This is a genomic window from Bacillus sp. JNUCC-22, assembly GCF_018861275.1.
Lineage (GTDB): Bacteria > Bacillota > Bacilli > Bacillales > Bacillaceae > Bacillus > Bacillus velezensis.
Genome location: NZ_CP076408.1, coordinates 2,317,612 through 2,548,297, shown reverse-complemented (window position 1 = coordinate 2,548,297; position 230,686 = coordinate 2,317,612). Strand labels below are relative to the sequence as shown.

At 46.6% G+C, this 230,686-nt stretch carries 222 protein-coding genes, 1 tRNA gene, 5 pseudogenes and 1 riboswitch (2 of these 229 running past the window's edge); of the genes and pseudogenes, 176 read left to right on the top strand and 52 right to left on the bottom strand.

Features of this window, described 5'->3' with window-relative positions; genetic code table 11:
• From JNUCC22_RS12280 to JNUCC22_RS12235, 10 genes and pseudogenes are all read left to right on the top strand, one after another.
• A protein-coding gene (locus tag JNUCC22_RS12280) for a Cof-type HAD-IIB family hydrolase (protein WP_007408238.1) crosses the window boundary here: on the top strand, positions 1-290 show its final stretch. The gene continues 523 nt to the left of window position 1, outside the view; only the last 290 of its 813 coding nucleotides appear in the window; its start codon lies beyond the left edge, outside the window; the stop codon is at positions 288-290.
• A 32-nt stretch (positions 291-322) separates the two neighbouring features.
• On the top strand, positions 323-1,126 hold the full coding sequence (locus JNUCC22_RS12275; protein ID WP_108724805.1) for an HAD-IIB family hydrolase: 804 nt from the start codon (positions 323-325) through the stop codon (positions 1,124-1,126).
• Positions 1,127-1,278: 152 nt separating this feature from the next.
• On the top strand, positions 1,279-1,560 hold the full coding sequence (locus JNUCC22_RS12270) for a DUF2651 family protein (protein ID WP_335536255.1): 282 nt from the start codon (positions 1,279-1,281) through the stop codon (positions 1,558-1,560).
• A 288-nt stretch (positions 1,561-1,848) separates the two neighbouring features.
• Positions 1,849-2,349, top strand: a complete 501-nt coding sequence (locus JNUCC22_RS12265; RefSeq protein ID WP_007408241.1) for a DinB family protein — start codon at positions 1,849-1,851, stop codon at positions 2,347-2,349.
• 161 nt (positions 2,350-2,510) lie between these two features.
• Positions 2,511-3,032 (top strand): streptothricin N-acetyltransferase SatA, encoded by a 522-nt coding sequence (gene satA / locus JNUCC22_RS12260; protein ID WP_032870506.1) that lies wholly within the window; start codon positions 2,511-2,513, stop codon positions 3,030-3,032.
• 94 nt (positions 3,033-3,126) lie between these two features.
• Positions 3,127-3,207, top strand: a complete 81-nt coding sequence (locus JNUCC22_RS19700) for a tetracycline resistance efflux system leader peptide (protein ID WP_106080199.1) — start codon at positions 3,127-3,129, stop codon at positions 3,205-3,207.
• Between the two features lie 33 nt (positions 3,208-3,240).
• Complete coding sequence (gene tet, locus JNUCC22_RS12250) at positions 3,241-4,617, top strand: Tet(L)/Tet(K)/Tet(45) family tetracycline efflux MFS transporter (RefSeq protein ID WP_216061758.1); 1,377 nt, start codon at positions 3,241-3,243, stop codon at positions 4,615-4,617.
• A gap of 98 nt (positions 4,618-4,715) precedes the next feature.
• Entirely contained in the window at positions 4,716-4,934 is a 219-nt protein-coding gene (locus JNUCC22_RS12245; RefSeq protein ID WP_216061757.1) for a hypothetical protein, read from the top strand.
• 164 nt (positions 4,935-5,098) lie between these two features.
• Positions 5,099-5,635, top strand: coding sequence for an ATP-binding protein (locus JNUCC22_RS12240; RefSeq protein WP_047935973.1), 537 nt, complete (start codon positions 5,099-5,101; stop codon positions 5,633-5,635).
• Positions 5,636-5,889: 254 nt separating this feature from the next.
• Positions 5,890-6,520, top strand: a pseudogene (locus tag JNUCC22_RS12235) (isocitrate/isopropylmalate family dehydrogenase); the annotation flags it as partial.
• Between the two features lie 211 nt (positions 6,521-6,731).
• Here JNUCC22_RS12235 and JNUCC22_RS12230 read toward each other — a convergent pair.
• The 5 genes and pseudogenes from JNUCC22_RS12230 to JNUCC22_RS12210 all read right to left on the bottom strand — a co-directional run bounded on the left by JNUCC22_RS12230 (position 6,732) and on the right by JNUCC22_RS12210 (position 11,343).
• Positions 6,732-7,604: an AraC family transcriptional regulator gene (locus JNUCC22_RS12230; RefSeq protein WP_007408245.1), complete on the bottom strand. Its 873-nt coding sequence runs from the start codon at positions 7,602-7,604 to the stop codon at positions 6,732-6,734.
• 227 nt (positions 7,605-7,831) lie between these two features.
• A pseudogene (locus tag JNUCC22_RS12225) lies at positions 7,832-7,948 on the bottom strand (sigma factor-like helix-turn-helix DNA-binding protein); the annotation flags it as partial.
• A gap of 100 nt (positions 7,949-8,048) precedes the next feature.
• Positions 8,049-8,891: a hypothetical protein gene (locus JNUCC22_RS12220; protein ID WP_216061756.1), complete on the bottom strand. Its 843-nt coding sequence runs from the start codon at positions 8,889-8,891 to the stop codon at positions 8,049-8,051.
• Between the two features lie 131 nt (positions 8,892-9,022).
• A complete protein-coding gene (locus JNUCC22_RS12215; protein ID WP_003152829.1) occupies positions 9,023-9,478 on the bottom strand; it encodes an SMI1/KNR4 family protein in 456 nt (151 codons plus the stop codon).
• A gap of 11 nt (positions 9,479-9,489) precedes the next feature.
• Positions 9,490-11,343 carry a T7SS effector LXG polymorphic toxin gene (locus JNUCC22_RS12210; protein ID WP_042635368.1) on the bottom strand — a complete coding sequence of 618 codons (1,854 nt, stop codon included), beginning with the start codon at positions 11,341-11,343 and terminating at the stop codon, positions 9,490-9,492.
• Between the two features lie 146 nt (positions 11,344-11,489).
• On the opposite strand from JNUCC22_RS12210, the pseudogene JNUCC22_RS19545 reads away from it, so the two are divergent.
• A pseudogene (locus JNUCC22_RS19545) lies at positions 11,490-11,609 on the top strand (endonuclease); the annotation flags it as partial.
• Between the two features lie 273 nt (positions 11,610-11,882).
• Here JNUCC22_RS19545 and JNUCC22_RS12205 read toward each other — a convergent pair.
• The 3 genes from JNUCC22_RS12205 to sigK all read right to left on the bottom strand — a co-directional run bounded on the left by JNUCC22_RS12205 (position 11,883) and on the right by sigK (position 14,445).
• Complete coding sequence (locus JNUCC22_RS12205) at positions 11,883-12,410, bottom strand: PadR family transcriptional regulator (protein WP_163113662.1); 528 nt, start codon at positions 12,408-12,410, stop codon at positions 11,883-11,885.
• Complete coding sequence (locus JNUCC22_RS12200; protein WP_216061755.1) at positions 12,407-13,249, bottom strand: sialate O-acetylesterase; 843 nt, start codon at positions 13,247-13,249, stop codon at positions 12,407-12,409. The genes JNUCC22_RS12205 and JNUCC22_RS12200 overlap by 4 nt, the downstream gene beginning before the upstream one ends.
• 473 nt (positions 13,250-13,722) lie before the next feature.
• The gene (gene sigK / locus JNUCC22_RS12195; protein ID WP_007408248.1) at positions 13,723-14,445 is read right to left on the bottom strand and encodes an RNA polymerase sporulation sigma factor SigK; all 723 of its coding nucleotides are present in this window, start codon (positions 14,443-14,445) and stop codon (positions 13,723-13,725) included.
• A 458-nt stretch (positions 14,446-14,903) separates the two neighbouring features.
• Between sigK and JNUCC22_RS12190 the strand changes: the two genes are divergently transcribed.
• Positions 14,904-16,160 carry an MFS transporter gene (locus JNUCC22_RS12190; protein WP_042635366.1) on the top strand — a complete coding sequence of 419 codons (1,257 nt, stop codon included), beginning with the start codon at positions 14,904-14,906 and terminating at the stop codon, positions 16,158-16,160.
• Positions 16,126-16,548, top strand: coding sequence for a GNAT family N-acetyltransferase (locus tag JNUCC22_RS12185; RefSeq protein WP_042635365.1), 423 nt, complete (start codon positions 16,126-16,128; stop codon positions 16,546-16,548). The genes JNUCC22_RS12190 and JNUCC22_RS12185 overlap by 35 nt, the downstream gene beginning before the upstream one ends.
• A gap of 14 nt (positions 16,549-16,562) precedes the next feature.
• On the opposite strand, the gene JNUCC22_RS12180 is transcribed toward JNUCC22_RS12185, so the two are convergent.
• Positions 16,563-17,189, bottom strand: a complete 627-nt coding sequence (locus JNUCC22_RS12180; RefSeq protein ID WP_007408251.1) for a TVP38/TMEM64 family protein — start codon at positions 17,187-17,189, stop codon at positions 16,563-16,565.
• A 235-nt stretch (positions 17,190-17,424) separates the two neighbouring features.
• On the opposite strand from JNUCC22_RS12180, the gene JNUCC22_RS12175 reads away from it, so the two are divergent.
• From JNUCC22_RS12175 to JNUCC22_RS19630, 3 genes are all read left to right on the top strand, one after another.
• Entirely contained in the window at positions 17,425-18,159 is a 735-nt protein-coding gene (locus tag JNUCC22_RS12175; RefSeq protein ID WP_007612700.1) for a polysaccharide deacetylase family protein, read from the top strand.
• 69 nt (positions 18,160-18,228) lie between these two features.
• On the top strand, positions 18,229-18,960 hold the full coding sequence (locus JNUCC22_RS12170) for an SGNH/GDSL hydrolase family protein (protein ID WP_007408253.1): 732 nt from the start codon (positions 18,229-18,231) through the stop codon (positions 18,958-18,960).
• A 74-nt stretch (positions 18,961-19,034) separates the two neighbouring features.
• Positions 19,035-19,169 (top strand): hypothetical protein, encoded by a 135-nt coding sequence (locus JNUCC22_RS19630; protein WP_003152848.1) that lies wholly within the window; start codon positions 19,035-19,037, stop codon positions 19,167-19,169.
• Positions 19,170-19,301: 132 nt separating this feature from the next.
• Here JNUCC22_RS19630 and JNUCC22_RS12165 read toward each other — a convergent pair whose 3' ends face one another.
• The gene (locus JNUCC22_RS12165; RefSeq protein WP_003152850.1) at positions 19,302-19,442 is read right to left on the bottom strand and encodes a sporulation histidine kinase inhibitor Sda; all 141 of its coding nucleotides are present in this window, start codon (positions 19,440-19,442) and stop codon (positions 19,302-19,304) included.
• 357 nt (positions 19,443-19,799) lie between these two features.
• Here JNUCC22_RS12165 and JNUCC22_RS12160 point away from each other — a divergent pair, with 357 nt between their 5' ends.
• From JNUCC22_RS12160 to JNUCC22_RS12125, 8 genes are read left to right on the top strand one after another with little or no spacing between them, the layout of a single operon-like run.
• Positions 19,800-20,318 carry a YqeG family HAD IIIA-type phosphatase gene (locus JNUCC22_RS12160; protein ID WP_007408254.1) on the top strand — a complete coding sequence of 173 codons (519 nt, stop codon included), beginning with the start codon at positions 19,800-19,802 and terminating at the stop codon, positions 20,316-20,318.
• Positions 20,319-20,320: 2 nt separating this feature from the next.
• Complete coding sequence (gene yqeH / locus JNUCC22_RS12155) at positions 20,321-21,421, top strand: ribosome biogenesis GTPase YqeH (RefSeq protein WP_032866684.1); 1,101 nt, start codon at positions 20,321-20,323, stop codon at positions 21,419-21,421.
• 19 nt (positions 21,422-21,440) lie between these two features.
• Positions 21,441-22,283, top strand: coding sequence for a shikimate dehydrogenase (gene aroE / locus JNUCC22_RS12150; protein WP_025285019.1), 843 nt, complete (start codon positions 21,441-21,443; stop codon positions 22,281-22,283).
• Entirely contained in the window at positions 22,277-22,567 is a 291-nt protein-coding gene (gene yhbY, locus JNUCC22_RS12145) for a ribosome assembly RNA-binding protein YhbY (protein ID WP_003152858.1), read from the top strand. The genes aroE and yhbY overlap by 7 nt, the downstream gene beginning before the upstream one ends.
• A gap of 10 nt (positions 22,568-22,577) precedes the next feature.
• Positions 22,578-23,147, top strand: a complete 570-nt coding sequence (locus JNUCC22_RS12140) for a nicotinate-nucleotide adenylyltransferase (RefSeq protein WP_042635364.1) — start codon at positions 22,578-22,580, stop codon at positions 23,145-23,147.
• Positions 23,137-23,697: a bis(5'-nucleosyl)-tetraphosphatase (symmetrical) YqeK gene (gene yqeK / locus JNUCC22_RS12135; RefSeq protein WP_014418422.1), complete on the top strand. Its 561-nt coding sequence runs from the start codon at positions 23,137-23,139 to the stop codon at positions 23,695-23,697. The genes JNUCC22_RS12140 and yqeK overlap by 11 nt, the downstream gene beginning before the upstream one ends.
• Positions 23,698-23,713: 16 nt before the next feature.
• Positions 23,714-24,070, top strand: a complete 357-nt coding sequence (gene rsfS / locus JNUCC22_RS12130; RefSeq protein ID WP_007408260.1) for a ribosome silencing factor — start codon at positions 23,714-23,716, stop codon at positions 24,068-24,070.
• Positions 24,067-24,804, top strand: coding sequence for a class I SAM-dependent DNA methyltransferase (locus JNUCC22_RS12125; RefSeq protein ID WP_015240247.1), 738 nt, complete (start codon positions 24,067-24,069; stop codon positions 24,802-24,804). The genes rsfS and JNUCC22_RS12125 overlap by 4 nt, the downstream gene beginning before the upstream one ends.
• A gap of 68 nt (positions 24,805-24,872) precedes the next feature.
• Here JNUCC22_RS12125 and comER read toward each other — a convergent pair whose 3' ends face one another.
• The gene (gene comER, locus JNUCC22_RS12120; protein ID WP_053103971.1) at positions 24,873-25,694 is read right to left on the bottom strand and encodes a late competence protein ComER; all 822 of its coding nucleotides are present in this window, start codon (positions 25,692-25,694) and stop codon (positions 24,873-24,875) included.
• A 58-nt stretch (positions 25,695-25,752) separates the two neighbouring features.
• Between comER and JNUCC22_RS12115 the strand changes: the two genes are divergently transcribed.
• The 3 genes from JNUCC22_RS12115 (at position 25,753) to JNUCC22_RS12105 (ending at position 29,355) form a co-directional block, all read left to right on the top strand.
• Positions 25,753-26,367 (top strand): helix-hairpin-helix domain-containing protein, encoded by a 615-nt coding sequence (locus JNUCC22_RS12115; RefSeq protein ID WP_032866693.1) that lies wholly within the window; start codon positions 25,753-25,755, stop codon positions 26,365-26,367.
• Positions 26,368-26,433: 66 nt separating this feature from the next.
• Entirely contained in the window at positions 26,434-27,003 is a 570-nt protein-coding gene (locus tag JNUCC22_RS12110; RefSeq protein WP_003152868.1) for a ComE operon protein 2, read from the top strand.
• Positions 27,004-29,355 (top strand): DNA internalization-related competence protein ComEC/Rec2, encoded by a 2,352-nt coding sequence (locus JNUCC22_RS12105; RefSeq protein WP_216061754.1) that lies wholly within the window; start codon positions 27,004-27,006, stop codon positions 29,353-29,355.
• A gap of 18 nt (positions 29,356-29,373) precedes the next feature.
• Here JNUCC22_RS12105 and JNUCC22_RS12100 read toward each other — a convergent pair whose 3' ends face one another.
• Positions 29,374-29,508, bottom strand: coding sequence for a YqzM family protein (locus tag JNUCC22_RS12100; protein WP_003152870.1), 135 nt, complete (start codon positions 29,506-29,508; stop codon positions 29,374-29,376).
• Positions 29,509-29,548: 40 nt separating this feature from the next.
• Between JNUCC22_RS12100 and JNUCC22_RS12095 the strand changes: the two are divergent.
• A pseudogene (locus tag JNUCC22_RS12095) lies at positions 29,549-29,700 on the top strand (hypothetical protein).
• 39 nt (positions 29,701-29,739) lie between these two features.
• Positions 29,740-30,781: pseudogene (gene holA, locus JNUCC22_RS12090) on the top strand (DNA polymerase III subunit delta).
• A gap of 16 nt (positions 30,782-30,797) precedes the next feature.
• Here the strand turns inward: holA and rpsT are convergent.
• Complete coding sequence (rpsT, locus tag JNUCC22_RS12085) at positions 30,798-31,064, bottom strand: 30S ribosomal protein S20 (protein ID WP_003152876.1); 267 nt, start codon at positions 31,062-31,064, stop codon at positions 30,798-30,800.
• A gap of 202 nt (positions 31,065-31,266) precedes the next feature.
• Between rpsT and gpr the strand changes: the two genes are divergently transcribed.
• The 12 genes from gpr (at position 31,267) to mtaB (ending at position 45,188) form a co-directional block, all read left to right on the top strand.
• Positions 31,267-32,373 (top strand): GPR endopeptidase, encoded by a 1,107-nt coding sequence (gpr, locus tag JNUCC22_RS12080; RefSeq protein WP_007408268.1) that lies wholly within the window; start codon positions 31,267-31,269, stop codon positions 32,371-32,373.
• Positions 32,374-32,441: 68 nt separating this feature from the next.
• Positions 32,442-33,635: a stage II sporulation protein P gene (locus JNUCC22_RS12075; protein WP_007612673.1), complete on the top strand. Its 1,194-nt coding sequence runs from the start codon at positions 32,442-32,444 to the stop codon at positions 33,633-33,635.
• Between the two features lie 16 nt (positions 33,636-33,651).
• Positions 33,652-33,990 carry a YqxA family protein gene (locus JNUCC22_RS12070; RefSeq protein ID WP_007408270.1) on the top strand — a complete coding sequence of 113 codons (339 nt, stop codon included), beginning with the start codon at positions 33,652-33,654 and terminating at the stop codon, positions 33,988-33,990.
• A 132-nt stretch (positions 33,991-34,122) separates the two neighbouring features.
• Positions 34,123-35,958: a translation elongation factor 4 gene (gene lepA / locus JNUCC22_RS12065; protein ID WP_015240241.1), complete on the top strand. Its 1,836-nt coding sequence runs from the start codon at positions 34,123-34,125 to the stop codon at positions 35,956-35,958.
• A 59-nt stretch (positions 35,959-36,017) separates the two neighbouring features.
• Entirely contained in the window at positions 36,018-37,157 is a 1,140-nt protein-coding gene (gene hemW, locus JNUCC22_RS12060; protein ID WP_007408272.1) for a radical SAM family heme chaperone HemW, read from the top strand.
• A gap of 80 nt (positions 37,158-37,237) precedes the next feature.
• Complete coding sequence (gene hrcA, locus JNUCC22_RS12055; RefSeq protein WP_003152889.1) at positions 37,238-38,269, top strand: heat-inducible transcriptional repressor HrcA; 1,032 nt, start codon at positions 37,238-37,240, stop codon at positions 38,267-38,269.
• A gap of 59 nt (positions 38,270-38,328) precedes the next feature.
• Complete coding sequence (gene grpE / locus JNUCC22_RS12050; protein ID WP_015240240.1) at positions 38,329-38,904, top strand: nucleotide exchange factor GrpE; 576 nt, start codon at positions 38,329-38,331, stop codon at positions 38,902-38,904.
• Positions 38,905-38,928: 24 nt separating this feature from the next.
• A complete protein-coding gene (gene dnaK, locus JNUCC22_RS12045; protein ID WP_007408273.1) occupies positions 38,929-40,767 on the top strand; it encodes a molecular chaperone DnaK in 1,839 nt (612 codons plus the stop codon).
• A gap of 186 nt (positions 40,768-40,953) precedes the next feature.
• Positions 40,954-42,081, top strand: a complete 1,128-nt coding sequence (gene dnaJ, locus JNUCC22_RS12040) for a molecular chaperone DnaJ (RefSeq protein WP_003152895.1) — start codon at positions 40,954-40,956, stop codon at positions 42,079-42,081.
• Positions 42,082-42,104: 23 nt separating this feature from the next.
• On the top strand, positions 42,105-43,040 hold the full coding sequence (prmA, locus tag JNUCC22_RS12035) for a 50S ribosomal protein L11 methyltransferase (RefSeq protein WP_015240238.1): 936 nt from the start codon (positions 42,105-42,107) through the stop codon (positions 43,038-43,040).
• A gap of 22 nt (positions 43,041-43,062) precedes the next feature.
• Positions 43,063-43,833, top strand: coding sequence for a 16S rRNA (uracil(1498)-N(3))-methyltransferase (locus tag JNUCC22_RS12030; protein ID WP_007408275.1), 771 nt, complete (start codon positions 43,063-43,065; stop codon positions 43,831-43,833).
• On the top strand, positions 43,833-45,188 hold the full coding sequence (mtaB, locus tag JNUCC22_RS12025) for a tRNA (N(6)-L-threonylcarbamoyladenosine(37)-C(2))-methylthiotransferase MtaB (RefSeq protein ID WP_007408276.1): 1,356 nt from the start codon (positions 43,833-43,835) through the stop codon (positions 45,186-45,188). Before JNUCC22_RS12030 ends, mtaB begins: the two co-directional genes overlap by 1 nt.
• Positions 45,189-45,225: 37 nt before the next feature.
• Here the strand turns inward: mtaB and JNUCC22_RS12020 are convergent, their stop codons facing one another.
• Entirely contained in the window at positions 45,226-46,152 is a 927-nt protein-coding gene (locus tag JNUCC22_RS12020; protein WP_216061753.1) for a Na/Pi symporter, read from the bottom strand.
• A gap of 171 nt (positions 46,153-46,323) precedes the next feature.
• On the opposite strand from JNUCC22_RS12020, the gene rpsU reads away from it, so the two are divergent.
• The 25 genes from rpsU (at position 46,324) to JNUCC22_RS11895 (ending at position 69,307) form a co-directional block, all read left to right on the top strand.
• The gene (gene rpsU / locus JNUCC22_RS12015; protein WP_003152957.1) at positions 46,324-46,497 is read left to right on the top strand and encodes a 30S ribosomal protein S21; all 174 of its coding nucleotides are present in this window, start codon (positions 46,324-46,326) and stop codon (positions 46,495-46,497) included.
• A gap of 14 nt (positions 46,498-46,511) precedes the next feature.
• Positions 46,512-46,958, top strand: a complete 447-nt coding sequence (locus JNUCC22_RS12010; protein WP_007408278.1) for a GatB/YqeY domain-containing protein — start codon at positions 46,512-46,514, stop codon at positions 46,956-46,958.
• 122 nt (positions 46,959-47,080) lie between these two features.
• Complete coding sequence (locus JNUCC22_RS12005) at positions 47,081-48,397, top strand: NfeD family protein (RefSeq protein WP_012118019.1); 1,317 nt, start codon at positions 47,081-47,083, stop codon at positions 48,395-48,397.
• Positions 48,398-48,421: 24 nt separating this feature from the next.
• Positions 48,422-49,414, top strand: a complete 993-nt coding sequence (floA, locus tag JNUCC22_RS12000; protein WP_007408280.1) for a flotillin-like protein FloA — start codon at positions 48,422-48,424, stop codon at positions 49,412-49,414.
• Between the two features lie 27 nt (positions 49,415-49,441).
• Positions 49,442-49,876: a hypothetical protein gene (locus JNUCC22_RS11995; protein ID WP_216061752.1), complete on the top strand. Its 435-nt coding sequence runs from the start codon at positions 49,442-49,444 to the stop codon at positions 49,874-49,876.
• Between the two features lie 56 nt (positions 49,877-49,932).
• The gene (gene yqfC, locus JNUCC22_RS11990; RefSeq protein WP_003152966.1) at positions 49,933-50,214 is read left to right on the top strand and encodes a sporulation protein YqfC; all 282 of its coding nucleotides are present in this window, start codon (positions 49,933-49,935) and stop codon (positions 50,212-50,214) included.
• Positions 50,215-50,231: 17 nt separating this feature from the next.
• On the top strand, positions 50,232-51,416 hold the full coding sequence (gene yqfD, locus JNUCC22_RS11985) for a sporulation protein YqfD (protein WP_007408282.1): 1,185 nt from the start codon (positions 50,232-50,234) through the stop codon (positions 51,414-51,416).
• A 3-nt stretch (positions 51,417-51,419) separates the two neighbouring features.
• Positions 51,420-52,379: a PhoH family protein gene (locus tag JNUCC22_RS11980; RefSeq protein ID WP_007408283.1), complete on the top strand. Its 960-nt coding sequence runs from the start codon at positions 51,420-51,422 to the stop codon at positions 52,377-52,379.
• An 80-nt stretch (positions 52,380-52,459) separates the two neighbouring features.
• Entirely contained in the window at positions 52,460-54,592 is a 2,133-nt protein-coding gene (locus JNUCC22_RS11975) for an HD family phosphohydrolase (RefSeq protein ID WP_007408284.1), read from the top strand.
• Complete coding sequence (gene ybeY / locus JNUCC22_RS11970) at positions 54,593-55,066, top strand: rRNA maturation RNase YbeY (protein WP_003152973.1); 474 nt, start codon at positions 54,593-54,595, stop codon at positions 55,064-55,066. It begins immediately after the preceding gene.
• Complete coding sequence (locus JNUCC22_RS11965; protein ID WP_015240233.1) at positions 55,047-55,421, top strand: diacylglycerol kinase family protein; 375 nt, start codon at positions 55,047-55,049, stop codon at positions 55,419-55,421. The genes ybeY and JNUCC22_RS11965 overlap by 20 nt, the downstream gene beginning before the upstream one ends.
• A 123-nt stretch (positions 55,422-55,544) precedes the next feature.
• Positions 55,545-55,955, top strand: a complete 411-nt coding sequence (locus JNUCC22_RS11960) for a cytidine deaminase (RefSeq protein ID WP_003152976.1) — start codon at positions 55,545-55,547, stop codon at positions 55,953-55,955.
• The gene (gene era, locus JNUCC22_RS11955) at positions 55,936-56,841 is read left to right on the top strand and encodes a GTPase Era (protein ID WP_007408285.1); all 906 of its coding nucleotides are present in this window, start codon (positions 55,936-55,938) and stop codon (positions 56,839-56,841) included. The genes JNUCC22_RS11960 and era overlap by 20 nt, the downstream gene beginning before the upstream one ends.
• 155 nt (positions 56,842-56,996) lie before the next feature.
• The gene (locus tag JNUCC22_RS11950) at positions 56,997-57,140 is read left to right on the top strand and encodes a YqzL family protein (protein WP_007408286.1); all 144 of its coding nucleotides are present in this window, start codon (positions 56,997-56,999) and stop codon (positions 57,138-57,140) included.
• Positions 57,141-57,176: 36 nt separating this feature from the next.
• The gene (recO, locus tag JNUCC22_RS11945; protein WP_012118014.1) at positions 57,177-57,944 is read left to right on the top strand and encodes a DNA repair protein RecO; all 768 of its coding nucleotides are present in this window, start codon (positions 57,177-57,179) and stop codon (positions 57,942-57,944) included.
• Between the two features lie 301 nt (positions 57,945-58,245).
• Positions 58,246-59,133: a glycine--tRNA ligase subunit alpha gene (glyQ, locus tag JNUCC22_RS11940; protein ID WP_003152984.1), complete on the top strand. Its 888-nt coding sequence runs from the start codon at positions 58,246-58,248 to the stop codon at positions 59,131-59,133.
• Positions 59,126-61,165 carry a glycine--tRNA ligase subunit beta gene (glyS, locus tag JNUCC22_RS11935; protein ID WP_039063324.1) on the top strand — a complete coding sequence of 680 codons (2,040 nt, stop codon included), beginning with the start codon at positions 59,126-59,128 and terminating at the stop codon, positions 61,163-61,165. Before glyQ ends, glyS begins: the two co-directional genes overlap by 8 nt.
• Positions 61,166-61,265: 100 nt before the next feature.
• A complete protein-coding gene (ccpN, locus tag JNUCC22_RS11930) occupies positions 61,266-61,904 on the top strand; it encodes a transcriptional regulator CcpN (RefSeq protein WP_003152989.1) in 639 nt (212 codons plus the stop codon).
• A gap of 25 nt (positions 61,905-61,929) precedes the next feature.
• Positions 61,930-62,742, top strand: a complete 813-nt coding sequence (locus tag JNUCC22_RS11925) for a pyruvate, water dikinase regulatory protein (protein WP_003152991.1) — start codon at positions 61,930-61,932, stop codon at positions 62,740-62,742.
• A 255-nt stretch (positions 62,743-62,997) separates the two neighbouring features.
• On the top strand, positions 62,998-63,504 hold the full coding sequence (locus JNUCC22_RS11920; protein WP_007408289.1) for a YaiI/YqxD family protein: 507 nt from the start codon (positions 62,998-63,000) through the stop codon (positions 63,502-63,504).
• A 21-nt stretch (positions 63,505-63,525) separates the two neighbouring features.
• Positions 63,526-65,337: a DNA primase gene (gene dnaG / locus JNUCC22_RS11915; RefSeq protein WP_007408290.1), complete on the top strand. Its 1,812-nt coding sequence runs from the start codon at positions 63,526-63,528 to the stop codon at positions 65,335-65,337.
• A 192-nt stretch (positions 65,338-65,529) separates the two neighbouring features.
• Positions 65,530-66,651 carry an RNA polymerase sigma factor RpoD gene (gene rpoD, locus JNUCC22_RS11910; RefSeq protein ID WP_003152998.1) on the top strand — a complete coding sequence of 374 codons (1,122 nt, stop codon included), beginning with the start codon at positions 65,530-65,532 and terminating at the stop codon, positions 66,649-66,651.
• A 349-nt stretch (positions 66,652-67,000) separates the two neighbouring features.
• Positions 67,001-67,363 carry a cytochrome c550 gene (gene cccA / locus JNUCC22_RS11905; protein ID WP_003152999.1) on the top strand — a complete coding sequence of 121 codons (363 nt, stop codon included), beginning with the start codon at positions 67,001-67,003 and terminating at the stop codon, positions 67,361-67,363.
• 125 nt (positions 67,364-67,488) lie between these two features.
• Positions 67,489-68,193, top strand: a complete 705-nt coding sequence (locus JNUCC22_RS11900; protein ID WP_032866478.1) for a tRNA (adenine(22)-N(1))-methyltransferase — start codon at positions 67,489-67,491, stop codon at positions 68,191-68,193.
• A complete protein-coding gene (locus JNUCC22_RS11895; protein ID WP_007408292.1) occupies positions 68,186-69,307 on the top strand; it encodes a Nif3-like dinuclear metal center hexameric protein in 1,122 nt (373 codons plus the stop codon). The genes JNUCC22_RS11900 and JNUCC22_RS11895 overlap by 8 nt, the downstream gene beginning before the upstream one ends.
• Before the next feature lie 20 nt (positions 69,308-69,327).
• On the opposite strand, the gene JNUCC22_RS11890 is transcribed toward JNUCC22_RS11895, so the two are convergent.
• Together JNUCC22_RS11890 and vrrA are read right to left on the bottom strand one after the other, a co-directional pair.
• Entirely contained in the window at positions 69,328-70,272 is a 945-nt protein-coding gene (locus JNUCC22_RS11890; protein ID WP_012118007.1) for a 4-hydroxy-3-methylbut-2-enyl diphosphate reductase, read from the bottom strand.
• A 122-nt stretch (positions 70,273-70,394) separates the two neighbouring features.
• Positions 70,395-71,090 (bottom strand): VrrA/YqfQ family protein, encoded by a 696-nt coding sequence (vrrA, locus tag JNUCC22_RS11885; RefSeq protein WP_012118006.1) that lies wholly within the window; start codon positions 71,088-71,090, stop codon positions 70,395-70,397.
• Between the two features lie 165 nt (positions 71,091-71,255).
• Here vrrA and JNUCC22_RS11880 point away from each other — a divergent pair, with 165 nt between their 5' ends.
• On the top strand, positions 71,256-72,572 hold the full coding sequence (locus JNUCC22_RS11880) for a DEAD/DEAH box helicase (protein ID WP_003153010.1): 1,317 nt from the start codon (positions 71,256-71,258) through the stop codon (positions 72,570-72,572).
• A gap of 10 nt (positions 72,573-72,582) precedes the next feature.
• Positions 72,583-73,476: a deoxyribonuclease IV gene (locus JNUCC22_RS11875; protein WP_012118004.1), complete on the top strand. Its 894-nt coding sequence runs from the start codon at positions 72,583-72,585 to the stop codon at positions 73,474-73,476.
• A gap of 32 nt (positions 73,477-73,508) precedes the next feature.
• Here JNUCC22_RS11875 and JNUCC22_RS11870 read toward each other — a convergent pair whose 3' ends face one another.
• Entirely contained in the window at positions 73,509-73,763 is a 255-nt protein-coding gene (locus JNUCC22_RS11870) for a DUF2624 domain-containing protein (protein ID WP_003153013.1), read from the bottom strand.
• A 118-nt stretch (positions 73,764-73,881) separates the two neighbouring features.
• Between JNUCC22_RS11870 and JNUCC22_RS11865 the strand changes: the two genes are divergently transcribed.
• Both JNUCC22_RS11865 and JNUCC22_RS11860 read left to right on the top strand, forming a co-directional pair.
• Positions 73,882-74,763, top strand: a complete 882-nt coding sequence (locus JNUCC22_RS11865) for a YitT family protein (protein ID WP_007408296.1) — start codon at positions 73,882-73,884, stop codon at positions 74,761-74,763.
• A gap of 123 nt (positions 74,764-74,886) precedes the next feature.
• Positions 74,887-75,297: a zinc uptake transcriptional repressor Zur gene (locus tag JNUCC22_RS11860; protein WP_003153018.1), complete on the top strand. Its 411-nt coding sequence runs from the start codon at positions 74,887-74,889 to the stop codon at positions 75,295-75,297.
• Positions 75,298-75,327: 30 nt separating this feature from the next.
• Here JNUCC22_RS11860 and JNUCC22_RS11855 read toward each other — a convergent pair whose 3' ends face one another.
• Positions 75,328-75,909, bottom strand: coding sequence for a nucleotidase (locus JNUCC22_RS11855; protein WP_007408297.1), 582 nt, complete (start codon positions 75,907-75,909; stop codon positions 75,328-75,330).
• A 133-nt stretch (positions 75,910-76,042) separates the two neighbouring features.
• Here JNUCC22_RS11855 and JNUCC22_RS11850 point away from each other — a divergent pair, with 133 nt between their 5' ends.
• Positions 76,043-76,420: a DUF308 domain-containing protein gene (locus JNUCC22_RS11850; protein ID WP_087920773.1), complete on the top strand. Its 378-nt coding sequence runs from the start codon at positions 76,043-76,045 to the stop codon at positions 76,418-76,420.
• 32 nt (positions 76,421-76,452) lie between these two features.
• Here JNUCC22_RS11850 and ispG read toward each other — a convergent pair whose 3' ends face one another.
• The 3 genes from ispG to JNUCC22_RS11835 form a co-directional block, all read right to left on the bottom strand.
• A complete protein-coding gene (gene ispG / locus JNUCC22_RS11845) occupies positions 76,453-77,571 on the bottom strand; it encodes a flavodoxin-dependent (E)-4-hydroxy-3-methylbut-2-enyl-diphosphate synthase (RefSeq protein ID WP_169510269.1) in 1,119 nt (372 codons plus the stop codon).
• Positions 77,572-77,703: 132 nt separating this feature from the next.
• Entirely contained in the window at positions 77,704-78,006 is a 303-nt protein-coding gene (locus tag JNUCC22_RS11840; protein ID WP_007408299.1) for a LysM peptidoglycan-binding domain-containing protein, read from the bottom strand.
• Positions 78,007-78,097: 91 nt separating this feature from the next.
• Positions 78,098-78,859, bottom strand: coding sequence for a DUF1189 domain-containing protein (locus tag JNUCC22_RS11835; RefSeq protein ID WP_012118003.1), 762 nt, complete (start codon positions 78,857-78,859; stop codon positions 78,098-78,100).
• Positions 78,860-79,020: 161 nt separating this feature from the next.
• Between JNUCC22_RS11835 and JNUCC22_RS11830 the strand changes: the two genes are divergently transcribed.
• From JNUCC22_RS11830 to pstB (JNUCC22_RS11790), 9 genes are all read left to right on the top strand, one after another.
• The gene (locus JNUCC22_RS11830) at positions 79,021-79,503 is read left to right on the top strand and encodes a DUF456 domain-containing protein (RefSeq protein WP_007408301.1); all 483 of its coding nucleotides are present in this window, start codon (positions 79,021-79,023) and stop codon (positions 79,501-79,503) included.
• Between the two features lie 165 nt (positions 79,504-79,668).
• Positions 79,669-80,274, top strand: a complete 606-nt coding sequence (sodA, locus tag JNUCC22_RS11825; RefSeq protein ID WP_003153025.1) for a superoxide dismutase SodA — start codon at positions 79,669-79,671, stop codon at positions 80,272-80,274.
• A 119-nt stretch (positions 80,275-80,393) separates the two neighbouring features.
• Entirely contained in the window at positions 80,394-81,683 is a 1,290-nt protein-coding gene (locus JNUCC22_RS11820; RefSeq protein ID WP_216061751.1) for an MFS transporter, read from the top strand.
• 101 nt (positions 81,684-81,784) lie between these two features.
• Positions 81,785-83,932: a penicillin-binding protein 2A gene (gene pbpA, locus JNUCC22_RS11815; RefSeq protein ID WP_216061750.1), complete on the top strand. Its 2,148-nt coding sequence runs from the start codon at positions 81,785-81,787 to the stop codon at positions 83,930-83,932.
• A 155-nt stretch (positions 83,933-84,087) separates the two neighbouring features.
• Positions 84,088-84,990 carry a phosphate ABC transporter substrate-binding protein gene (locus tag JNUCC22_RS11810; RefSeq protein WP_216061749.1) on the top strand — a complete coding sequence of 301 codons (903 nt, stop codon included), beginning with the start codon at positions 84,088-84,090 and terminating at the stop codon, positions 84,988-84,990.
• Between the two features lie 48 nt (positions 84,991-85,038).
• Positions 85,039-85,968, top strand: coding sequence for a phosphate ABC transporter permease subunit PstC (pstC, locus tag JNUCC22_RS11805; RefSeq protein WP_012117997.1), 930 nt, complete (start codon positions 85,039-85,041; stop codon positions 85,966-85,968).
• Positions 85,968-86,852, top strand: coding sequence for a phosphate ABC transporter permease PstA (gene pstA / locus JNUCC22_RS11800; RefSeq protein WP_039063321.1), 885 nt, complete (start codon positions 85,968-85,970; stop codon positions 86,850-86,852). The genes pstC and pstA overlap by 1 nt, the downstream gene beginning before the upstream one ends.
• Positions 86,853-86,870: 18 nt before the next feature.
• Positions 86,871-87,677, top strand: a complete 807-nt coding sequence (pstB, locus tag JNUCC22_RS11795) for a phosphate ABC transporter ATP-binding protein PstB (protein ID WP_038464096.1) — start codon at positions 86,871-86,873, stop codon at positions 87,675-87,677.
• An 11-nt stretch (positions 87,678-87,688) separates the two neighbouring features.
• Positions 87,689-88,471, top strand: coding sequence for a phosphate ABC transporter ATP-binding protein PstB (gene pstB / locus JNUCC22_RS11790; protein ID WP_039063320.1), 783 nt, complete (start codon positions 87,689-87,691; stop codon positions 88,469-88,471).
• A 99-nt stretch (positions 88,472-88,570) separates the two neighbouring features.
• On the opposite strand, the gene JNUCC22_RS11785 is transcribed toward pstB (JNUCC22_RS11790), so the two are convergent.
• Both JNUCC22_RS11785 and JNUCC22_RS11780 read right to left on the bottom strand, forming a co-directional pair.
• Positions 88,571-89,035, bottom strand: a complete 465-nt coding sequence (locus JNUCC22_RS11785) for an endolytic transglycosylase MltG (RefSeq protein ID WP_007408308.1) — start codon at positions 89,033-89,035, stop codon at positions 88,571-88,573.
• Positions 89,032-89,385: a hypothetical protein gene (locus JNUCC22_RS11780; protein WP_003153047.1), complete on the bottom strand. Its 354-nt coding sequence runs from the start codon at positions 89,383-89,385 to the stop codon at positions 89,032-89,034. The genes JNUCC22_RS11785 and JNUCC22_RS11780 overlap by 4 nt, the downstream gene beginning before the upstream one ends.
• Before the next feature lie 346 nt (positions 89,386-89,731).
• Between JNUCC22_RS11780 and rpmG (JNUCC22_RS11775) the strand changes: the two genes are divergently transcribed.
• The 3 genes from rpmG (JNUCC22_RS11775) to JNUCC22_RS11765 all read left to right on the top strand — a co-directional run bounded on the left by rpmG (JNUCC22_RS11775) (position 89,732) and on the right by JNUCC22_RS11765 (position 90,758).
• Positions 89,732-89,881, top strand: coding sequence for a 50S ribosomal protein L33 (rpmG, locus tag JNUCC22_RS11775; protein WP_003153056.1), 150 nt, complete (start codon positions 89,732-89,734; stop codon positions 89,879-89,881).
• 78 nt (positions 89,882-89,959) lie between these two features.
• Complete coding sequence (locus JNUCC22_RS11770; RefSeq protein WP_150941317.1) at positions 89,960-90,514, top strand: 5-formyltetrahydrofolate cyclo-ligase; 555 nt, start codon at positions 89,960-89,962, stop codon at positions 90,512-90,514.
• A gap of 70 nt (positions 90,515-90,584) precedes the next feature.
• Positions 90,585-90,758 carry a hypothetical protein gene (locus JNUCC22_RS11765; RefSeq protein ID WP_007408311.1) on the top strand — a complete coding sequence of 58 codons (174 nt, stop codon included), beginning with the start codon at positions 90,585-90,587 and terminating at the stop codon, positions 90,756-90,758.
• A gap of 75 nt (positions 90,759-90,833) precedes the next feature.
• Here the strand turns inward: JNUCC22_RS11765 and nhaC are convergent, their stop codons facing one another.
• Positions 90,834-92,198 (bottom strand): Na+/H+ antiporter NhaC, encoded by a 1,365-nt coding sequence (gene nhaC, locus JNUCC22_RS11760; RefSeq protein WP_216061748.1) that lies wholly within the window; start codon positions 92,196-92,198, stop codon positions 90,834-90,836.
• A gap of 197 nt (positions 92,199-92,395) precedes the next feature.
• Between nhaC and JNUCC22_RS11755 the strand changes: the two genes are divergently transcribed.
• The 5 genes from JNUCC22_RS11755 (at position 92,396) to JNUCC22_RS11735 (ending at position 96,242) form a co-directional block, all read left to right on the top strand.
• Positions 92,396-92,605: a YqgQ family protein gene (locus tag JNUCC22_RS11755; RefSeq protein WP_007408313.1), complete on the top strand. Its 210-nt coding sequence runs from the start codon at positions 92,396-92,398 to the stop codon at positions 92,603-92,605.
• Between the two features lie 34 nt (positions 92,606-92,639).
• Entirely contained in the window at positions 92,640-93,602 is a 963-nt protein-coding gene (gene glcK / locus JNUCC22_RS11750) for a glucose kinase GlcK (protein ID WP_003153068.1), read from the top strand.
• A gap of 82 nt (positions 93,603-93,684) precedes the next feature.
• Positions 93,685-94,812 (top strand): M14 family metallopeptidase, encoded by a 1,128-nt coding sequence (locus JNUCC22_RS11745; protein ID WP_216061747.1) that lies wholly within the window; start codon positions 93,685-93,687, stop codon positions 94,810-94,812.
• A gap of 72 nt (positions 94,813-94,884) precedes the next feature.
• Positions 94,885-95,922, top strand: a complete 1,038-nt coding sequence (locus JNUCC22_RS11740) for a YqgU-like beta propeller domain-containing protein (protein WP_020956082.1) — start codon at positions 94,885-94,887, stop codon at positions 95,920-95,922.
• Positions 95,923-95,927: 5 nt separating this feature from the next.
• Positions 95,928-96,242, top strand: a complete 315-nt coding sequence (locus JNUCC22_RS11735) for an MTH1187 family thiamine-binding protein (RefSeq protein WP_216061746.1) — start codon at positions 95,928-95,930, stop codon at positions 96,240-96,242.
• A 32-nt stretch (positions 96,243-96,274) separates the two neighbouring features.
• On the opposite strand, the gene JNUCC22_RS11730 is transcribed toward JNUCC22_RS11735, so the two are convergent.
• Positions 96,275-96,448, bottom strand: a complete 174-nt coding sequence (locus JNUCC22_RS11730) for a DUF2759 domain-containing protein (protein WP_003153076.1) — start codon at positions 96,446-96,448, stop codon at positions 96,275-96,277.
• Positions 96,449-96,602: 154 nt separating this feature from the next.
• On the opposite strand from JNUCC22_RS11730, the gene JNUCC22_RS11725 reads away from it, so the two are divergent.
• Entirely contained in the window at positions 96,603-97,241 is a 639-nt protein-coding gene (locus JNUCC22_RS11725) for an MBL fold metallo-hydrolase (protein ID WP_003153077.1), read from the top strand.
• A gap of 39 nt (positions 97,242-97,280) precedes the next feature.
• Here JNUCC22_RS11725 and JNUCC22_RS11720 read toward each other — a convergent pair whose 3' ends face one another.
• Positions 97,281-97,526, bottom strand: coding sequence for a DUF2626 domain-containing protein (locus JNUCC22_RS11720; protein ID WP_003153078.1), 246 nt, complete (start codon positions 97,524-97,526; stop codon positions 97,281-97,283).
• A 236-nt stretch (positions 97,527-97,762) separates the two neighbouring features.
• Between JNUCC22_RS11720 and JNUCC22_RS11715 the strand changes: the two genes are divergently transcribed.
• Entirely contained in the window at positions 97,763-98,143 is a 381-nt protein-coding gene (locus JNUCC22_RS11715) for a Spx/MgsR family RNA polymerase-binding regulatory protein (RefSeq protein WP_003153079.1), read from the top strand.
• 63 nt (positions 98,144-98,206) lie between these two features.
• On the opposite strand, the gene JNUCC22_RS11710 is transcribed toward JNUCC22_RS11715, so the two are convergent.
• Positions 98,207-98,277 (bottom strand) — tRNA-Gln (locus JNUCC22_RS11710).
• Between the two features lie 71 nt (positions 98,278-98,348).
• On the opposite strand from JNUCC22_RS11710, the gene JNUCC22_RS11705 reads away from it, so the two are divergent.
• Positions 98,349-99,179 carry an STAS domain-containing protein gene (locus JNUCC22_RS11705; RefSeq protein WP_029326073.1) on the top strand — a complete coding sequence of 277 codons (831 nt, stop codon included), beginning with the start codon at positions 98,349-98,351 and terminating at the stop codon, positions 99,177-99,179.
• Positions 99,180-99,216: 37 nt separating this feature from the next.
• On the opposite strand, the gene JNUCC22_RS11700 is transcribed toward JNUCC22_RS11705, so the two are convergent.
• Positions 99,217-100,518: a hemolysin family protein gene (locus JNUCC22_RS11700; RefSeq protein ID WP_043020784.1), complete on the bottom strand. Its 1,302-nt coding sequence runs from the start codon at positions 100,516-100,518 to the stop codon at positions 99,217-99,219.
• 145 nt (positions 100,519-100,663) lie between these two features.
• Here JNUCC22_RS11700 and JNUCC22_RS11695 point away from each other — a divergent pair, with 145 nt between their 5' ends.
• From JNUCC22_RS11695 to JNUCC22_RS11655, 9 genes are all read left to right on the top strand, one after another.
• The gene (locus JNUCC22_RS11695) at positions 100,664-101,614 is read left to right on the top strand and encodes a magnesium transporter CorA family protein (protein WP_032874012.1); all 951 of its coding nucleotides are present in this window, start codon (positions 100,664-100,666) and stop codon (positions 101,612-101,614) included.
• Between the two features lie 196 nt (positions 101,615-101,810).
• On the top strand, positions 101,811-102,881 hold the full coding sequence (comGA, locus tag JNUCC22_RS11690) for a competence type IV pilus ATPase ComGA (RefSeq protein WP_216061745.1): 1,071 nt from the start codon (positions 101,811-101,813) through the stop codon (positions 102,879-102,881).
• Positions 102,868-103,905 (top strand): competence type IV pilus assembly protein ComGB, encoded by a 1,038-nt coding sequence (gene comGB, locus JNUCC22_RS11685; RefSeq protein WP_216061744.1) that lies wholly within the window; start codon positions 102,868-102,870, stop codon positions 103,903-103,905. Before comGA ends, comGB begins: the two co-directional genes overlap by 14 nt.
• A gap of 4 nt (positions 103,906-103,909) precedes the next feature.
• The gene (comGC, locus tag JNUCC22_RS11680; RefSeq protein ID WP_014418376.1) at positions 103,910-104,218 is read left to right on the top strand and encodes a competence type IV pilus major pilin ComGC; all 309 of its coding nucleotides are present in this window, start codon (positions 103,910-103,912) and stop codon (positions 104,216-104,218) included.
• Entirely contained in the window at positions 104,208-104,645 is a 438-nt protein-coding gene (comGD, locus tag JNUCC22_RS11675) for a competence type IV pilus minor pilin ComGD (RefSeq protein WP_007612572.1), read from the top strand. The genes comGC and comGD overlap by 11 nt, the downstream gene beginning before the upstream one ends.
• Positions 104,629-104,943, top strand: a complete 315-nt coding sequence (gene comGE, locus JNUCC22_RS11670) for a competence type IV pilus minor pilin ComGE (RefSeq protein ID WP_174738084.1) — start codon at positions 104,629-104,631, stop codon at positions 104,941-104,943. The genes comGD and comGE overlap by 17 nt, the downstream gene beginning before the upstream one ends.
• The gene (comGF, locus tag JNUCC22_RS11665; protein WP_252729700.1) at positions 104,852-105,352 is read left to right on the top strand and encodes a competence type IV pilus minor pilin ComGF; all 501 of its coding nucleotides are present in this window, start codon (positions 104,852-104,854) and stop codon (positions 105,350-105,352) included. The genes comGE and comGF overlap by 92 nt, the downstream gene beginning before the upstream one ends.
• The gene (comGG, locus tag JNUCC22_RS11660; RefSeq protein WP_216061743.1) at positions 105,353-105,730 is read left to right on the top strand and encodes a competence type IV pilus minor pilin ComGG; all 378 of its coding nucleotides are present in this window, start codon (positions 105,353-105,355) and stop codon (positions 105,728-105,730) included. It begins immediately after the preceding gene.
• Positions 105,731-105,786: 56 nt separating this feature from the next.
• Positions 105,787-105,966, top strand: coding sequence for a YqzE family protein (locus JNUCC22_RS11655; protein WP_003153093.1), 180 nt, complete (start codon positions 105,787-105,789; stop codon positions 105,964-105,966).
• Positions 105,967-106,006: 40 nt separating this feature from the next.
• On the opposite strand, the gene JNUCC22_RS11650 is transcribed toward JNUCC22_RS11655, so the two are convergent.
• Positions 106,007-106,336 carry a DUF3889 domain-containing protein gene (locus JNUCC22_RS11650; RefSeq protein ID WP_038459175.1) on the bottom strand — a complete coding sequence of 110 codons (330 nt, stop codon included), beginning with the start codon at positions 106,334-106,336 and terminating at the stop codon, positions 106,007-106,009.
• A gap of 258 nt (positions 106,337-106,594) precedes the next feature.
• On the opposite strand from JNUCC22_RS11650, the gene tapA reads away from it, so the two are divergent.
• The 3 genes from tapA to tasA all read left to right on the top strand — a co-directional run bounded on the left by tapA (position 106,595) and on the right by tasA (position 108,672).
• Positions 106,595-107,266 (top strand): amyloid fiber anchoring/assembly protein TapA, encoded by a 672-nt coding sequence (tapA, locus tag JNUCC22_RS11645; RefSeq protein ID WP_095352946.1) that lies wholly within the window; start codon positions 106,595-106,597, stop codon positions 107,264-107,266.
• Positions 107,238-107,822, top strand: coding sequence for a signal peptidase I SipW (gene sipW / locus JNUCC22_RS11640; RefSeq protein ID WP_015240205.1), 585 nt, complete (start codon positions 107,238-107,240; stop codon positions 107,820-107,822). The genes tapA and sipW overlap by 29 nt, the downstream gene beginning before the upstream one ends.
• Positions 107,823-107,886: 64 nt before the next feature.
• Positions 107,887-108,672: a biofilm matrix protein TasA gene (tasA, locus tag JNUCC22_RS11635; protein WP_044802563.1), complete on the top strand. Its 786-nt coding sequence runs from the start codon at positions 107,887-107,889 to the stop codon at positions 108,670-108,672.
• A gap of 47 nt (positions 108,673-108,719) precedes the next feature.
• Here tasA and sinR read toward each other — a convergent pair whose 3' ends face one another.
• The 4 genes from sinR to JNUCC22_RS11615 form a co-directional block, all read right to left on the bottom strand.
• Positions 108,720-109,055 (bottom strand): transcriptional regulator SinR, encoded by a 336-nt coding sequence (sinR, locus tag JNUCC22_RS11630; RefSeq protein WP_003153104.1) that lies wholly within the window; start codon positions 109,053-109,055, stop codon positions 108,720-108,722.
• A gap of 33 nt (positions 109,056-109,088) precedes the next feature.
• Positions 109,089-109,262, bottom strand: coding sequence for an anti-repressor SinI (gene sinI, locus JNUCC22_RS11625; protein WP_003153105.1), 174 nt, complete (start codon positions 109,260-109,262; stop codon positions 109,089-109,091).
• A gap of 176 nt (positions 109,263-109,438) precedes the next feature.
• Positions 109,439-110,233 (bottom strand): YqhG family protein, encoded by a 795-nt coding sequence (locus JNUCC22_RS11620; RefSeq protein ID WP_015240204.1) that lies wholly within the window; start codon positions 110,231-110,233, stop codon positions 109,439-109,441.
• Positions 110,234-110,254: 21 nt separating this feature from the next.
• A complete protein-coding gene (locus JNUCC22_RS11615; RefSeq protein ID WP_108655005.1) occupies positions 110,255-111,925 on the bottom strand; it encodes a DEAD/DEAH box helicase in 1,671 nt (556 codons plus the stop codon).
• 144 nt (positions 111,926-112,069) lie between these two features.
• Positions 112,070-112,170: riboswitch (glycine riboswitch) on the top strand.
• A gap of 178 nt (positions 112,171-112,348) precedes the next feature.
• Here JNUCC22_RS11615 and gcvT point away from each other — a divergent pair.
• Genes gcvT through gcvPB form a run of 3 tightly spaced genes read left to right on the top strand, consistent with a single transcriptional unit; the run spans position 112,349 to position 116,278 of the window.
• The gene (gene gcvT, locus JNUCC22_RS11610) at positions 112,349-113,449 is read left to right on the top strand and encodes a glycine cleavage system aminomethyltransferase GcvT (protein ID WP_216061742.1); all 1,101 of its coding nucleotides are present in this window, start codon (positions 112,349-112,351) and stop codon (positions 113,447-113,449) included.
• Between the two features lie 14 nt (positions 113,450-113,463).
• Positions 113,464-114,810: an aminomethyl-transferring glycine dehydrogenase subunit GcvPA gene (gene gcvPA, locus JNUCC22_RS11605; RefSeq protein WP_108655006.1), complete on the top strand. Its 1,347-nt coding sequence runs from the start codon at positions 113,464-113,466 to the stop codon at positions 114,808-114,810.
• Positions 114,803-116,278, top strand: a complete 1,476-nt coding sequence (gene gcvPB, locus JNUCC22_RS11600; RefSeq protein ID WP_015417807.1) for an aminomethyl-transferring glycine dehydrogenase subunit GcvPB — start codon at positions 114,803-114,805, stop codon at positions 116,276-116,278. The genes gcvPA and gcvPB overlap by 8 nt, the downstream gene beginning before the upstream one ends.
• A gap of 52 nt (positions 116,279-116,330) precedes the next feature.
• On the opposite strand, the gene JNUCC22_RS11595 is transcribed toward gcvPB, so the two are convergent.
• On the bottom strand, positions 116,331-116,711 hold the full coding sequence (locus JNUCC22_RS11595) for a rhodanese-like domain-containing protein (RefSeq protein ID WP_007408335.1): 381 nt from the start codon (positions 116,709-116,711) through the stop codon (positions 116,331-116,333).
• 193 nt (positions 116,712-116,904) lie between these two features.
• Here JNUCC22_RS11595 and JNUCC22_RS11590 point away from each other — a divergent pair, with 193 nt between their 5' ends.
• The 3 genes from JNUCC22_RS11590 to JNUCC22_RS11580 all read left to right on the top strand — a co-directional run bounded on the left by JNUCC22_RS11590 (position 116,905) and on the right by JNUCC22_RS11580 (position 119,259).
• On the top strand, positions 116,905-117,741 hold the full coding sequence (locus JNUCC22_RS11590) for a lipoate--protein ligase family protein (RefSeq protein ID WP_003153114.1): 837 nt from the start codon (positions 116,905-116,907) through the stop codon (positions 117,739-117,741).
• A 99-nt stretch (positions 117,742-117,840) separates the two neighbouring features.
• Positions 117,841-118,269, top strand: a complete 429-nt coding sequence (gene mntR, locus JNUCC22_RS11585) for a transcriptional regulator MntR (protein WP_007408338.1) — start codon at positions 117,841-117,843, stop codon at positions 118,267-118,269.
• Between the two features lie 114 nt (positions 118,270-118,383).
• Positions 118,384-119,259, top strand: coding sequence for a patatin-like phospholipase family protein (locus JNUCC22_RS11580; RefSeq protein WP_094031830.1), 876 nt, complete (start codon positions 118,384-118,386; stop codon positions 119,257-119,259).
• Here JNUCC22_RS11580 and JNUCC22_RS11575 read toward each other — a convergent pair.
• Positions 119,256-119,651 (bottom strand): SA1362 family protein, encoded by a 396-nt coding sequence (locus JNUCC22_RS11575; protein ID WP_007408340.1) that lies wholly within the window; start codon positions 119,649-119,651, stop codon positions 119,256-119,258. The two genes, JNUCC22_RS11580 and JNUCC22_RS11575, sit on opposite strands and share 4 nt — an antisense overlap.
• A gap of 34 nt (positions 119,652-119,685) precedes the next feature.
• A complete protein-coding gene (locus JNUCC22_RS11570; protein WP_003153120.1) occupies positions 119,686-120,642 on the bottom strand; it encodes a DUF1385 domain-containing protein in 957 nt (318 codons plus the stop codon).
• Positions 120,643-120,863: 221 nt separating this feature from the next.
• Between JNUCC22_RS11570 and JNUCC22_RS11565 the strand changes: the two genes are divergently transcribed.
• The 26 genes from JNUCC22_RS11565 to spo0A all read left to right on the top strand — a co-directional run bounded on the left by JNUCC22_RS11565 (position 120,864) and on the right by spo0A (position 143,224).
• Positions 120,864-121,394, top strand: coding sequence for a YqhR family membrane protein (locus JNUCC22_RS11565; RefSeq protein WP_108655007.1), 531 nt, complete (start codon positions 120,864-120,866; stop codon positions 121,392-121,394).
• Between the two features lie 131 nt (positions 121,395-121,525).
• Entirely contained in the window at positions 121,526-122,587 is a 1,062-nt protein-coding gene (locus tag JNUCC22_RS11560; RefSeq protein ID WP_216061741.1) for a M24 family metallopeptidase, read from the top strand.
• 24 nt (positions 122,588-122,611) lie between these two features.
• The gene (gene efp / locus JNUCC22_RS11555) at positions 122,612-123,169 is read left to right on the top strand and encodes an elongation factor P (protein ID WP_003153123.1); all 558 of its coding nucleotides are present in this window, start codon (positions 122,612-122,614) and stop codon (positions 123,167-123,169) included.
• 145 nt (positions 123,170-123,314) lie between these two features.
• Positions 123,315-123,596 (top strand): YqhV family protein, encoded by a 282-nt coding sequence (locus JNUCC22_RS11550; protein WP_003153124.1) that lies wholly within the window; start codon positions 123,315-123,317, stop codon positions 123,594-123,596.
• A gap of 77 nt (positions 123,597-123,673) precedes the next feature.
• The gene (gene spoIIIAA, locus JNUCC22_RS11545) at positions 123,674-124,597 is read left to right on the top strand and encodes a stage III sporulation protein AA (RefSeq protein WP_007408342.1); all 924 of its coding nucleotides are present in this window, start codon (positions 123,674-123,676) and stop codon (positions 124,595-124,597) included.
• Positions 124,591-125,106, top strand: a complete 516-nt coding sequence (spoIIIAB, locus tag JNUCC22_RS11540) for a stage III sporulation protein SpoIIIAB (protein WP_216061740.1) — start codon at positions 124,591-124,593, stop codon at positions 125,104-125,106. Before spoIIIAA ends, spoIIIAB begins: the two co-directional genes overlap by 7 nt.
• A gap of 22 nt (positions 125,107-125,128) precedes the next feature.
• Positions 125,129-125,335: a stage III sporulation protein AC gene (gene spoIIIAC, locus JNUCC22_RS11535; protein WP_003153142.1), complete on the top strand. Its 207-nt coding sequence runs from the start codon at positions 125,129-125,131 to the stop codon at positions 125,333-125,335.
• Between the two features lie 12 nt (positions 125,336-125,347).
• The gene (gene spoIIIAD, locus JNUCC22_RS11530; RefSeq protein WP_071392571.1) at positions 125,348-125,737 is read left to right on the top strand and encodes a stage III sporulation protein AD; all 390 of its coding nucleotides are present in this window, start codon (positions 125,348-125,350) and stop codon (positions 125,735-125,737) included.
• Between the two features lie 32 nt (positions 125,738-125,769).
• Positions 125,770-126,978: a stage III sporulation protein AE gene (gene spoIIIAE, locus JNUCC22_RS11525; RefSeq protein ID WP_003153145.1), complete on the top strand. Its 1,209-nt coding sequence runs from the start codon at positions 125,770-125,772 to the stop codon at positions 126,976-126,978.
• Positions 126,979-126,994: 16 nt separating this feature from the next.
• On the top strand, positions 126,995-127,615 hold the full coding sequence (spoIIIAF, locus tag JNUCC22_RS11520; protein WP_003153146.1) for a stage III sporulation protein AF: 621 nt from the start codon (positions 126,995-126,997) through the stop codon (positions 127,613-127,615).
• Complete coding sequence (gene spoIIIAG / locus JNUCC22_RS11515) at positions 127,608-128,300, top strand: stage III sporulation protein AG (RefSeq protein ID WP_007408345.1); 693 nt, start codon at positions 127,608-127,610, stop codon at positions 128,298-128,300. The genes spoIIIAF and spoIIIAG overlap by 8 nt, the downstream gene beginning before the upstream one ends.
• 3 nt (positions 128,301-128,303) lie before the next feature.
• Positions 128,304-128,954 carry a SpoIIIAH-like family protein gene (locus JNUCC22_RS11510; protein WP_007408346.1) on the top strand — a complete coding sequence of 217 codons (651 nt, stop codon included), beginning with the start codon at positions 128,304-128,306 and terminating at the stop codon, positions 128,952-128,954.
• Between the two features lie 153 nt (positions 128,955-129,107).
• A complete protein-coding gene (gene accB / locus JNUCC22_RS11505) occupies positions 129,108-129,587 on the top strand; it encodes an acetyl-CoA carboxylase biotin carboxyl carrier protein (RefSeq protein ID WP_007408347.1) in 480 nt (159 codons plus the stop codon).
• A 14-nt stretch (positions 129,588-129,601) separates the two neighbouring features.
• Positions 129,602-130,954, top strand: a complete 1,353-nt coding sequence (gene accC, locus JNUCC22_RS11500; protein WP_007408348.1) for an acetyl-CoA carboxylase biotin carboxylase subunit — start codon at positions 129,602-129,604, stop codon at positions 130,952-130,954.
• 21 nt (positions 130,955-130,975) lie between these two features.
• A complete protein-coding gene (locus tag JNUCC22_RS11495; protein WP_003153156.1) occupies positions 130,976-131,383 on the top strand; it encodes an Asp23/Gls24 family envelope stress response protein in 408 nt (135 codons plus the stop codon).
• Positions 131,384-131,647: 264 nt separating this feature from the next.
• Positions 131,648-132,040 carry a transcription antitermination factor NusB gene (gene nusB, locus JNUCC22_RS11490; protein WP_007408349.1) on the top strand — a complete coding sequence of 131 codons (393 nt, stop codon included), beginning with the start codon at positions 131,648-131,650 and terminating at the stop codon, positions 132,038-132,040.
• 11 nt (positions 132,041-132,051) lie between these two features.
• The gene (folD, locus tag JNUCC22_RS11485; protein ID WP_007408350.1) at positions 132,052-132,903 is read left to right on the top strand and encodes a bifunctional methylenetetrahydrofolate dehydrogenase/methenyltetrahydrofolate cyclohydrolase FolD; all 852 of its coding nucleotides are present in this window, start codon (positions 132,052-132,054) and stop codon (positions 132,901-132,903) included.
• Positions 132,904-133,026: 123 nt separating this feature from the next.
• Positions 133,027-134,370 (top strand): exodeoxyribonuclease VII large subunit, encoded by a 1,344-nt coding sequence (gene xseA / locus JNUCC22_RS11480; RefSeq protein WP_007408351.1) that lies wholly within the window; start codon positions 133,027-133,029, stop codon positions 134,368-134,370.
• A complete protein-coding gene (locus JNUCC22_RS11475) occupies positions 134,370-134,624 on the top strand; it encodes an exodeoxyribonuclease VII small subunit (protein ID WP_007408352.1) in 255 nt (84 codons plus the stop codon). The genes xseA and JNUCC22_RS11475 overlap by 1 nt, the downstream gene beginning before the upstream one ends.
• Positions 134,614-135,504, top strand: coding sequence for a polyprenyl synthetase family protein (locus JNUCC22_RS11470; protein WP_007408353.1), 891 nt, complete (start codon positions 134,614-134,616; stop codon positions 135,502-135,504). The genes JNUCC22_RS11475 and JNUCC22_RS11470 overlap by 11 nt, the downstream gene beginning before the upstream one ends.
• Positions 135,505-135,647: 143 nt before the next feature.
• Positions 135,648-137,549 (top strand): 1-deoxy-D-xylulose-5-phosphate synthase, encoded by a 1,902-nt coding sequence (dxs, locus tag JNUCC22_RS11465; protein ID WP_012117963.1) that lies wholly within the window; start codon positions 135,648-135,650, stop codon positions 137,547-137,549.
• Complete coding sequence (locus JNUCC22_RS11460) at positions 137,546-138,391, top strand: TlyA family RNA methyltransferase (protein ID WP_007612503.1); 846 nt, start codon at positions 137,546-137,548, stop codon at positions 138,389-138,391. Before dxs ends, JNUCC22_RS11460 begins: the two co-directional genes overlap by 4 nt.
• 96 nt (positions 138,392-138,487) lie before the next feature.
• A complete protein-coding gene (argR, locus tag JNUCC22_RS11455) occupies positions 138,488-138,937 on the top strand; it encodes a transcriptional regulator AhrC/ArgR (protein ID WP_003153173.1) in 450 nt (149 codons plus the stop codon).
• 31 nt (positions 138,938-138,968) lie between these two features.
• A complete protein-coding gene (gene recN, locus JNUCC22_RS11450; RefSeq protein WP_007408359.1) occupies positions 138,969-140,699 on the top strand; it encodes a DNA repair protein RecN in 1,731 nt (576 codons plus the stop codon).
• A 163-nt stretch (positions 140,700-140,862) separates the two neighbouring features.
• The gene (spoIVB, locus tag JNUCC22_RS11445; protein ID WP_007408360.1) at positions 140,863-142,143 is read left to right on the top strand and encodes a SpoIVB peptidase; all 1,281 of its coding nucleotides are present in this window, start codon (positions 140,863-140,865) and stop codon (positions 142,141-142,143) included.
• 280 nt (positions 142,144-142,423) lie between these two features.
• Positions 142,424-143,224 carry a sporulation transcription factor Spo0A gene (spo0A, locus tag JNUCC22_RS11440; RefSeq protein ID WP_003153177.1) on the top strand — a complete coding sequence of 267 codons (801 nt, stop codon included), beginning with the start codon at positions 142,424-142,426 and terminating at the stop codon, positions 143,222-143,224.
• A gap of 147 nt (positions 143,225-143,371) precedes the next feature.
• On the opposite strand, the gene alr is transcribed toward spo0A, so the two are convergent.
• The 6 genes from alr to JNUCC22_RS11410 form a co-directional block, all read right to left on the bottom strand.
• On the bottom strand, positions 143,372-144,553 hold the full coding sequence (gene alr / locus JNUCC22_RS11435) for an alanine racemase (protein ID WP_021494302.1): 1,182 nt from the start codon (positions 144,551-144,553) through the stop codon (positions 143,372-143,374).
• A gap of 176 nt (positions 144,554-144,729) precedes the next feature.
• Entirely contained in the window at positions 144,730-144,942 is a 213-nt protein-coding gene (locus JNUCC22_RS11430) for a spore germination protein (RefSeq protein ID WP_007612499.1), read from the bottom strand.
• Positions 144,943-145,067: 125 nt separating this feature from the next.
• Entirely contained in the window at positions 145,068-145,280 is a 213-nt protein-coding gene (locus JNUCC22_RS11425) for a spore germination protein (protein ID WP_007408362.1), read from the bottom strand.
• A gap of 126 nt (positions 145,281-145,406) precedes the next feature.
• On the bottom strand, positions 145,407-146,525 hold the full coding sequence (locus JNUCC22_RS11420) for an NADH-dependent flavin oxidoreductase (RefSeq protein ID WP_032863662.1): 1,119 nt from the start codon (positions 146,523-146,525) through the stop codon (positions 145,407-145,409).
• 93 nt (positions 146,526-146,618) lie between these two features.
• On the bottom strand, positions 146,619-146,756 hold the full coding sequence (locus tag JNUCC22_RS11415) for a hypothetical protein (protein WP_014470646.1): 138 nt from the start codon (positions 146,754-146,756) through the stop codon (positions 146,619-146,621).
• 290 nt (positions 146,757-147,046) lie between these two features.
• Positions 147,047-147,679: a helix-turn-helix domain-containing protein gene (locus tag JNUCC22_RS11410; protein ID WP_007408365.1), complete on the bottom strand. Its 633-nt coding sequence runs from the start codon at positions 147,677-147,679 to the stop codon at positions 147,047-147,049.
• Positions 147,680-147,825: 146 nt separating this feature from the next.
• Between JNUCC22_RS11410 and ytaF the strand changes: the two genes are divergently transcribed.
• The 10 genes from ytaF (at position 147,826) to prpB (ending at position 157,399) form a co-directional block, all read left to right on the top strand.
• Positions 147,826-148,449, top strand: coding sequence for a sporulation membrane protein YtaF (gene ytaF / locus JNUCC22_RS11405; protein ID WP_007408366.1), 624 nt, complete (start codon positions 147,826-147,828; stop codon positions 148,447-148,449).
• A 308-nt stretch (positions 148,450-148,757) separates the two neighbouring features.
• The gene (locus JNUCC22_RS11400; RefSeq protein WP_014721488.1) at positions 148,758-149,075 is read left to right on the top strand and encodes a hypothetical protein; all 318 of its coding nucleotides are present in this window, start codon (positions 148,758-148,760) and stop codon (positions 149,073-149,075) included.
• A gap of 18 nt (positions 149,076-149,093) precedes the next feature.
• Positions 149,094-149,720: an N-acetylmuramoyl-L-alanine amidase family protein gene (locus JNUCC22_RS11395; RefSeq protein WP_020956072.1), complete on the top strand. Its 627-nt coding sequence runs from the start codon at positions 149,094-149,096 to the stop codon at positions 149,718-149,720.
• Between the two features lie 87 nt (positions 149,721-149,807).
• Complete coding sequence (locus JNUCC22_RS11390) at positions 149,808-150,545, top strand: glycerophosphodiester phosphodiesterase (protein WP_015240188.1); 738 nt, start codon at positions 149,808-149,810, stop codon at positions 150,543-150,545.
• Between the two features lie 140 nt (positions 150,546-150,685).
• Complete coding sequence (locus tag JNUCC22_RS11385) at positions 150,686-151,867, top strand: acetyl-CoA C-acetyltransferase (protein WP_032866408.1); 1,182 nt, start codon at positions 150,686-150,688, stop codon at positions 151,865-151,867.
• Positions 151,868-151,886: 19 nt separating this feature from the next.
• Positions 151,887-152,738: a 3-hydroxybutyryl-CoA dehydrogenase gene (locus JNUCC22_RS11380; RefSeq protein ID WP_032870629.1), complete on the top strand. Its 852-nt coding sequence runs from the start codon at positions 151,887-151,889 to the stop codon at positions 152,736-152,738.
• A 29-nt stretch (positions 152,739-152,767) separates the two neighbouring features.
• Positions 152,768-153,901: an acyl-CoA dehydrogenase gene (locus JNUCC22_RS11375; RefSeq protein WP_216061739.1), complete on the top strand. Its 1,134-nt coding sequence runs from the start codon at positions 152,768-152,770 to the stop codon at positions 153,899-153,901.
• Between the two features lie 23 nt (positions 153,902-153,924).
• Positions 153,925-155,022 carry a citrate synthase gene (gene mmgD, locus JNUCC22_RS11370; protein WP_072589373.1) on the top strand — a complete coding sequence of 366 codons (1,098 nt, stop codon included), beginning with the start codon at positions 153,925-153,927 and terminating at the stop codon, positions 155,020-155,022.
• A gap of 25 nt (positions 155,023-155,047) precedes the next feature.
• Positions 155,048-156,475 (top strand): bifunctional 2-methylcitrate dehydratase/aconitate hydratase, encoded by a 1,428-nt coding sequence (locus JNUCC22_RS11365; protein ID WP_165913824.1) that lies wholly within the window; start codon positions 155,048-155,050, stop codon positions 156,473-156,475.
• An 18-nt stretch (positions 156,476-156,493) separates the two neighbouring features.
• Entirely contained in the window at positions 156,494-157,399 is a 906-nt protein-coding gene (gene prpB / locus JNUCC22_RS11360) for a methylisocitrate lyase (RefSeq protein WP_015417790.1), read from the top strand.
• Positions 157,400-157,427: 28 nt separating this feature from the next.
• On the opposite strand, the gene JNUCC22_RS11355 is transcribed toward prpB, so the two are convergent.
• The gene (locus JNUCC22_RS11355; protein ID WP_007408378.1) at positions 157,428-157,670 is read right to left on the bottom strand and encodes a DUF2627 domain-containing protein; all 243 of its coding nucleotides are present in this window, start codon (positions 157,668-157,670) and stop codon (positions 157,428-157,430) included.
• A gap of 153 nt (positions 157,671-157,823) precedes the next feature.
• Between JNUCC22_RS11355 and JNUCC22_RS11350 the strand changes: the two genes are divergently transcribed.
• From JNUCC22_RS11350 to JNUCC22_RS11315, 8 genes are all read left to right on the top strand, one after another.
• Positions 157,824-159,893: a sigma-54 interaction domain-containing protein gene (locus JNUCC22_RS11350; protein WP_007408379.1), complete on the top strand. Its 2,070-nt coding sequence runs from the start codon at positions 157,824-157,826 to the stop codon at positions 159,891-159,893.
• A gap of 122 nt (positions 159,894-160,015) precedes the next feature.
• The gene (gene yqiS / locus JNUCC22_RS11345; RefSeq protein WP_007612456.1) at positions 160,016-160,909 is read left to right on the top strand and encodes a phosphate butyryltransferase; all 894 of its coding nucleotides are present in this window, start codon (positions 160,016-160,018) and stop codon (positions 160,907-160,909) included.
• Between the two features lie 13 nt (positions 160,910-160,922).
• On the top strand, positions 160,923-162,017 hold the full coding sequence (bcd, locus tag JNUCC22_RS11340; RefSeq protein WP_003153209.1) for a branched-chain amino acid dehydrogenase: 1,095 nt from the start codon (positions 160,923-160,925) through the stop codon (positions 162,015-162,017).
• A gap of 17 nt (positions 162,018-162,034) precedes the next feature.
• Positions 162,035-163,150, top strand: coding sequence for a butyrate kinase (gene buk / locus JNUCC22_RS11335; protein ID WP_150123257.1), 1,116 nt, complete (start codon positions 162,035-162,037; stop codon positions 163,148-163,150).
• Positions 163,140-164,561 (top strand): dihydrolipoyl dehydrogenase, encoded by a 1,422-nt coding sequence (lpdA, locus tag JNUCC22_RS11330; RefSeq protein ID WP_064115405.1) that lies wholly within the window; start codon positions 163,140-163,142, stop codon positions 164,559-164,561. Before buk ends, lpdA begins: the two co-directional genes overlap by 11 nt.
• A 22-nt stretch (positions 164,562-164,583) precedes the next feature.
• Entirely contained in the window at positions 164,584-165,576 is a 993-nt protein-coding gene (locus JNUCC22_RS11325; protein ID WP_007408383.1) for a thiamine pyrophosphate-dependent dehydrogenase E1 component subunit alpha, read from the top strand.
• 12 nt (positions 165,577-165,588) lie between these two features.
• Entirely contained in the window at positions 165,589-166,572 is a 984-nt protein-coding gene (bfmBAB, locus tag JNUCC22_RS11320; protein WP_003153216.1) for a 3-methyl-2-oxobutanoate dehydrogenase subunit beta, read from the top strand.
• A gap of 21 nt (positions 166,573-166,593) precedes the next feature.
• Positions 166,594-167,856: a dihydrolipoamide acetyltransferase family protein gene (locus JNUCC22_RS11315; RefSeq protein WP_216061738.1), complete on the top strand. Its 1,263-nt coding sequence runs from the start codon at positions 166,594-166,596 to the stop codon at positions 167,854-167,856.
• Positions 167,857-167,899: 43 nt separating this feature from the next.
• On the opposite strand, the gene JNUCC22_RS11310 is transcribed toward JNUCC22_RS11315, so the two are convergent.
• Positions 167,900-168,796 (bottom strand): YegS/Rv2252/BmrU family lipid kinase, encoded by an 897-nt coding sequence (locus JNUCC22_RS11310; RefSeq protein ID WP_150941303.1) that lies wholly within the window; start codon positions 168,794-168,796, stop codon positions 167,900-167,902.
• Between the two features lie 178 nt (positions 168,797-168,974).
• On the opposite strand from JNUCC22_RS11310, the gene brxB reads away from it, so the two are divergent.
• The 6 genes from brxB (at position 168,975) to JNUCC22_RS11280 (ending at position 173,491) form a co-directional block, all read left to right on the top strand.
• Positions 168,975-169,412, top strand: coding sequence for a bacilliredoxin BrxB (brxB, locus tag JNUCC22_RS11305; protein WP_216061737.1), 438 nt, complete (start codon positions 168,975-168,977; stop codon positions 169,410-169,412).
• A 245-nt stretch (positions 169,413-169,657) separates the two neighbouring features.
• A complete protein-coding gene (locus tag JNUCC22_RS11300) occupies positions 169,658-170,425 on the top strand; it encodes an arginine ABC transporter substrate-binding protein ArtP (RefSeq protein WP_216061736.1) in 768 nt (255 codons plus the stop codon).
• A gap of 61 nt (positions 170,426-170,486) precedes the next feature.
• Positions 170,487-171,146 carry an arginine ABC transporter permease ArtQ gene (locus JNUCC22_RS11295; protein ID WP_003153227.1) on the top strand — a complete coding sequence of 220 codons (660 nt, stop codon included), beginning with the start codon at positions 170,487-170,489 and terminating at the stop codon, positions 171,144-171,146.
• Positions 171,139-171,861, top strand: coding sequence for an arginine ABC transporter ATP-binding protein ArtM (locus JNUCC22_RS11290; RefSeq protein ID WP_003153229.1), 723 nt, complete (start codon positions 171,139-171,141; stop codon positions 171,859-171,861). The genes JNUCC22_RS11295 and JNUCC22_RS11290 overlap by 8 nt, the downstream gene beginning before the upstream one ends.
• A 76-nt stretch (positions 171,862-171,937) precedes the next feature.
• Positions 171,938-172,891 carry an aromatic acid exporter family protein gene (locus JNUCC22_RS11285; RefSeq protein ID WP_039063420.1) on the top strand — a complete coding sequence of 318 codons (954 nt, stop codon included), beginning with the start codon at positions 171,938-171,940 and terminating at the stop codon, positions 172,889-172,891.
• Positions 172,892-172,960: 69 nt separating this feature from the next.
• Positions 172,961-173,491, top strand: coding sequence for a L,D-transpeptidase (locus tag JNUCC22_RS11280; RefSeq protein ID WP_020956060.1), 531 nt, complete (start codon positions 172,961-172,963; stop codon positions 173,489-173,491).
• A 13-nt stretch (positions 173,492-173,504) separates the two neighbouring features.
• Here the strand turns inward: JNUCC22_RS11280 and prli42 are convergent, their stop codons facing one another.
• Positions 173,505-173,600 carry a stressosome-associated protein Prli42 gene (prli42, locus tag JNUCC22_RS11275; protein WP_007408390.1) on the bottom strand — a complete coding sequence of 32 codons (96 nt, stop codon included), beginning with the start codon at positions 173,598-173,600 and terminating at the stop codon, positions 173,505-173,507.
• A gap of 93 nt (positions 173,601-173,693) precedes the next feature.
• On the opposite strand from prli42, the gene mce reads away from it, so the two are divergent.
• From mce to JNUCC22_RS11260, 3 genes are read left to right on the top strand one after another with little or no spacing between them, the layout of a single operon-like run.
• Positions 173,694-174,122 carry a methylmalonyl-CoA epimerase gene (gene mce / locus JNUCC22_RS11270; RefSeq protein ID WP_015240172.1) on the top strand — a complete coding sequence of 143 codons (429 nt, stop codon included), beginning with the start codon at positions 173,694-173,696 and terminating at the stop codon, positions 174,120-174,122.
• Positions 174,115-175,632 carry an acyl-CoA carboxylase subunit beta gene (locus tag JNUCC22_RS11265; protein ID WP_103715905.1) on the top strand — a complete coding sequence of 506 codons (1,518 nt, stop codon included), beginning with the start codon at positions 174,115-174,117 and terminating at the stop codon, positions 175,630-175,632. Before mce ends, JNUCC22_RS11265 begins: the two co-directional genes overlap by 8 nt.
• A 16-nt stretch (positions 175,633-175,648) precedes the next feature.
• Positions 175,649-176,764 (top strand): tripeptidase T, encoded by a 1,116-nt coding sequence (locus tag JNUCC22_RS11260; protein ID WP_003153237.1) that lies wholly within the window; start codon positions 175,649-175,651, stop codon positions 176,762-176,764.
• Between the two features lie 111 nt (positions 176,765-176,875).
• Here the strand turns inward: JNUCC22_RS11260 and JNUCC22_RS11255 are convergent, their stop codons facing one another.
• Both JNUCC22_RS11255 and JNUCC22_RS11250 read right to left on the bottom strand, forming a co-directional pair.
• Positions 176,876-177,712, bottom strand: coding sequence for a membrane protein insertase YidC (locus tag JNUCC22_RS11255; protein WP_007408393.1), 837 nt, complete (start codon positions 177,710-177,712; stop codon positions 176,876-176,878).
• Positions 177,713-177,744: 32 nt separating this feature from the next.
• Complete coding sequence (locus tag JNUCC22_RS11250) at positions 177,745-178,026, bottom strand: hypothetical protein (protein ID WP_003153239.1); 282 nt, start codon at positions 178,024-178,026, stop codon at positions 177,745-177,747.
• A gap of 75 nt (positions 178,027-178,101) precedes the next feature.
• On the opposite strand from JNUCC22_RS11250, the gene JNUCC22_RS11245 reads away from it, so the two are divergent.
• Together JNUCC22_RS11245 and gndA are read left to right on the top strand one after the other, a co-directional pair.
• The gene (locus JNUCC22_RS11245) at positions 178,102-179,346 is read left to right on the top strand and encodes a DNA polymerase IV (RefSeq protein ID WP_216061735.1); all 1,245 of its coding nucleotides are present in this window, start codon (positions 178,102-178,104) and stop codon (positions 179,344-179,346) included.
• 108 nt (positions 179,347-179,454) lie between these two features.
• On the top strand, positions 179,455-180,864 hold the full coding sequence (gene gndA / locus JNUCC22_RS11240; protein WP_007408395.1) for an NADP-dependent phosphogluconate dehydrogenase: 1,410 nt from the start codon (positions 179,455-179,457) through the stop codon (positions 180,862-180,864).
• A gap of 91 nt (positions 180,865-180,955) precedes the next feature.
• Here the strand turns inward: gndA and zwf are convergent, their stop codons facing one another.
• Entirely contained in the window at positions 180,956-182,425 is a 1,470-nt protein-coding gene (gene zwf / locus JNUCC22_RS11235; RefSeq protein ID WP_007612433.1) for a glucose-6-phosphate dehydrogenase, read from the bottom strand.
• Between the two features lie 208 nt (positions 182,426-182,633).
• Between zwf and rnz the strand changes: the two genes are divergently transcribed.
• Positions 182,634-183,560: a ribonuclease Z gene (gene rnz / locus JNUCC22_RS11230; RefSeq protein ID WP_012117934.1), complete on the top strand. Its 927-nt coding sequence runs from the start codon at positions 182,634-182,636 to the stop codon at positions 183,558-183,560.
• Between the two features lie 78 nt (positions 183,561-183,638).
• Positions 183,639-183,788: a 50S ribosomal protein L33 gene (gene rpmG / locus JNUCC22_RS11225; RefSeq protein WP_003153246.1), complete on the top strand. Its 150-nt coding sequence runs from the start codon at positions 183,639-183,641 to the stop codon at positions 183,786-183,788.
• A gap of 49 nt (positions 183,789-183,837) precedes the next feature.
• Here the strand turns inward: rpmG (JNUCC22_RS11225) and JNUCC22_RS11220 are convergent, their stop codons facing one another.
• The 3 genes from JNUCC22_RS11220 to JNUCC22_RS11210 form a co-directional block, all read right to left on the bottom strand.
• The gene (locus JNUCC22_RS11220) at positions 183,838-184,611 is read right to left on the bottom strand and encodes an alpha/beta fold hydrolase (RefSeq protein WP_038459097.1); all 774 of its coding nucleotides are present in this window, start codon (positions 184,609-184,611) and stop codon (positions 183,838-183,840) included.
• Between the two features lie 113 nt (positions 184,612-184,724).
• Positions 184,725-185,741: an NADPH dehydrogenase NamA gene (gene namA / locus JNUCC22_RS11215; protein ID WP_003153250.1), complete on the bottom strand. Its 1,017-nt coding sequence runs from the start codon at positions 185,739-185,741 to the stop codon at positions 184,725-184,727.
• A 138-nt stretch (positions 185,742-185,879) separates the two neighbouring features.
• The gene (locus JNUCC22_RS11210; RefSeq protein ID WP_216061734.1) at positions 185,880-186,203 is read right to left on the bottom strand and encodes a GlpM family protein; all 324 of its coding nucleotides are present in this window, start codon (positions 186,201-186,203) and stop codon (positions 185,880-185,882) included.
• Between the two features lie 138 nt (positions 186,204-186,341).
• On the opposite strand from JNUCC22_RS11210, the gene JNUCC22_RS11205 reads away from it, so the two are divergent.
• Positions 186,342-187,220, top strand: coding sequence for a LysR family transcriptional regulator (locus JNUCC22_RS11205; protein ID WP_015240165.1), 879 nt, complete (start codon positions 186,342-186,344; stop codon positions 187,218-187,220).
• 343 nt (positions 187,221-187,563) lie between these two features.
• On the opposite strand, the gene loaP is transcribed toward JNUCC22_RS11205, so the two are convergent.
• Positions 187,564-188,094: an antiterminator LoaP gene (gene loaP / locus JNUCC22_RS11200; RefSeq protein WP_007612427.1), complete on the bottom strand. Its 531-nt coding sequence runs from the start codon at positions 188,092-188,094 to the stop codon at positions 187,564-187,566.
• Between the two features lie 734 nt (positions 188,095-188,828).
• On the opposite strand from loaP, the gene fabD reads away from it, so the two are divergent.
• The 9 genes in view from fabD to JNUCC22_RS11155 are tightly spaced (at most 51 nt apart) and all read left to right on the top strand, a layout consistent with a single transcriptional unit that may run on beyond the window.
• The gene (fabD, locus tag JNUCC22_RS11195) at positions 188,829-191,087 is read left to right on the top strand and encodes an ACP S-malonyltransferase (protein WP_216061733.1); all 2,259 of its coding nucleotides are present in this window, start codon (positions 188,829-188,831) and stop codon (positions 191,085-191,087) included.
• A gap of 40 nt (positions 191,088-191,127) precedes the next feature.
• Positions 191,128-192,108 carry an LnmK family bifunctional acyltransferase/decarboxylase gene (locus JNUCC22_RS11190; protein WP_007612421.1) on the top strand — a complete coding sequence of 327 codons (981 nt, stop codon included), beginning with the start codon at positions 191,128-191,130 and terminating at the stop codon, positions 192,106-192,108.
• 24 nt (positions 192,109-192,132) lie between these two features.
• The gene (locus tag JNUCC22_RS11185) at positions 192,133-192,405 is read left to right on the top strand and encodes an acyl carrier protein (protein WP_003153264.1); all 273 of its coding nucleotides are present in this window, start codon (positions 192,133-192,135) and stop codon (positions 192,403-192,405) included.
• Positions 192,402-193,766: a long-chain fatty acid--CoA ligase gene (locus JNUCC22_RS11180; RefSeq protein WP_216061732.1), complete on the top strand. Its 1,365-nt coding sequence runs from the start codon at positions 192,402-192,404 to the stop codon at positions 193,764-193,766. Before JNUCC22_RS11185 ends, JNUCC22_RS11180 begins: the two co-directional genes overlap by 4 nt.
• Before the next feature lie 14 nt (positions 193,767-193,780).
• Positions 193,781-194,518 (top strand): SDR family oxidoreductase, encoded by a 738-nt coding sequence (locus JNUCC22_RS11175; RefSeq protein WP_007408405.1) that lies wholly within the window; start codon positions 193,781-193,783, stop codon positions 194,516-194,518.
• A gap of 39 nt (positions 194,519-194,557) precedes the next feature.
• Positions 194,558-207,160, top strand: a complete 12,603-nt coding sequence (locus tag JNUCC22_RS11170) for a type I polyketide synthase (protein ID WP_216061731.1) — start codon at positions 194,558-194,560, stop codon at positions 207,158-207,160.
• Positions 207,161-207,178: 18 nt separating this feature from the next.
• A complete protein-coding gene (locus JNUCC22_RS11165; protein ID WP_216061730.1) occupies positions 207,179-213,490 on the top strand; it encodes a type I polyketide synthase in 6,312 nt (2,103 codons plus the stop codon).
• A 23-nt stretch (positions 213,491-213,513) separates the two neighbouring features.
• Complete coding sequence (locus JNUCC22_RS11160) at positions 213,514-219,240, top strand: type I polyketide synthase (protein ID WP_216061729.1); 5,727 nt, start codon at positions 213,514-213,516, stop codon at positions 219,238-219,240.
• Positions 219,241-219,291: 51 nt separating this feature from the next.
• Positions 219,292-230,686 carry the 5' portion of an SDR family NAD(P)-dependent oxidoreductase gene (locus JNUCC22_RS11155; protein WP_216061728.1) on the top strand. Its footprint extends 4,220 nt past the window's final position, so only the first 11,395 of its 15,615 coding nucleotides appear in the window; it begins with the start codon at positions 219,292-219,294; its stop codon lies off the right edge, out of view.

The window sequence follows — 230,686 nt, the reverse complement described above, 5'->3', positions numbered from 1 at the left end:
CTGTATCAAGCGGGCACGGTGACATAGATCTGATCATACCGGGGCTTCATAAAGCAAGCGGGATTAAGCTTCTCCAGAAACAATGGGGGATGGGTGATGAAGAGTGTGCGGCCTTCGGAGACAGCGGCAATGATCTGGAGATGGTGTCCGCCGTGAAATACGGGGTCGCCATGGATAATGCGCAGGAAAGCATTAAACAGGCTGCCGCGCATATCACGCAATCAAACAATGAAGAAGGGGTCTTAAATGCGATTGATTCCATCCTCAAATGTGAAAAACCCTTTGTCTGAAAAAGACGTTTTAACTGCGGAGGTGCTGAACGATGATTAAATTAGTGATTACGGATTTAGACGGTACATTTTTAAATAATCAAGGCGATTTTGACAGAACGTTATTTGAAAAGACAAAACGAGTAATGGAGGAACAGCATGTCGCTTTCGCCATCTGCACCGGGAAACAGTGTGAAAGGGTGGAAGCCTTATTCGGAGAAGACGCGAAAGATTTTTGGATTTTAGGAGACAGTGCCGCACGTATGAAAAAGAGCGGCAAGTTCGTATATGAATCTTTGATCAGCAATAAAGCCGGACTGTCAATTATAGGCGCTTTAGAAAAAATCAGCTGCGGGCACACCATTATCGCATGCACAAAAAAAGGCGCGATCGTAAAAGAAAATCTGTCTGAAAGTGAAATGAAATATGTAAATGCCTCTTATGCACATGTAACGAAAATAACTGATTTTACTGAGATAAAAGACGATTTTATCAAGATTACGGTTCATGACCCCGACGCCAACTGTCCGGAAACGAGAGAAAAGCTGCATGAATTTTTTCACCAATTATATATCGTAGCATCAGAGGATACCTGGATGGACATATCAAATATCGGAATACATAAAGGATCAACAGTACAAGAACTGCAGCGATTATTAGGGGTTTCGGCTGATGAAACAATGGCGTTCGGAGACGGCCGCAATGACAAAGAATTGATGGAAGCGGCATCCTACAGCTTTGCGGTTAAGAATGCCATTGACGAAATAAAAGATGCGGCGCACTTTGTCATCAAATCAAATGAGGAAAGCAGCGTCATGCACACGATTATGAGAATATTAGCGCTGCAAAAACAATGATGGGCTAAAATCAATGCGGCATGACTTACTAGGGATAGAAAAAGCGGGCTATCCTCAGACTTTAATTCACTCCTGATTTTCCTAAAGTATGTTAAAAATGAATAAATATCTATATTTGACTCGATGGTATTGGTATAATATGTATAAAATGAATGAAGCGGTGTAATATCAAGATGAAAAAAATCACTTCATATCAGACAAAAAGTAGGAACTGCCTCGTTTTGAAATTGGGAGGTGTTTGTATTAGCCCGCTGTTGAGCCCCGCGTATATCATTCTTATTTTTCTTCCGGCAGCTTCTTTTCTGTTAGGGATTTTAGGATATTTCATTTTCAAAAAAGTATGGATGATGGTTGCTATTGTATTCATTTTGTCCTTGATATTTATGTTTATTGTAATAGGTGCCGAGCCGACATTTTTCATTTGGTGGCTATGATGACGGGGAGCTGTTTTGTCTCCGGTTCAATCACTAAGACGATATGGACTTTTGCAAAGAGAAAATATTAGACAGAAGAATCCTGTTTGAACAGCTATCCTTTTTTTGTCGATTGAAGAAAAAGAAGTATAGAGGTATCCGTTATGTTCTTATATTTTGTCTGTTGTTGTCAGTTCGGGCTTTCTGTTAAAAATGTCTGTCTATCGTTTTGTTCTTTTTTAACTAAACGGAGCACTATAATTGAACTGCAGATACATAGAAAAACAAAAAAGGATAAGGAGGATTTTTATGTTTCAAACTTTAGACCATTTTTTGAAATCTTGGGAATTCGAAGCCGATGCGACACAAAAACTGCTGAATCATCTGACTGATGAATCACTTAAACAAGAAATCACTTCAGAACATTGGACTTTAGGCCGTATTGCTTGGCATACTGTCGCTGCCATTCACATCATTACCTCAAACACAGATTTAACGTTTCACGCTCCGGCCGAAGATTATCCTGTTCCTGCATCGGCGCGGTTTATTGCTGAGAGTTATCATCAAGCCAGTAATGCATTTGTACAGGCGTTAAAAACGCAATGGACTGACGATACACTTCAAGAATGTGTCAACTTTATTGGTCAGCAATTGCCAAATGGTTCACTTTTGATGTTTTTAATTCAACATCAAAACCATCATCGAGGACAAATGACTGTCCTTATGAGACAAGCAGGTTTACCTGTTCCGGGTATTTACGGTCCGGCAAAAGAGGAATGGATTAAATTCGGTTTGGAAGCTCCGAAATAGGATATTGTTGTAAGGGCTCGAATGAATAGATGATACCAATCGATGTTGGTATCTTTTTTGTTTTAGTCTTAGAGTGATTAAACCGGTATCCATGACATGCAGACGAATCAACAGTTCAATAGATGTAAATTAAGGTCAATAAATGCAGAAAGGTGATTATGATGATAACTAAAATGACGCGATTCAATATGAAAGACTTCAATAAACCAAACGAACCTTTCGTAGTTTCAGGGAGAATCATCCCTTCATTTGAGGACAATGTTTGGACATATACAGAGGAGAAATTTGCTGAGCCTTATGTCAAAAAATATGACGATGAAGACATTGATGTCAGTTATATTGAAGAAGAGGATAAAGTTGTCTTTTTTTATTACGCAGAGAACGACTGTGTCGGCCGGAGTAAGCTTCGTTCTAATTGGAATGGATACGCACTGATTGAAGACATTGCCGTTGCAAAAGATTATAGAAAAAATGGTGTCGGGACGGCTTTATTGCATAAAGTGATTGAGTGGGCAAAGGAGAATCATTTATGCGGTCTTATGCTTGAAACACAAGATATTAATGTTTCAGCTTGTCATTTTTATGCCAAAAATAACTTTGTCATAGGAGCGGTCGATACAATGCTTTATTCCAATTTTTCAACAGCAAATGAAATTGCGGTTTTTTGGTACTGTAAATTTTAAATATAACAGTATTTGATGTTTCGTCATTTGCGGGTGTGTGTCGCAAAGCATTCAAAACATCGGCTTGAGGATTTATAATAAGGTATATCAATCAATGCAGGGGGAGTTATGTATGAAGTGCAAAAAAATGAACAGGGTCCAATTAAAAGAGGGAAGCGTATCAATGGCCCTATAAACTGCGTCTGCCCTCATTAATGGAGGGAAATTTGTGAATACGCCTTATTCACAGTCAGCTTTACGGCACAACCAAGTGTTCATTTGGCTTTGTGTTCTGTCATTTTTCAGCGCATTAAATGAAATGGTTTTGAACGTATCATTACCTGATATCGCCAACGATTTTCATAAACTGCCAGCGAGTGCAAACTGGGTGAACACGGCCTTTATGTTAACCTTTTCCATCGGAACTGCTCTGTATGGAAAGTTATCAGATCAGCTGGGGATCAAAAAGCTGCTCCTATTTGGAATTATGGTAAATGGCTTCGGGTCGATCATTGGATTTGTCGGACACTCTGTCTTTCCTGTACTCATTCTGGCCCGATTTATTCAAGGGGCTGGTGCAGCCGCATTCCCGGCTCTTGTGATGGTTGCAGTAGTACGCTATATTCCGAAAGAAAACAGGGGTAAAGCATTTGGTCTGATCGGGTCGCTGGTGGCAATGGGGGAAGGTGCCGGACCAGCTATTGGCGGAATGATCGCTCATTATATTCACTGGTCATATTTGCTGCTTATTCCGACAGCAACAGTTATCACCGTTCCATTCCTGATGAAACTGCTGGAAAAGGAAGAAAGAATCAGCGGGCGCTTTGATATGGCGGGGATTATATTAATGTCTGCAGGCATCGTATTTTTTCTGCTGTTTACAACGTCATATAGAATGTCTTTTCTGATCATCAGTATTCTAGCTTTCCTGATATTTGTGAAACATATTAGGAAAACTCAAGATCCCTTTGTTGACCCTGCACTGGGGAAAAATGTCTTGTTTATGATGGGCGCCCTTTGCGGAGGCCTGATATTCGGCACTGCAGCAGGATTTGTGTCTATGGTTCCTTATATGATGAAAGATGTTCACCATTTAAGTACTGCGGCAATTGGAAGCGGGATTATGTTTCCCGGGACGATGAGCGTCATCATCTTCGGTTACATTGGAGGATGGCTTGTTGATCGGAAAGGTTCTTTATATGTGCTGACCATTGGGATTGTATTGATGTCTTCCAGCTTTTTAATCGCTGCCTTTTTCATAGATGCGGCACCTTGGCTCATGACCGTTATCATCGTTTTTGTTTTTGGGGGGCTCTCCTTCACAAAAACGGTTATATCTACAATTGTGTCTGGCAGTTTGAAACAAAAGGAAGCCGGCGCCGGAATGAGTCTGCTTAATTTTACGAGCTTTTTATCAGAGGGAACAGGCATTGCAATTGCAGGCGGTTTATTATCGATCCGCTTGCTGGATCAAAGGCTGCTGCCTGTTAATGCTGATCATTCCGCTTATTTGTACAGTAATATGCTCATTCTTTTTGCAGGAATCATCGTTATGAGCTGGCTGGTAAACATGAATGTCTATAAACGTTCGCAAAGAAATGACTAAAAAGGGAAAAGGATCAAACTTGATAAAAGTTTTGATCCTTTTTTTGAGGAGCTTCCTTATTCCGAAACCTTTTTTCGATCAACGAAAGGGGAGTTAAAGTGAATTACATTTATAAGAAAAAGGAAAAGAAAAATGGAAATTGTATCATTTCAATCAGAGATAAATGGGAGAATGCACTTATTGAGTTTGAACAAAAAAATAATCAAATTGAGATCATGATCAATTATCGTAACGAGAAAACAACCAAGTTTTCACTGCCAATCGGGACTTTTGAGAAAGTGTTTGAGGATATTAAAATAGGCCGGAGAGAAAGTTAATCATTCTGTTTGAAAATGACCATGAAGTTCGTAAGCAGTATGGTTTTAACACGCATCTGGATTCCCCTGGCAAAGTAAAGGTTTTTGGGGATTTATGTTAAAATAATAGTAAGAACTTTGTGCAGCGGACAGGGAGTTTCGTTGCTTTATAAGGAGGGGGAACGATGAAAAATAATATTCACATACTGGGAGCCTCCGGAGTCGGAACTTCAACATTGGGTGTTGCATTATCAAAGCATTTGCCTCATACGCATCTTGATACTGATGATTACTATTGGACAGATAAATTCACTAAAAAAAGAGAAATTCCTGAAAGAAGAAAGTTGCTTGAAAAAGACTTGACAATAAATGAGAAATGGATTCTTTCTGGCGCAGTGTGCGGCTGGGGCGATGATTTAAAAAGTTATTTTGACCTTGTCATCTTCTTATGGATTCCGCAGGATATACGGCTCGAGAGATTAAGGCATAGGGAATTTCAGCGTTATGGAAACGAAGTGTTAGCCGGCGGCAGTAAATATGAACAATCAAAAACATTTTTAGAGTGGGCTTCTTTATATGATCATGCCGGAATGGAAGTTAGAAGCAAAGCTTTACACGAACATTGGATGGCAGATTTATCTTGTCCATTGTTAAAAATTGAAGGAGATTACTCAGTCAATGAAAGAGTTGATCGTGTCTTGGATTATCTGAATTCAAACTAACGGATGGAGATAACTGCAAAATCCAAAAGTCAAAGACGGTTCCGGCCATTTTAACGGAGCTGTTTTTTTATACCGCTTTCAGTTTCTCTGTTGTGAAGTGATTTATTTTCGGCAGTATCCCACAATAGAGAAGTGATTTGTTCTTCGTGAGGAAGTTTTTGGTTAAGTTGCAAGAAACGGAACTCCAATGAATAGATACACCCTGAAACCTGTCCAGCCAGCGTTTAAGCTGGTTACCATTGAGTGAAAAGCAATTGCCGCCGGCAAAGACAATACCTGGAATGAAAAGTATTGCAGGGAAAGCTAATTTGGTCATTTACCGTGAAAATACGGAAGGCTTTTACGCTGGCCGAAATATGTATGGCAGGTAACCCCGGAAGTGGCTGTATTGACTGGAGTTTTCACTAAAAAGGCGATTATACGTATTGCGCATGCAGCCTTTCAAAGTGCGATGGAACGCCGTAAGAAGGTTACATGGCTCGGGACTCTTTTTGAATACGTGCCGAGAAGTGGCGGAACAATACCCTGAAGTGGATGATTATCATATCGATGCAATGACGGTACATTTAGTTCGTCGGCAGCTTGGGGCTTGCACTGTCAATTAATACAAATGGGAAAGCAGGCAATGGCCCAGGCTGCTCAAGGTTCGGCACCTGACATTGCAGGGAAAATATTGCGAATCCTATCGGTATTATACTTTCAACTGCTATGTTGTTTGAATGGCTCAGTACACAGTATCGTGATAAAAAGCTGAAAGAAGCAGCGGAATTAATAGAAAACTCACTTCGGGAAACCGTGAAGGCAGGAATCAAAATGGGAGATCTTAGCGGTCAATCATCAACGTCCGACTTTGCAGAAGCAATTGCAGAAAGGATCGGACGTTAAGGCGGAAAATAAGAGGTGAGAAGCAGATCATCAAAACGCAATAGGACACCTCAATTTAGATTTTCAGTAAGAACGGCTCTGCTCATTAAAAAACTCAATTCGTAGATTAATGGCATCAATAATGCTGCAGATCGGGTTAGTAACTTAAAGAGGAAGGGATGAGACCCCTTCCTTAACACCTTCAATTCCTCTAATTTCATTGTAAGATATATTACTTTTTTGAAATGGGTATCCAAATTTCACTTTTAAAAGATGGCGATGTTACATCTTTATGCTCATTCCACAGGATTTCTGGGCCTTCAATTTGTTCATAATGTGACGATGGAAACCATTCAGAATAAATCCGCCCCCATACTTCCTGCAGTGCATCCGGAAATGATCCGGCTGCTTCGAATACAGCCCACGTTGAGGCAGGGACTTCAAGCTGTGATAGGTGATTTGGGCAATGTTTCGTTGTGGCTGCGCCAATATAGTGATCAAGCTCACCGTTTTCCTCTGTCCGGCCTTCAGAAAAGTTCGTGGATGCACTGATGAGTCCTACAGGCGCTACATTAGAAAGCTCTTTTAGTTGTTTGATTGCTGTTTCATCTAAACTTTCCCACATCGATGCAATGTCAGGATTCACGCCTTTGAATAAAATAGGGACTCTTTTTTTAATGCCGACGATGCGAAATGCCTTTTTTTCTTCAATGCGATAGTTCATTTCATTTCCTCCTTTGATTGATAACTGGAAGGTCATTCGCGGATAAGCTTTAAGTGAATGGCCATTATGTTTAGCTGCTGATGGGCTTATGCCATGCAGATTTTGAAATGCTCGTGCAAAAGAATCTGGTGAGTGATAACCGTATTTTATTGCAAGATCAATCACCTTTACGCTGCTGTCTTTAAGTTCAAAAGCTGCAAGAGTAAGACGTCGTCGACGAATATATTCCGATAATGAAATACCTGTAAGGAAGGAAAACATCCTTTTAAAATGATATTCAGAGCAGAAAGCAAGCCTTGCTGCTTCTTTGAAATCAATATCGTTCGTGAGGTTTTCTTCAATATACGTTAATGCGCTGTTCATCCTTTTAAGCGAATCCATTTATTTGACCTCCTTTAACAAAAGAATAACAGGAGCGAAATGTATCTGCCCGACATTTCGTGCACAGTTTTGCAGGATAACTTATATGTAATAAATTAAGTGATTCACCTGTATTTGTACAGATAAAGAAAACACCTAATAACTGCTTGGGTTTCATAAGATGAAAGAAAGTTATCATTGTTTTATATTGAATAGAAAAAGCCGGGATGTCAGATCCGGCTTTTCGCTCATTTCCCCTTCGACTTTTTCCGCTTCTCTTTCTCCGCCCGGTAAAACTCATGGAACATTTTCATCAATGCGCGTTTTTCAATCCGCGACACATAACTCCTTGAAATGCCGAGCTTATCGAGATGGTATTTATAGACTGAAAGAGCAACTTAAAACTTTATTAAAATAAGAGAAGACCCTCTATAGGGGCCTTAACACTAATAAATTTGACATTTTTTATTTGCGTGCCCATTCATTCCACAAAGGTTCTAAGCTGTTTTTTAGGTCTATGAATATCCATGGGTAGAGGGAGAAAAAAATAAGAATAATAACAAAAATATAAGAAGAAAGTTCATTAAACAACACTTTTCTTCTGGTGAAAGACTTGTGTTTATAAATTGGTAATGCATTCTTGCCTGTTGTATAGAATACAAAAAGAGTAAGAATCAGCATCCCTACGCTTCTAAAAATGAAAAAATAAAAAGTAGTAGTATTCCATATACTGAATGTGTATTTAAATAAGTCTATAAGCCAAATTTTAAAGGAGGTGCCTCCTTCAAAATTTACTTTTATATGATTAGCAACTATTTGTAATTCCTGTGGTACTGAAAAAAACAGCAGACTTAGAAGAATGCCACATAAAATTATTTGCTGGATAAAATTGATGAAGAATTTACTTTTGTCATATAAGTTTGATGTAAGCTTTATGGCAATTGAAAAACGAATACACTTAATAAACCGGATTATAAAGACAGCCAACAGAATTGCAACAAACCAATAATAGTAACTAGTATAAAATGCACCAAAGATAATGATAGCTATATAAAAAAGAACAATCATAAAATAGTTATCTGAGCCGGGCTCCCTTTTTGCATTGGTGACTTTATCTATTTGATTTTGACTAGGCATGAAAATGTTTATTATATTGATTTTCTTTTTTCCAATATGCACAGAGTTGTTATTGCCTCGTTGAATTATTTTAGTAGGAGTTTCTTTGGTAGCGGCAAACCCTATAATTATTGTTATGATGGTTAACAATGATGCAATAATACTTAGACCGGTATTTGTAAGATCAATCAATAGTTAAACTCCTTCTGTTCTAAAAATGAATTATTAAACATTAATCAATATTCCTCTGCTATTTTTAGAACCTTGAATGCCAAGGACACTCAGAGTTATGTTCGAAAATTTCAGAACTATAGTCAAAAAACTTAATGTTGTTCTTCAAGCTTGTCCATTAAGTCTGTAAATGAATCACAAACATAGCTAATGGAACTTCCCTTATCTTCATTAGCGATCTCATGATCCCAAAAAACAATTACGGGTTCTTGAGAAGACAATCTATAATCAAAACAAAAGAGGTTTCCCCCTGCATCTGTAGCAAAAGGTATGATCTTATCAACTAACCGATCTTTAACATTATCAAGTGTACTAAGGAGATCAATTGGTCGAGTTGGATCTCCTATACTCAGTAAATTGTTTATTGATTCTCGAGAATTTTGGAATGAAACAACCTTTTTATCTATAGGAGAGCATCCATTATGGTCTTTAATGAACTCTCTGTAATCTGTCGGGAACTTGATTTTTAATTTTTCTTCTACCTCTTCGATCTGACTGTTTGTCGCCTCTTTAAAAGTGCTTCGTTTTCTCCATTTAATACTTTGCATTGATTAACCTCCTATTTCTCATCTTTTCCCCAAATTTTATATCCGCCAGTGTGACCAGTTTTAGCATGAATGACTCGATCTACTAGCTCCATTTTTCCAGGAGTTTGATGGTGGTGCCATGTGTATTTCTCTGGTGTTATTCCATCTTGAAGATCAAGTAAATCATCTTCGTTCAAATCAAGCTTCTTAATCAATGATGGATCTTCTTCAGTCTGCTTATATAATTGTTTATTTAATTTATCAAAATGCTGGTCTCTACTTTTTTTAAAGTCGGCTTTATCAAGTGTGAGTGTATGTTTTGATTCGAATATTGGAAATCCGTCTTTATCATAGGGAACTTTTGTTACTGGATGGACATCATTTTTCAAATGACCCATTCTTAAGTTAATGGTCGTTGTTTTGCCCGCACTGTTTTCGTACGTGTATGGTGCAGCTTTAACAAATTGATCATGTTTGGATTGTATTGCTTTTTTTAATATAGACGTATTCTTTACATTATGCGTATTCTCAATATCTTGTGCTATACCTACAAGTGCTAGATCATCTTTATTTCTAGATAAAGAATTTATGTAGTTTTTCCCTACGGTAATCCCTTTGTTTACATGTCTAGTAGCTGCTTTTTCTCCAGCTCCAATCACTTTATCTACTTTGGCAGCACCGGCTTTACCAAGTTTGCTTGTTACTTTCACAGCAGAGCCAACGCCCTTTAGTCCAACAAGGCTCCCGACCACATAGGTAATATAATGAGATCGTGAGTATGCATCTCCGTTAACCATTTTATCATTCCATGAATCCGCTATGTTTGTCCATATGATTTTTGCATAGGAAGGTGTCTTCAATACAGCTGAAATTGTTTTGGCTAATTTTTGTTCTTCGGAGAGCTGGGAAAACTCCCAAGTCCCGACAGCTAAATCTTTAACGCCAGTCACAGTATCCTTAGCGACATCGTAGAGACCGACTCCAACTCCTTTCAGGACTTCCCATGTGGTTTCACCAACTTCTTCGAGCTGTTGTGCTTGTTCAAGCTGAATCACATATTGCTGCTGGGAAGGTTCAAGGTTTTCATAGCCGATCTTCTTCGCAATTTCCAAATATTCATCCGGATCGGTCACACCGTCAGCGAGCTTTTTCTTCAGATCCTTGATTTCCCGCTCTTTCGCTTCTTCCTTTTTAATCGTCAAATAAGCATCCGAATGTCTTGCGATATCGCCTTTTTTCTTATGGATGTCGCTTTCACGGTACGCTTTGGCGTTGTAGTGAAGCGGCGTGGCGCTTTTTCCTTTGCCTGTGGCGTTTTGGAGCTGCTGAAAGTCGGCTTGGATGAACTGTTCGTTTGCTTCGGTTTCTGCGTATTCTTTCGTTAGATCGTGATCAAGCTTGCCGAGTTTATGTATGGTATCGTTCCTTTTTTTATCTGCTGACTTAAGCTTTTGATCGACATCTTCTATAGAGAAAACATCAAGATGAATGATATCGCTGATTTCATCAAGGATACCTTTCATTTCATTGCGCTGCTCCTGCATGATAGCTGTTGATTTATTCTTCGCATGAATCAACTCATGTTCTAAAAATGACTCTTCCACAAACGAAGCGGCCAATCCGGCATCAGCTACTTTTCCTGAAATACTGTTAAGAAACGCAATCTTCATATCGATCAAATCAAGCCAGCTGTCAGTAACACTTGCATGGTCTTGAAAGAATGCTTTGATGTTATCAGCACCTTTACCTGAAAACTCACTGTCATCTAAGTCAGCCATTCCCTGAAAAGCTTTTCTGAGGTTGATAAATTGTTCTCTAATCTGATCATATTCTTTTGCTCGCTTTTCCGCTGCTGAGATTAACGAGGATGCTTCAAATACTTTCATATCTGTCTCCTTCCCACTTAATCTTATCTAAATTTTACCACATTATATTACATGTAAGAAGCTTCTTCCTTTTGTTAAAGATACTTTCTTAGGAGATTTGAACTTTAACAAAATCTTAAAATAGGATTAATTCAGTTGATGAAAAATTGAAGAAATGGTTATTAGGCATTGGTGCATTATCTCTAAGCTTTTCTTTGGCTGCATGTGGGTCTGATTCTGCTTCTACAGATAAAACAGATTCAGATAAAGCTAAAACAACAGGGCAAGCAGCAGTTTAGCGGAAGAAGGAGAAAGTTGACTTACTTGAATACTAAATAGGTGTAAAAAGTGGTTATTCATACGGATTGAAAAAGAAGAACGCGCAGCAGATTCACTTGCTCTTGTTGGGGGCAAGTGTTGACAACCCTATTACTGTTTAATTAAAGAAGGAGTATAAAACCTGTATCAATGATGTTACGAGATATCTGCGACACAGGTTTTATATGTAGGTAACTCATCTTCTTATATATGTAACATTGCATTTTTTATTATGCAATAGTTCACTCTATTTCTGCTTTCAATTTTTCGAACCACTCTAAATTAACCAAGTGATGTGAACGGGAATTTTCATTCATGCGGCGAAAGTAATTGATTGTGCCGGGAATTTCTTGAGTGATGGACAGGTATTCATCAAGGAGCTCGATTCGAGTTTTAGTCTGATCGATTTGTGATTGGATCAGATTCACTAATTTATTTTTGTCGAATTCATCGGCAAAGAGTAACGCCCCATAAAATCGCAGGTTCACATATTCCGATTTGGTGCCGTATTTGATCATTAATTTTTCGAATTCTGCCCTTCCCGATTCTGTGACGTTAAAGTTACGGATTTCACGCCCGCTGGTTGAGGGTTTCTGCTGGATCTGTTCAATCAAACACTTTTCTTCAAGTTGCTGCAGATTGTAATAAAATGAACCTTTCGTGAAGTTAACGATGTACTTGTAATGACGTTTTTCCATTAAGGCCAGAAGTTCATAGCCGTGAGCTCCGGGGTTTTGGATGAGCAAGCCAAGGATAAGTAAGGGAATCATGGTTTCATCACCTTCGCCATCCGCGCCTCAAATTCCGCGTGCGTGATTTCACCCGAAGCCAAATCCATACTATGAAGGTAAATCTGTTCTGTTTTAGAATAGTCACCATTCACTTTCAGTGATTGCTCCTCTCCCGAAATGGGTTTCAGGATATGGTGCTTTTTCGAAAAAGCCTCGAAATAGCGGTAACCGAATTTGCGTTGTGAAGCTGCGTCTAAATGAATGCCATCAGGATTCGCAGTCAAACCTGCCGCAGTAACAAAATAACAATTCTGTTGTTCATTAGCAAAACGCAGCAATTGTTCATTAACCTGTCGAAATTCAGTCGCGTGCTGTCCAAAACCAGTCTTCCCAAGAAAGTCACCAAGCCCTCCAATAATCAACGGTACCTCATCTAATTCCAACTCGTTTCTTAGCGTCTCGATGATAAGAGTTAATTTCTCGTAATAAGTTTCATGCAGCGAACGATAACTGTCACTTTCACCTTGATGCCAAAGGATTCCGCAAATTTGACTGGATCGGAGGGCGAAGCGGGCTTCGGACAAAGCATGCTGAAAAAGGATGCCTTCCGGATGCCAGTCATTCAATGAACTGCCACCTTCCGCACAAGGGATCAAGCCAATTTCTTCATCGGGATGAGCTTTCGACCATGCATCTGCAAAAGATGCCGCCAGGCCAACGCCGGAAACCGGACGATCGTAATTAATCGGCTCTGTCATCATCTGCCATTGTCCATTGCGCAGCATTTTAATTTTTTCATTATAGATAGGGTCTACTTCATTCAAAAATCCACGGCCCGCCATATTCGACTGCCCCAACATTAAAAAAGACTTTATCATCTAATTTTTCACTTCTTTACATCAATATTTTAGTCTAATTAGACTATAGTCAATTCAGCTTGTCTTGTAAAGTTTCAACTAGGTTTTATTTTTTTATTAGTATGTATGAAAAACAAACTAACATTGAACATTTGGTGGATGTATTTGAGAATTAGCAAGTTCTTTTGCTTTAGGTCTTGATAAACAATGAAAAAACAACAAAAACCCTGTCATGTAAGAGTTCCTATGAGGTTCAAAATCATTTTTCATAGGAAATACATTCAATGATGGGGGTGTAGCCCAAATGAAACGGATTGTTAAAAAAAGAGGGCTATGTTGAAGGGGTTAAATATCAATGAAAAATTATTAAAAAGGTTAACGATTGTACCAATTTTATTCATTTGTTATGTTTTATTTTTAAATCCTGAAGTTATACTTGAAGAGCAATGTCCTAAAATGCAGAAAAAGCCGGGATGTCAGATCCGGCTTTTCGCTCACTTTCCCTTCTTCTTCCGCTTCTCCTTCTCCGCTCGATAAAACTCATGGAACATCTTCATCAATGCGCGTTTTTCAATCCGCGACACATAACTTCTTGAAATGCCGAGCTCCTTTGCGATCTCGCGCTGCGTTTTTTCTTTTTTTAAATCAAGCCCGAAGCGGCCGACGATGACTTCTTTTTCGCGGTCGTCTAAAATATCGATATATTTTTTGACCTTTTCAAGTTCCATGTTGAGCTGAATGGTGTCGATCACATCTTCGCTTTCCGACTTGAGGACATCGATCAGGCTTATTTCATTCCCTTCTTTATCCTGGCCGATCGGATCATGAAGGGAGACGTCTTTTTTCGTTTTTTTCAATGCGCGCAGATGCATTAAAATCTCATTTTCAATACATCGTGCAGCATATGTGGCAAGCTTCGTTCCTTTTCCGGCTGAGTAGCTTTCAATTCCTTTAATCAGCCCGATTGTACCGATGGAGATCAGATCTTCCGCGTCCTCTCCCGTGTTTTCGAATTTTTTCACAATATGGGCGACTAAACGGAGATTATGTTCGATCAGCATGTTGCGGGCGTGTTCATCTCCTTCAGCCATAAGGTCTAAGTATTTTTTCTCCTCATTATTTGAGAGCGGTTGTGGAAAGGCATTATTTTTCACGTATGATACTAAGAACACAAGTTCTTTCACAATAAACCCGAGCGCTGCAAAAACACCTGTCACCGTCCTCACCTCCACAAAGTTATGTAGGCAATCGCCTATATGTAACTGTATGTGGAGGTAGGGCTGTTTGTGTCTGTACAGGGAAATTAATCAAAATCGGGTTTTATTTCTTACAGCCTCTTGATTTTTGATGATTGAGCCTGTATATTTTTTAAAAAAGTAAGGGTGAAAACAATATAACCGAAAAGCGCTGAAGAGACGAGTAGACAGATATCATTCATGACAGAGAGCTCCGGGAGCTGTGAAGGAGTATGAATGGATGTGTTGAAACAAACCTCTTAGCTTCGCATCGGAATCATGCAACCCGACGATGATGCGGCGGATACTCCTGTTACCGAGTAAGCTTTGTACCCGGCAAGGCCGGCACCAAACCGAATTGAGGTGGCATAGCGGGCTGTTTCCCGTCCTCAAGACTTTATTGTCTTGAGGGCGTTTTTTATTTCTAAGGGAGGGATAAGATGAAAAACCTGAAGTCTTGGCGGTACCCGTTGCTTCTGTTAACCGGAATCGGGATAGCAAATATTGGTGAATGGATCTATTTTTTGTCTCTTAATCTTATTGTCTTAAAAGAAACGGGGTCTGCTTTTGCGGTTTCCATCCTTTATTTAATCAGGCCTGCGGCTGTTTTGATGACAAATGGCTGGGCGGGCAGCATCATCGACCGGTGTAACAAACGGAATATGATGATGTCGCTTGATTTCACCCGGGCTGCATTCATTGCCGTTCTGCCGCTGATGGTTACTGCACGGTCTTTATTTTCCGTTTATTGTATCGTGTTTTTGATTCATATGGCCAATGCGATGTTTCGTCCGTGTTCCATGGCGTATGTGACGATGCTTATCCCGGCTGAAAGGAGAAAACGATTCAATTCACTAAGGGCTTTGTCGGAATCAGGGGCTTTTCTCCTCGGGCCGGCTGCGGCCGGACTGCTTTTTATCGCCGGCACGCCGATTTTTGCGATTTGGGTGAATGCGGCGGCTTTAGTGCTGTCCGGTTTCATCACGATGATGCTGCCGAACCTTGAAAATGAGCCTCACGTACATTCTCCCAGACAGAAGCTTTCTTTGGCAGTGTGCAAAGAAGATTGGAAGCTCGTCTATCGCTTCAGCCGAACGGCGCGAAACGTCATGATCATTTATTTTTTATTCAGTCTGGTCATGACCGTTATGCCATCCGCGCTTGATTCGCTTGAAGCCGCTTTTGCAAAAGAGGTTCTTCAGCTGACTGATGCCGATTACGGTTTTCTCGTCAGTATCTCAGGGGCAGGCATTATTGCGGGGGCGCTTGTCAATGTGTTCTTTAATAAAAAAATGCCGGCTTCTTTATTGATGGGAATGGGCTCTTTATTCACAGCGGCCGGATATATGATTTATGCGTTTTCTGACGTTTTTTGGACGGCTGCTTTCGGATTTTTCCTTCTCGCTTTTTTTCTGGCGTTTGCCAATACAGGCTTTCTGACGTTTTATCAAAAGAATGTTCCGGTGGACATCATGGGGAGAGTGGGGAGCTTTTATTCATTAGTCGAAGCCGTCTTCATTATAGTAGTAACGGCGGTTTTCGGAGCGGCTTCTGTCAGTTCTTCCGTCCGCGGCATTGTCATCGCAGGCGCTGCTGTTATGCTGGCGTTGGCAGCCGTTTTATGCTCGTTCTTATTTGCGTCCGCAAAAAGGAGGACTCCTGATGTATTTCAAGCGGATCAATTTAAACAAACATAAAGAGACGGTCGTTTCGTTTCGTGAGGATTCGTTTTTCGTCAGCTTTGGCACGGCGGATCATTTTAATAGGGATGAATATCTCAGATGGCTGTCATCCCAAATCAAATGCTTTCCCGACGGTTTTATGCTGCTTTTTCATAACGGACAGCCGATCGGACAGCTAGAAGCTTCCATCAAATTTTACCGCAGCCAAAAAATCGGTTATGTGCACCTTTACTATATGACTGAGAAGCAGAGGGGAAGGGGGTGCGGAACGAAACCGCATCAATACGTGAGTCAGTTTTTCAGAGCGGCTCTGTCATTTTACAGAAAGAAAAACATGGAAGTGATCGGTTCAGAATGTAACGGAAAAGTTCTCAGAATGAGAGGAGCCGTACCGCCGGAATAGTGGCGGTACGCGCTTCATTTTTTCGTTGTTTTTAAAAGGCCGGGAAACTTCTTATAAATGACCGCCATTAAGACGAGCATATACATTCCATAAATCCCGAAAGACAGCAGTTTGTTGCTTGTAAATGAAGCGCCTGCGACGGTCACGATCACAATGTTCGGAATTTTGCCGAGCACCGACGCAGAAAAAAAGATCGGCCATCGGATATTACTCAGCCCGCAGACGGTATTCATGGCAAGCGACGGTATAATCGGAATCAGCCGCCCGAAAAGCACCGCCGTAAACGCGTGCTGATGAAATGAATCTTCATATTGGGCCGCTGCCGGGTAAGCCAGCAGCTTTTTTCTGGCCCAGTCTCTGAATCCGTACCGAACGAGAAAAAACAATGCCATTGTTCCGAGCATCGCGCCTGACAATGTAATCCACACCCCGTTTACAATCCCGAAAACCGCTCCGTTTAAGGCCGCGATAATGGCGAATGGAACAATCGGAAAAAATACGTCAGCTGCGACCAGAAGGATACTCATAAGCACGGCGTACATGCCGCCCGCGCGAATCATGCTGAGCCAGACGTCTTTTTGCAAAAAGCCGATCATCACGACAGCAATGATGACGGCAAGACTGAATCCCTTTTTTATCATCTGCACGTTCACCTCTTTTCAATTAGTATACAGCACAAATCTATCTCCTTCTATTAAAATAAGCTGTCCGATAAGCGTATTTGATTTATCAGCATTTGCCGTTTGATGAGAAACGGCTGCACCCGGATTTGGACAAAAACAAGCGGGAAGCGGGTGATGTGCATCATTTGATGCAGAGAATGATTTTTTATAAAAGGGGACACGTTAACAGTAGTGTTTACTGGAGGTGTAAACGTTGAGATGCTTTCATCTGATCATCATGATATGCGTCCTCACGAGTCTCACTGCCGTGTCCGCCGATGCGAAATCTTTAAAAAGAAGTGACATGGAGAAGACGGGAAACGTGTACTGGGATATAAGGTCTGAAAAAAAGAAACTATCTTTAACCTTCGATGACGGCCCCCATCCTGTCTATACGGAGGCTGTGTTAGACGTGCTGAAACAGCACAATGTTAAAGCAACCTTTTTTTGTGTCGGGAGCCGTATAGACAAATACCCCATAACGGCAAAACGCATCGTTGAAGAAGGGCATGAAATCGGCAACCATACGATGAACCATGTTTATTTTCACCGACTGAAACGCAAAGACATTTTACAAGAGCTTCACAGCTCAGCGCATCATATCACATCGCTGCAGCCGGAAGGGGACAAGTTATTCCGCCCGCCGGGAGGGTCGCTGAATCATACGGCTTTCAAAAGCATCTTAAAAGAGGGCTATCATATCATCATGTGGTCATGGAACCAAGATCCGAGGGACTGGAAAAGGCCCGGGAAAGGAAAAATCGTCAGGCACGTTGTTTCACATGCCAGAGATGGAGATATCGTTCTTCTGCATGACGGCGGAGGAAACCGGCGCCAGACGGTTGAGGCTTTGAAAGAAATCATTCCAAAGCTGAAAAAGCAGGGCTACACGTTTGTTAAGGTTTCGGATTTGATCGGACAGGATTCCGGTCCTTTTCATATCCAGTAAAGAGAGCGCCGCGTTGAAAGCCGCCAAAGAGATGTGTACCATAGGAGGTAAGGTTTGGGAGGAGAGAAAATGAAGTTTGCTGTTCTTTTTATTACGATAATCTGTCTGTTATCAGGATGCGCCGCGGGCAAAGAAAAAAGTGTTGTCGCGTTCGGCGACAGCAATACGCGCGGTTCCAACTGGGATTATCGTGATTATCCGAAGGCGCAGCAGTGGGTAAACATATTAAAGACAGCGGAACGCGGCCGTCTTACGGTTATAAATGCGGGAATAGGCGGCCAGACGACTGAGGATGCGCGCCTGCGCTTTCAAAGCGACGTGCTGGACCGTAAGCCCCAATATTTATTTATCATGTTCGGAACAAATGATGCGGGCATTTTGACGGGCGATCAGCCGCGGGTATCAAAGAAACGGTTTAAAGAAAACCTGACTTATTTCATAAACGAAAGCAGAAATCACGGCATAAAGCCGATTTTAATGACGTGCATCCCGGTTATAGAAGGAAACGGAACGCATCATCTCTATTACTATTCGAGATATAAAGCCTCAGCCTTTAAAGAAAAAGGCGGCGCGAGAAAATGGCATAATTCCTATAACGGCGTTACGAGGCAGGTTGCAGCTGAGTTGAAAGTGCCGCTGGTGGATAACTGGAAACACTTTATACGCGCGGACGGCGGCAAAGATACAGACCGGGCGCTGATCCAATCCGGACTGATAGATCCCTCCGGAAATCATATGACGCCAAAAGGCGCCAGAATCTTAATTGAAGGCATAAAAAATGGGCGGGTTTTGGAACGCTGACGCCGTCAGCTGCCTAAACCGTTTTGCTTCTGCTTCATAGGCTGTAGAAAAACATCTTTTTGGAGGCGATTGCTATGAACCGCGGTTTCCCTCCGCAATATCCTGTATGCCCGCCTCCTCGGGTGAATGCGGGGTACTGGTACGCATTTTTTGTTGTGCTGCTCGTCGTCATTCTCGTCCTGGGCGGTCTGTATTGGTTCAATATATAGCAGCTGTCCTCTTAAACACCTCTATTTTAGGGGTGTTTTTTGTTGAAAGTGGTAGTAATGCGCATAACCGAAGTGATATAATATCAGTCATCTGAGTAAAAAAAGGAAATTCGCCCGGGAACTTTTTTCTGTTTAAGAAGAAACGGAAATAATGTGTCCGAGCGATCTTCTTTTGATTTCGTTTTCAATTAACTCGATAAATTCACGGCTCAAATTCATTTCATTGGCTTTGAAATAAGATTCTATTAGTAATTCATCAGAAAGCTTTCTCATGCCGGGGACCCAATTAATGGGAGTGGCACCTCCTTACAATTGTAATCAATCATCAGACGCAAGCATATGATGGAAGGTTGCGTTTCAATCATGGTGAGGTTATCTTTAATCTACCATGAAATACAAATAAGAACAATCGTTCTGTTATCCACACTCGTAAGTGGATAACCTGTTAGTATCTTGTTTATAATCTGGATAAATCCGGATGTAATAAGAGTGGATAATGTGTGTAATTTTATCCACAACTGGTGAAGAAACCCAATTTTTGTCGAAATTTTTTTACTGAGTCCGACTTTGTTTTTAAATCTGACAGGTTTCGACATATAGATGGTAGAAAGAAAAGGAAGGGTGCGGGTTTTGTTAAAAAAGTTTTTTTTACCTGACGAATTTGTGAAAAATATATTTCATATCACACCGGAAAAGCTCAAAGAACGCAATGTGAAAGGGATTATTACAGACCTTGACAACACGCTTGTGGAGTGGGACAGACCGAGTGCGACACCTCGATTAATCGAGTGGTTTGAAGAAATGAAGGAGCACGGCATTAAAGTCACGATCGTCTCCAATAATAATGAACGAAGAGTGAAATTATTCTCGGAGCCGCTTGGCATACCGTTTATTTATAAGGCAAGAAAACCGATGGGACGCGCCTTTAAAAGAGCCGTCAGCAGCATGGATCTGAAAAAAGAAGACTGTGTGGTCATCGGCGATCAGCTGCTTACTGATGTTCTCGGCGGAAACAGAAACGGGTATCATACGATCCTCGTCGTGCCTGTCGCTTCCTCTGACGGAGTCATGACGCGCTTTAACCGCCGGATTGAACGGAGAATATTGAGTTCTTTGAAACGTAAAGGCCATATTCAGTGGGAGGATTAGAAATGGAAAAGGTTGTTTGCATCGGCTGCGGAGTAACGATCCAGACCGAGGATAAACAAGGTCTCGGATACGCGCCAAAGGCATCGCTCACGAAAGAGAATGTCATCTGCCAGCGCTGCTTCAGACTGAAAAATTACAATGAAATTCAAGATGTTTCATTAACGGATGATGACTTTTTAAATATCTTGCACACAATCGGCGATACTGACTCTCTTATTGTCAAAGTCGTTGATATTTTTGATTTTAACGGAAGCTGGATAAACGGGCTGAACCGCTTTGTCGGCGGTAATCCGATCATTCTTGTCGGTAATAAGGCCGATATCCTGCCGAAATCCGTAAAACGGGAACGGCTCGTTCAATGGATGAAACGCGAAGCGAAAGAATACGGCTTAAAACCCCTTGATGTCTTTTTAATCAGCGCTTCCCGCGGACAAGGGATGAAGGAAGTCATTGACGCCATTGAACATTACCGCGAAGGGCGCGATGTGTATGTGGTGGGCTGTACCAATGTCGGCAAATCCACATTTATCAACCGGATTATTAAAGAGGTCTCAGGGGAAGAGAATATTATTACCACCTCTCAATTTCCGGGCACGACGCTTGACGCGATTGAAATCCCGCTCGATGACGGATCTGCGCTTTATGATACGCCGGGAATCATTAACCATCACCAGATGGCGCATTACGTGGACAAGCGTGACTTAAAGGTGCTGACACCGAAAAAAGAACTGAAGCCGCGCACTTTTCAGCTGAATGAAAAACAAACGCTTTATTTCGGCGGGCTTGCCCGGTTTGACTATGTATCAGGCGATAAAACGGCGTTTGTCTGCTATATGCCGAATGAATTGATGATTCACAGAACAAAGCTTGAAAATGCTGATGCCTTATACGAAAAGCATGCGGGAGAACTGCTTACCCCGCCCGGAAAAGATCATTTGGATGAATTTCCGGAGCTTACGCCCCACACGTTTACGATTAAAGAAGGAAAGACGGATATCGTTTTTTCCGGTCTCGGCTGGGTCACGGTGCAGCAAGAAGATAAAAAAATAACGGCATACGCTCCGAAAGGCGTACACGTATTTGTCCGCCGTTCATTAATATAGAGAGAAGGGGAGAGGGAGCATGAAACAATTGTACGGAGTAATCGGAAATCCGATCGGGCATTCAATGTCACCCGATATTCATAACGCGGCTTTGCAAGATAAGAACATCAACGGGCAGTATTTTGCGTTTCAGGTGGAACCTCATCATCTCAAGGACGCCGTTAACGGAATCAAGGCGCTTGGCATCTGCGGAGTGAACGTCACAGTCCCGCATAAAGTCGCGATCATGGAGCATCTGGATGAAATACATGAAAGCGCGAAAGTACTTGGGGCCGTAAATACCGTCAAAAGAGAGGGAGACAGGCTCATCGGGTATAATACTGACGGAGATGGGTTTTATAAATCCTTAGTCAAAGTATTGGACAAACCGATATCAGAGCTCTCTATCCTCATGATTGGGGCGGGAGGAGCGGCAAGAGCGATTTTTACGACGATCGTCCGCGGAGAGCCGAAACAATTTGACGTTTGCAACCGCACGCCGGAAAAAGCGGAAAGCCTGATTGCGGCTGCTCCCTCTTTTCAGCAGAAACGCGCCCTTACTTTAAAAGAAGCTGAAAATCAGCTTGAACAATATGACGTCATTATTCATACAACATCTGTCGGCATGTATCCGAAAACGGATGCCGTGCCGCTCTCATTGGAACGGGCCAAAACGGGCGCCATCGTTTGTGATATCGTATACAATCCGATTCAAACGGCGTTCTTAAAAGAAGCTGAAAAAAGAGGTTTAACAACCCTTGACGGTGTCGGCATGTTTGTGGAACAGGCTGCACTGTCTTTCAAGCTGTGGACGGGACAAGAGCCTGACAGCGGCTTAATGAGAGCAATTGTTGAAGGAAAACTAGGAGGAACACAATGTTAACAGGAAAACAAAAACGGTTTTTGCGTTCAAAAGCGCATCACTTAACGCCTATTTTTCAAGTGGGAAAAGGCGGAGTCAACGAAAACATGGTGAAACAGATTGCTGAGGCTTTAGAAGCAAGAGAGCTGATTAAAGTCAGCGTGCTTCAAAACTGCGAAGACGATAAAAATGATGTCGCAGAAGCCCTTGTGAAAGGCAGCCGCTCACAATTGGTGCAGACGATCGGAAATACGATCGTACTGTATAAGGAATCAAAGGAAAATAAACAAATCGAGCTTCCGTAAGGTGGTTGACATGAAGAAAATCGGAATATTCGGGGGCACATTTGACCCTCCGCACAACGGACATCTTCTGATGGCTAATGAAGTCCTTCATCAGGCGGAGCTCGATGAGATTTGGTTTATGCCCAATAAAATCCCTCCGCATAAGCAGAATGAAGACTTTACAGACAGCCGGCACCGGGTGGAGATGCTGAAGCTTGCCATCAGCTCTAATTCCGGCTTTAAGCTTGAGCTTGCGGAAATGGACCGGAAAGGCCCTTCTTATACCTATGATACCGTCCGTTTACTGAAGGAGCGGCACCCGAACGACAAGCTTTTCTTTATTATCGGGGCGGATATGATTGAATATCTGCCGAAATGGTACAAACTGGACAAACTGCTCACGCTCATTCAATTTATCGGAGTGCGGCGCCCGGGGTATCATATTGAGACCCCGTACCCGCTGCTTTTTGCCGACGTTCCGGAATTTGACGTTTCGTCAACGATGCTGAGAGAACGTCTCAAAGCAAAAAAGCCGACGCAATACTTAATGCCGGATAAAGTGAGGCAGTATATAGAGGAGAATGATTTATATGAATCGTGAGGAAGCACTTGCCTGCGTCAAAGAGCAGCTGACCGAGCATCGCTACATCCACACAATCGGCGTGACAGATACGGCGGTTATTCTCGCAGGCCGGTTCGGAGCAGACCCGAAAAAAGCGGAAATGGCGGCTATTTTTCATGATTATGCGAAATTCCGGCCGAAAGAAGAAATGAAGCAGATCATCGTGCGGGAAAAAATGCCGGCTGAGCTCTTGGATTACAATGCCGAGCTGTGGCATGCCCCTGTGGGAGCGTATTTGGCTGAGAAAGAAGCGGGGATCACTGATCCTGAGATCTTGGATGCAATCCGCTATCACACGTCAGGGCGTCCCGGAATGACCCTTTTAGACAAAGTCATTTACGTTGCGGATTACATTGAACCCGGACGCCATTTCCCCGGAGTGGAAGAGGTGCGCCGTCTGGCGGAAACGGATCTGAACGAAGCGCTCATACAAGCGATGAAAAATACAATGATATTTCTGATGAAAAAAAACCAGCCGGTCTTTCCGGAGACGTTTGCAACCTATAACTGGCTGGTGTCTCAAAATTGACAGGAGGAATATGGAAATGAATCAAGCTTCCGTATTAAAAATCGCGGCAAAAGCATGCGACGATAAACGAGCAGAAGATATTTTAGCGCTGGACATGGAAGGAATCTCACTTATAGCGGATTACTTTTTAATCTGCCACGGGAATTCTGATAAGCAGGTTCAGGCAATTGCGCGTGAAATTAAAGATCAGGCAGAAGAAAACGGCATTGATGTCAAAAAGATGGAAGGGTTTGATGAGGCCCGCTGGATTTTAGTTGATCTCGGCGACGTCATTGTCCACGTTTTCCATAAAGATGAAAGAAGCTACTACAATCTTGAAAAGCTATGGGGCGACGCGCCGCTCGCAGAGCTTGAACTCGGCTTGAACTCATGATTTACCAAGGCTTCGCCGGCGTATATGACGAGTTAATGTCACATGCGCCGTATGATGAATGGGCGGGCTGGATCGAAGCGTCTCTTCCGGAAAAGGGAAGGGTGCTTGATCTTGCCTGCGGAACCGGAGAAATATCCATCAGGCTTGCTGAAAAAGGCTGCGAAGTCACGGGGATTGATTTGAGTGAAGATATGCTGAGCTGTGCCCAGCAGAAAAAAACGGGAAAGCCGATTCTTTTTCTCCAACAGGATATGAGAGAGCTTTCCGGTTTTGAAGAACAGTTTGATGCCGTTGTCATCTGCTGTGATTCCCTAAATTACTTAAAAACGAAAAGTGATGTCTTAAGCACCTTCAAAAGTGTTTTTCAAGTTTTGAAGGAGGGCGGCCTGCTTCTGTTTGACGTCCATTCTCCATTTAAAATGACGGAGCTTTTTCCGGACAGCACCCATGCGGATCAGGATGAGCAGATCAGCTATATCTGGCAAAGCTTTGCCGGCGATGAAGAGCTTTCTGTCATCCATGATATGTCCTTTTTCGTATGGAACGGACAATCTTATGACCGTTATGACGAGACGCATGAGCAAAAAACATTTTACATTGAAGAATATGAACAAATGCTTGCAGAGACCGGATTTGAACTGAAGAAGGTGACGGCTGATTTTACAGACCGGCCTCCTTCAACAGAGTCTGAACGTCTTTTCTTTACGGCAGGCAAACCAAAAACCATCGTTTAAACGGAACGATGGTTTTTAAAATGCATTTTTTGCGATTGGCGCGATAAAGCACTTTATGGCATACTCAGTTACACGTGAAATTGCTTCTTCACTAACGATATATCTTCATCGTATTTGTCATGTGTACGCTGAAAGACACGGTTGAACATATCCTGAACACCGCTTTCGAGAGCCTTCAGTCCTTCCCCGGTGACGCCGCCTTTTACGCATACTTTTTCCTGCAAGGCGGGAAGCGTGTAATGCCCTGTTTCCAGAAGCTTTCCGAGACCGACAAGCATCTCCGTCGACATAATCACGGCTTCTTCTTTGGTGATGTCCGTTTCTTCCACTGCCGCGTCAATAAAGCGCTGAACGAGATAACTCATAAAAGCGGGCCCGCAGCTGACAATGTCTGACGCCGCTCTTGTAATGCCGCTGCTGATTTCCACAGGTTTTGAAATATGAGTGAACAGCGTTTGAATATCCGCTTTTGCAGACTCGCTGCAGCTTTTGCCGAACGTAACAAGCGAGACGCCGGCCAAGGCGCGGTTCGTAATGCTCGGAATGACGCGGGCCGTCTGACACGGAACCGTATGTTCAATCTGATCCGTCTGAACGGGGCTGGTAATGGAGATTAAAATGTGATCTTTCCGTAAATGCGGTGTGAGTTTTTTCAGCAAAGGATATATATCCAGCGGTTTTACACAAATGAATATTATTTCATTATCCTGTACGAGCTTTTCCTGATCCTCGGTGACATGGATGCCGCTGAAACGTTCTTCTAGTTTTAATGCTTTTTCGATTGTTCTGTTTGTGATGGTGATATGTGAGGGATCGGCAGCGTTTGATTCGATAAACGATTCAATCAGGATCGTTCCCATGTTTCCGGTGCCGATAAAGCCTATTTTCAATGAATTCCCCTCCTTTTTCCCTTAATCCTCTAAACCTTATGCGGGGAGGCAATGCAATATGACGAAAGCGATGATGACGGAGCGGCTGCGGCGGAACCTGAAAATTCTGGGCGCTTGTCTTGCGGCAGGGGCGGTTTTTATCTGTATTTGGCTGTTTCGTTCTGACAAGGAAGAGCCGGTCAAACAGCAGTCCGTGCTCGGCCAAACAGCCTCAGCATCCGTCGCGGACAAAAAAGACACCGCAGCCGACAAGATTATGATTGATGTGAAAGGCGCGGTCCGAAATCCCGGCGTGTATGAAATGAAAGCGGGAGACAGGGTGACGCAAGCCATTGAAAAAGCCGGCGGCCTGAAGAAAAAGGCGGATGAATTGAATGTTAATTTAGCAGAGCAGCTGCAGGACGGGACGATTGTTTATATTCCGAGTGAAGGCGAAGAGGAGAATCGCCCGAAAACAGCAGCGGGTGAAAAGGAGAATGCAGCTGTTAATATCAATACGGCATCTCTGGACGAACTTCAGGCGATTTCCGGGGTGGGGCAGAAAAAAGCGGAAGCGATTATCGCATACCGAGAAGAAAACGGACGGTTTCAGACTGCTGAAGATTTGATGAATGTATCAGGCTTTGGAGAGAAGTCATTTGAGCGGATAAAAACTTCCATTACGGTAAAGTGAATTGACGGTTTTGCTTAAATCTATGTAAACTTAGAAAAGCAACAAGATTTTTTGGAGGGAACACTTGTGGAACGAATCTCATGGAATCAATATTTTATGGCGCAAAGCCATTTGCTGGCGCTGAGAAGCACATGTCCGAGACTGTCAGTCGGGGCAACCGTAGTCAGAGACAAGCGGATGATTGCCGGCGGATACAACGGCTCAATTGCCGGCGGCGTCCATTGCGCTGATGAAGGATGCCTTTTAATAGATAATCATTGCCAGAGGACCATACATGCAGAGATGAATGCGATTCTGCAATGTTCTAAGTTCGGTGTTCCGACGGAGGGCGCCGAAATTTATGTGACGCATTATCCTTGTATTCAATGCTGCAAATCAATTATCCAGGCAGGCATCAAAACGGTTTATTATGCGGAAGATTACAAAACACAGCCTTATGCAAAAGAGCTGTTCAGCCAAGCCGGAGTCAAGGTGGAGCAGGTCGAACTTGATGAAATGATCATCGATCTGAAAAACCGCGAAAAATTGTCTTTTGTAGCAGGTCTGATTCAGCAATTATCTGATGCGGGGGTTAAGGCAGATGAACTGAAAAAAATTCATGAACAGGCCAATGAGCTGTTTACCAGTTACGTATAAATGAAATATAAATACCTTCTTCTGCCTCTGGCGGCGGTTTCTGCAACTGCGGGAATTGCCGCCGCTCATGTCTTCTGGGTTCTGCTCCTTTTTCTTCTGTATCTTCTCTTTATTATTGTAAAAACAAAGCACCATGCTCCGGTTATCGTCTGCCTCGTTTCTTTTTGTCTTTATTTCTTTCTTTATACGGTTTGTGACGCTGCGAATGTAACGCGCTATCAGACCGGCAGTTATACTGAACAGGCCGTCATCACTAACATTCCGAAGGTTGACGGAGCGAAAATGTCAGCCGTTATCCGTACACATGACAAGGAAAAATGGGCGGCTTCGTACAAAATCCGGTCTCTTGAGGAAAAGAGACTCATTGAACAGCTTGAACCGGGGATGCGCTGCACGTTTACAGGTTCTCTGGAGCAGCCTGCACATGCGACGGTTCCCGGAGGTTTTGATTATAAGGAATATCTTTACTCTCAGCAGATTCACTGGTTATTTTCCGTGACTTCCATTCAGCAGTGTGAAAAATCCAAACAGCCGCTGTTTAAACTGCTGAACATCAGAAAAAATTTGATTTCGATCATTCGGAATCACGTGCCTGAATCTTCCGCCGGAATTGTTGAAGCGCTGACCTTAGGTGAAAGATTTTCTATAGAGGACGATATACTGAGTGTATATCAAAATTTGGGAGTCGTTCATTTAATGGCGATTTCCGGAATGCATGTCGGTCTTATTACGGCGGGATTATTTTATGCTCTGATCAGAATCGGGCTGACAAGAGAAAAAACGGGAATTTTGCTGCTGCTGTTTTTGCCGGTGTATACGCTGCTGAGCGGTGCCGCCCCATCTGTATTGCGCGCATCCCTCATGCTGGGATTTTATATCGCCGGAACTCTTGTTAAACGCGGCATTCATTCCTCTGCTGCATTGTCCCTGTCTTATCTGCTGCTCCTGCTGTTTAATCCTTACTTCCTTTGGCAGGCGGGCTTCCAGCTTTCCTTTGCGGTAAGCGCCTCTTTAATTCTGTCATCCTCCATTTTAAAGAAAGCAGGGAAAAGCAGACTTGCCGGGCTTGCGATGGCATCATTCATTGCAGAGCTCAGCTCACTTCCGTTTCTTCTCTATCATTTTCAGCAGATTTCACTTGTCAGTTTTCCGATGAATATGGTGATGGTGCCATTTTATACGTTATTTGTCATTCCGGTTTCTGTCATCGGTTTCCTTCTTCTTTTACTTTCAAGGCAGGTGGGAGAATGTTTGTTTGATATGTTTGACCTTGTGATGAAGCCTGTGCATGATTTCATTACATATGCGGCATCCGTTGATTTATTTACTATGATTGTGTCAAAGCTTGACTTTCTTTCCCTTCTGCTGCTTGCGGTTTCCGTTTTTACGCTTTTTGCGGCTTTGGAAAAGGGAGGTTTTTTAAAACTCAGGAAATCGGCTCTTTTTTTCTGCGCGGTTTTGGCTTATTTAATATGCCGTCCGTATTTCAGTCCATGGGGAGAAGCGGATATGCTTGATATCGGGCAGGGAGACTCACTGTTTATAAGCGCGCCGCACCGCAAAGGGACCGTAATGGTTGATACAGGGGGAGTGATTGCTTATCCCGGAGAATCATGGAAAGAAAAACGCCACCCGTATTCTATCGGCGAGAAGGTTTTGATTCCGTTTTTAAACGGAAAAGGGGTGAAAAAGCTGGATGCGCTGATTTTAACCCATGCGGATCAAGATCACATCGGGGAAGCCGGAGTGTTAATCAAAAATCATAGAGTCAAACGGTTAATTGTCCCCGTAGGATTCGTAAAAGAACCGAAGGATCAGAACATATTAAATATGGCGAAAGAAAACAACATTCCCGTTGCCGAAGCAAAGCGGGGCGACACCATTACAACCGGTGATCTTCAGTTTCAGGTGCTGTCTCCGGAGTCGTCTGACGGAAGGAGTAAAAATGATTCGTCACTGGTGCTTTGGACGGTTTTTGGCGGAGTGAGCTGGCTTTTGACGGGAGATTTAGAATCGGACGGCGAAACAGAAGTGCTGAAAACGTATCCGAATCTGAAGGCTGATATATTGAAGGCGGGTCATCACGGCAGCAAAAGCTCTACGAGTGAAGCCTTTTTGAAACAGCTTCAGCCGGAAGCAGCGCTGATTTCAGCAGGAAAAGAGAATCGATACCATCATCCGCATGAAGAAGTGCTGGATCGTTTGAAGGCGTACTCTGTAAATGTGCTTCGCACCGATATCAGCGGAACGATTCAATACAGATTTAAAAAAGGCGCCGGAACGTTTTCCGTCTTCCCTCCATATGATATAGAAGAAACCAGGGCGCAAGAAGTAAAAAAGACTGCCGATTGACAGCAGCCCGGAATGCGGCTAAGAGCCGATAAGATGGATGGCTGTTGCCATCACGAACAAAAAGGCGAAAAATCCGAAGGACACGACAAAACCGACAGCTGAGTCAACAGCATCATTTCGTTTGCTTTGAACGTTTTTTTCAAAATCATTCAATTTCATCCCTCCTGACTTCCCTAAGTATACTGGAATTGTTTTGAAAAATCTAGAAGTGATGGTAACGTTTTCTGTTCTTGTGATTATCGCCTTTTTACAAGCAGACCCGGGAGCTTGTGAATCAGGCGTTTATTATAAATGAGGAAGCTGTCCTTAAAGCTTCCTCTTTACTATTTGCCGAACTCAATTTAGGATAGAAGGGGATCAAGAAAGAGAGGAAGTCATACGATCATGGTATTTGATGTTTGGAAAGCCCTGAAAAAAGGGGATGTCCGCTCCGTTTATTGCTTATACGGAAAAGAAACGTATCTGCTCCAAGAAACTGTCAGCCGGATCAGACAAGCTGTCGTTGATGAGGAGACAAAGGATTTTAACCTGTCTGTTTTTGATCTTGAAGAGGATCCGCTTGACCAGGCCGTAACCGATGCGGAAACGTTTCCGTTTATGGGAGAGAAGCGGCTGGTCATCGTAAAAAATCCGTCTTTTTTAACAGGGGAAAAAAAGAAAGAAAAAATAGAGCATAATACAGCCGCTCTGGAGACTTATCTGAAGGAGCCTGCGCCTTATACGGTCTTTGTGATTGTGGCTCCGTATGAGAAGCTGGACGAACGGAAAAAGCTGACGAAAGCGCTGAAGCAAAAAGCCCTTATGATTGAAGCTAAGGAGCTGAATGCAAAGGAGACGACTGATTTTACGATTAATCTGGCGAAATCCGAAAATAAAACGATGGATACAGAAGCTGCCGAGCATTTGGTTCTGCTTGCAAACGGCCATCTGTCTTCCATATATCAGGAAATACAAAAACTCTCCGCCTACACCGGTGACAGACATGAGATCACACTTGAAGATGTCCGGGAGCTCGTCGCAAGAAGTTTGGAGCAGAATATTTTTGAGCTGATCAACAAAATCGTGAACCGAAAACGGACGGAAAGTCTTCAAATATTTTATGATCTTTTAAAACAAAACGAAGAACCGATCAAAATTATGGCGCTGATCGCCAACCAATTCCGTCTGATTATGCAGACGAAGTATTTTGCGGGACAAGGATACGGCCAAAAGCAAATCGCTTCCAACTTAAAGGTGCACCCCTTCCGGGTAAAGTTGGCGATGGATCAGGCGAGGCTTTTTTCAGAAGAAGAGCTGCGGCGTATTATAGAAAGACTCGCAGTGATGGACTATGAAATGAAAACGGGGAAAAAGGACAAGCAGCTCTTGCTGGAGCTCTTTCTCCTTGAGCTTCTCCGCACTGAATGAAAAAAACGATCCCCGTTAAAGGGATCGTTTTTGTATTATGCAGAAAGTCCGTTCACTTGTTTCGCAAGTCTAGATTTGTATCGAGCTGCGGCATTTTTGTGTACAAGACCTGTTTTCACTGCTTTATCAATGCGTTTCGCTGCTTCAGAAAGAGCAGTTTTCGCTTTATCCGCTTCGTTGTTAGCAACAGAAGCTTCAACTTGTTTGATTGCAGTACGCATAGCAGATTTGATTGTCGCGTTATGAGCGCGGCGTTCGTTGTTTGTTTTTGTACGTTTAATCGCTGATTTAATGTTTGGCATGTGTTTCACCTCCTAAGATACAACCTGTAGCACAGTGTCTTAAGGTTAAATCTTCTTCACAATAGAACAAATTGTATTCTATCAAACAGAACTTTAGATTGCAATATAAATGTAAAGTATTTTTCGTTGATGGGTAAATTCGCATGATTCGTTTTGTAAATGGCCACACTATGTACCACGATGATTGAAGGAGGTCTTCCCTGTGAAAAACAACGAACTGGATGTCAATCAATTTCTGATACGGACGGATTTAGCGGTAGAAACGAAACAGGCGGTAAAAGACGGACAAGCCGGTCAGAAAAAAGAAATAAACGGGTTTATTGAAAAAGAACGCGACAAGGGCGGCATTAAAGTCAGAACCGTCGATATTACCAAAGAAGGCGCCGAGCTATCGGGGAAAAAGCAGGGACGCTATGTCACGATCGAGGCTCAAGGGGTTCGGGAACACGACTCTGACATGCAGGAAAAAGTAACGGAAGTGTTTGCCGAGGAATTTTCCGCCTATCTGTCGGCATTAAAGATTCCAAAGGATGCAAGCTGTTTGATCGTGGGTCTCGGCAACTGGAATGTGACGCCGGATGCGCTCGGCCCTCTCGTGACCGAAAACCTTCTTGTGACAAGGCATCTGTTCAGGCTTCAGCCGGAAAACGTGCAGGAAGGGTACAGGCCGGTCAGCGCGCTTGCTCCCGGTGTGATGGGATTAACGGGAATTGAAACGAGCGATATTATTCAAGGTGTGATCAAAGAATCAAAGCCGGATTTTGTGATCGCGGTAGACGCTCTTGCGGCCAGAGCCGTTGAAAGGGTGAACACGACCATCCAATTTTCTGATACGGGCATTCACCCGGGATCAGGCGTCGGCAATAAGAGAAAAGAATTAAGCAAGGAAACGCTCGGCATTCCCGTCATCGCAATCGGGGTACCGACTGTCGTTGATGCGGTTACGATCGCAAGCGATACGGTGGATTATATATTAAAACATTTCGGAAGAGAGATGAAAGATGACAGCCCGTCAAGATCTCTGGTGCCCGCCGGAATGAACTTCGGCAAAAAGAAGGTGCTGACAGACGAAGACCTTCCGGGAGAAAAAGAACGCCAATCCTTTCTCGGTATTGTCGGCACGCTGGACGAAAACGAAAAACGCCAGCTGATTCACGAAGTGCTTTCTCCGCTCGGCCATAATCTGATGGTCACGCCGAAGGAGATTGACACCTTTATTGATGATATGGCGAACGTACTTGCAAACGGGTTAAACACCGCCCTTCATGAAAAAGTGTCACAAGATAACAAAGGTTCTTATAATCATTAAAATGAGTTCTACCTCCTCTAGCTTGTTCATAGAGTAATTACTAGACAAGCGCTGGAGGGATTCAAATCATGAGAAAAAAACGCAGAAACCGTCAAATTGTCGTTGCAGTAAACGGTGGAAATGCGCTCAAGGGCATGTTTTTGTTTATGACAAGCCTTATCGTTATTTTCGTATTATCGGGTGTGCTCACATCGCTTCGCCCTGAACTGAGGCTTTCTTCGGATTCTCTTCACGGGATTGCCGGAGAACTTCCGGGTGACGCGTTTGCACACCTCCTCGGCATGGAAAATCATTATTTCGCCTCAGAGCTTCCTGAAAAAGACTCTTTTCAGCTGTCCCGGCTTTCCTTAAAACTGGCGACAAGCATTAATATGGAAGACCCGCGGAGTTTCTTGGGACGTGAGCTGCCGGGATTTGCCCAATACGATACGGAGATCCTTCTGGCGGGGCAGGGGACGGATTATACGAATATGCCGGCTGAATCTCCGCCGCCGTCAAAGGTGATGGAAAAAGAAAAAGAAGTGAACCTGGCAGAAATCGAAAACAAAACGAAAAAAGAAGAAACGGCGCCGCCGAAACATTCAACAGGCAGCAAAAAAGTCGTTTTTATTTACCACACTCATAATACTGAATCCTATCTTCCTCTGTTAAAGGGGGAAACAAATCCGGATAACGCCCGCCATTCGAAGGCCAATGTCACACTTGTCGGAGATATGTTCGGAAAAGCGCTTGAAGCGCAAGGTGTAGGAGCGACCGTAGATAAAACCGACATTCAGGCCCGTCTGAACAAAGACGGTTTAAATTATGCGCGAAGCTACGACGAATCAAGGCCGGTCGTAAAAAGCGCGCTCGCCAAAAATAAAAACCTGCAATATACCATAGACATTCACCGGGATTCCCGCCGCAAGAAAAATACGACAGCCGACATCAAAGGAAAAAGCTATGCCAGAGTCGCCATCGTCGTCGGCAAAAAAAGCGCTAATTTTGAAGAAAACTATAAACTCGCAAGTGAACTTCATAAGCTCATGGAGAAAAAATACCCCGGCTTAAGCGTCGGTGTTTTATCAAAAGGCTCTCCGGGAGATAATGGAGTATACAACCAGGATTTAAACGACCGGTCGCTTCTGCTGGAATTCGGGGGCGTGGATAACAATCTTGAAGAACTGAGGCGTGCATCAGATGCCGTGGCCGATGTGTTCAGCGAACTGTACTGGGATGCAGAAAAGGTCAGCTCGCAATCAGGAGAGAAGAAAAAACAATAGAAATCAGGTGATTCGAATGATCCGTTTTACCGGCAAATGCCTGCTGATCGCCATTGTCATGTTTTTCGGCGTTTTGTTCGGCATGCAGCAGGCAAACAGCGGAATGCTTGATATGAAAGGATACAAAGATCCCTCCTTAAAAGGAGCATTCACGCTCGGCGGCGGAGAAGGACAGGAAAAAGAAGCTTCCATTTTGGGGCAAACCGTTACGGCGAAAGATCTGGAAGAAAAACAAAAACAGCTGGAACAGGCGGAAACCTTCAACCTGTTTTCAAAAGCCGGAGAAACCCTTTCAAATACCGTGACGGACTCGGCGCAGGCGATGTATGAGTGGGTTTCGAAACTGAACCGTTAGCATTGATGAAGAGAAAAGCGGATGATTCCTTAAAGGAAGCTTTTCTCTTTCTTGTTTTAATTGAATGTTTACAATCCTATTGATATAATCTAAGCTAGTGTATTTTGCGTTTAATAGTAGGAGTGATAGATTGTGACAGATAAAGAAAAGCGTTTAGAGAGGCAGTCAAGAATCCGGAATTTCTCCATCATCGCCCACATAGACCACGGCAAATCGACCTTGGCGGATCGGATTTTAGAAAAAACATCGGCGATCACCCAGCGGGAAATGAAAGAACAATTGCTTGATTCAATGGACCTTGAACGCGAACGGGGAATTACCATCAAATTAAATTCCGTTCAGCTGAAATACAAAGCTAAAGACGGAGAAGAATATATATTTCATCTCATCGACACGCCCGGACACGTCGACTTTACATATGAAGTTTCGCGAAGCCTGGCTGCCTGTGAAGGCGCGATTCTCGTTGTTGATGCGGCTCAGGGAATAGAAGCGCAGACATTGGCGAACGTCTACCTGGCGCTTGATAATGATCTAGAGATTCTTCCTGTCATTAATAAAATCGATCTCCCGAGCGCAGAGCCAGAACGTGTGCGTCAAGAGGTTGAGGACGTTATCGGCCTTGACGCTTCAGACGCCGTCCTCGCTTCAGCGAAAGCGGGCATCGGCATCGAAGACATTTTAGAACAGATCGTAGAAAAAGTGCCGGCTCCCGCGGGAGATCCGGAAGCTCCGCTGAAAGCGCTCATCTTTGACTCGCTTTATGACGCGTACCGCGGAGTCGTCGCGTATATCAGAGTCGTAGAAGGAACGGTCAAACCGGGCCAGAAAATTAAAATGATGGCAACCGGAAAAGAGTTTGAAGTCATCGAAGTCGGCGTCTTCACGCCGAAAGCGCAGCCGGCTGATGAATTGACAGTCGGTGACGTAGGCTATTTGACAGCCGCAATCAAAAACGTCGGCGACACCCGTGTCGGTGATACGATCACAAGCGCGGTTAAGCCTGCGGCAGAAGCGCTTCCGGGCTACCGCAAACTCAATCCGATGGTATACTGCGGACTTTATCCGATTGACACAGCCAAATATAATGATTTGCGCGAGGCTCTGGAAAAACTTGAATTGAACGATTCATCTCTTCAATACGAGGCGGAGACGTCACAAGCCCTCGGCTTCGGTTTCCGTTGCGGATTTTTAGGTATGCTTCACATGGAAATCATTCAGGAGCGGATTGAGCGTGAGTTTAAAATCGACCTGATCACAACGGCACCGAGTGTTATCTATGATGTGTATATGACAGACGGCGAAAAGGTTGTTGTCGACAACCCGTCCAACATGCCTGATCCACAAAAGATCGAAAGAATCGAGGAGCCGTATGTAAAAGCGACAATGATGGTGCCGAACGATTATGTCGGTGCGGTGATGGAGCTTTGCCAAGGAAAACGCGGCAATTTTATCGACATGCAATATTTAGACGCAAATCGTGTCAGCATTGTCTATGACATGCCATTAGCGGAAATCGTCTATGAGTTTTTTGATCAGCTGAAATCAAGCACAAAAGGCTACGCGTCCTTTGATTACGAACTGATCGGCTACAAACCGTCTAAACTTGTCAAGATGGACATTATGCTGAACGGAGAAAAAATCGACGCCCTTTCATTTATCGTGCATCGCGATTACGCGTACGAACGCGGAAAAGTAATTGTGGAAAAACTGAAAGAGCTTATTCCGCGCCAGCACTTTGAAGTACCGATTCAAGCGGCGATCGGACAGAAAATCGTGGCCCGCTCAACCATTAAGGCCATGCGGAAAAACGTCCTTGCAAAATGTTACGGAGGAGACATCTCGCGGAAACGGAAGCTTCTTGAAAAACAAAAAGAAGGAAAACGCCGGATGAAGCAGGTCGGCTCAGTAGAAGTGCCGCAGGAAGCGTTTATGGCCGTTCTTAAAATGGATGACAGCCCGAAAAAATAACGGAAGCCGCCGCAGTCCCGCGCTGCGGCTTCTTTCTGTAAAGAAGAAGGTGTTTCAAAATGAAATCAGCTTATATTCATATTCCGTTTTGTGAGCATATCTGCCACTATTGCGATTTCAATAAATATTTTATTCAGAGCCAGCCTGTCGATGAGTACTTAAACTCACTCGAAAAGGAAATGATAAATACAATAGAACGGACGGGACGCCCTGATCTCCGCACGATTTTTATCGGGGGAGGCACGCCGACATCGCTCTCACCCGTCCAGCTGGAAAAATTGATGGATTCCATTCACCGCGTGCTGAAGCCTTCTGACGGACTCATAGAATTTGCCGCGGAAGCGAATCCGGATGATTTGTCTCCGGAAAAATTAAAAATCCTGAAAAATGCCGGTGTCAACCGGCTGAGCTTCGGTGTTCAAACCTTTGAAGATGAGCTTTTACAAAAAATCGGAAGAGTGCATAAACAAAAGGACGTATTCACTTCCTTTGAACGTGCGAGGGCTCTCGGCTTCGACAACATCAGTCTCGATTTAATGTTCGGCCTGCCGGGTCAGACGCTGGCCGATCTTGACAATTCCGTCAAAACGGCTTTGTCTCTTGATGCGGAGCACTATTCCGTTTACTCGCTGATCGTAGAGCCGAAAACGGTGTTTTATAATTTAATGCAAAAAGGCCGCCTGCATCTCCCCGCGCAAGAACAAGAGGCCGAGATGTATGAAACAGTCATGAGGCAGATGAGTGAAGCGGGCATCCGTCAATACGAGATCAGTAACTTTGCAAAGCCCGGATACGAGTCGCAGCATAATCTGACGTATTGGAGCAATGAAGAGTATTTCGGTTTTGGCGCAGGCGCTCACGGATATATCAGCGGCACGCGCACCGTCAACGCCGGGCCTGTGAAACATTACATGCAGCTCATCGAAGAAAAGGGGCTGCCTTACCGTGACACGCACGAGGTGACACGTGAGGAGCAGATTGAAGAAGAAATGTTCCTCGGTCTCAGAAAAATGTCCGGCGTACAAAAGCAAGCTTTTCTCGATAAATTCGGACGCTCGGTCGACGAACTGTTTCCCGATGTTCTCAAAGATTTAACCGAAAAAGGCCTGATCTGTGACACGGAAGAATCGGTTGCATTAACGCATGAGGGCAAATTATTAGGAAATGAGGTTTTTGGCGCTTTTTTGGGTGAGTTATAATTGACATTTTTCTTTTGGTTTGTTACTTTTGATATAGAATTAGCACTCGCTGACCTTGAGTGCTAACAGGGGTGATGATGATGTTAACAAATCGTCAGCTGTTGATCCTGCAAGTGATTATTAATGATTTTATACAATCAGCGCAGCCTGTAGGATCAAGAACTCTTTCAAAAAAAGACGAGATTACATTCAGCTCTGCAACGATCAGAAACGAGATGGCTGACTTGGAGGAATTGGGCTTTATTGAAAAAACCCATTCATCCTCAGGACGGATTCCGTCGGAAAAAGGGTACAGGTATTATGTCGATCATTTGCTGTCACCCGTCAAGCTGACAAAAACCGATCTGGATTTAATTCACTCGATATTTAAAGAAAAAATCTTCGAGCTGGAAAAAACAGTCCAAAAATCAGCGCAAATCCTGTCCGACCTGACAAACTACACATCGATTGTCCTCGGGCCGACGCTGAGCGAGAACTATCTTAAACAGATTCAAATCGTTCCGATCCAGCCGGATAAGGCGGTCGCCATCCTCGTCACGAACACGGGGCATGTCGAAAACCGCACCATCAATTTCCCGGCTAAAGTGGATTTGGCCGATATTGAAAAACTGGTCAATATACTAAACGATCGATTGGCGGGCGTGCCGATGGACGAACTGAATGAGCGCATTTTCAAAGAGGTTGTCACATATTTAAGGCAGCATATCGCCAACTATGACAGCATACTTGAATCGCTCCGCTCCACATTCCATCCGGCGGCCCACGTTGAGAAATTGTTTTTCGGCGGAAAGATCAACATGCTGAATCAGCCGGAGTTCCATGATATTGAAAGGGTCCGCTCGCTCTTATCTTTAATTGAAAAAGAGCAGGATGTTCTGAAGCTGTTTCAGTCATCAAAAGCCGGGATTTCAATCAAAATCGGGAAAGAAAATGACTACGAAGAAATGGAAAACTGCAGTTTAATCACGGCCACCTATACAGTTGATACGAAACAGATCGGATCAATCGCCATTATCGGGCCGACGCGCATGAATTATTCAAGAGTCGTCAGCCTGCTGCAGCACGTGACTTCGGACTTGTCAAAAGCATTCACAAGTTTGTATGATGAATAAGGGAATTTTGGCAATCATTTTCAGTCATCTTTTTACAGCATTTGAGGGAGGTGAACACAATGTCAGAAGAAAAACAAACCGCAGAACAGGTTGAAGAAGCAGAACAAGAAGAAGTGACAGAACAGGCAGAACAAGCCGCTTCACAAGAGCAGCATGAAGAAACGGCAGGTCAGGAAGAAGCCCTTCAGCACCAAATTGATGAATTGCAGGGTTTGCTTGATGAAAAAGAAAACAAGCTTTTGCGTGTTCAAGCAGACTTTGAAAACTATAAACGACGCAGCCGCCTTGAAATGGAAGCTGCTCAGAAATACCGTTCTCAAAACGTCGTAACGGAAATCCTTCCGGCGCTCGACAACTTTGAACGGGCGCTACAGGTAGAAGCTGAAAGCGAGCAGACAAAAAGCTTGCTGCAAGGTATGGAAATGGTCCGCCGCCAGCTGATGGACGCACTTGAAAAAGAAGGCGTTGAAGCCATCGAAGCTGTCGGTCAGGAATTTGATCCGAACCTTCACCAAGCCGTCATGCAGGTGGAAGATGAAAACTTCGGCAGCAATATCGTTATCGAAGAACTGCAAAAAGGCTACAAACTGAAGGATCGCGTCATTCGTCCTTCAATGGTAAAAGTGAATCAATAACTACATAGCAGGAGGTAATTCAAAGTGAGTAAAGTAATCGGAATTGACTTGGGTACGACAAACTCATGTGTGGCAGTGCTTGAAGGCGGAGAGCCTACAGTTATCGCCAACGCTGAAGGAAACCGTACGACTCCGTCAGTCGTTGCATTTAAAAACGGCGAGCGCCAAGTAGGGGAAGTGGCAAAACGCCAATCCATCACAAACCCTAACACAATCATGTCTGTCAAACGCCATATGGGTACTGACTATAAAGTGGAAATCGAAGGAAAAGACTACACGCCTCAAGAAGTGTCAGCTATTATCCTTCAGCATCTGAAAGCATATGCTGAAAGCTACCTCGGCGAAACAGTTTCAAAAGCCGTTATCACGGTACCTGCATACTTCAACGATGCAGAGCGCCAAGCGACAAAAGATGCTGGTAAAATCGCCGGTCTTGAAGTAGAGCGTATTATCAACGAGCCGACTGCAGCAGCGCTTGCATACGGACTTGATAAAACGGACGAAGACCAAACAATTCTTGTTTACGACCTTGGCGGCGGTACGTTTGACGTATCTGTTCTTGAACTTGGCGACGGCGTGTTTGAAGTCCGTTCAACTGCCGGTGACAACCGTCTTGGCGGAGACGACTTTGACCAAGTCATCATCGATCATCTCGTAGCAGAATTCAAAAAAGAAAACGGCATTGATCTTTCAAAAGACAAAATGGCGCTTCAGCGTTTGAAAGATGCGGCTGAGAAAGCGAAAAAAGATCTTTCCGGCGTTTCATCCACACAAATTTCTTTACCATTTATCACAGCGGGAGAAGCAGGTCCTCTTCACCTTGAGCTGACACTGACCCGCGCTAAATTCGAAGAGCTTTCCGCTCACCTTGTTGAGCGCACAATGGCTCCTGTCCGTCAGGCTCTTCAAGATGCGGATCTTTCTGCGAGCGAAATCGACAAAGTTATCCTTGTCGGCGGATCAACACGTATTCCAGCCGTACAGGAAGCAATCAAAAAAGAAACGGGTAAAGAAGCGCATAAAGGCGTAAACCCTGATGAAGTTGTAGCGCTGGGTGCAGCGATTCAAGGCGGCGTCATCACGGGAGACGTAAAAGACGTTGTTCTTCTTGACGTTACACCGCTTTCTCTCGGTATTGAAACAATGGGCGGCGTGTTCACGAAACTGATCGATCGCAACACGACAATTCCGACGAGCAAGTCTCAAGTATTCTCAACTGCAGCTGACAATCAAACGGCTGTTGACATTCACGTGCTTCAAGGTGAGCGCCCGATGTCTGCCGACAACAAAACGCTCGGCCGCTTCCAGCTTACTGATATCCCGCCTGCACCGCGCGGCGTACCGCAAATCGAAGTTTCTTTCGATATTGACAAAAACGGTATCGTAAACGTAAGAGCGAAAGACTTAGGCACAGGAAAAGAACAAAACATTACAATCAAATCTTCTTCAGGTCTTTCTGATGATGAGATCGAACGCATGGTAAAAGAAGCGGAAGAAAACGCTGACGCTGATGCGAAGAGAAAAGAAGAAATCGAAGTCCGCAACGAAGCTGACCAGCTTGTGTTCCAAACGGAAAAAACATTAAAAGATCTGGAAGGCAAAGTGGACGAAGAGCAAGTGAAAAAAGCAAACGACGCGAAAGACGCGCTGAAAGCCGCTATCGAGAAAAACGAAATTGAAGACATCAAAGCGAAAAAAGATGAGCTTCAAACAATCGTTCAAGAGCTTTCTATGAAGCTTTACGAAGAAGCGGCGAAAGCGCAGCAGGCTGAAGGCGGGGCAAACGCTGAAGGCAAAAAAGCGGACGACAACGTTGTCGATGCGGAATACGAAGAAGTAAAAGACGACGAAACGAAAAAATAAGTTCTTTCCCGCACAGACTATAGGCGGAAGAACACACAGCATATTCTGATTCAACAGACAGAAAGTCAAAGTCAGGCATCTCTTGGCTTTGACTTTTTTTCTTGCCCGGGATAAAAGGAATTGAAAAAACATAATTCAAAATGATACAATCTAATTTATGTGAGAAATTCGGGAGAGTGAAGCGAGATGAGTAAGCGTGATTACTATGAAGTGCTTGGGGTAAGTAAGAGCGCTTCAAAGGATGAAATCAAAAAAGCCTATCGGAAGCTTTCAAAAAAATATCATCCTGATATCAATAAAGAATCCGGAGCAGATGAAAAATTCAAAGAGGTAAAAGAAGCGTACGAAGCGCTCTCAGACGACCAAAAACGCGCTCAATATGACCAATTCGGCCATACAGACCCTAACCAGGGATTCGGCGGCGGTTTCGGAGGCGGCGGAGACTTCGGCGGCTTCGGTTTCGATGACATCTTCTCAAGCATCTTCGGAGGCGGCACGAGACGCCGTGACCCGAATGCGCCGCGGCAAGGCGCGGATCTGCAGTATACAATGACCCTGTCATTTGAAGACGCGGCTTTCGGGAAAGAAACGATCATTGAAATTCCGCGCGAAGAGAATTGCGAAACATGTAAAGGGTCTGGCGCGAAGCCGGGAACAAAGCCGGATACGTGCTCGCACTGCGGAGGTTCAGGCCAGCTGAACGTCGAACAGAACACGCCGTTTGGCAAAGTGGTTAACCGCAGAGTCTGCCACCACTGTGAAGGAACAGGAAAAATCATCAAAAACAAGTGTTCTGACTGCGGCGGCACGGGCAAAGTGAAAAAACGGAAAAAAATCAATGTCACGATTCCTGCCGGTGTGGATGACGGACAGCAGCTGCGCGTTCCGGGCCAAGGTGAACCGGGCGTAAACGGAGGGCCGGCGGGAGATCTGTTTGTCGTATTCCATGTGCGCGCCCACGAGTTCTTTGAGCGCGACGGAGACGATATTTATTGCGAAATGCCGTTAACGTTTGCCCAAGCGGCACTCGGAGACGAAGTGGAAGTGCCGACGCTTCACGGAAAAGTGAAATTGAAAATACCTGCCGGCACACAAACAGGCACGAAATTCAGATTAAGAGGCAAAGGCGTTCAGAACGTCCGGGGCTACGGACAAGGCGACCAGCACATTGTCGTCCGCGTCGTCACACCGACGAATCTGACAGACAAACAAAAAGACATCATCCGCGAGTTCGCTGAAGTCAGCGGAAATCTGCCGGATGAACAAGAAATGAGTTTCTTTGACAAAGTAAAACGCGCATTTAAAGGCGAGTAATGATTGGATAGGAGTTGGTAGTTTTGAAATGGTCCGAAATCAGCATTCACACAACACATGAAGCGGTCGAACCCATCTCAAATATTTTGCATGAAGCTGGTGCGAGCGGGGTTGTCATCGAAGATCCGCTTGATTTAATGAAAGAGCGTGAGAATGTTTACGGGGAAATCTACCAGCTCGACCCCAATGATTACCCCGATGAGGGTGTCATTGTCAAAGCGTATCTGCCGATCAACAGTTTCCTCGGCGAAACGGTGGACGGCATAAAAGAGACGATTAATAATCTGCTTTTGTACGACATTGATTTGGGCAGAAACACAATCACCATTTCTGAAGTTAATGAAGAAGAATGGGCGACAGCTTGGAAAAAGTATTATCATCCTGTGAAAATTTCTGAAAAGTTCACGATTGTTCCCACTTGGGAAACGTACACACCTGTTCATACAGATGAACTGATTATCGAAATGGATCCGGGTATGGCATTCGGTACGGGAACGCATCCGACAACGGTTCTGTGCATTCAGGCGCTTGAGCGTATCGTTCAAAAAGGCGACCGTATAATTGATGTCGGCACCGGTTCAGGAATTTTAAGCATCGCGGCCGCCATGCTTGAGGCCGAATCGGTTCATGCGTATGACCTTGATCCGGTCGCTGTTGAAAGCGCGCGTCTGAATGTGAAATTGAACAAAGTGAGTGATACGGCCGAAGTGAAGCAGAACAATTTGTTAGACGGCATCACGGGCGAACATGATGTCATTGTCGCAAATATTTTGGCGGAAGTGATTCTCCGCTTTACATCACAGGCGTACGACCTGCTCAAAGACGGAGGCCATTTTATTACTTCAGGCATTATCGGCCAGAAAAAACAGGAAGTAAAAGAAGCGTTGGAAAAAGCCGGCTTTACCATCATAGAAATTCTGTCTATGGAAGATTGGGTCAGCATCATCGCGAAAAAATAACAGTTAGTAGGTGTCACAGCGTATGCAACGATATTTTATCGAGCTCACGAAGCAGGAGATGGACGAAACTCCTGATTTTCAAATCACGGGGGAAGACGTCCACCATATAGCGAACGTCATGAGAATGAGTGCGGGAGACCGGATTATCTGCTGTTCGAAAGACGGCCATGAAGCGTTATGCCTGCTTAAAGAGGTTTCTAAAGATCATATATCATGCAGCATTGCTGAGTGGACGGGTGAAAACCGTGAACTGCCTTTGAAGATCAGGATCGCCAGCGGCCTCCCGAAAGGTGATAAGCTTGAATGGATTATCCAAAAAGGGACCGAGCTGGGGGCAAGTATGTTCATCCCTTTTCAAGGCGCCAGATCCGTCGTTAAGCTAGACGACAAAAAGGCAAAGAAAAAGCGGGAGAGATGGGCGAAAATCGCGAAGGAAGCGGCGGAGCAATCGTACCGCAATGAAATTCCCGAAGTGAAAACCGTTCATACGTTCCGGCAGCTGCTTGAAATGGCGGAGAATGTCGATAAATGTGTCGTTGCATACGAGGAGTCATCAAAGCAGGGAGAAACGGGCGCTTTCGCTGCGGAGCTCAAAAGCCTTCCGCAAGGTTCGTCTCTTTTAATCGTATTCGGCCCTGAAGGCGGTCTAACTGAGTCTGAAGTTCATCAGCTTTCAGAAAAAGGCGCCGTCTTATGCGGCCTCGGACCGAGAATTTTACGGACTGAAACTGCGCCTCTTTACGCGTTAAGCGCAGTTTCCTATCATACAGAGTTATTAAGAGGTGATCAGTAATGGCAACTGTTGCTTTTCATACCCTTGGCTGCAAGGTCAACCATTATGAAACAGAAGCAATCTGGCAGCTGTTTAAAGATGCGGGTTATGAACGAAAAGAATTCGAACAGACAGCAGATGTATATGTCATTAATACATGTACGGTAACAAACACGGGAGATAAAAAAAGCCGTCAAGTCATCAGACGGGCGATCCGCCAAAATCCTGACGGCGTCATCTGCGTAACAGGGTGCTATGCGCAAACCTCTCCGGCGGAAATTATGGCCATCCCGGGTGTTGACATCGTCGTCGGCACGCAGGATCGTGAAAAAATGCTCGGTTACATTGAGCAGTACAGGGAAGAGCGCCAGCCGATCAACGGCGTCGGCAATATTATGAAAGCACGCGTGTTTGAAGAGCTGGATGTTCCCGCTTTTACTGACCGCACAAGAGCGTCGTTAAAAATCCAAGAGGGCTGCAACAACTTCTGTACGTTCTGCATTATCCCTTGGGCGCGCGGCCTGCTTCGTTCCCGCGATCCGGAAGAAGTCATTAAACAGGCGCAGCAGCTGGTGGATGCCGGCTATAAAGAAATCGTCCTGACGGGGATTCATACGGGCGGCTACGGCGAAGATATGAAAGATTATAATTTCGCCAAGCTTCTCCGCGAGCTTGATACACGTGTAGAAGGACTGAAGCGGATCAGAATTTCATCTATTGAAGCAAGCCAAATCACTGATGAAGTGATTGAAGTGCTGGATGCGTCTGATAAAATCGTCCGTCACCTTCATATCCCGATTCAGTCAGGATCAAACACCGTTCTGAAACGGATGAGACGCAAATATACGATGGAATTTTTCGCGGACCGTTTAAATAAGCTGAAAGAAGCGCTGCCGGGTCTTGCCGTCACATCTGATGTCATCGTCGGTTTCCCGGGAGAAACGGAAGAAGAATTTATGGAAACATACCGGTTCATTAAAGAACATAAGTTTTCAGAGCTTCACGTATTCCCTTACAGCAAACGCACCGGAACACCTGCGGCCAGAATGGAAGACCAGGTTGACGAGAACGTGAAAAACGAACGGGTGCATAAGCTGATCGCGCTGTCTGACCAGCTTGCAAAAGAATACGCCTCCGATTATGAAGGAGAGGTTCTGGAAATCATTCCGGAAGAGGCGTTTAAAGAGTCTGATGAGGAGGGCATGTTCGTCGGCTATACGGACAATTACATGAAAGTCGTCTTCAAAGGCACGGAGGATGTAATCGGCAAACTTGTCAAAGTCAAAATTCAAAAAGCGGGCTATCCGTATAATGAAGGGCAATTCGTCCGCGTCGTTGAGGATGAAATGACCCGGAACATGCGCATGTCTTCATAACAGATAAAAAAACCGGTGCCTTCCTGCATCGGTTTTTTTACGGTTTCGGAGGAATCAGCCTGTCAATCAGCCGGTAAAACAAATGTGTGAACGGCAGAAACAATAAGGCGGTGACTATGTTAAATAACAGGCTGAAATGCGCAATCATCTGCGCGGGATCATCAGACAGGCGCTCCGTAAAACCTGCTGATGCGGACAGGAAGGGAAATACGAGCAGCACGCCGAGAATATTAAACACAACGTGAGCACCGGCGGTCTGTCTGGCGGCATAACCGCCTGAAACAGCAGCCATGACGGCCGTGACGCATGTCCCGATATTAGATCCCAGAACGACGCTGACCGCTTGTTCAATGCCGATCACCCCTTCGTTCATAAAACTCATCAAAATGCCGATGCAGACGGAGCTTGAATGAATGATTGCCGTCAATATCATACCGATAAAAAGAGCGGACCAGCTCGAATCATTCACATGTCGCAAAACCTCCGCCCCCGCCTTCATTTCTGTCAGCGGAACGGCGAGCCGGCTGAAGCATGTGATGCAAAAAAAGATGATGCCGAGACCGAGAAAGCTTATGCCGATCTGCCTGAACGGATATTTACGGAGGAGGATAAACACAAGGCCTCCGATAAAAAGCACCCAAATGAGCACATCCATCTTTATGGCTAAAAACTCCGTCGTAAACGTGGAGCCGACATTCGTGCCGAGAATCATCGGAATGGTCCGTTTAAAAGATAAAGCGCCTGCGCTGACAAAGCCGATGACAATGACCATGAAGGCTGAGCTGCTCTGAAGAAAACCAGTGAATACGATGCTTATGAGAAAAGCTTTCAAAGGGTGGTCGGTAAATAAGAGCAGGCTCTTCTCAATTTTTGAATACGTTAATGCGATCAGCCCCTGCCTGAGCAGGCTCATTCCGAGTAAAAAAATCAGGATAAGTGCGGTAAAGAGAATCAGTATCATCAAATGAAACACCCCTTTCCATCATTATATAGACAAGCAGCCTTATTCATGACGGAAAAGTGAGCTCGCTTAGTTGACCTGACTGATGGCTTATATTATAATGTCAAAGTACATGTTTATATATGTATCTTTTTAAAGGTAGTCGATTGGTGTATTCGGAGGGAGGGAAAGAGAATGTCAAAAACGGTCGTTAGAAAAAACGAATCGCTTGAAGATGCTCTTCGTCGCTTCAAACGCAGTGTATCAAAGACAGGTACTTTGCAAGAAGCAAGAAAGCGCGAATTTTATGAAAAACCTAGCGTAAAGCGCAAGAAAAAGTCAGAAGCTGCTAGAAAACGCAAATTCTAAAAGAGGGTGGATTTATGAGTCTTCTTGAGCGACTTAACCAAGATATGAAGCTGTATATGAAAAGCCGTGAGAAAGACAAACTGACTGTCGTTCGAATGGTGAAAGCTTCACTTCAAAACGAAGCAATTAAGCTTAAGAAAGACAGTTTGACCGAGGATGAGGAACTTACTGTCCTATCTCGTGAACTTAAGCAACGTAAAGACTCCCTCCATGAATTTTCAAACGCTAATCGTTTAGATTTAGTAGATAAAGTTCAAAAAGAGCTGGACATTTTAGAAGTTTATTTACCGAAGCAGCTCTCTGAAGAAGAGCTGCAGACAATCGTAAATGAAACCATCGCTGAAGTCGGTGCGAGCTCCAAAGCGGACATGGGCAAAGTGATGAGTGCTATTATGCCTAAAGTAAAAGGTAAAGCTGACGGCAGTGTAATTAACAGACTTGTCAGCAGTCAATTATCTTAATTGACAAGAAAAAAGACATCTTTCCTTGAGAGATGTCTTTTTTTATACATAAAAAAATGAAACTAAAGTACATTTGTTACGTATATAAAGAAGAACGAAACGGGAAGGAGGGTATATTTGCCTTGTTCCGAAAAAAAACCGGAATTGCTGTTGCTCTATTGGGCTTATTTGTATTATCTTTATTAGGGGTTCAATTGAACGCGAAAGCTGATCACCCATCGGTTTATGTCATCCCGGTTGAGAAAAATGTCGAACAGGGGCTCGCCTCGTTTTTATCGCGTTCTTTCAAAGAAGCGAAGGAGTCCGGCGCGTCACACATTATTCTTGACATCAATACACCGGGAGGCGCCGTTCAATCAGCCTTGGATATTGCGGATATCATCGGCCGCGCGGATGTGCCTGTTACCGCTTACGTTAATAAACGGGCGCTTTCTGCCGGAGCGTATATAGCGCTTCAGGCAGATGAAATCTATATGGCGCCGGGCGGAAAAATGGGTGCCGCAGCCATCATCGACGGAAAGGGAAACGCGGCAGACAAAAAGGCCCAATCACTGTGGCATGCAGAAATGGAGGACGCAGCGGTTAAAAACAACCGAAATCCGAAATACGCCCTGGCCATGGCAGATCCCGCCATTAATGCAAAGGAAGCGGGCGCCCCAAAGGGAAAACTGCTGACACTGACAGCTGAAAAAGCCAAGGAAGTCGGATATTCGGAGGGCACGGTTTCAGACCTTGATGCTTTATATACAAAGCTCGGTTTTGACAAAGCGGATGTTCACCATGCAAAAGAAGGTTTCGTCGGCAAACTGGGCAGATGGCTGACAAATCCGTTTGTTGTCCCCGTCTTATTAACGCTTGCTTTGCTTGGTTTGACCATTGAATTGTTCTCGCCGGGCCTCGGGATACCGGGTGCCGTCGGACTGACGGCCATGCTGCTGTTTTTCACCGGGCATATCGCTGCCGGATTCGCCGGCTATGACAGCGTATTCTTATTTTGCGCGGGCTTGGTTTTTATCCTTTTAGAGATATTTCTGCCCGGAGGCATAATCGGTCTTATCGGTATTGCAGGCGTCATCGCGAGCCTCTTTCTCGCTGCGGGCAGCTTTACCGTCATGGCGGTTTCTCTCTTGATCGCCATTGCTGTGTCTATTACAGCCTTTATCATATTAACAAGGGTGTTGGGGAAACGAATGAAATTCTTTAAAAAATTAATATTAACTGATTCAACAAGCACGGAGAGCGGTTATGTTTCAAATCAGAACCGGACGGAGCTGTTGGGAAAAGTCGGCGTTACCGCTACAGCCCTCAGACCGTCAGGCACCGTCATTATTGATGATGAACGTCTGGATGTCGTCTCGGAAGGGTCATTCACTGAAAAAGACAGACAGGTGAAAGTAGTGAAAGCGGAAGGCTCACGCATTGTCGTGAGAGAAATATAGATGATAACCTTGAGGAGGAATTAGATGGAACTGTCAAGTTTGGCGATTTTAGCATTAGTTGCTGCTGCCATTATTGTGTTAGCCATATTCTTCACCTTTGTACCGGTGATGCTATGGATTTCGGCGCTTGCGGCAGGAGTCAGAATCAGCATTTTCACTTTGGTCGGGATGAGGCTGCGGCGCGTCATACCAAGCCGCGTTGTCAATCCGTTAATTAAAGCGCACAAAGCCGGCCTATCCGCAACAACAAATCAGCTCGAAAGCCATTATCTGGCCGGAGGTAATGTCGACAGGGTGGTCAATGCCCTGATTGCGGCACAGCGCGCCAATATTGAGCTGTCATTTGAACGCTGCGCAGCCATTGACCTGGCCGGGCGTGACGTATTGGAAGCCGTACAGATGAGCGTTAATCCGAAGGTCATTGAAACACCGTTTATCGCGGGTGTCGCCATGGACGGAATTGAAGTAAAAGCAAAAGCCAGAATCACGGTTAGAGCCAATATTGAGCGCCTTGTCGGAGGAGCGGGAGAAGAGACGGTTGTCGCCCGTGTCGGAGAAGGGATTGTCTCGACAATCGGTTCTTCACACAATCATAAAAAAGTGCTTGAAAACCCTGATATGATTTCGCAGACCGTACTTGGCAAAGGGCTGGATTCAGGCACCGCATTTGAAATTCTTTCGATTGACATCGCCGACGTGGATATCGGCAAAAACATCGGAGCGATTCTTCAGACGGATCAGGCAGAAGCAGACAAAAACATTGCGCAGGCCAAAGCCGAAGAGCGCCGCGCCATGGCGGTCGCCCAAGAGCAGGAAATGCGCGCTCGCGTAGAAGAAATGCGTGCAAAAGTCGTGGAAGCAGAAGCCGAAGTGCCGCTTGCGATGGCAGAAGCGTTGCGTGAAGGAAACATCGGCGTCATGGACTATATGAACATAAAAAATATCGACGCGGATACGGACATGAGGGATTCTATCGGCAAGCTGACGAATGACCAGCAAGATGAAGACCAACAATAACCTCTCTATTAAGGAGGGAGCCGCTATATGCACGAGATTCTGACAAATCCGCTCGTCATTGCCGCCGTCATCGGCATTATAACGGCAATATTCGGCAAGAAAAACAAAGATGAAAAACGTCCGCCGGGTACACGTCCCGGAAATCAAGCAAAAAAGCAGGATCAAAAACAGCCGCAGAAAGAGCATAAGCCGGAAGCGGAAGAATTGCCTGCCGTTTCAGAAGAGAACCCTTTTGAGCAAAAAAGAAGGGAAGCTGAAAAGCGCCTAGCGGAGACGGAGCAGATGTTTAACGGGCTCGAACATAAGCTGACATCCGCACGCGCACGAAACGCGTCTCTGAAGAAATCAGCCCTCAAAATAAATAAAGAAACTGCGGTCCAAGGCATTATATTCAGTGAGGTTTTGGGTCCGCCCCGTGCAAAAAAACCGCACCGGACCATGCGGAACATCGGTAAAAAATAAAGTGTTAGAACCCCTTTTCAAATCATACATATGAGATGAAAGGGGGTTCTTTTTTTATGGGGCAAAGAAAGAATCGTGTAAAGGCATGGCTGACAAGAGCATTGGAAATTCCCCCGGACGTTATGATGGATCTGCCTCGTATTACGATGGTCGGCAGACTTCATATCTACATAGAGAATCACAGAGGCCTCCTGCTGTTCAGTGAAGAAGAAGTCAGGCTGATGCTCAAGCAGGGGCAGTGTATCATATCAGGAAAAAACTTGGTCATTAAGGCAATCCTTCCTGAGGAAATCCTTTTGGAAGGCACGATAGATCACGTACGATATGTCGATTCATAAAGCCGGGGGGAAATAATGTGAAAAACAAATGGCTGTCATTTTTTTCGGGTAAAGTCCAAATGGAAGTCAAAGGAAAAGGGATTGAACGGCTGCTGAATGAATGCACGAGAAACGGAATCGCCATCTTTGCGGTGAAAAAAAAGCAAGACTGTGTTCTGCTGATGATTCAGCTTCAAGATGTACATGCTTTCAGAAGAGTCATCAGAAAACATGAATGCAAAGCAAGCTTTACAAAAAGAAAGGGTCTTCCCTTTCTGCTTCTCAAATCAAAATTAAATCTGGGCTTCACTGCGGGATTTGTGATATTTTTTGTTATATTGTTTCTTTTGTCCAACATGATTTGGGAAATTGATATTAAAGGGGCCAAGCCAGAAACCGAGCATCAGATGGTAAAGCACCTTGAAGAAATCGGTGTGAAAAAAGGCCGTTTGCAATTTTTAATGATGACGCCGGAAAAAATTCAAAAATCATTAACAAACGGCATCGATAATATTACGTGGGTCGGTGTGGAATTGAACGGGACAGCCCTTCATATGAAAGTGGTCGAAAAGAACGAACCGACAAAAGAAAAGTACGTAAGCCCCCGCCATATCGTTGCCAAAAAGAAGGCGGTCATCAAAAGGATGTTCGTGCAAAAGGGGCAGCCGATGGCTTTTGTGAACGATCATGTTGACAAAGGACAGCTCCTCGTCTCAGGACTGATCGGAAATGAAGACCGGAAAGTCGCCTCAAAAGCGGAAATTTACGGAGAAACATGGTACAAGTCAGAAGTAACCGTGCCCCTTGAAACATCATTTACGCTATATACGGGTAAAGTAAGGACGAAGCACAAGCTGTCTTTCGGATCATGGGGCGTGCCTTTTTGGGGCTTCGGGTTTAATGAGGAGCCGCTGAAACATCCGAAAACAGAGGAAGAAAAGCATCCGTTTCAATTTCTGGGGATGAAGCTTCCGGTTTCTTACGTTTCAGAACAGACAAGAGAAAGTGAAACATCCGTGCGGACTTATACGAAAGGCGAAGCGGTTCAGGCCGGTATCAAAATGGGAAGACAAGATGTAGAAAAGCGATTAAACGGCAGCGGAGAGGTGGAAAGTGAAAAAGTTTTGCACCAATCCGTTGAGAATGGTAAAGTAAAGTTGATTATTCTCTACCAAGTTATAGAAGATATCGTTCAAACCACACCTATTGTTCAGGGAGACTAAAGAATGGCAGAACATTTACTTGCGATTAATCACAAACTGAAAAGCCCGGACGAAGCACTTTCTTTGTTCGGCAGCCAAGATGCTTTTTTACATTTAATGGAGAAGGATCTGGGCATTAGCCTCATCACACGCGGTGAAACCATTTACGTTTCCGGGAATGATGAAACATTTGAGATCGCTGACAGATTATTGGGCTCGCTCCTTACTTTAATTCGCAAGGGGATCGAGATTTCGGAACGTGATGTGCTGTATGCCGTGAAAATGGCAAAAAAAGATGAACTGGACTATTTTGAAAGCATGTATGAAGAGGAAATAACGAAAACGGCAAAAGGCAAACCGATCCGTGTCAAAACCATCGGCCAAAGAGAATATGTGGCGGCGATGAAGAAAAACGACATGGTGTTCGGCATCGGGCCGGCGGGAACCGGCAAAACTTATTTGGCGGTCGTAAAAGCGGTGCATGCTTTAAAAAACGGCCACATTAAAAAAATCATTTTAACAAGACCCGCTGTGGAAGCCGGCGAGAGCCTCGGTTTTCTGCCCGGAGATTTAAAGGAAAAAGTAGATCCTTATCTGCGCCCGCTGTATGATGCGCTCCATGATGTGCTCGGAAGCGACCATACGGAGCGTCTTATGGAAAGAGGGGTTATCGAAATCGCCCCGCTTGCCTATATGAGAGGGCGGACGCTTGACGACGCGTATGTGATTCTTGATGAAGCCCAGAATACCACTCCCGCTCAAATGAAAATGTTTTTGACGAGATTGGGTTTTGGCTCTAAAATGATCATTACGGGCGACGTAAGCCAAATTGACCTGCCGAAAGGCGTCACATCGGGACTTGCAGTAGCGAAGGACATGCTGAAGGACGTAAACGGCATCTCCGTGATTGAACTTGACCAGACAGATGTGGTCAGGCATCCGCTTGTTGCAAAAATTATTGAAGCTTATGATAAGCAAAAGTAATGCAAAAATGACCCGATCTCCCGTTATCGGGTCATTTTTATATGATGTGTTCCTGATGTTTCAGGGAGGAGGTTCTTGTTTTGAAAAAGAAGGGAAAGGGCAAAAGCGCCCGGGAACGGTTCCGCAGTTTCAGACATGCCCGCTCAGCCCATGTGCTGCTGTACCTGCTGCTTTCAGCGATCATGTTTGGTTTGCTCTTTATTCATGTAAAACCTGAATCACTTAATTTGGATTTGTTTGCAGTCAGTGATAAAACGATTTACGCGCCCGCCACAGTGGAAGATCAGCAGGCGACGGAATCGAAAAAACAGGCAGCCGAAGATGCGGTGGAAGATCAATACACTCTGAAAAAAGGCTATACCGACAATCGGCTTGACCTGATCACTTCCATTTTTGACAGCATCGGCGAAGTGAAAAAAGATGCGGAAAAAGACAAAAAGTCACCTTCGGAAAAATCACTGGTAAAATCGGTGAAAAACAAGCTGACACAGGATGTCAATGAATCCGTCTCGGAAGATGCCATTAAATCGCTTCTCCATGCAAACAATGAAGATTTCTCATTTGTGAGGGATTCCGTCATTACCGCGGTGAATACGGTGATGAGCAGTGAAATTCCTTCTGAAAAGCTTGCTGAAGCGAAGGATAAGGTCGCAAAAGAGCTGAAAAGTGCTTCTGTGCCGTCAAAATATTTAGCGGCTGCGACTGAAATCGGAAAATACGCGGTCATCCCGAATTACGTTTTTGATCCGAAAGCGACCGATGAAAAACGCCAGGAAGCGTCAGACAGCGTCCAGCCGGTACAGATCAAACAGGGACAGGTTCTCGTGGAAGAGAATGATCTGATTGACCGGGAAGTATACAGGAAGCTTGAACTGACGGGTCTTTTGAATAATTCCAACCTGTTAAAACCGATCAGCGGTCTGCTTCTGATGATCGGCCTGTTTATTGCCACGCTTGTCTACTATTTTGAGAAACAGCAGCAGGAGCTTAAGCTGAAAAATAAATCTCTTTTGCTGTTTTCTATCATTACAACGCTTATTCTCGTCATTATGGAAGTCGTCAGTCTCTTTCAGAAGATTGAATACACCAATATCGGCTATCTTGTGCCGATCGCCGCCGGCGCGATTTTAATCAGGCTGCTGCTCAATGAAAGGCTCGCCATTTTAGGAAGCATCATTCTGGCGATCTGCGGCAGTATGATGTTTAATCAGGGTGTGACGGGAACATTTAATTACGTCATCGGCATTTACTATTTAATCAGCAGCATTTCAGGCATTCTGTTTTTGGGAAAACATAATGCGAGGTCAAAAATATTGCAGACGGGACTGTTCGTCTCATTTATTAATATGATTATCGTGCTGTCGCTTTTATTAATACAAAATACGGCGCTGTCACCGGTTGAAATCGGAACGCTTATGCTGATGGGGGTCGTCTCGGGACTTGCTTCATCCGTTTTGATTATCGGTCTGATGCCGTTTTTTGAGACGGGATTCGGCATTCTTTCAACAATGAGGCTGATTGAACTGTCTAATCCGAATCATCCCCTGCTTCGAAAGATTTTAACGGAAACACCCGGTACATATCATCACAGCGTCATGGTGGCAAATCTGTCGGAAGCGGCTTGTGAAGCCGTAGGGGCAAACGGTCTTTTAGCACGGGTCGGAGCGTATTATCACGATCTCGGCAAAACGAAACGTCCGCAATATTTTATTGAAAATCAGATGAATATGGATAATCCGCATGACAAGCTGTCTCCTCAGCTCAGTAAAAATATCATTATCGCACATACGACAGACGGTGCGAATATGCTCAGAAGCTACAAGTTTCCGAAAGAGCTTGTGGATATCGCGGAGCAGCATCACGGAACGTCCCTTTTAAAATTCTTTTATTATAAAGCGAAAGAAAAGGGCGACCAGATTACAGAGAAAGAGTTCCGCTACCCGGGGCCGAAGCCGCAATCGAAAGAAGCGGCTATTATCTCAGTGGCCGACAGCGTTGAAGCCGCCGTCCGTTCCATGCATAATCCCAATCCCGAGCGGATCGAAAAACTGGTGCGGGGAATTATATCCGATAAGCTTCAGGACGGACAATTCTCAGAATGTGATCTCACGTTCCGAGAACTGGATACGATCGCAAAAACACTATGTGCGACTTTAAAAGGAATTTTCCACTCCCGGATTGAATATCCGGAGGCTACGAAGAAGGTGAAATAAATGGGTTTACTCATAGATATTGTTGATGAAACGAACAGCGTCTCAGCTGATGCGCTCCAAGAAGTGGAGAAGCTGCTCCAATTCGCGGCGGAAAAAGAAGGCGTTCAGGACCAGGCTGAAGTATCGGTCACGATTGTGACAAATGAGGAAATCAGAGAAATCAACAGAGACTACCGGGGAAAAGACACTCCGACTGACGTCATTTCGTTTGCGCTTGAAGAAGAAGGCGAAGACGAGGTTGAAATCGTAGGCGCCGACATGCCGCCTGTTTTAGGAGATATTATCATCAGCGCAGACAGAACGAAAGAGCAGGCGGAAGAGTACGGCCATTCGTTTATGAGAGAGCTCGGTTTTCTGGCCGTGCACGGCTTTTTGCATTTGCTTGGCTATGATCACATGACAAAAGAAGAAGAGGAAGAAATGTTTTCAAAGCAAAAGGATTTGCTGGATGAGTATGGACTCACGAGATCATAAAAACGAGTGGAGCAGGTTCCTGAAGAGCTTTGTCCATGCATGGAGGGGAATCTGGAAAACGGCGCGGTCAGAGCGGAATTTTCAATTTCATATTACCGCGGCCTGCGCCGTTATCGTTTGCGGTTTTCTCACCGGGCTGAGCACAGCCGAATGGGCCGTTGTTTTGATGCTGATCGGAGGAATGCTTGCTTTGGAGCTTTTAAATACGGCGATAGAGCATGTTGTGGATTTAGTTACCGATCAGTATCACCCGCTCGCAAAAGCGGCAAAGGACGCGGCCGCCGGAGCCGTTTGCGTCTTTGCCGTGATATCGTGTATCATTGGTTTACTCATCTTCTTGCCGAAGATATGTTAGCAGAAGATTCTTACAATTATTTTACATTGCCAAAAATGGGCGTGAAAAACCAATCATAATTATGTAAAATAAAAGTGACAGCGGTATCATACAGGATAAAGGTAAGAGAGGAATTAAGTACACATGAACAGACAAGAATTGATTGCAGAAGCATTAAAAGCGCGGGACACAGCGTATGTGCCGTATTCAAATTTCAGAGTGGGAGCCGCTCTTCTTACCAAAGACGGAAAAGTGTACAGAGGCTGCAACATCGAAAATGCGGCATACAGCATGTGCAACTGTGCTGAACGCACGGCGATATTCAAAGCTGTTTCCGAGGGGGATACGGAATTTGCGATGCTCGCCGTGGCTGCGGATACTCCGGGACCGGTTTCGCCGTGCGGAGCCTGCAGACAAGTAATTTCCGAGCTGTGCTCAAAGGATATGCTTGTTATTCTGACCAACTTACAAGGACAAATAAAAGAAATGACTGCGGAAGAATTATTGCCGGGCGCATTTTCATCGGAGGATTTACATGACGAACGAAAGCTTTAAATCAGGATTTGTATCTATCATCGGAAGGCCGAATGTAGGAAAGTCTACCTTTTTAAACAGGGTCATCGGTCAAAAGATCGCCATCATGAGCGACAAACCCCAGACGACAAGAAATAAAGTCCAAGGGGTGCTGACAACCGGCACGTCGCAGACCATTTTTATTGATACACCGGGCATTCACAAACCAAAGCACAAGCTTGGCGACTTTATGATGAAAGTGGCGCAGAATACGCTGAAAGAAGTTGACTTGGTGTTATTTATGATTAACGCCGAAGAAGGGTACGGAAAAGGCGACGAGTTTATCATTGAAAAGCTCGGACAGACGTCTACACCGGTCTTTCTGATCGTAAACAAAATTGATAAGATCCACCCTGACCAGCTGCTTCTTTTAATTGATGAGTACCGTACGCGCTATCCGTTTAAAGAAATCGTGCCGATCTCAGCTTTGGAAGGGAACAACGTCGAAACCCTTCTCGCGCAGATTGAAGCGTATTTACCGGAAGGGCCTCAGTTCTATCCGAGCGATCAGGTGACTGACCACCCCGAGCGGTTCATTATTTCTGAACTGATCAGAGAAAAAGTGCTCCATCTGACAAGGGAAGAAGTGCCGCACAGCATCGCTGTCGCCATCGAGTCCATTAAAGGGCAGGAAAACGGCTCCGTCCATGTCGCCGCCACCATTGTGGTCGAGCGGGATTCTCAAAAAGGCATCGTCATCGGTAAAAAAGGAGCGCTTCTGAAAGAAGTCGGCAAAAGAGCGCGGGCTGATATTGAAGCTCTTTTGGGCTCACGCGTTTACCTGGAATTATGGGTGAAGGTGCAGAAGGACTGGCGGAATAAAATGTCTCAGCTGCGTGATTTCGGCTTCAAAGAGGATGAATATTAATTCATCTAAGGCGCATGCCTGAGGTGTGAGATTACCTCACAGAAGCAGGGATTCGTTAGCAAAATTTGTTTAACATGAAAAGGAGGACATCAGGTCAAGATAAGGGTAAGAATTTGGATTTGCAAGCTAGTTTAATGATGAAAGGTGGGTTTTTTGTGTTGAATTTTACCTGGAACGTATTTTCTCAAACAGGAAGTGTTGATACGTACCTTCTTTTTAAAGAACTGGAAAAAGAGAACCTGGAAAGACCCGAAGAACCGGAAGATGAGCTAGCCCGAATTGATTTTCCAATTTTGTAAACCTCTTGGCCCCTCCCATTGTTGGAAGGTGCGGAAATGCTGACTAAATGTGAAGGAATCGTGCTCCGTACGAATGACTACGGGGAGACGAATAAAATCGTGACATTGCTGACGAGGGAACACGGCAAAATCGGCGTCATGGCAAGGGGCGCCAGGAAGTCAGCCAGCCGGCTGTCAGCAGTCAGCCAGCCGTTTTTGTACGGGTCATTTTTAATGCAAAGAACATCCGGACTCGGCACGCTCCAGCAGGGTGAAATGATTCTCAGCATGAGAACGATCAGAGAAGATTTATTTTTGACGGCGTATGCCGCTTTTATCGCTGAACTCACTGACAAAGGAACGGAAGAGAAGAAACCGAACCCCTATTTATTCGAATTGATTCTCGAATCCTTTAAGAGGCTGAATGACGGGACTGACCCGGACGTGATCACCTTCATCGTGCAGATGAAAATGCTCGGCGTCATGGGGCTGTATCCGGAGCTGAATCATTGTGTCCACTGCAAAAGCGGGGAAGGAACGTTTCATTTTTCGATAAGAGATAACGGGTTTATCTGCCACCGCTGCTTTGAAAAGGATCCGTACAGAGTTCCGATGTCGCCGCAAACGGCAAGGCTGCTAAGGCTTTTTTATTACTTTGATATCGGAAGGCTCGGCAGCGTCTCGTTAAAACAGGAAACCAAAAACGAAATTAAACGGGTCATTGATCTGTATTACGAGGAATATTCAGGACTTTATTTAAAGTCAAAACGGTTTTTAGATCAGATGGAAAGCATGAAGAACCTTTTGGATGAAAACAAAAGTTGACATTCTGCCCATCTTTTTATATGATCATTTATTATAAAATATGTTGCAGTGACAGAAAGAAGTACTTGCGTCCAACTCATACAAGCGACCTTAGGGCAGTGTAAGCTAAGGATGAGCGCGCAACGAAAGGCATTCTCGAGCAACCCTTTAAAAAGAGGCTGAGTGATTCACATCCTCAGCAACTAGGGTGGAACCGCGGGAGAACTCTCGTCCCTATGTTTGCGGCCGGCAAGCATAGAGACGGGAGTTTTTTGGTTGCCGCCGCACTTGTAAAAGAATGGAGAAAGTGGAGGTGCTTGAAATGAACATTCAAGATATGATTTTAACCTTGCAGAAGCACTGGTCGAATGAAGGCTGTGTGCTCATGCAGTCGTATGATGTGGAGAAAGGCGCAGGCACAATGAGCCCGTATACATTTTTACGAAGCATCGGGCCGGAACCGTGGAGAGTGGCTTACGTTGAGCCGTCCAGACGGCCTGCGGACGGACGGTACGGTGAAAACCCGAACAGGCTCTATCAGCATCATCAATTCCAAGTCATTATCAAGCCGTCGCCTGATAACATTCAAGAGCTTTACCTTGATTCATTGCGTGCGCTCGGCATTGACCCGCTTGAACATGATATCCGTTTCGTAGAAGACAACTGGGAAAACCCGTCTTTAGGCTGTGCAGGTCTCGGCTGGGAAGTATGGCTTGACGGGATGGAAATTACTCAGTTTACATACTTCCAGCAGGTGGGCGGAATTGAATGTAAACCGGTATCCGTTGAGATCACGTATGGTATTGAACGTCTCGCGTCATATATTCAGGATAAAGAAAACGTCTTTGATCTTGAATGGACGTCAGGATTTACTGTGAAAGATTTATTTATGATGGCTGAATATGAGCATTCCGTTTATACTTTTGAAACATCTGACGTGGATATGCTTTTCCATTTGTTCAGCACCTATGAAAAAGAAGCGATCAGACAAATGGATAACGGGCTCGTGCATCCGGCCTATGATTATGTGCTGAAATGCTCTCACACATTTAATCTGCTCGATGCAAAAGGCGCGATCTCGGTGACGGAGCGGACGGGTTATATCGGCCGTGTCCGCAACTTAGCGAGAAAAGTGGCAAAAACGTATTATGAAGAACGGGAAAAATTAGGGTTCCCAATGCTTAAAGAGGAGGGCTCTTCCCATGAGTAAACAAGACTTGCTTTTAGAGATCGGACTCGAGGAAATGCCGGCGCGGTTTTTACATGACAGCATGGTGCAGCTCGGTGAAAAGCTGACCGACTGGCTGGCTGAAAAAAATATCGCCCATGGCGAAGTGAAACTTTTTAATACGCCGAGACGTCTGGCAGTATATATAAAAGACGTAGCAGAAAAACAGGCTGATATTCAGGAAGAAGCAAAAGGCCCTGCGAAAAAAATCGCTCTGGATGCTGACGGAAACTGGACAAAAGCCGCTATCGGATTTTCAAAAGGCCAAGGCGCCGGAGTGGATGATCTGTATATAAAAGATGTAAACGGCACGGAATATGTCTTCGTTCAAAAATTCCAGGCGGGACAAGAGACGAAGACACTTTTACCGCAGCTGGAAAATTTGATTGCCGGAATGCATTTTCCGAAAAACATGCGCTGGGGCACGCAGGATCTGCGCTATATCCGTCCGATCAAATGGATTATCGCTCTCTTTGGGAAAGACGTCATTCCGTTTGAAATCACAAATGTCGAGACGGGCCGGAACACGCAGGGACACCGCTTTCTCGGCCAAGAAGTATCTGTTGATGCACCGTCATCATACGAAAAGCTGCTGAAAGAACAAAGCGTCATTGCTGACCCGAAAGAACGCAAACAAATGATCCAAAGCCAGCTGGACGCGCTTGCGGCCGAGAAGAAATGGAACATTCCGATCGATGAGGACCTGCTGAACGAAGTCAACCATCTGGTGGAATACCCGACGGCGCTTTACGGATCTTTTGAATCCGAGTTTCTTTCTATCCCTGAAGAAGTACTTGTAACAACAATGAAAGAGCATCAGCGCTACTTCCCGGTAAAAGATGAAAACGGGAATCTGCTGCCTCATTTTATTACGGTAAGAAACGGGAACAGCCATGCAATTGAAAATGTTGCCCGCGGAAACGAGAAAGTGCTGAGAGCAAGGCTTTCAGATGCTGCGTTCTTCTACAAAGAAGACCAAAAGCTGAACATTGATGAAAACGTGAAGAAACTGGAAAATATCGTTTTCCATGAAGAGCTCGGCTCCCTTGGAGATAAAGTAAGAAGAGCGGCCGCCATTGCGGGCAAACTTGCCGTCCGCCTGAAAGCGGATGAACAGACGCAAAACCTTGTGAAGCGCGCCGCAGAGATTTCTAAATTTGACCTGGTTACACATATGATCTATGAGTTCCCTGAGCTTCAGGGTGTAATGGGAGAAAAATATGCGCGCATGCTCGGTGAAGATGATGCCGTCGCTGCCGCTGTCAATGAGCACTATATGCCGAGAGCGGCCGGGGGAGAAGTGCCTTCAACCTTTACCGGCGCGGTCGTGGCGTTAGCTGATAAACTGGACACGATTGCTTCCTTCTTCAGCATTGACGTAATTCCGACAGGTTCTCAGGATCCGTACGGATTGCGCCGTCAGGCAAGCGGCATCGTTTCCATTCTGATCGACCGCAATTGGGGCATTTCGTTTAAAGAGCTGCTGTCATTGACAGAAACGGAAAAAGAAAATGAGCTCCTCGATTTCTTTACACAGCGTCTGAAATACGTCTTAAACGCTGAAGACATCCGTCATGACGTTATTGAAGCCGTTCTGGACAGCACAGAGCTTGAGCCGTATGCAGCCGTTCATAAGGCAAGAGTGCTTGAGAAGCACCTCGGCACACCCGGCTTTAAAGAAACGGCTGAATCACTCGGCCGGGTCATCTCCATCAGCAAAAAAGGCGAGAGCCGCGATGTCAAGCCGGATCTGTTTGAAAATGAACAGGAGAAAAAGCTGTATGACGCTTATCAAAAAACAAAAGACAGTGTCGCGGAAAGCTTTGCCTCCAAAAACTATGAACAGGCGCTTGCCGTGCTCAGCGGATTAAAGGAGCCGATCGAAGACTACTTTAATCACACGATGGTAAATGCGGACGATGAAACATTAAAAACCAACCGTTTAGCGCAAATGACCGCTCTTGCAGATGTGATCAAGTCTTTTGCTAATATGAATCATCTTATTGTAAAATAAAGAAAAAGACGGTTGCTGTGTGATCGGCAATCGTCTTTTCCCCTTTTACATAAACATCACAGAATGAAAACATAGATAAAGAAACCCTTCCATAAAGGTGGTGAGTACGATCGAATTAAATAAACGGCAAGAACAAATTTTACAGATTGTAAAGGAAAACGGCCCGATTACCGGAGAGCATATCGCAGAACAGCTCAATTTAACGAGGGCCACGCTGCGGCCGGACTTGGCCATACTCACCATGTCAGGCTTCTTAGAGGCCCGTCCGCGGGTCGGTTATTTTTATACGGGGAAAACGGGAAATCAGCTGCTTGCGGATAAATTGAAAAAGCTGCAAGTGAAAGATTTTCAATCGATCCCTGTTGTCATCAATGAGAATGTCTCGGTATACGATGCCATCTGCACCATGTTTTTAGAAGATGTCGGCACGTTATTTGTCGTAGATCGTGATGCTGTCTTAGTCGGTGTGCTGTCACGCAAAGATTTGCTGCGGGCGAGCATCGGCCAGCAGGAACTTGCCTCAATACCGGTTCATATTATCATGACAAGAATGCCGAATATCGCCGTCTGCCGGCGTGACGATTATGTGATGGACATCGCCAAGTATTTAATTGAAAAACAGATCGATGCCCTGCCCGTTATTAAAGATACGGATAAAGGCTTTGAGGTCATCGGCCGGTTTACCAAAACGAATATGACTAAGATACTTGTCAGTTTATCAGAAAATGAAATCATATAAGCTTGAAAACTAACGGGGGGATAACATGGACAATCGCATCATTTATGTAGTATCAGACTCAGTCGGAGAAACCGCCGAACTCGTTGTAAAAGCCTCGCTCAGCCAGTTTAACGGCTCAGCCGATGATACGCATATCAGAAGAATACCTTATGTGGAAGATATCGGCACCATTAATGAAGTCGTGTCTCTCGCCAAAGCGGACGGCGGCATTATTTGTTTTACGCTCGTTGTTCCTGAAATGCGCAAATACCTGGTTGAACAAGCGGAAAAAGCGAATGTGCTGTATTACGATATTATCGGTCCGCTCATCGATAAAATGGAATCGGCTTACGGTCTGACCGCTAAATATGAACCGGGCCGCGTCCGCCAGCTTGATGAAGATTATTTCAAAAAGGTCGAGGCGATCGAGTTTGCCGTCAAATATGACGATGGCAGAGATCCAAGAGGCATTTTAAAAGCCGATATCATCCTGCTCGGAGTATCCAGAACGTCTAAAACCCCATTATCACAATATCTTGCCCATAAGCGTCTGAAAGTGGCCAATGTGCCGATCGTTCCTGAGGTCGATCCGCCGGAAGAACTGTTCAGCGTTGATCCGAAAAAATGCATCGGCTTAAAAATCAGCCCTGATAAACTGAACCATATACGAAAAGAACGGTTAAAATCTCTCGGCTTAAATGACAAAGCCATTTACGCCAATATCAACAGAATTAAAGAAGAGCTGGAGTATTTTGAGAAAATCGTGGACCGGATCGGCTGCCAAGTCGTTGACGTTTCGAATAAAGCGGTCGAGGAAACAGCGAACATCATTCATCATCTCAAAACAAAGGGCCGATAACTCAGGACGCTTTATCCTGGGTTTTTGGGTATGCAAATAGGGAATAAACAAAAAGGATGGCATCTTCGCGAAGTTTGTATTATAATAAAAAATTGTGATAAAATGTTTATTTTTAGGTTTAAGCTTCGTGTGATACGAATAAACTATTATGGGTAAGATGTCAAGAATAACTCCCGGAAATTTTTCGACAAAGCTCAAAATAGATCCGCAGTCATGGAGCATATGCGATTTCGCTTGTTTTTATGCAGGAGATTGATGGAGGGATGGAGAATTAGTCTTCTAAATGAAAAAGAAAAGACGATTTTTGTCGATGCAGACGCATGCCCCGTAAAAGAGGAAATAATGCTCATTGCATCGCAATACAGCGTTCGGGTTATTTTCGTCGCATCATTTGAACACTACCAGCTTTCCAGAAGCAAAGACGAGAACTGGGTATACGTTGATCCTCATAAAGAAGCGGCAGACTTATATATCGCAAACCATGTGAGATCGGGAGACGTCGTAGTCACGCAGGATATCGGTTTAGCCTCTCTTTTGCTGAACAGAAATATTGCCGTCTTATCGGAAAGGGGCCGTTCTTATACTGAAGACACGATTGACTTCGCTCTGATGAGCCGTCATATGTCAGGCAAAATGAGAAGAAGCGGCATTCATTCCAAAGGACCTAAAAAATTAAATAAAGAAGATCGGAATCGATTTGTTACCCTGCTTAAAAAAATCCTGTCGAATGATGAAGGGATTTCAAATCAAAACATCGAATAATGTACGACGGAGTGTTATAAGATGGGAAACCGCATACCAGATGAAGTAGTTAATCAGGTGCAGCAGTCAGCAGACATTGTTGAAGTCATAGGTGATTATGTCCAATTGAAAAAGCAAGGCCGCAACTACTTTGGGCTCTGTCCGTTTCACGGGGAAAACACGCCCTCGTTTTCCGTCTCCAGCGATAAGCAGATCTTTCATTGCTTCGGATGCGGTGCGGGCGGGAACGTTTTCTCTTTCTTACGGCAGATGGAAGGTTATTCATTTACGGAAGCTGTTTCTCACCTTGCGGATAAATATCAGATTGATTTCCCTGATGATATAACGATTCACTCTGCATCCAGGCCGGAATCTTCCGGAGAGCAGAAGATGGCGGAAGCCCACGAGCTTCTGAAGAAATTTTACCATCATTTGCTAATAAATACAAAGGAAGGCCAGGAAGCGTTAGATTACCTTTTATCAAGGGGTTTTACGAAAGAGCTCATAGATGAGTTTGAAATCGGCTACGCGCTGGATTCCTGGGATTTCATGACGAAATTCTTGAAAAAGCGCGGTTTTGAGGAAGAACTGATGGAAAAAGCGGGTCTGCTGATCAGAAGGGAAGACGGCAGCGGGTATTTTGACCGTTTCAGAAACAGAATTATGTTTCCCATTCATGATCACCACGGAGCCGTGGCGGCTTTTTCAGGAAGGGCGCTCGGAAGCCAGCAGCCGAAATATATGAACAGCCCGGAAACGCCGCTGTTTCATAAATCTAAGCTTCTGTATAACTTTCATAAAGCGCGCCTGCCGATCAGAAAAGAGGAGAGAGCCGTTCTGTTTGAAGGCTTCGCTGACGTCATATCCGCCGTCAGCTCAGGCGTAAAAGAAAGTATCGCCACAATGGGGACGTCGCTCACCGAAGAGCATGTGAAAATCCTCAGAAGAAATGTTCAGGAGGTCATTCTCTGCTACGATTCGGATAAAGCCGGGTACGAAGCTACGCTTAAAGCGGCCGGCCTGCTTCAGAAAGCCGATTGTAAGGTAAGAGTAAGCATGCTGCCTGACGGGCTTGATCCTGATGATTATATCAGAACCCGGGGCGGAGAAAAATTCCGGACCGATATCATTGATGCAAGCGTTACGGTCATGGCTTTTAAAATGCAATATTTCCGCAAAGGGAAAAACTTATCTGACGAAGGAGACCGGCTCGCTTACATGAAAGAAGTGCTGAAAGAAATCAGCGCTCTTTCCGGGTCGCTTGAGCAGGAAATGTATGTGAAGCAGCTCGCCTCAGAATTTTCTCTTTCGGTAGAATCTTTGACTGAACAGCTTTCCATCTACGCCAGACAAAACGCCCCCGGCGACAAAAACGCCGAACCGCAGACAAGACGGGCCCGGGTGACGACAAAAGCGAAACGGCGCCGTCTCCGTCCCGCCTATGAGAACGCGGAAAGACTTCTGCTCGCTCATATGCTGAGAGACCGAAACGTCATAAAGAAAGTGATTGAGCGTGTCGGCTTTGAATTTAACATTGACGGACATCGTGCGCTGGCAGCATACCTGTACGCTGTTTATGAAGAGGGCGCTGACATGACGCCGCAGCATCTTATGGCGAGAATGCAGGATGAGGAAATCAGCCAGCTGCTTTCAGATATAGGGATGCTCCAAGTAAACGAGGAGCTCTCAGAGGCCGAGTTATCCGATTACGTAAAAAAAGTGTTGGATCACCGAAAATGGTCAATGATAAAGGAAAAAGAAGCAGAAAGAGCGGATGCGGAGAGGCAGAAAGACTTCGTGAAAGCTGCGTCTCTGGCTCAAGAAATTGTTGCATTGAACCGATCATTAAAGTAACACCAAAAAGAGGCTTGCGTTCTGATTGGCAATGATTCCTTGCGGAGGAGCAAATAGATCGCTTAACCTCATCATGAATTGTCATTTATTATCCGCAGCCCTGCATGCTGAAAAAGAGAGAAGGCTTCCGGGTCGGATAAGAAACATACCGCTTTTAGAATTCGTTGCAAGCTTTGGAAGGAGGGATCCATAATGGCTGATAAACAAACCCACGAAACAGAAACAGAACTTACATTAGACCAGGTAAAAGAGCAGCTTACTGAAACTGGAAAAAAACGTGGCGTTTTAACATATGAAGAAATTGCTGAACGCATGTCCAGCTTTGAAATTGAATCAGACCAAATGGATGAGTATTATGAATTTTTAGGAGAACAAGGTGTTGAATTAATTAGTGAAAATGAAGAAACGGAAGATCCTAATATTCAACAGCTTGCCAAAGCCGAAGAAGAATTTGACCTTAATGACCTCAGCGTACCGCCTGGCGTAAAGATCAATGATCCAGTCCGCATGTACCTTAAGGAAATCGGACGGGTAAATCTTCTTTCTGCTAAAGAAGAAATCACCTACGCTCAAAAAATTGAAGAGGGTGACGAGGAATCTAAACGCAGACTGGCTGAAGCAAACCTTCGTTTAGTTGTCAGCATTGCTAAACGGTATGTCGGCCGCGGCATGCTTTTCTTAGACTTGATCCAAGAAGGAAACATGGGTCTCATGAAAGCCGTCGAGAAGTTTGACTACCGTAAAGGATATAAATTCAGTACGTATGCGACTTGGTGGATCAGACAGGCGATTACACGCGCCATCGCTGACCAGGCGAGAACAATCCGTATCCCGGTTCACATGGTGGAAACCATCAACAAATTAATCCGTGTGCAGCGTCAGCTTCTTCAGGATCTTGGCAGAGAGCCGACACCGGAAGAAATTGCTGAAGACATGGATCTTACGCCTGAAAAAGTCCGTGAAATATTAAAAATCGCTCAAGAGCCTGTTTCTTTAGAAACGCCGATCGGTGAAGAAGACGACTCACATCTCGGTGACTTCATCGAAGACCAGGAAGCGACTTCTCCGTCGGATCATGCGGCATATGAGCTTTTAAAAGAACAGCTGGAAGATGTGCTGGATACGTTGACAGATCGTGAAGAAAACGTGCTGCGTCTCCGTTTCGGTCTGGATGACGGACGCACAAGAACTTTGGAAGAAGTAGGCAAAGTGTTTGGAGTAACGAGAGAGCGTATTCGCCAAATTGAAGCAAAAGCGCTTCGCAAATTGAGACATCCGAGCAGAAGCAAACGTCTGAAGGATTTTCTCGAATAGAATGGAACGGGTCTTTTTGATCCGTTCTTTTTTATGTATAAGATATATGGATAATATACCTTTATTTTACTGGATAAGCATATGTTTTGCAAATGAGTTTGGAAAAAATGCGGCATGTCTGAAAGGGGGAAAATGAGATAAGTTTATTTATATTCTTTATTGTAAGCGTATACAATTCATTATACAATAGAATAAAGATAATTTTGTGATAAACAAAACAGTTATTTTTGCTTTTTGTATAAATTGTGAAATCAATGAAATTGCTGAGTAAGACCATTTACTTTTTGTAAAAATAAGTTAGAATTAGAAGTGTTTACATAGGGGGAGAATGAAAAAGGGGGATGGAGATATGAAGTGGAATCCGCTGATTCCTTTTTTGCTCATTGCAGTGCTGGGAATAGGGCTGACTTTCTTTTTAGCTGTAAAAGGCAATGGAGATGCGCATCAGATCGCAAGCGGCGGTGAAAGCAAAAATGCCGAGAAGGAAACTGCAAACGCTTCACCTGAAGAGATTTATAAAGCGAACTGCATCACCTGTCACGGGGAAAACTATGAAGGTGTGTCAGGGCCGAACTTAAAAGGCGTCGGCAAAAGAAAAGATGTCGCTGAGATTAAAACAAAAATTGAAAAAGGCGGCAACGGGATGCCCGCGGGCCTTGTGCCGGCCGAAAAGCTGGATGACATGGCAAAATGGGTTTCTGACATTAAATAAAGCTTTACCGGTCCCTATATAAAAGACATATGAAAAACTCTATCCGCCGCTTGGATTCCGGGCGGTTTTTTTATATGATAGTAAAGGAAAAAGAACCTGAGAAAAGTTGTGATATTGTGAATGAAATGAAGTTATCTAAAAGATTGCAGTCTGTGGCGGAATATATCCCTCCGGGTGCCCTGGTTGCTGATATCGGGTCGGACCACGCGTATCTTCCTTGCTATGCCGTTTTGAATCATTTGGCAAGCCGGGCAATCGCCGGTGAAATTACAGACGGACCGTTTCTATCCGCCAAACAGCAGGTGGAAAAACTGGACTTAAGCACTCTTATCTCCGTAAGGAAAGGTGACGGGCTGAGCGTCCTTGAAAAAGGAGAAGCCGGCGCCATTACAATCGCTGGCATGGGCGGAGCGCTGATCGCTCATATTTTGGAGTCCGGAAAAACGAAATTGACGGGGCGTGAACGGCTGATTCTGCAGCCGAATATTCATGCCGTTCATATAAGAGAGTGGCTGTATCAGGAAGGCTATGAACTGATTGATGAAGTGATTCTCGAAGAAGACGGAAAGTGTTATGAAATCCTCGTTGCGGAAACTGGCGACCGTGATGCGCCGTATCGGGACGTGCCGATGGCTGCCGGAATGCTTGCGGGTCCGTTTTTATTAAAAGAGAGGAATGAAGTGTTTCTTCGGAAATGGAGCCAGGAACTTAAGCATACTGAACAAATTTATGAACAGATCAGCCGCAGCGCAAAGCATGAAAGTCATGAAAAATTAGCTGAATTGAAAGAGCGGATTTCTCTGCTGAAGGAGGTAATCGGACATGCCTAAACATGTAAACGGACAGGAAATCATCCAGCTGTTTGAACAATTTTCACCGAAGGCTTTTGCGGTGGAAGGAGATAAAATCGGCCTGCAGATCGGTACATTGAATAAGCCGGTGAAAAATGTCATGGTGACACTGGATGTTCTGGAACAAACGGTAGATGAAGCCATTGAGAAAAAAGTTGACTTAATTATCGCCCACCATCCGCCGATTTTTCGGCCGCTTAAACAGATCACCACTGATCAGCCTGGCGGAAGACTGATTGAGAAATGTATAAAGCATGATATTGCCGTATATGCGGCTCATACGAATCTTGATGTGGCGGACGGCGGTGTGAATGATCTGCTTGCCGAAGCTCTCGGCCTGACAGACACAGAAGTGCTTGTCCCGACATATTCGGACCCGATGAAAAAGCTTGCCGTCTATGTTCCGAAAGACTATGAAGAAGCTGTAAGAACCGCACTTGGCAACGCCGGAGCGGGACATATCGGCAATTACAGCCATTGCGCGTTCTCCTCTGAGGGAATCGGCAGCTTTAAACCGCTGGACGGGGCAGAACCGTTTATCGGACAGACGGGAGAACTGGAGCTCGTCCATGAAGTGAGACTTGAGACCGTTTTTCCGGCAAGTATGGAGAAAACCGTCGTAAAAGCGCTGAAAAAAAGCCATCCGTATGAAGAGGTGGCATATGATATTTATCCAGTGGAGCAGTCTCCGCTTGAAAAAGGGCTCGGCCGCATCGGAAAACTTCAGCAAGACATGACGCTTGAAGAGTTTGCGCTGTTTGTGAAAGAAAAGTTTGACGTTAACGGAGTCCGGATGGTCGGAGAGCGAAACAGCAAGGTGAAAAAAGTCGCGGTTCTTGGCGGTGACGGAAATAAATATATTTATCAGGCAAAGCGGAAGGGTGCAGATGTTTACGTGACGGGCGATCTTTATTTCCATGTAGCGCATGATGCGATGATGATGGGATTAAACGTCGTGGACCCGGGGCATTATGCTGAAAAGATCATGAGAAAAGGCACGGCTGAGAAGCTTACGGCAATGGCCGGGGAGAAAAACTATGATGTGCGCATTTTCGCTTCCGAAACAGATACAAACCCATTTACTTTCTTATAAAAAAACTGAGGCCCCGGGCCTCAGTTTTTTATTTTTACTTTCGGAAGGATTTTTTTAAGCGGCACACTGTGTTCAAGCTGCCATGTCGATTCATCGTTGTGGTCAAACTGCTCTAAAAAGCGGATGACTTCCTTTGTAATCGGTGTCGGTGTTGATGCGCCTGCGGTAACGGCGACGGTATTGACGTCTTTCAGCCATTCGAGCTTCAGTTCACTGATGTCTCCGATTCGGTAGGCTTTTGTTCCGGCGATTTCTTCTGACACTTGCGCCAGTCTGTTGGAGTTATTGCTTTTCGGATCACCGACAACAATGGTTAAGTCCGCTTTTTTTGCCTGCTCTGATACAGCTTCTTGACGAACCTGTGTGGCCAGGCAGATTTCCTGATGGTATTCCACGTACGGGTACTTTTCTTTGACTGATTCCATAATATCGTGGACGTCCCACTGGGACATTGTCGTTTGGTTTGTAACGATTAATTTCTCAGCCTGAATATCGAGATTTCTCACGTCTTCCTCTGTTTCAACGAGATGAACGATTTCAGGAGCGACGCCGACGGCTCCTTCAGGCTCGGGGTGGCCTTTTTTACCGATGTATATGACGTGATAACCTTCAGCTTTTACTTTTCGGATTAAGTCATGTGTTTTCGTGACGTCCGGGCATGTGGCGTCAATCGTAACAAGCCCTTTTTCCTCAGCGGCTTTTCTTACTTCCGGAGATACCCCGTGAGCCGTGAAAATAACGGTTCCTTTTTCCACCTGCTTTAAAATCTCCAGACGGTTTGTGCCGTCAAGCGTGTAAATGCCGTCTTCCTCAAACGCATCTGTGACATGCTTATTATGAACAATCATTCCGAGTATATATATAGGTCTTGGCAGTGTTTTATCGAGTGACGCGTTTTTGGCTATGACCATGGCATCAACAACGCCGTAACAGTAGCCGCGCGGCGATATTTTGATAACGTCCAATGTAGATGTCCTCCTATCAAAAGTGAGTGTAGAGGCAATATAAAAAGCCGTAGTTAAACGGCTCAAATCTTGCATTCTTCTGATCTCATTATAGCTAATCTTTCGTGAGATATCAAAGAATGTTAAATATATAATTTCGGCTTTGATCTGCCCGATGTTCTTTTTGGACGCGGCTGTTCCGCTGAGTCTGCCTGTGCGGCGTCTTTTTCTTTTGAAGCGGATGCTTTTTCAGACGTCTTCTTTGATGTTTTGGATGAGGCGTCTGATTTGTTTTCATCTTCTGTTTCATCTGTTTTTTCAGCTTCATCCTTTTTGTCCTGTTCGTCTGTTTCTTTCGTCTCGTCAGATTCATTCTCGTCATCACTGCTGCTTAATTGGCTGTAAAGCTTCATCATGGCGGGCAGACTCCGTACTAAAGGACCGTACTGCTGGATCATCGGCGTAACCTGCTGCGCCACGCCGAGCACCTTCTGAACGTTGCCGAGCATGCTCGACAGGGATGCCGGACTTGCCAGGTTCTGTATTCCCTGCAGTCCTGCACCTGCTCCTCCGCTGGCCGCCGCCGGTGCCGACGCGGCAGCGCTTCCTCCTCCTGAACCGGGTAAAAAACGGGAAAGCATACCTTTTAAGCCCCCTCCGCCGCCCGTGCCTGCGTTTCTCAGGCCCGCTCCGGCAATCTGCTGCTGAGGGAAAAGCTGCCGTCCCTGCTGCATCAGCTGCCGTCCCGGCAATGACGGTCTTCCTCCCATCATCATACGCGGATTCATAAACGGCCGGCCCTGCTGCGCCATATTTCTCATCGGCTGCTGTGGAAACATACTTGTACCTCCTTTCTGTCTCTCTGCTATTACAATATGCATCGGAGGGGGCATTTGCTTTTCTGTCTCGAAAACAGGATTCCCCCAAGACATGGTGTTTTTAAGTAAAATCGGTTATAATGTGATGATGGACACAGAATGTGCCGCTTTAAGGAGCTGGGAAAAATGAAAGAAACTAAATTTGATGGATACAACTTAAAACCGTTTATTATAGATGCAGTTCACCGCCTTGGTTTTTATGAACCGACAGATATTCAAAAGCGTCTGATACCTGCTGTACTGAAAAACGAAAGCGTGATCGGGCAGTCCCAGACGGGGACGGGGAAAACCCACGCCTATTTATTGCCAATTTTGAATCGGATTGATCCGGGTTCTGATACGGTACAGGCTGTTATTACGGCGCCGACGAGAGAGCTTGCCAATCAGATTCATCAGGAAGCGCTCAAAATCACACAGGGTGCGGAAGATGAGCCGATCCGGACAAAATGCTTCATCGGCGGGACGGACAAGCAAAAATCAATTGATAAGCTGAAAACACAGCCTCATCTCGTCGTCGGAACGCCGGGCCGGATCGCGGATCTGATTAAGGCGCAGGCATTGAACGTCTATAAAGCGCAGTCTCTCGTCATTGACGAAGCTGATCTGATGCTTGACATGGGCTTTTTAGAAGACGTTGATTACATCGGATCCCGTATGCCGGAAGAACTTCAGATGCTTGTGTTCTCAGCTACGATTCCGGAAAAGCTGAAGCCGTTTTTGAAAAAGTATATGGAAAATCCGAAGTACGCGCATGTTGAGCCGAAAAGAATCACAGCCGAAAAGATTGAACATGTTTTGGTTCCTTCTAAACAGCGTGATAAAGACAAACTGCTTTTTGATATGATGTCTCATCTGAACCCTTATCTGGGCATTGTGTTTGCAAATACGAAAAACACGGCTGACCATATTGCGAAATACCTGACTGAAAAGGGCATGAGGATTGGTCTTCTGCACGGGGGATTAACGCCGCGTGAGCGTAAGAAGGTAATGAAGCAGATTAATGATCTGGAATTCACTTATGTCATTGCGACAGACCTTGCGGCAAGAGGAATTGACATTAAAGGCGTAAGCCACGTCATCAACTATGAGCTTCCGGACGATCTGGATTTTTATGTTCACCGCGTCGGGAGAACCGCACGCGCGGGTTCATCAGGCCAAGCACTGACCATTTATGAGCTTTCTGACGAAGATGCGCTCGTAAGACTCGAAAAGATGGGTATTGTGTTTGACTATGCGGAGCTTGTAAACGGCGAATGGAAGAAAGGCGATGACCGCCACCGCCGCAAAAAACGCAAAAAATCGGAGAATGAGGCTGACCAAATGGCGAAGCGCCTCGTGAAAAAACCGAAAAAAGTGAAGCCGGGCTATAAAAAGAAAATGAGCTACGAAATGGAAAAGATAAAAAGAAAGCAGAGAAGAAACAAATCTAACAAAGGAAAGTAGGGGAATCGGGTTGCTGAAAATAGGTTCACACGTCTCAATGAGCGGAAAACATATGCTCCTTGCCGCAAGCAAGGAAGCTGTTTCGTACGGGGCGAACACATTTATGATCTATACGGGCGCTCCCCAAAACACGCGCCGCAAAAAAATTGAGGACTTGAATATTGAAGCGGGCCGCGCCCATATGAAGGAAAACGGCATCGATGAGATTGTCGTGCATGCGCCGTACATCATTAACATTGGAAATACGACAAATCCGGCAACATTTGAGCTGGGCGTTGATTTTCTGCGTTCTGAAATTGAAAGAACGGCAGCGATCGGCGCGAGACAGATCGTGCTTCATCCAGGGGCGCATGTCGGAGCCGGGGCTGAGACAGGCATCAAAAAAATCATTGAAGGTTTAAACGAAGTGATTGTTCCCGGGCAAAACGTGCAGATTGCGCTGGAGACAATGGCGGGCAAAGGATCAGAATGCGGGAGAAGCTTTGAAGAGCTGGCCGAGATCATTGCGGGAGTCACGCATAATGAACATCTATCCGTCTGCTTTGACACTTGCCACACCCATGACGCCGGGTATGATGTCGCTAATGATTTTGACGGTGTTCTTAACGAGTTTGATAAAATCGTCGGCATCGATCGGATAAAAGTCCTTCATGTTAACGACAGTAAAAATATCAAAGGCGCCCGGAAAGACCGCCATGAAAATATCGGGTTCGGAGAGATCGGTTTTGACGCTCTGCAGTACATCGTTCATCACGAGCAGCTTGCCGATATTCCGAAAATCCTCGAAACACCGTATGTAGGTGAAGACAAGAAAAATAAGAAGCCGCCGTACCGTTTTGAAATCGAAATGCTGAAAGAAAAGCAGTTTGATAAGGAGCTTCTTGAAAAAATATCAGCTCAATAAGAAAGAAAGGAGGGGCGGGTGTCCCTCCTTTTTTACCCTGAGAATTGATTGAAAAGTTCGTCAACTTTCCGCGCCGTTTCTTTTGAAGTTATCGTTTCCACTTTTTTCAGCAGGCGCAGCCGCTCCTGTTCATCAAAAATATTGATGTTTTTTCCGTGCATCAGAGCCGCTACCTCAGCCGCTTGACTTCTTGTAATGCTGATCCCGTATTGCTTGGAATATTTCAGCAGATCGTCCGCAGTGACTTGATTGAGCCGCTGCAAAATAATTCTTTGTATTAAAATCATCGATACTTTCACCTCTTTAGACATAATGTATTGAGCAGATCATTAAACTGTTACAGCTTTTAATGGTAAAATAAAGTTGCTTACTGTTTAAAATAGTTATTATAGGAAAGGAGATTTTATGACCCCAAATAAACAGCATAAAAGAGAATCATTTTTACACTTTATCTTCAGGGTCATTATGATTCTGATCGGGGCGGGTTCAGCCGCCGTAAGTATTGAATTGTTTCTGGTCCCTAATAATTTTATCGACGGAGGCATTATCGGTGTTTCATTAATTTTAGACCACCTCTTTATGTCCAATCCCCTCCTCAATTTTGCCTTATTCGTTGTGTTACTCAACATTCCATTTATGATTTTCGGATATAAATATATCGGAAAAACATTTCTCATCTCTACTGTTATCGGAATCGTCGGTTTAGCGCTGATTGAATCCTCATTGCACCATGTGGAGGCCATTACGACCCAGCCTATTTTGGCGACGGTATTCGGGGGGCTTTTGCTCGGTTTCGGGGTAGGCCTTGTCATCCGAAACGGAGGCTCGATGGACGGTACTGAAATCCTCGGTATCCTTCTCACGAAAAAGCTGCCCTTTTCAGTCGGGGAATTCGTTATGCTCATCAATGTGTTTATTTTCATTTGGGCCGGTTTTGTGTTCGGTCCGGAGCAGGCAATGTATTCTTTCATGACTTATTATATTGCCATGAAAACGATTGACGCGGTCATCCAGGGGCTTGATGAAACAAAAGCGGTCATTATTGTTGCAGAGCAATATGCTGAGATCTCAGATGCAATATTGCACCGGCTTGGACGGGGAACCACTAAGCTTCAGGGAAAAGGCGGATATACGGATGAAACCAAAGAAGTCATTTACGCGGTCGTGACAAGGCTTGAAGTGACTAAATTGAAATCCATTGTGTTTGAAATTGATAAAAACGCCTTTATTACAATCATGAATACCCATGAAACGAGGGGCGGTAAGTTCAAAACCGCGATTCACTAGGCTTTCATTTACTTTTCATCATTTTATAGGTATAATTTGATACATCATAAGAAAATGGCCTGCTGTTCAGACAGCTGCCATTTTCTTTTTGGAGCGATACCGTGTTGTAAAGGGGAGGTCCTCATGAACGTACAAGAAGCGTTGAACCTGCTGAAAGAAAAAGGGTATAAATATACGAGTAAGCGAGAAGACATGCTGCAGCTTTTTGCTGATTCTGATAAATATCTGACCGCCAAAAACGTGCTTGCCGCATTAAATGACGACTATCCGGGTCTGAGCTTTGATACCATATACAGAAATCTTTCGTTATATGAAGAACTCGGCATTTTGGAAACGACGGAGCTTTCCGGAGAAAAACTGTTCCGTTTTACATGCTCTTATACCCATCATCATCACCATTTTATCTGTTTAACCTGCGGGAAAACGAAGGAAATTGAGTCCTGTCCGATGGATAAGCTGCACGATGATTTGGAAGGGTATGAAATCAGCGGCCATAAGTTTGAAATTTACGGCACCTGTCCGGCGTGCCGATAAAAAACCTCCTGCTTATACAGGAGGTTTTTTTCAGCTTTTAACATGCTGAAAGCTGTGTTTGTTTTTATTAATCCAGGCGACGGCTTCAAGCCAATTCTGCACCCTGATAATATTGGAATCGATGGGGAGCTGATTATATGGGGAGTTAAAAAGGATAACCGGAATGCCTGCTTCTTTTGCGATCATTGTCGCATTGCCGTGGTGATCTTCGAAAAATAAATCAATGCCGTGTTTTTTGACGGCTTCCACTTTGTGATGGCCTCCGACAAGCTCAATGTGATCGTAATGAATGTCCCGGTTTGCAAACCAGTCCAGTGTAACATCTTCTAAGTGGCCGCGTCTTGCCGTAATGTAGATCAGACGGTGCTCTTCTTTCAGTCCGTCCAGTGCCTGCTTGGCAAATTCCGCGAGCTTCGCTTCTTTATATATGGCTGCTTCATGAACGTTCATCCATTCCCAAAATTCCTCGTCTGTAATGTTCAAAAGCTTCGTCAGATCATAATCAGTCATATCATCCAAGGTAATGGAAAGATGAAATGAGCGGTTTAAATAAGGGACAAATGTATCCTGTGCCGTAACTGTGCCGTCAATATCTATACCTAACCGTAACATGTCCACACTCCTATAAATTCATCCCTTCAAGTGTAACATAAACAATTAACAATACCAGAAAAGTTTAGCAAACATGAATCCGTAAAAAACGCGGAAACTAAAAAAGCTCCTTTCATAAAAGAAAAAGGGGGAATTGAAGGTGGCATACGATTACGAAAATCGAAAAGGCAACGACTACTACGTGGATCATGGATCGGAAGGAACCGATATCACGCGTGATGTTTATTCAGAAGAAACAGCGGCCGAAATCTCAGAGCCATATCGTGCTTCTGACCGGGCAGCAGACCGTGATGATAATCGGGACGGAGTAAGTGAAGGCCGGGGGATAGGGTATGCAGCATTGGCTATTTCTATCATTTCCCTGTTTGTGCTCCCTGTTTTATTAGGGGCATGCGGCATTATCGTCGGCTATATCGCCAGAAGAAGAGGAGCAGGCGCTTTAGGCGGATGGGCGATGGGAATCGGTATTGTTTCCCTTGTGCTCGGCATCTTCATTACACCGTTTTTTTAACACAACGCAAAAAAAGCTTGGCGGAATATCCGTCAAGCTTTTTGTGTTTCTTGTTCTGCTTTTGCTTTTTCCGCTTCAAGCTTTGCGTAGTGTTCTTCTGCCAGCTTGTCGATTTCTTTTTTCAGCTCTTCGACCATGGTTTCTTCAGGGACTTTGCGGACGATTTGGCCTTTGCGGAAAAGAAGTCCTTCGCCGCGCGCGCCGGCAATCCCGATATCAGCTTCTCTTGCTTCGCCCGGTCCGTTAACGGCACATCCGAGAACGGCTACTTTAATCGGCGCTTTGACTTTAGAAATGTATTCTTCCACTTCATTTGCGATGCTGATGAGATCAATTTCGATCCGTCCGCATGTCGGGCATGAAATAAGCGTAGCCGCGTTTGAAGCAAGACCGAATGATTTCAGCAGTTCTCTGGCTACTTTTACTTCTTCAACCGGGTCGGCGCTCAGAGAGATCCGGAGCGTGTTTCCGATTCCTTTGCTTAAAATCGCTCCGAGTCCGGCCGCGCTTTTTACCGTTCCGGCAAACAGCGTGCCCGATTCTGTAATTCCGAGGTGGAGCGGATAATCAAATGCTTTTGAAGCTTTTTCGTATGCTTCTATGGCTAGATTGACGTCAGACGCTTTCATGCTGACGATGATGTCGTGAAAGTCAAGGTCTTCCAGGATTTTGATATGATGAAGCGCACTCTCAACCATTCCGTCAGCAGTCGGATAGCCGTATTTTTCTAAAATGCGTTTTTCCAAAGAACCCGCGTTTACGCCGATCCGGATTGGAATTCCTTTTTCTTTCGCTGCTTTTACGACGGCTTCCACTTTTTCGCGGCGGCCGATGTTTCCCGGGTTGATTCTGATTTTGTCGGCCCCGCCCTCAATTGCTTTTAATGCAAGCTTGTAGTCAAAATGAATATCGACAACGAGAGGGATGGAAATTTGTTTTTTGATGTCGGCAATCGCGTTAGCGGCGCGTTCGTCCGGACATGCCACCCGGACAATTTGGCAGCCGGCTTCGGCTAAACGGTTGATTTCCGCAACTGTTGCTTCTACGTCGTGTGTTTTGGTCGTCGTCATACTCTGAATGACGACTTCGTTATTTCCGCCTATTGTTAAAGGTCCCACTTTGACGGGACGCGTTTTTGTACGATGTGTGATTTCACTCACTTGTCAATCGCTCCTTAATTGTAGTTACCGCTTTTGCAGGCTGAGCCTTTTACATGTCAGGCAACTTCTATTTACATGTTATATTGTAACAGTGTATTTGCCGAACTGACAAGAAATTAACGTTTAATTGCGGTAGACGGGGAATTTATAAGCGGTGCCTGCCTGAATGGCGTTTGCTTTTACATTCGGATTCAGCGCTTCAAAATCTTGCGCAATATCATCTGGCGCTTTATGTGCGCCGACTATCGACATCACCGTATCGCCTTTTTTGACCGTAACCGTTCTGTATGAAGATTCCTGTCGGGCTGGCTGTGCCGCCGCTGCGTATGCTGGAAGGTCTTGAGAAGGGATCGTGCCGATTTTAAGATCGTAAAAGATAATGAATATCACAAATAAACTGCCGAATACAAAAGTAAGCCGCTTCATTCCAACCGCCTCCCGCATACATTTTTACTTCATTGTATGCTTGTCCCATTTTGTTCATGACAAAAAAGAAGACCGCCGGGGGCAGTCTTTGTTACACAGCTGTTTTTCTTGGCGGTATCTCTTTTAAGACGAGGAAAAGGATGATAAAGTTTACAAACCAATTCACTAAAAATTCACTCGGCACCGTAATAACAAGCGCGCGCATGATTGTAAAGAATATGGTCGAAAGTGTAATGGAATAAGCCGAAAGCTTCCAGAGCTGCTGGTAATTCAATGTCTTTCTTTGCGCATTTTTCAATATCAGTCCGATGACGGCGAGAAATGATACTTCAATGAATTTTCCGGCCGCTGTCATGATGAACAGCAGAACGGACAGGACGGTGACGATCATTGTTTTATTTTGGTTTAATGCTGATATGATTTCTTTTTTTGTGATATCAGCAGGCATCAGCGAATAATTCATTTCTGTCGCCTGTCCGTCTACAGCAAGCACCATTTTATTTTTCAAAATGCCGATCGCGTTTTGTTTCGCCGCTATTTGTTTCGCGCCGTAAGCATCTGTCGGATCAAACACGATGACGAACCCGTTCGCTTCCGTTTCCTTAGAGGCGGACGCTTTCGTCTGCAATTCTCCGTTTGAAATGCTGAAATCAGGGAAATCTTTCTTTAACACGGTTTTGAAACCGTTCATTGAGTTTACGGTGCCGGAGCAAAGGTAATAAGCGCTTGGCAGCGTAAAAAGGACAGACAGCAAAAATACATAAAGGATCGCTTTTCCTATCCCCTGAAACCGTGTTTTTGCAATATCCGCCGGAGAGTATGTACTTTTCAATAAAGCCGTAAATATGTTCAACATCTTCACTTCCTAGCCTAAACTGGTATATGTTGCTTATTGTATCGTTCACAGGGGATGAACACAAGTGAGAGTATTTAAAGCGGTGATAAGGAATCATACATAATAAGACAAAGCGGGAAGCTGTGATCGCCCGCAAAACAAAGGAGGGTGTTTTTGTCATGAGTGTTTTGTATTGGCTGATGATCATTGCGGTCTTCGTCATTGCTTTTATCGGACTTGTATATCCGGTGATTCCAAGCGTTATTTTTATTGTGGCCGGTTTTCTTCTCTACGGATTTTTGTTTTCCTTCAGCCCTTATTCTTACCTGTTTTGGCTCATTGAGGCGGTATTTGCGGCCGTTTTATTCGCAGCTGACTATGTGTCAAATTTACTTGGCGTTAAAAGGTACGGAGGAAGCAGGGCGGCAATCTGGGGAAGCACGATCGGATTATTGATCGGGCCCTTCGTTATTCCCGTGGCAGGCATTATATTAGGCCCGTTTATCGGTGCTCTCTGCGCTGAGGTGTTTGTTCATCAAAAGGATATCAAGTCCGCGGCAAAAGTGGGGCTCGGCTCGTTAATCGGCTTTTTAACAAGCGTGGCGGCAAAAGGCGTCATTCAGCTCTTTATGATCGGATATTTCTTATGGACGGTGCTTTAGAAAGGTTTAATTTCGGCCGTGAACGGATAAAGTGTAATATGTCTGCTGGAATCGCCGGATTGTGAGCTTTTTCATTGATTACCACGCTTTCTTTTGTTACATTGAGATTAGAAAAGTTCGCGTTAAGCGGCATTTCAGTACATATATTTAAAGGAGGAAAAAATTATGGCTTACAAACTTCCAGAATTGCCTTACGCTTATGATGCTTTAGAACCTCATATCGATAAGGAAACGATGACGATTCACCATACGAAGCACCATAACACATACGTGACAAACCTCAACAAAGCGATCGAAGGATCAGCGCTTGCAGAGAAATCTGTAGATGAGCTTGTTGCTGATTTGAATGCAGTGCCGGAGGACATCCGCACGGCAGTCCGCAACAATGGCGGCGGACATGCAAACCACTCTTTATTCTGGACTCTTTTATCTCCGAACGGCGGAGGCGAACCGACTGGTGAGCTTGCTGAAGAGATCAAAAGCACGTTCGGAAGCTTCGATCAATTTAAAGAAAAATTCGCGGCAGCAGCTGCAGGCCGTTTCGGTTCAGGCTGGGCTTGGCTCGTTGTAAACAACGGCAAACTTGAAATTACAAGCACGCCAAACCAAGATTCACCGCTTTCAGAAGGTAAAACACCTGTTCTCGGCCTTGATGTTTGGGAGCACGCGTACTACCTGAACTACCAAAACCGCCGTCCTGATTACATTTCAGCTTTCTGGAATGTTGTGAACTGGGATGAAGTTGCCCGTCTTTACAGCGAAGCAAAATAATTGAGTTGAATGATCACAAGGTCTCCCGCGGGAGGCCTTGTTTTTTTATTGACTTTGATTCCTTTTACATATCTCAGTTTGAGTGAGACAAACTAATGTGTAGTAAAGGGGAGTCAATGATGAGCAAAATAAAAAAAATTATCGGCGACATCGAAATAAATAAAGGGCTGCTGCTGTTATTGACGATTGGCGGCCTTTACTCATTGGGCATCGCGCTGTCAAATACATTTGTCAACGTGTATTTGTGGAAGCAGTCGGGAAAATTTATTGATTTGGCCATATACAATTTGTCGGTCGTGACGATGCAGCCGGTTACCTTTCTGCTGGCTGGCCGGCTGGCTAAAAAAATTGACAGGGTGTTTATTCTCAGGTTCGGCGTTATCTTTTTGGCCGCTTTTTATTTAAGTGTGCTGCTTGCCGGAGAAACTGCGGCTTCCCGTCTCGTTTTGATAGGGGCCGTGCTTGGAGTTGGATACGGCTTTTACTGGCTGGCTTTTAATGTGCTGACTTTCGAAATCACGGAACCGGAAACGAGAGATTTTTTTAACGGGTTTTTAGGCATTTTGTCATCATCGGCGGGCATGATCGGTCCGATTGTGGCCGGATATGTCATTTCAAGACTTGAAAACAATACGGGTTATACAATCATTTTCAGCCTGTCGCTCGGCTTATTTGCCCTTGCCGTGGTCATGAGCTTTTTCCTGAAGCGGAGGGAGTCGAAAGGCCGGTTTATGCTGAAAAAAGTTTTTGATGAGCGCCACACGAATCTGAATTGGCGCCGGATTACCAACGCGCACTTTTTTCAAGGCTTGAGAGAAGGGATTTTTGTTTTTTTAATCAGCGTATTTGTATTCATTGCGACAAACAGTGAGCTGGCGCTCGGAACATTCGGTCTCGTCAATTCCGCGGTTTCTTTTTTTGCCTATTATTTTGCATCAAGGCTCATCAAAAAAAGAGCGCGGAAAAAGGCGATTCTTATCGGCGGATTGATCTTGTACGGCGCCCTGTTTCTCATAATTTTTAAAATGAGCTTCACGACGCTCCTTTTGTACGGAGTGTTTATTGCGATCGGCTATCCAGTTCTGCTCGTGCCGTATGTCTCGCTTACATATGATGTGATAGGCCGGGCGCGGCTTGCCAGAAAAGCCAGAATTGAATACATTGTGCTCAGGGAGTTATTTTTAAATGCGGGCCGGATCGTTTCCATCCTTTGTTTCCTTGTAATCGTTACATTGTTCAAGGAAAAAGTGGGAATACCGGCGGCGCTCGTGCTGCTCGGAGCCGGGCATCCGCTGATTTATTACTATATAAAAGACATCAAACTGGATACGGAAACTTCTGATGAAACAGTAGAAGAAGACCGACAAAAACAGGCGGCGGAACCGAATTTTATAAAAGGAGAAAGATAAAAGGGTTATCTGTAGAAAAATATCGAAAAAACCTTTAGAATGAAAAATGGCACCTGAACAGAAGGTGTCATTTCTTTCTGTAAATAAGAAAAGGTGATGTCATGAGGAGAAATAAAAAGAAAATAGCTGTAAACAAAGAAAAGAAAAAATCACTGCCGATCCGGCTTAATTTTTTGTTTTTGGCCGCGTTTCTTATTTTCACTTGGATTATCGTCGAGCTTGGCATCAAGCAGATCGTTCAGGGTGATGATTATAAAAACGCCGCTAATAAGCAAGAGGAGTCTGATGTCAGCACGGCGGTTCCGAGAGGGAAAATATACGACCGGAACCTAAATCCCATCGTAACGAATAAAGCATTAAATGCGATTACATATACACGTTCAGCCTCAACCACCCAGGCGCAGCGTTTGAAAATCGCAAAAAAACTGTCGGGTATGATTAAGGTAAGCACCAAAAAGGTGACTGAGCGGGATAAAAAAGACTATTGGATGTTAACGAGGCCTGATGAAGCGAAAAAACTGATTACGGCCGAAGAAAAGCAAAAAGCTGAAGACAAAAAACTGTCTGACGATGATTTATATCAGCTTCAGCTGAAACGCATCACAGACAAACAACTGAATGAGCTCACTTCTAAAGACATGCAGATCCTTGCGATCAAAAGGCAGATGGATTCAGGCTACTCCCTGACGCCTCAATACATCAAAAATGAAGGCGTGTCGGCAAAAGAAATGGCCGTCGTCAGCGAACATTTAGATGAACTGCCGGGAGTTGACGTGACGTCTGACTGGGAACGGTCTTATCCTTATAAAAGCCTGATCCGGACATTGCTCGGCAGTGTATCCAGTTCGAACGAAGGTCTTCCGTCCAACCTGCTGGATCACTATCTGTCACTCGGCTACAGCCGGAATGACAGAGTCGGAAAAAGCTATTTAGAATATCAATATGAAAGCCTGCTGCAGGGTCAAAAAGAGAAAGTGCAGAACTTAACCGACTCATCCGGAAATGTCACGGGCAGCAAAGTGATTTCAAAAGGACAGGCCGGCAAAGACCTTGTTTTATCCATTGATATGGACCTGCAGAAATCCGTTGAAAAAATCATTGAGAAAAATTTAAGATCGGCAAAAGCGAGACCGAGCACGAAGCTTCTTGATCGGGCCTTCGTCGTCATGATGAACCCGAAAAACGGAGAAGTGCTGACGATGGCCGGCAAACAGATTACGAATGACCATGGAAAGTACAAAATTAATGATTATGCCCTCGGCGCAATGACTTCCTCCTACGCAATGGGATCGGCGGTCAAAGGAGCGACGGTGTTGACCGGACTGCAGACGGGCGCGATTAATTTGAACACCGTTTTCCAGGATGAACCTATGTATTTCAAGGGAAGCAAAAACCCGAAAAAATCATGGACGAATTTAGGTCCCGTAGATATCCAAAAAGCGCTTCAGGAATCGTCAAACGTGTTCATGTTCAAAACGGCGATTGCCGTCGGTAAAGGGGAATACAAAAAAGGCCAGTCCCTGCCGCTTGATATGAAGGCATTCGATACTTTCAGATATTACTTCAATCAGTTCGGACTCGGAGTTAAGACGGGAATTGATCTCCCGAATGAAGCGACCGGGTACCAAGGGTCACAGCGAATTTCCGGTCTTCTGTTAGACTTTGCCATCGGACAGTATGATACGTTTACACCGCTGCAAATGGCGCAGTATGTATCTACAATCGCCAATGGAGGCTATCGTTTGAAGCCTCAGCTTGTAAAAGAGGTCAGGCAGCCTGATTCGAAAAAAGGAATCGGAGCCGTTGTAGAGTCTGTTCAGCCTCAAGTACTGAACAAGATTGATATGAATAATGCAGACATTAAAGAAGTGCAGGCAGGTTTCAGACGCGTCATGACGAAAGGGACAGCCGCAACTGATTTTGCGACGGCGACATACAGTCCTGCCGGTAAAACGGGTACGGCGCAATCTTTCTATGACGGTCCTGACAAATCAGAGACGGGTGAAGCAACATATAACACGACTCTTGTCGCATATGCACCTGCTGATAATCCGGAAGTGGCTATTTCTGTAGTCGTTCCTTGGGCCTATATTAATTACAGCGATCGATATTCGATTACGGATGATATAGGAAGAGCAGCTCTGGACAAATACTTTGAGCTGAAAAAGAAACAAGAAGATAATAATACGAAGCAGAAAAACGAAGATAAAATTCAGGAAGACGCTGAAAACGGCAATACAAATCACTAACAGAAAAACGCTCACAACTTGTGAGCGTTTTTTTTATACAAAAAAACATCCGGATTTACAAAACCTTAACACTTGATTTATACGCATTTTACAAGAACCCTTTAGTCTAGACCTGTAGGACAAATTACACATTAAATGCAGGGGGAATTCAGGAAATGAAAAAAAACAAATGGATGCTTATGCTTCTGATGGCTGCTGTTATGATTGTTGTTGCAGCATGCGGAAATGCAAAGGAAAGCGGCAAGACAGACAGTCAATCTGCAAGTGAGGATAAAAAAGCATCAGGTTCTTTAACCATTTCTGGTTCATCAGCCATGCAGCCGTTAGTACTGGCAGCGGCGGAAAAGTTTATGGAAAAACATCCGGATGCTGATGTGCAGGTGCAAGCGGGAGGTTCAGGAACAGGTCTTTCGCAAGTGTCTGAAGGGGCAGTGCAAATCGGCAACTCAGATGTCTTTGCTGAAGAAAAAGAAGGCATTGATGCAAAAGCCCTAAAAGACCACCGAGTAGCGGTAGTGGCGATGGCGGCTGCGGTCAACCCCGGTGCGGGCGTAAAGGATATAACCAAAAAACAGCTGACAGACGTCTTTACAGGAAAAATTAAAAACTGGAAAGAGCTTGGCGGTAAAGATCAAAAAATTACACTCGTGAACCGTCCTGATTCATCAGGAACACGCGCTACGTTCGTCAAATACGCGCTTGACGGAGCAGATCCTGCTGAGGGCATTACAGAGGATTCCTCCAATACAGTCAAAAAAATCATTGCGGAAACGCCGGGAGCTATCGGTTATCTGGCATTCTCTTATATAAACGATGACAAAGTAACGCCTTTATCGATCGGAGGCATCAAACCGGAAGAGAAAAACGTCGTCACAGGCGAGTATCCGATTTGGGCTTACGAGCACTCTTATACGAAAGGTGAAGCGTCAGGCCTTACAAAAACGTTTCTTGACTATATGAACAGCGATGAAGTACAGAAAAGTATCGTAAAAGATCAAGGCTACATTCCGATCTCTGAAATGAAAGTCACACGTGACGCAAACGGCAAGCAAAGCTGAGGGGAGGGCGGGCTCCCCGCCTCTTCTTCTTTATAGGAGTGTAAACAAATGATAAATCACAGAGAAAAAGAGTCTGTAAGCGAACGCTTAATAAGCTCAAAACAAAACAGGCAAATGGATGAAGTCCGCGGAAGGGTGATTGTGTCTGTGTGTGCCGCGATTATCATTGCGGCATCAGCGGCGATCACAATTTTTCTCGGCATAAAGGGGCTGCAATCTTTTTTTGTAAATGGTGTAAGCCCGATTGAGTTCTTAACAAGTCTGAATTGGAATCCAACCCAGGCAAAACCTGAGTTCGGCGCGCTGCCTTTTATTTTCGGATCATTTGCGGTCACGGTTCTGTCCGCTCTGATCGCAGCGCCCCTCGGTATTGCGGGTGCCGTGTTTATGACGGAAATTGCGCCGACTTGGGGAAAAAAGGTGCTGCAGCCGGTAATTGAGCTACTTGTCGGCATTCCGTCCGTCGTTTATGGATTCATAGGTCTTACAGTATTGGTTCCGTTTATCGGCTCTTTTAAATCAAGCGGAACGGGTCACAGCCTTCTGGCGGGGACGATCGTACTCTCGGTAATGATTCTGCCGACTGTGACATCGATTTCCGCTGATGCGCTTGCGTCACTTCCGAAACATCTTCGCGACGGTTCATATGCGCTTGGTGCGACGAGGTGGCAGACAATCAGAAAGGTGCTTATCCCGGCGGCGTTTCCGACATTGCTGACCGCTGTCGTACTCGGGATGGCAAGAGCGTTCGGAGAAGCACTCGCCGTACAGATGGTTATCGGAAATACAAAGCTTCTGCCGGAAAGCCTGCTTGATACGGCGGGAACATTAACGACGATTATTACGTTAAACATGGGCCATACCACATACGGCAGTATTGAAAATAATACGTTATGGTCTATGGGGCTCGTTCTTCTCATCATGTCGTTTCTGTTTATATTGCTCATACGCTACTTGTCGTCTAGGAGGAAAGTGTAATGAACCGGAAAATAACGGATAAATTGGCCACCGGTGTATTCGGGTTATGCGCCGCTGTAATCGCGGCGATTTTGGCAGGATTGTTTTTGTACATTCTTATTCACGGCGTCTCTGAAATCTCCTTGCATTTTCTTACGTCAAAATCGAGCGCCATTGCGTCAGGCGGCGGAATACGGGATCAGCTTTTTAATTCCTTTTACATTCTGTTTATCACCATGCTGATCACGATACCGCTTGGTGTGGGGGGCGGCGTCTTTATGGCTGAATATGCGCCCCAAAATAAAATCACTGATTTTATCAGAACGTGTATTGAGGTTCTGTCTTCGCTTCCGTCCATTGTCATCGGGATGTTCGGCATGCTGATGTTTGTAAACCTGACCGGATGGGGCTACACGATTATCGGGGGCGCGCTCGCATTAACGGTCTTTAACCTTCCCGTTATGGTCCGGGTGACGGAAGGCGCGCTCACTGCAGTTCCTAAGGAGCTGAAAGAAGCTTCTCTCGCTTTAGGCGTATCGAGATGGCATACCGTCAAAACGGTGCTGGTTCCGAGTGCGATTCCTTCGATTTTAACCGGAGCCATTCTCGCATCCGGAAGAGTATTCGGAGAAGCGGCCGCATTGTTATTTACAGCGGGACTGACAACGCCGCGGCTGAATTTTGCGGATTTGAACCCGTTTTCTGAATCATCGCCTTTCAACATTTTCAGGCCGGCTGAGACGCTGGCGGTTCATATATGGAGTGTCAATACGCAGGGAATCATCCCTGACGCCGAAGCGATTGCAAACGGCGGCTCCGCGGTGCTGGTGATTTCGGTGCTCTTGTTTAACCTTTGTGCAAGATGGCTCGGATCTGTCATTTATAAAAAGCTTACGGCAAATTAATCGGAAAGAGGCGAAAACATGATTGATCACATCATCAGGGAACAAGCGGAACAGACAAAGCGTTCGCCGGAGTCTTCAATTTTGGAAGTGAAGCATTTATCAATTTATTACGGTGACAAACAAGCGGTTAAAGATGTAAACATGGATATTGAAAAACATGCGGTGACGGCTCTGATCGGTCCGTCCGGCTGCGGGAAATCAACATTTTTGAGACAGATTAACAGAATGAACGATGCCATCCCTTTTGCAAGAAGCGAGGGAGAGATCCTTTATGAGGGGCTGAATATTTTGGGGGAAGCGATTAATGTCGTGTCTCTCAGACGGGAGATCGGTATGGTGTTTCAAAAACCGAATCCGTTCCCGAAATCCATTTACAATAACATCACACATGCGCTGAAGTATGCGGGGGAACGCAGGAAAGCCGTTTTGGATGATGCGGTCGAGGAAAGCTTAACGAAGGCGGCGCTTTGGGATGAAGTTAAAGACCGGCTTCATTCATCGGCTCTTTCGTTATCAGGCGGCCAGCAGCAGCGTCTTTGTATCGCCCGTACGCTTGCGATGAAACCTGCCGTACTTCTTTTAGATGAACCGGCCTCAGCTCTGGACCCTATTTCAAACGCCAGAATCGAGTCGCTTTTGACAAAACTGAAAAAAGATTATTCGATTATTATCGTTACGCATAACATGCAGCAGGCGCTGAGGGTGTCTGACCGAACGGCTTTCTTTTTAAACGGGGAAGTGGTGGAATACGGGCAGACAGAACAAATTTTCACGAGTCCTAAAGCGCAAAAGACAGATGACTACATTAACGGAAAGTTCGGATAGGGGGAAGGACTGTGAGTCTTGTGAAGGAAGCGGTGCACACACAGAATTTATTTGATATTTACGGCATGAACGTATGGTACGGAACCCATCAGGCTTTAAAAGACATTACGATCGGTTTTGAGGAGCGGAAGGTAACTGCGATCATCGGTCCGTCCGGCTGCGGGAAATCCACTTTTATTAAAACATTAAACTTAATGCTGCAAATGGCCCCGAATGTCAAAGTGACAGGCGACATGATCTATAACGGGCGCAATCTGCTGAAAGAAAAGACGGATGCGGCAGAATTAAGAAAACAGATCGGTATGGTGTTTCAAAAAGGCAATCCGTTTCCCCAGTCAATATTTGAGAATGTCGTGTACGGTCCGAGAATTCACGGCGAAAAAAATAAAAAGAAACTGCTTGAAATCGCCGAGGAATCTTTAAAGGCAGCTGCGCTCTGGGATGAAGTGAAAGATCGCCTTCACCAGCAGGCGCTTTCACTGTCAGGCGGTCAGCAGCAGCGGCTGTGCATCGCAAGGGCGCTCGCCACAAAACCGGACGTCCTTCTGATGGATGAACCGACGTCCGCTCTTGATCCGGTGTCCACGCGGAAAATAGAAGAGCTGATTTTGACATTGAAAGAAAAGTATACAATCGTCATTGTGACGCACAACATGCAGCAGGCTGCGAGGGTCTCTGATCAAACCGCGTTTTTCTATATGGGCGAACTGGTAGAGTGGGGCGATACGGGCAAAATATTTTCTCAGCCTGATCATCAAAAAACACATGATTATATCACCGGAAAATTCGGATGAAAAAAACGGACCCGGCCATTGACCGGGTCCGTTTTATACTGCCTATTAAAAAAGCCTGCCGGCCGTATCCATCTGAATGGACGATGCCTGCAAGCTTTTTTAGCGGGTTAATGTTTTGACGATTTTTTTAAAGCTCATATCTGAGTCGACTTTGAAATGGCCGGCGCGGATTTCTTTATGGTAGCCTGCGTCAATGACGTAATCATTAAAGTCCTTCGCTGAAGGAATAATCCCTTCTTTTTCAAGAATGGATGACACATCAGCAGTGCTCATTCCGTCTTTAATCGTCAGTTTGTATGTTACTTTTTTCTTTTTGGCGTCTGTGTTTTGGTCGTTGTTTAACGATTTTTCTTTAGAATCAAGCAGTTTTTGATAGTCATCTCGGTTGACGGAGACTTTTTGCTGATCGTCGAGGTAGCTGTTTACTTCTTTTTCTGTCAATGCTGTTTTTTCGGTTTTAACGGCGGCTGCCTGGTCATGGTCAGTCAAATAGAAGACAGCGGCGAGAACGGCCGTCGCTAAAATCATGCCTGCTGCAAAAGCCTGAATGCCCCGTTTTGTCATACGAGCACCTTCTCATTATCTTTAATAATGGTATTGACGTCCTCGACAGACACGTGCTCCGCTTTTGCGATGGCTTCCGCAGACATTCCGTTGTTATATTTTGAAATGATTTGTTTGGCGATTTTTTGGTTAATGCCGCTGCTTTTGGCTTTGCGGATCACGAGGTTGGTTTCCAGCAATTCTTCTTCAAGCACCGTCATTTTCTTTTTCAACTTGTAAATTTCCTGCATGGCGGAAAGCTGAAGCGTTTCAAGCTCCTGTTCCACGTCTTTCATCGGATCTCTTTGAGAATATGAGAATGCAATAAGCGCTATACTGACGATAAACAACGCAATAATAGCAATTTCCACGTTTCATCACCTTCTATTATTAATTTGCCCTTCTTTTTTATACCATAAAACGCCGCCATTCTAAAGGAAATAGAGAAAAAAACGGAATTTTGTCGGGAAATCTTTTTTATTCGGGGAGCAAACGGTTATTTCTCTATAGATTTCGTATCAGAAAGTCCTTTTTTGTCCTGTTTCGTCATATTTTCCCTTCATCTGACGCAAGCTCATTCAGAGGATCAGAAGCATAAACTGATGTTTTCTGCACTTAAACAACATTTCATGTAAATCACTCTAGCATTCCGTCCATTATAGTGGTATTATATATAAGTCTGAATAAGTAAATGATATTTAGTTTGGAGGGAAAATAATGCGCGTTAATATTACTTTGGCTTGCACTGAATGTGGTGAGCGTAACTATATTTCTAAAAAGAACAAACGCAACAATCCGGACCGCGTTGAATTTAAAAAATATTGCCCACGTGATAAAAAATCTACGTTACACCGTGAAACAAAATAAGCTGTTTAAAACAGCGGAAAAAGCTGGAGCTTTCAATAAAGTTCTGGCTTTTTTGTCTTTCAGGGAGGTTTGAGAAACGTGAAAGCACAAATCAGAACCGCTATCAAAGCAAAGCTTTCTGACATGACAGAAAGTGAATGGGAGAAAAAATGCCGCAGCATGCGTGAAACGCTGTTTTCTTTAAAAGAATGGAAACAGGCCCGCGTGATCGCCGTTACCATCTCGACACGTCTGGAAATTCCGACACAGCCGATTATTGTACAGGCCTGGAAAGAGAAAAAACAAGTCTGTATCCCAAAATGCTTTCCGCAGACGGGAGCGATGGAGTTCCGTACATTTTCTGCGTATGATCAGCTGGAAACCGTATATGCGGGCCTCAGTGAACCGATCGAGAGCCAGACGGAAAAAGCCGCCCAAACAGACATTGACCTTGTGATTGTGCCCGGCGTGGCTTTTGACCGGGAAGGCTTCAGAATCGGATACGGCGGAGGATATTATGATCGGTACCTCTCCGGTTATAAAGGCCGTACCGTGTCGCTTCTCTTTGACTGCCAGCTGACAGACCGCATTCCCCGCATGCCCCACGATATTCCGGTCGATATGATCGTGACTGAATCTGAAACCATCGCTTAATCGCATAAAAAACTTCTTGCACCGGAATAATTCTCGCTGTTTGACAAACGATAGGGGCAGGAGGGATAAGATGAAAAAATTGTTGATCTACTCATTATGCGCCGTATCTGTTTTAGCCGTTTACCAAAACCGCTACCGTCTGATGAACAGCGTGCTCAGCCAGCCGGGGATCAGACGGTCATTCATTCATTTCTTTTTAAAAATACCGTTTATCAGAAACAAATTCATTCAGCAGGCATTTTAAACAAATCCCGTTTTTCAGCGGGATTTTTTGCATAAGAAAACCTGCCGGTAAAAAACGGCAGGTTTTCTCGTATTGTCAGCTTTTTTTCAGGAAACCGAGCAGAATTGAGATCATAGGAGAAATGTACAGGAAAAAGGTAAACGGCAGGTAGTCGATGACAGAAACCCCTAATGCGCTTGCCATAAAAGCGCCGCTTACTCCCCAGGGAATCAGCGGGTTGATCAATGTTCCGCCGTCCTCAAGCGACCGCGCAAGGTGAATCCGCTTAATGCTGAGTTTGTCATATAATGGTTTATAAGATTGACCCGGAATTAAGATCGACAAATACTGCTCACCTGTCGCAAGGTTTACGCCTATACTTGAGAAGACGGTCGCCATGATAAGACGTCCTTTCGTATGCACGCCTTTTATCAATCCTTGAAGCAGCGCCGCGATCAGGCCCGTTTTTTCCATCAGGCCGCCGAGCGCAAAGGCGATCATGATCAGAGAGACTGATCCCATCATCGATTGGAGCCCGCCTCTGTTGATAATGCTGGCCACAGCCTGGTCGCCGGTTTTAAACGCCGTCCCGCTTTGCAGGGCGGATATAAATCCTTGAATGCTGCTGTCAGGAATAAAAACAGCAGTCAGAAGCCCTGCGGAAATAATACCGGCGGTAAGCACCGGAATCACGGAAACCCGTCTCACAGCTAAAATGATCACCAACAGAGGTGAAAGAAGCGACCAAGGCGTAACGTGCACGGCCTCTTTTATTCCGGAAATGACCGCATCAATATTTTGCGTTGAAGCGGCATTTATTGAAACCGATGAACCGAGAATATAAAAAAGAACAATCGTGATCAGCAGTGCCGGAACGGTAGTGCCCATCATATGGCGAATATGCTTAAAAATCGGAATTTCGCCGATTCCGGCGGCAAAATTCGTCGTGTCGGACATCGGTGACATTTTATCACCGAAACAAGCCCCGCAAATGACTGCTCCCGCCGTCCATTCGAGCGGAACTCCCGCCGCGCTTGCTACCCCTAACAGCGCGACGCCGATTGTACTGACAGTTGTCAGACTTGAGCCGACAAGCGTGCTGATAATCATGCAGGAAAATAATGCGGTCAAAAGCAGCTGACTCGGCTGTATAATTGACAAAGCGTAAACGGTGACGGTGGGAATGGCGCCGCTGTACATCCAGGCGCCGATCAGCACACCGATCAAAGCCAGCACGATAATCGGCTGCACACCGTTTTTCAATCCGCTGACAATTCCTTTTTCAAGACTGTCCCACGAGAAACCGAGCCACAAACCTGCCAGAGACAGAATAATGACGCAAAAGAACAGCGGCATATGCGGCTCTGTATGAAAGAAAAACAGGCAGGAAATAATGACTGCTAACATCAAGACAAATAAACTGATGGCTGAGATGAACGTCAGCCTTTTTTCTTGTTTCAAAACAACACCCCATCAAACTTTAATCCTTTTGTGCTTTTGGGCACGAAAGTATTGTAACAGAAAAACGCATAAATGAGTGTTTTTTTACAATTATGAATATACAATTTATGAAAATAATACAAGGATATTTTCTCCAATCGTTTTTTGCTTGACGCCCGGATCAGTGATGAAATACGCTTATACTAAGAAGAATAGAAATGGTGAAGAAGATGAATTCATTTTATGACGTGCAGCAGCTGTTTAAGTCATTCGGACATATCGTTTATTTCGGTGACAGACAAGCCGAAATTGACTTTATGAAAGATGAATTAAAGGAAATGTACTTGTCAAACGTGATTGAAAGAGAATTATGGCAAAAAGCCGCCGGAGTTCTTCAGAGAGAATCGGAGCGGATCAAAGGCAGATAACACAGCAGGATTTTAATAAGAAAAGGAGATTATTATGGAAGATACATGGTTTGCGGGGATTGATCTTGGCGGAACAACCATCAAGCTGGCCTTTATCAACATGTACGGTGAAATTCAGCATAAATGGGAAGTTCCGACCGATAAATCAGGAAACACAATTACGGTCACGATCGCCAAAGCGCTTGACCAGAAGCTGGAAGAACTGAACAAGCCGAAACGGATCGTAAAATGGATCGGAATGGGAGCGCCCGGACCCGTGGAAATGACGACGGGGATGGTCTATGAGACGACAAATATGGGGTGGAAAAACTATCCGCTGAAAGACCATCTCGAGGCGGAAACGGGTATTCCGGCCGTCATTGAAAACGATGCCAATATCGCAGCGCTCGGAGAAATGTGGAAGGGTGCAGGTGACGGGGCTAAAGATGTCATTTTAGTGACGCTCGGAACCGGAGTCGGCGGAGGCATCATCGTCAACGGAGAAATCGTCCACGGTAAAAACGGGGCCGGCGGAGAAATCGGTCATATTTGCAGTATTCCGGAAGGAGGAGCTCCGTGCAACTGCGGAAAATCCGGCTGCATCGAAACGATTGCGTCTGCAACAGGCATCGTCCGCATCGCGAAAGAAAAGCTTGCGGCGGTTTCCGACTCTTCGCTCTTACAAGTGCGCGATCTGACGGCACGTGACGTGTTCGAAGCGGCTAAACAGCAGGATAAGACAGCGCTTGAAGTCGTCGATTATGTCGCAAAACATTTAGGCCTCGTGCTCGGAAATCTGGCAAGCGCCATGAACCCGACGAAAATCGTGCTCGGCGGAGGCGTATCTAAAGCGGGCGAAATCCTGCGGTCAAAAGTGGAAGAGACTTTCAAAATCACCGCGTTCCCGCGTTCTGCGGAAGCGGCCGATATTTCGATTGCGGCACTTGGAAATGACGCCGGAGTCATCGGCGGTGCGTGGATTGCCAAAAATGAATGGCTCAAACATCAAAACTGCTGAAGAAAGTCTGCCTGCCCATATCGCGGGCGGCTTTCTTTTTTTATCTCCCCTGTCATATAGTTTTTAAAAAAGGGGGATGAACATGGCGGGAATTCGTGTCAAACCTGAATTGAAGCAGCATATGACAGATATTGCAAAGGTGCTTTCAATTGATGAAAAACTGTTGAAAGCCGCTGATAAAACGGCGGAAAACGATGAATTATTTTGTCCCGGCTTTGCCGTGAGCGGGCAGTCAGAGGGTCCGCCGCTTGAGACGCTGAGCGGGCTTTCGCGATACATCCGGAACTGTGAAAGGATTCTTTCCGCTGATCAATGGGTGAAGGAAGAAAAGGTGTACGGCTCCCAATCGGTTTATGAAGAAATTGAGAAAATAACGGATGTCTTTCCGTTTGTCACGTGCCGTAAAATCGGCAGTTCGGTATTGGGAAAGCCGCTATATGAGCTGAAAATAGGTGCGGATACGGCCGAAAGAAAAGTCCATGTAAACGCCTCATTTCATGCCAATGAATGGATCACCACCTCGGTCGCGCTTAAATGGTGTAAAGAATATTGCGCGGCATTATGCGAAAATAAAACCGTTTTCGGGCACTCTGCGCTTGATATATTCAGCCTGACATCATTGTCATTCGTTCCGCTCGTTAATCCCGACGGTGTTGATCTCGTACTTTACGGATGTGAAGATTTATCAGAAAAAAATGAATTTCTTAATCAATTAAATGAGCACCGCCCGGATTTCCGCGAATGGAAGGCGAATATAAACGGTGTGGATTTAAATAAACATTTCCCATCCAATTGGGATATTGAACAGAGGCGCAAACCGAAGGCCCCTTCATACCGTGATTTTCCGGGGACGGCGCCGCTCACTGAACCGGAGGCGCAGGCGATGCACCGGCTGATAACGGAGCAGCCGCCTGACCGGCTGATCGCTCTTCATACGCAGGGAGAAGAGATTTATTGGGGATACGAAGAATGTGAACCGGAGCAATCATCCCGGATGATTCGGGAGTTTGAAGCGATAAGCGGAAACCGCTATCAAGGCGTTAAAACCATTGACAGCCATGCGGGTTTTAGGGATTGGTTTATACAGGAGTATGGAAAAGAGGGCTATACCATTGAGCTCGGGAAGGGAAAAAACCCTTTGCCTTTTCATCAGTTTGCTGATATTTATCAAGCGACGGAAGGTATTTTGTGGAGGTCGCTTGTTTTTTGAGACATCTGTGAAATTTCTCATTTGTTTACATAAACAAATATGGGACAATAGAAAAGAATGGAGGGAAGGCTGGTGAGATACTTGGTTTGTGTTCTGCTGTCCGCATTCGTTCTGTGTTTAGCGGCCTGTGAACCATCTCATCAGCAGCAAGACACAGGCGTTTCGGCAAAATCGGCAGAACAGAAAATCGTTCCGCTCAGTAAAAAGGAAGCGGAGAAAACGGAAGGATGGCTGGATAACAGAACGATCCTGTATACAGCACATCATCAGCTGATGAAATATGATCTTTTCAGCGGAAAATCCGAACGGCTCTATGAAACAAAGGGCAATATTGTCAATGTAAAGATCAGCCGGAAAAAACAGCTGATTCTCGTACAGGTGACAAGCAGCGGTCAGACTGAGCTTGTGCTTATGAACAAGCAGGGGAAAAGACTTTATCACAAAGCCTTTAACTCTTATGAACTGGAGACGGCTTGGAATCCGTATGACCCGTATCAAATGATGATTACCGTTTTTACTGAAACATGGGATTTCACTGCCTATACGGCCGATATGAACAACGGCATTTTAAAAAAGAGTCCCGTTCAGGCTCCTTTTGTCCATTGGACCTCCACTGATGAATTCCAATATATCAAGCAAGGAAAAACGGAGGAAGAGGGTCCTTTATATTCTTATGACTTGCAGACAAAAAAAGAAAAAAGAGTGCTTCATCACGTCATCTGGGCCGATTCCCGCCCGGGCATGACGATTGCCGTCAGACAAACGGATCAATCGGACGGAGACGGCGAGTTCCTTTTCCAAAAGCCGGCATCCGTGACGCACCGCTTTCCTCTCCAAAAAAAGTATCAGAGCTTTGCGCCGATGGAATATGATTACGATCAGACACACAAGCGGTTTTACATATTCAAGCCTGAAGGCCGCTCTTACAATCTGATCAGCTTTGACTTAGGAGATGAACGGGAGCGGACGGTGCTCAAAAACACGGAAATGGAGCCGATTCAGATCTCTCCGAACGGGGAATACGCTTTATACGGCTTTACGTATGACCGTCTGATTTCACTGAAAACAGGCATGACAGAACCAATCATAACAAATGAAAAAGGAGTTTGAACCAAATGGCAATTGCAGATGTGACAATCATTCCGATCGGAACAAAAACACCGAGCGTCAGTGAGTATGTAGCGGATGTGCAAAACATTTTGGAGGGTTACAAAGCTACCGGCAAGATCAAATTTCAGCTCACGCCGATGAACACTTTGATTGAAGGTGAGCTGAGCGACTTATTCGCAGTCATTCAGGACATTCACGAAGCCCCGTTCCAAAAAGGGCTGCACAGAGTGGCGACAAATATCCGCATTGATGACAGACGTGATAAAGAAACGACACTGGAGAGCAAAATCAAAAGTGTCAGCAAACATTTGCAGCAATAAAAAATAAGCCTGTATCCATTGGATACAGGCTTTTAATGTGCAGTCGGATAGCCGCTGGTTACAACGGTCATTACGGTAAACCAGCCAAACACGCCCAACGTGGCGGCGGCTAACAAAAATCCCAAGATATTTCTCTGTCTGACAGCCCGCAGGACTCCTAATACAGCTAATAATGCGACAAGGCCGAAGATTACAACAAGTAACATCATGCTCCTCCTTTGTCATTGGAACCTGAAAATCTTTCCATTTCATTTTAACCGTTTTCATTTTGTTTGTCGATAGCGTTTTCCCGGCCGCATTCATTGAATCTTCCGCAGAAAACCTTCATAATAAGGGCATATACATAAAGAGGTGATGAAAGTGAAATGGAGACGAATGCCGGCCGGTCCGATTCAGGCAAACGCGTATTTTCTTGTCAGTGAGGATCAGTCCTGTCTTATTTTTGATCCGGGCGGAGAAGCGGACAAAATCAACAATTACATAAAAGAAAACAATCTGAAGCCGCTGGCCATCTTACTGACGCACGCCCATTTTGACCATATCGGCGCGCTTGACGAAGTAAGAGACAGATGGGATGTTCCCGTATATCTTCACAAAAATGAAGAAAAGTGGCTGGAGGACTCTTCCTTAAACGGATCAGGCATATTGCGGGGCATCGCCGTAACGGCACGGCCCGCCGAACGGCTGATTGAAGGCGACGGCATATTGGACATCGGGCCTTTCCATTTGGAGACATTGTTTACGCCGGGACATTCACCGGGAAGCGTTTCTTATTATGTGAAGGACGCGGATCTGGTGATTTCAGGTGATGTGCTCTTTCAGGGAGGCATCGGCCGAACTGATTTACACGGCGGAAGTCAGGACGTATTGCTTGATTCCATTCATCAAAAACTGCTCACGCTTCCCGGACATACACTTGTGTTAAGCGGGCACGGGCCGGAAACGGATATTCAGACAGAGCAGGAGCGAAACCCGTTTATCAATGGTTTTTCACTGTAAATGAAAAAAGACAGACCATAATCGGTCTGTCTTTTTCTGTCAGTGGGTTCCGCCGCCCGGTGTCATAATAAAAATAGAGTAATATGTAAATCCGGCGAAAAATACGGTTAAGTAAGCTCCGAAAATATAAATATACATCCGCTCAGTCAGATTCAAATAAGAAAGAAATACGAAAAAGATCGTCTGTCCAAAAAACAAAAGAGAAGCGTCTTTCATGCCCCCTAAAAAAAACATGACTGCAAATATCCCCGTCCAAAATCCTAACACCCGGAACATGCGATTCATTCCTTATCCCCTCCCGAGAGTCTATCTGAAGTTTATTATAATAGATCGGCACTCAAAATGTAAACATTTTCATGATTATATTTATTGTGGAATTTATGTCTTTCCCTGTGTTTTATATCTTATGCCGCCCTCTGAAAAAGATCCGAAAAATCTTTTTGAAATATGTTTAATGAAAAAAAGTTCAGGGTACTTATGTTAACAAAGAGACGGATTATCCGAGGGAGGAATTTTTAAAAATGAAAGAACTTATTTTTTATTCATACCCGAGCTGCACATCATGCCGAAAAACGAAACATTGGTTAAAAGCCCACAATGTTGACTTTCAAGAGCGCCATCTATTCAGGGAGACACCGACAATTGATGAATTGAAGCAGATCCTATCATTAACGACCGAAGGAATTGATGAAATATTGGCGACGAGAAGCCAAACATTTAAAAACCTCAACCTGAACATTGAAGAAATGACTGTAAATGAAGTGCTGAAGCTTTTGACTGAGAAGCCGAAACTGCTGCGGCGTCCGATTCTGATCGATCGCAATAAGCTCGTTATCGGATACAATCCAGGAGAACTGATGAAGCTGACGAAGAAAAAAACGGTACATCAATCTGTATCATAAGAGAAAAACGAAGATCCGCTGATCAAATTTATCAGCTAATCTTCGTTTTTTGCGGTTGCGGGACTGGGCTAGCTGGATTCGAACCAACGATCACGGAGTCAAAGTCCATTGCCTTACCGCTTGGCTATAGCCCATCGGATGTAATTACAGTATGTGCGTCAGGCGCCGATTTATACATACAAAGGAATTTGAATGGAGGAGACCTGTGAAACATTTGAATGAAACATTATCTCGAACCTTAATTGAAGAATCAGGTGAAATCACACGCCAGTGGCTGCTCATACCAAAATCGGGGCGGCCTTCAGATGATCAGAAAGCGGAAATGCAGCACCGTCTGTTAATTGAAATCGTTGCCGGCATTCTATCGGAAAAAGACGGCGGGGAAGAGGAGCTGACAAAATGGGCGCTTCAGTTCGCAAGGGACCGGGCCGTCCATGAAGTACCGGTCTATGAAAGCGTCACGAGCTTTAAAGAATTCCGGAGATTGGTCTGGAACCGCATACAGACATGCTGTGAAACGATGTCTGAGAAGCCTGGGGCGAATGCGGTATTCCATTGGGGGGAGAAGCTGAACAAAGCAATTGACCATATGATTGAAGTGTTTACAGAGGAATATTATAAAGTGACGGTTACACAATTAAACGCCCAAAAAGAAATGATTAACGAACTAAGCGCGCCGATTATGCCGATTGCCGACGGTATTGGAATTTTGCCGCTCGTCGGTGAAATTGACACCTACCGGGCAAAAATGATTTTGGAATCGGTGCTTGATCAATGTTCTTCACTCCGTCTTTCTTATTTATTTTTAGATATATCAGGTGTGCCGATTGTGGATACGATGGTCGCTTATCAGATTTTTAAAGTGATTGACAGCACAAAACTTATTGGCATAGAAACGACAATCTCAGGCATCAGGCCGGAAATCGCGCAGACCGTCGTGAAGCTCGGCATCGATTTTTCTCAGGTGAAAACGGAGCAGAGTCTGGCGAAAGCACTGGCAAAAAACGGATTTATCGTAAAAGAATCATTAAGATGATAAAAAGCTGAATGGCCGGGAGGGATTTCTCCCTCAGCTATTCAGCTTTGTCAGCTTCAATCGTAATGATATGATGGCTGTCGATTTCTTTTACCGTAAACGTGTAGCCTTCAAAATCAATGGTGCTCCCGGGCTTCGCGTCAATATGCTGAGTAAGAAACCAGCCCCCGAGTGTATCGACTTGATCAGCCGTAATCTCTGTTCCGAGTACATCATTGGCGTCACTGATCAGCAATTTGGCGTTCAGGAGATAGCGGTTCTCCCCAAGCTTTTGAACGGAAGGTGTTTCGTCCGTATCAAATTCGTCGCGGATTTCGCCGACGATCTCTTCAATGATATCTTCCGCCGTTACTAATCCCGCGGTTCCGCCGTACTCATCAATGAGAATGGCCATATGGGCGTGTTCCCGCTGCATTTTAACGAATAATTGATAAATCGGAATCGTCTCTATCACATGGATTGCCGGCTGGATGTAAGGGCTGAGTTCGTGTTTTGTAAACGCCGCTCCTTCTGACAGGAATCTGAATAAAACTTCTTTTATATTGATGATGCCGACTACATGATCTTTATCTCCTTTTACTACGGGATACCGGGTATATTTATTTGTTTTAATAATGTCCCGGAGCATATGTCCCGATCCGCTGTCTAACGGCAGGCTCACCATTTCATTCCGGGGCACCATAATTTCTTTGGCAGTGCGCTTATCAAATGTAAAAATGTTATTTACGTAATGGAGCTCGCTTTTTTTGATCATGCCGCTTCGATAGCTTTCGGCAAGGAGCACCCGCAATTCCTCTTCCGTATAAGCCATTTCATGTTCGGAGGCAGGCTTCAAGCCGAACATGGCTGTAATCAGGCGGGCGGAATGATTGAGCAGCCAGATGAACGGAAACATTAACTTATAAAACAAAATCATCGGTCTGGCAGACAAAAGTGTAATCCGCTCGGCTTTTTGGATAGCAAAACTTTTCGGGGCGAGTTCGCCGATAACGACATTCACATATGTAACCAGCAGAAAGGCGATGATCAATGACAGTACTTGGGCAACCGCTTCGTGAACTCCGGTCTTTAAAAATAACGGCTGAAGCATTGCTTTGACTGTCGGTTCACCCAGCCAGCCGATTCCCAAAGCGGTGACGGTGATGCCCAATTGGCACGCCGATAAATATTCATCGAGGTGTGTAATGACATGCTTGGCTGCTTTTGCTCCCTTTACATCTTCCTCAATGAGCTGATTAATGCGGGAGCGCCTTGCTTTAACGATTGAAAACTCTATGGCGACAAAACACGCCGTTAATAAAATAAATAGTACGATGGCAGATAGTTTGATGATATACAATGTAACGCCTTCCGCGAAGGAAGGCTTGCACCTCCCTTTTTTCGGAATAATACCACTGTAGAAAGCTGCTCAAACATCGAACCTGGTTTAGCCTGCTTCATTTACGGTAATAAAACAAGAAAGCGATACTGGAGGATGACAAGAGATGAAGGTACATTCGGGAGCGGACTGGCTGTGGTACCAGCTCGGTCCGCATGAAAAAACGGAAGCGAAAAAAATGATCCATCACAATCACTGGCCGCAATGCGAAAAGTGGTTTGAACATGAAAATCATATAAACTTTCTGCGCTCAGATACAAATGATCAGAATAATGAAGCGGTTTTCGGTTCTTTAATCTATCATCAAGGATTAGATGATGAAAAAAACCATACCGTATTTCACTTTTATATTACGAGAGAATTCTTTTTTACAATTAATTTTGATTTTTCGCTGCTGCGCGGTGTAAAAGAAAAGCATGCCACACAACAGATTCAAACCTGTGAAAATCCGATTGAAGGCTTTTTTGTTCTGCTGGGAGAGCTGATGAATTCCTATCTGATCGGACTGGATGAATTTGAAGTCAAGCAGCGGACGCTGAAATGGCAGATTCATGATGACAACAGCAAAGGAATCTTGGAAAATGTGCATAAACTGCGACATGAGCTATTCATTTGGAAAGGCCTTACACTGGGGGCTAAAAAAGTAGAAATGGCTTTAAAAGAAGCTTTTCTCCCGAAAAATGACAGGCAGAAAGATTACCTCAGAGCTCATCAAAAGATGGAAAGAGGAATTACATATATCAATGAGTTTGATCAGGAATTGAGCAATCTGCTGCACGCCGAGGAAGTCATTACCTCCCAAAGAGGAAATGAAATTGTGAAAGCCTTGACGATCTTTACAACTCTCTTTACACCGATGACGGCGCTTGGAGCTCTCTGGGGGATGAACTTTGATAACATGCCGGAGCTTCATTGGAAATATGCGTATATTTGTTCCATCGTGCTCATTATTGTATCAACCCTGCTGATTTATATTTATCTGCGGCAGAAAGGCTGGACTGGGGACATTTTGAGGGAGCATCAAAAAAAATATTTGCGGAAAGAAAAGAAACGCTAAGAAGAGCAGGCAAACGCCTGCTTTTTTTGATGGCTGGATGAAAATGGCCGAATGGTTCCCGATTTCATTCGGTAAATCAAAGTCAGGGGGCTTATTTTTTATTTTTTTGCGTTTTACACACTGTAAAACGCATAATCTCTCCTTTGCCGGCTTTTGTGTATCTGATTTACAATACGTGCGGAAGGAGGGAAGTCTTGTGAAAAATATTGAAACATGCAGCAGGAACATCATAAACGAGGCCTATACGGCAAGGGCTTCAGATATACACATTGTGCCGAGAGAAAAGGATGCTTTCATTCATTTTCGCATCGGCCATGCTCTTGTGAAAAAAAGAGTCTTAAAAAAAGAGGAATGCGTAAGGCTTATTTCTCATTTTAAGTTTTTATCGGCCATGGATATAGGAGAAAGACGTAAGCCGCAAAACGGGTCATTGTCTCTGCCGCTTCCGACGGAAACCGTTCATTTGAGAATGTCAACCTTGCCGACAATGAATGATGAAAGTCTTGTCATCAGGCTTTTGCCTAAGCGGCAGATTCCCCCTCTGGATAAATTGTCCTTATTTCGGGGGGCGGGCGCCGCATTATTGTCCTTTCTGAAGCATTCGCACGGCCTGCTTCTGTTTACCGGTCCCACCGGATCTGGAAAAACGACCACTCTTTACTCTCTTGTCAACTATGCAAAAAGGCATTTCAACCGGCGTATTGTCACGCTTGAAGACCCCGTAGAAACAAGAGATGAGGATGTGTTGCAAGTTCAGGTGAATGAAAAAGCCGGAGTCACATATTCCGCCGGTTTAAAAGCGATTTTAAGACATGATCCCGATATGATCATCTTAGGGGAAATCAGGGATGCCGAGACGGCTGAAATCGCAGTCCGCGCGGCCATGACGGGACACCTCGTTCTTTCAAGCCTGCATACAAGAGATGCTAAGGGCGCCATATACAGGCTGCTGGAGTTCGGCGTGAATATGACAGAAATTGAACAAACCGTCATTGCTATTGCCGCTCAGCGTCTGGTTGATTTAACATGTCCGTTCTGCAAAGAGGAAAACTGTTCCGTGTACTGCCGGATGTACAGGGAGACACGCCGTGCGGGCATTTATGAACTGCTCTACGGGAAAAACCTCACCCAATGCTTTCAGGAAGCAAAGGGAGAGCACGCCAATTTTCAATATCAGACGCTCCGCAGGCTGATCAGAAAAGGAATCGCGCTCGGCTATGTCACGACCGACAATTACGATCGGTGGGTGTATCATGAAGCAGATTAAACGAACCTGGCCGTTGAAGGATCAAGCAGCTTTTTTGAAAAGGCTCGGTGAAATGACGGAAAAAGGATACAGTCTTATTGAAGGGCTCAGACTGCTGAAACTCCAGCTGCATAAACGTCAGCTTGCAGAGCTGACGGACGGAATCCGCCGGCTGAGGGAAGGTGATGCGTTTTACCAAGTGCTTGAGGCACTGTCTTTTCATAAAGAAGCCGTCTCTATCTGCTATTTCGCAGAGAAACACGGAGAATTGCCGGGGGCGATGAAACAAAGCGGCGACTTGTTACAGAGAAAGCTCATACAGACGAATCAAATCAAAAAAATGCTCCGGTATCCGATGTTTTTAATATCTTCCGTCTGTGTCATGTTTTATATCCTGCAAAGTTTAATTATTCCGCAGTTTTCTGGGATTTATCAATCAATGAATATGAATACATCCGGTGCGACTGCTTTCATCTTTGCGTTTTTTCGGCATTTTCATGAAGCCTGCGCACTGGCGCTGTCCGCCGCTTTCTGCTTGTTTTTGTACGTTTGGTTCTTATGTAAGAAAAAATCCCCGCAAGATAAAATGCTCATTGTTGTAAAAATACCCCTCTTAGGAAAAGCGGCCGTTCTTTTTAACAGCTACTTTTTCTCTTTACAGCTCAGCAGTCTTCTGAAATCCGGCCTTTCTATCTATGACAGCTTAACAGCTTTTAAAGAACAATCTTTTCTGCCTTTTTATCGTGAAGAAGCAGAGATGCTCATTACACGTCTGAAAGCCGGAGAAACCATAGAATCCGCTCTTTCCGGGCATCCGTGTTATGAAAAAGACCTTGCGGCTGCAGTCAGCCACGGACAGGCAAACGGCCGGCTTCACCGCGAACTTTATACGTACAGCCAGTTTATGATGGAGCGTCTTGAACAAAACGCGGCGAAGTATACCGGCATTCTCCAGCCTGTCATTTACGGTGTTGTAGCCGGTATGATTTTAATTGTCTACATGTCAATGCTGATGCCGATGTACCAGATGATGAACCAAATGTAAGGGAGTGCTTCGTCTGAAAAATCAAGATGGATTTACTTTAATTGAAATGCTGATCGTTTTATTTATCGTTTCCATTCTGCTTTTAATTACCATTCCTAACGTTACAAAACATAATCAAAGCATTCAGCGTAAAGGCTGTGAAGGACTGCAGAATATGGTGAAAGCCCAAGTGACGGCTTACGAAATCGATCATGAAGGTAAAATGCCGGATATGAACGATTTACAATCAGAGGGGTATATCAAAAAGAATACAGCCTGCCCGAATGGTAAACAGATCTTAATTAGTGGCGGAGAAGTTACAGTTGAACAATAACAGACGGACAGAAAATGGGTTTACCCTTCTTGAAAGCCTGATTGTGTTAAGCCTGGCGTCCGTCCTGCTGACGGTTTTGTTCACGACGGTTCCGCCGGTCTGCACCCACCTTGCCGTGCGGCAAAAAACAGAACAGCTCCAAAAAGATATTCAGCTTGCTCAGGAAACGGCTATCGCAGAACATAAAAGAACAAAAATCACTTTTCTTCCAAAAGAGCATAAATACAAACTGCAGTCAGGCGGAAGGATTGTCGAGCGTTCTTTTGATTCGCTTCATATTACACTTGTGACTTTACCGGAGAGCCTTGAATTTAACGAAAAAGGCCATCCGAATTCGGGAGGAAAGATTCAATTGAAGAGCGCCGGGTTCACCTATGAGATAACAGTTTACTTAGGGAGCGGAAATGTCCATGCTAAACGGAAATAAGGGGTTCTCTACTATTGAAACACTATCAGCAATGGCCATTTGGCTGTTCCTTATGACGTCTATCATTCCGGTCTGGACGGACATGCTGACAGATGGTCTGAAAATAGAAGATCGCCAGGAAGCGTACCAGCTTCTTCAGAAACATATCAGCACTTATATGATGACCGGAAAAAAGCCGCCGTCTCCCGATGTGAAGTGGAAGGAGGATGGTGAGTATTACAAAGTGTGTGCGGCTGACCGCGGTGAAAAAGAAATGTGCCTCAGTATTCTCAAAACAGACTGGCTTTACGCTTCTTAATGTTTTGTTCTCCTTAGGAGTCTGTCTTTTCCTATCAGGAACCCTGGGCCCGATTTTACATCTGTTTTTATCAAACCGTGCCGATAACGGCGGATTAGACAGCCGGGAGCATCAAATTGCCGTTCAGCAGATCATGAACGAATGTAAACAGGCTGAGACTGTGAAGCCGGCGGACGGCGGACGGGCGTTAGCATGCCGGAAAACAGGAGGCGAAGAAGTGCGTTTTGAAATTTATCATAAGATGATAAGGAAAAGAGTAAACGGAAAAGGCCACGTGCCGATCCTGCAAAACGCGGCATCATTAACGGCTGATGTGAAAAACGGCCTGATCTTATTAGAGATCTCAAGCGTTGCAGGTAAAAAGAAGCAGGCGGTCATTCCGGTTTATAGCTCTTTTAAAGGTGATTAAATGTACAAATCTGACGGTTTTATATATCCCGCGGTTCTGTTTGTTTCTGCCGCAGTTTTACTTGTCATCAGCTATACTTCATCTGATTTCATCACCCGAAAAACATTTGCAAAAGAGGCAGGGGAGTACTGGATCGGAGAGAACCTGCTCCAAAACGGCGCGCTGCTGTCAAGCCGCCATATGGCACAGGGAAAAAAGGCCCGAACTGGTACACAGCGTTTTCCGTATGGCACCGTTTCTTTTCACATCACGGGGAGTGATCGCCGGGAAACGGTTCAGGTTACAATTCTGGCGGAAACCAGGACAGGCACGAGACGGGAGGCTCACCTTTTGTTCGATCAGAAGAAGAAACAGCTGATTCAATGGACGGAAGTATAAAAAAGAGGCGGCGGGACAACACTTCATAGTAAAGACAGCACTATGAGGTGAGAGCCGTGAAAACTAATGATTATGTAAAATATATGACTGAGCAATTCGTTAAATATTTCGATACGCCGAAACAGGAACGGAGAGAGCGAAAAGAAGTGCGGAAAGAAAAGAAAGTGCCGGCTTCTCAGCACTGGTTCGGAATATTGCCGTACAGTTTTAAGCTGTGGATGCAGCGGAAAAAATAAAGTTGAATCACACGAAAGGTCCTCCTGATACAGGAGGGCCTTATTGGTATTCCTCAATGACGGCAATTTTATTTACCTTTTGGCTGTAGGGATTAAAAGAAATCGTAACAAACACGCCAAATTCTTTTGCGCCATCCCGCAATGTCAAGTGGTATTGCTTGACTGCTTCGTCCGTTCTTTTCCGATCCCACACCTTTTGAATAAATAACGTTTGGGCGAGCGGATATCTTTTTTTAGCTTCTTTTTCTGCTAACTTTTCCCATTTTGATTGATGGTGAACAGCATAATAAGGCACCGTTTCCGCCTGAGCTGTTCCTGAAACCCCGAAAACAAGAAGAGAAAGGCAAATCAGACTTTGTTTGATCATCATTCTTCGTCCTTTCGCTGTATATACTTTCCATTTTGTTCTAAGCACCTCGTTATTTTCTCACGTTTTATTAGAAAAAATTCCAAAAAGGTGTGTAATTTGAAGTAAAACGATGTTTTTGAAAGATACCATTCTTAAAAACGAACAATTTGACCGATTTTGACATTTTTCAAGACGATAATCCTTGATTATACTTTGTTCATACAGTTCTTTAAAGAGAACGGTTGTCATATTTATTAACAGTTTTACAGGGGGTAAGGCATGTTCCGATTGTTGCGAATGGAAAAAAAGGGCAAGGTGAGATGGCGGATGATGCTATTGTTACGGCTTTCGTTCATTTTTTGCCTGTCCGTGACGATATGTGCTCAGTTCACAGGTGATACAAGTTCCTCCTTCAATGATGTGAAAAGCTTCAGTCTCCCGGTTCAAACATGCGGAGATTTTCAATATACGGATGACGATTGCCGTTATGACGAACGCTGGGATCAAAGTGATTTACATATAACAAATCAAACTGATACGTCAGGCACCGTGTGTGCGCCGCTTCAGCTCTATGCCGAGCTGGAGAATAAGGGAAAAGAGCGGACTGTTTCTGACTGGAAATGGGAGCTCCATAAAATCGCTTCTCAGCAGCAGCCTTTACGAAACGGCAATGTTGTGGATAAAGGGCTTATTACTGATAAAAAAAGCAAAACGATTTATAAAATTGAGTCAAAGCGGTCTTTGAAGCCGGGCATATACGCATTCAAGGTTTACAAGCCTGAAGGGTATCCGGCGGACGAAGAAAAATTTGAGTGGTCAAAACCAATGAAACTCGTCAAATGCCGGGAACAGGCGACCGTTTCCGACCTAAAGAAAACGGAGAAAGAGCCGGCAGAGCCGGTAAAAGAAAGCGGGGAAGAACATGAAAAAAACGCTGAAACTGATCAGTAATATTTTGTATGCCGTCATCTTCAGTTTGATTATTGTGCTGACGTTAACGGTGATTTCGACCCGGGCTTCCGGGGGTGAGCCGGCCATCTTCGGCTATACGCTGAAATCCGTGCTGTCGGGTTCAATGGACCCGGAATTTAAGACGGGTTCGCTCATAGCGGTAAAGAAAATTTCTGACGTGAATGACTTAGAAAAAGGGGATGTGATCACCTTTACGCAAGATGACGGAACAGCCGTCACACACAGAATAATCGGGATCACAAAAAAGGACGGGAACCTGCTGTTTGAGACAAAAGGGGATCATAATGCCGCCCCGGATGCCGCACCCGTTCAAGCTGAAAAAGTGGCGGCCCAGTATACGGGATATCAGCTTCCGTATGCCGGATATGTCATCCATTTGGCCAGCCAGCCGATCGGAACGGCGATTCTGTTAATCGTTCCCGGCGTCATGCTTTTGATTTACTCCATAACAGTCATTGTCAGCGCCCTCCGCGATATTGAGCGGAAAACGAAAGCGCTGGAAGAACATGCGAAAAAGGGAACCATCTCCACATGAATACGGTTGCAACCTGGCGACAGGATTTGATAACAAAACTAAAAAGTAAGGGGAGAGTACAAACATGGGTATGAAAAAGAAATTAAGCTTGGGCGTTGCCTCAGCCGCACTCGGTTTAGCATTAGTAGGAGGAGGCACATGGGCCGCATTTAATGATGTGAAGTCGACAGACGCTACATTTGCGTCAGGAACACTTGATTTATCGGCTAAAGAACAATCAGCCAATGTCAATTTGTCAAACTTAAAACCAGGCGATAAATTGACGAAAGATTTCGAATTCAGAAACAACGGTTCACTTGCCATTAAAGAAGTGCTGATGGCTTTGAATTTTACTGACTTTAAAGGAGCAAAGAAAGGAAATGAATCTGCGGAGGATTTCCTCAGCCAGTTTGAAATTACGGTTCTGACAGTCGGCAAAGAAGGGGGCAACGGCTATCCTAAAAATATCATTTTGAAGGCGGCCAGCCTGAAAGACTTATACTTAATGTCAACAAAACAGGATAAAGCAGCTGCCGAAGCGATCAGCAAGCACATTGATCCGAAATTCCTGAGTGAGAGCGGAAAAGTCAATGTAGCAACCATTAACGGCAAAACAGCTCCTGAGTACGACGGAGTTCCGAAAACGCCTGCTGATTATGATCAGGTGAGAATGGAAATCAAATTTAAAAATGACACCGCAAAAACTGCGGACGGATTAAGTGTGCAAAACAAGTTCCAAGGCAATGCGATTTCTCTTCAATTCTCTTTTGAAGCAACGCAATGGAACGGCTTGACCATTACGAAAGATCATACGGATAAAGACGGTTACGTCAAGGAAAATGAAAAGGCTCACAGTGAGGATAAAAACTAATCCGAAAGTCGGACAGTTAAAAGAGGAGTTGTGCACATATGGCGGCACTACTCCTCTTTTTGCGCTTTTCTCCATTTTTGATAATCTAAAAATTCACGAAATTGTTTTTTTGATACCCCGGATGTCATTGCATCGCGAACTAATTTCTCCCATTCACTATCTAATTGACCATCGTATTCGGTTTCATGTTTTTCATCAAGTAAAGTATGAACCGAGACGTCCAGAACAGCGGAGACTTTTTCGAGAAATTGAATGGAGGGGTTCGTCTGTAAATTTCGTTCTATTGAGCTTAAATAAGACTTCGCTACCCCAGCTTTTTCAGCTAGTTCTGATAGTGAGTAGCCTTTTTCTTTTCGGTATTGTTTAATACGCTGGCCAATCAATGTCATCACCTTCCTTGTGATATTATAGCACATTCAGAAAGGATTTACGGTATGACTTCTGGCTGCCTGGATATGTTGAGAAGACTTTTTATGCGAAAGCAGGTATTTGCGTATTTCTTCTAGGCTGATATTTGCTTTTTGGGCTTCTAATATCAGCTCAACCCATTCCTTATCTAATTGCGAAAATTCCATTTTTGCATTTTTCATGCATTTTCTCCTCCTAAAATACTTGTTTATGTATTTCAGCCAATCCGCCCATGACCTTATCTTTACATGTCTGGAAGTGATTCATCGCATGCGAAACGCCAGAAATTTTTTCTATATACTTTTATTATAATATAGAATTTCCAGAAAAAACGGGAAAGGTGTCGAATGGATAACGCTTATCCAGAAAAATTACTTTGCAGGAAAAATAAACCGCCGTTTTCAATCTGAATGTGAATTTTCGGCTGATATAAGGCTTTCAGCGCTTGTTTTTCCAAATGGTATTCCTCAGGTTTTTCCTCTGTCTGCTCATAAAACTGATCGAGCAGCCCGAGGTCCTTTTTCCATCTGGCGATCGCGCTGTCTGCCCAGGCTGACGGCTCTTTGGCGGCAGCGTCTTTTAAGTAATGCTCCATTCTTTTAATTCCGCTTTCCGGCTTAATCATCGGCGATATGGTAAAGCAATAGTCTGATATTTGCGAGGTCAGCGGAAGCGGTGCAAGCTTCTGCTGAAACCCTTCTATAATTGTTCCAGAAACAAGATGCAGGCCTAAAGACAAAAGTCTGTCTTTTTTCATGTCGGATTGGTATGAAATCACTACATTTAATCCAAGCCAGGGCTGAAGCGGCACTCTGGCTCCGGCTGATACAATTTTCTCATATATTCTTGTAAATCTCCCATTTTGTTTAACTGCTTGAAAGATTTGAAAGAGGCGCGGGGCTCCAAAGTAAATAAATTCGCCGTCCATATCCTCCGGAGCCGTTTCTTTATCAGTGATGAACGTAATCTTCATCGGGTTCGGTTCGCCGCCCGTTTTTTCACGCCAATGCCAATAAAACGGGCGGTTCATAATTTGTTTGTCCATCTCGACCGTCAACTGAACCGTCATAAAACCCGGCCCGTGTTCTGTAATCGGACAGTGGTTCGCTTCAAAAAAGCGCAGTAAAAATTCGTGAACCTCCTGCTGTCTCATGTCGCGATTCCTCCTTTTAGATTAAGATCCTTTTTTTCTGGCGGGATTTTCCGTACCGTACGACAGAAAAGAGGTGAGATTGTCCATTTTGATTCTCATTTCTTCCTCTGTCAGCGAATGGCATAAAATATCATTCAAATGGTCTTCAAAATTGCTCACTTTGATTTTTGTTAAAATGTCATCTAATTCTCCGACGACATTTTCAAATAAATGAATTTTGTCATACAGAAGTTTTAAGATATGCTCTTCCACCGTATGTTTTGTCGCCATATTGTAGATATGGACATCTCTTTCCTGACCGAGTCTGTGAATCCTTCCGATTCTTTGTTCAAGCCGCATCGGGTTCCAGGGGAGGTCATAATTGATAATATGGTTGCAGAATTGCAGGTTGATCCCTTCACCTCCGGCTTCTGTAGCGATCAGCACCTGCACTTTGCCGCGGAAGAGGTCCTTCATCCAGTCTTTTTTTCCGCGTTTAAATCCGCCTCTGAACGGAACGGAGCTTATGCCGTTCTGCTGAAGGAACCATTGCAGGTAAATCTGTGTCGCCCTGTATTCAGTAAAAATAATGACTTTATCATTAATCTTTTGGATCAAGTCAACAACTTGAATCGCTTTTGAGTTTTGCGTGACTTGATTGATGCGGTCCATTAAATTAGCGATCGTCTGATCATCGAATGCGGGCGCTTGTTTGTCTTTTTGGTCAAGCATTTTTTTGAGCGTCATATACACGGCTTCCCTGCTTGAACAGCACTCTCTTTGCAGCGTCATAATGGAAAATGCGCTTGCGGGCTTTTCCGTGCCGTTTTTCAGTGCGGCGATGTCATCGTAAAGCGCCTGTTCCGTCGGTGAAAAGGTGATCGGCACTGTTTCCACATGGCGCTTCGTCCATGTAAGGCCGGTGTCGCTCCGCGTGTTGCGGATCATCACCTTATTGACGAGTTCTTTCAAATGCTCATGAGCGTCAATCCCGTCCTTCTGATTGAAGGTTTCTTGAAATCCGCTTTCGTTTCCTAAATGGCCGGGCTTTAACAGTGACACTAAATTGAAGATTTCTTCGATCCGGTTTTGAATCGGCGTCGCCGTCAGAAGCAGGCAGTATTTCTTCACAAGACTTCTCGCAAATTCATAATTTTTCGTTTTGCTGTTTTTGAGCTTGTGCGCCTCGTCAATAATGACGAGATCATACGGAATAGAAAGCACAATGTCTTTGTGAGGCGAGCGTTTGGCCGTATCAATAGAAGAAACGACGATATCGCACTGTTCCCACACATAGCTTTTCTTCTGTTCAACAGCGGGTATTAAAAACTTCTCCTGAAGCTCTTTCACCCACTGGGAAACGAGTGATGCCGGCACAAGAATCAGGATTTTTTTGGCCAGCCCGCGAATCATATATTCTTTTAAAATCAGGCCCGCTTCCACCGTTTTTCCGAGCCCCACTTCATCAGCCAAAATCGCCTTGCCGTTCATTTTTTCAACGACTTTCTGCGCGACCTCAAGCTGATGGGGAAGCGGAGTGAAATCGGGCAGGTATAAAGGAGCCCTCAACCCTTCAAATTCAGGAATGGCAAGGGTCTGCTGGACTTCAGCCGACAGTTTGTACATCTCCCAATTTGACCAGGGACCGTCCGTTTTCAGCCGCTCAGAAAACTCTCCCGGCCAGTTTGCATCAAATATGATCTCTGCTGTCATATGTAACAAAACCGCCTTTCTTTTAAAAAACTGATTTATCATAATTTTTGTTGCCGGACGTAAATGAGGGTGGTAGGATATAAGTAATGATTTCACTAAAAGATATTGCTTTAGTATGTCCATAAAATTGGTAAATATGAGCGAATGACAGCAAGGGGAGAGACTCGGACGAAAGATGGGCGTCCGGGCGCCGAAGGAGCAAACTGCGGAGTGAATCTCTCAGGCAAAAGAACTCTTGCTCGACGCAACTCTGGAGAGTGTCTGCACTTAGAAGAAGCAGGCCACCAAAGGGGACGTCTTTATGATATGTTCATAAAGTAAACTTTCAGGTGCCGGGACAGAGAAACCTTCATTTTCATGAGGTGTTTCTCTGTCCTTTTTTATATGTTTTTACAATGCGCCAATGACTGAAGGGGGAAGATGATGCTGAAACGAACACCGCTTTATGACGTGTATAAAAAATACGGCGGAAAAACGATTGATTTTGGAGGATGGGAGCTGCCGGTTCAATTTTCTTCTATTAAAGAGGAGCATGAAGCCGTCCGCACAAAAGCGGGCCTGTTTGATGTGTCCCATATGGGAGAAGTTGAAGTATCCGGTAAAGACGCCCTGTCTTTTCTGCAAAAAATGATGACAAATGACGTTGCCGATTTAAAGCCGGGAAACGCGCTTTATACCGCCATGTGTTATCCTGACGGCGGTACGGTCGATGACTTGCTGATCTATCAGAAAAGCGAGAGCTGCTATCTGCTCGTGATTAACGCGTCTAATATTGAAAAAGACATCGCCTGGCTGACGGAACATGCGGAAGGCGATGTCACGCTGACGAATCAGTCTGACGGGATTTCACTGCTTGCTGTTCAGGGGCCGAATGCTCAGTCGGTTCTTACGAAGCTGACTGAATGTGATTTGTCCTCCTTAAAGCCGTTTACGTTTATTGATGGGGCGGACGTTGCCGGACGACAAGTCCTGCTTTCAAGAACAGGCTATACCGGTGAAGACGGGTTTGAGTTATATTGCCGTAATGAAGATGCAGTTCATCTATTTAAGGAGATACTTGCAGCGGGAGAGCATGAAGGCCTCGTTCCGTGCGGCCTCGGCGCCCGTGATACGCTGAGATTTGAAGCGAAGCTTGCTTTATACGGTCAGGAATTGACGAAAGATATTACACCGATTGAAGCCGGAATCGGATTTGCCGTGAAACACAAGAAAGATTCCGATTTTTTCGGGAAGTCTGTATTGCGCGAACAGAAAGAAAAAGGAGCCCCGCGAAAGCTGGTCGGACTTGAGATGATTGAAAAAGGGATTCCGAGACACGGATACGCCGTGAAAAAAGACGGTGTTCCGATCGGTGAAGTCACGACAGGCACGCAATCTCCGACTTTAAAGAAAAATATCGGCCTTGCCTTAATCAAAACGGAATTCAGTGAAGTCGGAACGGAAGTAGAAGTGGAAATCCGTAAAAAAACGGTAAAAGCGAAGATTGTCCGCACACCGTTTTATAAACGTCCAAAACAGAGCTGAAAAAGGAGAGTCATATGAAGCATCGATATTTGCCCGCGACAGAACAGGATAAAAAAGAAATGCTGAAAGCCATCGGCGCAGAAACAATTGATGAACTGTTTGCCGATATTCCGGAAAATGTACGGTTTCAAAAAGACTACCAAATTAAAAAAGCAAAATCAGAAACAGAGCTGACGAGAGAGCTGACGAAGCTTGCGGCGAAAAATAAAGACGCTGTTACATATGCATCTTTTCTGGGCGCAGGAGTGTACGATCACTACCAGCCGGTTATCGTCGATCATGTGATATCCCGATCAGAGTTTTACACGGCATATACGCCTTACCAGCCTGAAATCTCACAAGGAGAGCTGCAGGCGATTTTTGAATTTCAAACGATGATCTGTGAATTAACGGGAATGGATATCGCAAACTCCTCTATGTACGACGGGGGAACGGCGCTGGCGGAAGCGGCGATGCTTGCGTCAGGCCATACGAAAAAGAAAAAAATCGTCATTTCCGCAGCCGTTCATCCGGAATCGCGGGATGTTTTGAAAACATACGCAAAGGGCCAATATATTGAGGTTGTAGAGGTGCCTGCGAAAAACGGCGTCACAGATCTTGAAGCATTGGAACATGCCGTTTGTGATGAAACGGCCGCCGTGATCGTCCAATATCCGAACTTCTTCGGACAAATCGAGCCGTTAAAGGACATTGAGCCGCTCGCACATAAAGGAAACAGCCAGCTGATTGTTTCTTCAAACCCGCTCGCGCTCAGTATTTTGAGACCGCCCGGGGCATACGGAGCTGATATCGTCGTCGGGGACGCGCAGCCTTTCGGCATACCTGCGGCGTTCGGCGGCCCGCACTGCGGCTATTTTGCAGTAACGAAAAAACTGATGAGAAAGGTGCCGGGCCGGCTTGTCGGCCAAACGGAGGATGAAAACGGGCGAAGAGGTTTTGTTCTCACTCTTCAGGCGCGCGAGCAGCATATCAGAAGAGACAAAGCCACGTCTAACATTTGTTCAAATCAGGCGCTGAATGCTTTAGCGGCTTCAGTCGCGATGACGGCGCTCGGAAAAAACGGCGTCAAAGACATGGCCCGCCAAAATATATTGAAAGCTGATTACGCGAGACGCCAAGCGGAAAAAGCCGGCTTACACGTAGCATTTGATGGCCCGATATTTAATGAATTTGCCGTCAGGCTGAATCTTCCCGTCAAGGAAGCAAACCGGCGGCTCCTGCAAGACGGCATCATCGGCGGATATGACTTAGGCCTTGCGTATCCGGAACTGAATCAGCATATGCTCATTGCCGTCACAGAGCTGAGAACAAAAGAAGAGATCGATTCGCTTATTGCGGGATTGGGGGATCAACATGAATAATCAAGATCAGGCGCTTATTTTTGAAATGTCCCGCGAAGGGCGTATCGGTTACAGCCTTCCGGAGCTTGATGTGCCGGAAACAGAGCTTGAAAGCCTTCTTCCCGGTGACTATATCCGCGATGAAGACGCAAAGCTGCCGGAAGTATCAGAGCTCGATATTATGCGGCATTATACCGCTCTTTCTAAGAGGAACCACGGAGTTGATTCAGGCTTTTATCCGCTCGGCTCCTGTACGATGAAATACAATCCGAAATTAAATGAAAAAATTGCCCGGATCGCAGGTTTTTCCGCCATTCATCCGCTTCAGGACGAGGACACGGTTCAGGGGGCGCTTGAGCTTTTATACGATTTAAGCGGACACTTGGAGGAGATTACGGGCATGGACGAGGTGACGCTGCAGCCTGCGGCGGGCGCTCACGGCGAATGGACCGGCCTGATGATGATCCGCGCCTATCACGAAGCGCGGGGAGACTTCGGACGGACGAAGGTGATTGTCCCTGATTCAGCCCACGGTACGAATCCGGCATCAGCCACGGTCGCCGGTTTTGAAACGATTACCGTCAAGTCAAATGAGCACGGGCTGGTTGACATTGAAGATTTGAAAAGAGCGGTAAACGAAGAAACAGCGGCGCTGATGCTGACGAATCCGAACACCCTCGGGTTATTTGAGGAAAACATTACGGAAATGGCTGAAATCGTCCATCAGGCCGGCGGAAAGCTTTATTATGACGGAGCGAATTTAAATGCCGTGTTAAGTAAAGCAAGACCGGGAGATATGGGATTTGACGTCGTTCACCTTAATCTGCATAAAACATTTACCGGGCCGCACGGCGGGGGAGGACCGGGCTCAGGTCCGGTCGGAGTGAAAAAAGAATTCATTCCGTATCTGCCGAAACCCGTTCTCACGAAAAAAGAGGGGCGTTTGACTTTTGACTATGACCGGCCGCAGTCGATCGGGCGTGTAAAACCTTATTACGGCAACTTCGGCATTAATGTCAGAGCCTACACGTATATCCGGTCCATGGGGCCTGACGGCTTAAAAGCTGTGACCGAAAACGCGGTTTTAAATGCAAATTATATGATGAGAAGACTCGCGCCTTATTATGATCTCCCGTATGACCGTCATTGCAAGCATGAATTTGTGTTATCGGGAAGAAGGCAGAAAAAGCTCGGCGTACGAACGCTTGATATTGCCAAACGGCTTTTGGATTTCGGCTATCATCCGCCGACTGTGTATTTTCCTCTCAATGTTGAAGAAAGCATCATGATCGAACCGACGGAAACGGAATCAAAGGAAACGCTAGATGCGTTTATAGATGCCATGATTCAAATTGCGCGGGAAGCGGAGGAATCGCCTGAAATCGTTCAGGAAGCGCCGCATACAACAGTTGTCAAAAGAATGGATGAAACCAAGGCGGCAAGAAAGCCCGTTTTAAAATACGAACGTACACTTGACGGCATCCGCTGACACGGTGTAAAAAAAAGAGCTGTCCGTTTTATACGGAAGCTCTTTTTTATGATTAGTTTTTTGCTTTAATTTTTCCGCCCCATTTTTTAAATCCGCCTTTCAGGTTGTAAATATCTTTACAGCCGTGTTTGCGGAGCGTCTGTGCCGCGCGTCCGCTGCGGACATTGTTTTGGCAGTACAGATAAACGGGTTTATCAGGACGGATTTCACTTTTGCGCTGTTTCAGCTGTGACAGCGGAATGTTGCGCGCGCCGAGAATATGGCCGCCTTCAAATTCATTCGGTTCACGGACGTCAATCAGCTGCGCTTTTCTGTAGCCCGCGCGGAATTCCTCTTCCGTAAGTGTTTTCATTAAACGCTGCTGGTAAAAATACGACACGATCATATAAACGATAAACGCCGCAACAATAATTAAAGCAATCATATTAGACAATGCGATTCTACTCCTTTAGCTTATAAAATCAAAGCCCTGCTTCCTGAAAACAAGGCTTACCGGACGTTTTGGGACAAATACTATTATAGTAAAGCATGAAGCGATTGTCATCCTTAATGAAACGAAATATTTTTCATTTTCAAGGCAGTTTGTTAAACTGATTTTATTAAAACGATAAAGAAGGGTTCAGTGTATGGAAAAAGAAACATGGCGGTTTATTGACTCAGGGAATGAAAGCCCGGCATTTAACATGGCGCTGGATGAAGCGCTTTTATATTGGCACAGCCAAAAAAAAATTCCACCGGTGATCCGTTTTTACGGCTGGAATCCGGCAACTTTGTCTGTCGGGTATTTTCAAAATATTAAGAAGGAAATTAACTTTGATGCAGTACATAAACACGGCCTCGGGTTTGTCAGAAGACCGACAGGCGGACGGGGTGTTCTGCATGATAAAGAATTGACATACAGCGTAATCGTTTCAGAGGATCACCCGGAAATGCCGGCCACGGTGACAGAGGCGTACCGGGTGATTTCAGAAGGTATTCTGCAGGGATTCAGAAACCTTGGACTTGATGCCTGCTTTGCGATTCCGCGAACGGAGAAAGAAAAAGAAAGCTTGAAAAATCCGCGCTCGTCCGTCTGCTTTGATGCGCCTTCGTGGTATGAACTGGTCGTCGAAGGACGGAAAGTTGCCGGAAGCGCACAGACACGCCAAAAAGGCGTCATTCTTCAGCACGGTTCCATCCTGCTTGACATTGATGAGGATAAGCTGTTTGATCTGTTTTTATATCCGAGCGACAGAGTCCGTGAACGCATGCAGCGGAATTTCAAAAACAAAGCGGTAGCCATCAACGCCTTAGCGCCGAAACGGGTAACGATGGATGAGGCCAGAATCGCTTTTAAAGCCGGTTTTGAGGAAGGGCTGAACATACATCTTGAGCCCTACACACTCACGTCTGAAGAGCTTGCATTTGTCAATGAGCTGGCTGAGACGAAATACGCGTCCGATGAATGGAATTATAAGCGCTAATAAGGCTTGACAGACCGGAAGCATCCTTGTTTTTTCATGACCGTTAGTGTAAACTTGTAATGGTTTATAAAGTTAAGGTGCTTTTTGGGAGGGTTACTTATGACAACACCAAGTATGGAAGATTATATTGAACAGATTTATATGCTGATAGAAGAAAAAGGATATGCACGGGTTTCTGATATCGCGGAAGCTTTGGCAGTCCACCCCTCCTCTGTAACGAAAATGGTTCAAAAACTAGATAAAGACGAGTATTTGATTTATGAAAAATATCGCGGGCTCGTATTGACGTCAAAAGGCAAAAAAATCGGCAAACGGCTCGTATACAGACACGAATTGCTTGAGCAGTTTTTAAGAATCATTGGTGTTGATGAAGAGAAGATTTACAATGATGTTGAAGGAATCGAACATCATCTGAGCTGGAACAGCATTGACCGCATCGGCGACCTCGTTCAGTATTTTGAAGATGACGAAAGCCGGAAAAAAGAATTGAAATCCGTACAGAAAAAAACCGAAAATCCCGGTGAATAAAGGGCAGCCCGAAATGGGGCGCCCTTTTTTTAATGTCTTCATTCTTTGGTCTATTTCGCCCAGCCGTTTCTTAAAATAATAATACACCTTGAGATGGAAGGGAGAGGGCGCGCTATGCAGATTGACGGCGTATTTTCGGGCGGGGGGATAAAAGGGGTGGCGCTTGCCGGCGCTTATGAAGCGCTGGAAGAAAAGGGCTTTCGCTTTGAAAGGCTCGCCGGAACAAGCGCCGGCGCAATTATTGCCGCATTTATCGCTGCGGGCTATACGAGCAGAGAGGTTCATTCCATCATAGATGAGGTGGACGGAAGGCAATTGCTTGATCAGAGATACTCATTCCTCCCGCTGAAAATCCTGCGGTGGGTGTCGATATATTGGCGCCTCGGACTATACAGAGGCGATATGCTGGAAAAATGGATTGCGGATAAATTAAAAGCGAAGGGCATCATCGCGTTCGGCGATTTGAAAAAAGGCTCGCTCCGTCTCATCGCTTCAGATCTGACGAACGGAAAGATGATCGTGCTTCCTGACGATCTTCCCCGCTACGGATTAAATCCGGAGATGTTCCCGGTTGCCAGAGCCGTCAGAATGAGCTGCAGCATTCCCTATTTTTTTGAACCGATAAAACTGAAGACCGAAAAAGGCACCTCGACGGTCGTTGACGGCGGCGTGTTAAGCAATTTCCCGATTTGGCTGTATTCAAAAGAACGCAAACGGCCGGTCATCGGAATTTCGCTTTCGCCCAACGAAAAAGAGCGCCCGAAAAAATCAATCCGCAACGCTTTTGAGCTGTTCGGGGCTTTGTTTGAAACGATGAAAGACGCTCATGATGCCAGGCATATCGCGACAAAGTACGAACAGAATATTATTTTTATTCCGGTGGAACATGTGATGGCGACGGAGTTTCATCTCACACCGCAAAAAAAACTAGCTCTCATTGAGCTAGGAAAAAGCAGAACAGAGCAATTTTTGAAGCAATGGAGCTATTAAAAAAGCGCTCTGTTTTTCTTTTTATTCTTTTTGCCTTCTATGACGGTAAGCTGGGTCTGGCTTTTTTTCTTAAGAATCATCGGCTTCGGTCTGCTGCTGCTCGGCACGCTCCGCAAATGGCTGACCCGGCCTCTGTGTCCGGCGCGGTGCTTCGCTTTTTGCTCCTTCATTCGGAGCCGCGATTGTCTGGCCGCTTTTCTGAAAGCGGTTCCGTCACGGCCGGTGCGGCGGTTCAGGACCGTCCTCACGATAAAATAAATAATGATGCCTGCGATAATAACGGTGATCGCTCTTGAAATCATCTGCCCGGGGTTGGTTACCGCCGCATAAATGAAACCGAATGCGCCAAGCGCTATTAATACAGCAAAAAAAGGTTGTACACGATGATTCATAACTGCCCACCTCCAAAATAATAACGGTAACGGTTCAGATTACGTTGTGAGACGGTTTTTCGCTCTGTTCTGAAATGTCTTCCAGTCTGAGAAGCTCGTTAAAGCTTTCTATGGCAACCTCGACCTGGTCATCCGCCGGTTCCTTTGTCGTTAAAAGCTGCAGCCACAGGCCGGGATAACCGAGCACTTTCAAAACGGGGATATTCCGCACTCTGTTCGTCAGCTGGAGCACTTCAAAGGAGATGCCGAGAACGACCGGTATAAGCGCAATCCTGTCTAAAATCCGCACCCAAAGCGGATCTGTCGGAACGAGTAAATAGACGAACATGCCGACAATGATCGTAAATAAAATAAAGCTTGAACCGCAACGGTAATGAAGCCGTGACTGTTTCTGAACATTTTCTATTGTAATTGGCAAATTCTGTTCATAACAGTTTATGACCTTATGTTCGGCTCCATGATATTGAAACACTCTTTTAATTAACGGCGTCATTGATAAAAAATAAATGTAGCCGAGAAGCAGAATAAGCTTAAACAGACTTTCGATTCCGATCTGTGCGGCGTCTGAGGAAAATACGGGCCTTACAAGCTCCGCTAAGAAGACCGGGACGAGCGTAAAAACGAATTTGCTGAACAAAAACGACAGAACGCCGATCACCGCCAAGCTGAAAAACATCGATAAGCCAGAACCCTTCTTATCTTCCTGCTCCAGCTTGGCGTCATCCTGAGGATCAAGCCCGTATCGTTCGCTGGAAAAGTTTAAATGCTTTGTGCCGTTGGCGCTCGCCTCAATGATGGCGACGATTCCCCGCAAAAAAGGAATCTTTTTTAAAGCCGAAAGCTTGGCGTTCGGCACTCTCGGAAGCTTGAAAAAATCAATGCTTCCGTCATTCCTGCGGATGGCGGTAACATAATTTTTTCTGCCGCCGAACATGACTCCTTCAACGACAGCCTGCCCGCCGTATGCAGGGGGCGTTTTTTGTTTGGACATTGTTTATCAACCTGCCTGTTTTCTTAGGATTTACTAACCATTTCCTTTCACTCTATTGTACAGGAAACCTCGGTAAACCTCTAGTTAGACAGCCGGAAAATCAATGCTTTTTCTACAGGCAGTATACCCCGTTTCTTTAGATTTTACTCATTGAATGAAAATATGGCGCAGCTTTTTATGACTTTTCAATTTTGGGGCAGTCTATGACTGGAGGTGCCATGATGACAAGCGAAAAACATTCAGAACAGGAAGAAAAAAAGAAGCAGGATGATGATCAGCAGCCTGTTTCATTTACCGGCAGAATTTGCGGTATCGGATTTGCCGGCGGTGTATTTTGGAGTTTGATCGGCTATCTCGGGTATGTCTTTCATTTTTCAGAGATCAGCCCCAACATGATTCTTCAGCCGTTTATGATCGGAGAATGGAAAAAACAATGGCTCGGCACGATGGTCAGCATCGTTGTCATCGGATTCATTTCAATTGCCGGGGCGTTCATTTATTTCGTCTGCCTGAAACGTTTTAAAACCATGTGGCCGGGGATGGTGTACGGCATCATTTTATGGTGTGCGGTTTTTTTCTTATTCAATCCGATTTTCGAAGATGTGAAATCCGTCACTGAATTGAAATCAGATACAATCGTGACGACGCTTTGCCTTTACATTCTGTACGGTTTGTTTGTCGGCTACTCAATTTCCTTCAACTACAATGAACTTACGTCAGACAAGCTTGCAAGGGCGCTCGGCAACAAGTGAATAAGTGTATAATCCCTGTCCGGTATGGTAAAATGTTCACGAGAAGTGAACATTTTTTATGCTGAAAACCGGGCGGGGATGCTCCCGCGTTGTCAGGCGGCAGTCAAGAATCGGCGAGGAGGAGAAAGGGAATGAAACTTGAGAAATTGCGAAATCTTTTCGGTCAGCTGGATATAGACGGAATGTTGGTGACAAGCTCCGCCAATCTGCAGTATATGACGGGATTTACGGGTTCGTCAGGCCTTGCGGTCATATCGAGAGAACGTGCGGCATTTATCACGGATTTCCGTTACACCGAGCAGGCGAAGACGCAAGTGAAGGGTTTTGACATTATCGAGCACGGCGGAAGCTTAATCCAAACGGCTGCGGATACGATTCTTGAGTACGGCATTAAAAAACTCGGCTTCGAGCAAAACAGCATGACGTACGGAACATATGCATCCTACCAAGCTGTGCTGCAGGAAGCGGAGATGGTTCCCGTCGCGGATTCCGTTGAAAAGTTGCGCTTGATTAAGTCAAGTGAAGAGATTAAGATATTAGAGGAAGCTGCGAAGATTGCGGATGATGCGTTTGAACATATTCTGACGTTTATCAAACCAGGCATCTCAGAGATTTCAGTTGCAAACGAGCTTGAATTTTATATGAGACGTCAAGGAGCAGACGGCTCTTCCTTTGATATGATCGTCGCCTCGGGAGTCAGATCCAGCCTTCCCCACGGAGTGGCAAGCGGCAAATTGATTGAAAAGGGAGACTTGGTCACGCTCGATTTCGGCGCTTATTATAAAGGCTATTGTTCTGATATCACACGCACCGTCGCGGTCGGAGAGCCAAGTGATAAACTGAAAGAGATTTATCAGGTCGTATACGATGCCCAAGCGCTTGGTGTCCTGCATATTAAACCCGGCATGACGGGAAAAGAAGCGGACGCCCTGACGAGGGATCACATCACCGCAAAAGGCTACGGACAGTATTTCGGCCATTCGACAGGACACGGGTTTGGAATGGAAGTCCATGAATCACCGGGGCTGTCTCTCAGGTCATCGGCCGTTCTTGAGCCGGGCATGGCGGTAACGGTTGAGCCGGGCATATACATACCGGAAGTTGGGGGCGCAAGAATCGAAGATGATATCATCATCACTGACGACGGCAACCGGACAATTACGCATTCCCCTAAAGAATTAATTATTTTGTGATCGGAATATAGGAGGACATCAAACATGATTTCAGTTAACGATTTTCGTACAGGACTAACGATTGAAGTAGACGGCGGCATTTGGCGCGTCGTTGACTTCCAGCACGTAAAGCCGGGAAAAGGAGCGGCATTTGTCCGTTCTAAATTGCGTAACCTCCGCACGGGCGCTATTCAGGAGAAAACATTCCGTGCAGGTGAAAAAGTCGCGAAAGCTCAAATCGAAACAAAAACGATGCAGTATCTTTATGCCAACGGCGATCAGCACGTGTTCATGGATACAAGCTCATATGAACAGCTTGAATTGAACGAAAACCAAATCGAAGAAGAATTGAAATATCTTCTGGAAAATATGTCTGTGCACATCATGATGTATCAGTCTGAAACGCTCGGTATTGAACTGCCGAACACAGTTGAACTGAAAGTTGTTGAAACAGAGCCGGGAATTAAAGGCGACACGGCGTCAGGCGGCACAAAACCTGCCAAAACGGAAACAGGTCTTGTCGTAAACGTACCGTTTTTCGTGAACGAAGGCGATACGCTGGTTGTAAATACATCAGACGGCTCTTACGTGTCAAGAGCGTAGTCAAAGAAATTCGGAGTCTGCTCCTTTTACGGGGCAGGCTTTTTTTGCGTTCTGCCTGAATCTTTCTTCTATATGAAAATAGTGAGACTACTTCCGTCAGCTAGAGCATATAGTGTAACAAAATGCTTGAAGTTGGGGGATTGCAATGAAATTTTTGTTTGGTTCAATCAATTCTACTGTTTTAACGATGGCCGGTTTACGAGTTTTGTCCTCGCTCATTGAATTATCGGCCGCTATTATCATGCTTTTGACAAACGACATCAGAAAGGCGGTTGTGGTGAATAGTATTTTGGCAATCGTCGGCCCGCTGATCTTTATCATCACAATGACGATCGGCATTTATCAGATTGCCGGACAGCTCTCATATGCAAAATTAATATTGATTTTTGCGGGAGTGGTGCTGATTTTGGCCGGTGTGCATAAATAGAGGGCCGGGGTGTCATAAAGTCTGTCCCGGATCATACATTTTAAAGAAGCCAATCGGTAAAAAAGGAGGAGACTCTATTGAATGAGATTACAGAGGTTCTCCCTGAATTATTGAGAGATGCCATCTCCGCCGTGCCCGAAGAAGCGAGGCGGGATACAGAAGAAATCAGAATCCGCGTCGACAGGCCGGTTGAACTGATCCAAAAAGGACAACCTTTGTATTTGTCATATGTCTGTACGGCCGGCGACGCACAGCTGATCCTCAGCCGGCTCAGCAATTACAGTATGTACACGCTGGAAGAAGAGCTGAAAAAAGGATATATCACAATCAGAGGAGGCCACCGTGTGGGGCTGGCCGGAAGAGTCATCGTCGAAAACGGAGCCGTCAAAGGACTCCGGGATATTACTTCTTTTAATATCCGAATCGCCCGGGAGAAGCTGGGAATCGCAGAACCGCTCATTCCTTTCTTATGGAAAGAAAACTGGCTGAATACGCTGATCATCGGTCCTCCGCAAACGGGGAAAACGACTTTGCTTCGTGATTTGGCCCGGCTTTCCAGCACCGGATCAAAACGCATTCCCGCAAAAAAGACAGGTATCGTAGATGAACGTTCGGAAATTGCCGGCTGCCTGCGGGGCATTCCCCAGCACAGTTTCGGCCGCAGAATCGATGTCCTTGATGCCTGTCCGAAGGCGGAAGGGCTGATGATGATGATTCGCTCTATGAGTCCTGATGTCATAATTGTGGATGAAATCGGGAGAATGGAAGACTCACAAGCGCTGCTGGAGGCGCTCCATGCGGGCGTATCCGTCATCGTATCTGCGCACGGGTGGAATATGAAAGACTTGGTCAAGAGGCCGTCGCTGAAAATGCTTTGGGAGGAAAACGTGTTTGACCGGTATGTTGAACTGTCAAGGCGCCGCGGTCCGGGAACGATCAGCAGGATGTACGGAAAGGATGGGGAACCTGTTCCACATGCTGAAAGCGTGATGACATGCTGAAGCTTTTGGGTGCCGTGTTTATTCTGACAGCGACGACTTGGACCGGATTTGAGATCGCCAAAATGTATATAGAAAGGCCGAGGCAGATCCGTCAGCTGCGCGCGGCGCTCCAATCGCTTGAAGCGGAAATCATGTTCGGGCATACACCGCTGCATACCGCCTCGGGACAAATTGCTGCACAGCTTTCCAAACCTGTATCGTTATTGTTTCAAGCTTTCAGCAGAAGGCTTGAGCAGGGATGCGATTCCGCCAAAACGGCTTGGGAACAGAGCTTGAAACATAATTGGTCGTCCATGGCGATGAAAAAAAGCGAATATGATGTGCTGAAGCAATTCGGAGAGACGCTCGGGCTCCATGACCGTGTTTCTCAGCAGAAACATATCAAGCTTGCGCTTACACATTTGGAAGCGGCGGAAGCGGATGCCGGACGGGCGCAGGCGAAAAATGAAAAAATGGTGAAAAGCTTAGGATTTTTAGCCGGACTGTTACTCATTCTTCTATTGATGTAAACATGAGGGGAGCAAACATAAAATGGGAGTCGACGTAAATGTCATTTTTCAAATCGCCGGAGTCGGTATCGTGGTTGCGTTTCTGCACACCATACTTGACCAAATGGGAAAAAAAGAATACGCCCAATGGGTGACGCTGCTTGGCTTTATCTATATTTTATTTATGGTGGCGACGATTGTCGATGACCTGTTCAAAAAGATCAAAGCTGTGTTTCTATTCCAAGGATAGGGGGGCTTACAGATTGAGATTGTTCAAATTGTAGGTTTAGGCCTGATCGCCACATTTCTCTCCCTGATCGTAAAAGAACAGAAACCGACTTTCGCGTTTATGATTGTCGTCTTCAGCGGCTGCGTGATCTTTCTTTATCTCATCGACCAGATTTACGACATTATCAGAATGATAGAAAAAATAGCCGTCAATGCAAATGTCAATATGGTCTATGTGGAAACCATTTTAAAAATTATCGGCATCGCCTACATCGCTGAATTCGGAGCGCAGCTTACAAAGGATGCGGGCCAGGGAGCGATCGCTTCGAAAATAGAGCTGGCCGGAAAAATTTTGATACTGGTAATGGCCGTGCCGATACTCACCGTCATTATTGAAACGATTCTCGGACTTATTCCTTCTTGATCAAAAATAAAATGGAAAGGGGGGCACAAAAAATGAAGCGCTTTCGGTGGGCGGGAGCTTTTTTGTTCATCCTCTTATTTTTTCAGACTGAATGTGTACAAGCTGCCGGAACAGACGGTGCGTCGCAGGAAACCGCAGTTCACCAAGAATCTGCTGATGAAGTGGCGAAAAAGCAGGCCGAAGCGCTGAAAACAGAAGGCATCGGAAAGTTTTGGGACGACATCATGACAGAATACGGCGGTCTTCTGCCTGAAAGCCAAAAGGGAAGCATCATCGACTTTATTAACGGAGAAAAAACGTTCTCGCCGGAGGCATGGCTAAAGGCTTTATTTTCATACTTGTTTCATGAAGTGCTCGCAAACGGAAAGCTTCTGGGAACTTTGATTCTTCTCACCATTTTTTGTGTCATTCTGCAGCTCCTGCAAAATGCGTTCCAGCAGAGCACCGTCAGCAAAGTGGCTTATGCAATCGTCTACATGGTGCTGATTATTCTCGCTTTAAACAGCTTTCATGTTGCCGTCAATTATGCCAGTGAAGCGATCCAGACGATGACAAGCTTCATTCTCGCGCTCATCCCGCTTTTACTCGCGCTTTTGGCGTCTTCCGGGGGAGCCGTCTCCGCAGCTTTTTTTCACCCCGTTATTTTATTTCTGATGAATACGAGCGGCCTTCTCATTCAAAACATCGTCATGCCGCTTATCTTCCTGTCAGCGATTTTAAGCATCGTCAGCACGATGACGGATCAATATAAAGTCACGCAGCTTGCCAATCTGCTCAGAAATATCGCGATCGGCGCGCTTGCCGTATTTCTCACCGTGTTTCTCGGCGTCATCTCCGTACAGGGGGCTTCGGCTGCCGTGACGGACGGGATTACGCTCAGGACTGCAAAATTTATAACAGGCAATTTTATTCCCGTACTCGGCCGGATGTTTACGGATGCGACGGATACGGTCATCAGCGCCTCGCTCCTATTAAAAAACACCGTGGGAATCCTCGGAGTCGGAATTTTGATCTGCATCTCCGCGTTTCCGGCGATCAAAGTGCTCTCGCTCGCTTTTATTTATAAGCTCGCGGCCGCTATTCTGCAGCCGCTCGGAGGCGGGCCCGTCATTACGTGCCTCGGCGTCATCAGCAGAAGCGTACTGTATATTTTCGCGGCGCTCGCCATCGTCTCTCTCATGTTTTTCCTCAGCATCACAGTCATTATTACAGCAGGCAACCTCACTATGATGATGAAATAAAGGAGGCCCATTGGATATGAGCTTTTTAACAGAATGGCTGACAAGCATTATTTTATTTATCTTATTCGCCATCGTCATCGACATGCTGCTGCCCAGCTCCAGTATGCAAAAATACGCAAAGATGGTTGTCAGCCTGCTGTTAATCATTGTCATGCTCAACCCGATATTCAAACTTTTCAAAACAGACCCGGAAATCATCTTCGATTATTTGACAAAACAAGAGCAATCTCAATCCGCTGATATAAAAAATCAAATTAAATCAGAAAAAAAAGAAATACAAGCATCAAACCGCGCATATGTTTTAGAAGAAATGGCTGTCCAACTAAAAAAGAAAGCGGAGGAGATGTTCAGTCATGACGAATACAAAATAGACGACATCCGCCTTACAGCGGAAGAACAGGTTCGTTCAGAAGAAGATGTAAAAACGATCAGCGTGTATATGGCCCCATCTTCTGAAAAAACCGTGCAAACCGTCGCACCGATCGACATCCGCACAGACCGCAAATACGAACCGGAAGGCGCAGCCGACAAAAAAGAGGCCGCAGACATCAAAGAAAAACTTGCGGATATATGGGAAATCGGCAGTGAGAAAATTACGGTTTATATGGAAGGCGGGGAGAAAAACGGCCATGAATAAAAACGGACTATGGACCATACTCAAAAAACAGCTGATGATCGGACAGGCGAAAGACGGAGAAAAACCAAAACTGACAAAATATCATTACTTTCTGTTCGTGTTTGTGCTCGGGGTATCTTTTATGCTGGTGAGCCAGCTGTTCTCTTCACCGGAGAATACCGGGAAGGACCAAGCGGTGCAGACCGTCATGTCCGGCCGAACGGAAGACAAAAGCGGGCAAAAAAGCGCACCCGTTTTTAAGGCATCGAAAGACGGCAGCGCAAAAACCACGATCGATGATTACGAAAGAGACTATGAAAACCAGCTGAAAGAAATCCTTGAAACGATTATCGGCGTGGAGGATGTCTCAATTGTCGTAAACGTAGACGCAACATCTTTGAAAGTGTTTGAGAAAAATAAAACGAAAAAAGACACCACCACTGAAGAAACCGATAAAGAAGGCGGCAAAAGAAGCGTAACCGATCAAACCTCTGAAGAACAAATTGTCATGATTCGAAACGGGGATCAGGAAACCCCGGTCGTCGTCCAGACGAAAAAGCCCGATATCCGCGGTGTACTCGTTGTCGCTCAGGGAGTGGACAACGTTCAAATAAAAAAAACCATCATTGATGCCGTCACAAGGGTGCTTGATGTTCCGAGCTACCGTGTAGCGGTTGCCCCTAAAAAAATCAAGGAGGATTCATAAATCATGCTGAAAAAACAAACGGTTTGGCTTTTAACAATGCTCAGTCTCGTCGTGGTATTAAGTGTTTATTATATTATGTCGCCGGAAAGCAAAAATGCCGTGCAGATGAAAAGCGAAAAAAGCAGCGGAGAAGTCGCCACTGAAAAAACGCCGGCTCCTGAAACGAAAGATAAGAGCGGAAGCGGCACGGAAAAAGAAGACGGTACAAAAGGAACGAAAGATTCTAAAGGCACAAAAGAGGATAAAGAAACATCAGCCGAAGCTTCGGACAAAGACGGATCGGTCGCCACAGAAACAGCTGATGAAAACTTATTTACCGCATACCGCATGGAGCTTGAAGACGCGAGAAGCAAAGAAAGGGAACAGTTAAACAGCATTGTTTCAAGCGATGATGCGACCGCAAAGGAAAAAAGCGAAGCCTACGATAAAATGACGGCGCTGAGCAATGCTGAAGGGACGGAAAAACAGCTGGAAACGCTGATTAAAACACAAGGCTACAAAGATGCGCTCGTGGATGCTGAAGGAGACAAAATCAACATTACCGTCATGTCTGACAAACATTCAAACGCAAAAGCTTCCGCTATCATTGACCTGGTGGAAAAAGAAATCAAGACGATGAAAGACGTCGCCGTCACGTTTGAACCGACAAAATAAGAGACCTGAACCGCCCGCACCCGCTGCGGGCTTTTCTGATGTCATTTTAGATCAGTGTTGAATTTACACAAGCGCTCCTGTAAGATAAACATAGTATGTACTTTTAGTAGCAACCCATAAATTTCTATTTTTTATACATAGGAGTGGAAACTGATGTTAAAAATCAACGAAATTCATGAACTGATAAAAAGAATCGATGAATCTTCCATCGACGAATTTGTTTACGAAATTGAAGGCGTAAGCCTCAAACTGAAAAAAAATGAAGCGCCGGCAGTGAATGTAACGGGACAAGCCCAAGCCGTTCCCGCCGCTTACGCACCTGCTCCGCAGGCTGCAAAACCGGAAGCGAGTGAAGCCGCTCCTGCTCAGGAAGCGCCGAAACAAGACGAAAACCTGCACAAAATTACGTCTCCGATGGTCGGAACGTTTTATGCTTCTTCATCGCCGGAAGCCGGCCCTTACGTAAACCAAGGTTCAAAAGTGAGCGAAAATACAGTTGTTTGTATCGTAGAAGCAATGAAACTCTTTAACGAGATTGAAGCCGAAGTAAAAGGAGAAATCGTTGAAGTGTTAGTTGAAAACGGCCAGCTGGTCGAATACGGACAACCTCTATTTCTTGTAAAAGCTGAGTAAGGAGACCTGCTATTATGATTAAAAAGCTATTGATCGCCAACCGAGGAGAAATCGCCGTCAGAATCATCCGGGCCTGCAAAGAGCTGGGCATTGAAACTGTAGCCGTTTATTCTGAGGCAGATAAAGACGCCCTGCATGTCCAAATGGCCGATGAGGCTTTTTGTATCGGGCCGAAAACATCAAAAGAAAGCTATTTAAATGTAACGAACATCGTCAGCGTCGCAAAGCTGACCGGCACGGATGCGATTCATCCGGGATACGGGTTTTTAGCTGAAAACGCCGACTTTGCCGAGCTGTGCGAAGAATTAAACGTAACGTTTGTCGGCCCTACGGCTGACGCCATTTCAAAAATGGGAACAAAAGATATCGCCCGCGACACGATGCAGCTGGCGGGCGTGCCGATTGTGCCCGGTTCAAAAGGAATCATAAAAAATACGGAAGAAGCGGTTTCGCTTGCAGGTGAAATTGGGTATCCTGTCATTATAAAAGCCACTGCGGGCGGAGGCGGAAAAGGCATCCGGGTCGCACGCACAGAAGAAGAATTGATCAAAGGCATTGAGATTACCCAGCAGGAAGCCGCTACGGCATTCGGAAATCCGGGTGTGTACATCGAGAAGTACATAGAAGATTTCCGCCATGTTGAAATTCAGGTGCTTGCGGATAATTACGGAAACACGATCCATCTCGGAGAGCGTGACTGTTCTATCCAAAGACGTCTGCAAAAACTTCTTGAAGAGTCACCGTCACCTGCGCTTGATTCTGAAATCAGGGAGCAGATGGGTGAAGCAGCGGTAAAAGCAGCGAAGGCCGTCGGTTACACGGGAGCCGGCACAGTAGAATTCATCTATGACTACAGAGAACAGCGCTACTACTTCATGGAGATGAACACGCGTATTCAAGTAGAGCACCCTGTCACAGAAATGGTGACGGGAACGGATCTGATCAAAGAACAGATCAAAGTGGCATCCGGACAGGAGCTTTCGCTCAGACAGGAAGATGTTGAATTTAACGGCTGGGCGATTGAATGCCGCATCAACGCTGAAAACCCTGCGAAAAACTTCATGCCTTCACCCGGTAAAATTAACATGTACCTGCCGCCGGGCGGACTCGGTGTACGCGTGGATTCAGCCGCATATCCCGGCTACTCGATCCCGCCGTACTATGACAGTATGATTGCTAAAGTCATCACATACGGAACAACGCGTGATGAGGCAGTCGCACGGATGAAACGCGCGCTGAGCGAATTCGTGATTGAAGGTATTGAAACGACGATTCCGTTCCATTTGAAACTGCTTGAACACGAAACATTTGTCAGCGGAGAGTTTAATACAAAGTTTTTAGAAACATATGATGTAATGGGCTCATAATTTTTGCGGGAGGTGAATTGAATGGAAGACAACAGTGTGCTTAAAATGGATCATGATGAGGCTCATTTAGGCAAGGTTGAAATTGCTCCTGAGGTCATTGAAGTCATTGCCGGCATCGCCGCTTCCGAAGTTGAAGGAGTTGCTGAAATGCGCGGCAATTTCGCCACGGGCGTCGTAGAACGCTTCGGCAAAATCAATCACGGCAAAGGCGTAAAGGTCGATTTAGCCGATGACGGGATTACCATCGACGTCTATTGCGTCGTTCAATTCGGGATCTCGATCCCGAAAGTGGCGGCAAGCGTTCAGGAGAATATCCGCCAAACCTTATTAAACATGACGTCTCTGACCATTAATGAAATCAATATTCATATCGTCGGCATTCAATTTGACACGAAAGCCCAAGAAGTCGAAATCGACGAAGAAATGTAATGAGCGTATAAAAACCAAGGGGATGGGCAGCCCTTTGGTTTTTTATACGTTTCCCGTCATTTCAGGCATGAAGAAAGCCGGCTTACAAACGGCAGCCGAGTTTCTTCATGCTGTGAAATCCGAATGAAATTAATACGGTTTGTGAAAATATTCGGCATTAGGGTGAAAAAACCTAAATTTCGACATGCGATTGAGAAAAAAATATGTTATGATCTCTTTAAGCTTAACGACAAGCGGATAAAGCGGATCTGAAGGAGAAAGAAAATGAAAAGAAGAACAGCTAGAGAAAAAGCTTTGCAGGCACTTTTTCAGATTGATGTCAGCGATATTGCACCGAACGATGCCATTGAGCACGCGCTTGATGGTGAAAAAACAGATGCCTTCTTTGAACAGCTGGTGTACGGAGTGATCGAACATCAGGTTCAGCTTGATGAAATGATTTCCGGCCATCTCGTCAATTGGAAGCTTGACCGGATTGCAAACGTAGACCGCGCGATCCTGCGTCTGGCGGTGTATGAAATGGTTTATTCTGACGACATTCCTGCTAACGTGTCATTAAACGAAGCAATCGAGCTGGCAAAACGGTTCGGCGACGATAAAGCTGCAAAATTCGTAAACGGGGTTCTTTCTAACATTAAAACTGATATCGAATCATAGGAGGAAAGAAAATGACTGCAACAATCATCGACGGAAAAGAAACGGCTAAAGAAAAACGCGAACAATTGGCAAAAGAAGTAGAAGAGCTGAAAGCACAAGGCGTAGTGCCTGGATTGGCGGTCATTTTAATCGGAGACGATCCCGCTTCTGTTTCATATGTGACAGGCAAGAAAAAAGCCGCTGAAACAATGGGAATGAAATTTAAGCTTGACCGCTTTGACTCAAGCTTAACCGAGGCGGAGCTTTTAACAGTGATTGATCAGTATAATCAAAATCCGGAATTCCACGGCATTCTCGTCCAGCTGCCGCTCCCGGATCATATTTCTGAAAAAGCCGTAATCGAGCGGATCTCCCCTGATAAGGATGTTGACGGTTTCCACCCTCTCAACGTCGGGAAAATGCTGCTTGGCGAAGATACATTTCTTCCATGCACGCCGCACGGAATTGTCGAGTTATTGAAAAAGACGAACGTAGATCTTTCCGGCAAAGAAGTTGTTGTAGTCGGACGAAGCAATATTGTCGGTAAACCGGTCGGCCAGCTGCTGCTGAACGAAAACGCGACCGTCACATATTGCCATTCCCGCACGAAAAATATGTCTGAGCATACGAAAAAAGCAGATATTCTTGTGGTAGCGGTCGGTAAAGCGAACTTCATCAAAGCCGATCAAATCAAAGAGGGCGCCATTGTCATTGATGTCGGCGTCAACCGTCTCGAAAGCGGAAAACTCTGCGGAGACGTTCAGTTTGATGAAGCGAAAGAAAAAGCATCTTTCATTACGCCGGTGCCGGGCGGAGTAGGTCCGATGACCATCACAATGCTTGCGCATAATACTGTTAAATCTGCCAGACGTACGTTATCATAGATAACCGGAGACAGTCACAAAAATTGTGACAATGAGCACGATACCCGCTTCTTAAGGCTCCTTTCAGCCAGAGCGGGTTTTCTTAGTTTAGGGCAAAAAGCCTTTATGAAAGGAGTGCAGGATGTGAGTGAAGCGGCATATGTCACGGTTTCCGCGCTGACCAAATACATTAAACGAAAATTCGATGTGGACCCTCATCTTGAAGACATTTGGATTAAGGGTGAGCTCTCCAATGTTAAAATTCATACGAGAGGCCACATCTATTTTACATTAAAAGATGAGCATGCCCGCATGCAGGCCGTCATGTTTCAGAGGCAAAGTTCGAGGCTTGCGTTTAAGCCAGAAGACGGAATGAAGGTCATCGTAAGAGGCGGCATCTCCGTCTATGAACCGAGCGGAAGCTATCAGCTGTACGCGAAAGAAATGCAGCCGGACGGTGTGGGGGCGCTCTACTTAGCATATGAAGAATTAAAGAAAAAACTTGCCGGCGAAGGGTTGTTTGATGACCGGCATAAGCAGGCCATCCCCGCTTTTCCGGCCACGATCGGGGTCGTCACGTCACCGACGGGAGCAGCCGTCAGAGACGTCATTACCACACTCAAAAGAAGATACCCCCTTGTGAAAGTCATTGTGCTTCCCGCGCTCGTTCAAGGTGAAAATGCCAGCAGATCGATTGTGAAGCGCATTGAAGAAGCCAATGCACAAAAAATGTGTGACGTCCTGATCGTCGGAAGGGGAGGGGGCTCGATCGAAGAATTGTGGGCATTTAACGAAGAAATCGTGGCCCGGGCGATTTTTGCTTCCGCCATTCCGATTATATCAGCCGTCGGACATGAAACAGATTTTACAATCAGTGATTTCGTCGCGGATATCCGGGCGGCAACGCCGACAGGAGCGGCAGAAATCGCCGTCCCCCACACGACGGACTTAATGGAACGGACAAAAACGGCGGAAGTCCGCCTGACAAGAGCGATGCAGCAGCATATCAGCAAGAAAAAAGAACGGGTTCAATCGCTCCAGTCATCCTACGCGTTCCGTTTTCCGAAACGATTGTATACCCAAAAAGAACAGCAGTTTGACCTTTTGTATCAGCAGTTCCAATCACAGCTCACAGGGCTTACGGACAGGAAACAAAGGCAGCTGGAGCGGAATACGTACAGATTAACGGCGCTTCACCCTGAAACCCAGCTGAAACAGGCGAAAAAACGGTACGAGGAGCGCTCAAATCAGCTCGCCCGAAGCATGAATGTCCAGTTGAAGCAGCTTCATTCGCAGTTTCAGACGGTTCTTGGTAAACTGAATGCATTAAGTCCCCTTCAGGTGATGGAGAGAGGATACAGCCTGGCCTATAAAGACAAAGAGCTGATCAAAAGCGTTGATCAAGTGGAACAAAATGATACGCTTGAAGTAAAGATGACAGACGGCGTTCTGACGTGTGAAGTATTGCAAAAGAGAGGCGAACGATAATGACAGAAACCAAAAAAAGTGAAGAGCTGACATTTGAAGAGGCGATGAAAGGCCTTGAAGGCATTGTGGCAAAGCTTGAAGAAGGAGACGTGCCGCTGGAGCAGGCGATTAATTATTTTCAGGAAGGGATGGCCCTTTCAAAAATGTGCCATGAAAAGCTTCAGCATGTCGAAAAGCAAATGGACTTTATTTTAAAAGATAACGGCGAACTTGCACCTTTCAGCGTTCAGGAGGAAGACGAAGGTGACAAATAAACTGGACGCATTTTTAGCATCGCGCAAACAACTGATTGAACAGCAGCTTTCTTTGTATACAGAACGGCTTGCGATGCCGGAAACCCTCAAAAAATCTATGCTGTATTCTTTGGAAGCGGGCGGAAAGAGGCTGCGCCCCCTCGTCGTCTTAGCCGTTCTGAATGCTTACGGAAAAGATGAAAAAGACGGGATTCCGGTCGGATGCGCTGTCGAAATGATTCATACGTATTCTTTAATCCATGATGATCTGCCTTGCATGGACGATGATGATCTGCGCCGGGGAAAGCCCACAAACCATAAAGTCTTCGGAGAAGCGGCAGCCGTATTGGCCGGAGACGGGCTTCTGACAGAAAGCTTTAAACTGATCACATCTCATGTGTCTGAGGCGGTTTCAGCAGAAAAACGACTCCGTCTCGTCGATGAGCTGATCAGCGCGGCGGGAACGGAAGGAATGGTCGGCGGACAGGCTGCCGACATGGAAGCGGAACAAAAGCGGATAACGCTTGAGGAGCTGGAATCCATCCACGAGCGGAAAACGGCCAAGCTCCTCGGTTTTTCCGTGACGGCGGGCGCCATTTTGGCAGATGCGCCGGAGGATGAAGTCGAAAAGCTGCGTCTGTTCAGCAGCCATATCGGCATCGGATTTCAAATCAGAGACGACATCCTTGATATTGAAGGGCATGAGGAGAGGATCGGCAAACCGGTCGGCTCAGATACGTCGAACGAAAAATCAACGTATCCGTCGCTTTTAACGCTTGAAGGCGCGAAAGAAAAGCTTGCGTATCATATCAGCGAGGCGAAACAGATCATCAGCGGCCTTTCTCTTCAGAAAGAACTGCTGCATGACCTCTGTGATTTAATCGCGGCGAGAGATCATTAAAAACGGTCCTGATTTGAAGGGGCTGCCGCTCCTATGGTAAAATGTAAGCAGTTTCGATGAAAATACAAAGGGAGTCTTTTTCTTTTTTCAAAAAGACACTGTTTAATTTGCAGAAATTCATGCTGAAAGTGAGTTGATCCGCTTTGGATCTTTTATCAATACAGGACCCGTCATTTCTTAAAAAGATGTCAATTGAACAGCTGGAAGAGCTGAGTGAGGAGATCCGCAATTTCCTCATCACATCGCTGTCTGCCTCTGGCGGCCATATCGGGCCGAACCTCGGGGTTGTCGAGCTGACAATTGCGCTTCACAAAGAATTTGACAGTCCGAAAGATAAATTTTTATGGGATGTCGGACATCAGTCCTATGTTCATAAACTGTTAACCGGACGCGGCAAGGAGTTTGAAACCTTGCGCCAATATAAAGGGCTTTGCGGTTTCCCGAAACGCAGCGAAAGCGAACATGACGTATGGGAAACAGGCCACAGCTCAACCTCGCTCTCAGGCGCGATGGGAATGGCTGCCGCCCGTGATATTAAAGGATCGAAAGAATATATCATCCCGATTATCGGAGACGGCGCTTTAACCGGAGGAATGGCGCTTGAAGCGCTGAACCATATCGGTGATGAGAAAAAAGACATGATCGTCATCCTGAATGATAATGAGATGAGCATTGCGCCGAATGTCGGGGCGATTCATTCTATGCTGGGACGGCTTCGCACGGCCGGCAAATATCAATGGGTAAAAGACGAGCTTGAATATTTATTTAAGCGCATCCCGGCCGTCGGCGGAAAATTGGCCGCCACAGCTGAACGGATAAAAGACAGTTTGAAATATATGCTTGTGTCAGGCATGTTTTTTGAAGAGCTGGGCTTTACGTATTTAGGCCCGGTTGATGGTCATTCCTACCACGAACTGTTTGAAAACCTGCAATACGCCAAAAAAACGAAAGGCCCTGTCCTGTTACATGTCATCACGAAAAAGGGCAAAGGCTATAAACCGGCTGAGACCGACACAATCGGCACATGGCACGGAACGGGTCCTTATAAAATCAATACGGGTGATTTCGTCAAGCCGAAAGCCGCGGCGCCTTCATGGAGCGGACTTGTCAGCGGCACCGTGCAGGAGCTGGCACGTGAGGATGACAGAATTGTCGCCATTACACCGGCCATGCCGGTCGGCTCCAAACTGGAAGGGTTTGCGAAAGAATTCCCTGAACGCATGTTTGATGTCGGAATCGCAGAACAGCATGCGGCGACGATGGCGGCTGGAATGGCGCTCCAAGGCATGAAGCCGTTTCTTGCGATTTATTCGACCTTTTTGCAGCGGGCGTACGATCAGGTCGTCCATGACATCTGCCGTCAAAACGCGAATGTATTTATCGGCATTGACCGCGCCGGTTTGGTCGGCGCTGACGGGGAGACGCATCAAGGCGTCTTTGACATCGCCTTTTTGCGGCATATACCAAACCTCGTTTTAATGATGCCGAAGGATGAAAATGAAGGCCGCCATATGGTCAATACAGCCCTTAATTATGAGGAGGGTCCGATCGCGATGCGCTTCCCGCGCGGAAACGGGCTCGGCGTAAAGATGGATAAAGAGCTGAAAACCATTCCGATCGGAACATGGGAAGTGCTCCGTCCCGGAAAAGACGCGGTCATTTTAACATTCGGTACGACCATTGAAATGGCGCTGGAAGCGGCTGAAGAACTGCAAAAAGAAGGCCTGTCCGTGCGTGTCGTGAATGCGCGGTTCATAAAACCGATTGATAAACAAATGATGAAGGCCATTCTTAATGAAGGTCTGCCGATTTTAACGATAGAAGAAGCCGTGCTTGAAGGCGGATTCGGCAGCACGATTCTTGAATACGCTCATGACCTCGGCATGTATCATACACCGATTGACAGAATGGGCATCCCAGACCGGTTTATTGAACACGGCAGCGTAACCGCCCTGCTTGAAGAAATCGGTCTCACTAAGGCTGAGGTTATGAACCGGATCAAACTGCTGATGCCGCCGAAGACACATAAAGGAATTGGATCATGACAGCAAAAAAAGAACGATTAGATGTACTTCTTGTAGAAAAAGGCCTTGCGGAAACGCGGGAAAAAGCGAAACGCGCCATTATGGCGGGCATCGTATACTCAAATGAAAACCGATTGGACAAACCGGGTGAAAAAATCGCCCGGGATCTTCCGTTAACGGTAAAAGGAAACCCTCTTAAATACGTCAGCAGAGGCGGATTAAAGCTTGAAAAAGCCCTGGAAGTGTTTCCCGTCTCGGTAAAAGGCAAAACGATGATTGACATCGGCTCGTCTACGGGGGGATTCACGGATTGCGCCCTCCAAAACGGAGCCGAGCGGTCCTACGCAGTGGATGTCGGCTATAATCAGCTTGCTTGGAAGCTCAGACAGGACGAGAGGGTCGTCGTCATGGAACGAACGAATTTCCGCTATTCCGAGCCTTCCGATTTCACAGAGGGTTTGCCGGAATTTGCGACAATCGATGTTTCTTTCATCTCACTCCGCCTCATTCTGCCGGTTTTAAAAACGCTGCTTGTACCGGGGAGCGATTGTATCGCACTGGTGAAGCCGCAATTTGAAGCCGGGCGGGAATCCGTCGGAAAAAAAGGCATTGTCAGAGATCCCGGCGTTCATACTGACGTTCTCCGCCGCATGAATCAATTTGCCGCTTCTGAAGGATATACAGTGAAAGGACTGTCCTTCTCACCGATTACAGGGGGAGACGGCAATATTGAGTTTCTGCTTCATTTGGAATGGGGCGGAGAAGACGGAAACGGCGCTGAACTGCCGGAAGAAGACATTCTCCGTACCGTCCGCGAAGCACATGAGACATTAAAAGCCAAAAAGACAGATGTACCGGAATAATAGGGGGCTATTATTCCTTTTTTCTGCCATCATGTACTTTTTATCAAGAAGCGGTTAACATAATGACAAGAACAGCTTGAAAACAGAGGTGCTTACATGACAAAAGGCCAAAGGCATATAAAAATCAGAGAGCTTATTACAAGCCATGAGATTGAAACGCAGGATGACTTAGTTGACATGCTGAGAGAAGAAGGATATAAGGTAACTCAGGCGACTGTCTCCAGAGACATTAAAGAGCTGCATCTCGTTAAGGTGCCGACAAACAACGGCTCCTACAAATACAGCCTGCCGGCGGATCAGCGGTTCAATCCGCTGTCAAAACTGAAGCGTTCATTAATGGATGCGTTCGTAAAAATTGACTCAGCAAGCCATATGATCGTATTAAAAACGATGCCGGGGAATGCTCAGGCAATCGGCGCTCTGATGGATAATCTCGAATGGGAAGAAATCATGGGCACGATTTGCGGAGATGACACGATCTTAATCATCTGCAGGACGCCTGAAGATACGGAGGGCGTTCAAAGCCGTCTTTTGGAGCTGCTGTAGCGTAATTATCAGATAAAAGGTGGAATGCTGTTTGTTAGCTGAACTATCAATAAAAAACTTTGCCATTATAGAGGAACTGACGATTTCGTTTGAACGGGGGCTCACCGTCCTGACGGGAGAAACAGGGGCCGGCAAGTCAATTATTATAGACGCCGTTTCCCTATTAGTCGGCGGCCGCGGCTCGTCTGAATTTGTCCGTTACGGTGAAACAAAGGCCGAGCTTGAAGGACTGTTTCTTTTGGACAGCGGTCATCCCGTTTTTGAAGTATGCCGTGAGCAGGGAATAGACGCATCTGACGACATGATTGTCATGAGAAGGGACATTAATGCCGGAGGAAAAAGCGTCTGCCGTGTCAACGGAAAATTAGTGACGATTGCGGCTTTGAGGGAAATCGGCAGACTTTTATTAGATATTCACGGACAGCATGATAACCAGCTGTTAATGGAGGACGATAAACACTTAGAGCTGTTGGACAGGTTTGCGGGCGCTGAGGCCGAATCCGCGCTTCAGGCTTACCATGAAGGCTATGAGCGTTATATGAAGCTGCTCAAAAAAGTGAAGAAGCTGTCAGAAAGCGAGCAGGAAATGGCGCATCGGTTAGACCTGATTCAATTTCAGCTTGAAGAAATCGAGTCGGCGAAGCTTGAATTGAATGAAGACGAGCTTCTTCAGGAAGAACGGAAGCAGATATCCAATTTTGAAAAAATTTATGAATCATTGCAAAACGCCTATAATGCGCTCCGCAGCGAGCAGGGGGGGCTTGACTGGGTCGGAATGGCCTCTGCCCAGCTTGAAGATATTTCGGATATCAATGAACCGCTGCAAAAGCTGTCAGAAAGCGTGTCAAGTTCCTATTACCTGCTGGAGGATGCCACCTTTCAGATGCGCAATCTGTTAGATGATCTGGAATATGACCCGGAACGGCTGAATTTTATTGAAACCCGTTTAAATGAGATCAAACAGCTGAAGCGCAAATACGGAGCGACGGTAGAAGACATTTTGGAATACGGCTCCAAAATAGAAGAGGAAATCGATCAAATCGAGAACCGCGACAGCCATCTTGAAGCGCTGAAGAAGGAATTGGAGTCTGTCGGCAAAGATGTGGCCGTAGAAGCCGCCAATTTATCAAAAATCAGAAAAGCTTGGGCTAAGAAACTGGCGGAAGCGATTCATCAGGAATTAAAAAGTCTGTATATGGGCAAATCAACGTTTGATACGGAATTTCTCGTGAAAACCGATCCGTCAGCCAGTGAAGCACCGGTTGTTAACGGGCAGCCCGTGCAGCTTACCCAAAAGGGGATTGACCTTGTGAAGTTTTTAATTTCAACAAACACCGGTGAACCTTTAAAACCGCTGTCAAAGGTCGCTTCCGGAGGCGAGCTTTCAAGGGTGATGCTGGCGATGAAGAGTATTTTTTCTTCCCAGCAGGATGTCACCTCCATCATCTTTGACGAAGTGGACACCGGTGTAAGCGGGCGGGTTGCCCAAGCCATCGCGGAAAAAATCCATAAAGTATCGACCGGTTCACAGGTGCTCTGCATTACACACCTGCCGCAGGTTGCTGCCATGGCGGATACGCACCTTCTGATCGCAAAAGAATTCAAAGACGGCCGGACGACAACGCATGTCACGCCGCTTTCCAAACAGGACAAGGTAGCGGAAATCGGCCGCATGATTGCGGGCGTTGAAGTGACCGATCTGACAAAACGGCATGCACAAGAGCTTCTAAAACAGGCCGGACAGGTAAAAACGACAGGATAAGCTGCTGATACATGCAGCTTATTTTTTTGTTCCATTTCTCTAACAGTGTATCCAATGTTTTTCTTCGTATGCCGGTTATAAATCAAGCGCAGGAAGGCAAAAGTATAGATGTAGCAGAAAAAGAAAGTGGTGTGGGATAGGAGCGAGGAGAGTGAAGGAATGAATGCACGATAACATGAGGAAAGCAATAGGTGTAATTCTCCTTGTTTCTTTACTAAGTGTAGGCTTTTTTAAGCCATTTAAAGAATATTTACTGATACCGTCAGAAATGAGCGTCTTTGAAAACCAGACACAGGCCGTTCCGGTCAATGCATCAATAAGCGCTGAAAAGGGCGAATTATCAGAAGCCTTTACGCTGAAAGAAGAGCACGGCCATGCAAACATAACAGGGCAAACACAAGGCCGGTCAGAAGTAGTATATGATCTTGCTGGGTTTCCCATTAAAAAAACGAAAGTGCGTGTCCTTCCAGAATTGAAGGTCATTCCGGGCGGACAGTCCATCGGTGTAAAACTGCATTCAGTCGGTGTTTTGGTCGTCGGCTTTCACCAGGTGATGACAAAGGATGGGAAAAAGTCTCCGGGAGAACAAGCGGGAATTGAATCTGGCGACATCATTATTAAAATGAACGGACATAAAATTGAAAAAATGAGCGACATCGCTCCGTTTATTCAAAAAGCGGGCAAAACCGGTGAATCTTTGGACTTATTGGTGAAACGCGATAAGCAAAAAATCAAAACAAAGCTGATTCCGACAAAGGACGAAGCCGAGGGGAAATATCGAATCGGCCTTTATATCCGCGATTCGGCAGCCGGCATCGGCACCATGACATTTTTTGAACCGAAAACAAAAAAATACGGCGCATTGGGCCACGTCATCTCTGATATGGATACAAAAAAACCGATTGTTGTCGAAGACGGAGAAATCGTCCGTTCAACTGTAACATCGATTGAAAAAGGAAAAGGCGGCAATCCCGGCGAAAAACTGGCAAGGTTTTCGTCAGAACGGAAAACGATCGGCGATATTAACCGTAACAGCCCGTTCGGCATTTTCGGGACACTGCATCAGCCGATTAAAAACAACATTTCCGACAAAGCGCTTCCGATTGCTTTGTCAAATGAAGTAAAAAAAGGACCGGCGCAAATGCTGACGGTTATTGAAAACGATAAAGTAGAGAAATTTGATATTGAAATCGTCAGCACCACGCCGCAAAAATTCCCGGCGACAAAGGGAATGGTGTTGAAAGTGACAGATCCAAAACTGTTGAAAAGAACCGGCGGAATCGTTCAGGGGATGAGCGGAAGCCCGATCATCCAGAACGGAAAGGTCGTCGGAGCCGTAACCCACGTATTTGTCAATGATCCGACAAGCGGCTACGGCGTTCATATCGAATGGATGCTGTCTGAAGCGGGTGTTGATGTTTACGGGAAAGACAAAGCAAGCTGACTGCCGGATGATCCGGCAGTTTTTTTATGTGATGCGTTCTTCACTTCTTTCCTGGATTCATGTAAAATAAGACATGAAGATTTTTCGACAAATTCACGTTTCCTGATTTGTCAAACTTAATTTTTAGTCGAAAAACCTAGAAAATGCTAGAAAAACAAAGATATACCACTATTATTGGTAAATATGGATTTTTTAAAAGGGGAAGTAGTGGTTTTGTCGAATGTAACATGTAGCAGTCAAATGGGTTGCGTCCTGTTAATACATTGGGGGAGGAAGAAACGTGGAGAAAATTAAAGTTTGTGTTGCTGATGATAATCGAGAGCTTGTAAGCCTGTTGAGTGAATATATAGAGGGACAGGATGATATGGAAGTGATCGGCGTTGCTTATAACGGACAGGAATGTCTTTCGTTGTTTAAAGATAAGAATCCCGATGTGCTCGTTTTAGACATTATCATGCCGCATCTGGACGGACTTGCGGTTTTGGAGCGTCTGCGGGAATCAGAGCTCGAGAAGCAGCCGAACGTCATCATGCTGACGGCATTCGGTCAGGAAGACGTTACGAAAAAAGCCGTCGATTTAGGCGCGTCCTATTTCATCCTGAAGCCGTTTGATATGGAAAACCTTGTCGGCCATATCCGCCAGGTAAGCGGAAATGTCAGCAGTGTCACACACCGTGCGCCGTCCGCGCAAAGCAGCATTATCCGCAGCCAGCCGGAGCCGAAGCGGAAAAATCTCGATGCCAGCATTACAAGCATTATCCATGAGATCGGTGTGCCTGCCCATATCAAAGGCTATCTTTATTTGCGTGAAGCCATTTCCATGGTGTATAACGATATTGAACTCCTCGGCAGCATCACAAAAGTCCTTTATCCCGACATCGCCAAAAAATTCAACACGACCGCAAGCCGTGTAGAACGGGCCATCCGCCACGCCATTGAAGTCGCATGGAGCAGGGGAAATATTGATTCCATTTCTTCACTGTTCGGATATACGGTAAGCATGACAAAAGCAAAACCAACCAATTCAGAATTCATCGCGATGGTTGCTGACAAGCTGAGATTGGAGCATAAAGCTTCGTAACAAAGCTTTTGGCTAAATGTCTTTTTCGCGCCTTCTATTCCGTGCATGAACGCGGAAGAGAAGGCGTTTTGAAATTTTGCTGACGAAAACAATGGGAATCACTCACGCCGGTACTTGTTCTATACATAAATGCGGGGTTTATGCCGTCTACACGTATAATACCGGGGCTGATATTTTAATGATTTTGCCGTCTCTGAAATAAAAGCGGGGGACGCGGCGGCTTAACACAGATAGGACTTCGTAGCTGATCGTACCGAGCATTTCGGCAATTTCATCAACGGAAATCTCGGCTCCTTGTTGTTTACCGTAGATGACGACTTCTTCTCCTTGTTTGCCCTCATTCTCACCTAAACTGACCATGATCATATCCATTGTCACTCTCCCCGCCACCGGCACCCGTCTGCCGCGGTGAAGAATAAACCCGCGGTTGGACAGGGCGCGGGAGTAACCGTCAGCATAGCCGATCGGAATCGTCGCGATGATTTCACCCGGTTCGGCGATATATGTGGCGCCATAACTGACGGTCCGGGGATCTGTCACCATAGCTTTCACATAAGCGATACGCGCCTTTAAACTTAGTGCGGGTGTGAGATCCACGAGGTTCAGTTCCTTTATCGAGGCGGACGGATATAAACCATATAACCCAATGCCTAAACGGATCATGTCGGCGCTGAATTCCGGGAAGGCGATAGCGGCGGCTGTATTGCACATATGCACGGTAGGCAGCGTAATGTCCTGATTTTTTAAAAAGCGGAGAAAGCTGATAAACTTTTCATGCTGCAGCATCGTCAGCTCAGTGTCCGGTTCATCCGCTGTTGAAAAATGTGTAAAGATGCCATCCCATGATAGGTATGTACTCGACTTGAGCGCTTTCACCACTGCTAAAAGTTCTTCTTCCGTACGCACACCCAGCCTGCCCATTCCGGTATCCACATTGATATGAATGGACAGCCGTTTCGAATCTGCTTCTTTTTCCAATATCCGATTCGCTTTTTTGATCCAGCTGACCTGAAACGCTGATAATGTTATGTTCCAAACGGCAGATTTTTTCACACAGCTGAGAGCTGTGAAGCCGAGCACAAGAATAGGTGCCGTAATTCCCGCTCTCCGTAACACAATTCCCTCTTCGACGCTTGCGACAGCGAGCTCGCTCGCCCCGCTTTCCAGTGCCTGCCGCGCTACTTCCACAGAGCCGTGGCCATAAGCGTTCGCTTTTACGACGGCCATAATTTTAGACGTATTCGGAATATGGCGGCGGATCGCCCGTACGTTCTTTTTTATCGCATCAAGGTCAACTTCAATCCAAACTTCCCGGCAAAGTTTTTTCATCACGATTCCTTCTTTCCTTAATGAGTTTCAGTACTCATGCTTTCAATCTGCATTCTATTCACCTTGAACTGAAATCATTCAAAACAAGGGAAGGTGATCGCTGATGTTTAAAGATCAAGGTTTCAGGAAATCAGTGCGCCTGCTTTATTTATGCTGAAAGGGCTGCATGGCAGCCCTTAAATTGACTTTACAATATTCTGATCTGAAAATTGATGTTCAAACATTTTGGCGTGGCTCACAGCATTGTTTTGAATGACAATGCCGATATTTCCCCCTCCGGCACCGAAAACGGTTTTTGATGCAGTCAGCGGACTGATGGATATGGCGCCGCCAACATTGACAACTCCGTTTCCTGATACGTTGTTTATCGTAATCGGGCAACCGCTCATTCTATTTTTTCTCCTTTCTCTCACAGTCTACTAACTATATGTACGCTGTAATATGGAATAAGATTAAACAAAACGGCAAAAAGAATCCGGCTGCTGCCAGCCGGAAAGGGAGGGAAATACGGATGTCATAATGTTTTCGTTACATTTTGATCAGAGTATTGAGAGCTTGAAGATTGAGATGTACTGGATTGATTCATTTGCAGGACCATCCCTGTATTTCCCCCACCTGAGCCGTAGACGGTTTTTGATACGGTTAAAGGACTTATCGAAAACGCACCGCCGACATTGACAACCCCGTTTCCGGAAAGACTGTTAATCGTAATAGGAAAACCAGCCATCATATACGGTCTCCTTTCTATTAATCTATTTACTATATGTACGCTGTGTGTTAGAAATAGGAGTAAACAAAGCGGTAAAAACTTGTGAATCAAAAAAACTGCCGGACATCCGGCAGTTTTTTTAGTCTACTTTTCAAACGGCACCCAGCCGCCTGTATTCTGAATCATTTCCCATAACGGTTCAGGAAGTCGGTATTTCTCAATTTCAGATGCTTGAATGGCTTTTTCGATTTCCTGTTCGCGGCCTTCTTTGACCAGCACCGCCCATTCGGGGTTAATCAAAATGACACGTCCCAGAGCCACCAGCGGAATTCCGCTTTCTAATACAGCAAGCGCTTCGTCCGCGGTATAGATGGAACCGACGGCCATCAGCGGCACTTTATGGCCGACGCGTTCGTTTAATAAATCCATCCGCGTCCGTGAAGTATCCGCTCCGCGGCGGGCTTTGGAATTGACATCCATCAGTGAAATATGCAGATAATCCAAGTTCTCTTCCGCAAGCGCGTCAGCGAGCATGAATGTTTCTTTCATTGTAAGCCCCGGTGTTTCCGGCTCTTCCGGTGACAGGCGGTAGCCGAGAACGAATGGATTTTCAGCGTGTGTATCAATTGCCTGTTTGACAGCGTCAACGACTGCAAGCGGGAACGCAAGGCGCTTTTCATCGCTTCCGCCCCAGCGGTCTGTGCGCCGGTTTGTTTTCGGTGAATAAAATTGGTGAATCAGGTACCCGTTTGCCCCGTGAATTTCAACACCGTCAAAGCCGGCTTCAATCGCTCTGCGTGTCGCTTCGCCGAATGCTTTCACGATGTGCTCAATTTCTTGTTCGGTGAGAGCCCGGGACGTTTGTCTCCCGTCTTCTTCTGAGCCGCTCGGGCTGACGACGTCGTTGTTTGGCACGAGTTCAGGAGGGCATTCCAATCCTCCGTGGTGAATCTGCACAACGGCTTTCGCTCCTTGAGACTGGATCGCCTGAGCGAGTTTTTTCAAGCCGGGAATGTGAGAATCATCATAGATGCCGGGCTGGCCTGGAAACGCTTTGCCGTCCGGCGTTACGTTTGCACATGCCGTAATGACCATGCCCATTTCTTTTGAACGGGGAGTAATGTAGCTTAATTCACGATCGGAAATCGTTCCGTCATCATTTGATGAATAGTGTGTCATCGGTGCGACTGAAATACGGTTTGGTATGGTGACGCCGCTTTCGAACGTAAAAGGTTCAAACAGCGGTTTATAAGTTTGCTTCATCATTTCGCCTTCTTCCTTAGGAGTTTAACTCGTCCGTATTCTAGCTTATGTTTTAATTGTGTGCAATTATTTTGCTTGTTCTTCTTCCTGAGGTTATGACCGGCTGAACCATTTAAACGAATGAAACGGTTTTCTCCGTTCCTTTTCAGGATCTTTATATCCTCCTGAAATTTGATGGCCGATCGAGCTGAATATGACAGCGGCGGCGAAGAGGAGAATGATTTTTTTCATATGCATATCTTCTTTCTTATCTTTTACAAGGTTATTTATAAGCATACGCTTGTGCGAAAAAACCGTCAATTTGTTTATTCTTTTTTCCACTTTCCTGCGGCGAATATCGTTCCGATCTGAATCACAACACTTAACAGAGCGCACACTGCCACAACTGTGTTGCTGTCCATAGAAGACACCCTCCTTTTTGTTAGGTTGATGTATCATATGACAGCTGTCTCTGTTTTGACAAAACCGTAATGCGGTGTTTCATATTTTTCAACACAAAAAGGGCGCTTTTTTAAGCGCCTTTACTTTTTTTTCAGCCGGTTCAAAGCGATTTGAACGGCGATGGCGTCATCCAGGTAGCCGATCGGAAACATGTAATCCGGAATGACGTCGGTCGCTAAAATATAATACAGCAGCGCGCTCCCGAGAATCGCGCGGTCTTCAGCCGGTGTTGATTCATCCATATACTGATGATGCATGTTTTTCAAATGATCAATAAAAGGGCCGACGCTTTCTTCATTGTCCATTTTCTTTTGAAACTCATCGCAAATCAGACGATGGCCCTGCTGGGTTTTGGCATATTGTTCATATCTGGTCAGTTCGCGCTCAATTTGCTCCCGGGAAAAAGGCTGATCAAACATCTCGGCCATATTCAGCATATCCTGAATCGCGTGCATCGGGTCTTGCGGCGCAGCTTCTTTTTCATGGCCGATGTCTATGCCTGACGCCTCAAGCAATTCCTCCAGCGGGGTGCGGAGATGTTTTGAAAATTCCTGAAGATGCTTTAAATTGGCCTTCTGCTTGCCGTTTATAATCCGGGAGATGGTGGCCGTATCAATGTTTGTTAAGGCGCCGAGTTTTCTCATGGAGAGCGAGTGCTTATCAAGCAGTGATTTTAAAAGGGGCCCCAGTGTCGTATTTTTATTTTCTGTCAAGGGTGTCACCTCGTTTCCGCCGGAATGATGATCATTAATCAATAATTTTTGCAGAAAAGGTACCTTTTCTGTGCTGCTGAATAGGATAGTGTAGATTCAACGGCACAACATGTTGAAAAGACATCAAAGAATGGAGAGAAACGAACATGGCTTGGTTATTGATTTTAGGTTTGGCAGTGTCCTCGAGCATTGATAATTTAGGAGTGGGGATGTCATACGGCATCAGAAAAATCAAAATATCGCATGCGTCAAATATGATGATCGCTTTTATCTGTTTTGTATTCAGTTATATCGGAATTTATTTCGGCAAATGGATTTCAGCCGTTTTACCGGGCTTTCTTCCTGTATTGCTGGCGGCGTTTATTTTATCTGTCATCGGTATCCGCATCATTCTGCTGGCTGTGCCGAGAAAAACAGCGCGTGTTGGCGCGTCAGGAAAAAAAGGCCGTTTTGCCGGTCTGCTGCAAAATCCGGAGGCAGCGGATGCCGACGGTTCGGGAGAAATCGGTATATTGGAATCCATGGTTCTCGGGGTGGCCGTATCCGCAAATGCGCTGACCAACGGATTAAGCGCGGGGTTGATCGGGCTTTCTCCCGCTGCCATTTCCATCACTGCGGCGGTCGGAAGCTTTTTGACCATATGGATCGGCTGCTCGCTTGGAAAAAAAGCCGCGTCATTGCGCATCGGTTCTTTTCACGTCGGACAGTTCAGCACGGTGCTGAGCGGAGTGATTATTCTCATCATTGCCGCCAATACGCTGCTCTTTTAAGTTGTCCCGTTCATTTTATGAAAAGCTCAAAATAAATATGAATGTTTCTATTCGGGAGAGCGCATGACGCGGCTCTCTTTTTTTGCCGATCTGATATTTTTTCAAAATGAACAGAAAGTCGTCCGTTTCCGTTAAATTCTGCATATTCGGCCTTCAGACAGAACTTTTTTCATAGACTGATCAGCTTGTTTTCTTTCTAAGTTCAGGTAAACAGCAGGTCAGATAGCCTTCATTCCAAATATGGAAAAGCGCTGGAGGAATGGAGGCTCCCTTTACAAATCGGTCATTCTGTTCAAAGATAAAGCCGAATGAGAAAACGTGAGGTGATCTGTGTGAAGTCTGTCATACTTCTGATCTTCACCGCATGGCTGTTATCAGGCTGCGAGTATACCGCGGAGGCTGATGCGGCGCCGTCATTTACACAGGAAGGAACATTTATAAAAGCGGCCGGAAACGATACGATCGCGGTCGAAATTGACGGAGAAAGGCAAGAGGTGAAGGTGCCTTTCGCTAAGCGGTTTGAATGTCAGTCTCTGCCTGAACATACGGCGGTGCAAATCACCTATAAAAAAGAGAGCAACGGACAATTACGGCTTGAGGAACTGAAAAAAGAAACAGATATGTGAAAACGGGGAGGAAAAAACGTGGGTTTACTGACAAAAAGCGCTGCTGCCTTCGGTGCCGCTCTTCTTCTGCTTGCGCCGTCTGCTTATGCAGCTGAACCTTTGCAAGGGAAAACCATTTATATCGATGCCGGACATGGCGGAGAAGACAGCGGGGCCGGCGGAAATGGACTGCTTGAGAAAAACATCAATTTAGCGGTGTCAAACAAGGTGATCGCCAAATTGGAGACAGAAGGCGCAAAACCTGTTGCTTCAAGGACTGACGATACTTTTTTACGTTTGGACGAGCGGGTGGCGAAAGCAAGCGCCAGCCAATCCGATTTATTCGTCAGCCTCCATACGAATTCAGCCGTCTCAACGGCATCGGGCACGGAAACGTATTTTAATTCGACATATGAAGGAGCAGACAGCGAAAGGCTTGCTTCCGACATCCAGCAGCAGCTTGTCACGTCTTTAGGGATGAAGGACAGAGGCGTAAAAGAAGCTCCTTTTTATGTTATTACATATTCAAAGATGCCGAGTGTGCTGGCTGAATTAGGTTTTATCACAAATCCTCAAGATGCGGACAAGCTGAAAAGCGATAACGGACAAGAGCACGCCGCGGACGCCGTTGTAAAGGGAATCGAAACCTATTACAGCGGACGGTAATTATAAAATATGTGTAAATAGCGCCCTCCTTATGTGCATAACGATTATAATAGAGAAAACCGATGACAAACACCTGAGGTGACACATATGACGAATATTTTTGCCCACCGGGGGGCGTCGGGCGACTGCCCTGAAAATACGATGCCCGCATTCAAAAAAGCGATTGAGGACGGGGCTGACGGAATTGAACTTGATGTACAGATGACAAAAGACGGCCGGATCGTGGTCATTCACGATGAAACCCTCGACCGCACGACGTCTTTGAAAGGATTTGTGAAAGATACGGCGTATGACAAAATCAGAACCGCCGATGCCGCCGGAAAATGGAAAGATGCTTTTAAAGGTGTCAGAATTCCGCTTTTGTCAGATGTGCTGCGTTTTGCGGAACGTGCTGATTTTCTGATAAACATTGAGCTGAAAAACAGTGTGTTCCGTTACGAAGGAATGGAAGAAGAAGTGATTAAAAAAGTCAGATATTACGGACTGGAAAAGCGCGTTATTTTTTCTTCATTTAATCATGAGAGTCTTGCGGTTTGCCACGCCTTGGCGCCTGAAATTGAACGGGCGGTGCTGACAATGGATGTGCTGTACCGGCCTGAACGGTATCTTGCCGCCATTCCCGCTTCGGGTTATCATCCGAAGCTCGGTACGCCGGCGGTGAGCGCTGAAGTGATCAAACATCTTGCAAAACACCAAGCGGCGCTCCGTCCGTTCACCGTCAATCGTCCTGAGGATATGAAGCAGCTGATGAAAGCGGGAGCAGACGCAATTTTTACCGATTATCCAAAGCTGGCTGTTTCTATAAAAGAAGAATGCCGCAGCTGAGAAGACTGTTCAGACAGTCTTCTTTTTTTATGGGCGGGAAAAAGGCGGTGCACTCATAACTCGGTCAGCCGGTTCATATATTGTAACAGGGCGTTTTGTGTAAGCGTTATCTTTTATCTTATTGAAAGTGAGGCAAAATTGTGGGAAAAACGGTTATCGTCAGTGCGGCAAGAACGCCGTTCGGAAAATTTGGCGGCGCATTAAAAGAGGTAAAGGCAGCCGAGCTTGGCGGCATTGCCATAAAAGAAGCAATCAAGCGCGCCGCTATCAGTGAAAGCGAAGCGGAAGGAGCGGTGATGGGAATGGTCGTCCAGGCGGGTGCCGGGCAGATTCCGGCACGGCAGGCTGCAAGATATGCCGGGCTTCCGTGGTCCGTTCCGGCTGAAACCATTAATAAGGTCTGTGCATCAGGGCTCAGGGCCGTTACCATCTGTGATCAAATGATCCGGGCGAAAGATGCGGACGTGCTGATTGCAGGCGGAATGGAAAGCATGAGCAACATTCCGTACGCCATTCCGGCCGGCCGCTGGGGTGTGAGGATGGGGGACGGGGTGTTTCAGGATTTAATGGTTCATGACGGGCTGACCTGTGCGTTCGACCAGGTGCATATGGCTGTCCACGGAAGCACTGCGGCCAAAAAGTACGGCATTTCCCGGGATGAACAGGATCATTACGCTCTTTTGAGCCAGAAACGCGCGGCTGAGGCGGCCGAGGCGGGCAAATTGCGTGAAGAAATTGTCCCCGTCACCTGGACCGGCAAAAAGGGCAAACAGCATACCGTTGAAGCGGATGAGGGGCTGCGCCCTGATACGAGCCTTGAGCAGCTTGCAGCGCTCAAGCCAATTTTTACAGCCGACGGAACGGTTACAGCCGGAAACGCTCCCGGTGTAAATGACGGGGCCGGAGCATTTGTGCTGATGTCAGAGGAAAAAGCCGCGAAGCAGCATGTCAGGCCGCTCGCAGCGATACTTGGCTTTGCGTCAGTCGGACTGGAAGCGTGCGAGCTGGCAAGCGCGCCGGGAGAGGCCATCAGCCGGCTCTTGACAAAAACCGGACTGTCCGTTGACGATATTGATTTGTTTGAAGTAAATGAAGCATTTGCGTCCGTCGTGCTCGTGAGTGAAAAAATAGCCGGGTTCAGCCGGGAAAAAGTGAATGTAAACGGAGGGGCAATCGCGTTCGGCCACCCGATCGGCGCAAGCGGAGCGAGAATCATCATGAGTTTAATATACGAATTAAAGCGTCGCGGAGGAGGTTTAGGCATAGCGGCTATATGCAGCGGAGCGGCTCAAGGAGATGCCGTCCTGCTTGAGGTGTACTGATCAAAGGAGGGAGCGCCGGATGAAAATGAAAACAATCATGGTCGCAGGTGCCGGTCAGATGGGAGCAGGCATCGCGCAGACGGCTGCAGAAGCCGGGTTTGCCGTCATGTTATACGATTGGGAGCCGGAAACGGTAACAAAAGGTCTTCACCGCATAAAGACAAACCTGGAGAAAGAGCAGGCAAAAGGACGGAAGTCACGGCAGGAGACAGATGCCGTTTTCAGCCGTATTTCCCCGGCAGAACTCACAGAAGCGGGAGATGCTGATTTTGTAATTGAAGCCATTGCAGAAAACAAAAAAGCAAAAGCGGAATTGTTTGACACACTAGATAAAATCTGTCCCCCTCATGCCGTATTGGCAAGCAATACGTCTTCTCTTCCCATTACGGAGCTTGCCGCGGCCACAAAAAGGCCTGAAAAAGTAATCGGCATGCATTTTATGAATCCGGTTCCTGTCATGGAGCTTGTCGAAGTCATCAGAGGACTCGCCACATCGGAAGAAACGGCGGAAACAGTAAAGAAGCTTGCCGTCCGGATGAATAAAACCCCTGTCGAAGTCAATGACTTCCCGGGCTTTATATCTAATCGCATATTAATGCCGATGATTAACGAAGCCGTTTATTGCCTTTACGAAGGAGCAGCTTCAAAGGAAGCGATTGATGAGGTGATGAAGCTCGGCATGCGGCATCCGATGGGTCCTTTAACATTAGCTGACTTCATCGGGCTGGATACGTGCCTTTCCATTATGGAGGTTCTCTATGCGGGGCTCGGAGATTCGAAATACCGCCCATGCCCTCTGCTCAGAAAATATGTCAGCGCCGGCTGGCTTGGCAAAAAAAGCGGGCGCGGTTTTTATGAGTACGGCAGATGACGTAAAGATCATGAGGGGAGACGGCAGCCATGCATTTTACAGAAGAGCACATCATGATGAGAAAAATGGTGCGTGATTTTGCCCGCAAGGAAATCGCGCCGATGGTTGAGTTCATGGAATCAACAGATGAATTTCCGGAGCGGCTGATTAAAAAAATGGGCGAAGCGGGATTGATGGGCATTCCCGTCCCGGAAGCTTACGGCGGGGCGGGTGCTGATACAACATCTTACATTTTAGCGATTCATGAAATATCAAAAGTCAGCGCGGCCGTCGGCGTCATTTTATCCGTCCACACATCGGTAGGGACAATCCCGATTTTGCATTTCGGGACAGAAGCCCAAAAACAAACGTATATTCCGAAGCTGGCAGCGGGCGAATATATTGGGGCATTTGCGCTTACTGAGCCTCAATCCGGATCTGATGCGGGCAGCCTGAAAACAACGGCCGTGCGAAAAGGCGGTTCATATATTCTGAACGGTTCAAAAATCTTTATTACTAACGGCGGAGCGGCAGATCTGTATCTGACATTCGCCATAACCGATCCAGGTAAGGGGAGAAAGGGAATTTCCGCGTTTATCATTGAGAAAAACACACCCGGTTTTTCTGTCGGAAAAAAAGAAAAAAAGCTCGGACTGTTAGGTTCCAATACTGTCGAATTGCAGTTTGACCAAGCGGAAATTCCGATTGAAAACCGGCTCGGCGAAGAGGGCGAGGGCTTTTCAATCGCCATGAAAAACCTTGACGTCGGACGGATCGGCATAGCGGCTCAGGCGCTCGGGATTATCGAAGCGGCGCTCGGCTGCTCGGTGGAGTACGCCAAAACCCGCAGCCAGTTCGGCAGACCCATCGCTTCGAATCAGGCCGTTTCATTTAAATTATCTGACATGGCGACGAATGCGGAAGCTGCCAAATTATTGGTCTATCATGCCGCTGATCTGTATCAGCGAGGGCTTCCGTGCGGAAAAGAAGCATCTATGGCGAAGCAATTCGCGTCCGATGCGGCGATGAAAGCGGCGGTGGAGGCTGTGCAGATTCACGGCGGCTACGGCTATATGAAAGAGTATCCCGCGGAGCGTTTATTTCGGGATGCGAAAGTCACGCAAATCTATGAAGGAACCAATGAGATTCAAAGGCTGATTATTTCTAAGTATCTTCTTCAATAAAAAGTGCGCAAAGGAGCGAAACCATGGAATCTTATTCTCCCGGTTTAGATGGCGTCATTGCGGTGGAAACGGGGATTTCTTTCCTGGATACACAGCAGGGCAGTATTTTAATCAAAGGCCACGATCTGATTGAGCTTTCTAAAACGGCCGGCTATATGGACATTGTTCATCTCTTATTGGAAGACAGACTTCCTGATGCGAAAGAGAAGGCGGCGCTTGAAGAAGACGTTCGGCGCGGCGGACACCTTCCCGAGGAAATCTTGCACATATGCCGTCTGCTGCCTGAACATACTCACCCGATGGACGGACTGAGGACGGGTTTGTCCGCGCTTGGAGGCTTTGACAAGGACATCGATGACCGTTCATCTTCCGTAAATCAGCACCGCGTACGCGGACTGATAGGCAAAATGCCGAATCTGACGGTCAACAGCTATCGAGTCATCAACGGGCTGGAGCCTTTGGCGCCGGTCGGAACCTTATCATACAGCGCAAACTTTTTATATATGATTACCGGAAAAACACCGTCATCTTTGGAAGAAGAAATCTTCGACCGGTCGCTTCTTTTATACAGTGAGCATGAATTGCCGAACTCAACGTTTACGGCCCGTGTCATCGCTTCGACGCAATCGGATATTTACGGCGCGCTGACCGGAGCCGTCGCCTCGCTTAAGGGAAATCTTCACGGCGGAGCGAACGAAGCGGTTATGTACATGCTTGAGGAAGCGAAGGATACAGACGGGTTTATACAATTATTAACTCAAAAACTCGCAAACAAAGAAAAAATCATGGGCTTCGGCCACCGTGTCTACATGAAAAAAATGGACCCGAGGGCGCTCATGATGAAAGAAGCGTTAAAAAATCTGTCTGATCTTTCAGGTGATTTCCGTCTTTATCATATGTGTGAAGCCGGCGAAACCGTTATGAGGGAGAAAAAAGGCCTTTATCCGAACTTAGATTACTACGCAGCGCCGGTCTATTACATGCTCGGCATCCCGATACCGCTGTATACGCCTATATTCTTCAGCGCACGGACGGTCGGATTGTGCGCCCACGTCATTGAACAGCACAGCCGAAACCGGCTTTTCCGCCCGCGTGTCCGTTATACCGGAGCGCGCCTGTAAACAGATGAGAAAGGAAGATGAAAACATGACAGAACCCCGCCGAATGGACGCTGTAATCGAAGAGATTTCTGATTACGTGCTCCATCAGGAGATTGACAGTTCAGAAGCTTTTACTACGGCAGGACATGTGCTTCTTGATACGATAGGCTGCGGAATTTTGGCGCTCAGCTATCCCGAATGTACAAAGTTGCTCGGCCCGATTGTCCCGGGAACCTCCGTGCCCAACGGCAGCAGAGTCCCGGGCACGCCTTTTGTTTTAGACCCGGTCACGGCTGCTTTTAATATCGGCTGTATCAACAGGTGGCTCGATTATAATGATACGTGGCTTGCGGCGGAATGGGGTCATCCGTCTGACAATCTCGGAGGCATATTGGCTTGTGCGGATTATATATCCAGAGTGCGGATTTCAGAAGGGAAAGAACCGCTTACCGTGCGCGATGTGCTTTGCGCAATGATCAAAGCGCACGAAATTCAAGGAATTCTCGCTTTGGAAAACAGCTTAAACAGAGTGGGGCTTGACCATGTGCTGTTTGTGAAAGTGGCGACTGCGGCTGTTTGCGCGCAAATGCTGGGCGGCTCAAAAGAGGAAATCAATAACGCCGTATCTCACGCTTGGATTGATAATTCAAGCCTCAGAACGTATCGGCATGCGCCGAACACCGGATCACGCAAATCATGGGCGGCCGGCGACGCGACGAGCAGAGGCGTATATTTGGCCCTTATGGCGCAAAAAGGTGAAATGGGGTACCCGACGGCTCTGACCGCATCTGGGTGGGGATTTCAAGACGTATTGTTTAACCGGCAGGAAATGAAGCTTGCCCGCCCGCTTGGGTCCTATGTGATGGAGAATGTTTTGTTTAAAGTATCCTACCCGGCTGAATTCCACGCCCAGACAGCGGCGGAATGCGCGGTCCGGCTTCATCCTGAGGTGAAAGACCGCATCGAAGACATTGACAGGATCACGATTATGACCCATGAGTCGGCTATCCGGATTATCGATAAAAAAGGGCCGCTTCACAATCCGGCTGACCGGGATCACTGCCTCCAGTATATTACGGCAATCGGGCTGCTTTTCGGAGATATCACGGCGGATCATTATGAAGAGGAAACGGCGTCTGACCCGCGAATTGATACATTGCGGAGCAAAATGGAGGTGACGGAACACAAAGCGTACTCAAAAGATTACTTAGACCCGAATAAGCGATCCATATCAAATGCCGTACAGGTGCATTTTACAGACGGCACGGCTACGGGACGGATTGAATGTGAATACCCGCTCGGGCACCGGTTCCGCAGAAAAGAAGCCGTTCCGAAGATTCTTGCCAAGTTTTCAGCAAACATCAGCACTCATTTTTCATTGAAGCAGCAGCGTAAAATCAAAGAGGCCTGCGAACATAGCGGCCGAATGCAGAAGCTCAGCGTTAGTGAATTTATGGACTTATTTCTCGTATAAAATAGGAGGGTGACAAACATGACGTGGATCGTCAGCAAGCAGTCGTCTCAAGAGGAGCTTGCAGAGCGGTTCCGTACGCTGATGGCAGCGCCGGATCTATTGCAGATCCCCGGCGCTCACGATGCGATGGCCGCTCTTATCGCCAAGAAAACGGGGTTTTCGGCTCTTTATTTATCAGGCGCGGCTTACACGGCGAGCAGAGGGCTTCCCGATTTAGGGATCATCACGTCGGCGGAAATGGCTGAACGGGTTAAAGATCTGGTCCGCTCGTCTGATCTGCCCGTCCTTGTCGATATTGACACGGGTTTCGGAGGAGTGCTGAATGCCGCCCGGACGGCGAAAGAAATGTATGAAGCGCGCGCGGCCGCCGTCCAGATGGAGGATCAGCGCCTGCCGAAAAAATGCGGACATCTGAATGGGAAGCAGCTCGTGCCGATTGAAGAAATGGCGCAAAAAATCCAAGCGGTCAAGCGGGCCGCGCCGACTCTTCTTGTTGTTGCGAGAACAGACGCCAGACAGCAGGAAGGATTGGAGGGGGCATTAAAAAGGGCGTCCGCTTATATAAAAGCGGGTGCTGACGCTGTTTTTCCGGAAGCGCTCCAATCCGAAAGTGAATTCAGAGCGTTTTCCAAACAAATCAGTGTGCCGATTCTCGCAAACATGACTGAATTCGGAAAAACGCCGTATTACAGTGCTGATGAATTTTCCGATATGGGCTGTCAGATGGTCATTTACCCGGTCACGTCACTCAGAACGGCGGCCAAGGCTTTTGAGCGCATTTTCCGCCTTCTGAAAGAAGAAGGCTCGCAAAAAGAGGGGCTTTCGGATATGCAGACGAGAAAAGAATTATATGAAACGATCGCTTACGATGACTATGAAGAACTGGATCAATCCATTGCCAAAACGATACTGCCGGACGACTGAAAAAGCCCTTTTTTTGCAAGGGCTTTTTTTACAGCTTTTTTTTCCTGAACCGCGGGCTGACTTGATTGCGTTTCCGATCTCTGTACAGAATAAACCCGGCCAGAACATAAAGGCCGAACAAAAAAAACGCCAATCCGGCCGCCCCCTGAAGAAAAAGGGACGGAAACGGGGAAAACGCATGCCCGAATAATGCATCTCTCATCAGCTTAATGCCGAGCGCCGCGACAGCGCCGGGGAGGACCAGAATCAAAAGCGCAACAAGCCGGCTCATATTCAGAAAACCCCTTTACGATATGTTTTCCTTTATTGTCCAATCGAAAAAATATTTTGTCAAGAGATCAAAACGTGGTAACATAGGGGTTGTGCAAATTATTGCAACGGGAAATACAGGTGTGCAAATTTTTTCATATAAAGGGGTATCGGGATGCAGAAGGTGCTGATTATAGGTGCTGGTAAAGGAGGCACGGCGCTCCTACAGATTTTGATGAAAACAAAGCTGATCCGGATTATTGCGGTGGTTGACCAAGATCCGGAGGCGCAAGGGCTGCAAGAAGCCCGGAGATATGGAATTGCAACCTCATCAGATTGGAAACCCTACATAACTGAAGATATAGATATTATCATCCATACAACAGGCGATAAAGCTGTCATGGATGAGCTGCTCCATGAGAAAAAAGAACAAACCATCGTCATGCCGGGAAAATTGGCGTACATGGTGTTTCAGCTGATGGAGGAAAAACAGCAGCTTATCCAAATGCTGAAGTCGCAGACGTATAAGCATGACCGGATTTTTAATTCAACGCACGACGGCATGATTTTTATAGACGTCAACGAAACGATCATTTTATTTAATCAGATGGCAGAAAAAATGGTCGGCCAAAAACGGGAGGATGTCATCGGCCGCCAAATTAAAGATGTAGTGCCGAACACAAAGCTGCCGCGGATTCTGGAAACGAGAGAGCCGGAATATAACCAGAAGCAGCTTCTCGGAAAGCACCTGCAGATTGTCACGACAAGACTGCCGATCATTGATGAAGGCGGAAAACTTCTCGGCGCGTTATGCGTGTTTAAAGACATCACCGACGCAGTTGAACTGGCGGAAGAGGTCACGAACTTAAAACAAATCCGCACCATGCTTGAAGCGATTATACAATCGTCAGACGAGGCCATTTCCGTCGTTGATGAAAACGGCATCGGAATGTTAATCAACAAAGCGTATACAAAAATGACCGGGCTGTCAGAAAGCGAAGTCATCGGAAAACCCGCTTCCACCGATATCTCAGAAGGGGAGAGCATGCACCTGAAAGTATTGGGGACAAGGCGGCCCGTGCGGGGTGTGAGAATGAAGGTCGGCCCCAATAAAAAGGATGTTATCGTAAATGTTGCCCCCGTTATTGTGGACGGTATTTTAAAAGGCAGCGTCGGCGTCATCCACGACGTGTCAGAAATTAAAACGCTGACTGCTGAGCTGAATCGGGCGCGCCAGATCATCCGCACGCTTGAAGCGAAATACACGTTTGACGACATTATCGGCACGAGTGAACAAATGCTGGTCGCCCTTGAACAGGCGAAGCTCGGGGCGAAAACGCCGGCGACGATTCTGCTGCGGGGAGAATCCGGCACAGGAAAAGAACTTTTCGCCCACGCCATCCATAATGAAAGCGACCGAAAATACAATAAGTTCATTCGGGTCAATTGTGCGGCCTTGTCTGAATCACTGCTAGAATCCGAGCTTTTCGGCTATGAGGAAGGCGCGTTTACGGGCGCGAGGCGCGGGGGCAAAAAAGGACTATTTGAGGAAGCGAATAACGGCAGCATTTTCTTAGATGAAATCGGAGAGCTGACCCAAAGCACCCAGGCAAAGCTGCTCAGAGTTCTGCAGGAAAAAGAAATTATCAGAGTCGGCGGCGCTAAAGCGATTTCTGTCAATGTCAGAATTATCGCAGCGACAAACGTCAATATCGAAAAGGCCATGGCGGAAGGCGCGTTCCGTGAAGACCTGTATTACCGGATTAACCGCTATCCGATCTCAATCCCGCCGCTTCGGCAGCGCAAAGAAGATATTGAAGCGCTGAGCATTCGGCTCATTGAAAAAATCAATCAGGATTACGGCCGCAATGTAAAGGGGCTCACGCCGAACGCGCTGCGAGCTTTATCAGCCTACAGCTGGCCGGGAAACGTCCGGGAGCTTGAAAATGTTCTCGGACGGGCAATGATATTTTTAGAGCCGCACATGGAACGGATCGAACAGCAGCATCTGCCTGTTTTTGAATCAGAGCTGAATGAAAAAAACGGCACCCAAAGCGATTTTCCGGATGTGGAAGGGGAAAAGCTGTCTCAGGCTGTTGAAAAATTTGAAGCGCACGTCATTCAAAAAACGCTTGAAAAGCATAAATTCAACCGAACCAAAACGGCAAAAGCGCTTGGCGTCAGCATTCGGAACCTGTACTACAAAATGGACAAGTACGGCCTTGCAAATGACGGCATGCAATAAATTGCAGAGAAAGCGCAAACAGCTGCATGTTTTCTTGAAAAAAGCCGGAATAAACCCTCCCGCATATTTGGCACGGAACTTGCATTGTTAAAAGCGGATTCGCACAAGGAAGGTGGTACAAAATGAAGCTGAGAGACCTGGTTGAAAAAGCCGCGGCAAAAAACGCAAAAACCATTGCAGTGGCCCACGCAGCAGATAAAGAAGTGATCCAGGCCGTCAAAATGGCGGCAGAACACTTGTCGGCACGATTTTTACTGACGGGTGACAGCGGAAAGCTGAAAGAGCTTCTGGCAAATGAGCCGAAGTTCAATGTTGAAATCATCCACGCCGATTCACCCGAAGAATCTGCGGCAAAAGCAGTGCGCGCAGTGCGTGAACAAGAGGCGGACGTTTTGATGAAAGGGAATCTCCCGAGCTCAACTCTTCTGAAATCGGTTTTAAACCGCCATGAAGGGCTTCGTTCAAAAAGGGTGTTGTCACATGTAGCCGTTTTTGAGGTGCCGGACTATGACCGGCTGATGTATGTGACTGATTCAGCGCTGAACATTGCCCCGTCTCTTGAAGAGCTTGGGCATATTCTGCAAAATGCGGTTCATGTCGCACATTCAGTAGGAAACCCTATGCCGAAAGCCGCAGTCCTTGCCGCTATTGAAACGGTTAATCCGAAAATGGAGGCGACGCTGAACGCGGCTGCGATCGTCCAGATGTGCAACAGAGGACAGATTACCGGCTGCATTGCGGACGGACCGCTTGCTTTGGATAATGCCGTATCCCAAGCGGCTGCGCTGCAAAAAGGGATTTCCGGAAGCGTAGCGGGCCAGGCGGATATTCTCTTGGTTCCTTCAATTGAGGCCGGAAATATGCTTTATAAGTCAATGATTTATTTTGCGAAAGCAAATGTTGCTGCCGTCATCGCCGGTGCAAAAGCGCCGATCGCACTAACGAGCAGAGCGGATACCGCAGAAAATAAACTGTATTCAATTGCGCTTGCGATTTGCGCATCACAAGAACAGTAGGAGGAACGAACCTATGGAAATTTTTAAATATATGGAGACTTATGATTACGAACAATTGGTATTCTGCCAAGATGAACAATCCGGATTAAAAGCGATCATCGCGATTCATGATACGACGCTCGGCCCCGCACTCGGCGGAACAAGAATGTGGACATATGACAGTGAAGAAGCGGCGATTGAAGATGCACTAAGACTCGCAAAAGGCATGACTTATAAAAATGCGGCTGCCGGTTTAAACTTAGGCGGCGGGAAAACCGTTATTATCGGAGACCCGCGCAAAGATAAAAATGAAGAAATGTTCCGCGCGTTCGGGCGCTACATCCAAGGCTTAAACGGAAGGTATATTACGGCGGAAGACGTCGGCACCACCGTTGAAGATATGGACATCATTCATGATGAAACAGACTATGTAACCGGAATTTCTCCGGCATTCGGTTCATCAGGAAATCCGTCCCCGGTTACGGCGTACGGCGTCTACAAAGGGATGAAAGCTGCAGCGAAAGCGGCGTTTGGCACTGATTCACTGGAAGGTAAAACAATTGCCGTGCAAGGCGTGGGAAATGTGGCTTACAATCTATGCCGCCACCTTCACGAAGAAGGCGCTTCTTTAATCGTAACGGATATCAATAAAGAATCTGTTAAACGTGCCGTTGAGGATTTCGGCGCCCGCGCAGTTGATCCCGGCGACATTTACTCACAGGCGTGCGATATTTATGCCCCATGTGCTCTCGGCGCCGTCATTAACGATGACACGATTAAACAGCTGAAGGCGAAAGTCATTGCGGGAGCGGCCAATAACCAGCTGAAAGAAACACGTCACGGCGATACCATTCATGAAATGGGAATCGTGTACGCTCCGGATTATGTCATCAATGCAGGCGGCGTCATCAATGTGGCCGATGAGCTTTACGGCTACAATGCTGAGCGGGCTTTGAAAAAGGTTGAAGGCATCTATGCAAACATTGAGCGGGTGCTCGATATTTCCGCGCGTGACGGCATTCCGACATACTTAGCGGCTGACCGTCTGGCTGAGGAACGAATTGAGCGCATGCGCCGTTCAAGAAGCCAGTTTCTGCAAAACGGCCAAAGTATATTAAGCAGACGATAGGAATTTGATCTGGAGGTATGAAAATGTTCGAAAAGGAAAAACGCATTCTCATTCTGAATCCAGGCTCAACATCAACGAAAATCGGTGTCTTTCACAATGAACGCTGTATCTTTGAAAAGACGCTGCGGCATCCCGAAGAAGAGCTGAAAACATTTAACACCATCATCGACCAATACGAATTTCGAAAAATAAGCATTCTTGAGTCTTTGCACGAACAGGGCATCAACATTTCAAAGTTCGATGCCGTTTGTGCCAGAGGCGGCCTGCTCAGACCGATTGAGGGCGGCACATATGAAGTGAATGACGCCATGATCACTGATTTGAAAAACGGCTACAACGGCCAGCATGCTTCTAATTTGGGCGGAATTATTGCCAGGGAAATAGCTGACGGATTAAATATCCCCGCGTATATCGTCGATCCGGTCGTGGTGGATGAGATGACTCCGCTCGCCAAAGTATCAGGAATGCCTGAAATCAAGCGGAAAAGCATTTTCCATGCTTTGAACCAAAAAGCTGTTGCCCGTCAGGCGGCGGCGTCCCTCGGCAAACGGTATGAACAGATGAAGATGATCGTCACTCATATGGGCGGCGGCACCACAGTCGGTGTCCATGATTGCGGACGGGTGACGGATGTCAACAACGGGCTTCACGGAGAAGGACCCTTCAGCCCGGAGCGCGCGGGAACCGTTCCGGCGGGTGATTTGGTAGAAATGTGTTTTTCCGGCAAGTATTCAAAAGCCGATATGATGAAAAAACTTGTCGGCACGGGCGGACTCTCCGGCTACCTGGGGACAACGGACGCGGTGAAGGTGGAAAAACGCATTCAGGCCGGAGATGAAAACGCGCGTCTCATTTATGACGCAATGGCTTATCAAGTAGCAAAAGAAATCGGGGCGGCAAGCGCCGTTTTAAAAGGAAAAGTAGACATTATCGTCCTGACGGGCGGATTGGCGTACGGGAAAAATTTCGTATCCGCCATCAGATCGTACATAGATTGGATTTCGGATGTACTGGTGTACCCGGGAGAAAATGAACTGCAATCTCTCGCGCAAGGCGCGCTTCGGGTTTTAGCCGGTGAGGAGCAGTCAAAGCAATATCAGATCGGCGAAGGAGTGAAAACAAATGGCGACTGAGTATGATGTGGTCATTCTGGGCGGCGGCACGGGCGGTTATGTAGCCGCCATCAGAGCGGCCCAGCTCGGCTTAAAAACGGCCGTTGTAGAAAAAGAAAAGCTCGGCGGAACATGCCTGCATAAAGGATGTATCCCGAGTAAAGCGCTGTTAAGAAGCGCGGAAGTGTACCGAACCGCAAAGGAAGCGGGAGCATTCGGCATTGAAACGGAAGGTGTCTCCCTCCGCTTTGACAGCGTGCAAAAACGAAAGCAGGGAATCGTTGACCGGCTGGCCGGCGGTGTCGCCCACTTGATGAAAAAGGGGAAGATTGATGTATTCAACGGGTACGGACGTATGCTCGGCCCTTCCATCTTCTCACCTCTTCCCGGTACGGTTTCCGTTGAATACGCAAATGGTGAAGAAAACGACATGCTGATACCGAAACAATTGATTATCGCAACCGGTTCAAGGCCGAAAATGCTGCCGGGTTTAGAAGCAGACGGTACATATATTCTGACATCAGATGAAGCGTTAGAGCTAGAACGTCTGCCCCAATCCATGATGATCGTCGGCGGCGGTGTCATCGGAATTGAATGGGCATCCATGCTGAACGATTTCGGCGTCAATATCACTGTGATTGAATATGCGGATCGCATTTTGCCGACGGAAGACCGTGATATTTCAAGCGAGATGGAAAAACTGTTAACGAAAAAAGGAATTAAGATCGTGACGGGTGCGAAAGTGCTTCCGGATACATTGGAAAAAGCGGACGGCGTTTCAATTGCCGCTGAAAAGAATGGAAAAAAAGAAACGTATCACGCGGAACAAATGCTTGTTTCCATCGGCCGCCAGCCGAACATTGAAGGGATCGGACTTGAAAACACGGATATTGAAGCGGAAAACGGTTCTATCATCGTGAACGAAGCCGGGCAGACGAAGGAATCGCACATTTATGCGATCGGTGATGTTGTCGGCGGGCTGCAGCTTGCGCATGTGGCCTCACGTGAGGGCATCATTGCCGTTGAGCATATGGCGGGCCTTAATCCGGCTCCGCTTGATGCCGCTCTTGTGCCGAAATGTATTTATTCAAATCCGGAAGCGGCGAGCGTCGGTCTGACAGAAGAGGAAGCTCTTCGAAAAGGGCATGAACTGAAGATCGGGAAGTTTCCGTTCATGGCGATCGGAAAGGCTCTTGTATACGGAGAAAGCGACGGCTTTGTCAAAATCGTCGCTGATCGGAATACAGATGATATTCTCGGTGTTCATATGATCGGTCCGCACGTCACCGATATGATCTCTGAAGCGGGGCTTGCCAAGGTGCTCGACGCGACGCCTTGGGAAATCGGCCAGTCCATACATCCGCATCCGTCGCTGTCAGAAGCGATTGGAGAAGCTGCGTTAGCCGCAGACGGAAACGCGATTCATTTTTAAAAGGAAAGAAGGAGGGGTTTGAATGACTACAAACCGCCATCAAGCATTAGGGCTCTCTGACGAAGAAGCCGTTGAAATGTATAGAACCATGCTGTTAGCCAGAAAAATCGACGAAAGAATGTGGCTCTTAAACCGCTCGGGCAAAATTCCGTTCGTTGTTTCATGTCAAGGACAGGAAGCGGCGCAAGTAGGCGCGGCCTATGCCTTAAACCGTGATACCGACTATGTGCTTCCGTACTACAGAGATATAGGGGTTGTGCTTGCATTCGGTATGACTGCAAAGGATTTGATGATGTCGGGTTTTGCGAAAGCAGCTGACCCGAACTCAGGCGGAAGGCAGATGCCGGGCCACTTCGGGCAAAAGGAAAACAGAATCGTAACGGGCTCATCCCCTGTTACGACGCAGGTTCCTCACGCAGTCGGAATCGCGCTTGCGGGACGCATGGATAAAAAGGATATCGTCTCTTTCGTTACCTTTGGAGAAGGATCTTCCAACCAGGGGGATTTTCACGAAGGGGCAAACTTTGCCGCCGTGTATAAACTGCCGGTCATTTTCATGTGTGAAAACAATAAGTATGCCATTTCTGTCCCGTATGACAGACAGGTGGCGTGCGAGAAAATATCCGACCGGGCGGCAGGCTACGGCATGCCGGGAGTCACTGTTGACGGAAACGACCTGCTGGAAGTTTACCGGGCTGTAAAAGAAGCGCGCGAACGGGCGTCTAAAGGCGAAGGCCCTACATTAATAGAAACGGTTTCCTACCGTTTGACGCCGCATTCCAGTGATGACGACGACAGCAGCTACAGAGAACGCGAAGAAGTAGAAGAAGCGAAGAAACAAGATCCGCTTCTTTTATACAAAGCATACTTGCAAGAAGCCGGGCTTCTAGGTGAAGAAGAAGAAAAGACCATGCTGGATGACATCATGGCTATCGTAAACGAAGCGACAGACGAAGCGGAGAAAGCGCCATACGCATCTCCTGAATCAACGCTTGATCACGTTTATGCGAAGTAGGGAGGAATACTTATGTCTGTAATGTCTTATATTGACAGTATTAATGCAGCAATGAAAGAAGAAATGGAAAGAGATCCGCGCGTGTTTGTTCTCGGGGAAGACGTCGGGAGAAAAGGCGGCGTGTTTAAAGCCACGGCGGGTCTCTATGAACAGTTCGGAGAAGAGCGGGTGATGGATACGCCGCTTGCTGAATCAGCGATTGCCGGTGTCGGCATCGGCGCCGCGATGTACGGCATGCGCCCGATTGCCGAGATGCAGTTTGCCGATTTCATTCTGCCTGCGGTCAACCAAATCATTTCAGAAGCGGCAAAAATACGCTACCGTTCAAACAATGATTGGAGCTGTCCGATGGTCATCAGAGCGCCTTACGGCGGCGGTGTGCACGGCGCGTTGTATCATTCCCAATCTGTGGAGGCCATTTTTGCCAACCAGCCGGGCCTTAAAATTGTCATGCCTTCAACTCCTTATGACGCAAAAGGGCTGTTGAAAGCTGCAGTCCGTGACGAAGATCCGGTGCTGTTTTTCGAACATAAGAGGGCGTACCGTCTGATTAAAGGCGAAGTCCCTGCGGATGATTACGTCCTTCCGATCGGAAAGGCGGATGTAAAACGCGAAGGCAGCGACATTACTGTTATTACGTACGGATTATGCGTCCATTTTGCTCTGCAGGCTGCCGAGCGCCTTGAAAAAGATGGAATTTCTGCACACGTATTAGATTTGCGTACGGTTTATCCGTTAGATAAAGAAGCCATCATTGAAGCAGCGTCTAAAACGGGAAAAGTATTGCTGATCACAGAAGATACGAAAGAAGGCGGTATTATGAGCGAGGTCGCCGCCATTATTTCTGAAAACTGCTTATTTGATTTAGACGCGCCGATCAAGCGGCTTGCAGGTCCTGACGTTCCGGCAATGCCTTATGCGCCGACAATGGAAAAATACTTCATGATGAATCCTGACAAAGCAGAAGCCGCGATGAGAGAATTAGCGGAGTTTTAAAGACGTAAGGAGGTTTTTGACATGGCGATTGAACAAATGGCTATGCCTCAGCTCGGAGAGAGCGTGACGGAAGGGACGATCAGCAAGTGGCTGGTATCCCCCGGTGATCAAGTGAATAAATATGACCCCATCGCGGAGGTCATGACGGATAAAGTGAATGCGGAGGTGCCGTCTTCTTTTACCGGTACGATTACAGAACTTGTAGGAGAAGAAGGCCAGACTCTTGCAGTCGGCGAGATCATCTGCAAAATTGAAACAGAAGAAACGGAAACCGAAGTGGCGCCGAAGCGGGAAGAAGAGCAGAATACCCCTTCAGACACCGGTGCAAACCGTCAAGGTAAAGATCAGTCAAATAAAGCGCGTTATTCGCCGGCCGTGCTCAGATTAGCGGGAGAACACGGCATTCAGCTTGAAGAAGTTGAAGGAACGGGTGCAGGCGGAAGAATTACGCGAAAAGATATTCAAAAGATCATTGATTCGGGAATGAAGCAGAAGTCGGAAGCACCGGCGCCGGCTGCCGTTCAAACAACGCAACAAGCGCCGAAACAACAGCAAAAACAAGCGCCGCAACCCGCTCTGTCAGCCGGTGATATTGAAATTCCGGTTACAGGCGTCAGAAAAGCCATCGCCGCCAATATGCATAAAAGCAAAACAGAAATTCCGCATGCCTGGACGATGATGGAAGTCGACGTCACGAACATGACGGCGTACAGAAACAGCATTAAAGACTCATTTAAACAGAAAGAAGGCTTCAATTTAACGTTTTTCGCTTTCTTTGTAAAAGCGGCGGCGCAGGCTCTCAAAGAGTTCCCGCAGATGAACAGCATGTGGGCGGGGGACAAAATCGTCCAAAAGAAAGACATCAACATCTCCATTGCCGTTGCCACGGAAGATTCGCTGTTTGTTCCGGTTATTAAGCATGCTGATGAAAAAACGATTAAAGGCATAGCCAGAGAAATAACGGATCTTGCGAAAAAAGTGAGAAACGGAAAACTTACCGCGGAAGATATGCAGGGCGGCACATTTACCGTCAATAACACGGGATCTTTCGGCTCAGTTCAATCTATGGGCATTATCAACCATCCGCAGGCGGCGATTCTTCAGGTAGAATCTATCGTCAAACGTCCGGTTGTCATGAATAATGGGATGATCGCCGTTCGTGATATGGTTAATCTTTGCCTGTCTTTAGATCACAGAGTGCTCGACGGGCTCGTGTGCGGCCGATTCCTCGGACGCGTCAAAGAGATCTTAGAAAACATTGATGAACATACTTCCGTCTATTAAAAAAACTCCTTTTGCCCGGGCGGCAAAAGGAGCTTTTTTATTTTCATTGTGAATCCTCGGGAACAAGCATAGTGAGATGATGTTTTTTCACTTCGATCGTACAAGGTGTTGTTCCGTATACCTCGCCATCTGTATCCGCGTCCATCTCACGTGCGGTTTCGATTTCAATCCTGGAGGCCTGAATATAGGACAGCTCCCCTTTGAAATCATCAAACGAACCCTGCTCCATCGTCATCAGCTCCCGCAGCGCGGCAAGGCTTGTGTTGCGGCAGATTAACACATCGGCTAAGCCGTCCTGGAGGCTGGCATCAGGCAGGGGAACTCTGTTTGTCCCGATATAATGCCCGTTCATGACAAGCACCATTACGGCTTCGTCTTCTTTCACCTCGCCGTCAATCGTCAATTTGACAGGAAACGGGTTCGCGCTTGTCATCGTCCGCAAGGCGCTCGTGAAGTAGCTGATTTTACCAAGCCATGCTTTTTCAGTTTCATTAATATGGCTTGATGCTTCGGTGATCAGTCCGATGCCCCAGAAGTTCAGAAAATAGCCGTCATCCGTTTTACAGACGTCAATCATCCGTTTATGTCCGGCCGCGAGCGCTTCAGCGGCCTTTTGAAGGTTTTGCGGGATGCCGAGCGCCCGTGAGAAATCGTTGCACGTTCCTCCCGGCAAAATGCCGACAGCGGGTCTGTGATCAAGCTTGCTGATGCTGTTGATGCATTGATGCACAGTGCCGTCTCCGCCTAAAATATATAAATGGTCAACTGAACTGTCGAGATTTTCACAATACTGACGGGCATCATCCTGATGTTTGGTCGGTTTAATCAAAAGTTCATCAGCTGATTGGGCCAAAATGGGGACGACCGTGCCGAGCGTTTTATCAATCTGTTTTTGACCGGCGTTTCCGTTATAAATTAAAACTGCTTTCCGTTGGCTCATATGACTGCTCCTTTATTTCAGACAATCTCCTTATCAAGTTTCCCGTTTTTAAAGGGTCATAAACTTACATCGGGAACATAAAAGGGACAAAAAACAATTGGATATGAGCGGTGTCATTTGCCGATAGGGACGTTCCTTGCTATCATAAGAAGAGATGATCAAAAAGGAGAGGTCCCAGTTGAATATGGATTTTAATTTATTTATGAATGATGTCGTGCGTCAAGCCCGCCAGGAAATCACGGCCGCCGGGTATACAGAGCTGAAAACCGCTGAGGAAGTGGACGATGTGCTTTCGAAAAAAGGAACCACACTCGTCATGGTCAACTCTGTGTGCGGATGCGCCGGCGGTATTGCACGGCCTGCCGCGTACCATTCCGTACATTACGATAAACGCCCGGATCAGCTTGTGACGGTATTTGCCGGACAGGATAAAGAAGCGACAGCCAAAGCGAGAGAATACTTTGAAGGCTATCCGCCGTCCTCTCCGTCATTTGCCATTTTAAAAGACGGGAAAATCATGAAAATGGTGGAACGCCATGAAATTGAAGGCCATGAGCCGATGGCCGTCGTCACAAAACTGCAGGAAGCATTTGAAGAATATTGTGAAGAAGTATAAGTGAAAGAAAAACCCCGGAGCAAAGCGCTTGCGGGGTTTTTTTATATGGAATCTGTATAAATATAAATATTTATACATCGGCGTTCAGCTGTCACTAATCTGAAAAACAATGACTATAATAAACACAGAAAGGAAAGTATATTTTTCAAAAATAGTATTGCATCACAATTAAAAAGTGTTTAAAATACAAGTTAACGAATAAATATTCAAATTTAAGAGATCAGTAGATATGGGGGAAATGAATCATGAAGAAATGGCTGTTGGTATTAGCTGCCGCATGTATCACCTTTGCGCTGTCCGCCTGCGGATCAGGCAATTCAGGCTCAGAGGGCGGAAAGAACAAGCTGATTATGGGTACATCGGCTGACTATAAACCATTTGAATATAAAGACGGCGATCAGATCACCGGGTTTGACGTTGATCTGGCAAAAGCTCTGGGCAAAAAGACCGGCTATGACGTTGAGGTGCAGGACATGGATTTTAACAGCCTGATTACATCCTTGAAGTCCAAGCAGGTAGATATGATTTTATCTGGAATGACACCTACGCCGGAACGGAAAAAGCAAGTTGATTTTTCTGATATTTATTATACTGCTAACAATATGATCGTTACGAAAAAGGGAAGCAGCATTAAATCCCTGAATGATCTGAAAGGCAAAACTGTCGGTGTTCAGCTCGGCTCCATTCAAGAAGAAAAAGGCAAGAAGCTCGCTTCGAAATACGGTTTTCAGCTCGAAGACCGCAACCGGATCTCAGACTTAACCGAAGAGATCAAATCCGGGCGTTTTGATGCCGCGATTATCGAAGACATTGTAGCACAAGGCTATTTCAGTTCAAATCATGATCTGCAGGGCTTTGCGTCAGCAGATGCGAAATCAGACGAATCGGGCTCCGCGATTGCGTTCCGCAAAGACAGCGATCTGACAGCGAAGTTCAACAAAGCGCTGAAAGAAATGGAGAAAAACGGAGAAATCGAAAAACTGAAGAAAAAATGGTTCACCAACGAGAAATAAAAGAAAGCTCAACTTTTCGTTGAGCTTTTTATCTTGAATAAAGACAAAGGAGATCACACGTATGAATTTGGATTTCTCAGCGACAATCCCCCAAATTCCTTTTATATTGGAAGGCCTTGCGGTCACATTGAAAATTGTGCTCGTTTCGGCGGTCATCGGTCTTGTATTAGGCATCGTGCTCAGCTTATTTAAAATCAGCACGATCAGTCCGCTGAAATGGATTGCAGATTTTTATACTTCGATATTCCGCGGCACGCCGCTCGTGCTGCAGCTGATGATCATTTATTTCGGTATGCCGCAGCTCCTCGGCTTTCAGATCGATCAATTTTGGGCGGCGGTCACCGCATTATCGCTCAATTCAGCCGCTTACGTCTCTGAAATTATCAGAGCGGGAATCAACGCAATTGACAAAGGACAAAAAGAAGCTGCCGTCGCTCTCGGCGTGCCATACGGAAAAATGATGAAAGATCTGCTGCTGCCGCAGGCGTTTAAAAACATTTCTCCGGCTATTATTAACGAATTAATCACCTTAACGAAAGAATCGGCGATCGTCACAGTTATCGGTCTTGGCGACATTATGAGACGGGCCTACCAGTCCGGCGCCGCAACATACAACTATTTAGAACCTCTTATTGTGGCGGGCTTAATCTATTACGTGCTCGTTTTGATCTTAGCATTCATCGGAAAAGGCGTAGAAAGGAAGCTGAAAGCCAATGATTAAGGTTGACAACCTGTCAAAATCATTCGGGAAACACGAAGTACTGAAAAACATTTCAACACAGATCGAAGAAGGGGAAGTCGTTGCTGTCATCGGCCCTTCCGGTTCCGGCAAATCAACGTTTCTGCGCTGCTTAAATCTGCTGGAAACCCCGAGCGGCGGAACGATTGCCATTAAAGAAAACGAAATTACCGCAGCTAAAACGAATAAACTGAAAGTGCGGGAAAATATCGGCATGGTATTTCAGCATTTTCATTTGTTTCCTCATAAAACGGTGCTTGAAAATATCACATACGCGCCGGTCAGCGTGAAGAAAGAGTCTAAAAAGGAGGCGGAGGAAAAGGCGTGCGCTCTCCTTGAAAAAGTCGGACTGCTTGACAAACGGAACGACTATCCAAACCGTTTGTCAGGCGGACAGAAGCAGCGGGTCGCCATCGCGCGGGCGCTTGCCATGAATCCTGACATCATGCTGTTTGATGAACCGACCTCGGCTCTTGACCCGGAAATGGTCAAAGAAGTTCTTGAGGTGATGAAAGAGCTCGCGCAGACGGGCATGACGATGGTGATCGTAACGCACGAAATGGGATTTGCCAAAGAAGTGGCAGACCGCGTATTATTCATGGATGAAGGGACGATCGTGGAAGACGGGCAGCCGGAAGAATTTTTTCTTTCTCCGAAGTCAAAAAGAGCACAGGACTTTTTAGAAAAAATATTATAAAATATAACTGGAAGAAAAGAAGAAGAATGCTCTTCTTCTTTTTTTTGAGAAAGAAACAAACAGAATGGAGCAAGCAATGTTTAAAATCGGTTACCGCACACTAAAGACCGCACTTGGAACGGCGCTGGCCATTTATTTAGCCCAGCTGTTGCATCTGCAAAACTTCGCATCCGCAGGAATCATCACCATATTGTGCATCCAGATTACGCAAAAGCGGTCGCTTCAGGCTTCGTGGGCCCGATTTGCCGCCTGTTTATTGGCGATCGTCTTCTCATATGTCTTTTTCGGGCTGATCGGCTATTATCCGTTTGCGATCGGAATATTGCTGGTGCTGTTCATTCCGACTACAGTCGTTTTAAAAATAAACGAAGGGATCGTCACCAGCTCAGTAATCATTCTTCATTTATATATGTCCGGCGGCATTACGATGGCGTTTATCTGGAATGAGTTCCAGCTGATCACCGTAGGTATCGGCGTCGCGCTGTTAATGAATCTGTATATGCCGAGCCTCGACAGAAAACTCGCGGCGTACCGGAAAAAAATCGAGGACAACTTTTCCGTCATCTTCGCCGAAATCGAACGGTATTTGTTAACTGGTGAGCAAGATTGGTCGGGGAAGGAAATACCGGAGACGCATCAGATAATTCAAGAGGCGAAAAACCTCGCCTATCGGGACGTGCAGAATCATATTTTGCGCCATGAAAATCTTTACTATCATTATTTTAAGATGAGACAGAAACAATTTGAAATCATTGAACGGCTGCTGCCGAAGATTACCTCTATTTCAATAACGGTGGAGCAGGGCAAAATAATCGCCCATTTCATCCATGAATTAAGGGAAGCCATTCATCCCGGCAATACCGCTCATAAATTTTTAAAAAGACTTGCAGAAATGAGAACGGAATTTGAAGAAATGCCGCTCCCGGCAACGCGCGAGGAGTTTGAAGCGCGGGCGGCTTTGTTCCACCTCCTCGGTGAGATGGAACAATACCTCGTGATTAAAAGTTATTTCAAAGGCATCAAGCTGTAAAAAACATATGGATCAATCGCATGAGTCCTCCTTTCATTGGTCATTCTAATGAAAAAAGGAGGGGAGCCCATGCGATTTTTTTTATTGTCAGCCGCCCTGCTGCTGTCTCCGCTTTGGCCGCTTGGCGCGAACCCTTTGCCGGGTGACCCTTATATTATCGTCAATAAAGCCACAAATGCGCTTGCTGTTGTGAAGGATAACCGAATACAAGGCATTTATCAGGTGGCGACGGGAAAAACGGATGATTTGACGCCTGAAGGAGAATTTACGGTAACGGTCAAAGCCGTCAATCCGTATTACCGGAAGAAAAATGTGAAGGGAGGCGCGCCGGAAAACCCGCTCGGCGTCCGCTGGATCGGTTTTGACGCGAAAGGAACCGACGGCAGGATATACGGCATTCACGGAACAAACAGAGAAGAGCTGATCGGGGGGTTTGTATCAAACGGCTGCATCCGTATGAAAAACCGGGATGTCATCCGTATTTTCCGGATTATCCCTCCCGGAACGAAAGTATTGATTACAAAAGAAAACCGCTCATTCGAGGAAATTGCAATAGAGCGGAAAGCCCTCATAAAAAAGCAGGAAACCCCCTTGCAATGAGGCGCCTGCTTTTTTACCGCAAATACATCATAATGCCTGAGAGGAGGGTTGAAAGTATAAATACGCCCAAAATGACGATGACGGCGCTTTTCATAAATTTTTGAGACATTGTTTCACTCCTTAAGATTACTGTCTATCATTTTAACGTGTTTTGCTTGTATGAACAAGCCATATCCTATGGCGGAAAGCAGGTGGCCGCGCTATGAAAAAACTTGATCATGTCGGCATTGCCGTCAGCTCTATTGAAGCTGCGAGAGGATTTTACGAACGGATGCTCGGGCTTACGTATATGGGAGACGAGCTGGTAAGCGGCCAAAATGTGAGAGTTGCTTTTTTAGAAGCGGGAGGCACAAAGCTTGAGCTGATTGAGCCGCTTTCGGACGCGTCTCCCGTCAGCTCTTTTTTACAGAAAAGAGGCGAAGGGCTGCATCATTTAGCATTCCGCTGCGCCGATATGAAGGAAACGATCAAGGAGCTTGAAGCATGCCGCATGACTTTGATCCATCATGAACCGCAAAACGGAGCGGGCGGGAAGAAGATCGCATTTCTCTCTCCAAAAGAGGCGAACGGGGTCCTGATTGAGCTTTGTGAAACAATTGAAAAAGGAGAAACTCAAGATGAGCATGAGTGATCATATCAGACACTTAAATGAAAGACGTTCCTTTTTAACAAACGGCGGCGGAGCGGAAAAAAATGAAAAACAGCACAAAAAAGGCAAGCTGACGGCAAGAGAAAGAATTGACTATTTATTGGACGAAGACAGTTTTTCAGAGCTGCAGCCGTTTGCCAAAAGCCGCATGCCCGGATGCCAGAATGCTCCGGGAGACGGCGTTGTTACCGGATACGGCACAATTGACGGACGGCCCGTGTATTTGTTTGCCCATGACTTTACCGTACTCGGCGGGACGCTCGGCGAGACACATGCGGAAAAAATCGCGGCGGTAATGGATCTGGCGGCGAAAAATAAAACCCCGATCATCGGGCTGAACGACTCAGGTGGTGCGAGAATTCAAGAGGGTGTGGTATCATTAAATGGATACGGTCATATCTTTAGGCGCAACGTCCTTTACTCGGGAGTGATTCCGCAAATTTCTGTCATCCTTGGGCCGTGTGCCGGCGGTGCTGTTTATTCACCCGCATTGACGGATTTTGTGATTATGGCGGAACATACGTCGCACATGTTTATTACAGGCCCGAAAGTCATTGAACAGGTGACGGGTGAACAGATTGACGCGGAAAGTTTAGGCGGTGCGGGAATACATAATGTGATAAGCGGAAATGCCCACTATTCCGCACGAACGGAAAAAGAGGCTCTTTCCGCTGTGAAAACCCTGCTTTCTTATCTCCCGCACGGCGGACAGACGGCATTGCCCGTTAAAAAGGAAGACGCCAGACCGTTATTAAACACCCTCGTTCCCGCGGACAGTTCGAAACCTTACGATGTGTTACAGGTAATAAAAGAGCTGGCGGATGACGGAACGTTTTTTGACATTCAGCCGTATTTTGCCAAAAACATTGCTGTCGGTTTTCTGAAACTCGGACGGCGTACAGTCGGTGTTGTCGCAAACCAGCCGAAACACTTGGCGGGGAGCCTCACGATTGATGCCGCTGACAAAGCGTCGAGATTCATCCGTTTTTGCGACGCGTTTCATATTCCGTTATTGACGATCGCTGATGTTCCTGGATTTCTTCCGGGCCTTCAGCAGGAACATGCGGGAATCATCCGTCACGGAGCAAAATTGCTGTATGCTTTTGCCGAAGCGACGGTGCCGAAAGTGACGCTCATCATCAGAAAAGCTTACGGAGGCGCCTATGTCGCCATGAATTCGAAAGGGCTCGGGGCAGATCTTGTATTCGCCTGGCCCAATGCGGAAATCGCCGTGATGGGAGCGGAAGGCGCGGCGTCGATTTTATACAGCAGAGACATACAGGCTTCTGACGACCCGGAGAAAACGAAGCGCGAAAAAAAAGCCTTATACGAAAAGGAAAACGCCGGTCCGTATAAAGCGGCGGCCTGCGGAATGGTGGATGATATCATCCGGCCGGAAGACTCGAGGAAAAAATTGATTCAGGCATTTGACATGCTTGCGCATAAGGAAGAGGAAAGACCGAAAAAAAAGCACGGTAATATACCGCTTTAAACGGAGGGAACTGAAAATGGTAAACGAAAAACGTCTGCTTGAAGAATTTCTTGAACTCGTTCAAATTGATTCAGAGACAAAACATGAAGCGGAAATCAGCAAGGTGCTCAAACAAAAATTCACTGATTTAGGATTGAGCGTAAAAGAAGATGATACAAAAGAAGTGACGGGGCATGGAGCCGGCAACTTAATCTGTACGTTAAAGGGCACAAAAGATGCGGATACGATTTATTTCACATCGCACATGGACACGGTTGTCCCGGGCAAAGGCGTTAAGCCGATTGTGGAAGACGGCTATGTAAAATCCGACGGCACGACGATTCTCGGCGCTGATGATAAGACGGGACTTGCCGCAATGTTTGAAGCCATTAAAGTGCTGAAAGAACAAAACATCGAGCACGGCACCATTGAATTCATTATCACGGCCGGAGAAGAATCGGGATTAGTCGGGGCAAAAGCAATGGATCGTTCAGACATTACCGCGAAATACGGTTTTGCGCTTGATTCAGACGGAAAAGTCGGTAACATTATTGTAGCCGCGCCGACACAAGCGAAAGTGAGAGCAACCATTTTCGGGAAAACGGCTCATGCGGGGGTAGAACCGGAAAAAGGCATCTCCGCGATTACCATCGCATCAAAAGCAATCTCAAAAATGCCGCTCGGCCGCATTGATAAAGAAACAACGGCTAATATCGGACGTTTCGAAGGCGGCACGCAAACCAATATCGTCTGCGACCAGGTTGATATTCTGGCTGAAGCGCGTTCATTAGTGCCTGAAAAAATGGAAGCGCAAGTGCAGAAAATGAAAGAAGCTTTCGAATCTGCTGCAGCTGAGATGGGAGGCCGCGCGGAAGTGGACATCGCGGTTATGTATCCGGGTTTCAAATATCAGGACGGCGATCAGGTTGTGGAAGTCGCGAAAAAAGCGGCGGCAAAAATCGGCCGGCCGAGCGAACTTCAGACAAGCGGCGGCGGAAGTGACGCAAACGTCATTGCCGGCCACGGCATTCCGACAGTCAACCTGTCAGTAGGCTATGAACAAATCCATACGAAAAATGAAAAAATGCCGATTGAAGAGCTCGTCAAAACGGCGGAAATGGTCGTTGCCATTATCGAAACAGCGGCCAACTAAAAACGAAGCACCCAGTTGATTGGGTGCTTTTTTCATTCTTCATGATAATTGGTTTAAAGCCTTGCAGATACAAGAAAAACTCGCCGGATAGGTTCCGGCAGGGTTTCAGTATTATGATTTGGCGGGCTCCGCCTGAGCCGCAGCCTGTTTCTTTTTATGATGCGTCTGCTGTAAAAGTACATTCTGCACTGTCAAAAACAGTCCGCTTGTAAACCAGTAAAGCGGCAGCGCAGCCGGTACGTTAAGTGAAAAAACGGTCATCATGACAGGGAAAATAAAGACCATGATTTTTGCTGACTGCATCGCGGCCGGGTTTTGAGCAGCCGGTGAATATTTCTCGTTTAATTTTTGGGAAATATAAGCCTGTAAGAAATACATGGCCCCCGCGCACAGTGATACAAGAATATCAGAATGCCCTAAGCTGAACCACAGAAATGAGTGTGAAGCGATTTCCGGCGTTGAGCGGATGGCGTAATAAAAACCGATCAAAATCGGGAATTGCACCAGCATCGGAAGACATCCCATTGCCATCGGATTCAGATTGTGCTCACGGTAAAGCTTCATCATTTCCATTTGCAGTTCTTTTTGTTTCTCCGCATCTTTCGTTTGTTTCATTTTAGCCTGAATGCTGTCGACCTGCGGTTTGATCACAGCCATTTTTTCCTGGAACACCCGCTGTTTCTTAAATTGGTTCACAAACAAAGGCAATACAACGATCCGGACGATAATCGTCACCAGAATAATCGACAATCCGTACTCACCGTGGAACAGGCCCGCCACGCCTTTTAAAAGTGCCGAAAACGGCTCGATCAGGTAATCGTGAAAAAACCCGATATTCCCGAGGCCTCCCGTCTGAGTCTGAGATGTCGCTGCAAAAGCCGAGCGGCCTGTGCACAGTACGATAAAAAACAATCCGAATGCGATCCATTTTTGATATGTTTTAGACAATTATGTCTCCTCCTTTTTATCTTCACTTGCCGTTATAAAAGGAGGAAGCTGACATCTTCATCATCATTCGCCGGTGAATTCATGCGGATGACTTTACGTATCCAAGTTGTAATGCGATGATATATAATAATAAGAAAGTCTGTTCGGTTCAGCTGAACGACTGCTTGATGTTCATCTATTCGTTTCGTTCTCCAATGCTCGCCTGCGCGGCGCTCACGCAAAAGAAAAGCGATGCCGATCGCGGTCAGAGCGGGAAGAATAATTGTGAAAAAATCGACTAAAAATAAAAAGTCATTCATTGACTCAAGAATCATTTTATCACATCCATTCAGCTCTTATTTTACTACATATATATAAGGTTGTCTATGAAAGGAAAGGAGGCGCCGGGAGTGGCCGGAAAAGGGAGAATTATATTTCATATCGATATGAACAGTTTTTATGCCTCCGTAGAAATGGCGTATGATCCGTCTTTAAGAGGAAAACCTATCGCCGTTGCCGGAAACGTGAAGGAACGGAAAGGAATCATCGTCACCTGCAGCTATGAAGCGAGAGCGCGGGGCGTAAAGACCACCATGCCGGTGTGGCGGGCAAAACGCCTCTGTCCGGAACTCATCGTCGTGCCTCCGAATTTTGACCGCTACCGGAGTTCGTCAAAAGAAATGTTCAGCATTCTGAGGGAGTATACGGATTTAGTCGAGCCTGTTTCTATTGATGAAGGATACATGGATATTACGGACACACCGCACAGCCACAGGGCGTATGAGACAGCCGAAGACATTCAGGCGAGACTGCAAAAAGAGCTTCTGCTTCCGTCAAGCATCGGCATCGCCCCGAATAAATTTCTCGCTAAAATGGCTTCTGACATGAAAAAACCGCTCGGCATCACCATTTTAAGAAAAAGAGAGCTGCCGGACGTCTTATGGCCTCTTCCGATTGAAGAGATGCACGGTATAGGAACGAAAACTGCGGAAAAAATAAAAACGCTCGGCATCAAAACGATCGGTGATTTGGCAAAAGGAGATGAACATGCGCTGAAAACGCTTCTCGGCATAAACGGCCCGAGGCTGAAGGATAAAGCGAACGGCATCCATCCTGCAGAAGTCAATCCCGAGCGGATTTATGAATTTAAAAGCGTCGGCAACTCATCCACCCTGTCGCATGATTCGGCTGACTGGGATGAATTAATGGGCGTGTTTGACCGGCTCGCGCTGTCTGTGAGCGAACGGCTCCAGCGTAAGGAGGTCATGGCCTGCCGGCTGTTCATCATGATTCGGTATGCGGATTGGAAAACAGTCACAAGAAGCATGACCCTCAGCAATCCGGCTGATCAGAAAAAAGACATCATGAAAGCGGCGATGGAACTGTTTGACAAGCACTGGAACCAAAACCCGGTAAGGCTTCTCGGCATCACCGGAACGGAACTGGTTGAAAAACAGCAGGCGTATAAACAGCTTGATCTGTTTTCATTCAAGGAGGACGCAAAGGATGAGCCGATTTTTCAGATGATGAACGAGCTGAATGAAAAGTACGGCCAAAACCTGATCAGAAAAGGCGCCGTTATAAAAAAAGAAGAAAGCAAAACAAGGGGAACGAGCTTTAACAGAGACTTTTTTCAGGATGAAAAGAAAAGGTGAATAACTTGAAAAAAGGGGTTATGTATGATAATTTCTTTAGTATAAATATCATTTTATTTTAATTTAAATTTTAAAATGGTTAAACGTTTGAAGAAGGGACGTTAGAATATGTCAAAACAACAAATCGGAGTTATCGGTCTTGCGGTAATGGGTAAAAATCTGGCTCTTAACATCGAAAGCCGGGGATTTTCTGTGTCTGTATACAACAGATCAAGCAGCAAAACGGAAGAGTTTTTAGAAGAGGCAAAAGGCAAAAATGTTGTCGGTACATACAGCATTGAGGAGTTTGTCCAGTCTCTTGAAACACCCCGTAAAATTTTATTAATGGTTAAAGCGGGAACTGCAACGGATGCGACGATTCAATCTCTTCTTCCTCATCTGGAAAAAGACGATATTTTGATTGACGGCGGAAATACATACTATAAAGATACACAGCGCCGGAACAAAGAGCTTGCCGAAAGCGGCATTCACTTTATCGGAACGGGTGTATCAGGCGGTGAAGAGGGAGCGCTGAAAGGGCCTTCTATTATGCCGGGCGGCCAAAAGGAAGCGCACGAACTCGTGAAACCGATTCTAGAAGCCATTTCTGCTAAAGTGGACGGAGAAGCTTGTACGACATACATCGGCCCGGACGGAGCGGGGCACTATGTGAAAATGGTGCACAACGGTATCGAATACGGTGACATGCAGCTGATCTCTGAGTCATATTTCATTTTGAAACAGGTGCTCGGATTGTCTGCCGAAGAGCTTCACGAAGTATTCGCTGAGTGGAACAAAGGAGAGCTTGACAGCTATCTGATCGAAATCACGGCTGACATTTTCACTAAAAAAGATGAAGAAACGGGCAAACCGCTTGTTGACGTCATCCTTGATAAAGCAGGCCAAAAAGGAACGGGTAAATGGACAAGCCAAAGTGCTCTTGACTTAGGCGTGCCGCTTCCGATTATCACTGAATCTGTTTTTGCGCGTTTCATTTCCGCAATGAAAGAAGAGCGTGTGAAAGCAAGCAGCCTTCTGTCCGGGCCAGACGTTAAGCCGGTCACTGAAAATAAAGAAGAGCTGATTGAAGCGGTCAGAAAAGCGCTCTTCATGAGTAAAATCTGTTCTTACGCACAAGGCTTCGCCCAAATGAAAGCCGCGTCTGAAGAATATAACTGGGATCTGAAATACGGTGAAATCGCGATGATCTTCCGCGGCGGCTGTATCATCCGCGCGGCGTTCCTGCAAAAGATCAAAGACGCATATGACCGTGAACCGGAGCTTGACAACCTGCTGTTAGACAGCTACTTCAAAAACATTGCAGAAAGCTACCAAGGCGCCCTTCGCCAAGTGATTTCACTTGCCGTAGCCCAAGGCGTGCCGGTACCTTCGTTCTCAAGCGCACTTGCGTATTACGACAGCTACCGTACGGCAGTGCTTCCTGCAAACTTGATTCAAGCGCAGCGTGATTACTTCGGCGCGCATACGTATGAACGCACAGATAAAGAAGGCATTTTCCATACTGAATGGATGAAGTAATGAAGAAGCCCCCGCAGTTATTGCGGGGGCTTTTCTGATATTAAAAACCGCGGGCCGTCCATGAACGGCGCCGCGGTTTTTTGATGTTTTCTTATATATTCCACCAGTGGAGACCGTCTTTTTCAAGAAGATCGTCCGAAGCTTTCGGTCCCATTGACCCGGCTTCATAATTCGGAGAAAGGGTTTTGTCGGCTGCCCACGTTTCGGAAATCGCATCGACGAAATTCCAGGAAAGCGCCACTTCGTCCCAATGGGCAAAGTTTGTCGCATCACCGAGCAGACAGTCATGGATTAATTTTTCATAGGCTTCCGGTGTGTTCATTTCATCACTGCAGTTGCTGCAGTAATCCAGCTTAATCGGCTGAGCATGAGCGGCTCCGCCTAATTTTTTAGCGTTCAGATATAAAGTGATGCCTTCATCCGGCTGAATATGGATGACAAGCAGGTTCGGATTTACATTCGTTTCATTGCCGTAATAAAGGTTCATCGGAATGTCTTTAAATTGAACGACGATTTTCGTTGATTTTTCTTTCATCCGTTTCCCTGTGCGGATATAAAACGGAACGCCGGCCCAGCGGAAGTTATCGATTAACAGCTTTCCGGACACGAATGTTTCCGTATTGGAATCCGGTGCTACATTTTGCTCATCTGTATAGCTCGGTACAGCGTTTCCGTCAATCGTTCCCGCTTGGTATTGTCCGCGGACGAAGTAGTCGCTCACTTCGTTTGGAGCGACAGGGCGGAGAGCCCTCAGCACCTTCACTTTTTCGCTGCGGATTTCTTCCGTGTTCAGTTTAATCGGCGGTTCCATCGCCAAGAGAGCGACCATTTGTAAAATATGATTTTGAACCATATCACGGAGTGCGCCTGATTTCTCGTAATATCTCGCACGATCCTCAACGCCGAGATCCTCACTTGACGTAATCTGGATGTTTGAGATGTAGCGGTTATTCCACAGCGGCTCAAACAGCGCATTCGCAAACCGGATGACTTCGATATTTTGAACCATTTGTTTGCCTAAGTAATGGTCGATCCGGTAAATTTGATCTTCCGTGAAAGCTTCGCGTATTTCTTTGTTAAGCTCTTTCGCACTCGGCAGGTCATGGCCGAACGGTTTTTCAATGACGAGACGGGACCAGCCATTTGTCGATGTGACACCTTCGTTTTTAAGTGATTTTGCGATAGTGCCGAAAAACTCAGGAGCCATCGCCAAGTAAAACATTCTGTTGTTCGGGATTTCATATGTATGTTCAAGCTGATCAAGCAGGACATTCAGCTCCTGATAGGAACCCGGATTCGTTACATCAAACGGATGGTAATAAAAATGAGATGTGAAATCGTCTATGTCTTTTTGCCCGGCAGAAGAAACAGACGTTTTAACGGTTTCCCGGAGGTCCTCGTTTGACCAAGGTCTTCTTCCAACACCTACAACTGCAAACTCTTCACCAATTTGACCATTTTTATATAAACGGTGAATGGATGGGTAAAGTTTTCGTTTTGCCAAATCCCCTGTGGCACCAAATATTACAATTACTGCTTTTGGTTTGTCGTTTGTTTTCACTTAGAGTACCTCACTTTATCTGAAGCATGGTTTAAAACCCCGCATATTTCCTTCATTTTAAATCTAAAATTCGTTGAAAGCAAACATTTCAGCCTGTTTTTTGCGGTTTGCGGAAAAAAATTAATCAGGTCGGAGAAGGCCCGGGTGAATTCACATTTTCAGCCTGATCCTGTATCCTTAGTAGTACAAAGATCTAGGAGGAAGCATTGTGGAATTATTATTTTTAGGGACGGGGGCCGGCATGCCGGCAAAGACGAGAAACGTAACGTCCGTCGCGCTGAAGCTTCTTGAAGAAAGGCGTTCCGTATGGCTGTTTGATTGCGGAGAAGCCACTCAGCATCAGATATTACATACAACAATCAAACCGAGGAAAATTGAGAAGATTTTCATCACCCACCTTCACGGCGACCATGTTTACGGTCTTCCGGGTCTGTTGGGGAGCCGTTCATTTCAGGGCGGTGAAGAAGAGCTGACGATTTACGGGCCAAAAGGCATTAAAGCCTTTATCGAAACAAGCCTGAACGTGACGGCGACTCATCTGACGTATCCTCTTACCGTACATGAAATCGAAGAGGGGACGGTTTTTGAAGATGAGCAATTCATTGTTACCGCAGCATCCGTCATTCACGGCGTGGAAGCGTTCGGCTACCGGGTTCAGGAAAAGGATATTCCCGGCGCATTGCAGGCCGGCAGATTAAAAGAAATGAATATCCCGCCCGGACCCGTCTATCAGAAAATCAAAAAAGGCGAAACGGTCACACTTGATGATGGCAGAATCATTAACGGTCGGGATTTTTTGGAACCCCCGAAAAAAGGGAGAATCGTCGCTTTTTCCGGGGATACGAGGGCATCAGAGCGGGTAACGGAGCTGGCGCGCAATGCGGATGTGCTTGTTCATGAAGCGACGTTTGCCAAGGAAGATGCAAAGCTCGCACATAATTATTATCACGCGACGACAGAACAGGCTGCGCAAACGGCAAAAAAAGCAGGCGCCAAACAGCTGATCTTAACTCATATCAGCGCAAGGTATCAGGGGGAATCACCGATAGAGCGTCTCGAACATGAGGCGAAAGCGGTATTTGAAAACAGTAAGATCGCATTTGACTTCATGGAGGTCACTGTGGAGCGGTCTTAAAAAATGGACGCTTGACATTTTTTTCTGTTGAGATATAATAAAACGTAATAATTACGATTTATATAAGGGGTGAAAATGATGCGTGTAAATGTTACATTGGCCTGTACAGAGACAGGGGACAGAAATTATATTACGACGAAGAACAAACGGACGAATCCGGACCGGTTAGAAATGAAAAAGTATTCCCCCCGGTTGAAAAAGTATACGTTGCATCGTGAGACAAAATAGATCACGATAACAAAAGCCATTGTGCCGTTGCACAATGGCTTTTGTTTTATCAGTTTACCGCCTGATAGGCAGGAGCATTCATTTGCTGGCGCACCGCGCACCAAACATCATAAATGGCAAGGTGGACGATATGCGGTTCATCGTGGTGAATGGCATGAGAACTGTTTTTGGCCTGAATCCATCCGCTTTGATAAGAGACATCAAGCATGCTTCTGTGCAATTTCACCCATTGTTCATGAGCGTGCTTTAAGCGCTCATCCCGCTCTCCCGATGATAAAATCAACAGCGGCATATCGCCGAAATGAATCTGCTGATGCTTGATCTGACGAAGGCTCGTCAAAAATTCCGCGTGTGATCCTTCCAATATGAACTGTTTCAAATAGGCGGCTTTCATTTCTTCGGGAAGAAGCGGAAGCACTTTCGTCTCCTGATCCTCAGAAACCGGATCAAGCATCACCATCCCGAGAATATCCCGGCGGTTCCGGCTCGCCCAAAGTCTGCTGATAATCGCGCCGTATGAATGCGAGACGACAAGATAAGGAGGCTTGACGCCGGCCTTCAGAAGAAGAGTGTTTAATTCCTGTACCATGTGGTCCGCCGTTCTCTTGTTTCGGCTTTGTCCGCTTTTGCCGATTCCGGCTCTGTCATATGTGAAAACCCCAAATTCTTCATCTATGTCAGCGAGTAATGATGTCCATGTTTCAGAAGAAGTGCCGTAGCCGGCTTCAAAGACGATCGTCACTTCGCCGGCGCCTTTACGGTGTTTCGTATAAAACGGACACCCGTCAATCAGATATGTCCTTTCCATCCATGCTGCTTTCATTGGAGTCATCCCCTCTAATTGGTTCTATAGTGAAGACGGAGAAGCTTCGGCAATCGTTTCTCAAAAAATAAAAAAAGAGACAGCCGGATCGAAAAACTCCGGCTGTCATTTCATCACCAAGCTCTGTCGTATTGAACCGGTGACGGTATTTCAGTATTCAGCTGCTTCGCTGCACTCCTTGCAAAGTGCGGATCGCGCAGAAGTTCTCTCGCGACAAAAATAAGGTCAGCGCGGTTGTTTTGCAGAATTTCTTCCGCCATTGTTCCCGTCGTTATCAAACCGACGGCGCCTGTTGCGATTTCGGCCTGTTCACGGATTTTCTCCGCGAAGCTCACTTGGTAGCCTGGGAAGACGTTAATATCAGCTTGAACGAGTGCGCCTGAGCTGCAATCAATGAGGTCGACTCCCTGTTCTTTCATCCACTTCGCAAAACCGATATGATCCGCAATGTCCAGCCCTTTGTCTGTATAATCCGATGCAGAAATACGGACAAATAACGGGCCGTCCCAGACTTCCTTGACGGCTTCAATGGTCTCGCCTAAGAAGCGGTAGCGATTTTCATGTGAGCCTCCGTATTCGTCTGTACGGTGATTGGACAGAGGGGACAAAAATTCGTGCATTAAGTAGCCGTGTGCCGCATGAAGTTCAATAATGTCAAAGCCGGCTTCTTTCGCGCGCGCCGCTGCCTGTTTGAATTCCTGAATGGTTTCTTTAATTTGTTCTGTCGTCATTTCAGCCGGTGTTTTGGACTGCTCATCGAACGGAATGGCTGACGGAGCGTAAATGTCTCCCTCAAGCTCAGCTTTACGTCCGGCGTGCGCAAGCTGAATGCCGATTTTAGATCCTTGCGCTTTCACTTGTTCCGTCAGTTTGGCAAAACCTTCGATATGATCATCGCTCCAAATGCCTAAATCCTGATCGGAAATGCGCCCCTGCGGATTAACGGCTGTCGCTTCAACGATAATCAGGCCGACCTGGCCGATTGCACGCGATATATAGTGCGCCATATGAAAAGGCTGCAGTTTTCCGTCCTTCTCATGTGAGGAATACATGCACATCGGTGCCATAACAATACGGTTTTTGATCGTTACATCTTTAACGGTCCATGGTGTGAATAATTTTCTGGCCATTTATTTCGCCTCCCGGAATGTTTTAGACATTGATTATAACAATTCATGATCATTCAGTCATATAAACTGCTCACGACTGAGCGCATTGTTATTATTGTTCTGGAAGGGCATTTTTTTATACACATCGGTGCCGTATCTTCATAACAGGCATTTACAGCCGATCATATAGCAAATATAGATGAGAAACGCACCGATGACTGCGTGGCCTCCTTTGAACCAGTTTGTCAGGATGAAAATACTGCTGATGAAGATCACTGCGCCGAAGGCACCGAATATTCCGTTTTTTTGAGCGGCTCTGAAATCGTCGGGGCTCATATTTTTCAGCTGCAAGTGAATATTCAGTAGCGTCATGATCGGCAGCAATGTGATAACGCCTGATAAAAATAAGTATTTCGACTTGCTTAAATACGCGGCGGCCATCATAACGGTGCCGCCGATAAAAAACTGAATAAGAAAACTCATGCTGAAACGCTCACCTTCTGTTTGTTATCAAGTATAATGATGGAGACATTGCCATTTTATTTTTGATTGATGTATAAGTAAACTAAATATAACTAATGCATTGGATAATAAAGAATGATATCTGGGAGATGAAGCCGGTTGGATTTAAAGAAGCATTTAGCCTTTATTAAAACGGTTGAAAGCGGCAGTCTGACCCAAGCCGCTGCCATATTGAATTACACACAGCCGAACATCAGCCAAATGATCAGTAAATTAGAGGAAGAGTACGGTTTTCCGCTTTTGATCAGACAGCGGCATGGAGTGAGGCCCACCGCAAATGGCTTGAAAGTGTTACATATTATGAAGGAAATTCAAAAAAACTATGAAAAACTGTCTGAAACCGTTGATAATATTAATGGGTTAGAAAGAGGGGAAGTCCGGCTCGGCACTGTTACGAGCGTGGCCGTAAAATGGCTGCCGAAAATTTTGAGGGAATTTAATGAGCTGTATCCTTCCATTAAGGTGCATTTGTTTGAAGGAAATTCTACTGAACTGGAAGAATGGCTGAAAGATGACCGAATTGATGCGGCGATCGGGACATCCCACAGCGAGAAGTGGCATTTTTACCCGTTGGCCGAGGATCCGATTGTAGCTGTGATGAGCCCGCAGCATGAATTGGCGCAATGTGAAACGGTTCCGTTACATGTCATGGAGTCCGTCAAATGTATCGTGCCTTATCCGGAGACACATTTTGATGTGCTGAAAGTGCTGAAGGAAGAAAAGATTACGCCGCGGGTCGCTTATCAAATCAGAGGGGATGAAGCGATTATTGCAATGGTGCGGAACAATCTGGGGATCAGCATCTTGCCGCAGCTTTTGGTGAATGATTGTGATGTGCTCATCAAACGGTTCGACCGGTATGTCTCCAGGCAGCTCGGCATTTTGACAGCTCATGCAAAGGAGACGCAGACACCTTCTGTCCAGAAACTGATTCAATGCATACAAGAATGGGTTGCGGTCCGTCAGGCTTCTGTCTGAAGAAGCCTGATGTGCGTTTAAGCCGGTTCAGGATAATAGACCAGCATAAAATATGTCACCGATTCATCCGAGGAATTAAAATAACTGTGCGGCATCGCCCGAATTCAGCACATGCTTTTCGTCATGAAGCTCAACCGTCAATTCACCGCTCTTGATTAAAATGTATCTTCCCCTAAATGTGATTTTTGCCTCATGGGCGCAGCACGGCTTCAGTTCAACTATGCCTTGAAAACAAAAATTTGACCGTGACGGTGGTGAGCGGGGTTATTTTGGTGTCGGGCTTTCGTCTGTTTATATAAAAAGGGCATCAACGGCACATGCTGTTGATGCTTTTTTTGAAATGCTAGGGTTTGGAGAGCACTTCAATTCCGACGTTGACCATTTTGTCCAGTCCCATAAAAGACAGGCAGATTTTGGCGCGTCTTTTTCTTTTATCGATCTTTTTAATAATGCCTTCCATTCCTTTAAGAGGCCCTGAGGCAACGGTTACTTTTGAATTTTCAATATAGACTTTTGAATAATCTACAATGTCTCCTTCTCCGATCAGCCTGATAATAGGGAGGATTTCTTCATCCTTAATTGTCGTGAAATAGGTTTTACGCTCTTTGGAATAATATGCGCCGTTATTCACGATTCTGCATGAAATGGGGAGTTCTTTGATTTTATGAAATGTCCGCTCTGTCATCTTCGTTTTAAACAGAACATATCCCGGAAACATCTTTTTGAGTGCCTCGTATTTGATTCCGGCTTTTCGTTCTGTGACTTTTTTCTTGGGTATGATTGAGTAGAGAGCCTGCTCATCAAACTGCAGACGCAGAAATTTTTGCACTGCTTCTTCTTTTCCCGACTCTACAAAAAGTGCGTACCATTTCATGACTGGATCCTCCTTAGAATAATAAGAAATTATTATACAAAGAAAGTATTTAATGGATAGTATTTAAAGTGATTAAAAATTTTTCTAATTCGTCTTTTTTTTACATAATATATGAAAATGAAAAATAAGTATAGACCCAATTGACAGAGAAGCGATGAAATTTTCTTTGACATGAAAAGGGTTCAGGGAATTATCTGACATTTATCCCGAAACAATTATGCCGACTGTCCACCGAATATAAAACTGTGGAATAAATGTCAGAAAATAACGAAATAAAGCCTTGACATTATTATCTATAAATTGATATTATTCTCTTTAAATAGCAACTATTTGTTAAATTTATTAAATTGATGTAAAGCACCTATTAAATTTCAATCGCTGTTTCGGCACGTTGAAGAGGAAATAGGGATTATAAAAATGATTGTAGTGTATATATCTACATATACATGATAAGGGAGAAGTGTGCCGTCATGGCTGTTTTCGGGCATATTGGCACTGCAGCTTGTCATGCGAAACATTCAGTAAACAAGCAAGATGTCTTGATATAAATTATGTTAGAAAAGGAAAACACAATGCGTTTGCGATTTTTAAACCTGTGCTGAATCGCAAACGCGTTTGTGTTTTTATTTTTATGCCGGTGTTTACACCAGTCAATATATGAAATAAGAGACGTTTTTGTATGGAGATCCACATGTGATGTACAAAATTGGCGATGCGGAAAGGATGAGGATAAGATGCTTACGTTTGTGTTCCCGGGGCAGGGTTCTCAATTTAAAGGAATGGGAGCCGGACTGTTTGATGAATTTCAAGATCTGACACGTCAGGCTGATGACATATTAGGCTACTCTATAGAAGAATTGTGTCTGGAGGATCCGAATCACCAGCTGGGGAAAACGCAATTTACCCAGCCGGCGTTATATACGGTGAGTGCACTCAGTTATTTAAAGAAAATGAAAGAGTGCGGCAGAGAGCCTGATTACGCCGCAGGGCACAGTTTAGGAGAATATAATGCGTTATTTGCGGCCGGCTGCTTTGATTTTGAGACCGGTTTGCAGCTTGTAAAAAAAAGAGGGGAGCTCATGAGCAAGGCAGCTCCCGGAGGCATGGCGGCGGTTTTGGGGTTTACCGCTGAACAAGTAAAAGAGGTTCTATCCGATTATCATCTGACCGGCATTGATATCGCTAACCACAATTCACCTTCGCAAATTGTGATCGCCGGAACGAAACAAGACATTGAAAAAGCGGGCCCCGTCTTTGAAAAAGCCGGCGTGAGAATGTACCTTCCTTTAAATGTGAGCGGCGCCTTCCATTCCCGCTATATGAAAGATGCTGAAAAAGAGTTCGCGGATTATTTAGAAGAAACGGCGTTTTTGCCTCTTCGTTTTCCGGTGATCTCAAATCTTCATGCCGCACCTTATAAGAATGATGAAATCAAAACAAATCTGACTTTGCAAATGACCAATCAGGTAAAGTGGACGGACACGATACGCCGTCTGATGGGACTTGGAAATAATGAAATTGCAGAAGTCGGGCCCGGGGAAGTGCTGACAAAACTGACGCGTCAGATTAAAAAAGATGCCGTCCCATTACCTATGCCGAAAGAAGAGTCTGATACTGCTGATGTTAAAGCATCGGCAGCTGATCCGCAAAAAACGGCGGGAATGAGATTAGGGAACGAAGATTTTAAAAAAGATTATAACATCCAATATGCTTACATGACGGGCTCCATGTACAGGGGAATTGCTTCGGAACAGATGGTCATTAAAGCGGCAAAAGCGGGAATGCTGGGCTTTTTCGGAACGGGCGGATTGAGTATCGAACGGATCGGACAGGCCATCGGAACCATCCGGTCTGCACTGCGGCAAGGGGAAACATTCGGAATGAATCTTCTTCATCATATGATGTCACCTGACAAGGAAGTCAGAATGATAGATTTATATTTGAAAAACGGCATTCATCTTATTGAAGCATCGGCATTTATGGGCATAACCCCCGCTCTTGTTATATACAGGGCAAGGGGACTAAGCAGGAATCATGACGGGTCGGTGTCAGTTCAAAACAGAATCATCGCGAAAGTATCCCGGCCTGAAGTCGCTGAGGCCTTTCTGAATCCGGCTCCGGCTCATGTGCTGGAAAGACTTGTGTCTGACAATCGGCTGACAGCCGGGGAAGCGGCGCTTGCAAAAGAAATTCCGATGGCTGATGACATTTGCGTTGAAGCGGATTCAGGAGGGCATACCGACCAAGGGATTCCGTATACATTAATGCCTGCCATGATCAGACTCAGAGACCGCATGATGGAGAAGCACGGTTATGCGAAAAAAGTAAGAATCGGCGCAGCGGGCGGCATCGGCACTCCGGAAGCGGCTGCTGCCGCGTTTCTGCTCGGCGCCGAATTTATCGGAACCGGTTCTATTAATCAATGCACGGTCGAAGCCGGGACAAGTGATTCAGTGAAAGATCTGCTTCAGGAAGCGAACGTGCAGGATACGTCATACGCTCCCGCGGGAGATATGTTTGAAGCGGGAGCAAGGGTGCAGGTGCTGAAAAAAGGACTGTTTTTCCCGGCAAGAGCCAATAAACTCTTTGACTTGTACAGACAATACAATTCTTTAGATGAAATAGATGAAAAAACGAAAACATTAATTGAAGAAAAGTATTTCCAGCGCGGTTTTGAAGAAGTGTATGAGCAGTTGAAACGTGACAAATCTCCTGAACAGATCGCCAAAGCCGAACAGAATCCGAAACACAAAATGGCGATGGTATTTAAATGGTATTTTTCTCATACGACAAGGCTCGCTCTGGAAGGGAAAAGCGAAAGTAAAATAGATTACCAAATTCATTGCGGCCCTGCGCTCGGCGCATTTAATCAATGGGTGAAAGGAACCCCGCTTGAAAATTGGAGAAACAGGCATGTCGATCTGATCGGCAAACAGCTCATGGAAGAAACAGCCGGCCTTCTTGCGCAAAGGCTGGTATCGATTACAGGCTGAGTATGACCAGCCATTACATTTTTTCTGCGGAGGACAGACCATGCTGATTGAAAATCATGAATTAACGATGAGCCATGTCGGGTTAGGGAATTTGAATGAGTACGCGCTGCTGCTGTTATTCGGCAACGCACACAGTCACCATTTAACGGACGGAACGGGATTCCGGCCTGATCAGATGGCCGATCACCAAGGGCTGATTTTGTATCCGGCTTATTTTATGACACATCTTAAAGTTCCTTCAGATCAGCCTCTTGATCAGTATCGATTATGGGACGAGGTTTCCGTCGGAGTCGATATCTCCCGGTTTGGAGAAACCATATTAGAATCTGATTATTTGTTCGGGCCGAAAGGAGCGATCAGCTCTGATAAAGGCGAGTGGGACCTGGGACGTTTTCCTTCTATGAAAGCCAATAGTTTAATTGTCGTCGACGTCACACAAACAGAAGGTTCGACCCGCAAAGTCTCAGCGCCTAAGGCTGAATGCATTGCGGAACTTTCTAAGCTAGCCAAGCCGCCTTACGCGCTGATGCGGTCAAAGAAAATCAGAACGGACGCCTTCGGTATGAAGCCGGGCAATCTCAAAACAGCAGACCCCGTTTTATATCGGGTTCCTGTTGATCAGGATGCTGCGCCCGGGCATGCCATGGTGTTTGCGAAATTCAGCAAGATAATGGATGCGGCGGAATTTGAATGGATGACGCGCCGGTCGAAGCCGGGTTTTCCGGTTTCAATCGCGCGGCATTTATTTTTGCTCGAAAGAGAGACGTATTATTACGGAAATTGTTTTGCAGATGAAGAGCTTGATATTTATATGACGGGACACATTGAAGAATGCGATCCCGACTTTCACGGTGAATCCCTTGGTATGATCTCAGTGGCGAAAATCAGCTATCAGATTGAAGTCTATATGAAAAGAAATCATACATTGCTGGCCATTTCCAAGGTGGATAAGCTGCTGGCGGTGCCGACCTCTTCACAAGATCATATTCCGGATTATAAACGGGTCATCAGAAGTTTATAAAATGAAGAATGGAGCTGAAAGCAAATGGAACAAACCAAGGAAATGAAGCAGATCATCGCTCAAATCATTCAGGACATTCAAGAACAGCAGTCATATCGGGCCGTCGAAGCGGGAGATGATGTGAGAGTCATAGAGGATCTGGGCTTCTCATCACTGGATATCGCTCAATTAGTCGCACAGATGGAGATGGAAACCGGAGTAGATCCTTTTTCCCAAGGAGAAACGATTTCCAGCATTACAACCGTCGGCAGCATTTGTGATATTTATCAAAAATATATGGACAGTGCACAATCATGAAAACAGAAAGCAGGGGAGATATCAGCTGGGTGACTGATAAGCTTAGGGAAACGCAAGACAGTGAGTTTCTCATTTTTAAAGGGCAGACTTTTACGTATGATGATTTGCTGGCACGAATCAGCTTTTTTCAGAAAGAACTTAAACAAAACGGAATACGTGAAGGAGAATGTGTGGCGCTTATCGGGGATTATTCCCCGAACGCCATTTTTTTGCTGATGGCGCTTTTGTTAAACCGAAATATCGTTGTCCCTCTCAGCAATGAATCAAGGGAAAAGCATCTCGATATGTTTGAAGACGCGAAAGTGAATCAAATCATTGAAATAAATGAAAATGACAGCTGGACGCTTCGTGAAGGTTCTGAAAGCGACTCTCACCCTCTGCTTGATGACCTGCGCGAGAGAGGGGAATCAGGCATTATTATTTTCACATCGGGAACCTCCGGCAAAAGCAAAGCATCCGTGTTAAGCGCCGGCCGGCTGCTTGAAAAATATAAAACGGCGAAGAGAAAACCGCTGCGTACGCTCATTTTTCTGAAATTAGATCATATCGGCGGCATTAATACGCTGTTTGCGATTCTGTTTAACGGGGGAACGATCGTCACATCAGACAGCAGAACGCCGGAGTCCGTTTATCAGGCGGTCGACAAACATGCTGTCCAAGTGCTCCCCGCCACCCCGACCTTTTTAAACATGCTGCTGATGTCCAAGGCGGATGCCGGCTATAACCTCTCTTCACTCCGGCTGATCACTTACGGCACAGAGCCGATGCCGCAATCAACGCTGCGCGGCATCCACCGGATGTTTCCGGATGTACGGCTGAAACAAACATACGGATTAACTGAACTGGGTATATTCTCAACGAAATCAAAAGACAGCCAATCCACTTGGATGAAAGTAGGCGGCGCCGGAACAGAGATCAAAATTACCGGAGGCACGCTTTGGGTCCGTTCTGAGTCGGCGATGCTCGGCTATTTAAACGCACCGTCACCTTTCGATGAAGACGGCTGGTACGACACCGGTGACCAGGTGGAAACAGACGGCGAATATATAAGAATTCTCGGAAGAAAGAGTGAAATCATTAATGTGGGCGGAGAGAAAGTTTTTCCGGCAGAGGTGGAAAGCGTCTTTCTGGAGATACCGAATGTCCGGGATGTTCTCATAACAGGCAGAAAAAATCCGATTACAGGCGAGATTGTTGCGGCAGTGGCCGTGCTTGAAAAAGAGGAAGATATCAAATCTTTCAGAAAGCGGGCCGTAGCTCATTGCAAACAGAAGCTGCAGCCATATCAGATACCGCAGATCATCTCTGTTACAGATCGGAAACTGTCTAATGATCGATTTAAAAAAATAAGAAACGTGTAAAACAGGAGGCAAATATGAATAACGGAAAAGTAGCGGTCGTCAGCGGAGGAAGCCGGGGGCTGGGAAAAGCGATTGTACAGACGCTTTTGGATGAGGATTACAAAGTAGCCGCTTTCAGCCGCAGTGAATCTGATTTTATTAACACATTGAGAGAGAGTGAAAAGTACCGCGGCCGCTTTTATTGGGAAGCGGCGGATGCGGCGGATGATGCCGCCATGAAACAGTTTGTTCTTCAAGTATACCGCAAGTTTTCCAGAATAGACGGCTTGGTCAATAACGCCGGTTTGAACCTTGATCAGCTGCTGCCCCTGACCAATGATGAAGACATTGACCGCATACTCAATCTGAATATCGGTTCAGTCATCAAGCTGACCCGAAACGTTTCCCGTGTCATGCTGAAACAAAATTCCGGATCAATCGTTAACATAAGCTCCATTATCGGCTCAAGAGGATTTAAAGGCACTTCAGTCTACAGCGCATCCAAAGCGGCTCTTGACGGCTTGACGCGAAGCCTGGCCAGGGAGCTCGGGTCTAAAGGAATCCGTGTCAATTCACTTGCGCCCGGTTTTGTGGACACCGATATGACGAAAAATATGCCGGAAAAACAAAAATCGCAGATTATCAGAAGGACGCCGATGGGGCGTTTAGGCGAAACAGACGATATGACCGGACTCGTTCGTTTCCTGCTTTCTCCTGAATCGTCCTTTATGACCGGACAGACAATGGCCATAGACGGCGGATTAACTTGTTAAAGCACAGAAAAATTCTTTTGTACAAGGGATGGTATCCTCATGAAATGTATTAACGAATTTTTAAGAACGGTAATAGCGCAAAAGCTGGGTGCCGAGATGACCGAAGCGGAAGATAAAACCGCTTTTTTTACTCTTGGCGTGACGTCTCTCATCAGTGAAGAAATCATGACCATATTGCATAAAGAATTTACCGGCCTTTCTGAAACGCTGCTGTTTGAATATCCGAACATTGAGAAATTGAGTGAGTTTTTAAGTGCGCAGAAACGAAATCCCGAAAGCGTTCTTGAATTCAAAGAAACGGAGCCTGATACGGGAAGCCGGCAGGAAGAAGAATTGCTTCCTGTACAGGCGGCTGAAAAGGTGCCTGAACCGGCAACGGACGGGAGCTCTGATATTGCGGTTATCGGAATGAGCGGGATGTTTCCGAAAGCGGAAAACCAGCATGATTTTTGGGACAATTTAATGGAAAATAAAGATTGTGTCTCCGAAATCCCAGAGGACAGATGGGACAGCTCTTATTACTCGGAAGAGAAAACGGCAGAATACGCGTCATACAGTAAATGGGGAGGTTTTATTGATCATCCGGATCAATTTGACCCGCTGTTTTTTTCTGTTTCCCCGTGGGAAGCTGATTTAATGGACCCTCAGCAAAAATTGTATGTCACGTGCTGCTGGGAAGCGATGGAGGATGCCGGTTACGGGAACCCGGCGGCGAGGCCGACGGATCAAATTGGTGTATTCGCCGGAGTGACCTGGAATGAATATTCATTAATTGCACACGAAGAAGGTTTCCTCAAAGATCAGTACAAAGGCCCCGGCTCCTTATATTGGGGCATTCCGAACCGGGTTTCTTATTTCCTTGATCTCCATGGCCCGAGCATTGCTGTTGATACGGCGTGTTCTTCATCGCTTGTCGCCGTCCATCAGGCTTGTCAGGCCATTATGTCGGGCGACTGTGAAATGGCGCTTGCCGGAGGCGTCAACCTCAGCTTACATCCGCAAAAATACATGTTTTTAAGCCAATCGCATTTTCTGTCTTCTGAAGGAAAATGCCGCAGTTTCGGTGAAGGCGGAGACGGTTACGTGCCCGGCGAAGGCGCGGGAGCCGTTTTGTTAAAACCATTGAAAAAAGCGATTGCGGACAAAGACCACATCTACGGTGTCATTAAGGGGTCCGCCACTAATCACGGCGGCAAAACGGCCGGGTATACGGTGCCGAATCCGGAAGCGCACCGGGACCTGATTTTATCCGCTCTAAACAGAGCCGCGGTAAGTCCGGCGGATATCAGCTACATTGAAGCTCACGGAACCGGCACGGCGCTCGGCGATCCGATTGAGATACGCGGCCTTTCTATGGCATTTGATAAACAGACCGATGAGAAAAATGACTGCGGAATCGGCTCGGTGAAATCCAATATCGGACATTTGGAAGCGGCTGCAGGGATCGCCGGTTTAATCAAGGTGCTTTTAAGCATGAAACATGAAACGCTTCCCGCCAGTCTGCACTCCGAGGAACTGAACCGCAAGATTTCTTTTTCTGATTCGCCATTTTATGTCGTCCGAAACAACCGGCCGTGGCCGGCTGAAGGAGATAAACCGAGAATCGCCGCAATCAGTTCATTCGGCGCAGGAGGCTCTAATGCCCATCTGATCGTAGGTGCTTATCAGCCAAAACGGCAAGCGGACGGGAATACTGAGCAAAAACCTCATGCCGTCGTATTAAGCGCACATTCCGAACAGCAGCTGAAAGAATATGCCGGGAAATTGAGCTTCTTTCTTGCCCGATTGGAAAACTCGCCTTCTGCCGGCGGATACAGTCTGGAAAATATCGCTGCCACCTTATTGTCAGGCAGAGAGCCTTTCTCCTTCCGGCTTGCTGTCATTGCATCATCCCTTTCTGAGCTGAAACAGCGATTGGACGGATTTGTAAGCGGTCACAGCGATGACAGGCATATTTACTTCGGAAAAGCCTCACCCGGGCGGCCGGACGTTTCAGGCCAGTCTGTTTCAGATCCTGAGAAATTTGCCGCGCTATGGGTGAAAGGCCTTCAAGGTTGCAAAAAGCCGGAAACGCCGTATCAGAAAGTTCCGCTTCCTACGTATCCGTTTTTAAAGGAAACGTCCTGGCTGACCGATCAAAAAAAGCGGTATACAAAAAAGCCCCAAAATATCAAAAGGCGTGAAGCGCTGCATCCTCTGCTTGATGAGAATGTTTCATCCGCCCGGAAAGGGACGTTTCAAAAGATATTTTCCAAGGATGAATATTTCTTTAAAGATCATTTAGTGAACGAAAAATATGTGCTTCCCGGAGTCTGTCATCTGGAAATGGCGGCATACGGCGCGGCATTGTGGGGAGAACGCCCGGCCGTCTCTCTTCAAAGTGTGTGGTACATGGAGCCGATTGTGACAGGGACAGACCCAAGATCCGTCATGATAGAGTTTGAAGCAGAAAAAGAGCGTATAAGCTATGTCATTAAAGAAAAAGGAGCGGACGGCACCCTCTTTTCGCAAGGAGAAGTGATTTGTAAAGAAAAAGGAGCGTCTTTTGAGGCCCCGGCCTTTCAGCTCCCGGCGCCATTTGCGCACAGAACGGAGCCGAAAGACATCTATCACTCGTTCTCTGAGGCGGGAATCGTGCAAAAGGACAGTTTTCAGGTCATCCGCGAATTCTCTTATACAGAAAGGAAAGCACTGGCCAAATTAACGCTCCCGTCACACTTGGAAGCCGATTTTAAACAGTACATCCTACATCCGTCCTTAATGGATGGCGCTGTTCAAACCGCAATGGCGCATGTGCTGCAATTTCAAAAAGAGCCTGCGCTTATCGTACCGTTTTCCTTCGGAGAAATACAGCTGCTTGAACCGTTAGCGAAAACCGTATTTGTGCATGCGGAGGTAAAAGCGGCCTCCGTTCACCAATTTGATCTGCATATTTGTGATGAGCGCGGGGTGCTGTTGGCGGCAGTGAAAGATTTTATCATAAAAGAGGTGCAGGAAAGCGCCGGGTTTAACCAAAAAGCCGGCGTCACGCCGAAGAAAAGCCGTGAAACGGAATTGCTTATGACACCGGTTTGGAACACCGTCACCATTCCGGAAACCGGCATGCCTTTCATGCGTGAAGAAAAAATAATCGTCATCGGGGCCGGGCCGGATTTTCAGCAGGCTTTGAAAGAGATGTATTCCGATGTCCGTTTTCCGGACATCACTTCTTTGGACAGCGCGGAACAAATGGCTGAAACAGTGAAAGCGCAAGGTTCTTTTCAACACATGATATGGGCGGCGCCGGATCATCCCGTTCCATCCGTTTATGATGCGGATACGGCCGACGGACAGGAGCACGGGGTCATGCAGCTTTTCCGGCTGATAAAAGCGCTTCTGCTTCTGAATTTTGACACGGAACAACTATTATTGACAATCTGCACGTTTCAAGCACAGCCGATTCATGAACATGATGAGGTCAATCCGAGTCATGCAAGCATACACGGATTAGCGGGGTCGCTCGCAAAAGAATACAGCAATTGGAGCATCCGGCTTCTTGATTTGGAATCTCAAAGGGGAGACCGGCATCTTCCTGATGTCTTCTCTTTACCGGCGGACCCCGAGGGAAATCCGTGGGTCTTTCGTGCAGGTCAGTGGCACCGCCAGCAATTGGCCGTCTGCCGGCCTCATACAGATGAGCCTTCATTATACCGGCACGGCGGGGTTTATGTGATTATCGGCGGAGCAGGCGGAATAGGAGAAGTATGGACTGAATATATGATTCAGACCTATCAGGCGAAAATTGTCTGGATCGGGAGAAGGAAAAAAGATACACAGATTGAAAGAAAACTGAAAAGACTCGCAGCTTTAGGTCCCGCACCGCAATATTTCAGCGCGGATGCTGCGGATTATGACTCTCTCAAACGGGCGTTTGACACCATTGTGAAGGAAAATGGAAAGGTCCGCGGAATTATTCATTCCGCCATCGTGTTATCAGACCGAAGTTTTGCCAATATGGAAGAGGATCAATTCCGCGCTTCACTTTCTGCAAAAACTGATGTCAGCTTGCAGATTGCCCGGGTAGCTGAAGGGGAACCACTGGATTTCTTGCTGTTTTTCTCTTCGATGATGTCGTTTCAAAAAGCGCCGGGACAGAGCAATTATGCCGCCGGATGCACGTTTAAAGACGCTTTTGCTAAGCGGATCTCACAGAAAGCGCCGTATGCTGTAAAAGTTGTCAATTGGGGCTTTTGGGGAAGTGTCGGCGTCGTGGCCTCAGAACAATACCGGAAACGGATGGAGCGGGACGGAATCGCTTCTATTGAGGCGCCCGAAGCGATGAAAACGCTGGAAACCCTGCTTTCCGGACCTCATGACCAGCTGGCGCTGATCAAAACGACAGATCCGGTTTTTATGAAAGACGATCTGAAAGAACAAGTAACGGTTTATCCGGAAAAGATTCCTTCCGCACTCGGACAATTAGCGGTTAACATCACGCACAATGACGAAGCTGAGCGGTTAAAAGCATCAAGTGTCATGAGCTGCATGAGAGAGTTGGAATCCCTTATTGAAAAAATGCTAGTATCAACCCTTTATGAGATGGGAGCCGGTCTTGATCAGGCTTTGCCGTTATTTCAATCGGCTGCCGGCATAACGGAACAATACAGCAGATGGCTGAAAGAGAGCTTTGTCCTCCTGACTGAATTAGCGCTTGCTCCGGAAAAAACGGATCTAGGGCAGGTGTGGGAGGAATGGGAGCGGAAAAAAGAGACTTGGCTGCGCCAGAAAGACATGAGGGCGCATGTCAAATTGGCAGAAGAGACATTGCGTGTGCTTCCAGACATTTTAACCGGTAAGCTTCCGGCAACGGAAGTGATGTTCCCTGACTCCTCCTTCCGTCTTGTGGAAGGCATTTACCGCAATAATATCATTTCTGATTTTTTCAATGACAAGCTTGCTGACACATTGATTGAAGTTTTGAAGGAACGTCTGGAAAAAGACCCGCAGGTGAAAATCCGCATTTTAGAAATCGGAGCCGGAACGGGCGGGACGAGCGCCGCGGTCATGAGAAAATTGAAACCGTATGAAGCGCATATTGCCGAATATTGTTTCACGGATATTTCTAAAGCATTTCTTTTACATGCAGAAGACATATTCGGTCCGGAATATCCTTATGTCACTTATAAAATATTCAACGCTGAGCAGCCGGTATCAACAGAAGCGCCGGACATCGGCACGTATGACGCAGTGATTGCGACCAATGTGCTTCATGCGACAAAAAATATCCGCTCTGCGCTGCGCCATGCGAAAGCAATGCTGCAAAAAAACGGCCAGCTGTTTATAAATGAGATCAACAGCCGTACCATATTCAACCATGTGACATTCGGCCTTCTTGAAGGCTGGTGGCTGTATGAGGATCATGATTTACGGATTCCGGGCTGTCCGGGGGTTGAGCCGGCCGGCTGGGCGGAAGCGCTTTCGCTTGAAGGGTTCGTCCATCCTCTGTTTCCGGCTGAAGCCGCACACGACTTAGGCCAGCAGATTATAGCGGCTGAAAGTGACGGAACGGTCAGGCTTGCCCTCCCGCAGGCGTCAGAAGAGAAGCCGGAGCGCCGTCCGTATGACGCAGATGGTCTTTCGGATGATACTTTGCATTTCAGCCTGAGAGAAAAAAGCGTTGAACTGATGAAGAAGGTAATCGGTGAAGCGCTTAAAGTGCCGGCGCATCGTCTTTTATCCCATGAACCTTTAACCGCATACGGATTGGATTCCATACTGGTCGTCAGACTGACCAACGCGTTAAAAGACGTCTTCGGTTCTGTCAGCAGCACTTTGTTTTTTGAATATCAAACCATTGATGAGCTTGCTGATTACTTTCTGTCTTCCCGTAAAGAAGCGCTCGAGCGGCAATTCGGGAATGGACGGGCTCATCCCGAAAACGCCGGATGGGTGCAGGCTCCCGCAGAAAGCGCCGCGCCGATTCCAAACGTAAGAGAACGGGGCATCGCATATCTGACGGAGTTAATAGGAAAAACGCTGAAGATTCCGAGCGGGAGAATGGATCCGTCGGTTTCCTTAACCGCATACGGTTTGGATTCTATTCTGGTCGTCAGGCTCACGAATGCTTTTCGTAACGTGTTTGACCAAATGACCAGCACCCTCTTTTTTGAATATCAGACGATAGAAGAAATCGCGGATTACCTGCTTCTTTCTCAGCGGGGAGCATTTATGAAAGCGATGGGTGTGCGTGAGGAACAGCTGTCTGATCACACAGATAACCCGAATGTAAAACAAAACAAGATTCCTCAAAACGAGGAAGGCGAAAGGACGAACGGAGATCCCTATATCCAGAATATCGCTGTCATCGGTCTGTCAGGCCGGTATCCGGGCGCCGATCACGTTGATGAGCTGTGGGAAAATGTAAAAGCCGGCAGGCATTCTATTACTGAAGTGCCGAAAGATCGCTGGGACTGGAAAACGTTTTATAACGAGGAACGCGGAAAATGGGGGTCCATTTATTCAAAATGGGGCGGTTTTCTCGATGACATTGATACATTTGATCCGCTGTTTTTCCGTATATCTCCCGCGGAAGCTGAAAGGATGGATCCGCAGGAAAGGTTGTTTCTGCAGACTGCTTATTCAAGCATTGAAGATGCGGGGTACACCCCGGCCACGCTTTGTGACAGCCGGAAAATCGGAGTCTTTGTCGGTGTGATGAACAGCAATTACCCGACAGTTCCCAGCGACTGGTCTATCGCAAACAGAGTATCGTTTTTGTTCAATTTCCAAGGGCCGAGTATGGCTGTGGATACAGCCTGCTCTTCTTCTTTAACAGCTGTCCATCTCGCCGCAGAAAGCCTGCGGAGCGGAATGAGTGAAACAGCGATTGCCGGCGGAGTCAATCTTATCGTTGATCCGGCCCACTATGAGCGGCTGTCCGCTTTTTCAATGCTGTCTCCCGGTGATAAATGCAAATCTTTCGGAGACAGTGCGGACGGTTTTGTTGACGGTGAAGGAGTAGGGGCGATTGTGTTAAAGCCGCTTGCTCAAGCGGAGAAAGACGGCGATCATATTTACGGTGTTATCAAAGGAAGCATGCTGAACGCAGCAGGCAGGACAAACGCTTATATGGTGCCGAATCCGAAAGCGCAGTTTGATCTGATCGCAGAGACGTTGAAACGAACAGACATTCACCCGAGAACGGTCAGTTACTTGGAAGCCCACGGAACGGGCACTGCGCTCGGTGATCCGATTGAAATCGACGGGTTAACGAAAGCTTTTCGCCTGACAACAGAAGATCGGCAGTTTTGTTCCATCGGTTCCATTAAATCAAATATCGGACATTTAGAAAGCGCTGCCGGGATTGCGGGGATCACCAAACTGCTTCTGCAATTGAAACATAAGAGGATTGCCCCTTCATTGCATGCGGCGGAATTGAATCCGAATATTGAGTTTGAGCACACTCCGTTTTTCGTACAGCAAAAAGAAACGGAATGGAAGCGACCTGTCTTGAATATCACGGGTGAAATGAAGGAATATCCGAGAATTGCCGGCATTTCCTCGTTTGGAGCAGGAGGTTCAAACGCGCATGTCATCATTCAGGAATATGTGCCGTCTGACAGCCTGAAACCAATGGAAAACGCGTCTGTTTCTCCGCAAAAACCGGCTGTTATTATTTTATCAGCGCGAAATGAGCAGCAATTGACAGAGCGCGCCCGCCAGCTTCTGGATGATGTCATAAGAAAAAAACGTTCTGACGGGGATTTAGCCAAGATCGCTTACACGCTTCAGGCGGGAAGAGAACCGATGGCTGAGCGGCTTGCATTTACGGCCGAGTCGATAGAAGAACTGAAAATGAAGCTTATGAGTTTCTCAAACGATCATAATATCGAACATGCTCATATCTGGCGGGGCAGGACAGCCAAACATCATTCATTGGCGGCTTCACTCACTTCTGATGAAGATATGGCGCTTACCATAAATGCCTGGCTGAGAAAAGGGAAATACGGAAAGCTGCTTGACCTTTGGGTTAAAGGACTTGACGTCGATTGGTCAGCTCTTTATCAGCGCAACCCGGGCCGCATCAGTCTCCCGGCCTACCCTTTTGCCAAAGACCGCTATTGGGTCACAAAAGCTGATGTGTCACTTGACAAAACAGGCTCAGCGAAAAGTGAGAAAGCAGCCAGACTTCACCCGCTGCTCCATACGAATACATCGACCTTTACCGCCCAGCGCTTTACTTCTGTTTTTTCTGGACATGAACCGTTTTTTGCCGATCATATCGTCAATGAAAAACGGGTGCTTCCGGGCGCGGCTGCTTTAGAAATGGCCCGGGCCGCCGTTACGCTTGCCGCTGAAGACCTGCCGGGCGGGAAAACGGGTGTCCGGCTCAAACAGATCGTTTGGCTCCGGCCGGTGACGGCGCTTTCTGAAGGAGTGACGCTTCATGTGAAGCTTCAGCCGGAAGAAAACGGAGACATCGCTTTTGAAGCGTATGCCGAAGGAGAAGAGCCGCTTGTCTTTTTCCAGGGAAAGGCCGTGCTCGAAGAGACGGAGCGTGCTCCTGTTCTCAATGTGGAAGCGGTTCAGGCGCGCTGCGGCGGCCGTCACTTGTCAAAGGCTGAGTGCTATGAAGCATTCGACAGCCTCGGCATCACCTACGGACCGTCGCATCAGGCGCTTGACGCCGTCTATGCCGGAAGCGGAGAAGTGCTCGCGAAGCTCATTCTTCCGCCGTCCGCCCGCGAGGAAAAGGAGCCGTTCATTCTGCATCCAAGCATGCTGGACGCCGCCCTTCAGGCTTCTATCGGTCTCGTGCTCTCAGACGGTTCCGCGTCCGGACGGCCGTTTCTGCCGTTTGCCCTCCAGGATATGCAGGTGTTTTCTGCGTGCCGTGAGACGATGTGGGCGGTGCTTTCCTCAGCGGAAGGCGCCTATCATATTGAGCTGTGTGATGAAAACGGCGAGGTATGTGTCCGATTGACGGGGCTCACCGCCCGTTTTCTGGAAGAGGAAACGGAGGAAAAACCGCTCTTGCTTCAGCCAAAGTGGCAGGAATCACCGCCGGGTGAAGGCGGCGGACAAGAAGAGTCTTTCAGATACGTGACGCTGTATGGCGGAATGAACGCTGAGGACATAAGCGGCGCCGTATGTGCGGCTGACAGCGAAGGTCCGATTGAAGACCGTTATGACGCCTGCGCGGCGGAGCTGTCAGCGATCGTCACGCGTCTTATCAAAGAAAAACAGAAGAAAAAAACGCTGATCCAGCTTCTTGTCCCCGACAGGGGGGAAGACAATGTATTGGCGGGGCTGGCCGCTTTCCTGAAAACGGCTCACCTTGAACATCCGAAGCTGTACGGCCAAGTCATCCAAGCTGATCCGGACGAGTCAGCATCAGCGCTTCTTGCCAAGCTGAAAGAAAACCGGGCGCATCCTGAACAAGCGGAAATCCGTTATGAAGACGGCAAACGTCTCGTCAGAAACTGGCGTCATCTGCCGGCCTCTCAAAGCGGCGCCGTTCCGTGGAAAGACGAAGGGGTCTACCTCCTCACCGGGGGAGCGGGCGGCATCGGCCTGATTTTCGCTGAAGAAATAGCCTCCCGCGTCAAAAACGCCGTCCTTGTATTAACGGGAAGGGCGGAAGCGCTTGATAAAGACCGCTCCGCCCGCTTACGGCGCTTGGCAGCGACGGGCGCCCGCGTATTGTATCAACCGGTAGACGTGACAGACAGGGCGGCGGTCATCGCCCTCGTCCGCGGCATACAGGAGGAGCACGGAACACTCGACGGGATCATTCACGGCGCCGGCGTGATCGCTGACAATTACATTCTGAACCAGACAGAAAACGAACGGAAGACCGTCATGGCGCCGAAGGTGAAAGGGCTTATCAATCTTGATGAAGCAGCGAAAGATGTGCGGCTGGACTTTTTCATTCTGTTTTCTTCCTTGGCGGGAGGCATGGGAAATCCGGGGCAGGCCGGTTATGCGGCAGCCAACGCATTTATGGACGTATATGCAGCCCGCCGGAACCGTCTCGTGCGGGACAACGAGCGGAGCGGGAAGACCCTGTCCGTCAACTGGCCGCTTTGGGAAGAGGGCGGTATGCGTGTGGACAAAGAGACCGAACGGCTGATGTACGAACAGACCGGAATGAAAGCCATGCGATCAGCCTCAGGCATCCAAGCGCTGTACGCCGCTTTTGCCTCCGGAGAACACCAGGTCATGGTGGCAGAGGGCGACGAAAAACGGATTCGAAAAAACCTGATGCCTGAAACGCCGGAACCGCCGGAACCGTCCCGTAGCATTCATGTGTCAAGGAAGACGCCCGTCCATATGCCGAATAAAGTACAAGCGGAACTCAAACATATGATATCAGGCATTCTGAAGGTGAAAGAAGACGAGATAGATGCTGAATCAGAGATGAGAGATTATGGCTTTGATTCGGTTTCATTCACGCAGTTTGCAAATGAACTAAATAAAATGTATGGGCTTGAACTGACACCGGCTGTGTTTTTTGAATACCCGACAGTCTTTCGTTTTGCCCAATACTTGCTGACGGAACATCCGGATACATTCGGCTCACAGGCAGAAACAGAAACGGAGAAACCGGTTGTGCGTAAAAAAATGAAGACGGAGCCATTCTCGATTCCGTCCCGTCTTCCTAAAACAAAAACCGCAGCTGCACCTGAGCCCGTGGCGATAATCGGAATCAGCTGTGCATTTCCAATGGCTGAAAATCCGGAAATGTTTTGGGAGAATTTAGCCGGAGAAAAGGACTGCATTTCTGAAATACCGCCGGAGCGCTGGGACTGGAGACAGTATTACGGAGAACCGCAGAAAGATAAAAATGCGAGCAATGTAAAGTGGGGCGGCTTCATTGATGAAACCGCTCAATTTGATCCTTTATTTTTCGGTATTTCTCCGCATGAAGCCGAAATGATGGATCCTCAGCAAAGACTTTTAATGATGCATGTATGGAAAGCGATTGAAGATGCCGGCTGCTCTGCCAAAAGCCTGTCAGGAACAAATACAGGCATTTTTGCAGGCACGACAAACAGCGGTTACGCTCAGGAAGCTTCAAAGTTCCATATAGAGATTGAGGGTTCTTCCGCCGCCGGTACGGTTCCGTCAATCGGTCCGAACCGCATGAGCTATTTTCTGAATATACATGGGCCGAGCGAACCGATTGAAACCGCCTGTTCAAGCTCATTGGTCGCTGTTCACCGTGCGGTCAGGGCAATTCAGGCCGGAGACTGCGGCATCGCAATTGCAGGAGGCGTCAATGCTATTGTGTCGCCGGATATGCATATCAGCTTTAATAAAGCGGGAATGCTCAGTGAAGACGGGCGATGCAAAACATTTTCCGATCAAGCGGACGGGTATGTCAGAGCTGAAGGTGCGGGCATGATTGTTTTGAAAACATTATCCGCTGCGGAACGTGACGGCGACCGTATTTATGCCGTTATTCGCGGAACGGCGGAAAATCATGGCGGACGGGCGGCTTCCCTTACATCGCCGAATCCGAAAGCACAGACAGAAGTCATGATAAAAGCTTATCAGCAAGCGAACATCGACCCCCGTACAGTGAGTTATATTGAAGCCCACGGCACGGGAACGGCGCTCGGAGATCCGATAGAAATCAACGGACTCAAAGCGGCTTTTGCAGCGCTTTATCAGAAAGCCGGAGTAACGGCACCCGATCAGCCTCATTGCGGCCTCGGTTCCGTCAAAACGAATATCGGCCACACAGAGCTTGCCGCCGGCATGGCCGGGCTTTTAAAAATTATTTTGCAGATGCAGCACAAAACGCTTGTGAAAAGTCTGCATTGTGAAACCGTTAATCCGTATATCAGCCTCGATGGCAGCCCGTTTTATTTCGTCCGCGACACTCAGCCGTGGAAAGCGGCGACTGATGATAGCGGAAATGAACTGCCGCGGAGAGCGGGTGTCAGCTCGTTCGGATTTGGCGGTGTCAACGCTCATGTCGTGCTCGAAGAATATGTTTCTCCTGTTGAAGAGAAACAATGGACGGCCGGTGAACTTCAGCCGTCCTTATTCATTCTCTCGGCAAAGACGGCGGAACAGCTGAAGGAACGTGCGGAACAGCTGCGCAGATATTTGGAAAAGACACATTCAGCTGACGGAGCTCTTGCGGGTATCGCTTATACGCTTCAGCTTGGCCGGGATGAAATGGAAGAGCGCCTAGCCGTCATTGCTGAAACAAAAGAAGAGCTTACGAACGCGCTGAATGATTTCCTCAGCGGCAAGGAGACGGGGCAGAATTTCTTTACAGGCCGGAACAAAGCGATGAAACAGCTGTTTACAGAGATGACGGACAACGCAGAAATGAGCGGGACCGTAGATCAATGGATGGAAGCAGGAAAGTATACAATGCTTGCAAAATTATGGGTGCAAGGTTTACATGTCGACTGGAATAAATTATATCCGGACGAAAGGCCAAAAAAAGTCAGCCTGCCCGTCTATCCTTTTGCGAAAACACATTGCTGGATACCGCACAGTGCGCAGCATATAAGGCACCGGGAGACTTATGAGATTGATACGTCCCCGCTTGAGACTTATGAGCGCCTGCTTGATGAATTGGAGAAAAACGAAATAAGCATAGAAGCCGCTGTAAAAAGAACGATCGGTTTTTACAGAGATTAGCGTAATGGAGGAAACCATATGAAAGAGTTTCTGCACCGGGTTTTTTCTGACGTCAAAAATAAAAAAATGACAAAACAGGATGCGATCGGCATTTTGCGCGATTATGATATGCGGATGGGACTTCGCCAAGCGGATTCCCTTCATCCGCTTGCTCAGCAGCATATTTCCGATGAAACGGGACAGGGATTCTCGGCAGCTTTCAGCGGCCGGGAATTTTTTCTCGCTGATGTTTCTTTACAGCGTAAAAAGCTTATGCCCGGAGAACTTCTTTTGGAAATGGCGAGAGCTGCGGCTGTTTTGACAGTAAAGGAGACTGAGGCTGTCCGGCTGACACATATCGTGTGGTCAAAGCCCATTCTGACTGAGGCTGAACCGTTCCATATCGAAATCAGGCTGATACCCGCAGAGGGTGAAGCCAAAAGGTTTGAGATTTATAATCCATTTTCTGCCGATTTCAGTCATCATGATGTGTACAGCCAAGGGACGATTCAGCTAGTTGATGCTGCGCCTGGCATGCTGGATATCAGCCGCTTGAAGGAAAACAGCGGTTCCCTGATGGATCAGCAGCAAATTGAAGCCATCACTCAGAACGATACCGTTCAATACAGTGAGCACATGAAAGGAATTGAGCGTATTTACGCCTCAGCAGGACGGATGCTGGCAGACATATCAATTCCATTGACAAACCAAAAAGAATCCGCCCGATTCGGCCTCCCTCCCTGTGTGATGCAAAGTGTGACAGAGGCATGCGCGCTGCTTGGCGGCAAAGAATATAAAACGCTCGCCCCGGTTTCATTGGACGAGCTTTTGTTTTATGAACCTTGTCCTGACAAGGTATGGGCCGAGATACAAGAGAAGGCGGGGAGCTTTTATATTGATTTATGTGACGAAGAGGGGAAAATATGGGCTTCCCTATCAGGGTTGAAGCTGCAGCCTGTCATCAAGACGGGCGCTCCCGGAAAAACCAATGCCGAACACCGCAGTGAACGTTTGTATGAACAAACGCTTCTTCAGCTCAAAACGCTGTTTGCCCTGACTACAAAAATTGCTGTTTCCAACATAGATACTGAAGAGCCGCTGGAAACCTACGGAATCGACTCAGTCACTGTGACGAAATTGAACCGCGAATTGTCTCTGCTTTTCGGTGACCTTTCCAAAACGGTTTTTTACGAATATAAGACACTGGGATCTCTGGCAGCTCACTTTGTCACGGATTATCCAAAAGAATGCCGAAAATGGACAAATGATGATGACCACCGTTCAGGCATATCAGAACAGGTTTTGGCAAATGAAGATTTTCCGGTGCTTCCGTCGTTTATCAAGCGAAAGAAACGGCCTTCTTTATCCAATGAGAACCAGACAAAAGAAGGGATTGCGATTATCGGAGTCAGTGGACGTTATCCGCAAGCTGAAACACTTGAAGAGTACTGGGATAACTTAGCGGCCGGAAAAGACTGTGTGACGGAAATTCCCGAAGAGCGCTGGGAAAAGGACAAGTACTACAACCCTGATCCTGAAGCGGCCGTGAAAGAAGGGAAAAGTTACAGTAAGCGGGGCGGGTTTCTGAAAGAAGCCGCTTTCTTTGATCCGCTGTTTTTTCAAATTTCACCCCGTGATGCTTTGAATATGGACCCGCAGGAGCGTCTCTTTATTGAAATGTGCTGGCAGGTGCTGGAGGATGCCGGTTATACGAAGGAACAGCTTGAGAATTTGTATAACGGCCAGGTCGGCGTTTTTGCGGGCATTACGAAAAACGGGTACGGAATGTACTGGAAAAACGGCGGCACCCTGCAGCCGAAAACGTCGTTCAGTTCAGCGGCCAACAGAGTTTCCTATTTTCTTAATCTGAAAGGGCCGAGCATGCCGGTCGACACGATGTGCTCATCTTCGCTGACTGCAATTCACGAAGCGTGTGAAAACATCCTTCGCGGCGAATGCGACATGGCGATTGCCGGCGGTGTGAATGTGTATACGCATCCTTCGGCTTATGCGGAGCTCAGCGCCTATCGAATGCTTTCAAAAGACGGAACGTGCAAAAGTTTCGGTGAAAGCGGGGACGGATTTGTTCCCGGGGAAGGCGTCGGGGCCGTGCTGTTAAAGCCGCTGTCAAAAGCGATGGCTGATAAGGACCATATTTACGGGGTGATTCGCGGCACTCATATCAATCACGGCGGCAGAACAAACGGGTATACAGTGCCGAGTCCGAGCGCCCAGGCTGACGTGATTTCCGGCGCGCTTAAAAAATCAGGAATACATCCGCGGATGATCAGCTGTATCGAAGCACACGGCACGGGTACTGAACTCGGAGATCCGATCGAGATTGACGGTTTGACCCGCGCATTTCAAACGAAAACGTCTGATAAAGGTTTTTGCGCCATCAGCTCAGTTAAATCCAATATCGGGCATTTGGAAGCCGCGGCAGGCATTGCCGGTGTAACGAAACTGCTGCTTCAGTTTCAAAAACGACAGCTGGCTCCCTCTTTACATTGCAGAAAATTGAATCCGAATATTGCATTCGACCGGACGCCGTTTGTGGTGCAGCGTGAATTGGCAGACTGGAAACGGCCGGTCATTGAGGAAAACGGAGCGCAAAAAGAGATTCCGAGAATCTCGGGAATCTCTTCTTTTGGCGCGGGCGGGGCAAATGCCCACATATTGATAGAAGAATATATTGAACCTGATAGGGAGATTTATGAGCCATTCACAGATGAAGATCCCGCAGTCATTTTATTATCCGCCAAACTGGAGGCCAGCCTGAAGCAGCGGGCGCAGCAGCTTCTTCAAGCGATCAGAAAAAATGACGTCACAGACCGCAGCCTCCGGGATGCGGCTTACACCCTTCAAACCGGAAGAGAAGCGATGGAAGAACGTGCGGCGTTTATCGTGACGTCGACAGAGCAGTTAGCGGAAAAACTGCAGCGTTTTATTGACGGCGGGACAGACGGCTGCTTCAGGGGAAAAAGCAAACAGTATAAAGACATTCTAGCCGTTTTTAAGGATGAAGATATGCAGGAAGCCGTCCGTAAATGGATGAAAAGAAAAAAATTCGCGAAGCTTCTGGAACTTTGGGTGAAAGGGCTGAAGATTGATTGGTCAGAGCTTTATAACGGCAGCCTGCCGCACCGCATCAGCCTTCCCGGTTATCCATTTATAAAGGATCGGTATTGGCCGGACGATGCAGCGCCGGACAATGTTCGTGATGCTGAAACACATTCTGAAACATTTCGTGAAATCCGCTTTTTACAGAAAAGCTGGGCAGAAAGCAGCAGTGTTCCGGCTAAGGAAATGCGGGGCGTCATCGGAATAGCTGCTGATCACCAGACAGGAAATTTAGCCGTTGAGCTGTCCCGTTATTTCCCCGAGTCTGAAATCATTGACGCTGCATCACCGGAAATATCCGGGGACGCGGCCCGATTCGGCGGTCTGATTGATGTGACCGGATGCGGGACGGAAATCAATCATGATGACGGCTGGATTCATCGTCTGCAGTCTCTCATTGACAACAGAAACCGCGGCCGAAAGCTTCAGCTGCTTTGTGTGACAAAGGGGCTTGAACCCTTTGCAAATGAAACGATAAATCTCTCAGGTGCAAAAAAGGCCGGATTGTACCGGATGCTCCAAAGTGAGTATAAGGATATCCGCTCGCGGCATATGGATGCAGAACGGACTGCCGAAGATCCTGAGCTGGCAAACCAGATCGCAGATGAGTTTTTTCGCGATTCTGAAGACATCGAAGTGTGTTACCGAAACGGTGTGCGCTATCACGCGCGGTTAAAGGAAACAAACAGCTTAGCTGAAAAAGAATTTTCATTTCCGAAAGACCATGTGCTCTGGATCACCGGAGGGACCCGGGGACTCGGATATTTATTTGCCCGGCATTTTGCCGAACGTTACGGAGTCACGAAACTCGTGCTTACCGGAAAAGAAACAATGCCGCCGAAAGCGGAATGGGATGATCATATCAAACGGAATTCCCCGTTTTCCGATAAGGTGAGAAGAATTAGAGAGCTCGAACAAAAAGGTATCCGAACGGAAGTGCTGTCTGTATCTTCCGGCCCTGAATATGAGCAGGCCGTCAGCCGTGTGAAAGATCAAATGGGGCCGATAGGAGGCGTGTTACACGCAGCGGGAGCCGTAGATCTCGATCATCCGGCCTTTATCCGCAAAACAAGCGAACAGATGATGCCCGTGCTTGAGCCTAAAACAGACGGACTGGACCTTTTGTATCAAGCGCTGCACAAGGAGCCTCTCCGGTTTTTTGCGCTGTTTTCTTCAGTGTCCGGCGTGATGCCGGAATTAGGAGCGGGACAAAGCGATTATGCCATGGCTAACGCCTATATGGATTATTTTGCGGCCGCAAAAGGTTTTCCGGTGCTGAGCATCCAGTGGCCGAGCTGGAAAGAAACGGGTATGGGCGAATCAAAAAGCCGGGCCTATCAGAAAAGCGGTTTAAAGAGCATCACTGACAGAGAAGGGCTGAGCCTGTTTGATGCCATCATGGCAGGCGATTGCGGATCTGTTATTATGCCGGCCGTCATTCACCCGGAAAAATGGGAGCCTGACCGTCTGCTGCTTTCATCCGGCCTTACTGAAACAAAGCAGCAGGAACAGGCCGATACAGAAAGCGTTGAGGAGTGGCTGACGGGCATTTGCTGCCGGGAATTAAGACTGGAGCCGTCAAGATTTGAATCTGATACACCGTTTCAAGATTACGGAGCCGATTCCATCATGCTTGCCCAAGTGTCCAGAGCGATCGGAAAGAGGATCAAAGCTGACCTTGACCCGGCGGTGCTGTATGAATATCCTACGGTTGCTGCGCTGGCGGGATGGCTTGAAACAGCATATCCGGAAATCAAAGCTGCCGTTTCAAAACCGGTTCAGCCTGTAATCCCGGACGCTCCCAAACAAACAGCAGCCGCTGTTATTCAGCCTTCTCGTGCTAGAGCGGCGCAAGACATCGCTGTTGTCGGAATGTCCTGCCGTTTTCCGGGAGCTGAATCAATTGAAGCTTATTGGAAGCTGCTGTCTGAAGGAACGTCAGCCATTCAAAGGGTTCCGAAAGAGCGCTGGAAAACGGAGAAGGCGGATTATGCGGGCCTTTTACAAAATGTAACGCATTTTGACCCGGAGTTTTTCCTTATTCCCGAAGAAGACATTAAGGCGATGGATATCCAGTCCTTTCTTATATTAGAAGAGGCGCTTCATCTGTTCAGAGACAGCGGTTACTCTTTACAAGAAATGAAAGGCAGGTCAGCCGGTGTCTATTTAGGAGGACGCGGCGGCAGTATGCCTGATGAAAACCGTCTGAAGCATGCAAAAAATCCGATAGTCGCAGCCGGTCCGAATTACTTAGCGGCCAATCTTTCTCAGTTCTTTGATTTGAAGGGGCCGAGTCTTGTTTTGGATACGGCCTGTTCTTCAGCGCTTGTCGGTATGAATATGGCGATACAGGCGCTTTCTTGCGGTGAAATCGACTCAGCGGTGGTCGGGGGAGTCAGTCTGCTGGAATCCGGTCAAACCCACCGGATGTTCGAACTTCGCAATCTGTTAAGCGAAGAGCCTGCGTTTCATATTTTTGACCGCCGCACCGGCGGCATCGTATTGGGAGAAGGCGTCGGAATGGTGTATTTAAAAACAGCGGCCCAGGCTGTAAAAGACGGGGACCGGATTCATGCGGTCATTAAAGGCATTTCCGTAAACAATGACGGCAGAACCGCGGGGCCTGCCACACCGAATATACAGGCGCAGAAAGAAGTGATGGCCAAGGCGCTTGCCAAAAGCGGCAGAAAAGCGGAGGATATCAGCTACATTGAAGCAAACGGTTCAGGCTCTGAAGTAACAGACCTTTTGGAACTGAGGGCGATTGAAGCGGTGTACCGTATGCAAAACAGCGCGCCTTGCGAATTGGGGTCGATGAAGCCGAATATCGGACACCCGTTATGCGCTGAAGGGATTGCCGGATTCATTAAAACAGTGCTTATGCTCTCGCGCCGAATGCGTGTGCCTTTCCTTTCGGGCAAAGAGCCGATGACACATTACGATCTGTCCGCCTCGCCGTTTTATTTTTCGCAAGCTCTGCGTGAATGGACGGATTCACCGCGGATTGCCGCTGTCAGCAGCTTCGCTGACGGAGGGACGAATGCCCATGTCATAGTGGAAGCCTGGGAGCAAGAGGCGTATACCCCGGTCAGAAAGCCTTTGCCGAGACAGGAATTAAAACGCCGGCCCATTCGTCCGGACAAAGCCGAAAGCCTGCATGGAAACGCACATAAGTCCCGTCCGAATACGTTTTGGAAACAAATGAAGACTTACGATTGCGCTGAAAATTGAACGTCGATATGGAGGAAGTTCATATGCAAGAGCAGCTTCTTATTAACAATCAGCATCCCGTTCTGAAACATCATAAAGCCTATGGAAAGGAACTGCTGCCGGGTCTGGCTTATATTGACCTGATCTATCAGACTTTCAGAGAAAACAGTTTTTTTCATGCCGGCCTTGAACTCAGGCACTTATCGATTTTTCACCCTTTAGCTCCTGAACAGGGAGAAACAATCCTGCTTTCCGTTAATTGTACAGAGAACGGCGAAGGGCAGTGGAAGGTAGAGGTGAAAGGGCAAAAACAAGGTGACGAAGCAGCAGAGACAAAGGTATATGCCGCGGCGAAAATGCATTCCGTCAAGCCCGCCGGCTTCCAAGAAAGCGTCCGGAGGGATGCCGTAAAACAAACGGCGGCAGAAATACCGCTTGAGGACATTTACGCGGAATGCAGGGATCAAGAACTGGTTCATTCAGGAATGATGAAAGGCTGCGGAAGCGTCTACCAAACTGAAAAAGAGATTTATATTGATCTGTCGGTGCAAAAGGATCAGCTGGAACATGCAGAAGAGACGATGTTTCATCCCGCATTGATAGATGCGAGCAGCATCGGCTCCAATGTATATCTCGCTCCTTTGACGAGGAAGGAGGGGCAATTATTTCTGCCGCTGTTTTATGAATCGTTTTATTGCGCCGAATTGCTGCAGACGACATGTATCACCAAGATAAAAAAAGAATCCGTCACCCGTAAGAAAGATCTCGTTTACGTGACAATGGAGTTTTTCAATGAGGAAGGCAGAAAAGTCGGCGAACTGAAAAACTTCGCCAATAAACTGGTGAGGGACCCGGAACAGATCAATCAGAAACGGCAAAAGAAAGAACCTGACGGGCGGAATGCCGTCCCGGCTCCGCAAGCGGAACCGGCGCCTTCTGAGCCCCGCCGTGCGGAGGCTTCCGCCGGCCTTACTGAACAGTGCATCCTTTATTTAAAAGAATTGCTTGCCGCCCGATTGAACAAACCTGTGAAAGAGATTGACCCGGATATCGGCTATTATGAAATGGGGCTGGATTCTCCGGGGCTGTTGGACATGGTAAAGGAAATTGAACAAAAAATCGGAACGCAGTTACTGCCGACACTGTTATTTGAATACACGACAATCGCGGAATTAGCGGGATATTTGTGCGAACATTACGGAGCCGGTTTTGGCCATGCTCAAAGCGGGCATTCAAGTGCTGAGCCTTTGCCCCGGGAAAAAAAGAGGACAACCCAAATCCGCGTGAAAAAATCGGCGTCAGCCGGAACGCAGAATGGAGATATTGCGATCGTCGGGATGGCGGGACGGTACCCCGGCGCCAAAAATCTTCGTGAATTTTGGACAAATTTAAAAAATGGAGAAAACAGCGTAACGGAAGTGCCTCGTTCCCGCTGGGATACGAGGACATATGAGCATTTGCGATCGCCGTCCGGCAAGCCGATTTCCAAATGGGGCGGTTTTATAGACGATCCAGATTGTTTTGACGCGAAATTTTTTCGGATTTCTCCGCGGGAGGCAGAAGCTAAAGATCCGCAAGAACGATTGTTTTTAGAAACATGCTGGGAAACGATTGAGGATGCGGGCTACACCCCGGAAACAATTGTTCAGCCGAAAGGGCCGAATAAGAGAATGAACGTCGGTGTGTTTGCCGGGGTGATGCATATGGATTATTCTCTCGCCGGCGCTGAAGCTGCGGCCAAAGGGCTGGTCTTTCCTTATCCCTTGAACTATGCGCCGATCGCAAACCGGGTTTCATATTTTTGCAATTTTCACGGGCCGAGCATGGCGGTTGACACGGTGTGTTCGTCATCTTTGACGGCCGTTCATATGGCGGCGGAAAGTCTGAGACGCGGTGAATGTGAAGCAGCTCTTGCCGGAGGCGTCAATTTATCATTGCACCCGACAAAATATATCACATACGGCTTGATGGATATGCATTCGAGTGACGGGCTGTGCCGCACGTTCGGCGAAGGAGGCACAGGCTATGTCTCAGCTGACGGCATCGGGGCCGTGCTGCTGAAGCCGCTTCACAAAGCCGAAGAAGATAAGGATCATATTTATGCGGTGATAAAAGGCAGCGCCGTCAATCACGTGGGGACCGTCAGCGGGATTACCGTGCCGAGCCCCGTGGCGCAGGGGGATATGATAGCTGAATGTCTTGAAAAGACGGGGATCGATCCCCGGACGATTTCTTATGTGGAAGCGCACGGAACCGGAACTTCTTTAGGAGATCCGATTGAAATACAAGGTCTTGTTAAAGCTTACCGCACGTTTACGGAGGATCGGCAATTTTGTGCGATCGGTTCCGTTAAATCGAATATCGGACATGCGGAATCAGCTGCCGGGATCAGCGGGCTTCATAAAACGGTTTTGCAGCTGTTTCACAAAACGCTTGTCCCTTCTTTGCACTCAGAGACGATTAATCCGTATCTCCGTTTAGAGGACTCGCCATTTTACGTGCAGCAAAAAACCGAGTCATGGAAAAGGCCGGCGTATACAGAGAACGGCCGTGAACATGCCTGCCCGAGACGCGCAGGCATCAGTTCATTCGGGGCGACGGGTTCAAACGTTCATCTCATTTTAGAAGAGTACAGGCCTAAAAACCCCGGTATTACGGAGGATCAAGAGAGACCGTATATCGTGCCTCTGTCAGCGAAAAATCCGGAGCGGCTGAAGGAATACGCTGCCCGCCTGCTGATGTTTCTCAAAGATAAAGCGCTTGAAGGAAGCGGTCCGCTTCATGACAAAATAGATACAATGCAAAATCAGCTGGAAAATGCGTTGCGAGGTGTTCTGGCCGAAGTTCTGCATGTAGAGGCCGGCTCGGTAGATGATGAACAGGATTGGAAGGAATTCGGCTTGGATGTCATGCAGCTGACACAGTTTTCTGAGCTGATGACGGATCAATACGGGCTGGCAATAGACATGACTGATCTCATACAGCATACTTCCGTCCGGACTTTAGCAGAATGTCTTACAAACGATGAGAAACATAAGAATATTCTTTCCGGTCTTTTCGGCCAGTCCGGCTTAGATAAGCAGCCTGATGAATCTTTTTCCTTGCGGTCACTGGCGTATACGCTGCAAACGGGACGGCTGGCAATGGAAGAGCGGCTTGTTTTTTTAGTGAACGATCAAGCAGACCTGATCAGGAAATTAACTGAATTTACAGAACGAAAACGGCAGATTGACGGCTGCTTTCAAGGGCGGTCTGATAGCGGAACGGAAATCAGGGGTTTCCTGAATGATGATCAGGATACGGAGGAGCTGATCCGAAAATGGATGGACAGCGGCACTTACAAAAAACTTGCGGAGCTGTGGTCAAAAGGATTTGAGATAGACTGGACGCGGCTGTATCGGGAGGAGAAACCGCGCAGGATGAGTCTGCCGACGTACCCTTTTGCAAAGGAACGATATTGGATACCGGAGCCCGATCATCCCGTCACTTCCGCAAATACAGAAAGCAGGCTTCACCCGCTGCTTCACCGCAATACATCAGATTTGTTAGAACAAAAATTCAGTACGATACTGAACGGAGATGAATTCTTCTTAGCCGATCATATCGTCCGAAACAAGCGTGTTCTCCCCGGGGCGGCTTATCTTGAAATGGCGAGAGCCGCGGCTGAACTGGCTGCCGCGCCGTTAGCCGCTGGATACACGGCTAAAACCGGCATTTCGCTGCGGTATATCAGCTGGATACGCCAGGCCGTTCATAAAAAAGAGCCTCTGCGTATGACGACAGGGCTTTCTTTGGAGGACAACGGCAATGTTTCATTTCAAGTGTACAGCAATGAAAATGATTCAGACATTTATTGTGAAGGCAGCGCTGTGATTGAGCCGCTGTCTGAGGCGCCGGTTTTGCATATTGAACAGCTGAAAGCGCGATGCCGCAAAAAAGTGCTGTCAAAAGAAGACTGCTATGCGGCGTTTGCAAAGGCGGAAATTGTATACGGACCTTCACATCAAGGAATTGATTACATTTATTGCGGGGAAAAAGAAGCTTTGGCTAAATTGGTGCTCCCCGCTTCCGTTTCTGATGAAGCCGAACAGTTTGTGCTCCATCCGAGTCTGATAGATTCCGCTTTTCAGGCGGCCATCGGCGTTATGAATGAAGATCAAGCGGGTTATCCGGAGCAGCCGTTAATGCCTTTTGAATTGCATGAACTGACCGTTTTTCATCCGTGCAGTCCAAACATGTGGGCGGCCGTATTTGTGACGCATGAAACACCGGCCGTGCGAAGAATGGACATTGATATATGTGATGAACGCGGCAATGTGTGTGTAAGGATAAAAGGATTTTCTGCCCGGATGGCCGAAAGTGCGCCGGCCGTAACCGATAATAAGCAATACGATCTCCCGGGTAACCTTACCGGAGCCGTCAAACTGATGCAGGTATGGGACGCGGAACCGATAGACAACCAAACCGGCTTCCCCATTTCTGAAGCAAAAGCTGTCATCATAGGCGGTACAGACGGGCAGGCGGACGCGGTTTTACGATTGTTTCCTAAAGCTGTGCGATTTGATATCGGCCAAAGTGCTTCCGTTGAAGTGATATCTGATCGGCTCCGCCGTCTCGGTGAGATTCAGCATATGATCTGGTTTGCCCCTCAGCCGGCTGATTCTGACAGCCATGATCAAAAAAGCGGGGTGCTGCAGATTTTCAGAGCGGCCAAAGCTCTTATCGGTCTCGGGTATGGAAAGGAGCAGCTCGGGATGACGGTGATTACGCACCAAGCACAGCCTATCACCCAATATGATGAGGTGCGTCCCGCTCATTCCAGTGTGCACGGTTTCGTCGGGTCTCTCGCTAAAGAACATCCGAGCTGGCACATCCGTCTCGCCGATCTTGAAGACGGGGGGGATTTCCCCGCAGAAGACATATTCAGCCTGTCCCGCGACCGTACGGGTAAAGCATGGGTGCGCAGACATCAGGAATGGTACCGGCCTCAATTGCTTCCGGTCCAAAGCGAGCCATCTGAAAGTGTTCCTTACCGCTATGGAGGCGTATATGTCATCATCGGCGGTGCGGGAGGCATCGGCGAGGTTTGGACAGATTATATAGTGACGACGTATAAAGCCCGAGTCGTCTGGATCGGGAGGCGGCCGCTGGACAGCCGGATACGCCAAAAAATAGACCGGTACCGGCCATCAGGCCCGGCTCCCGAATATATAGCCGCAGATGCTTCTGATCTTCCATCGCTTCAGCGCGCCTATGAACAGATTAAAAACACATACGGCACCATCAGCGGCGTCGTTCATTCAGCGATGGTATTTGCGAATGAAAGCGTAAAAGATATGGAAGAATCACAGTTTCACGCCGGTCTTGCGGCGAAAGTGGATATTTCCGTCAACATTGCCGAAGTATTTGCGAAAGAGTCTTTGGACTTTATTCTCTTTTTCTCTTCGGTTATTTCATATATTAAGAATCCGAATCAAAGTCATTATGCGGCGGGGTGCGCATTTAAAGACGCATTTGCCCATGAGCTTTCCGGACGGCTGTCATGCCGGGTCAAAGTGATGAACTGGGGTTATTGGGAGCGGGCTGACAATCACATTTCTGAAGAGTTTGACAGACTGAGTGCAATCGGTCTCGGGCTGATCAGCCGGGCGGAAGGGATGCAGGCGCTGGAAACTCTGCTGACGCAGCCGATCTCCCGCATGGGGCTGATGAAGCTGACCAAGCCGATTCCGATCGAGGGAATGAACCCTTATGAATTTGTGACTATCTGATTGCCTGTCAAAATGACGGAGCAAATTTAATTTTCTTAGGAGGATAAGGTTTTGGGTAAGGGAGACAAACAAAAAGACCGTACACAGTTATCCTTAAGAACAGAAATAAGCAATCAAATGAAAGAATTGAATCGGCTTTTGCTGCAAGTGCTGCGGGTGACGCTGCGTTCAATGGGTCTGACCGGCGAAGCGCCGGCGGCTTCCTGTCTGCCTTTATATGAACGCTGGCTGGAAGAAAGCATCCGTCTTTTAGACAGAGATTTTAAAAGCGGTGAAACGGCCGCGATTTGGGAAGAGTGGCATAAGAAGAAAAACGAATGGCTGAAAGATCCGGATATGAAAGCGCAGGTTCTGCTGGCGGATACCGTCATTCAAGCTTTGCCTGACATTTTAACAGGCAAAATAAAAGCCACTGACGTGATGTTTCCCGATTCTTCAATGGAGCTTGTTGAAGGAATCTATAAGCATAATATTCTCGCTGATTATTACAACGATGTGCTGGCAAATGAAGCGTGTATTTATGTGGAAAATGTAATGAAAAACAATCCTGATGCAAACATCCGTCTGCTGGAGATCGGAGCGGGCACCGGCGGAACGAGCAGCACACTGTTTAAAAAGCTCCGCCCCTATCAAAACCATATTCAGGAATACTGTTATACCGACTTGTCAAAAGCTTTTTTAATGCATGCCGAAAAGGAATACGGCGCGGACAATCCGTATTTGACGTATCAGCTGTTTAATGTGGAGCAGCCTGCGGCGGGCCAGGGATTACATCTGCGAACCTACGATATCGCTATCGCTGCAAACGTGCTGCATGCCACCAAAAATATCCGGAAAACCTTACGGACGGCAAAAGCCGTATTGAAAAAGGAGGGTTTGCTGCTCGTTAATGAACTGGGCGGGCATACGCCGTTTACACATGTTACATTCGGCTTATTAGAGGGCTGGTGGCTGTACGAAGACGAGGCGTTGCGGATTCCGGGGTGTCCCGGTCTTTATCCGGAAACATGGAAATCCGTTTTAATGGCTGAAGGTTTTCATTCCATTCAATTTCCGGCTGAAAACGAACGTCTGCACACCCAGCAGATTATCACGGCGAAAAGCAACGGAGTCATCAGGCAGAGCAGGGAAGCTTACACCGCGCAAAAGCGCCAATCAAACGTACCGCAAACATCCTCTGATCGTCAGCTCCCCATCAAACAAGCGGGAGAGGGGCTTTCGGAAAAGACAGCGGCTTTTCTGATAAGGGCTGCGGCAAAAGTATTAAAAATGCCGGCAGAAGAGATAAATCCGCTGGCTCCTCTGGATGAATACGGCATTGACTCTATTCTGATCGTTCAGCTGACGAATGAGCTGCGGGATCTCGTCCCTGATATCAGCAGCACGCTGTTTTTTGAATACCGGACGATAGGAGAGCTTGCCGCATACTTGGCTGAAACGAAGGAGCCCGAACTGCATGCGCAACTTTCTGAAGAAGTCCCTCATACTGAAGCGGCATCATCCGGCTCTTTGCTTGAAAAAAGCACAGAGTATCTGAAACAGATCGTCAGCGCCATCTTAAAGATGCCGATTGAGGACGTTCAAGCCCATACGCCCCTGGAAGAATATGGAATCGATTCCATCTTAATCGTACAGCTGACCAACCGCGTGCGGGAAGACATACCTGATATCAGCAGCACATTGTTCTTCGAGTATCCGACAATCGGCGGATTAGCGGACTATCTCGTCAGCTCAAGACAGGAAGATATGGCTGGGATTTTCAAGACAAATAAAGAAGCCGAAAAGGCGCCGCACATATTACAGAGAAAGCAAAGCCGCAAAAAAAGCGCCGGATTGACGAAGCGCCAAGCGGCATCTTTTTCTGAAAAAGCGCCGCCCGCTTCCGAACCGCCGTCAAAACACCTTGAAGTGGCAATTGTCGGTCTTGCCGGGAGGTATCCCGGAGCTGAAAATGTTAATGAGTTCTGGGAACGGTTAAAGACCGGTGAACACGGAATCACCGAAATTCCGAAAGACCGCTGGGATTGGCGGGACTACTATGATGAGACAAAAGGTAAGGAAGGCCGGATGTATACGAAGTGGGGCGGATTTTTAACAGATATTGATAAATTTGATCCGCTGTTTTTTAAAATCTCCCCGAAAGAAGCGGAGCGCATGGACCCGCAGGAGAGACTGTTTCTGGAAACCGCTTATGCGGCCCTGGAGGATGCCGGATATACCCCTGATTCACTATGCGCCGGTAAAAAGGTTGGTGTCTTTGCGGGTGTCATGAACGGCAACTATCCGACAGGGGCCCACTATCACTTTATCCCGAACCGCGTATCCTATGTGTTTGATTTTCACGGTCCGAGCATCGCGGTCGATACCGCATGCTCCTCATCCTTAACCGCCATTCATCTCGCCGCAGAAAGCATCAGAACAGGTGCATCTGAATGCGCGATTGCCGGCGGCGTAAACCTGATTACAGATCCGGTTCATTATATCGGACTTTCTTCTATGAGAATGCTGTCACCGTCAAACGCGTGCAAAGCGTTCGGTGATAAGGCTGACGGGTTTGTTGACGGAGAGGGCGTCGGCTGTATCGTGTTAAAGCCGTTGAAGAAGGCTGTTGAAGATCATGATCATATATACGGTGTCATTAAAGGAAGCGCTCTGAACGCCGGCGGCAAAACGAACGGGTTCACCGTTCCGAATCCGAATGCACAAGGAGAAGTGATCACAGATGCGATGGAGCGGGCAGGGATTGACCCGAGAGCAATCAGCTATCTGGAAGCCCACGGCACCGGCACTTCCTTGGGAGATCCGATTGAAATCGCAGGGTTAACCAAGGCTTTCCGCCGCTATACGGATGCAAACCAATTTTGTTCCATCGGTTCTGTTAAATCCAATATCGGACACCTGGAAAGTGCGGCGGGCATTGCTGCGGTCACCAAAATTCTTCTTCAGATGAAACACGGATATCTGGTGCCGTCGCTGCATTCAAAGCAGCTGAACCCGGAAATTGATTTTGAAACTTCTCCTTTTATCGTGCAGCAGGAAACAGCGGAATGGAGACGGCCGGTCATAGAATCTGAAGGAGTAACACGGGAATATCCGAGAATCGCGGGTACATCTTCTTTCGGAGCGGGCGGTGCAAATGCCCACCTGCTGATAGAAGAGTATGAACCGGCTGAAATGACTTCGGCAGACACCGGCCGTCCGGCGCTTTTTGTTTTATCGGCAAAAGATAAAGACCGCTTGCGCGAGCGGGCTCTGTTGCTGTCGGATGCCGCCGGAAACGGAACAATTACAGATGCGAACCTGCTTGACGCGGCATTTACCCTTCAAGTCGGCAGGGTCCCGATGGAAGAACGGCTGGCGATGACAGCGGACTCTGTTTCTGAATTGGAACAGAAGCTGACTGCTTTTCTGAAAAATGCTGGTTCTGTAAGCGGGGTGTTTACGGGCCGGAGTGATAGTGCTGGCACAGAGACGGAAGGCACAGTCAGTGATTGGATGGAAAAACGTCAATTTGACAGTCTTTTGAATGCCTGGGTTCACGGGACGCCCGTCGATTGGGCATCTTTATATAAAGGCGCGCTGCCGCATCGTATCAGTCTGCCGTCTTATCCATTTGCAAAAGAAAGCTACTGGATGAAGCGGGAAGAACCAAAAACAGGAACAACTGAATATGTGCATCCTTTCCTGCATGAAAATACGTCAACCTTGGCGGAGCAAAGCTATCATACATCTTTTACAGGCCGGGAACACGTTTTTCAGGATGTGAGAGGGGAGCGGGTTCTGTCGGCAGCCGTTTATTTAGAAATGGCGCTTGCGGCTTTTCATCATGCGGCAGACAGCTCTGAAGAAAAAGAGATATGGATCCGAACAGCGGCATGGACTGACCCGATTACCGGCGGACTTCACGGTGCGGGCGTCAATCTCTCCCTTCTGTCTGAAGACGAGGAAGGCATCCATTATGAAATATACAGTGACGAAGAGAAGCTGCATCATTATGGAATCATCGGACAAGGGAACATACAGCCATCCCGCGTGCTTGATATTGCCTCCTTACAAAAAGACTGCCGCCCGCTTTCATTCGATTATGAAACACCAGGCACATCAGGTGTAACGATCAGTAAGGAGTTCCGCACCGTTGAAAAGCTTTATGCGGGAGAAAGTGCGGTTTGGGCGAAGCTTGCTCTCACAGATGAAAGCGGCCGTAATCCGGGATATCATATACCGCCGGAATTTCTGGACGCAGCTTTTCATGTCCTGGCAAAAACGGAGCCGTCAGTCCATATCGTGCCTGAAGCGGTTGAAGAACTGCGCGTCATGCGTCCGTGCTCATCCGGCATGTGGATGTATATTAATAAAAAGAATCAAACCGGCTGTGACATTCAATTTTGTGACGAAACCGGCATTGTCTGCGCAGAAATCAAAGGGGTGAGAATGAGACAGCCGTCTCAGCAGGATCACGGGCAAAAGGAACAATCCGAGATGATGATATTTGAAGAAATGTGGACTCAGCAGCCTCTGAAGAAATCCATTCATGAAGAGCTGAAAACGGTCATCTGTTTTCTTACGGGAGAAGCTGCCAGAAAGCATGCTTATCAGTCTTTACAATCCCTTTATCCGGAATCCGGCGTGTTTTTTATTTCACAGGGTGAGGAAACTCAAAAGCTTTCAAACACGCATTATCAAATTAAAATCACTGACGGACAAGCATATCAAGAAACGTTTCGGCATATTGAAACGGCTGCAGGCAAAGCGGATGCCGTTTTATATGGATGGCCGCTTGAAGATGAAAAGGCCGTGAAAGACTATTCCATTCTGTATCATGTGATCCGCGCAGCTGCTTCTTTGCGTTCTAAACCGAGGCGAATTCTTCTTTCCGCTCAGTGCGGGACCGATACCGATATCAGTTACGCTGAGTCATGGATCGGGCTGGAACGGTCGCTGAAACTGATCTTGCCGGAGACGGATACGGCCGCGGTTTATTTTGAACAAAAAGGACCGTTAGAAAAACTGATCCATAACGTATGTGAAGAACTTCACAGCGAGTCGTTCCGCAGTGTCATGTACAGTGAGGAAATCCGCCACGTCATGGAAATGAAGCAGACGGACATCGCCCCTGTTGAGAAGCGTGTGATAAAGAGCGGAAAAACGTACTTGATTACCGGCGGATGCGGGGGATTAGGCTTGTTATTTGCCGGATATTTTGCTGGAAAAGGACCGGTTACGCTCATTTTGACGGGGAGATCAGCGGCAGACGGCCCGGTGCTGAACAAGATAAAGAGATTGGAAAAATCAGGCGCCAAGGTGTTTTACGTGCAGGCGGATGCCGCTGATCAGGCTCAGATGGAGAAAGGTTTGCAAGAAGCGAAAGAGAAAGGATGCGGGCCGATTCAAGGTGTCATTCACGCTGCAGGTCTTCAAGGCACTGAAAGCATTCTGGAGAAAGATCTGCAAACCTTTCAGCAAGTCTTATCGCCAAAAGCGGACGGCACCGCGGTGTTAGATCAGGTTCTGTCACGGGAGCCGCTTGACTTCTTCTGTTGTTTCTCTTCTTCTTCAGCGATTTTAGGAGACTTCGGTTCTTGTGACTACGCGATGGGGAACCGCTTCCAAATGGCTTTTGTTCGTCACCGGGATAAACTTGTGAGCCTCGGACTCAGAAGCGGCAAGTCACTTGCAATCAATTGGCCGCTTTGGAAAGAAGGGGGGATGCATGTCGGCACGGCGGAAAGCACCGATATGTATTTAAAATCAAGCGGACAGCGTTATTTATACACTGAGGAAGGACTCGAAGCTTTTGAAACATTGTTAGTCCAGCCGTCCAGCCAGTATCTCGTCCTGGCCGGTTTTCCGTCGAGGGCCAAACGCTTCCTGCAGATAGATCAAGGCGAACGGCCGATTTCGGGTTCTGTAAACAGGAACGTCCCGTTTTCAGGAAGGCGGAGTGAAATGAAAGGCTTTACACTGGAAGAATGCGTAAGCTGGGATGTGAAAGAACTGGCGGCGGGGCTTTTGAAAATAGACAAGAACAGACTGACGGACGCAGACAATCTGGCTGATTTCGGCTTTGATTCTATCATTTTGGCGGAATTCGCCTCTTCTTTGTCCGCTCATTACGGGATTGAAGTGACACCGGCCCTGTTTTTCGGACATTCTACACTGGAGAAGGTCGTCCGCTATTTTCTGACGGAACACCAGTCCGTCATGGAGCATGTCTATGAAGAAAAGAAACCTGAATCCGCAGATCAATCTGTCTTTGAAAAGGCAGGAACGGAAAAGCGAAAGAAGCAGAGGGGAAGAAATAAGCTGAACGCCGGAACCGAGGGCAGTCAGGCAGCTGATTCCATTGCCATTATCGGCATGAGCGGCCGATTTCCTCAGGCGCGCACGGCGGACGAGCTGTGGGACATTCTGTTTCAGGAAAAGGATGTTGTCGCACCGGTCGCAAAAAAAGGCTTCATAAGTTCAAAATGGAAACTCGGCGCTGTACCGGGGGCGGACGAGTTCGACCCTTTATTTTTTGAAATATCGCCGAGGGAAGCTGAAACGATGGATCCGAAACAGCGGCTGCTTCTTCAGGAAGCGTGGAGGGCCCTTGAGGACGCCGGCTACGGCGCCAGTCACATCAAGCAGCAGACGATCGGTATGTTTGTGGGGGCGGAAGAAGGAGATTATCACCTTTTAACACGGGACAAAGGCAATGTCACGTCTCATCATAACGGTATTTTGGCGGCGCGGCTGGCTTATCACTTGAATTTATCAGGTCCTGTGATGGCGATAAATACAGCATGTTCTTCGGGGCTCGTGTCTGTCCATCAGGCGGTATTAAGCCTGCAGAATAAAGAGTGTACAACAGCTGTTGCGGCCGGGGTGAATATCATGAATACCCCGGACTTTTTTGAAACGATAGATAAAGCCGGAATGCTGTCGGAAAACGGGAAATGCTTCGCGTTTGATAAAAGGGCTGACGGCATGGTTCCGGGGGAAGCGGCCGCGGCGGTTATTCTGAAGCCGCTGAGAGAGGCGGAAAAAGATGGTGATCCGATTTACGGGGTGATTCGGGCGAGCGGCATCAATTATGATGGGAAAACAAACGGAATTACCGCTCCGAGCGGCGTCGCGCAGACCCGGCTGCTTACTTCCGTTTATGACCGGGGCCGTATCAACCCTGAAGATATCGAATATATCGTCACACACGGCACAGGTACAAAACTCGGTGATCCGGTGGAAATTAACGCGCTTTATGACGCATTTTCTGCCTATACAAACGAAGAAGCTTTTTGCGCGCTCACATCAATTAAAACCAATATCGGCCACACGTTTGCCACGTCAGGCATTGTCAGTTTGATCAGTCTTTTACAGGCGTTCTCCCGTGAAATGATTCCCGCCAGTCTGCATTGCAGCGGGGAAAACCGCTATATCAACTGGGAGAAGAGTCCTTTTTATGTGAATAAAACGGGTAAACCGTGGCCTTCTCTGCCGGGTAAAAACCGAATGGGGGCAGTCAGCGCATTCGGGATGAGCGGAACAAATGCCCATATCGTTATGGAAAGCTATAAGCGCAGCGCTTCACCTCATCCGGATGCCCCTGCATATTTACTGACTTTGTCTGCAAAAACAAAGGAGGCCCTTCAGGAAAAAATCGAAGATATGATCACTTGGGCGGAAAATGGCGGACTGAAAGAAAATGATCTAGCCCAGCTCAGCTATACGTTGTTAAAAGGACGGCATCACTTTAACCATCGCGCCGCCATCGTAGTGCAAGATGCTGATGACGCAGTGTATGTATGGAAGCAGGCAAAGCTTAATGAACATCATCCTTATGTGTTTTCGGGAAAAGTACCGCAGCACTTTGCAGGGCGTCAGCATATTCAGGAGCACATAATAGAAGTGCTCGGCAAGTGCAGCGCCTCATATTCTGACCATAGAAAATATCAGGAGCTGTTATGCGTGCTGGCAGATTTTTATTGTCAAGGTTATGAAATCGAAGGGGACTTGCTTTATGGCGGACCTTTGCCGCGAATCGGCAATCTGCCGGGCTACCCGTTTGCCAGGCAGACGTATTGGGCGTCCGATCGTCTTCAGAGAGAACTTGAAAGCCGGAATTCAGCTGAACGTGAAAAGCTTCACCCGCTGCTCCATGCGAATACATCGACCTTTACCGCCCAGCGCTTTACTTCTGTTTTTTCAGGATATGAACCGTTTTTTGCCGATCATATCGTCAATGAAAAACCGGTGCTTCCGGGCGCGGCTGCTTTAGAAATGGCCCGGGCCGCCGTTACATTTGCCGCTGAAGACTTGCCCGGCGGGAAAACGGGTGTCAGGCTCAAACAGATCGTTTGGCTCCGTCCGGTGACGGCGCTTTCTGAAGGAGTGACGCTTCATGTAAAGCTTCAGCCGGAAGAAAACGGAGACATCGCTTTTGAAGCGTATGCCGAAGGAGAAGAGCAGCTTGTCTTTTTCCAGGGAAAAGCCGTGCTCGAAGAGACGGAGCGTGCTCCTGTACTCGATGTGGAAGCGGTTCAGGCGCGCTGCGGCGGCCGGCGTATGTCAAAGGCTGAGTGCTATGAAGCGTTCGACAGCCTCGGCATCACCTACGGACCGTCGCATCAGGCGCTTGACTCCGTCTATGCCGGAAGCGGAGAAGTGCTCGCAAAGCTCACTCTTCCGCCGTCCGCCCGCGCAGAAAAGGAGCCGTTCATCCTGCATCCGAGCATGCTGGACGCCGCCCTTCAGGCTTCTATCGGTCTCGTGCTCTCAGACGGTTCCGCGTCCGGACGGCCGTTTCTGCCGTTTGCCCTCCAGGATATGCAGGTGTTTTCTGCGTGCCGGGAGACGATGTGGGCGGTGCTTTCCTCAGCGGACGGCGCCTATCATATTGAGCTGTGTGATGAAAACGGCGCGGTATGTGTCCGATTGACGGGGCTCACCGCCCGTTTTCTGGAAGAGGAAACGGAGGAAAAACCGCTCTTGCTTCAGCCAAAGTGGCGGGAATCACCGCCGGCTGAAGGCGGCGGACAAGAAGCGTCTTTCAGATACGTGACGCTGTATGGCGGAATGAATGCTGAGGACATAAGCGGCGCCGTATGTGCGGCTGACGGCGAAGGTCCGATTGAAGACCGTTATGACGCCTGCGCGGCGGAGCTGTCAGCGATTGTCACGCGTCTTATCAAAGAAAAACAGAAGAAAAAAACGCTGATCCAGCTTCTTGTCCCCGACAGGGGGGAAGACAATGTATTGGCGGGGCTGGCCGCTTTTCTGAAAACGGCTCACCTTGAACATCCGAAGCTGTACGGCCAAGTCATCCAAGCCGATCCGGACGAGTCAGCCTCGGCGCTTCTTGCCAAGCTGAAAGAAAACCGGGCGCATCCTGAACAAGCGGAAATCCGTTATGAAGACGGCAAACGTCTCGTCAGAAACTGGCGTCATCTGCCGGCGCCTCAAAGCGGCGCCGTTCCGTGGAAAGACGAAGGGGTCTACCTCCTCACCGGGGGAGCGGGCGGCATCGGCCTGATTTTCGCTGAAGAAATAGCCTCCCGCGTCAAAAACGCTGTCCTCGTATTAACGGGAAGGGCGGAAGCGCTTGATGAAGACCGCTCCGCCCGCTTACGGCGCTTGGAAGCGTCGGGTGCCCGCGTATTGTATCAACCGGTAGACGTGACAGACAGGGCGGCGGTCATCGCCCTCGTCCGCGGCATACAGGAGGAGCACGGAACACTCGACGGGATCATTCACGGCGCAGGCGTGATCGCTGACAATTACATTCTGAACCAGACAGAAAACGAACGGAAGACCGTCATGGCGCCGAAGGTGAAAGGGCTTATCAATCTTGATGAAGCAGCGAAAGATGTGCGGCTGGATTTTTTCATTCTGTTTTCTTCCTTGGCTGGAGGTATGGGAAATCCGGGGCAGGCCGGTTATGCGGCAGCCAACGCATTTATGGATGTTTATGCAGCCCGCCGGAACCGTCTCGTGCGGGACAACGAGCGGAGCGGGAAGACCCTCTCCGTCAACTGGCCGCTTTGGGAAGAAGGCGGTATGCGCGTGGACAAAGAGACCGAACGGCTGATGTACGAACAGACCGGAATGAAAGCCATGCGATCAGCCTCAGGCATCCAAGCACTGTACGCCGCTTTTGCCTCCGGAGAACATCAGGTCATGGTGGCAGAAGGCGACGAAAAACGGATCCGCAGCCATATTTTCGATCTGGGCGAAGAACAAAGCGCCGCCGGACAAGCTCCGGCAGTGGCAGATGCAAGAGATCTGAAAGATCAGGTTCAAGAGAAACTAAAGCGGCATGTATCAGATCTTTTAAAGGTAAGCATGAAAGATATTGAGGCTGACAGCGAACTGACGGAATACGGATTTGATTCGATCATCTTCACTGAATTTACCAATCTATTAAATCGGTCTTATCAGCTTGAGCTCAGCCCGACTATCTTCTTTGAATTTCCGACATTGCGCAAACTGAGCGGCCATTTGATATCTGAATGGAAAGAAGCATTCAGCGGCTTAGAAGGAGAGCGTTTAAAAACCGCTCCAAAAGCCGGAATAAGAAAAGCTGAAGCTCCGGCGGCCGTTCATGTCAAGCGGGAAACGCCCGTATCCGTAAAAGGAAGATCAGAAGAAAAAACCGAACCGATAGCCATTATCGGAATCAGCGGTATTTTTCCGCAAGCGAAAGACATAGATGAATTCTGGACACGTTTATCAAAAGGGGAGCATTGCATTACAGAAATTCCCCGAGATCGCTGGGATTGGCGCGAATATTACGGCGATCCGGCAGCGGATGCAAATAAAACGTCAATTAAATGGGGCGGTTTCATAGATGGAATCGCCGGGTTTGACCCGCTGTTTTTCGGGATATCTCCGAAAGAAGCTGAAATGATGGATCCTCAGCAGCGTCTATTAATGATGTATGTGTGGAAAGCCATTGAAGACGCGGGGTACTCAGCAAAACGGATTGCCGGAACAAAAACCGGCATTTTCACCGGCACACTGGGAAGCGGATATCAAACTTTAATCAATAAGGCGGGTCTTCCTGTCGAGGGGTATACGATGACCGGAATCGTGCCGTCCGTCGGGCCGAACCGGATGAGTTATTTTCTTGATATCCACGGGCCGAGCGAGCCGGTAGAAACCGCTTGTTCAAGCTCTTTAGTCGCCATTCACCGCGCGGTAAAAGCCATTGAAACGGGAGATTGTGATATGGCGGTCGCAGGGGGCGTCAATACGATCGTCACGCCTGAAGGGCATATCGGTTTTCAAAAAGCAGGCATGCTCAGTGAAGACGGGCGCTGCAAAACATTTTCCGATCAGGCTGACGGTTATGTCAGAGGAGAAGGTGCCGGCATGATTGTCTTGAAAAAGCTTTCAGAGGCTGAGCGTGACAGGGATCACATCTACGGCCTCATCCGCGGTACAGCGGAAAATCACGGCGGACGCTCAG

What these genes read in the sequence shown, in the direction of transcription:
- accC (WP_007408348.1), top strand. Translation starts at nt 129,602, where the DNA reads ATGATTAAAAAGCTATTGATCGCCAACCGAGGAGAAATCGCCGTCAGA.
- bfmBAB (WP_003153216.1), top strand. Translation starts at nt 165,589, where the DNA reads ATGTCTGTAATGTCTTATATTGACAGTATTAATGCAGCAATGAAAGAA.
- namA (WP_003153250.1), bottom strand. Translation starts at nt 185,741, where the DNA reads ATGGCCAGAAAATTATTCACACCATGGACCGTTAAAGATGTAACGATC.
- JNUCC22_RS11310 (WP_150941303.1), bottom strand. Translation starts at nt 168,796, where the DNA reads ATGAGCCAACGGAAAGCAGTTTTAATTTATAACGGAAACGCCGGTCAA.
- rpsU (WP_003152957.1), top strand. Translation starts at nt 46,324, where the DNA reads ATGTCAAAAACGGTCGTTAGAAAAAACGAATCGCTTGAAGATGCTCTT.
- spoIIIAE (WP_003153145.1), top strand. Translation starts at nt 125,770, where the DNA reads ATGAAGCGCTTTCGGTGGGCGGGAGCTTTTTTGTTCATCCTCTTATTT.
- JNUCC22_RS11475 (WP_007408352.1), top strand. Translation starts at nt 134,370, where the DNA reads ATGACAGAAACCAAAAAAAGTGAAGAGCTGACATTTGAAGAGGCGATG.
- yqeH (WP_032866684.1), top strand. Translation starts at nt 20,321, where the DNA reads ATGGAAAAGGTTGTTTGCATCGGCTGCGGAGTAACGATCCAGACCGAG.
- JNUCC22_RS12010 (WP_007408278.1), top strand. Translation starts at nt 46,512, where the DNA reads ATGAGTCTTCTTGAGCGACTTAACCAAGATATGAAGCTGTATATGAAA.
- pstC (WP_012117997.1), top strand. Translation starts at nt 85,039, where the DNA reads ATGATAAATCACAGAGAAAAAGAGTCTGTAAGCGAACGCTTAATAAGC.
- mce (WP_015240172.1), top strand. Translation starts at nt 173,694, where the DNA reads ATGAAAAAACTTGATCATGTCGGCATTGCCGTCAGCTCTATTGAAGCT.
- yhbY (WP_003152858.1), top strand. Translation starts at nt 22,277, where the DNA reads ATGTTAACAGGAAAACAAAAACGGTTTTTGCGTTCAAAAGCGCATCAC.
- cccA (WP_003152999.1), top strand. Translation starts at nt 67,001, where the DNA reads ATGAAGTGGAATCCGCTGATTCCTTTTTTGCTCATTGCAGTGCTGGGA.
- JNUCC22_RS11295 (WP_003153227.1), top strand. Translation starts at nt 170,487, where the DNA reads ATGAATTTGGATTTCTCAGCGACAATCCCCCAAATTCCTTTTATATTG.
- satA (WP_032870506.1), top strand. Translation starts at nt 2,511, where the DNA reads ATGATAACTAAAATGACGCGATTCAATATGAAAGACTTCAATAAACCA.
- JNUCC22_RS12265 (WP_007408241.1), top strand. Translation starts at nt 1,849, where the DNA reads ATGTTTCAAACTTTAGACCATTTTTTGAAATCTTGGGAATTCGAAGCC.
- gcvPA (WP_108655006.1), top strand. Translation starts at nt 113,464, where the DNA reads ATGAAGCATCGATATTTGCCCGCGACAGAACAGGATAAAAAAGAAATG.
- JNUCC22_RS11165 (WP_216061730.1), top strand. Translation starts at nt 207,179, where the DNA reads ATGAAAGAGTTTCTGCACCGGGTTTTTTCTGACGTCAAAAATAAAAAA.
- JNUCC22_RS11350 (WP_007408379.1), top strand. Translation starts at nt 157,824, where the DNA reads ATGCAGAAGGTGCTGATTATAGGTGCTGGTAAAGGAGGCACGGCGCTC.
- JNUCC22_RS11190 (WP_007612421.1), top strand. Translation starts at nt 191,128, where the DNA reads ATGCTGATTGAAAATCATGAATTAACGATGAGCCATGTCGGGTTAGGG.
- rpsT (WP_003152876.1), bottom strand. Translation starts at nt 31,064, where the DNA reads ATGCCAAACATTAAATCAGCGATTAAACGTACAAAAACAAACAACGAA.
- JNUCC22_RS11925 (WP_003152991.1), top strand. Translation starts at nt 61,930, where the DNA reads ATGGACAATCGCATCATTTATGTAGTATCAGACTCAGTCGGAGAAACC.
- JNUCC22_RS11175 (WP_007408405.1), top strand. Translation starts at nt 193,781, where the DNA reads ATGAATAACGGAAAAGTAGCGGTCGTCAGCGGAGGAAGCCGGGGGCTG.
- pstA (WP_039063321.1), top strand. Translation starts at nt 85,968, where the DNA reads ATGAACCGGAAAATAACGGATAAATTGGCCACCGGTGTATTCGGGTTA.
- JNUCC22_RS11570 (WP_003153120.1), bottom strand. Translation starts at nt 120,642, where the DNA reads ATGTCCAAACAAAAAACGCCCCCTGCATACGGCGGGCAGGCTGTCGTT.
- JNUCC22_RS11575 (WP_007408340.1), bottom strand. Translation starts at nt 119,651, where the DNA reads ATGAATCATCGTGTACAACCTTTTTTTGCTGTATTAATAGCGCTTGGC.
- dnaJ (WP_003152895.1), top strand. Translation starts at nt 40,954, where the DNA reads ATGAGTAAGCGTGATTACTATGAAGTGCTTGGGGTAAGTAAGAGCGCT.
- JNUCC22_RS11830 (WP_007408301.1), top strand. Translation starts at nt 79,021, where the DNA reads ATGAGTGTTTTGTATTGGCTGATGATCATTGCGGTCTTCGTCATTGCT.
- ybeY (WP_003152973.1), top strand. Translation starts at nt 54,593, where the DNA reads ATGGGTTTACTCATAGATATTGTTGATGAAACGAACAGCGTCTCAGCT.
- rpmG (WP_003153246.1), top strand. Translation starts at nt 183,639, where the DNA reads ATGCGTGTAAATGTTACATTGGCCTGTACAGAGACAGGGGACAGAAAT.
- JNUCC22_RS11590 (WP_003153114.1), top strand. Translation starts at nt 116,905, where the DNA reads ATGGAAAAAGAAACATGGCGGTTTATTGACTCAGGGAATGAAAGCCCG.
- sinI (WP_003153105.1), bottom strand. Translation starts at nt 109,262, where the DNA reads ATGAAAAATGCAAAAATGGAATTTTCGCAATTAGATAAGGAATGGGTT.
- spoIIIAC (WP_003153142.1), top strand. Translation starts at nt 125,129, where the DNA reads ATGGGAGTCGACGTAAATGTCATTTTTCAAATCGCCGGAGTCGGTATC.
- JNUCC22_RS12275 (WP_108724805.1), top strand. Translation starts at nt 323, where the DNA reads ATGATTAAATTAGTGATTACGGATTTAGACGGTACATTTTTAAATAAT.
- JNUCC22_RS11715 (WP_003153079.1), top strand. Translation starts at nt 97,763, where the DNA reads ATGAAAGAACTTATTTTTTATTCATACCCGAGCTGCACATCATGCCGA.
- gndA (WP_007408395.1), top strand. Translation starts at nt 179,455, where the DNA reads ATGTCAAAACAACAAATCGGAGTTATCGGTCTTGCGGTAATGGGTAAA.
- JNUCC22_RS11460 (WP_007612503.1), top strand. Translation starts at nt 137,546, where the DNA reads ATGACAGCAAAAAAAGAACGATTAGATGTACTTCTTGTAGAAAAAGGC.
- JNUCC22_RS11840 (WP_007408299.1), bottom strand. Translation starts at nt 78,006, where the DNA reads ATGAAGCGGCTTACTTTTGTATTCGGCAGTTTATTTGTGATATTCATT.
- JNUCC22_RS11810 (WP_216061749.1), top strand. Translation starts at nt 84,088, where the DNA reads ATGAAAAAAAACAAATGGATGCTTATGCTTCTGATGGCTGCTGTTATG.
- glcK (WP_003153068.1), top strand. Translation starts at nt 92,640, where the DNA reads ATGGAAGATACATGGTTTGCGGGGATTGATCTTGGCGGAACAACCATC.
- rsfS (WP_007408260.1), top strand. Translation starts at nt 23,714, where the DNA reads ATGAATCAAGCTTCCGTATTAAAAATCGCGGCAAAAGCATGCGACGAT.
- comGG (WP_216061743.1), top strand. Translation starts at nt 105,353, where the DNA reads ATGTACAAATCTGACGGTTTTATATATCCCGCGGTTCTGTTTGTTTCT.
- JNUCC22_RS12205 (WP_163113662.1), bottom strand. Translation starts at nt 12,410, where the DNA reads ATGATTCCCTTACTTATCCTTGGCTTGCTCATCCAAAACCCCGGAGCT.
- JNUCC22_RS11290 (WP_003153229.1), top strand. Translation starts at nt 171,139, where the DNA reads ATGATTAAGGTTGACAACCTGTCAAAATCATTCGGGAAACACGAAGTA.
- glyQ (WP_003152984.1), top strand. Translation starts at nt 58,246, where the DNA reads ATGAACATTCAAGATATGATTTTAACCTTGCAGAAGCACTGGTCGAAT.
- hrcA (WP_003152889.1), top strand. Translation starts at nt 37,238, where the DNA reads ATGTTAACAAATCGTCAGCTGTTGATCCTGCAAGTGATTATTAATGAT.
- JNUCC22_RS12215 (WP_003152829.1), bottom strand. Translation starts at nt 9,478, where the DNA reads ATGCAAAGTATTAAATGGAGAAAACGAAGCACTTTTAAAGAGGCGACA.
- JNUCC22_RS11560 (WP_216061741.1), top strand. Translation starts at nt 121,526, where the DNA reads ATGAAACTTGAGAAATTGCGAAATCTTTTCGGTCAGCTGGATATAGAC.
- JNUCC22_RS12210 (WP_042635368.1), bottom strand. Translation starts at nt 11,343, where the DNA reads ATGAAAGTATTTGAAGCATCCTCGTTAATCTCAGCAGCGGAAAAGCGA.
- spoIIIAG (WP_007408345.1), top strand. Translation starts at nt 127,608, where the DNA reads ATGAATAAAAACGGACTATGGACCATACTCAAAAAACAGCTGATGATC.
- JNUCC22_RS12125 (WP_015240247.1), top strand. Translation starts at nt 24,067, where the DNA reads ATGATTTACCAAGGCTTCGCCGGCGTATATGACGAGTTAATGTCACAT.
- JNUCC22_RS11900 (WP_032866478.1), top strand. Translation starts at nt 67,489, where the DNA reads ATGAAGTTATCTAAAAGATTGCAGTCTGTGGCGGAATATATCCCTCCG.
- JNUCC22_RS11510 (WP_007408346.1), top strand. Translation starts at nt 128,304, where the DNA reads ATGCTGAAAAAACAAACGGTTTGGCTTTTAACAATGCTCAGTCTCGTC.
- fabD (WP_216061733.1), top strand. Translation starts at nt 188,829, where the DNA reads ATGCTTACGTTTGTGTTCCCGGGGCAGGGTTCTCAATTTAAAGGAATG.
- JNUCC22_RS12030 (WP_007408275.1), top strand. Translation starts at nt 43,063, where the DNA reads ATGCAACGATATTTTATCGAGCTCACGAAGCAGGAGATGGACGAAACT.
- alr (WP_021494302.1), bottom strand. Translation starts at nt 144,553, where the DNA reads ATGAAAAAACTTTGCCGGGAAGTTTGGATTGAAGTTGACCTTGATGCG.
- JNUCC22_RS11860 (WP_003153018.1), top strand. Translation starts at nt 74,887, where the DNA reads ATGAACGTACAAGAAGCGTTGAACCTGCTGAAAGAAAAAGGGTATAAA.
- rpoD (WP_003152998.1), top strand. Translation starts at nt 65,530, where the DNA reads ATGGCTGATAAACAAACCCACGAAACAGAAACAGAACTTACATTAGAC.
- JNUCC22_RS12075 (WP_007612673.1), top strand. Translation starts at nt 32,442, where the DNA reads ATGAGAAAAAAACGCAGAAACCGTCAAATTGTCGTTGCAGTAAACGGT.
- JNUCC22_RS12115 (WP_032866693.1), top strand. Translation starts at nt 25,753, where the DNA reads ATGACGAAAGCGATGATGACGGAGCGGCTGCGGCGGAACCTGAAAATT.
- JNUCC22_RS11895 (WP_007408292.1), top strand. Translation starts at nt 68,186, where the DNA reads ATGCCTAAACATGTAAACGGACAGGAAATCATCCAGCTGTTTGAACAA.
- JNUCC22_RS11785 (WP_007408308.1), bottom strand. Translation starts at nt 89,035, where the DNA reads ATGACAAAACGGGGCATTCAGGCTTTTGCAGCAGGCATGATTTTAGCG.
- pstB (WP_038464096.1), top strand. Translation starts at nt 86,871, where the DNA reads ATGATTGATCACATCATCAGGGAACAAGCGGAACAGACAAAGCGTTCG.
- JNUCC22_RS11745 (WP_216061747.1), top strand. Translation starts at nt 93,685, where the DNA reads ATGGCGGGAATTCGTGTCAAACCTGAATTGAAGCAGCATATGACAGAT.
- JNUCC22_RS19700 (WP_106080199.1), top strand. Translation starts at nt 3,127, where the DNA reads ATGCAGGGGGAGTTATGTATGAAGTGCAAAAAAATGAACAGGGTCCAA.
- JNUCC22_RS12165 (WP_003152850.1), bottom strand. Translation starts at nt 19,442, where the DNA reads ATGAGAAAGCTTTCTGATGAATTACTAATAGAATCTTATTTCAAAGCC.
- JNUCC22_RS11365 (WP_165913824.1), top strand. Translation starts at nt 155,048, where the DNA reads ATGACAGAACCCCGCCGAATGGACGCTGTAATCGAAGAGATTTCTGAT.
- JNUCC22_RS11580 (WP_094031830.1), top strand. Translation starts at nt 118,384, where the DNA reads ATGCAGATTGACGGCGTATTTTCGGGCGGGGGGATAAAAGGGGTGGCG.
- JNUCC22_RS11695 (WP_032874012.1), top strand. Translation starts at nt 100,664, where the DNA reads ATGAAGGTACATTCGGGAGCGGACTGGCTGTGGTACCAGCTCGGTCCG.
- JNUCC22_RS12190 (WP_042635366.1), top strand. Translation starts at nt 14,904, where the DNA reads ATGAAAAACCTGAAGTCTTGGCGGTACCCGTTGCTTCTGTTAACCGGA.
- JNUCC22_RS11865 (WP_007408296.1), top strand. Translation starts at nt 73,882, where the DNA reads ATGACCCCAAATAAACAGCATAAAAGAGAATCATTTTTACACTTTATC.
- spoIIIAB (WP_216061740.1), top strand. Translation starts at nt 124,591, where the DNA reads ATGCTGAAGCTTTTGGGTGCCGTGTTTATTCTGACAGCGACGACTTGG.
- JNUCC22_RS11250 (WP_003153239.1), bottom strand. Translation starts at nt 178,026, where the DNA reads ATGATTCTTGAGTCAATGAATGACTTTTTATTTTTAGTCGATTTTTTC.
- JNUCC22_RS11220 (WP_038459097.1), bottom strand. Translation starts at nt 184,611, where the DNA reads ATGAAAGCAGCATGGATGGAAAGGACATATCTGATTGACGGGTGTCCG.
- glyS (WP_039063324.1), top strand. Translation starts at nt 59,126, where the DNA reads ATGAGTAAACAAGACTTGCTTTTAGAGATCGGACTCGAGGAAATGCCG.
- JNUCC22_RS11960 (WP_003152976.1), top strand. Translation starts at nt 55,545, where the DNA reads ATGAACAGACAAGAATTGATTGCAGAAGCATTAAAAGCGCGGGACACA.
- JNUCC22_RS11325 (WP_007408383.1), top strand. Translation starts at nt 164,584, where the DNA reads ATGACTACAAACCGCCATCAAGCATTAGGGCTCTCTGACGAAGAAGCC.
- JNUCC22_RS11210 (WP_216061734.1), bottom strand. Translation starts at nt 186,203, where the DNA reads ATGAGTTTTCTTATTCAGTTTTTTATCGGCGGCACCGTTATGATGGCC.
- JNUCC22_RS11965 (WP_015240233.1), top strand. Translation starts at nt 55,047, where the DNA reads ATGGACTCACGAGATCATAAAAACGAGTGGAGCAGGTTCCTGAAGAGC.
- JNUCC22_RS12270 (WP_335536255.1), top strand. Translation starts at nt 1,279, where the DNA reads ATGAAGCGGTGTAATATCAAGATGAAAAAAATCACTTCATATCAGACA.
- JNUCC22_RS11735 (WP_216061746.1), top strand. Translation starts at nt 95,928, where the DNA reads ATGGCAATTGCAGATGTGACAATCATTCCGATCGGAACAAAAACACCG.
- spoIIIAF (WP_003153146.1), top strand. Translation starts at nt 126,995, where the DNA reads ATGAGCTTTTTAACAGAATGGCTGACAAGCATTATTTTATTTATCTTA.
- JNUCC22_RS11400 (WP_014721488.1), top strand. Translation starts at nt 148,758, where the DNA reads ATGAGAAAACGTGAGGTGATCTGTGTGAAGTCTGTCATACTTCTGATC.
- JNUCC22_RS12230 (WP_007408245.1), bottom strand. Translation starts at nt 7,604, where the DNA reads ATGGATTCGCTTAAAAGGATGAACAGCGCATTAACGTATATTGAAGAA.
- lpdA (WP_064115405.1), top strand. Translation starts at nt 163,140, where the DNA reads ATGGCGACTGAGTATGATGTGGTCATTCTGGGCGGCGGCACGGGCGGT.
- JNUCC22_RS11495 (WP_003153156.1), top strand. Translation starts at nt 130,976, where the DNA reads ATGGAAGACAACAGTGTGCTTAAAATGGATCATGATGAGGCTCATTTA.
- JNUCC22_RS12200 (WP_216061755.1), bottom strand. Translation starts at nt 13,249, where the DNA reads ATGATAAAGTCTTTTTTAATGTTGGGGCAGTCGAATATGGCGGGCCGT.
- efp (WP_003153123.1), top strand. Translation starts at nt 122,612, where the DNA reads ATGATTTCAGTTAACGATTTTCGTACAGGACTAACGATTGAAGTAGAC.
- JNUCC22_RS11185 (WP_003153264.1), top strand. Translation starts at nt 192,133, where the DNA reads ATGGAACAAACCAAGGAAATGAAGCAGATCATCGCTCAAATCATTCAG.
- argR (WP_003153173.1), top strand. Translation starts at nt 138,488, where the DNA reads ATGACAAAAGGCCAAAGGCATATAAAAATCAGAGAGCTTATTACAAGC.
- JNUCC22_RS11995 (WP_216061752.1), top strand. Translation starts at nt 49,442, where the DNA reads ATGCACGAGATTCTGACAAATCCGCTCGTCATTGCCGCCGTCATCGGC.
- gcvT (WP_216061742.1), top strand. Translation starts at nt 112,349, where the DNA reads ATGCTGAAACGAACACCGCTTTATGACGTGTATAAAAAATACGGCGGA.
- JNUCC22_RS12185 (WP_042635365.1), top strand. Translation starts at nt 16,126, where the DNA reads ATGTATTTCAAGCGGATCAATTTAAACAAACATAAAGAGACGGTCGTT.
- JNUCC22_RS11280 (WP_020956060.1), top strand. Translation starts at nt 172,961, where the DNA reads ATGCGATTTTTTTTATTGTCAGCCGCCCTGCTGCTGTCTCCGCTTTGG.
- JNUCC22_RS11390 (WP_015240188.1), top strand. Translation starts at nt 149,808, where the DNA reads ATGACGAATATTTTTGCCCACCGGGGGGCGTCGGGCGACTGCCCTGAA.
- pbpA (WP_216061750.1), top strand. Translation starts at nt 81,785, where the DNA reads ATGAGGAGAAATAAAAAGAAAATAGCTGTAAACAAAGAAAAGAAAAAA.
- nusB (WP_007408349.1), top strand. Translation starts at nt 131,648, where the DNA reads ATGAAAAGAAGAACAGCTAGAGAAAAAGCTTTGCAGGCACTTTTTCAG.
- JNUCC22_RS12180 (WP_007408251.1), bottom strand. Translation starts at nt 17,189, where the DNA reads ATGATAAAAAAGGGATTCAGTCTTGCCGTCATCATTGCTGTCGTGATG.
- tapA (WP_095352946.1), top strand. Translation starts at nt 106,595, where the DNA reads ATGTTCCGATTGTTGCGAATGGAAAAAAAGGGCAAGGTGAGATGGCGG.
- JNUCC22_RS11920 (WP_007408289.1), top strand. Translation starts at nt 62,998, where the DNA reads ATGGAGGGATGGAGAATTAGTCTTCTAAATGAAAAAGAAAAGACGATT.
- JNUCC22_RS11820 (WP_216061751.1), top strand. Translation starts at nt 80,394, where the DNA reads ATGAGCAAAATAAAAAAAATTATCGGCGACATCGAAATAAATAAAGGG.
- JNUCC22_RS12170 (WP_007408253.1), top strand. Translation starts at nt 18,229, where the DNA reads ATGAAGTTTGCTGTTCTTTTTATTACGATAATCTGTCTGTTATCAGGA.
- floA (WP_007408280.1), top strand. Translation starts at nt 48,422, where the DNA reads ATGGAACTGTCAAGTTTGGCGATTTTAGCATTAGTTGCTGCTGCCATT.
- JNUCC22_RS12105 (WP_216061754.1), top strand. Translation starts at nt 27,004, where the DNA reads ATGAAATATAAATACCTTCTTCTGCCTCTGGCGGCGGTTTCTGCAACT.
- comGB (WP_216061744.1), top strand. Translation starts at nt 102,868, where the DNA reads ATGAAGCAGATTAAACGAACCTGGCCGTTGAAGGATCAAGCAGCTTTT.
- gcvPB (WP_015417807.1), top strand. Translation starts at nt 114,803, where the DNA reads ATGAATAATCAAGATCAGGCGCTTATTTTTGAAATGTCCCGCGAAGGG.
- JNUCC22_RS11415 (WP_014470646.1), bottom strand. Translation starts at nt 146,756, where the DNA reads ATGAAAAAAATCATTCTCCTCTTCGCCGCCGCTGTCATATTCAGCTCG.
- yqiS (WP_007612456.1), top strand. Translation starts at nt 160,016, where the DNA reads ATGAAGCTGAGAGACCTGGTTGAAAAAGCCGCGGCAAAAAACGCAAAA.
- JNUCC22_RS11565 (WP_108655007.1), top strand. Translation starts at nt 120,864, where the DNA reads ATGACAAGCGAAAAACATTCAGAACAGGAAGAAAAAAAGAAGCAGGAT.
- JNUCC22_RS11620 (WP_015240204.1), bottom strand. Translation starts at nt 110,233, where the DNA reads ATGAGACAGCAGGAGGTTCACGAATTTTTACTGCGCTTTTTTGAAGCG.
- JNUCC22_RS11720 (WP_003153078.1), bottom strand. Translation starts at nt 97,526, where the DNA reads ATGAATCGCATGTTCCGGGTGTTAGGATTTTGGACGGGGATATTTGCA.
- yqeK (WP_014418422.1), top strand. Translation starts at nt 23,137, where the DNA reads ATGAATCGTGAGGAAGCACTTGCCTGCGTCAAAGAGCAGCTGACCGAG.
- JNUCC22_RS11550 (WP_003153124.1), top strand. Translation starts at nt 123,315, where the DNA reads ATGAAATTTTTGTTTGGTTCAATCAATTCTACTGTTTTAACGATGGCC.
- grpE (WP_015240240.1), top strand. Translation starts at nt 38,329, where the DNA reads ATGTCAGAAGAAAAACAAACCGCAGAACAGGTTGAAGAAGCAGAACAA.
- JNUCC22_RS12070 (WP_007408270.1), top strand. Translation starts at nt 33,652, where the DNA reads ATGATCCGTTTTACCGGCAAATGCCTGCTGATCGCCATTGTCATGTTT.
- folD (WP_007408350.1), top strand. Translation starts at nt 132,052, where the DNA reads ATGACTGCAACAATCATCGACGGAAAAGAAACGGCTAAAGAAAAACGC.
- hemW (WP_007408272.1), top strand. Translation starts at nt 36,018, where the DNA reads ATGAAATCAGCTTATATTCATATTCCGTTTTGTGAGCATATCTGCCAC.
- loaP (WP_007612427.1), bottom strand. Translation starts at nt 188,094, where the DNA reads ATGAAATGGTACGCACTTTTTGTAGAGTCGGGAAAAGAAGAAGCAGTG.
- JNUCC22_RS12240 (WP_047935973.1), top strand. Translation starts at nt 5,099, where the DNA reads ATGAAAAATAATATTCACATACTGGGAGCCTCCGGAGTCGGAACTTCA.
- JNUCC22_RS11650 (WP_038459175.1), bottom strand. Translation starts at nt 106,336, where the DNA reads ATGATGATCAAACAAAGTCTGATTTGCCTTTCTCTTCTTGTTTTCGGG.
- ytaF (WP_007408366.1), top strand. Translation starts at nt 147,826, where the DNA reads ATGGCTTGGTTATTGATTTTAGGTTTGGCAGTGTCCTCGAGCATTGAT.
- era (WP_007408285.1), top strand. Translation starts at nt 55,936, where the DNA reads ATGACGAACGAAAGCTTTAAATCAGGATTTGTATCTATCATCGGAAGG.
- JNUCC22_RS11285 (WP_039063420.1), top strand. Translation starts at nt 171,938, where the DNA reads ATGTTTAAAATCGGTTACCGCACACTAAAGACCGCACTTGGAACGGCG.
- JNUCC22_RS11615 (WP_108655005.1), bottom strand. Translation starts at nt 111,925, where the DNA reads ATGACAGCAGAGATCATATTTGATGCAAACTGGCCGGGAGAGTTTTCT.
- JNUCC22_RS19630 (WP_003152848.1), top strand. Translation starts at nt 19,035, where the DNA reads ATGAACCGCGGTTTCCCTCCGCAATATCCTGTATGCCCGCCTCCTCGG.
- vrrA (WP_012118006.1), bottom strand. Translation starts at nt 71,090, where the DNA reads ATGTTTCCACAGCAGCCGATGAGAAATATGGCGCAGCAGGGCCGGCCG.
- JNUCC22_RS11430 (WP_007612499.1), bottom strand. Translation starts at nt 144,942, where the DNA reads ATGAGCGGTTGCCCGATTACGATAAACAACGTATCAGGAAACGGAGTT.
- recO (WP_012118014.1), top strand. Translation starts at nt 57,177, where the DNA reads ATGCTGACTAAATGTGAAGGAATCGTGCTCCGTACGAATGACTACGGG.
- sodA (WP_003153025.1), top strand. Translation starts at nt 79,669, where the DNA reads ATGGCTTACAAACTTCCAGAATTGCCTTACGCTTATGATGCTTTAGAA.
- rpmG (WP_003153056.1), top strand. Translation starts at nt 89,732, where the DNA reads ATGCGCGTTAATATTACTTTGGCTTGCACTGAATGTGGTGAGCGTAAC.
- mtaB (WP_007408276.1), top strand. Translation starts at nt 43,833, where the DNA reads ATGGCAACTGTTGCTTTTCATACCCTTGGCTGCAAGGTCAACCATTAT.
- spoIVB (WP_007408360.1), top strand. Translation starts at nt 140,863, where the DNA reads ATGCACGATAACATGAGGAAAGCAATAGGTGTAATTCTCCTTGTTTCT.
- JNUCC22_RS11420 (WP_032863662.1), bottom strand. Translation starts at nt 146,525, where the DNA reads ATGAAGCAAACTTATAAACCGCTGTTTGAACCTTTTACGTTCGAAAGC.
- sipW (WP_015240205.1), top strand. Translation starts at nt 107,238, where the DNA reads ATGAAAAAAACGCTGAAACTGATCAGTAATATTTTGTATGCCGTCATC.
- JNUCC22_RS11160 (WP_216061729.1), top strand. Translation starts at nt 213,514, where the DNA reads ATGCAAGAGCAGCTTCTTATTAACAATCAGCATCCCGTTCTGAAACAT.
- comGF (WP_252729700.1), top strand. Translation starts at nt 104,852, where the DNA reads ATGGTGAGTATTACAAAGTGTGTGCGGCTGACCGCGGTGAAAAAGAAA.
- JNUCC22_RS11765 (WP_007408311.1), top strand. Translation starts at nt 90,585, where the DNA reads ATGAAAAAATTGTTGATCTACTCATTATGCGCCGTATCTGTTTTAGCC.
- JNUCC22_RS11355 (WP_007408378.1), bottom strand. Translation starts at nt 157,670, where the DNA reads ATGAGCCGGCTTGTTGCGCTTTTGATTCTGGTCCTCCCCGGCGCTGTC.
- JNUCC22_RS11730 (WP_003153076.1), bottom strand. Translation starts at nt 96,448, where the DNA reads ATGTTACTTGTTGTAATCTTCGGCCTTGTCGCATTATTAGCTGTATTA.
- yqfC (WP_003152966.1), top strand. Translation starts at nt 49,933, where the DNA reads ATGGGGCAAAGAAAGAATCGTGTAAAGGCATGGCTGACAAGAGCATTG.
- JNUCC22_RS11880 (WP_003153010.1), top strand. Translation starts at nt 71,256, where the DNA reads ATGAAAGAAACTAAATTTGATGGATACAACTTAAAACCGTTTATTATA.
- JNUCC22_RS12140 (WP_042635364.1), top strand. Translation starts at nt 22,578, where the DNA reads ATGAAGAAAATCGGAATATTCGGGGGCACATTTGACCCTCCGCACAAC.
- mntR (WP_007408338.1), top strand. Translation starts at nt 117,841, where the DNA reads ATGACAACACCAAGTATGGAAGATTATATTGAACAGATTTATATGCTG.
- JNUCC22_RS11260 (WP_003153237.1), top strand. Translation starts at nt 175,649, where the DNA reads ATGGTAAACGAAAAACGTCTGCTTGAAGAATTTCTTGAACTCGTTCAA.
- JNUCC22_RS11375 (WP_216061739.1), top strand. Translation starts at nt 152,768, where the DNA reads ATGCATTTTACAGAAGAGCACATCATGATGAGAAAAATGGTGCGTGAT.
- mmgD (WP_072589373.1), top strand. Translation starts at nt 153,925, where the DNA reads ATGGAATCTTATTCTCCCGGTTTAGATGGCGTCATTGCGGTGGAAACG.
- JNUCC22_RS11980 (WP_007408283.1), top strand. Translation starts at nt 51,420, where the DNA reads ATGGCAGAACATTTACTTGCGATTAATCACAAACTGAAAAGCCCGGAC.
- comGE (WP_174738084.1), top strand. Translation starts at nt 104,629, where the DNA reads ATGCTAAACGGAAATAAGGGGTTCTCTACTATTGAAACACTATCAGCA.
- buk (WP_150123257.1), top strand. Translation starts at nt 162,035, where the DNA reads ATGAAAATGTTCGAAAAGGAAAAACGCATTCTCATTCTGAATCCAGGC.
- JNUCC22_RS11170 (WP_216061731.1), top strand. Translation starts at nt 194,558, where the DNA reads ATGAAATGTATTAACGAATTTTTAAGAACGGTAATAGCGCAAAAGCTG.
- accB (WP_007408347.1), top strand. Translation starts at nt 129,108, where the DNA reads ATGTTAAAAATCAACGAAATTCATGAACTGATAAAAAGAATCGATGAA.
- tasA (WP_044802563.1), top strand. Translation starts at nt 107,887, where the DNA reads ATGGGTATGAAAAAGAAATTAAGCTTGGGCGTTGCCTCAGCCGCACTC.
- prpB (WP_015417790.1), top strand. Translation starts at nt 156,494, where the DNA reads ATGACGTGGATCGTCAGCAAGCAGTCGTCTCAAGAGGAGCTTGCAGAG.
- JNUCC22_RS11300 (WP_216061736.1), top strand. Translation starts at nt 169,658, where the DNA reads ATGAAGAAATGGCTGTTGGTATTAGCTGCCGCATGTATCACCTTTGCG.
- aroE (WP_025285019.1), top strand. Translation starts at nt 21,441, where the DNA reads ATGAAACAATTGTACGGAGTAATCGGAAATCCGATCGGGCATTCAATG.
- JNUCC22_RS11425 (WP_007408362.1), bottom strand. Translation starts at nt 145,280, where the DNA reads ATGGCTGGTTTTCCTATTACGATTAACAGTCTTTCCGGAAACGGGGTT.
- JNUCC22_RS11870 (WP_003153013.1), bottom strand. Translation starts at nt 73,763, where the DNA reads ATGATTTTAATACAAAGAATTATTTTGCAGCGGCTCAATCAAGTCACT.
- JNUCC22_RS11180 (WP_216061732.1), top strand. Translation starts at nt 192,402, where the DNA reads ATGAAAACAGAAAGCAGGGGAGATATCAGCTGGGTGACTGATAAGCTT.
- JNUCC22_RS11265 (WP_103715905.1), top strand. Translation starts at nt 174,115, where the DNA reads ATGAGTGATCATATCAGACACTTAAATGAAAGACGTTCCTTTTTAACA.
- JNUCC22_RS11380 (WP_032870629.1), top strand. Translation starts at nt 151,887, where the DNA reads ATGAAAATGAAAACAATCATGGTCGCAGGTGCCGGTCAGATGGGAGCA.
- JNUCC22_RS11855 (WP_007408297.1), bottom strand. Translation starts at nt 75,909, where the DNA reads ATGTTACGGTTAGGTATAGATATTGACGGCACAGTTACGGCACAGGAT.
- bcd (WP_003153209.1), top strand. Translation starts at nt 160,923, where the DNA reads ATGGAAATTTTTAAATATATGGAGACTTATGATTACGAACAATTGGTA.
- dnaG (WP_007408290.1), top strand. Translation starts at nt 63,526, where the DNA reads ATGGGAAACCGCATACCAGATGAAGTAGTTAATCAGGTGCAGCAGTCA.
- prli42 (WP_007408390.1), bottom strand. Translation starts at nt 173,600, where the DNA reads ATGTCTCAAAAATTTATGAAAAGCGCCGTCATCGTCATTTTGGGCGTA.
- JNUCC22_RS11315 (WP_216061738.1), top strand. Translation starts at nt 166,594, where the DNA reads ATGGCGATTGAACAAATGGCTATGCCTCAGCTCGGAGAGAGCGTGACG.
- JNUCC22_RS11755 (WP_007408313.1), top strand. Translation starts at nt 92,396, where the DNA reads ATGGTGAAGAAGATGAATTCATTTTATGACGTGCAGCAGCTGTTTAAG.